A 228,800-nucleotide genomic window follows, 5' to 3' on the forward strand; every position below is an offset into this window, starting at 1 on the left:
ACGCGTAATGGCGTCCGCTGGCGCCCTGCAGGCGCCCTTCCTTGCGTTCCACGGTGACACCGGCGTAATTGGCCACCTTCTGCCGGCTGCCGGTCAGCTGGTTGAACAGCGCGGTCTTGCCGCAGTTCGGGCTACCGACCAGTGCAAGCCTCAGGGGAACCAGCGCGCTCATGCGGTTTTTCCCCCGGCGTGCAGTCGCACGCGCGCCGCTTCCGAACGGCGCAGTGCGAAACGGGTGAAACCCACCTGCACCAGCAGCGGTTCGCCACCCAATGGGCCTTCCGCCACGACCTCGACCTGCTCGCCGGCCACGAAGCCAAGCTCGCGCAGGCGGCGGGCGATGTTGTCGTTGGGAGTGATGTCGTCCACGGATTCAACGATGGCGGGGTTGCGCCTGGGCAGGTCGTTCAGGGTCACGGAGCCACCAAATAGGAACTGTTCTCATTCTATCATCGGTGGGGCGCAATCGCCTTGCCGGCGCCACCGGCTATCATTCGGCCTCGCCGCCGGGAGGGTTGTGATGTCGGAAATGCTGCTGCAGCAACACCAAGGCGAAGTACTGCGCCTGCGCTTGAACAGGCCCAACCTGCATAACGCCTTCGACGCCGGGGTGATCGCCGGGATGACCGCGGCCCTGGCGACGGCGGCTACCGACGCGGGCGTTCGCGTGGTGGTGCTGGAGGGCGCAGGCCCATCCTTTTCCGCCGGCGCCGACCTCAACTGGATGCGCGGCATGGCTGCGGCCAGCGAGGCGGCCAATCGCGAGGATTCGCTGGCCCTGGCCCGGCTGATGCGCACGCTGGATGAATTGCCCAAACCCACCATCGCGCGCGTCCATGGCGCCGCCTTCGGTGGCGGCGTCGGCCTGGTGGCGTGCTGCGACATCGCCATCGGCGTGCCCGAGGCCAGGTTCGGCCTGACCGAAAGCCGGCTGGGCCTGCTTCCGGCGGTCATTTCCCCCTATGTCATCGCCGCCATCGGGCCGCGCCAGGCCCGGCGCTGGTTCGCCACGGCGGAACTTTTCGACGCGCAGACCGCGCTGCAGATCGGGCTGCTGCACCAGGTGGTTGCCAGCGACCAGCTGGACGCGGCGGTGCAACGCCAGATCGACCTGCTGCTGAAAGCAGGGCCGCGCGCGGCGGCCGGGGCCAAGTCGCTGGTCGCCCGCGTGCTGGCGACAGCCGATGGTGAGGCGCAGGACCAGGCCAATGCCAGCCTCATTGCCGGCCTGCGCGTTTCTCCCGAAGGCCAGGAAGGGCTGTCCGCCTTCCTGGATAAACGAACGCCCTCATGGGCAGGCAAGGAGGACAAGCGATGATCGACCACATTGGCATTCCCGTATCGGACTACCCGCGCAGCAAGGCGTTCTACGAGCAGGTGCTCGCTGCCATCGGCGTGTCGCTGGTGATGGAAGTCACTCCCGAGCAGACCGATGACGGCAGCTGGGCGGCGGGCTTCGGCCGCGACCAGAAGCCCGACTTCTGGATCGGCAACGACCCACGTGGTGTGGCCGCGCATACCCATGTCGCTTTCACCGTCGACAACCGTAGCCAGGTGGATGCATTCCACGCGGCCGGCATCGTGGCCGGCGGCACCGACAACGGCGCTCCCGGCCTGCGCCCGCATTACCACCCCCATTACTACGGCGGCTTCATCATCGATCCCGACGGCCACAACATAGAGGCGGTGTGCCATCGTCCGGAATAACCCGATGTTCTCCAAAGTGCTGATCGCCAATCGCGGCGAAATCGCCTGCCGCGTGATCCGTACCTGCCGCCGCCTGGGCATACGTACGGTGGCGGTCTATTCCGAAGCCGATGCCGATGCACAACACGTGCGCCAGGCCGACGAGGCTTATCCGATAGGCGGCCCCCGCCCGGCGGACAGCTACCTGCGTGGCGATGCCATCCTGGATGTCGCCATTCGCAGCGGCGCGCAGGCCATCCACCCGGGTTACGGCTTCCTTTCCGAAAACGCCGACTTCGCCGACGCGGTGGAAAGCGCGGGCATCGCCTTCATCGGCCCCAAGGCCGCCTCGATGCGCAAGATGGGCAGCAAGGCCGGCGCCAAGGATCTGATGGCCGCCGCCGGCGTACCCGTGGTGCCCGGCTACACCGGCGAAGACCAGTCACCCGACGTGCTGTCGCGGGAAGCCGCGCGCATCGGCTTTCCGCTGATGATCAAGGCCGCCCATGGCGGCGGCGGCAAGGGCATGCGCATCGTGCACGGGCTGGATGAATTCCTGCCCCAGCTGGAAAGCTGCCAGCGCGAAGCCGCCAATGCCTTCGGCCGCGACCGCGTGCTGCTGGAACGCTACGTGCAGTCGCCGCGCCATATCGAGATCCAGGTATTCGGTGACGCCCACGGCCACGCCATCCACCTCAACGAACGCGAATGCTCGGCCCAGCGCCGCTACCAGAAGGTCCTGGAGGAATCACCCTCGCCTTTCCTGACGCCCGCGATGCGCGAGGCGATGGGCGATGCGGCGGTGCAGGCCGCGCACGCCATCGACTACGTCAACGCCGGCACGGTGGAATTCATCGTCGACCCGGCCGGCGCGTTCTACTTCATGGAAATCAACACGCGCCTGCAGGTCGAGCATCCGGTGACCGAACTGACCACCGGCCTGGACCTGGTGGAATGGCAGTTGCGTATTGCCGCGGGCGACGAGCTGCCGCTGCAACAGCAGCAGGTGCCCCAGCACGGGCATGCCATCGAAGTGCGCCTGTATGCGGAGGATCCGGAAGCCGGTTTCCTGCCGGGCTCGGGCAAGCTCGAGACCCTGCTGCTGCCCGCCCCCTCGGCGCATGTGCGCATCGATTCGGGCGTGGTCGAAGGCGACGCCGTCAGCATCTTCTACGACCCGATGATCGCCAAGCTCATCGTCTGGGACCAGACCCGGGCCATGGCCCTGGCACGCCTGCGCGAAGCGCTGGCGCACTGCGAGATCGTGGGGCCGAAGTCGAATATCGGATTCCTGGAACAACTGGTGCGGCATCCGGCCATCGTCGACGCCAGCATCGACACCGGCTACCTGGATCGCCACCTGGACGAGTTCATGCCGCCGGCGGGAATCGATCCGGACCTGCTGGTCGCCGCGGCCACCGCAACACTGCTGATGCAGGAGTCGGACGCACGCGCACAGGCCGCGGATTCCACCGATCCCGGCTCGCCCTGGGCCATCGCCGATGGCTGGCGGCTTGGCCACGCCGGCGGGCGCCTGCTGGCGTTCCTGCATCGCGGCGAGGCGCTTGCCGTGGGCGCGCACGGTGCCAATGGCGACTACCGCATCGAGGCCCCGCACGCCGTGGCCGTGATCCAGGGCGCGCGCATGGCGGACGGGCTGCTGAGCTTGCGCATGGACGCCCAGGCCCGCCGTTTCCAGGTACGCGCCGATCCCCGCAAGGTCATGGTCCATGATGGCGAACGGCGCCTGGAACTGGTCCCGGTTCCGGCTTACCTGCCGCAGACCGCGGCATCCGCAGGTAACGATGGCCGCATCATCGCGCCGATGCCGGGTCGGGTCGTGGTGGTCAAGGCCCAGCCAGGTGAGACGGTCGTCGCTGGCCAGGAACTGCTGGTCATGGAAGCCATGAAGATGGAACTGGCGATCCGGTCGCCACGCGACGGCATCGTGGCCGAGCTGCGCGCCGTTGCCGGCGACTTCGTTGATGCCGATGCGGTGCTGGCCACCCTGGAGCCGCTGCCGTGACCCCTTCGCCCCGCTGCGAGGCTGACGTCCGCAAATTGCCGCACCCTGCGTTTGCAGTGAATAACGCCGGAGTTCGTTGCATGCATTTGCGTCATCGGAAGAACGGGCCTGGCACCAGCAAGCGACAGTCTCGGCACGGTGCCGCCGCCGTTGCGGCGTCGTTGCGTGGATCGCTGCCCAGGCGCCGGCGCCTGTTCAAGCGGGTCGACGCGGCAAGCGTGGCCCTGCGCGCGCAGATGGAAGCACCGCTGTGACTTTTCCGGTTCGCATCGTCGAAGTCGGGCCGCGCGATGGCCTGCAGAACGAGAAGTCGATCATCGCCACCGCGGCCAAGATCGAACTGATCAACCGGCTATCGCAAACCGGCCTGCGCAGCATCGAAGCCACCAGTTTCGTCAGTCCGTCGTGGGTGCCGCAACTGGCCGACGCGGCCGAGGTATTCAGCGCCATCGAACGCAAGCCCGGCGTCTCGTATCCGGTGCTGGTTCCCAACGAGAAGGGCTATGAGCGCGCCCTGGCCGTCGGCGCACAGGAAGTGGCCGTGTTCACCGCCGCCTCCGAGGCCTTCAACCGCAAGAACATCAACGCCGGCATCGACGAGTCCATCGAGCGTTTCCGCCCGGTGCTGGAACGGGCCAGGGCCGACGGAGTCAGGGTGCGCGGCTACGTCTCCACCGTGCTCGGCTGTCCCTACCAGGGCGAGGTGCCGCTGGCGGACGTGGTGCGGGTCGCCTCGCGCCTGCACGCACTGGGCTGTTACGAAATCTCGCTGGGCGATACCATCGGCGTCGGCACCCCCCACAAGGCCCGCGCAATGCTCAAAGCCGTCGCCAGCGAAGTGCCGCTGCCTGCGCTGGCCGTGCATTTCCACGACACCTACGGCCAGGCCCTGGCCAATATCCTGGCGTGCCTGGAAGAAGGAGTCGCGGTGATCGACTCGGCCGTGTCCGGCACCGGGGGTTGCCCGTATGCCAAGGGCGCCAGCGGCAACGTGGCCAGCGAGGACGTGGTCTACCTGCTGCATGGACTGGGCATGGAAACAGGGGTAGACCTGGCCAGGCTCAGCGAAACGGGTCTCTGGCTGTCCGCCCTGCTCGGCCGCGACACCGGCAGCAAGGTCTCGAGGGCACTGGCGGCGACATGAACATGCAGGCGCCCACGGAGCGGGAACAGGTTGACTCTGATGCGGTTGACTCTGATCCGGCTGACGTGGCCCTGGACGCCTCCATTCACGACGATCCGGCCGCGGTGATGGCATCGCTCGACAAGGCCGGCGCCGATCCCGCACTGGACGCGCCGACCCGAACGATCATGACCCAGGCCGCAGCGCTGCTGCGCGCCACCATCACCCAGAAGCACTGGGCGTTATTGAGATATCGCGCGCTGTTCGACGCGGTGCCCGACCCGGTCAGCATCCTGTCCGAGGATGGCACCGTGCTCGACCTCAACAAGGCCGGCATGACCGCCTACAAGCGTCCGCGGGCCGCCATCGTCGGCAAGAACATCAACGTCCTCAACCCGGAACTGCCGCACGACCACATGACGCCGGTGTGGGAAGCATTGAACCGCGGCGATACCTATGTCATCGAAGTGACCAACATGCGGGGCGACGGCACCCGCTTCCCGGTGGAAGTGCATTCGGCCAACTTCGTCTTCGACGGACGCAAGAGCCTGGTTGCGGTCGCGCGCGACCTGAGCAAGCGGCGCGAGGCGGAACTGCGCTATCGCGAGCTGATGGAAGTCATCGACAAGGGCATCCTGGTGCAGAACAGCGCCCGCGACATCGTTTACGCCAACCGCGCCGCGATGCGCATCTTCGGCATCGGCGAAGGCAAGCGGCTGGCCGACGAGCTGCAGCTGGACCGCTGGCGCATCGTCGACGAACACGGCCACGAGCTGAGCAGCGAAGCATTGCCGGCGCATCGCGCCCTGCAGACCGGCCAGGTCGTGGAAAGCATGCTGATGGGCCTGTATCACCGCCAAAGCAAGCAACTGATCTGGCTGACCGTGACTTCGGTGCCGCAGTTCGCGCCCGGTGGCGAGAAACCGGCGCAGGTCACCTCCATCTTCAGCGACGTCACCGCGCTCAAGCGCGACAGCGCCCTGTTCGACCGTGCCCAGTCGCTGGCGCATATCGGCGGCTGGGAGTGGGATACCGGCCGCGACCTGGTCTACCTGACCGACGAGGCGATCCGCATCCTCGGCGCCCTGCAGCCGCCAGCCAATATCGAAGAGATGCTGTCCTGCCTGCGCGATCCCGACCGCCGCCGCTTCCGCGGCGCGATGCAGAAGGTGGTCGATACCGGCGGCGGCTTCGACCTGGAACTGCAGGGCAGCCGCGATGACGGCCATCCCTTCTGGATCCGGGTCATTGGCGAAGCCGAAGCCGGCGACCCTTCCACCTCGCGCATCACCGGCACGCTGCAGGACATTTCGGCGGACAAGCGCGCCGAGGAAACCCTGCGCATCCAGGCCCGCACCGACCCGCTTACCGGGCTGATGAACCGCGATGCGGTGCTCAACGAACTCGGTACCCGGCTGATCGATCCTGTCCACGCCAACGTCGCCCTGCTCTACATCGACCTGGACCGGTTCAAGACCGTCAACGACGTGCTCGGCCACAGCGCCGGCGACGAACTGCTGATGCAGGCCGCCGCGCGCATCCAGGGCGCGGTGGGCACCGAAGGCCTGGTCGCGCGCTTCGGCGGCGATGAATTCCTGGTGCTTTGCGACACCAGTGGCGATGCCGAACAGCCCGAACACCTGGCCGACGCCGTGCTCGCGGCCTTCGCCGACTCGTTCCGCTTCGACAAGGATGAATTCGCGATCACCGCCAGCATCGGCATCTCGCGGGCACCCGAGGACGGCGTGCGCCCGCAGCAGCTGATCCAGAACGCCGACATCGCCATGTACGACAGCAAGCACCGGGCCCGCAATGGCTGGCAGGCATTCACGCCGGACCTGGCGCGCCGGCAGCAGGACCGCCTGCAGATCGAAACGCAACTGCGGCGCGCCGTCGACAACAACGAATTCCGCCTGGTCTACCAGCCGCAGGTCGACCTGCGCCGCGGCCAGATCGTCGCCGCCGAGGCCCTGATCCGCTGGCAGAACCACCAGCTCGGCGAATTGCGCCCCGACCTCTTCATCAGCCATGCCGAGACCACCGGCGACATCGTCCGCATCGGCAGCTGGGTGCTGCGCGAAGCCTGCCGCCAGGTCCGCGAGTGGCATGACATGGGGCTGGGCATCGTGCGGGTGGCGGTGAATGTTTCCTACCGCCAGTTCGCCGGCGAGGACCTGGCCGAGAACGTGCGCGCGGTCCTGGCCGAGTACGAATTGCCGGGCGCGGCACTGGAACTGGAATTCACCGAGCGCGTCCTGATCGAGGACGCACCGGCCACCCTCAAGACCTTTGCCGAACTGCGCGCGCTGGGCGTGCTCCTGACCATCGACGATTTCGGCGAGGGCTACAGCGCGCTCAACTACCTGCGCCGGCTTCCCATCCACGGCCTCAAGCTCAGCCAGCTGTTCACCGAAGGCGTGCCCAACAACCGTTCCGACGTGGCCGTGTGCCAGGCGGTCTCGGCCATCGCGCGCAGCCTGGGGCTGGGACTGGTGGCCGAGGGCGTGGAGTCCGAGGCCCAGCGCCAGTTCCTGCTGCAGCTCGGAGTACCGGTCGGCCAGGGCTTCCTGTTCGCACCAGGCCTGACCCCGGATGAATTCGCCAGTCGCCTGCGTTCGCCCGAGGAGCGCGTGTCCAATGGCTGAGCCTGGCTACCGCATCCGTCCGATCGAAGCGTCCGATGACCCCGCGATTGCCGCGATCATCCGCACGGTCATGCCCGAGTTCGGCGCGGTGGGTTGCGGCTTCGCCATCAATGATCCCGAAGTCGACTGGATGAGTCGTGCGTATGCCGAACCGCGCTCAGCCTATTTCGTGGTCGAACGCGATGGCCGGATCCTCGGCGGCGGCGGAGTTGCGCCACTGGAAGGTGGCGATGCCGGCACCTGCGAATTGCGCAAGATGTATTTCCTGCCTGAAGCGCGCGGCCTGGGCGCCGGCGCCGCAATGATGGCCCGCTGCCTGCAGGCCGCGCGTGGCTTCGGCTTCAGCCGCTGCTACCTGGAAACACTGGGCGGCATGGACGCGGCCATGCGCCTGTATGAGCGCAGCGGGTTCCAGCGCCTGGGCGCGCCCCTCGGCGCCACCGGCCACGGCGGCTGCAATACCTTCTACGCGCTCGATCTCCAGCCACCTCCCGCGTCTGTCTAGGAGCGTTGTAGGAGCGACGCAAGTCGCGAAGCCGGGAAACTCCGGCACCCATGCGGACCGATGGAAGGTGATTGCGTCGCGCAACCAACATCCGCCCATGTGGTCATGGTCATCGCCGGCGAGCGCGACAGGCCGGGATGCGTCGCGAGCAAGGACGGATGGCCAGCTTCGCGACTTGCGTCGCTCCTACAACGCTCCTGCAATAGCCGACCAGCGCCAGGCGACCGTTGCCGATGACGTAAAATGCGGGCCTTACCCGCGATGGACTTTCCGCATGCAGCTTTCCGACACCCGCGCCATCATCACCGGCGGCGTTTCCGGCCTGGGTCTGGCCGTCGCCCAGCACCTGGTCGGCCACGGCGCCCGCGTGGCCCTGTTCGACGTCAACGACGACAAGGGCGCCGCCGCGGTGGCCGCGCTGGGCGAGGACAAGGCGCGCTACTTCCGCACCGACGTGTCCGACGAGGACGGCGTCGCCGCCAGTGTCGAGGCCGCGCACGAATTCCTGGGCGGACTGAATGCCGCCATCAACTGCGCCGGCATCCTCGGTGCCGGCCGCGTGCTGGGCCGGGAAGCACCCATGCCGCTGGCCAATTTCCGCGGCACCGTGCTGGTCAACCTGGTCGGCAGCTTCAACGTGGCCAAGGCCGCCGCCAACCTGATGCAGCACAACGCCGCCGGCGAGGATGGCGAGCGCGGCGTGATCATCAATACCGCCAGCGTGGCGGCCTTCGAGGGCCAGATCGGCCAGGCCGCCTATTCGGCTTCCAAGGGCGGCGTAATCGCCATGACCCTGCCGATGGCGCGCGAACTTTCGCGCTTCGGCATCCGCGTGATGACCGTCGCCCCGGGCATCTTCTGGACGCCGATGATGGACGGCATGCCCGAGGACGTGCAGAAGTCGCTGGGCGCCTCCATCCCCTTCCCGGCGCGCCTGGGCAAGCCCGAGGAATTCGCCGAGACCGTCGCCTTCATCGTCCAGAACCGCTACTTGAACGGCGAGACCATCCGCCTGGATGGCGCGGTGCGCCTGGCGCCCAAATAAAGGATTGCGGTCAATGGCAAAGGGTGAAGAGTGAAGTGTAAAAGCCTTCATCCCCACGCGTTCTCCTCACTCCTCACTCCTCACTCCTCACTCCTCACCTCCGGCCCACCAAATGAAAGCCAACGAAATCAAGAAAGGCAACGTCTTCGAACACAACGGCACCGTCTACCAGGTGCGCGACATCGAGCGCAGCGCGCCGCAGGGCCGCGGCGGCAACGTCAAGTTCCGCTTCACCCTGTACAGCATTCCCGGCGCGGTGAAATACGACCTCAGCGTCGGTGGCGATGATGACCTGAAGGAAGTCGAGGTCTCGCGCCGCCAGGCCACCTATTCCTACAAGGATGGCGACGCCTTCGTGTTCCTGGATGACGAGGACTACACGCCCTACACCTTCGACGCCGACGTGATTGGCGACGATGCCGGCTACATTGCCGATGGCCTGGCTGGCAGCTATGTGCAGATCATCGACGACCAGCCCGTTGCATTGCAGCTGCCCCAGCACGTGACCCTGGAAGTGGTGGAAACGCCCCCGGAACTGAAAGGCGGCAGCGCCACCAAGCGCCCGAAGCCGGCCAAGCTGAGCACCGGCCTGGAAATCATGGTGCCCGAGTACATCGTCAACGGCGAACGCGTGCTGGTGAATACCACTACGGGTGAGTTTGGCGGGCGCGCGGATTGAGGCTGACGGCCGTTACCTGTAACTGTTAGCTGTTTGCCGGTAGCCGGTAGCTTGGTGCTTCCCCTCTCCCCTTGTGGGAGAAAGTGGCCGAAGAGCCTGCCCTCGAGTGTTTTAGCAGGGGGCCGGAAGAGGGCAGCCGATAGCTTGGTTTCTCCCCTCTCCCCTTGCGGGAGAGGGTGGCCGAAGGTCGGGAGAGGGGAAGCCGGAGCCTGTGCAATATGGCGACGGACTATCTCGAGTGTAATGAACAAAAGCACGCTCGCTACGCTCCCGCCCCCTCTCCTGCCCCCCCCGACTAAAGCATTCGGGGGCAGGCTCTACCGGCATCCTCTCCCGCAAGGGGAGAGGAGAAAACCGATCAAGCCAACCGCAAAATATTTCAAACGTCGAACAACTTCCCCGGATTCAATATCCCCTGCGGATCCAGCACGCGCTTGATCCCCCGCATCACCTCGATCTCCGCCGCACTGCGCGTGCTTTCCAGGTAACCCTTCTTCACCAGGCCGATGCCGTGCTCGGCGGAGATGCTGCCTTCGTGCTTCTGCAGCGAAGCGGCCAGCAGCGTGGTCACCTGTTCGCACTGGCCGACGAATTCCGCGTTGTCCATGTCGTCCGGCTTCAGCACGTTGATGTGCAGGTTGCCGTCGCCGATGTGGCCGAACCAGACCACTTCGAAATGCGGATAGGCCTTACCCAGCAGCTGCTGGGTTTCCTCGAGGAAGGCGGGCATCGCCGAAATGCGCACCGACACATCGTTCTTGTAGGGCTTGTACGGCGCCAGTGCTTCGGTGATGGCTTCGCGCAGCCGCCATAACTGCGCGGCCTGGGCGTCGCTCTGGCTGACCACGCCGTCGCTGACCCAGCCGCTGTCCATGCAGGCCTCGAACGCCGCCATCGCCGCGGCTTCCTGGACCTCGTCGCCGGAGGCGAATTCGGTGACCACGTAATAGGGGTGCATTTCCTCGAACGGCTTCTGCGCGCCATGCGCCAGCACGTGGTGCAGGGCGCGGTCGGTGAAGAATTCGAAGGCCTGCAACTGCAGGCGTTCGCGGAAGGCGGAGAACACCTGCATCAGCACCTCGAACGACGGCAAGGCCAGCAGCATCACGTTGCTGGCCGGCGCCGGATCGGTCAGGCGCAGGCTGGCTTCGACGACGATGCCCAGCGTGCCTTCCGAGGCGATCATCAGGTGGCGCAGGTCGTAGCCGCTGGAGTTCTTGATCAGGCCGCGGTTGAGGTCGAGCAGCTCGCCGGTGCCGGTGACCACCTTCATGCCGGCGATCCATTCGCGGGTATTGCCGTAGCGGATCACGCGGATGCCGCCGGCGTTGGTGGCGATGTTGCCGCCGATGGAACACGACCCGCGCGAGGCGAAATCCACCGGATACGCCAGCCCGTGGTCGCGGGCCGTGTTGTGCACCGCTTCCAGGGCGATGCCGGCCTGCACAGTCAGCGTGCGGTCCACCGCATTGAAGTCCAGCACCCGGTTCATGCGCTCCAGGCTGAGCACCAGCTCTCCGTTCGCGGCCACCGCGCCGCCAGACAGGCCGGTGCGGCCGCCCGAGGGCACCACCGCCACGCCGTGCTGGCTGGCCCAGCGCACCACCGCCTGCACCTCCTCGACCGTGCCCGGCAAGGCAATCGCCAGCGGCGCCGGGGTCCAGCGCCGGGTCCAGTCGCGGCCGTAATGCTCCAGGTCGGACGGCTCGGTCTTCAGGCGCAAGGCCGGAACGGCTTGCACGAGGTCGGTCAGGCGCGGATCGGTCATGGGCAAAGGACACGTGAGGGGCCGCCAGCGTGCCAGCGATGCTGCGGTGCGTCCACAAGAAAGGCCGCCCGCTGCGCCTGCAGGCCCAGCGGAGCGCGCCCCCTGCCCCAGGAACTTTTCACCGATCCGGAGCGCGTCTTACAGCTATCGAAGCGCACTTCGGGCTTCCCGAACAGCGCCTTGCCCTTTCGGAAGACCGATGTGCTTCTCCGGAGCAGCGATTTGCTCTTCCCGAATACCGATTGCTCTTCCCGAATGCCGATTTGCTCTTCCCGAATACCGATTTGCTCTTCCCGAAGAGCGATTTGCTCTTCCCGAATGCCGATTTGCTCTTACTGAAGAGCGATTTGCTCTTCCCGAATGCCGATTTGCTCTTCCCGAAGAGCGATTTGCTGTTCGGGAATGGCGATTTGCTGTTCCCGAGGACAGATTTGCTGTCCCGGCAAGAGGTCAACCCAGCCCAGCCGACCCTGCCTTGGAGAGCCGATCTTGGTCGGCTGCCTTTTGCGCAGAACATTAGTCCCCTGCCAGGTCCATGGCGCGACGATCGACCCGCACACCTGTAGCCGGGCCTGACGCAGTGCAGCAACCCCGCCCTTCCTTCTGGCATAGTGAAACTCCCTCAGCCGATGCCCGCAGCCCGCATGTCGAAGAAGAAGACCTCGTACCCGAAGCACGACATCCGCATCCTGCTGCTAGAGGGCCTGAGCCAGACCGCCATCGACACCTTCAAGGCGGCGGGCTATTCGCAGATCGAGGTCCATGCCAAGTCCCTGCCCGAGGACGAACTGAAGGCCCGCATCGCCGAAGCCCACATCATCGGCATCCGCTCGCGCACCCAGCTCACCCCGGAAATCCTGGCCCATGGCCGCCGCCTGATGGCCATCGGCTGCTTCTGCATCGGCACCAACCAGGTCGACGTGGACGCCGCCGAACTGGCCGGCATCCCGGTGTTCAACGCCCCCTATTCCAACACCCGCAGCGTGGCCGAGCTGGTCATCGCCGAGGCCATCATGCTGATGCGCGGCATTCCGCAGAAGAGCGCCGAATGCCACCGCGGCGGCTGGTCGAAGTCGGCGGCCGGCAGCCACGAGGTGCGCGGCAAGACCCTGGGCATCGTCGGCTACGGCCACATCGGCACCCAGGTCGGCGTGCTGGCCGAGGCCATCGGCATGAACGTGGTCTTCCACGACATCGAAACCAAGCTGTCGCTGGGCAATGCGCGCCCGGCCCTGAGCCTGGACGAGCTGCTGGAACGTTCGGACGTGGTCACCCTGCACGTGCCTGAAACCGCCGCGACCCGCGACATGTTCGGCGCGGCGCAGATCGCCCGGATGAAGCGCGGCGCGCACCTGATCAATGCCTCGCGCGGCACCGTGGTCGACATCGAGGCGCTGAGCGCGGCGCTGGAATCCGGGCAGGTCGGCGGGGCGGCGGTGGACGTGTTCCCCATCGAGCCCAAGGGCAATGGCGATGCCTTCGTCTCGGCGCTGGCCGGCAAGGACAACGTGATCCTGACCCCGCACGTGGGCGGCAGCACGCTGGAGGCGCAGGACAACATCGGCATAGAGGTAGCGGCCAAGCTGGTGCGCTACAGCGACAACGGCTCGACCCTGTCGGCGGTCAATTTCCCCGAGGTGACGCTGCCCGAGCATGCCGCCAGCCATCGCCTGCTGCACATCCACCGCAACGTGCCCGGCGTGCTGTCGCAGGTCAACGAGATCTTCGGCAAGCACGGCATCAACATCGACGGCCAGTTCCTGCGCACCGATGCCAAGGTCGGCTACGTGGTGATCGACGTGTCGGCCACCGACCTGCAGGCGGTGGACCTGAAGGAAGCGCTGATGGCGATCCCCGGCACCCTGCGCACACGCGTCCTCTATTGACCCGAGTTTTTTTGTAGGAGCGACGCGAGTCGCGAAGCTCATGGCAGTTCAGTTGTCCACTGCTTCGCGACTTGCGTCGCTCCTACAAGCTTTCGCTCTTACGACCTGTTGCCCGCCAGCCACTTCCTGGCCATGCGGCTCATTGATTCGTCGGCATCGTTGGCCACCTCGCTGATCGGCCGCCATGCCAGTTCCAGGGATTCTTCGCTGACCACGAAATCCTCATTGGCGCCGGCGCGGACCACGTAGCGCACGTCGTAGTGCCAGTGGCCCGGCACGTCCTTGCGCTCGGGAATCCAGTGCCGGTCCAGGTCGAAGATTTCCCCGCCATCCACGGTCAGTCCTGGCAGCCCTGATTCTTCCTGCGCTTCCTTCAACGCCACCACCGCCATGTTGCGCTCGCCATCGGCATGGCCGCCGAGCTGCAGCCAGCGCTCCAGCTTGCGGTGGTGGGTCATCAGGATGCGCTGGCCATCGGCGCTGACCAGCCAGGCGCCGCTGGTGAAGTGGCCATGCAGGCGTTCGCGCTGGAAGGGATCCTGACCATCGCCGAGCAATTCCAGGAACGACTGAACCACGCCGGATTCAGCCGGCCAGCGTGCAAGATAATCGACCAACTGTTGTGCGAGGAGAGGACTGACCTGCATCGGTTGCGGCATGTGCGGTGACTTCATGGTTGCCTGTTCAGGCTTGGATTATCGCCTACCTCGCGATCACGACGCTTGTGCGACCAAAGTGTGACGGGTAAGGTTCGGCAAACCCGTTCCGGCCATCCGCAGCCGGGCACGGCCTGCATATCACCGGCTCTGGGGAACCACCGAATGTCATCTTGGCGTGTCAAACCGCTCGACCAAATTCTTGCCACCGCCGAAAGAAAGTCGCTGAAGCGACAGCTGGGCGCCTTCCAACTGACCATGCTGGGCATCGGCGCCATCATCGGCACCGGTATCTTCGTCCTGACCGCCGAAGCGGGCCAGAAGGCCGGGCCGGCGATGATGGTAGCGTTCGTGATCGCCGCGCTGGTCTGCGCCCTTGCAGCGCTTGCCTATGCCGAACTTGCTTCGATGCTGCCGGTATCCGGTTCCGCCTACACCTACACCTATGGCGTGCTCGGCGAAGGCCTGGCCTGGGCCGTGGGCTGGGCCCTGGTGCTGGAATATGCCGTGGCCGCCTGTGCAGTCTCGGTAGGCTGGTCGGGTTACATGAACGGCCTGCTGATCCACAGCGACCTGTTCGGCCTGGTGCAACCCGGGTCCATGGCCCTGCCCGAAGCGCTGCGTACCGGTCCGATGGACGGTGGCTCGTTCAACCTGCTGGCCTTCCTGATCGGCCTGGTGGTGACCTTCCTGCTGGTGATCGGCACCTCCAAATCGGCCAAGGTCAATGCGGTCCTGGTCCTGATCAAGGTGGCGGCACTGATCGCTTTCATCATCATCGCGGTGCCTGCGGCGCAATCCTCCAATTTCGAACCGTTCTTCCCGACCGGCTGGGGCAGCCCGCTGGGCGGGGTCGGCGTGCTGGGTGCGGCGGCGTCGATCTTCTTCGCCTATGTCGGTTTCGACGCGGTCTCCACGGCAGCCGAGGAAACCAAGAACCCCAACCGCAACATCCCGATCGGGCTGATCGCCTCGCTCACCGTCTGCACCATCTTCTACATGCTGGTCGGCTACGGCGCGGTCGGCGCCTCGGGCTCACAACCAATTTTCGGCGCTGATGGCGTGGCCCTGCTGCCCGGCAGCCCGGAACTGGCGGCCGCCTGCAAGGCCAGCGAAGAGCTGGTGTGCAGCAAGGAACCGCTGGCCCACGTGCTGCGCATGCTCGGCTTCCCGAGCTGGGGCAATGCGATCGGCCTGGCCGCGGCACTGGCTTTGCCCTCGGTCATCCTGATGATGATCTTCGGCCAGACCCGCATCTTCTTCACCATGTCGCGTGACGGCCTGCTGCCAGCCGTGCTCTCCAAGGTGCATACGCGGTTCCACACGCCCTACGTGGTCACCATCATCACTGGCATCTTCGTGGCGATCTTCTCGGCCGTGTTCCCGGTCGGCGTGCTGGCCGACATCTCCAACTCGGGCACGCTGTTTGCGTTCGTGATGGTGGCCGTGGCGGTGATGGTCCTGCGCCGCACCCAGCCCACGCGTCCGCGCCCGTTCCGCACTCCGCTGGTCTGGCTGGTGTGCCCACTCGCCATCGCCGGCTGCCTGCTGCTGTTCCTCAACCTGTCGCTGTACACGCTGAGCCTGTTCTTCGGCTGGGCCATCATCGGCCTGGTCGTGTACGCGCTTTATGGTTACCGCAACAGCGACCTGGCCCCGGGCAATGCTGCGCGCGTCGCCGCCGAAGATGCGCGCATCGCGGCCGAACCTCCCTTCCACGAAGGTCCGCAAGCCTGACGGAGCGGTTCCTGCAACCCGGAAACGGCGCGGATTCCCGCGCCGTTTTTGTTTATGGCCGCGTTTTTGTAAACTCGGGCCATGAGCGCACTCCCCTACAACCCTTCCCGCCTGCAGGAACTCGCGCAGGACATCATCGCCAACGTACGCGAGCTGTCGCTGGCCGGGTGGACGCCGGCGACCAGCAGCAACTTCTCCGAGCGCCTGGACGAGCGCCATGCCGCGATCACCGTATCGGGCCGTGACAAGGGCAAGCTGACCGTCGACGACATCATGGTGGTGGATTTCGACGGCCAGGGCGTGGCGACCACGCACCGGCCTTCCGCCGAAACCCTGCTGCACACGCAGCTGTACCGGCGCTTCCCGGAAATCGGCTGCGTGTTGCACACCCACTCTCCCGTGCAGACCATCGCCTCGCGCCTGTTCGCCGGGGCCGGCCATATCCGCCTGGAAGGATACGAGCTGCAGAAGGCCTTCCACGGCAACAACACCCACGACGACAGCATGGACGTGCCGGTCCTGGCCAATACCCAGGACATGCCCACGCTTGCTGCCCAGGTCGATGCCCTACTCGACCGCCAGAAGCTCTGGGGCTACCTGATCGACGGCCACGGCCTGTACGCCTGGGGCCGCGACATGGCCGAGGCGCGGCGGCACCTGGAAGCCTTCGAGTTCCTGTTCCATTGCGAGCTGGAGCTGCGCAAGCTGGGCTGTCGGGGGTGACCTCGTACCACCTCTCCCCTTGTGGGAGAGGTCGCCGCGCTTGCGCGGCGGGAGAGGGCGAGCGGAGTTGTAGCGCTTGAATCACAGATGATTTGCAACAAGCAGCGTCCCGCGGCAGTCATAGGTGAGCTGTGTACACGGACTCGGTTCACCCCTCATCCGCCCTGCGGGCACCTTCTCCCACAAGGGGAGAAGGGGTTCCTCGGTTTGTTACTCTTGCACTTCTCCACGACACTCGAGCCCCCGCCATGAGCCGTCTGCGCATCTTCGACGAAAAGAATCCGGAAACCCCGGAGTTCGCCAGCTTCGATCCCGACTTCATCGCCACCGAGCTGCACAGGATCGGCGTGACCTTCGAGCGCTGGAAGGCGTCGCATCCGCTGGCTCCTGGCGCCAGCCCGGATGAGGTGATGGCCGCCTACAGGACCGACATCGACCGCCTGGTCACCGAGCGCGGCTTCAAGAGCGTGGACGTGGTCAGCATCTCGCCGGATCATCCGCAGCGCGAAACCATGCGCGCCAAGTTCCTCGACGAGCACTATCACAAGGAGGACGAGGTACGTTTCTTCGTCGCCGGCTCGGGCCTGTTCACCCTGCACGTGGACGGCAAGGTCTACGAGATCGAATGCGTGCAGGACGACCTGATCGCCGTGCCCGACAGCACCCTGCACTGGTTCGACATGGGCGACGAGCCCAACTTCATCGCCATCCGTTTCTTCACCGAGCCGGACGGCTGGGTGGGCCACTTCACCGGCGAGGAGATCGCCAAGCGATTCCCGCGCTATGAACCGGGGAGTTCCTCCTGAACACGCCGCGCGCCATCCTCACCGACATCGAGGGCACCACCAGCAGCATCTCCTTCATCCGGGACGTGCTGTTCCCGTATGCACGCGATGCCCTGCCCGGCTTTGTCGCCGAGCATCGCAACGACCCGGAAGTGAGAAGGTGGCTGGATGCGGTGGCGATCGAACATGGCAGCATCTGCAGCGACGAGGTCATAGTCGAAACGCTGCAGGGCTGGATCGACCAGGACCGCAAGCACACCGCTCTCAAAGCCCTGCAGGGCATGATCTGGGAAGCCGGCTATCGCGATGCCGAATTCGCCGCGCCCATCTATGCCGACGCCGCACCCGCGCTGCGCCAGTGGCACGCGGCGGGCCTGCCGCTGTACGTCTATTCCTCCGGATCGGTGGCCGCGCAGAAGCTGTTCTTCGGGCATAGCGAGGCCGGGGATCTCACTTCGCTTTTTTCGGGATGGTTCGATACCGAAGTGGGCGGCAAGCGTGACGCCGCGAGCTATGAAGCCATCGCAGCGCGCATCGGCATGGAGCCCTCGGACATCCTGTTCCTGTCCGACGTGGTGGAAGAGCTGGATGCTGCCGGCACCGCTGGGATGCAGACGGTGCTGGTCGACCGCCCCGAGGACTACGCCACGCCGCGAACCGGTGCGGCGGCACGTGGCCACCACCGCGTGACCAGCTTCGCCGACCTCCTGCTGATCCCCTGACGCGCCGCGTGTCGCCCCCTGGCAAGGCAACACTGAGCGGATTGCTGGCGATCCTGCTGTGGGCGTCGCTGGCATTGCTGACCACGGCCACCGCGGGACTGCCGCCTTTCGAAGTGCTGGCGCTGGGGTTCGGCTTTGCCGCCCTGGCCGGCCTGGTACTGGTCGGCTTGCGTGGCAACTGGGCTGAACTGCGCCAGCCCATGTCGGCGCTGGCGCTGACGACCACGGCCCTGTTCGGCTACCACGCGCTGTACTTCATCGCCCTGAAGCGCGCGCCTGCAGTGGAAGCGAACCTGCTGAACTACATGTGGCCCCTGCTCATCGTCCTGTTCGCCAGCTTCCTGCCGGGCGTGCGCGTGCGCGGGATGCAGATCGCGGGAACGCTGCTGGGACTGGCCGCGGCGGTGATCCTGGTGACGCGCGGCAGCGGCATCGAGATCCAGCCGCAATTCCTGCCCGGCTACCTGGCCGCGCTGGGTGCAGCGGTGATCTGGGCCGCCTATTCGGTGCTCAACCGCCGCCATGCGCAGGTCAGCAGCAGCGCGATCATCGTGGCCTGTGCAGGCGTGGCCGTGCTGGGCGCGCTGGTGCATGCCGCATTCGAGCAGACGGTGTTGCCCACGCCGCTGCAGTGGGGTGTGCTGGCACTGATGGGGCTTGGCCCCGTGGGCATCGCTTTCCTGCTATGGGACCACGGCACCAAGCACGGCGACATTGCCCTGCTGGGCAGTCTTTCCTACCTGGCGCCGCTGTTGTCCACACTGCTGCTGGTGGTGGCCGGCCAGGCGGCAGCCCACTGGTCGCAGGGCGTGGCCATTGGCCTGTTGACGCTGGGTGCGTGGTTGAGCGTGCGCAGGTTCAAGTAAAAAAACTTCGCCTGGAGCGGAAGATCCGGCTCAATGGATCTTTTCGCCGCGAGCAAGCATCTCCGCGAACTTCGCCGCGCGGGCGACGCGGGTTTCGGGTTTCTTCGCCGTGTGCACCCGCCAGCAGAATGCGTAGCGGTTGGTCCTGTCCAGGGTGTCGAAGAAAGCCTGTGCCTTGCGGTCTTTCTTCAATGCAGCCGCCAGTTCGGCGGGCACGTCCATCACCGAGAAGCCGTGATAGGCCGCTTCCCAACGGCCGTCGGCCCGGGCCGCCTCCACCTCGCGCAATCCACGCGCCTGCATCAGGCCGGCAGCGGTCAACCGTTCCACGTGTCCGATGTTGATCTTCGACCAAAGGCTGCGCGGACGTCTCGGGGTGAAGCGCTGCAGGAAGAACTGTTCGTCGAAACCTTTCTTCTGGCCGTCGATCCAGCCATGGCACAGGGCGATGTCCAGTGCCTGCGCGTAGGTCACCGAGGCAATGCCCGAGTCCTTCTTGGCGATCTTCAGCCAGACCCCGGCCGCGTCCGCATTGGCGGACAGCCATTTTTCCCAGGCAGCCGGGGTCTTGAAAGGCTTGACCGGCAGTTCGTCTGTTTGCGCCATGGTGAAAGTGTCCTGCTGATCTGTAAAACCTGTTTTTCAGGCACTGGAGAATCCCCGGTCTACCGCGATCGTCATCCCCGCTCAGGCGGGGATCCACGTATCCGAAGCCATTGAAAGCGAAGTCCCCGGGTTTCCGCCTGCTCGGGACTGACGCCCTCGAGAATGGCCCTCAAAGCATATGCGATTCCGGTTGGCCTCCAGTCAGGGCGGAGCTGTTTCCAGCCGGTAACGGGTACGTGCGGACTGCACGCCACCCTGTTGATCGAAGAACCGCACTTCTATCTCATGGCCACCAACGGCGAGATCGGTCGGCAAGGCGCCGCGCCACAGATGCGTCGAAACCGTTGCTTCCGGTGACCGGTCATAGCCGCGCAGGTTTTCGGCCTGGTCATCCCTGAGGTTTTCCGCCAGCAGGCGTGGGTCGGGCTGGTGCACGCGGGCCATCGGTCTCCAGTCCGCCGCATCGACCCGGTATTCCACGCGCGTGTCAGCCTGTCCCATGAACACGTTGGCATACACGCCCCAGGCCGGATAGGCGCCCTGCCGCAATACTTTCGGTGCGTACAGCGCCAGCGTTTCCTCCGCATCGCGCGCAGGATGCCAGGCCAGCGAATAGGAACCGCCGGGCCGCACCGAAAGACTGGCGTAACCGTTCGGGGTACCGTCGCTCATGCCGGCGTCGGGAATGCCGGCCGCGTCCTTGGCGCCCGACCAGAACGCCCCGCAAACGGCGCCGACGTTGTATTCGTGCAGCGGCTTGGTGCCGTGCCAACCGCTGTCGCCCCCGTGGTAGACGTGTTGCTGGGTGTGGCCATGCCCGCTGAGCAACAGCACGTTCGGGAATTCCTGCAACAGCTTGAACAGGCGCGCGCGATCGGCGTGGCGAAAGGTCTCCACGCCCGGCTTCGCATCGAACAGCGGGATGTGCACGCCGAGCACCAGCAGCCGGTCCCTGGGCACGGTCGGCAGGTAGGTCTGGAGGAAGGCGAACTGGTCCTCGCGCAGGCCGCCGACATACGTGGGCTTCTGCCCGGGCTGGTAGACCACGTCGTCCAGGCCGATGAACACCGCCTGCGGTTCTTCCCAGGCGAACGTATCGGGTCCGTAGCTGTTGCGGAAAGTGAGCAGCGAATCCTCGTCGCGCGCGGCGTCGAAATCCAGGTCGTGGTTGCCGGCCACGTGCAGCCACGGCAGCTGCAGCAGGCGGGTCACCTGGTTCAGTGCCGGATAGAGCGACAGGTCGTCGTTGACGACATCGCCGAGGGTGATGCCAAAGCGTGCGTTGCGCTTGCCAGCCAGCGGCCCGACGATGTCGCGCCGGTAGTAGTCGATGTCTGTGGTGCTCTTGGCCTGGGTGTCGGAGAACACCAGGATCTCCAGCGTTTTGCCATGCCCAGCCTGTTGCTTGCGGGGAACCAGGCCGAAGTTCCTGCAGCTGGGAAACGACGCAGGGATGCCGCCGTATTTCAGGATCGGCCCGGGCGCGATGCGGATGTGGGTCCAGAAGTCCGGCAATCCATCGCCGCGTTGCGGCAGGTCGTAGCCCGGCGGCTTGATGACGAACACCGTTCGGCCATCCACCACCGGCATCAGGTAACGGCCGTCGCCATCGGTCCGCACCAGCTCGACACCATCGGACACCTTGATACCTGCAAGCGGCTTCTCACCCCGGTCCACCACCCTGTTGCCATTGCTGTCGGCCCAGACAAGGCCGGAGTTGCAAGGAGGCGGCAGTGCCTGCGCGGACACGGCGGCCGTCGAAAACAGGACTGCAAGCAGCAGGCGGGACATGGCGATTCCTTGAGGGACGTGCAGGGATTATCGCGAATCGACGTGATGTCGGGTGTTGTCATCTCGAATCTGGGCGTATGCCTTATGTGCGGACATGGCATCTCCGCCGTACCCTCACCCGCCGCTGCGCGTCGACCTCTCCCGTTGGGAGAGGTGGCCCTTTTCCCTTCTCCCATCGGGAGAAGGTGGCGCGTAGCGACGGACGCAGCGAAGGAAGCACCCTTGGGGTGTGAGGGTACAGCGGAGACTCTGCCTCAGAGTGCCGTGAAAGAAGCAAGAAGCGGCCTTTGCGAACTTGGACGCATGCCTCATGTGCAGACATAGCGATTTCTCCGTACCCTCACCCGCCGCTGCGCGCCGACCCTCAGCCGCTTGATGCGGCTTCGATCCGGAGGGAGAGGTGATGTACTTGTGCCGCATCCTTTTCCTTGCTCCGTTCGGCATCGAAGCCGCTTCAAGCGACTGACGGCGCGTGCGCTCAGCCCGAATGCCGCTGCTGCAGCACTTGCGTCATCTCACCCAACGACAAGCCACGCGCGCGCAGCAGGACCAGCAGGTGGAAGACCAGGTCGGCTGATTCACCGAGCAGTGCGGCATCGTCCTGGACCACGCCGGCCAGTGCGGTCTCCACCCCTTCCTCACCCACTTTCTGGGCGATGCGGCGGATCCCGTCTTCGAACAGCGTCGTCGTATAACTGCCCGGCGGACGTTCGCGTTCGCGCTGTGCCACCAGGGCGTCAAGATCGGCCAGGAAATTGGCGGGCGCATCGGGGAAACAGCTGGCGCGCTGCAGGTGGCACGTGGGGCCGTGCGGCCGGGCCAGCACCAGCAGCGTGTCGTTGTCGCAATCGGCCTGGATCGAAACGACTTCCAGCACATGCCCGGAGCTTTCCCCTTTCTTCCACAACCTCTGCTTGCTGCGGCTGTAGAAAGTGACGAAGCCGCTGGAGCGGGTGGCAGCCAGCGCCTCGGCATTCATGTAGCCCAGCATCAGCACGCGCAGGTTGCCGGCGTCCTGCACGACCACCGGCAGCAGGCCATTGCCTTTTACCCAGTCCAGCGAATCCGGTTCAGGCGCCATCTCGCACCTCCAGGCCTTGCGCACGCAGGGTGCGCTTCAATTCGGGAATGGCGATCGCGCCGCTGTGGAAGACGCTGGCCGCCAGCGCGCCATCGACGTCGGCCTGCTGGAACACCTGGGCGAAATGCGCCGCCTCGCCCGCGCCACCGGAGGCGACCAGAGGTACCTGGCATAGCGTGCGCGCTGCCTGCAGCTGCTCGATGTCGTAACCCCGGCGCACACCATCGCTGTCCATGCAGTTGAGCACGATCTCGCCCGCTCCCAGTCGCTGCGCCTCGACGATCCAGTCCAGCGTGCGCACGCCCAGCGCCTTCGTCTTCGAAGGATCGCCGGTGTTGCTGCGCACGCGCCATTCACCGTCGGCTTCGCGCACCGAATCGATGCCGACCACGATGCACTGCACGCCGAAGGCATCTGCCAGCTCGGAGACCAGCGCCGGCCGCTCCAGCGCGGGGCTGTTGACCGAGATCTTGTCCGCGCCGGCGTGCAGCACTGCGCGTGCGGTTTCCACGTCACGGATGCCGCCGGCCACGCAGAACGGGATGTCGAGCAGCGAGGACACGCGGCGCACCCAGGCGTGATCCACGGAACGGCCTTCGGGGCTGGCACCGATATCGTAGAAGACCAGTTCGTCGGCGCCCTGGTCGCGGTAGCGCAGTGCGAGTTCAGCGATGTCACCCATGTCGACGTGGTCGCGGAAGCGCACGCCCTTGACCACGCGGCCGTCGCGCACATCCAGGCAGGGAATGAGGCGTCGACTCAACATGCCAGCGCCGCTTCCAGGTCGATCTTGCCTTCCAGCAGGGCGCGGCCCAGCACGATGCCGGCGCAACCTTGGGCCCTGGCCGCGGCGACGTCGGCGACATCGCGCACGCCGCCGGAAGCCTGAACCTGCAATGCGGGCGCCAGGCTGCGCAAATGCGCGTACAGCGCGCCGTTGGGGCCGGTCAGCATGCCGTCGCGGGCGATGTCGGTGCTCAGCAGGTGGGCCAGGCCGCCCTGCGCGAAACGCACCGCCAGTTCGTCCAGCGTGGCCGCTGCCGTTTCGGTCCAGCCGTGGACGGGAAGCCGCCACGCGCCGCTCTCGTCCTGGCGTGCATCCAGGGCCACGGTGATGTGCCCGGCGCCAAACTCGCCGATCCACTCCAGCACCCGTTCGGGTTGCTGCACCGCCAGCGAGCCCACCACCACGCGCGACGCCCCCGCCTCGAGGATGCGCTGGATGTCTTCGCGTGCGCGCACGCCGCCGCCGGTCTGCACCTTCAGGCCGGTGAAGGCATGGATGTCGCGCAGCAGCGGCGCCAAGGTATAGCCGCCCGCCTTCGCCGCATCCAGGTCGACCAGATGCAGCCAGGTCGCGCCGCGGGCGGCGTAAAGCCGGGCGATGTCGAGGGGATCGTGTCCGTAGACGGTCTCTCGCGCGTAGTCGCCCTGCGCAAGCCGGACCACGCGCCCTTCGCGCACATCGATGGCCGGATAGACCGTGAATTCGTTCATGCCAGTCCATGCTCCAGGAAATTCTTCAACAGGCGGGCGCCGACCACAGAGGAACGCTCGGGGTGGAACTGCGCGCCGGCGACCCGGCCACGCTGCGCCACGGCGGCGAACGTGGCGCCGTGTTCGCACGACAGCACGCAGTCGGCGGTCACCGGCGCGGCATAGCTGTGCACGAAATAAGCGTGGTCGCCTGCTTCGATGCCGTCCACCAGCGAAGTCGCTTGCAAGGGCCGCAAAGTGTTCCAGCCCATGTGCGGAATCCGGATCGCGGCATCGCCGGGCAGCTTGGTGACCTGGCCTGCCAGCAGTCCCAGGCATTCCACGTCGCCTTCCTCCGAACGCTCGTACAACAGCTGCATGCCCACGCAGACGCCGAGCAGCGGCTTCTCCAGCGTGCGCAGCGTTTCGACCAGGTCGAGTTCACGCAGCCTGCCCATGACCATGCCGGCAGTGCTGACGCCGGGCAGGATCACCCGATCGGCCTCTTGAATGATGCGTGCATCGCCAGTGACCGTGGCTTCCACGCCCAGGCGCTGCAACGCGAACAGCACCGAGCCCAGGTTGGCCCCACCCGCATCGACCAGTGCCACCTGCATCAGAGCGTGCCCTTGGTGCTGGGCAGCTCCGCGCCTTCGCGCCGGATCGCCTGGCGCAGCGCGCGCGCGAACGACTTGAAGCAGGCTTCGACCTTGTGGTGGTCGTTGTCGCCCTGCACCTGCAGGTTGAGGTTGAGCCCCGAGGCATCGCAGACCGAGCGGAAGAAGTGCGGCACCAGTTCGGTCGGCAGGTCGCCGACGCGTTCGCGCCTGAATTCGCCCGAAAAAACGAAGTACGGCCTGCCGCTGAAATCCAGTGCCGCACTGGCCAGGGTTTCATCCATGGGCAGGGTAAAGCCGTACCGGCCGATGCCGCGCTTGTCGCCCAGGGCTTGTTTCAACGCCTGTCCGAGCGCAAGCCCGGTGTCTTCGACGGTGTGGTGCTCGTCGATGTGCAGGTCGCCGTCGGTGCGGACGTCCAGGGCGAAGCCGCCATGCTTGCCGATCTGCTCCAGCATGTGGTCGAAGAACGGCAGGCCGGTGTGGACGGCCGGCTCGGCGATGCGGTCCAGGTCGACTTCCACCCGGATCCTGGTTTCCTTCGTATTCCTTTCCACGACGGCGCGGCGCGGCGCATCGGCCAGTTCATGGGCAATCGAGTTCCAGTCCCACTCGCCGCCGAACTGTTCGGTCCTGAGCTGGAAGCCGCGGATGCGCAGGTTCTCGGCAAAGGTGATGTCGGTGATGCGGTCGCCGACCATGGCCGAACGCGACCAGTCGATGCTGCGGTCCTGCAGGTAGGGCAGCATCAGGCCGATGCCTGGCTTGCGCGTGGGCGCGTTGTCCTGCGGCCAGCTGCAATCCACAAGGACCTCGCGAAAGACGATGCCCTGGCTGGCGAAGATCTGCAGCATCAGGTCATTGGGACCGTCAAAAGAGGCGCGCGGGTAGCTCTCGCTGCCCAGGCCGTCCTGGTTGGTGACGATCACGAACTGGTAGCCGGCGTCGCGCAGCTTCAGCATCGCCGGGATCACGTCCTTGACGAAGCGGATCTTCTCGTAGGCGTCGATCTGGAAGTCGGCCGGTTCCTCGATCAGGGTGCCGTCGCGGTCTACGAAGAGTATCGGGGTCATGCGGCGGCCTCCTGCGGGCGCAGGGCGGAGAGCATGCGGTCATTCTGCTCCGGCGATCCGATGGTAATCCGCAGCGCATTGCCCAGCTGCGGGGCGGCGCGCTGGTCGCGAACGACCACCCCTGCCGCCAGCAGCGAGCGGAAGGCGGTTTCGGCATCGTGGAAACGGACCAGCAGGTAATTGCCCTGCGAGCCATAGACCCGGAGAACGCCGGGCATGGCCGCCAGTGCAGCGTGCAGCCGCGCTCGTTCGGACCGCACCAGAGCGACGCGACAGCCAGTCTCGAGTTGTGACTCGCGCGCGAGCCCGGCGAGTGCAATCTCTGCACAAGGCGTGGGTACCGGATACGGCGCCTGGCAGCGTCGCAGGACCCCGATCAGCGCCGCATCCGCGATCAGCACACCAATGCGGGCCGCGGCCAGGGCATGGGCCTTGGAAAGCGTGCGCAGGACTGCCACGTTGGCGTGACGTGCTTGAAGTGTCGAGGCCGAAGCCAGGTCGGAAAATTCGCCGTAGGCTTCATCTACCACCACCAGCGCCGTTCCCAGCAGCCGCGTGGCCAGAGCGGCGATGCCATCGAGCCCGATGGCGCTGCCGACCGGATTGGACGGCGAACAGAGGAAGACCAGCTTTGCCTTCGCGGCGAGCGCAGCCTGGGCGATGGCATCCAGGTCCGCCGCGAAACCTTCCGCACCATCCCGTAGCGGCACTTCTATCACCGGTGCACCCTGCAAGCGTGCCGATACCGCATACATGCCGAACACCGGCGGGGTGACGACCACCGCGTCCCGGCCCGGATTGCACAGCGCGCGCACCAGCAGGTCGATGGCCTCGTCGCTGCCGCGGCCGATCAGCAGTTGGGATTCGTCACAGCCGTACAGTGCTGACAGCGCCGCGCGCAGTGAGGTGGGCTGCGGTTCCGGATAGCGACGGCAGGTGCCCCGCACGTCGGCCGGATTGGCCCAGGCCGATTCGTTGGCGTTCAACCAGACTTCGCCCTGCAGCGATTCAGTGCGCGCGGACTTGTAGCCGCCGAAATCCCGCAGGTCTTCGCGCACCAGCTCCAGCAGGCCGCTCATGCCACTGCCTCCAGCCGCAGCACCACCGCATTGGCGTGCGCATCCAGCCCTTCCGCGCGCGCCAGGGTGACCGCGCAGGCGCCAATGGCACCGATGCCGTCGCGGCTGGCCGATTGCACGCTGACGAAATTCTGGAAGCTGGCCACGCTGACGCCGCTGTAGGCGGCCGCGGCCCCATTGGTGGGCAGCACGTGGTTGGTGCCGCTGCAGTAATCGCCCAGGGCCTCGGGCGTGAAGTCGCCCAGGAACACCGAGCCGGCCACCTGCACCTGGTGCAGCCAGGCACGCGGATCACGCAGCGCCAGGATCAGGTGCTCGGGCGCGTAGTCGTTGCTGATGGCGAAGGCCTGCGCCAGCGAATCGACCAGGATCAGGCGAGAGCCAGACAGCGCCTGGCGCGCCGTGTCAGCCCGCGACAGAGACGCAAGTTGCGTTTCGATCTCGGCTTCGACATTGGCCAGCAAGGTGGCGTCATCGGAAATCAGCAGCACCTGCGAATCGGGCCCATGCTCGGCCTGCGACAACAGGTCGGCGGCGACGAAGGCGGCATTGGCGCCGGCATCGGCGATCACCAGCACCTCCGACGGACCGGCCGGCATGTCGATGGCCACGCTGCCACTGCGCGCGACCTGCTGCTTGGCTTCGGTGACATAGCTGTTGCCCGGCCCGAACAACTTGTCGCACTTGCCGATGGTTTCGGTGCCGAAGGCCATCGCGGCGATTGCCTGGGCGCCACCGAGCTTGAGCACGCGGGAGACACCGGTCAGGCGCGCGGCAACCAGCACCGCAGGGTCGGCGCTGCCGTCCCGGCGTGGCGGCGTGCACATCACCACCTCGTTGCATTGGGCAAGTTGCGCAGGGATACCCAGCATCAACGCGGTCGAAGGCAGCGGGGCCGTGCCGGCCGGCACGTACAGCCCTACCCTGCGGATCGGCCTGATCATGCGTTCGCAGACCACGCCGGGCGCGGTCTCTACCGCATAGGGCTGGGTCATGCCGGCGCGGTGGAAGGCAGTGATGCGCGCCGCTGCCTCCGCCATGGCGTCCTTCAACGCGGGATCGACCCGGGTTTCGGCAAGCGCGAATTCGGCCTCGCTTACTTCGAACGTTTCCAGAGCCACCTGGTCGAAGCGCGCGGTGATTTCGCGGAGCGCGACATCGCCGCGTTGGCGCACGTCGGCGAGCAGCGCCGCCACCGCCTCGCGCGTCGCAGCAGCCACGTCCTGTACGGGGCGCCGCAATGCGTCACGCCTGGCGACCTGATCAAGGCTGGACCACTGCAGCCGGTTCATGCCAGCGACCTCTCCACCGAAAGCACCATCAGGCCCTGGGCGCCGGCGCGCTCCAGTTCCTCCAGCCGCTGCCAGGTCACCAGGCCGTGGCACATGGTCTGCAGCGACTGCAGCCCGGCCAGATCGGAGCTCAGGTACGTCGGCGCATCTGCATCGGGCAGCAGGCGCAGCAGGCCTTCGACCGCCTCACGGTCGGCGCGGAACATCAACAGCTTGCTGTCTTTGAGTCGCAGCACCCCGTCCATGCGCCGCAGCAGCATGGCGGCCAGGTCGGCGCGCTGGTCCTCCAGCTCGCGGGCCGGACCGGCCAGCACCGCTTCGCTTTCCAGCAGCGTCTCCACTGGCTTCAGCTGGTTGGCCAGCAAGGTGGCGCCACTGGAAACCAGATCGCAGATCAGGTCGGCGGTGCCCAGCTTGGGAGCGATCTCGACCGAGCCGGAAAGCTCCACCACACTGGCGCGCACGCCCTGCTGCTCCAGCCAGGCGGCCAGGATGGCCGGGTAGCTGGTGGCGATGCGCATGCCTTCCAGCTGCGCGGGACCTTGCCACTCCCAGGTTTCCGGTATGGCCAGCATCAGGCGACAGCCACCGAATCCCAGGGCATGCATTTCCCGGTAGGCGACCGGCAGGCCCAGGCTCGCCCGTGCCGCGGCCTGCTCGTTGAGTTCGTTGCGCCCGACCACGCCGAAATCGCAAACCCCATCGGCGATCAGCCCGGGGATATCGTCGTCGCGCACCAGCAGCAGGTCCACCGGCAGCGATTCGCCATAGCAGAACAGCTTGTCGCGGCTCTCGCGCCAGCTCAGGCCACAGGCCGACAGCAGGGCACGCGCGGGCTCGGCGAGGCGGCCGCTTTTCTGGATGGCGATGCGCAAACGGTCGCGCGTCGCGGTGGCAACTGGTGGACTCATGCTGGATGGCTCAGTGGGAAGCGGTGCTGGAACGGGACTGCTGGCGGCGCAAGGCGGTGCTGTAACCGCCGGTGCCGCTTTCCAGGGTGCGGGCAACACGCCCGATGGTGGTGACGCTGACCTCGGTGAGGTCATGGATTTCCCGGTAGGGCACGCCTTTCAGCAGCAGCGGAACCACGCGCCAGCGATCGGACATGGCTTCGAGTTCGGCTGGAGTACAGAGGTCCTGCAGGAAAGCACGGACATCCTCCGGCCGGGCCAGCGCAGCCAGGGCCCGCGACAGGGCCTGCAGCGCGGCCGAGGCGGTGTGTTCATCAGGAGCGGGGCGTCGCTTCATGTTCCGGTCGTATCAATGTATTAATGCGTTAATACATGATTACGCAAATGCCGCGCTGCGTCAAGCAGCGGATTGACTGCCCCCGTCATCGAGCCGCGTAGTGCGTTGACCCGTGGCTCGAAGCACTCCAAAGTGCGGGTATGGCGCACGGTCAGGGGCGGAGTAGACTGCAGCGGCCGAACAGGGACCGGGGCCGCGCATGCGCGGCCCGCAAAGGGGTTTGAATGCGCAATTGGCGGAGCCAAGGGGTGGTCTGCTGGCTGGCCTTGATGGCGGCCATCACATTCAATGCCAGCGCGCAGGCGCCACTGGAAGTCACGGCCGCTTCGTCGCAGCATCCTCTCGCGCCGCACACCAGTTATTACCATGACGTCTCCGGCACGGACGACCTGGCCGCTACCCGGCTCAAGCTGGCGGAGGGTGCGTTCAAGCCGCTGCCCGACCAGAACCCTTCCTTCGGTTTCCAGGATGGCGCCTTCTGGTTCCATGCCCAGGTGATCAACCGCGACAGTCCCGATGACAGGTGGCTGCTGGTGCAGGAATACGCACTCAGCGATCGCATCGACGTTTACGCCACATACGCAGACGGCCACGTGGTCCATTCGGCCGGCGGCGACCACCTGCCCTTCAGCCAGCGCAACATCCGTTACCGGCAACCCAATTTCTGGATCGATGTGCCACGGGGGCAGGCTGTGAACCTGCTGGTTCGCGTGCAAAGCGAAAGCTCGATGCAGGTCCCGCTGCGGCTGTATGCGCCCACCGCCTTCATCGAGCAATCACGCGATGCCCAGTTCGCCATCGGCCTGTACTACGGCATCCTGCTGGCGCTCTTCACCTACAACCTGGTGTTGTGGCTGACCCTGCGCGACGCCAGCTATTTCTGGTATCTGTTCCACATCACCGCGTTCGGGGTGGTGCTGTTCACCCTCAATGGACTGGGCTTTGAATACGTGTGGCCCGACTCGTCGTGGCTTGCCGACCACATGGTCCCGCTGTCCATCTGCCTGGCCCTGGTCGGCATGCAGCAGTTTGCCCGCAACTTCCTGGAACTGAAACAGCGATGGCGATTCGGGGACCGCGTGGCCGTGGGAATCATCGCGTTCTTCCTGTTGCTGTTCGTTGCCGCGATCCTGCTGCCCTACCGCAAGGTGACGCCACTGGCTTCGGCCGCGGTGTTCCCGAGCATCTGCTGGATCCTGGTGGAAACCCTGGTGGTGCTGCGGCGCGGCTACAAACCGGCCAGGCTGTTCCTTCTGGCCTGGTTCCTGTTCCTGCTGGGTACCGGCATGTTCTCGGCCATTGCCTTCAACCTGGTACCGAAGAATTTCATCACCGAATACGGGGTGCAATTGGGGTCCGCGCTGGAAATGCTGCTGCTCTCCATCGCGCTGGGCTACCGCTACGCCGCGTTGCGCAACGAGAACGAGCGCATCGTGCGCGAGGCCCGCGACCAGCTGGAGACCAAGGTGGAACAGCGGACTTTCGAGCTGCGCAATGCGCTGGTTCAACTGGAGGATGCGCACCATCGACTGAGCGAATCCAGCCGCTATGACGGCCTGACAGAACTGTACAACCGCACCCATTTCCGCGAGGCTTTCGAACACCTGCTGTCGGAGGCGCGCACCAGCAACCGCCCGATCTCGCTGCTGATGATCGACCTGGACCATTTCAAGAAGATCAACGACACCCATGGCCATCTGGTGGGCGACGACTGCCTGCGCTGGACCTCAAACACCATGGCCGAATTGCTGGCGCCGCATGGGGCGTTGCTGGCCCGTTTTGGCGGGGAGGAGTTCATCGCCGCCCTGCCCGACATGGACCTGGCCCGGGCCAGCGCGGTGGCGGAGGAATTACGGCAGGGCCTGAACCGGCGGCCGTGCATAAGCGGCAACCTGGTCATCCCCGTCTCTGCCAGCATTGGCGTGCATTCGGTGGATATCACCGCCCGGGACAGCATCGAATCGGCGCTGCAGGTCGCCGACCAGGCACTGTATGCGGCCAAGGCCGAGGGCCGCGATTGCGTGCGCACACTGTAGTAGCTGCAGTCGCCCTATCCCCCACCCTGCTTCAGCGCTAGCATCGCGGTTCCCTGTCCAGGAACGACAACAATGCCAGTTCGCCACGTCGCTGCCCTCGCACTATTGCTGGTGATGGAAAACGCGCTTGCCGCCGCCCCTGCAACAACGGCAGCGACCCGACTGGCACAGGATGCGGTGATCGTCGACACCCATATCGATGCGCCTACCGAGTTGCTGGCCGAATGGCAGGACCTGGGCGAGCTGACGCCAAACCGCGAATTCGACTACCCGCGCGCAAGGCAGGGGGGCTTGGACGTGGCTTTCATGTCCATCTACACCTCGCCCCAGGAAGACCAGCTGGGAACCGCGCGCGCCATCGCGCACAGGCAGATCGATGCGGTCGAGGCGATGGTGGGCCGGCATCCCGGCAAGTTCGCCCTGCTCGCCTCGCCCGGCGATGTCGAGCGCCTGCGTGCGGACAACCACGTACTGCTGGCATTGGGCATGGAGAATGGCGCCCCGCTGGGCGACGACCTGGCGCAACTGGCGAAATTCCATGCGCGCGGAGTGCGCTACATCACCCTGGCCCACAGCGCCAGCAACCGCATCAGCGACTCGTCCTACGACCGCAACCGCCAATGGCAGGGCCTGAGTCCGTTCGGCAAGCAGGTCGTCGCCGAAATGAACCGGCTCGGCATCATGGTGGATGTCTCGCACCTGTCCGATGCGGCAGTGAAACAGGCGGTCGAGCTCAGCAGCGTGCCGGTCATCGCCAGCCATTCCGGTTTCCGCCACTTCACCCCGGGCTTCGAGCGCAACCTCAGCGACGAACTGGCCAAGGCGATTGCAGCCAGGGGCGGCGTGGTCCAGATCACCTTCGGGATCGGATTCGTCAATCGCAAGGCCGCCGATGACCTGCAGGCCTACTTCAGCGCCGAAGCCGCGATCGACGAGCGCAATGCCGCCGCGCGCGCCGCAGGCAAGCCGCTTGAAGACAAGGATGCCTTCGACAAGGAATGGAAACGCACCCATCCTGCGCCGGCCACGCCGATCGAGGCCGTGCTCGACCAGGTCGACTACGCCGCCAAGCTCATCGGCATCGACCATGTGGGACTGGGATCGGACTTCGACGGGGTCTCCGGAAACCTGCCCGCAGGCCTTCACAGCGTCGCCGACTACCCCAACCTCATCGCAGGCCTGCAGGCCCGCGGGTACAAGGACGACGACCTGAAGAAATTCCTGGGCGGCAACCTGCTGCGGGTCTGGGCTGCCGTCGAAGCCGGCAGCGAACAGCCGAATCGCTGAGCTGCTGCCTTTTTTGTAGGGCCGCGCAAGCCGCGGCCGTTTTCAAACTGGCCATTGATGCCGTGCGGATGCTGCGCGCGGCGATCGCAGCTGGCGCAGCATCTCCATGACCTGGCGCATCAATGCGCGGAAAGCGCACGCCGCGCGGCATCCAGCAGCGTGCCGGATTCGACCAGCCTGACGGCCGTGGCGACTTCGCCGTCCATTGCCCGGTCACGCTCCAGGAAAGGAATTTCCCCGCGCAGGGCCGCATGTGCGGCGGCAACGGCGCGCCCGGGGTGGAATTCCCCCGATCCCGCAAGCTCCGCACGCAGGCCTTCGACCTCATCCAGGAACGCGGAATCCGCTGCCGGCGTGCCGCCCTGCACTTTGATCGCGAAACCGGCCGCGTCCGCGCGCGTGGAAAGATCGCGCGCCGCATTGATCATGTCCATGCGCAGGTCCAGCGCCTGCGCCGCGCTGTACAACTCCAGCGCCAGCACCTTGCCCAGGTCCCGGGTCATCGCCAGCACCTGGCGTGCTTCGTTGGCGCCCATCGACACGTGGTCTTCGGCGTTGGCACTGGTCGGGATCGAGTACACCGAAGCCGGATTGGCGCGGCTGACCAGATCGTTGACGATCGCGGCGGCGGTGTACTGCACGATCATGTGGCCGGACTCGGTTCCATCCTCGTTGCCGATCAGGAAGGCGGGCAACCCGTCGTTGGTGGCCGGATCGACCAGCTTGTTGAGCCGGCGCTCGCTGATCGAAGCCAGCACCGGGATCGAGGCTTTCACGTAGCTCATCGCCAGGGCCAGTGGCATGCCATGGAAATGGCCGGCCGAGATCACCTGCTCCTCCACGTGGGCGGCATCGGGCTTGTCGGGGAACACCAGCGGATTGTCGGTGACCGAGTTCAGCTCGATCTCGAGCACGCGCTTGGCCTGGGCGACCGCGTCGCGCACCGCGCCGTGCACCTGCGGGATGCAGCGCAGTGAATAGCTGTCCTGTGGCTGGTGCTTCTTGCCGCCGCGGAACGGACGGAAGCGGTTGTAGAATTTTTCACGGCCATGGCGCTGGTCGCTGGGCACCCAGTCCCAGCCGATATCGAACCGCAGCGCCTGCGATTCGGCCGTGTCCCAGCTCTGCGGCAGCCATTGGCGGAACTTCGGCACCAGGTGATAGGGAATATCGGCCAGCGTCGATCCCGACAGCAGGGCGCGCAACCTGCCGGCCACGTGCACCTGGCCTGGATGCGGGCGCAGCGCATGCACTTCCTCGGCGAAAGCGCCGAGGCGGCCTGCGAACGCGTCGATCGTCATCGCCGCGGCCAAGTCGGCCGTGTCCAGCAATGCATCCAGCCTGTGCAGCGACAACACGCCCATGGCCAGCATCTGTGCGGTGCCGTTGTTGAGCGCCAGCCCTTCCTTGTAGGAAAGCCTGACCGGGGTGAGGCCCGCAAGCTCCAGCGCCCGCGCACCAGGCATTCGTTCGCCCTGGAAGAACGCTTCGCCACCGCCCAGCAACACCAGTGCCAGGTGCGACAGCGGCGCCAGGTCTCCCGAGGCGCCGACCGAACCCAGCTCGGGCACCACCGGCACGATACCGGCGTTGAGCATCGCGGCCATCGATTCCAGCGTCTGCACGCGGATGCCGGAATGGCCGCGCAACAGGGTGTTGATGCGGATGCCCAGCATCGCGCGCACCACTTCGGCTGACATGGGCTCACCCACGCAGACTGCGTGCGTGATGATCAGGTTGTGCTGAAGCTCCTCGTGCAAGGAACGACCCGACTTCACTGCGCCGGGCAATTCGTCGCGCAGCGGATGCGCGCCCAGCAGCTTGTCGGCATTACTGCCGAAGCCGGTGGAAACGCCATAGATGGGTTCTTCGCGGCGTACCTGCTCGGCCAGGAAATCAGCGGCGCGGGCCACCGCCTTCAGCGCATCCGCATCGAGACCGACACTGGCTCCAAAGGCGATTTCCACCAGCTGGTCGCGGGTCAGCGACTGTCCGTCGAGGCGAATGGGTTTCATGGAGTGCGCAACTTCATCAGCGGCCTGCCAGTGCGCGGGTCTGTTCCAGCTCGACCCGCAAGGTGGACGCGAGTTGGTCGCGCGTGGTTTCGAACTGCTGCTCGCGCGCCAGGTCCTTGACCGTGACCACGCCGCGCTTCAATTCATCTTCTCCTGCCAGCACCACGAAACGGATGCCGGCCCGCGAGGCGTACTGGAACTGCTTGCCCAGCTTCTTGGGCTCCATCTGCACCTCGGTGTTGATGCCGCCGGCGCGCAGCTTGCGCGCGATGTCCAGCGATTCGGTCAACTGGTTGTCCTCCATCAGCGCGACCATGGCCTGCACCGAGCTTTCGTCGGCGCCCGCTATCAGCCCCGCTTCGCGCAACTGCCAGAACAGGCGCGTAAGACCGATGGAAATGCCGACACCGGGCAGCTTCGACTTGCTGTAATGACTGGCAAGATCGTCATAACGTCCACCCGAACAGATGGAGCCGATCTGCTGGTAACCATCCAGCTGGGTTTCGTAGACGGTGCCGGTGTAGTAGTCCAGCCCGCGCGCGATGGAAAGGTTCAGGCAGTAATCGCTTTCCGGAACGCCCAGGGCATGCACCAGCTCCAGCACCTCGCGCAATTCAGCGATGCCCTGGTTGAAGGTATCGCTGCCCTGCCCCAGCCGCTGCAATTGTGCCAGCGCATCCTGGTGGCCGATCGAACGCACCGCCACGAAATCGAGGATCCTGCCGACCGTCTCGGCCGACAGCCCGAAGCCCTCGCCCGTCAGCGTGTCGCGCACCAGGTCGGCGCCACGCTTGTCCAGCTTGTCGACTTCCCGCAGCACGTCCATCTGCCGGCTGCCGTCGGCAATGCCCAGCCCTTCGAAGAAGCCACGCATCAGCTTGCGGTTGTTGAGCTGGATGGTGAAATCGCCGATGCCAAGCTCGGAGAAAACCGCGTGGATGACCGCCAGGATCTCGGCGTCGAAGCGGATGCTCAGGGCATCCTTGCCGACCACGTCGATGTCGCACTGGTAGAACTCGCGGAAACGCCCGCGCTGGGCGCGTTCGCCGCGATAGACCCGCTGGATCTGGTAGCGGCGGAACGGGAAGGCCAGTTCGTGTTCATGCTCGGCCACATAGCGCGCCAGCGGCACGGTCAGGTCGAAGCGCAGGGCCAGCTCGGGCAGGCCATCGTTGCCCTTCTCCAGGGCTCCGGTGGACTGGGCGAAATAGACCTGGCGTTCGGTTTCCCCGCCGGATTTGGTCAGCAATACCTCTGAAAGCTCGAATACCGGCGTTTCCACCGGCAGGAACCCGAAGCGCTCGTAGTTGCGGCGGATCGTGTCCAGCATGCGCTGGAAGGCGATCTGGTCACGGGGCAACAGCTCCATGACCCCTGGCGGCGTGCGCGGCTTGATCAAGCAAAAACTCCCGGATGGCGGCCGCACAGCGGCAATTGACGACAGGCGGCCATTTTAGCGGCTGAACGCGCCTTGCAGTCGGCGAGGCACGTACTACTTGCCCCGCACCGGGCCGACTGAATACAATACGCGGCTTCATCGGGGTGTAGCTCAGTCTGGTAGAGCGCTACGTTCGGGACGTAGAGGTCGCAGGTTCGAATCCTGTCTCCCCGACCAAGAAGATCAGGAAACCGGCCTAGCGCCGGTTTTTTGTTGCCCTCAGGGCAGGTTCCGGGTCTGGCCGCTGCCGCGCACGACGAAACGTTCCACCGTCAGCGCTTCCAGCCCCATCGGGCCGTAGGCATGCAGGCGCGTGGTGGAAATGCCGATCTCCGCGCCCAGGCCCAGCTCGCCGCCGTCGGAGAAACGCGAGGACGCGTTCACCATCACCACCGCCGAGCGCAGCGAATGGACGAACTTGTCCGCGTTCGCTGCATCGCTGGTGGCAATGACCTCGGTGTGGTCCGAGCCGTACTGGCGAATATGTTCGAGCGCCTGATCCAGGCTGTCGACCACGCGCACGGCCAGGATCAGGTCGAGGAATTCGGCCGCATAGTCGGCCTCGGTCGCTTCGATCGTGATGCCCGCCAGCGCCCGACTGCGCGGGTCTCCGCGCAGCTCGACCTTGCGCGCGGCCATTTCGCGGGCGGCCAGCGGCAGGAAATCGGCGGCAATCCGTTCGTGCACCAGCAGGGTCTCCAGCGAATTGCAGGCACTGGGGCGCGCAACCTTTCCATCTACCAGCAGGCGCAGCGCCAGCTCGAGATCGGCGCTGGCATCGACGAAAAAGTGGCAGACGCCCTTGTAATGCTTGATCACCGGCACGCGCGCGTGTTCGGCGACGAAACGGATCAGGCCCTCACCGCCGCGCGGAATGGCCAGGTCGACGATGTCGGTAAGTTGCAGCAGTTCGAGCATGGTTTCGCGCCGCAGGTCGGTCACCAGGGTCAGCGCGGCCTCCGGCAAACCGGCCTCGCGCAGCGCGCGCTGCAGCGCCGCGGCGATGGCGGTGTTGCTGTGGATTGCTTCGGAGCCGCCGCGCAGGATCACGGCATTGCCTGCCTTGATGCATAGCGCCGCGGCATCGGCGGTGACGTTGGGCCGCGCCTCGTAGATCATCGCGATCACGCCCAGCGGCACGCGCACGCGTTCGATGGCGATGCCGTTGGGGCGGGTCTCGCGTCGCGTCACCTGGCCTACCGGATCGGGCAGCGCCGCGACTTCGCGCAGCGCCGAAGCGATTGCAGCCAGCCGGGAAGGATCCAGCATCAGGCGATCGAGCATCGCGGTGGCGACCCCCTTCCCGGCGGCTGCTTCCATGTCGAGACGGTTGGCTTGAAGGATCGCGGGGGCATCCTGCTCAAGTGCGTCGGCCATTGCCACCAGCAGTTCTGCCTTGGCAGACGAGGAAAGCCGGGCGAGCTCAAGCGCAGCGTCGCGGCAGGCCAGCGCCTGCATCTTGATAGCGGAATTCATCAGGGCACCAGCATCCAAGGCAGCATCATCAGGGCAGCATCACCAGGTCATCGCGGTGGATCACGTTCTCGCCGTAGTTGTAACCCAGGATCGATTCGATATCACGCGAATGACGGCGAGCGATGCGGCGCACATCGACCGCGGAGTACTGGCTGACCCCGCGGGCGATGGCACGCTCGCCGTGCTCGTCACGCAAGCGCACCTCGATCATGTCGCCGCGGCGGAAATCACCCTCTGCGGCGACCACCCCGCCCGGCAACAGAGAAGCGCCCTTCTCGCCCATGGCCCTGGCCGCACCGGCATCGACGATGATGCCGCCCGCCTCCAGCGGCACGTGGCGCAGCCAGTGCTTGCGCGCGGCAACGCGATTCTGCCCGGGCCGGAAGCGGGTGCCGCTGAACCGGCCCTGCGCCAGCTGCCGCACCGCGTCGGCGCGCGTGCCATTGAACAGGAAGGTTTCGATGCCTGCAGCGGCAGCCTTGGCGGCCGCTTCAAGCTTGGTGCGCATGCCGCCGGTGCCGGCGCTGCTGCCCGCCTCGCCGGCCATGGCGAAAAACTCCGGCGTGAGCGCCTCCACGTCCTGCACGGGTGTTGCATCGGCGTTGACGCGTGGATTGGAAGTGTAGAAGCCATCGATATCGGTGGCGATGAACAGGGCATCGGCATCGACCAGCGCGGCAATCACCGCGGCCAGGTTGTCGTTGTCGCCGAGCTTGAGTTCGTCCACGGACACGGTGTCGTTCTCGTTGATCACCGGCAGCGCGCCAAGTGCGAGCAGTTCGTTCAAGGTGGCGCGCGCGTTGAGGTAGCGGCGACGGTTGCGCAGGTCATCGTGGGTCAGCAGCACCTGGGCCACGGGCCGGTCGAAGAAACGCTGCCACAGCCCGATCATCTGCGCCTGGCCCAGCGCTGCCAGGGCCTGGCGTTCGGCCATGGCCGCGCCGGCGGTGGCCTTGCGATGGATGACCGCGCGACCGGCCGCCACCGCGCCCGAGGACACGATGACCACCTCGCGACCCTCCGCCAGGCTTGCTGAGACGAACTGCGCAAGGCCCAGCGCATGGCGAGGACTGAGGCCCTCGCCTTCGGCCGCCAGCAGGCTGCTGCCCACCTTGAGCACGGCGCGGCGCCAGCTCGGCAGCTGCTGTTGCGCGAAAGGCGATTCGGCTTGGCTCATCATGGCCTCAACGGGTGTTCCATTCGTACACGGTTAGCACGGAAGCATCGGAGGTCGCCAGCGGATCCGCGCCGGCCAGGACCTGTGCTTCCTCCAGCGAGCCGACCGACAACACATAGGCGCCACCCGATCCATCGCTGAAACCACCGGTCATTTCCAGCTTGCCTTCACTGCGAAGTGCATCGAGGAAGGCGAGGTGGGGCGCTATCGCCTCTTCGCTGAAGCGGGCCGTGCGCATCGCCAACACCAGGTAGCGTTTCTTCCCAGCCAATCCAGACATGATCGCTCTCCGCGTTGATGGCGCAGTCGCGGCAAAAGTCGCGACAGACCAAGCGAATCCCAGCCCGCCCACCTGTGTTCGCGACTTGCGTCGCCCCTGCCCTCGTGCCGATTACATCTGGCCCAACGACTCCCAACGTGCGTGCAGCAGGTCCAGGCGCAGATCGGCGGCCGCACCCGGGGAAACCCGCGCGGCCAGGCTGGACTCGGGCGTGCGCCCGGAGCCGGCCTGGTCCGCAGACGCCGCGGCGGCGCGATATGCATCGCGGAACGGCACCCCGGCCGCGGCCTGCTCGACCGCCACATCGGTGGCATACATGCCCGAGTCCATCGCCGCGCGCATCCGATCCTGGCGCCATTCAAGGTTCGCGAGCAGGTCGGGCAACAACTCCAGCGCGGACAGGCCGCGACCGAAACCGTGAAAGATTGCGCCCTTGCTGCTCTGCAGGTCGCGGTGGTAGCCGGATGGCAGCGACAGCAGCTGCTCGATCTCGGTGCGTGCGGCGGCCACGCTGGCATGGGTGGCGCGCATCAGCTCGATCACGTCGGGGTTGCGCTTGTTGGGCATGATGGAGCTGCCCGTCGTGTACTGCGCCGGCAGCGCCACGAAACCGAACTCGGCGCTGGTGAACAGCGACAGGTCCCAGGCCAGCCTGCGCAGGTCCAAGGTGGCGCCACCCAGTGCTTCCAGCGCCGCCATCTCGAACTTGCCCCGCGACAGCTGCGCATAGATCGGACTGACCTGCAGGCGCGCGAATGCCAGCGCCTGCGTGGTGTGCTCGCGATCCAGCGGCAGGTTGACGCCGTAGCCGGCGGCCGTGCCCAGTGGATTGGCATCGATCAGGCGGCGGGTGTCGCCGGCGCGAACGGCGTTGTCGATGAAGGCCTCCGCCCAGCCCGCCCACCACATGCCGGCCGAGGAAACCACGGCACGCTGGATGTGCGTATAGCCGGGCAGCGGCAGGCTTTTTTCGGCCTCTGCCCGCTGCAGCGCGACCCTGGCAATCTCCCGGCTCAGCGTCGCGACCTGGTCCAGTTTCTCTTTCAGCCACAGGCGCGTGGCAACCAGGATCTGGTCGTTGCGGCTGCGACCGGTGTGGATCTTGCGTCCGGCATCGCCCAGGCGCTCGGTCAGGCGCGATTCGATCGCCGAATGGCAATCCTCGAACCGCTCGTCCAGCACGAACACACCGCTGCTGAAATCGGCGGCAAGCACGTCCAGCTCGCGCAGCAGGCCGCCCAGCTCATCGGCCGAGAGGATGCCGATATGCTGCAGGCCTTCGGCGTGCGCCTTGCTGGCAGCGATGTCATGCAGGAAAAATTCGCGGTCCAGGATCACGTCATCGCCGGCGAGGAACTTCTGGATACGGGCATCGACGCTGACGCCGGGCTTCTGCCACAACAGGTCGCTCATGCGTCCTCTCCGATGGGAATACTGGTGAACTCGTCGAAGCCGAACGCAAGATTCAGATTCTGCATGGCCTGGGTCGCCGCGCCCTTGAGCAGGTTGTCCAGGGTAGCGACGACCACCACGCGCTTGCCGCCAGGCGCCACGGTGAAACCGCCAATCTCCACGCCGTGCCGGCCGGCGACATGGCTGACCCACGGCGCTTCATCGAGGATGCGGATCAGCGGCTCGCCGGCATAGCGGGCGCGGTAACTGGCGCGGATGTCTTCCACCTTCAACGGCTGGCCCAGCCACAGGTTCACGGTCATGGTGATGCCACGGAAATGCGGCGCCACGTGCGGCATGAATTCCACGGGTACCCCCAGATGGCGCGAGACTTCGCGCTCGTGCAGGTGGTCGGCCAGCGCATAAGGCATCAGGTTGTCGCGCAGCTTGTCGACGTCGTTCTTGTCCGACGGCGTGGTGCCTGCGCCCGAATAGCCGGAGACCCCGAAGCACTGCGGCGGACCCGCCAGGCGATCCAGCATGGGCGCGATGGCCAGTTGCATGGCCGTGGCATAGCAACCGGGGTTGCTGATCAGCCGCTGGCCCGCGTAGCGGCCACGGGTGAGCTCGGGAAGGCCGTAGTACCAGCCCTCGGTGAAACGGTGGTCGGCGGACAGGTCCACGATAACCGTGTCGGGCGCGTCCGCTTGAACCGACGCCACGATCTCCTCGGACTTTCCGTTCGGCAGGGCCAGGATGACCGCATCCAGCCCGCGCGCGCCGACTTCTTCGTGCGACAGGTTTTCGTAATGCAGGTCGCCCGCGAACCCGTCGATATGCTGGCTGACGGCTTGCCCTACAAGCTCACGCGAAGAAACGAAGCCCAGTTCCAGCTGCGGATGGCGCGCGATGAGCCGGATCAGCTCGGCACCGGTATGGCCACGTGCACCGACCAGGCCGACAGTCTTCTTAGCCGCCATGCTGGCGCTCTCCCTGTTGCAGGCGGTGGCGCAGATTGCTTTTCACGCCCGCCCATTCGTTGTCGAGGATGGAAAACACCACGGTGTCGCGCAGGCTGCCGTCCGCGTGGCGGCGATGGTTGCGCAGCACACCATCCTGCTTGGCACCCAGCCGCGCGATGGCGGCACGCGAGGCCTGGTTGAACCAGCTGGTTTCCAGATACACGGCCATGCAGCCCAGGGTCTCGAAGGCATGCCCCAGAAGGAGCAGCTTGGCTTCGGTGTTCAAGCCGGTGCGCTGCACCCGTGGCGCGTACCAGGTATAGCCAATGCTCAATTTGGGAATGGAAGCATCGATGTCGTAAAAGCGCGTGCTGCCTACGACAGCACCACCCGCATCGAGCACCACGAAGGGCACCTCGACTCCCTGGGCCTGCCTGGCCAGGGCCGCCTGAAGCCAGCCATCCACTTCAGACGCTTTTGGGACATTGGTGTACCAGAGTCGGGATAGAGCATCGCCTTCCAGCGCCAACCGCAGTCCTTCCAGGTGTGGCAAGACCAGCGGCTCCAGCGTGACGTGCTGGCCTACCAGCCGCGGCGCCAGCCACGCATCGGGAAGCGTCTCAGGTGTCATGGTGTATCCATCAAGGTAGGCACGCGCGTACGGCAATGCGCCACGCAGCGTTCGATGTCGGCGAAAGCCTCGATGCCGTACCAGAACACCTTCCACTTTTCCTGCTTGTAGCAGCCATCGGACTCTGCGTAATAGAAGATGTTGACCTGGTTGTTGTGGCGCGAGCGCCAGAACAGCTGCGGATTCTCTTCGCGCATCACATGCCAGACCGCGCGGCCCAGGCCCTCGCCCTGAGCATCGTCCAGCACCGCGAATTTGTCGAGGTAGGCGTAGCCCTCTTCCCTGGTCAGGATCAGCGCGGTGCGATAGTTCTCGCTGATGTAGATGCGGTATGGCGTGGTCTTCTCGAAATAGTCGGGCACCAGCGTGCGTCCGAAACTCGATTCGATCAGCTCGCGCATCCTTGCCAGGTCCACGCCTTCCCAGGAATCGAAGCGCAGCACGCGTTCGCCCCGGCGCACCAGCGTGCCCGATCCCTTGTGGGTGAACAGTTCCTTGGCCAGTTCCGCGGGCTTGGTGATCGAGACCGACGAAGTCAGCGGCAACTTGTCCAGCAGGTCCTTGATCTGCTCGATCTTCACCCGCATGCCGCCGTTGATCCAGGGCTGCGCCATCAGCTCTTCATACTCGGTGGACAGGTTGATGGAATCGATCACCGCGCCCTTGTCATCCAGCAAACCACCGGTGCCGGTGAGGAAGATGATCTTGTAGGGCTGCAGGACCTGCACCAGCTCGTTGGCGGCGAAGTCGGCATTGATGTTGAGGATCTGCCCGCCGATGGTTTCGCCCAGGCTGGCGATCACCGGGATGGAGCCGGCCTTTAGGCTGGCTTCGATCGGCGACTGGTTGATGCGCGTCACCTCGCCCACCAGCCCGTAGGTCTGCTGGTCCTTGTACTCGGCTTCGAACACACCGGAAACTATCGAGGTCGCGCGCGCGCCTGATTCCTGCAGGGCCTCCACCAGTGCCAGGTTCTGCTGCAGGAACACCTTGCGCACGATGGCCAGCACTTCAGGCGTGGTAACGCGCAGGCCGTCGACGGTCTGCTTGCTGATGCCGGCGGCGCTCATTTCCTCGTCCAGCTGCGGGCCTGCACCGTGGACAACGATGGGCGTCAGCCCGACTTCCTGCAGGAACGACAACGAAGACGTCAGCGCATCCAGGTCATCGCGCAGCACCGCACCGCCCACCTTGACCACGGCGAAGCGCTTCGCGTCGAGCTGCGAGAAGCGCTTGACGTACTGGGAGATCTCCTTGGCGCTGGCCATGCTGGACAGCAGGCGGATGATGGTCTGGCGTGTTTGCTTCTGCGCTTGCATGGTTCAGTTGTTTCCGAATCAGTGGGTTTCGAAGATGCGCTGCACCGTGTCGGCGTAGCCTTGTAGTTGTTGCAGGGAAACCCATTCGTCTGCGGTGTGCGCTTGGGCGATGTCGCCTGGCCCGTAAACCAGCGCGGTCAGGCCCGCAGCGGAAAACAGCGAGGCCTCGGTCCAGAAGTCGACCGCGTTGCCGACCGGCAGGTCGAGTTCGTCGGCGAGGTCGCGGGCCGCGAGCCGGCGCTCTTCGGCGCGGCCCACGTCGCCCGAAGGCAGCGAGGGCCCGCGGAAGGTTTCCTCGTAGTCGGCCAGGGCTTCGGGGTTGGCGAGGTCACGAAACTGCGCATGCAAGGCGTCCATGTCCTGCGACGGCAGCGGGCGGAAACCGAAGCGCACTTCGGCGCTTGGCGCGATCATGTTGGCCTTGATCCCGCCTTCCACGCGCCCGACGTTGAAGCGCAAGCCGGTCAGTCCACCAAAACGCAGGTGGTTCTGCGCTTGAACGAAATCCAGTGCACCGGTACCCCAGCGCATGGCGTTGTGCACGGCGCTGAGGGACAGCGCGTTCTCCGCCGAGGCATGGCCCGCCTGGCCCTTGAATGCCATGCGCACCGCACTGATGCCGCGATGGGCGAGCACGGCCCGCCCCTGGGTGGGCTCGGCGATGATGGCCTGGGTGAAGCCATGCGCGCGCGCCAGGAATGCAGCGATGCAACGCGGATCGTTGGCTTCCTCGTCACTGGTGAACAGGAAGGCGGCATCGCCCTGTGTGGTCTGCGCCGCCGCTATCAGGGCCGCTGCCGCTCCCTTGATGTCGCAGGCACCCAGGCCGATCGCGCGATCGCCAGTAACCCGCAGCTTCAGCGGATCAGCGCTCCATGCAGGTGAAGACGGCACCGTGTCCAGGTGGACATTGAAAACCCGCCCTGGATTGCCGCGCACTGCGAACAGCGATACCGCGCCAGCACCGTGGTCCACCACCTCGACCTGGAAGCCGGAAAGCTGCGACCGGATGTAATCGAAGATGCCGCCGGTAGTGATGGCACGCGGCGGGTTGCGGGTGTCGTGCGACACCAGTACTTCGAGATGCCTGAGGACGGAGTCGAGCATCAGCGGTTGATCTCGGCCCACAGGGTCGAGCTCATGCCGAACAGCTTGATGAAGCCCTCGGCCTCCTCCACGCCCCAATCGGCCGACTGCGCATAGGTCGCGCCCTTGGCGTTGAGAATGTGGGGCGACTCGATGGCCACCGCATCGACGCGGCCGCCGCGCGTTTCCAGGGTGACGGTGCCGTTGACGGTGGATTGCGACGACGCCAGGAAGGCCTCGAGGTCAGTCTTGAGGGGGTCGTGATAGAAGCCTTCGTACACCAGCTCCACCCACTTGCGCGCCACCTCCGGCTTGAAGCGGTTCTGCTGCTTGGTCAGCACGGCCTCTTCCAGGGCACGATGGGCGCAGAGCAGCGCCACCAGGCCCGGCGCCTCGAACACGATGCGTCCCTTCAGGCCGATGGTGGTATCGCCGGTATACATGCCACGGCCCACGCCGTATTGCGCGAACAGGGTGTTGAGCTTGGCCAGCAGCGCGGCGCCCTCCATGGGCTTGCCATCGAGTTCGACAGCCACGCCGTTCTCGAACTTCAGCGTTGCGGTCAGGGGCTCGATCGGCCATGCACTGCGCGGCGCGCACCAGCCACGCGCACCTTCACCCGGCGCATCCCAGCGATCGATCTCGCCGCCGGACATGGTCAGCCCCAGCAGGTTCTCGTTGATGGTGTAGGCCTTCTGCTTCGCACGCACGCCAAAGCCGCGGTCTTCCAGGTACTTCTGCTCGTAGGCGCGGGTCTGCGTATGTTCCTTCTGGATTTCGCGGATCGGCGCGACGATCTGGTAATCGCCCGAAGCTTTCACTGCCAGGTCGAAACGCACCTGGTCGTTGCCCATGCCAGTGCAGCCGTGGGCGATGATCTTCGTGCCCAGTTCATTGGCACGTGCCAGCGCCGCATCGACGATCAGGTAACGGTCGGAAACCAGCAGCGGGTACTGGCCCTGGTAGCCCTCGCCCGCCCAGATGAACGGCTTGACAAAACCTTCCCAGATGGCAGGGCCGCCATCGACGGTGACATGGGTGGCAGCGCCCAGTTCGGCGGCACGCTTCTCGATGAAGTCGCGCTCCTCCGCATCCACGCCACCGGTGTCGGCGAACACGGTGTGCACCGCGTAGCCCTGCTCCTGCAGGTAGGGAATGCAGAAGCTGGTATCCAGGCCGCCGGAAAAGGCGAGGACGATGTCTTTGGTCTGGTTCATGGGGTCTCGTGTTCCGTTTTTTGATTACTGGTTGGCGAGTGCGGCCATCACGGCCTTCTGCACGTGAAGGCGGTTTTCGGCCTCGTTGATGGCGATGCATTGGGGCGAATCCATCACTGCGTCGGTGGCCTTGATGTTCCGGCGCAACGGCAGGCAATGACTGAAGACCCCGTTGTTGGTGAGTGCCATCTTGCGTTCGTCGACGATGAAGTGCTTGTACTGGTCGCGGATGGGTTTTTCGGGTTCCCAGTTGCCGAAGTAAGGCAGCGCGCCCCAGCTTTTGGCGTAGATGATGTCCGCGCCCGCATAGGCACTGTCGGTGTCATGGCTGATGGACAGCGAACCACCGTTTTCGGCCACGTTCTGTTGGGCCCAGCCCATGTAGCGCTCGTCCAGGATGTACTCGGGCGTCGGGCACAACAGAGTCACGTCCATGCCCATGCGCGTGGCGATGGTCAACGCGGAGTTGGCCACCGCGGTGTTCAGCGCCTTGGGGTGGTACGTCCAGGTGAGAACGTACTTCTTGCCGCGCAAATCCGGGGTGCCGAAGTGCTCCTGCAGGGCCAGCACATGCGCAAGTTCCTGGCACGGGTGGGTGATGGTTTCCAGGTTGATAACCGGCACCGTCGCGTGCTGGGCAAAGCCGCGCAGCACCTGGTCCTGGCGGTCCTTGGACCAGTCGATGAACTTGGGGAAAGCGCGCACGGCGATCATGTCGACATAGCGCGAGAGCACCCTGGCCACTTCGGCAATATGTTCCTCGGTGTCGCCATCCATCACCGTGCCGAGTTCGAACTCGATCGGCCAGGCATCCTTGCCTGGCTGCAGGACCACCGCGTGGCCGCCCAGCTGGAAGGCGCCCAGCTCGAAGCTGGTGCGGGTGCGCAGCGACGGATTGAAGAACACCAGGGCTATGGACTTGCCCTTCAGCGCATCGCCCAGCTTGTGCTGCTTGTACAGCGAGGCCTGCGTGAGCAACGCGTCCAGGTCGGTGCGCGACCAGTCCTGCGTATTCAAGAAGTGTTTGATGGCATGCGGCTTCATTGCGACTTCCCAGGGATCAGAAACGAGAAAACCCAGCGCCAGGCTGGGTTCCGGTTGAACAAGCAAAAACGTCCGGCGACCCAGCTAGATACGCGGTTCCGGTCGGCGGGCACGGGACGTCATTCCCGAAGCCATCCGGGCGGCGCTTGCGTGCAGGTGCGTGTTCATCTTCATTGGCCGCATCGTCGCATGCGCAATGCTGCGGTGCAAGGCTTCAGGGCGTGGCGAAGCTCTGGCCCGGTATATAGGGCATCACCGACACCCGGATGCGCAGCCGATTGCCCGGATCCTCGGCCAGGCGAGATCGATACTTGAAGCCCTTGTAGAGGTAGTCCACGTCATAGGCGATGGGACGGCGGAACTCCCGTTCCACGGGGACCATGCGGCATGTGGGTTTGGCTGGTTCGACCTTGGGCTGGGGTTCCGGGTCGCGGGTAAACACGCCTTTGACCGAGTCCACCAGCTTGTTCCAACGCCCGTCATCCTGCATCGGCGGCGCCGGCCGCGGGGCCGGCTTCTCTTCGCATTTCATCTCGGTACGCGAGGCGCGGAGGGTCTGGTAGACCGGCTCCACTGCCAGCACCTGGGCATAGTCGAGGCGCACGTTCTCCACCGGGACCACCGTGGTCGGGCCCTCCTGCGCAGTCGCGGGGAATACCGCGGGCACAAGGAGGCAGAGCGCGAACAAGGTGCGGTGGTACAAAGGCATGAGGCCACTGGGATGGAATCGCGGCCTCCAGTGTAGGGGCCATGCCTTGAGTGGGGCTGAATCGATGCTGTTGATTCCCGGGAGGGCCGGTAGAATCGACGGGTCTCCGCCACCACCCCACCCATGACCCTGAGATTGCACAACAACCTGACCCGTCAGGTCGAACCGTTCGCGCCGCTGGATCCTGCCTGCCCCACCATGTATCTGTGCGGCCCCACGGTCTACAACTATGTGCATATCGGCAATGCCCGCGGCCCCGTCGTGTTCGGGGTGCTTGCGGCCCTGTTGAAGCGCCGCTTTGGCGGCCTGCGCTACGCCCGCAACATCACCGATATCGATGACAAGATCAATGCATCGGCGAAGGAGCTGGGCGTTCCGATCACCACCATCACCGACAAGTACGCCGCCGCCTACCGCGAGGACATGGCCGGCCTGGGCGTGGTTCCGCAGGACCTGCAACCGGAAGCGACCGCTCACGTCCCCCACATCATCGCGATGATCGAGCGGCTGATCGAGCGCGGCCACGCCTACGCCGCCGAGGGCCACGTACTGTTCGCGGTCGCCACGTTCGATGGCTACGGCAAGCTGTCGCGCCGCGACCCCGATGAAATGCTGGCGGGTGCGCGGGTGGAAGTGGCGCCCTACAAACGCGATGCCGGCGATTTCGTGCTGTGGAAGCCTTCCACCGATGATCTTCCGGGCTGGGACTCGCCCTGGGGCCGTGGTCGGCCGGGCTGGCACATCGAATGCTCGGCCATGATCGAGGCGATCTTCGGCGAGACCATCGACATCCATGCCGGTGGCGTGGACCTGCAGTTCCCGCACCACGAGAACGAAATCGCGCAGAGCGAATGCGCGCACGGTGGCAAGGTCTTCGCCCGCTTCTGGCTGCACAACGGCATGCTCAACTTCGGCGGCGCGAAAATGTCGAAGTCGGTGGGCAATGTGGAAAGAGTGCACGAACTGCTGAAGCAGCACCCGCCCGAGGCACTGCGCTATGCGCTGATTTCCGCGCATTACCGCCAGCCGCTGGAATGGTCCGACGCACTGGTCGAACAATCGGTCCGCACCCTGGATCGCCTGTACGGCACGTTGCGCGACCTCGCAGGGGTGCGGGCGGAGGCGCGGATTCCCGACACGGTGGAAGCCGCGCTGGATGACGACCTGAACACTCCGCAGGCGCTGGCTGAACTGGCGAGGATCGCGGGCGAGGCGCGCAAGGCTGCCAGCGATCAGGACAGGACCCGGCTGAAGTCCGAGCTGCTCGGCGCGGGCCTGGCCCTGGGACTGCTGCAGCAGGATTCAGCCGACTGGTTTGGGCGTGGCGCTTCGGTCGATGACGATGTGCGCATACAGGGCCTGATCGACGAACGCAACGAAGCCAAAAAGAATCGCGACTTCGGCCGTTCCGATGCCATCCGTGACCAGCTGGCCGCGGAAGGCGTGATGCTGGAAGACACCGCGCAGGGCGTGCGCTGGAAGCGCGGATGATGCGCGTCGAAACCAGCCCGCCCATTTTCCCGCTGGAGCCGTCCGCGGCAGAAGCGCAACGCGAGATCAAGGAGGAGTTCGGCTTCTTCAGTGACTGGTCCGAGCGCTACCAGTACCTGATCGACCTGGGGCGCAAGTTGCCGCCCTTCCCGGATGCGTGGAAAACCGAGGAAAACCGGTTGCTCGGTTGCCAGTCGCTGGTCTGGATCGTGCCGCGTGGCGATGCGAGCAGGCTCGATTTCGAGGCGATCAGCGATTCGGCGATCGTGTCGGGCCTGATCTACCTGGCGCTCCGCGTGTACTCGGGGCGTCCGGCGGCCGAAATCCTCGCGACCACACCCGACTACATCGGCGACATAGGCCTGGCCAGGCATCTGTCGCCAACGCGCAGCAACGGCCTGGCTGCAATCCTTGCCTTCATCCAGGACACCGCGCGCAGCCGCGCATGAACGCAGCGAATCTTCCCGGATCGCCATTGCGCAGTCCGGCCTTCGTCGGCCTGCTGGTGTACCGCCTGCTGGCCTTGCTGTCCTACCAGATCACTGCGGTGACGGTGGGCTGGCACATCTACCAGCTCACCCGCGACCCACTGGCCCTGGGATTGATAGGCCTGGCCGAAGTCATTCCGTATTTCTGCTTCGCGCTTTTCGCCGGCTATGCGGTCGACCACATGCGTCGCCGGCGCCTGGGCATGTATGCCTGCTTCGGCCTGCTGCTGACCACCTTGGCGCTGGCAGGCGTGGCCAGCGGCCACCTGCCCTCGTTCGGGACAGCCACCATCTACGCGGCCATCGCCGTCAACGGCGTCGTGCGCGCGTTCTTCGCGCCTGTCTACACGGCGTTGTTCGCCCGCATTCTGCCGCGCGAACAATATGCCCGTGGCGCAGGCATCGGCAGCGTGGTCATGCAGACCGGCCTGGTGCTGGGTCCTGCGCTGGGCGGCCTGCTGGTGGCCTGGGGTGGCAATACCCTGGCCTATCTGGTGGCATCGGGATTTGCGGCTGCGGCGGCGATTGCGATCATTTCACTGCGGGTGAACGAGCCGCCCGCGACCACCGAACGCGCACCCGTATTCAAGAGCATCGGCGAAGGCCTGCGCTTCGTGTTCAACAACCAGGTGGTGCTGGGCGCCCAGGCGCTGGACATGTTCTCGGTGCTGTTCGGTGGTGCCGTGGCGCTGCTGCCCGCCTTCATCCACGACATCCTGCACTACGGCCCGGAGGCCTTCGGCCTGCTGCGCGCGGCGCCAGCAGCCGGTGCGGTACTGGTCGGCCTGTGGCTGGCGCGGCATCCACCGCAACGCAATGCGGGACGCCTGCTGCTCTACGCGGTGGCCGGGTTCGGCCTGTGCATCATCGGCTTCGCCTTGTCCCGCGATTTCTGGCTGTCGATGCTGATGCTGGTGCTGTCAGGCATGTGCGACGGCGTCTCCGTGGTGCTTCGTTCAACAATCCTGCAACTGGCCACGCCCGACGATATGCGCGGACGGGTTTCCTCCATCAACGGCATCTTCATCGGTTCCTCCAATGAACTGGGTGCATTTGAATCAGGACTGGCGGCCAGGCTCCTGGGTCTGGTGCCCTCGGTGGTATTCGGCGGCATGATGACCCTTGCGGTGGTCGGCGTAACCGCATGGAAGGCGCCGAAGCTGAGGCGCCTGAACCTGCACGACCTGCAGTAGCAGCTCTCGCGGTCACGCCCATGAAAAAGCCCCGCAATGCGGGGCCTTTTCTGCAGCCGAAGCAAGCGCGGCGGATCAGTCGCCCTGCTGCTTCTGCATATGCTCCCAGCGTTCCTGCGCATCGATGGTGCGCTCGGCGGTCAGGCGCGCCTCCAGGCGGTCCAGGCCGATTTCCTCACCGGTGTCGGCGCAGTAGCCGTAATCGCCGCCTTCCAGCCGCTTGAGCGTGCTGTCGATCTTGCCGATCAGCTTGCGGTAACGGTCGCGGGTGCGCAGTTCCAGTGAGTTCTCGGTCTCGCGGGTGGCGCGCTCGGCTTCATCGCCTACGTCGCGTACTTCGTCCTTGAGGTTCTCGATGGTCTGCTTGGATTCCTCCACCAGGTCGGCACGCCAGGTGAGCAGGCGCTGGCGGAAATATTCCAGCTGCAGGGTGCTCATGTACTCCTCGTCCGCCGAGGGCTTGTAGCCATTCGGGATGAGCGGACGGCCGGTGGTTTCATCATTCCTGAAGGGCACGACCTTGACCTTGCCGCGTGGAGCGGGCGTGGCCGAAGGCTTGTTGACCACGGCAACAGCCACCTTGCCGGTGGGACGCGGGATGGGTGCCTTGGCAACGGGGGCCGGCGGAGCGGCTGCGGATTTTGAATTTTTGGATGTCTTGGGGGAAGGCACAGTTTTGATTGGATTCGATTTGACGGCTGGCGCCGGTGCCGGAGTTGCAGCAGCCTTGGGAACAGGCGCTTGGGCACGGCCAGCGGCCGGGGGAGCGGGCTTGGCAGGAGTCGCTTTGGCCGCAGCAGGCAGGGTGGCCGGCTTCGGTACGGAGGGAGTGGGTGCAGGCTTCTTGGCCGGTGCGGGCTTCTTGGCCGGTGCGGTCTTTACGGCAGGTTTCGCGGCAGCAGGCTTCACAGCAGCCTTGGCTGTGGGCTTGGGCGCGGGCTTGGGTGCGACCGCCTTCTTGGCGGGCACGGGTTTCTTGGCGGCAGGCGCTTTCTTGGCCAGGGTCTTCTTGACCGGCACCGCCTTCTTGGCCACGGGTTTCTTGGCGACCACCTTCTTGGCAACCGTCTTGGCAGGCGCTTTCTTGGCCGCCACAGGCTTGGCTGCAGGCTTTTTCGCCGGTGCCGGTTTGGCGGCAGGCTTCCTGGCAACGGGCTTGGCGGGTTTCTTGACCGGCTTGGCGGCCTTCTTCGCAGGTTTCTTTGCAGCCACGAAAAGCGCTTCCTTCAACTTCCCGGGTCCGGGAAGGGGGCGCCTTTATAGCCTACCGCGTCCGGCGCGGCAACCACCGCTTCACTGAAGTCGCCGGGCAACTCGCATATCATCCGTGGATGGTCGGCCGTTTACTCATCTTCCTCCTGCGACTTTACAAGCGCTTCATCAGTCCGTTGCTGGGACCGCGATGCCGCTTCGCGCCCAGTTGCTCGGAATATGCGATGCAGGCCATCGCCGGCTTTGGTCCTTTGACCGGCAGCTGGTTAGCCGTCAGGCGTATAGGTCGCTGCCATCCCTTCCATCCCGGTGGACACGACCCCGTGCCCGACAAGCCGGTCCATGCCAACCACTCCACTGGAACCCCCTGATGCCCGGCACCCTCATAGTCAACGCACGTCTGGTCAACGAAGGCCGTGAATTCGACGGCGACCTGCGTTTCGCCAATGGCCGCATCACCCATGTGGGCGGCGAACTCAAGGCGCAGCCGGGCGACCAGGTGATCGAGGCCGGCGGGCGCTGGCTGCTTCCGGGCATGATCGATGACCAGGTGCACTTCCGCGAACCCGGTCTGACCCACAAGGGCGACATTGCCACCGAGTCGGCGGCGGCGGCCGCTGGCGGCCTGACCACCTTCATGGACATGCCCAATACGACCCCTCCCACCCTGGATGCCCAGGCGCTCGAGGCCAAATACCAGGCGGCGACGGGTCGGGCGTGGGGCAACTTCGGTTTCTACCTGGGCGCCAGCAACGACAACCTGGAAGCGGTGCGCAGCCTGGATCCCAGGACCGCCCCCGGCATCAAGGTATTCATGGGCGCCTCCACCGGCAACATGCTGGTCGACAACCCCGAGACGCTGGATGCGATCTTCCGCGAGGCGCCCACCCCCATCATCACCCACTGCGAAGACACCCCGACGATCGACGCCAACCTGGCCCGGTTCAAGGCGCAGTACGGCGAAGACATCCCGGTCGAATGCCACCCTGACATCCGCTCGCGCGAGGCCTGCATCAAATCCACCCGGCTGGCCATTTCGCTGGCGCGCAAGCACGGCACCCGCCTGCACGTGCTGCATATTTCCACTGCCGACGAGCTGGCCCTGTTCACGCCCGGGCCGCTCGTCCATGCCGACGGAACCCGCAAGCGCATCACCGCCGAGACCTGCATCCATTTCCTGCGCTTCGACCGTGGCGATTACGCGCGCCTGGGCAATCTGATCAAGTGCAACCCCGCCATCAAGGATGCCAGCGACCGCGAGGCGCTGATCGGCGCGCTGGCCGACAACGTCATCGACGTGCTGGCCACCGACCACGCGCCACACACCCTGGAAGAAAAATCCCGGCCCTATTCGCAGGCTCCATCGGGCCTGCCGCTGGTGCAATACGCGCTGGTGGCAGCGCTGGAGCTTGTGCACGAGAAGAAGTCGTCAGCGGCGCAGATCGTCAACAAACTGGCCCATGCGCCCGCGCAACTGTTCGACGTGAAGGAACGCGGCTACCTGCGCGAAGGCTACTGGGCCGACCTGGTGCTGGTGGACAACGAACCCTTTACCGTCAGGCGCGAAGACGTGCTGTCCAAATGCGGCTGGTCGCCGTTTGAAGGTGCGACCTTCCAGTCGCGGGTCGCAGGCACGTGGGTCAACGGGCGCATGGTGTGGAACGGTGAACAGCTCGTTGGCACTCCGAATGGAAGGCGCCTGGAGTTCAGCCGTTGAGATTGCCGCTTGCCTGGGCACTGCTGGCATTGGCCACGGTACCGGCGTTGGCCCAGCAGACCGCCACCAGCCCCGCGAGCCAACCAGCCGTCTTTCCCGCCAGCGTTTCGCAAGGTGCACTGGTATTCGGCAAGGTGCCGCCAGGCAGCAAGGTGCGCTACGCCGGACGCGAGCTGCGCGTCAGCGGCTATGGCACGGTGGTGTTTGGCGTGGGCCGGGATGAACGCGGACCACTTGTCGTGGACATAGTCCGTCCCGATGGCATGCGCGATACAGCCCAGGTCGCGGTGATCCCGCGTGACTGGCCGGTGGAACACGTCAATGGAGTGCCGCCGAAGACCGTCAATCCGCCACCGGCCATTGCCGAGCGGATCAAGCGCGAACAGGCGCTGGTGACTGCCGCGCGCAACCGTGACGACGACCGCACCGATTTCGCCAAGCCGTTCGTGTGGCCGGTGCAGGGACGCATCAGTGGCCGCTTCGGCAATGGACGCGTCTACAACGGGCAGCCCGGCGCCGGCCATTCGGGCATGGATATCGCGGCTGCGACGGGCACTCCGGTCAAGGCCCCGGCGGCTGGGGTGGTGACCTTTGCCGCACCCGATCTTTACCTGACCGGCGGCACCCTGTTGCTGGACCACGGCTTTGGCGTCAGCTCGAACTTCCTGCATCTGTCGCGCATCGACGTGAAGGTCGGGGACCGCGTCGAGCAGGGCCAGGTCATTGCCGCGGTCGGTGCGACGGGACGGGCGACCGGGCCGCATCTGCACTGGGGGATGAGCTGGCTCGACGTACGCATAGATCCGCTGCTGGTGCTCGAACGCGGAAAGTAGGAACCGCGGTCCCTTAACCGGGGGCACTGCGGCGCGTTGCCGACATCGGCTGGATCGCCTCTGCTTCAACCTGCGTCGCGTTGTACCGCTTCAGTGAGCCGTTGCCTCAGGCGTTGTTGCCGCTGACCCGTGCGACAGCATCATGCGGATGCAGGCTTTCATAATGGGAGACGCTGGCCTGGTAGCTTTCGACGCGTGCGTCGGCGGCCAGCACCGAGGCCACGCGCCGCGCGGCGTCTTCGCAGAACATCAGGTTGTCGGCATTAAGGCGAGCGAAGGCCTGCTCGTCGACACGCTTGACCGCGGTCTGCACCGGCGTGGCCAGCACTTTTTCCAGCGCGTCGATCAATGGCAGCAGCGGCAGCTCATCGAACTGCGTGCGCAGCTCTACCCGGACCTGCGCGCGGCTGCGCTGGGCGTGCGGGGTGGCCGCCATGCCGCGCTCGGACTGCAGCCAATCGTGCACGGCCTGGGTGGACGCCGTGCCGGCAGCGTCGAAATCCTCGCTGAAACGCTCGGCATTGAGCTGGCGCGACAGCGCCGCCGAGGCCGGGCAGGTGCTGGAATATTCCAGCGAGAAACCCAGCGCAAGTTGCAGGTGCCCGTCGCGCAGCGTGGCTTCGATTTCCACCGGATAGGATTTCCAGCCGCTGTTGTCGCTTTCAAGCGCGCGCCGTTGCAGCAGCGCCTGGTAGCGGATTTTCAGGCGCGCCTGCGAAGCCAGCCCCGCCTGCGAGGTGATGCTCTCCTGCAGCAGGTGGCGCAGGCCCGCCGGGGTGATTGCTTCCCGGGCCAGGCCCTCTTGCAGCTGCAGGTAGAGGCGTGACATGTGGATGCCCCGCGCCTCCGCATTCACCAGGTTTACCGACAGGTCGACGCTGGCAGCGACCTGCAGCTGGCCGCCAGCCCCGTCGGAAACCCGCATCGGCAAGGCGATGCCTTCCATGCCCACCCAGTCCAGCGCACGCGCCAGGGGCACGGCGTGGCCGGCGACATCGGGAAGATCGGTTCGCGGAACTAGGGGGGTCGGGGCGGACATCAGGGGAGCCGTACATGCGAAACAGGGGGCGATTGTACCGGCTCCCCTCCGGGCGTTCCTGCAACGGAGCGTTACGTCAGGAATCCCTTGCGGCGCGCCAGCCCAGCCACAGCGCCCGCGGCGGCGCCAGGGTCGTGACAGGCTCCCCACTGCCCTTGAAACGCTGCAACTGCGTGCGTGCCAGGGCCGACGCCAGGCGCCTGGGCAGCGGTCCGCTCGCGCGCGTGGGCCAGTGCTGCAACAGACGTGCGGCCCAGTCGGGTTGCGATGGCGCTGGCTGGGTTCCTGCCTGGACAGGTATCGCGGCTGCGCCAGCGCCTTCCAGTCGTGCCGCCAGCAATTGCGCGGCCACCGCAGTGGTCCAGCGGCCTGTTGCCGGGGGGGCAAACAGCACGCGCTCTACCTCGGCTATCGCCGTAGCCAATGGCATTGCCGTTTCGAAGGCCTGCTCCTCGTTGCGCGGCTGTTCGCGCAGGCGGATCAGGGCCGGCAGGGCCTCGGCCAGTTCGAACCAGGGCGCCCGGTGCGGCTCCAGCACCCGACCCAGTGGATGCCGCGAGCGCTGTTGCTGCCAGTCGCGCAATTCCTCGCCCCACCAGGCCAGCTTGGCGTCAGCCGGCAAGGGGTCGCCGGCGATGTTCATCGCATCGGTGAATTCCTGCAGCAGGGAGAACCAGGCCAGCGCCACGGGCCGCTGGGCCACCGGCACGAAAACCTCGACCACGCGCCATTCCGGCCAGCGGCTGCGCCATTTGTCCAGGAAACTGTCGAGTGCGGTGGTGTCGGTCATTTCGGGATGTTGGGAACTTCGTCGGTTGCGACTTCGGAATCAGATGCGGGCAAACCTGGCAGCGCATGGCCGGCCCAGGTCGCAGCTTGCGCAGCGCCTAAAGAGCCTGCGGCCAATTGCCGGCCTCAAGCAAGGCCGATGGCGATTCCAGCACGATGTCCGCACCCCACTGCGCGGGATCTTCATGGTCCTGTCGATAACCCCACAAAGCCGCGATGCAGGGCATGCGCGCCGCGCGTGCGGCCTGGATGTCGCGTTCGTCGTCGCCTACGTACACGCAATCGACCACCGCCATGCCCATGCGTTCGGCAGCCACCTGCAGCGGCAACGGATGCGGCTTCTTCTGGGCCAGCGTGTCGCCGCCGATCAGCACCGCGCAGCGTGATTCCCAGCCCAGCTGGGGAAGGATTTCGCGGGCCAGGTATTCAGGCTTGTTGGTCACGATGCCCCAGGCGCAACCTGACGCTTCCAGCGCCGCCAGCATCGGCTCGACATCATCGAACAGCACGCTGTGCCTGCCCAGTTCCTGCAGGTAGGTCTCCAGGAATGCGGGAACCATGCTTTCCCTGCCAGCCGTATCGAGATCCGCGAAAGCCGCGCCCAGCATGGCGCGTGCGCCCTTGGATACGTGCGGGCGAAGCTGCGACAAAGTCATGGGCGCCCTGCCCTGTGCCTGCAGCAGGCGATTGGCGGTGGCCAGCATGTCGGGGGCGCTGTCGAGCAGGGTGCCGTCGAGGTCGAACAGCGCTGCACGCGGGAACCGGGCAGGCGTCATGCGGGCTTTCTGGCGCTGGCCAGGTAATTCACGTCGGTGCGACCGATGATCCGGGCCGCATTGCGCCAGGGTTCGTAGGCCAGCCCGCTGACATCCTCAAGCTGCAACCCGGCCTCCCGCAGCCAGCCGGCAAGCTCGGCCGGCTTGATGAAGTCCTGGTAGTGATGGGTACCCTTGGGCAGCAGGCCGGCCACGTATTCGGCGCCAACGATGGCCAGGGCGAAAGCGGCGGGGGTGCGGTTGAGCGTGGACACGAACAACTGCCCGCCCGGCTTCAACAAGGTGGCGCAGGCCGAGATGATCGCCGATGGATCGGGCACGTGCTCCAGCATTTCCATGCAGGTGATCGCATCGAAGCTGCCCGGGCGTTCCTGCGCCAGCGACTCCACCGATTGCAGCAGGTAATCCACTTCGACCTTCGATTCCAGCCGGTGCAGCTTGGCAACCTTGATCAGTTCGGGCGCCAGGTCCGTTGCCGTCACCGCGGCGCCCTCCCGCGCCAGCGCCTCGCTGAGCAGGCCGGCGCCGCAGCCGACATCCAGCACCGTTGCGCCGTTCAAGGTGACTCGCTGTTTGACGTAATCCAGCCGTACCGGATTGAGCGCATGCAGCGGCTTCTGTGGGCCCTGCGGATCCCACCAGCGATTGGCCAACGCGCCGAATTTATCCAGTTCGGCCTGGTCGAAGTTGTCGGGAGCCTGGGCCGTGGAACTGTTCATGCGGTAGGTCCTTGTGGGTTCGTTTTCCATGAAGCCATGTTCAACGCAGGACCCCGGCAATCCGCGACTGCCATTGCCTGGCGTTGGCGATGATGCCCGGCATGTCCATGTCGACCAGTTCACGCGCGCGCAACCGGGACTTGCCGGCGATCCACACATCACTGACCTGGTGGCGACCGGTGGCATAGATCAGCTGGGAAACCACGTGATGCAGAGGCTGGGTTTCCAGCGCCGACAGGTCCACGCAGACCAGATCGGCCTGCTTGCCCGGCTCGATGGAGCCGACCAGGTGATCGAACCCCATCGCCTTCGCCCCGCCCAGAGTGGCCGCACGCAAGGCGCTGAAGCCGTCGAAGCCGGCCGCATCGTCGGCCACGGCCTTGGCCAGCAGGGCCGCCGTGCGGGTTTCGCCGAACATGTCCAGGTCGTTGTTGCTGGCCACGCCGTCGGTGCCGATCGCCAGGTTGACACCGGCGCGTTGCAGCGCGCAGGCCGGGCAAAAACCCGAGGCCAGCTTGAGGTTGGATTCCGGGCAGTGCACCACCGAGACGCCGCGCTCGGCACAGAGATGGATTTCCGCGTCGGTCAGCTGGGTCATGTGCACGGCGATCAGGCGGTCGTTGATCAGGCCCAGCCGGTCCAGGCGCGCGATCGGGCGTTGGCCATGTTTGTCCTGCGACTGCGCCACTTCCTGGGCGGTTTCGTGCAGATGCAGGTGCACGGGCACGTCCAGCTGGTCGGCCAGCATGCGGACATGTTCGAAATTGGCGTCCGACACCGTGTAGGGGGCATGGGGCGCAAACGCAGTGGCGATGAGGGCGTCGTCGCGCCATTGGTCATGGACCTCCCCCGCCCGATCGAAATACTCGGCGTCCGAGCTGGCCCAGGCGGTGGGGAAATCGATCACCGGCAAACCGACACGCGCGCGAAAACCATGGCGCTTGTAGGTGGCGGCCTGCACGTCGGGGAAGAAATAGTTTTCATTGCAGCAGGTGGTGCCGCCACGCAGCATTTCGGCGATGGCCAGGGTGACGCCGTCGGCGACGAATTCCGGCCCCATCACGGCGGCCTCGATCGGCCAGATGTGTTCCTGCAGCCAGACTTTCAGCGGCAGGTCGTCGGCGACGCCGCGCAGCAGGGTCATCGGGTTGTGGACGTGGGCGTTGACCATGCCGGGAATCAAGGCCGCGTCCGGCCGCGCGACCACTTCGCGCGCCGCGAATCGCAGCCGGGCCTCCGCGATTGGCAGGATCGCCACGATTTCGCTGCCTGACACGGCCACGGCATGGTCTTCCAGCACTATCCCGTGCGGGACCACTGGGACGACGAAGCCGGCTTCGATGAGGAGGTCGCAGGGTTGGGGTTGGAGGTGGTCGGTCATGCGAGGCACTCGTGACAGGCCGAAATGCTGTATGACCAGCCATGCGGCTGTTGAAAGCCCCGCCTGCGCGGGGATGACGATCTGGCAAAACCGTGCGCGTTGCGCACGGGCCAGCTGCATCGGCTTGGCCACATCGCCCGACGCTCGTTCAAGGCCACGTCGCTGGATGACCAGCCATGCGGCTGTTGAAAGCCCCGCCTGCGCGGGGATGACGAGCTGGCAAAACCGTGCGCGTTGCGCACGGGCCAGCTGCATCGGCTTGGCCACATCGCCCGACGCTCGTTCAAGGCCACGTCGCTGGATCCCCGCCTGCGCGGGGATGACGAGCTGGCAAAACCGTGCGCGTCGCGCACGGGCCAGATCGTCACTTGACTCTTGACTCGTATTCGCCGGTGCGGGTGTTGACCTTGATGATCTCGTCCTGGCTGACGAACAGCGGCACGCGGACCACGGCGCCGGTTTCCAGGGTGGCTGGTTTGCCGCCGCCGCCGGAGGTGTCACCGCGCACGCCGGGGTCGGTCTCGACGATCTTCAGCTCCACGAAGTTGGGCGGGGTCACCTGGATCGGCACGCCGTTCCACAGGGTCACCACGCAGAGTTCCTCGCCCTTCAGGTACTTGGAGGCATCACCCACGCCGGTCTTGTCGGCCTGGACCTGCTCGAAGCTTTCCGGCTGCATGAAGTGCCAGTACTCGCCATCGGCGTAGAGGAACTGCATGTCGGTGTCGACCACGTCGGCAGCTTCCAGGTCGTCGGTCGCCTTCATGGTCAGCTCCACCACCCGTCCGGACTTGATGAAGCGGTACTTCAGGCGGGTAAAGGCCTGGCCCTTGCCGGGCTTGACGTACTCGGTCTCGGTGATGACGCAGGGTTCGTTGTTGACCAGGATCTTCATCCCGTTCTTGACATCGTTCATGCCGTAACTGGCCATGCAAAGCTCCTGGAGATGGGGCAAGCCCGCCGCGTATCGTGGCCGGCCGGATAGAATGGGAAGCCCGCCGGGACCGGCAGGCGCTTGTTTTTCAGACCGCCAATGATACCTGCAGCCGCCATTTCCCCGCACCTCATACTCCCGGATGCCGTCCCCTCCGAACCCGTCCGCTGGCAACAGCTGTGGCGCGAGGCAGTACGCGATCCGCGCGAGCTGCTCGCCCTGCTCGGCCTGGGGGCACTGGCGGACCGCATCTCCGACGAGGCCGCGGGGCAGTTCCCGCTGCGGGTGCCGCGTGGTTTCGTGGCCCGCATGCGCCATGGCGATCCCGATGACCCCCTGCTTCGCCAGGTACTGCCGCTGGACGAGGAAATGGGCGTCAGAGCGGGTTTCTCGCTGGACGCAGTGGGCGATGCCGCCGCCCGTACCGGGACCGGCCTGCTGCAGAAGTACCGGGGGCGCGCGCTGCTCGTGGCCACAGGCAGCTGCGCGATCAACTGCCGCTATTGCTTCCGCCGCCACTTTCCCTACGCCGCTGAAACCGCCGCCCGCGACGGCTGGCGCGAGACGGTGGAGGTCATCCGGGGCGACCGCAGCATCGAGGAAGTGATCCTGTCCGGCGGCGATCCGCTGTCGCTGGCCACCTCCAAGCTGGCCGAACTGACCGCGGAGCTGGAAGGCATCGCCCACATCAGGCGTCTGCGCATCCACACCCGGCTGCCGGTGGTCCTGCCCGAGCGCGTGGACCAGGACCTGCTGCAGTGGCTGCAGCGCGTGCCCTGGCCGGTGGCCATCGTGCTGCACGCCAACCATGCCAACGAGTTCGATGCCGCCGTCGACGCGGCACTGGCTAGGCTGCGTTCCAGCGGCGCGCTGTTGCTCAACCAGGCCGTGCTGCTGCGTGGTGTCAACGACAGCGCCGGGGCCCTGGCCGACCTCAGCGAGCGCAGCTTTGCCGCCGGCGTCCTGCCTTATTACCTGCACCAGCTGGACCGTATCCAGGGTGCGGCCCACTTCGAAGTGTCCGACGACCAGGCCAAGGCCCTGCATGCGACGCTGGCAGCGCGGCTGTCCGGATACCTGGTGCCGAGGCTGGTGCGCGAGGTTGCCGGCGATAGCGGCAAGCGACCGCTGTAGGGTTCCCTTTGGCCTCAAAGGCGCGACTGGGGCCCCGTTCCGAAGCCGGGGCGATGGACGCTTCCGCACTCATCGTGTATTAAATCGGCTCCCCCGGCGGATGTGATGCATGCAGATCGGCAAAGACACCACGATCCGGTTGATGATCGTAGACGACAGTGGCGAAGACGCAGAAGCCGTCGTCAGCGCGTTCCGCAATGGCGGCATTGCCATTCGCCCCCATCGCCCGCTCAATGCGGCGGAACTGGCCAGCACGCTGGCTTCCCAGCCCATCGACCTGGTGCTGGCCGCCAAGTCCTCGCAGGCCATTTCGCTGGAAGCGGTGCTGGCCCAGGTGGCGGCCAGCGGCAAGGACATCCCCGTGATCGCGCTGGCCGACAGCGTCGACGAGAACTCCCTGATCGGCGACCTGGCCCTGGGTGCGCGCGCCATCGCCATGCGCGGGCGCTACGAACACCTGCTGAAGGTATTGCAGAACGAATGGACCGACCTGGAGGCGCGCCGCGCACTGCGCCTGCTCGAGGCCCAGCTGCGTGAAACCGAGCGCCGCTGCGATGCGCTGATCTCCTCTTCGCGCGATCCCATCGCCTACATCCACGAAGGCATGCACATCCGCGCCAACGAGGCCTACCTCGAGATGTTCGGCTTCGAATCCTTCGAGGACGTCGAAGGCCTGTCCCTGCTGGACCTGGTGGCGCCGCAGTACGTGGCCGAGTTCAAGTTGCTGCTGAAGAAGCTGGCCAAGGGCGAGGCGCCACCACGCTTCGAGCTGGAAGCCCGCTCAATGGACGGCCAGAGCTTCCCGGCGGCGCTGGAGTTCGCCACCGCCACCTACGAAGGCGAATCCTGCGTGCAGGTGGTGTTCCGCCGGCGCGAATTCGAGCAGGATCCGGAACTGGCCCGCGAGGTCGAGGACCTGCGCCAGCGCGACATGGTCACCGGCCTGCTGAATCGCTCCACCTTCCTGCATGCGCTGGAGGACGTGGTCAGCAAGATCGCCCACGGCGAAGGCAAGTACGCGCTGTTGCTGGTGGAACCCGACCATTACCAGCGCCTGCTGCAGGACTTCGGCCTGGACTCGGCCGATGCCCTCATCTCCGGCTTGGCTGCCCGCCTGGTCGAGCACCTGGAGCCTGGCACCATCACCGCGCGCTTCGGCGAGCGCAGTTTCGCCGTCCTGCTCAAGGGCGACCATGCGCAGACGGCCGAACTCAGCGAGCGGGTGCTGGCGGCGTTCGCGTCCAACATGATCAACGTGGGCGCGCGCTCGGCGGTGATCACCGCCAGCATCGGCGGCGTGCAGATCGGCGAAAAGATCGCCACCGTCGGCCAGGTCCTGAACCGCGCCAGCGAGAGCCTTCAGAACGCCAGTGCACTGGGTGGCAACCGCAGCGAGATCTTCGACCCGGGCGCCGTCGACCGCGCCGAGGAAGAACGCGTGCAGAGCTGGGTCACGCTGATGCGCGAGTCACTGGAGAACGACGGCTTCCTGCTGCATTTCCAGCCGGTGGTCAGCCTGCAGGGCGAACCGGGCGAGCTCTACGAGGCCTTCCTGCGCCTGGAGAACAACGGCGAGCTGGTGCAGCCGCAAGCCTTCCTGGGCATCGCCGAGGACAACGGCATGCTGGATGCGCTGGACCGCTGGGTGGTCAAGCGTTCCATCCAGATCATCGGCGAACGCATGCGCGGCGGCCACGACACTCGCATGCTGGTCAAGGTCAGCCCGTTCTCGTTCACCGACGACCGCCTGTTGACCCTGATCGAACAGCAGCTCGCCGAACAGGCCGTGCCGGCCGACCGGTTGTGGCTGCAGGTACAGGAAGCCAAGGTGTTCACCAACCTGCGCCAGGCCCAGGTCTTCCTGGCCGGCACCACCCGCCTGGGCTGCAAGGTGGGGCTGGAAAAATTCGGTTCCGGGCTGGACTCGTTCCAGCTGCTGGCCCACTTCAAGCCGGCCTTCCTCAAGATCGACCGCAGCTTCACCGAAGACCAGGCCAAGATGACCGAGCATCAGCCGAAGATCCGCGAGATTGCCGCGCGGGCCCGCGCCGAAGGCATGCATACCATTGCCGAATTCGTGCAGGACGCGGCCACCATGAGCTTCCTGTTCGGCGCTGGCGTGGACTTCGTGGAGGGCTTCTTCCTGGCCTCGCCCTCGGCGACCATGAACTACGATTTCTCCTGAATGATCGCAAGCAGAAAGCCCGCCTTGCGGCGGGCTTTTTTTTGCCTGGAGAAAAGACAGGCGCGTCTAGCGGACGGTGCCGGCCTGGACCGTGGCGGTGGCCTGCTGGCGCAACGCCGCGATTCGTTCCTGCATGGGTGGATGGCTGAGGAACAGTTTCTTCAGGCCCTGGCCGATGCCCCCGGCAATACCGAAGGCTTCGACCTGCGCCGGCAAGGTGCTGGGGCGGTGGCTGGCTTCCAGGCGCTCCAGCGCCGCGATCATCTTTGCGCGTCCCGCCAGCGAGGCGCCGCCCGCATCGGCCCTGAATTCACGCCGGCGTGAGAACCACATCGCGATCATCGTCGCGAACAGGCCCAGCACCATTTCCAGCACCATCACGATCAGGAAATAGGCCAGGCCGGGCCCGCGGCTTTCCCGGTTGCCCGACAGGTAGCTGTCGATGATGCCGCCGACCACACGCGCCAGCACGATCACGAAGGTGTTGAGCACGCCTTGCAGGAGCGCCATGGTGACCATGTCGCCGTTGGCCACATGGCTGATTTCATGGCCCAGCACGGCCTCGGCTTCGTCGCGGCTCATGCTGCGCAGCAGGCCGGTTGATACCGCCACCAGCGCCTTGTTGCGGTTGGCGCCCGTGGCAAAGGCGTTGATCTCGGGCGCATCGTAAACCGCGACTTCGGGCACGCCGATGTCTGCGGCCAGCGCCTGGCGTTGCACGGTGGCCAGCAGCCACTGCTCGCCCTCGTTGCGCGGCTGGGTAATGACCTGGGCGCCGGTCGCGCGCTTGGCCATGGTCTTGGACAACAGCAGCGAAATGATCGAGCCGCCGAAGCCGAAGATCGCCGCCATCACCAGCAGGCCGCTCATCTGGCCGGGATGCACGCCCAGCAGGGACATGACCACGCCCGCCAGCAGCAGGACCGCAAGGTTGGTAGCCAGGAACAGGGCGACGCGATTGAACACGGGGGAACTCCAGTTGATCCGGGGGCACGGCCGAGGTCATCAACCACGGCCATTGCGATCTGCGGCTGGGCGCCAGTGAATTCAAGCAGCCAGCTGACTGGTGATTCAGTTTTTGCCGATAATGCCGGCGATGCCGGACAGCCCTTCCTATCGCGGACGTTTCGCGCCCTCGCCCACCGGACCGCTGCACTTCGGCTCGCTCACCACGGCACTGGGCAGCTGGTTGCTGGCGCGCCACGCGCACGGCCAATGGTGGGTGCGGGTGGAAGACCTGGATCCCCCTCGCGAAATAGAAGGTGCGGCCGCCGGGCAACTGGCCGCCCTGCGTGCCTTTGGCCTGCACACCGACGCGCCCGTCGAATCACAAAGCCAGCGCGGCGCGCTCTACCAGTCCGCGGTCGACCGGCTGCTGGACGAGGGCAAGGCCTTCCTCTGTCAATGCAGCCGGTCGGACCTCGCGGCCCACGACGGCATCCACCATCATTGCCTTGGCAGGGGCAAGCGTGCTGGCAAGGCCATACGACTGCGGGTACCGGAAGGCGCGCGGATTTCATTCGTCGATGGCCTGCAGGGCAGCATCACCCAGGACCTCTGGCGGGACGTGGGAGATTTCGTCCTGAAACGCTCGGACGGATTGTGGGCCTACCAGTTGGCGGTGGTCGTGGACGATGCGGACCAGGGCATGACCGATATCGTCCGCGGCGCCGACCTGCTCGACTCGACGCCCCGCCAGATCCTGCTGCAGCAGGCACTCGAGCTGACGACACCTCGTTACCTGCACCTGCCCGTCATCACCGATGCAGGGGGCAACAAGTTGTCCAAGTCATCCGCAGCGATCCCCGTCGACGCCCTTGCGCCGTTGCCGGCCCTGCACGCCGCGTGGCGGGCACTGGGACAAACCGGGTTGCCAGGCCGGGCCGCGAATGACGTCGCTTCCTTCCTGGCAATCGCACGGACGTGTTTTGCCCCCGCACAACTCCCCCGCAGCCGCAGCATCCCACTCGCTGCAGTGCACAACGAGACTGACACCAACGCTGTCTAGAATCCTTGCGACCCCGCTTATCGGCGCGGACAAGGAGACAGACATGACAGCACGCGTCGCTTTGGTGACTGGTGGAACCGGCGGTATCGGCAGCGCCATCTGCAGGAAACTCGCGGACATGGGCCACAAGGTCGCCACCAACTACCGCAACGAGGAAAAGGCCCAGGCCTGGCTGCAGGACATGCGCGCCAAGGGTTACGACTTCACTGCGGTCAAGGGCGATGTGTCCTCGCCGGAAGAAGCCGAAGCCCTGGTGCGCGAAGTGGAGGCCAGGCTGGGCCCGGTGGACATCCTGGTCAACAACGCCGGCATCACCCGCGACACCACCTTCCACCGCATGACCGCGGCCCAGTGGAACGAGGTGATCAACACCAACCTCAACTCCGTGTTCAACGTGACCCGGCCGGTGATCGACGGCATGCGCGAGCGCAAATGGGGACGGATCATCCAGATAAGTTCCATCAACGGGCTCAAGGGCCAGTACGGGCAGGCCAACTACGCCGCCGCGAAGGCCGGCATGCACGGCTTCACCATCTCCCTGGCCCAGGAAAACGCGAAGCTGGGCATCACCGTCAATACGGTGTCGCCCGGCTACATAGGCACCGACATGGTGATGGCGGTACCCGAGGAAGTGCGCAACAAGATCGTGGCGCAGATTCCCACCGGACGCCTGGGCACTCCGGACGAGATCGCATATGCCGTTGCCTTCTTCATTCCCGACGAAGCCAGCTGGATCACCGGTGCCAACCTGTCAGCCAATGGCGGGCAGTACATGGGCTGGTAGCAGCGACTCCCTTGGTGTTCCCGGCTGTTGGGAGGCATGAGCGGGGTTTCGTGGCCCACGCCGGGCAGGGATCCAACCCGCGTCCCCGGGAACCAGGCTACGCCGCCCGCCCTGTTGCATCGCCTGCTGCGCTGCGTCATGCTGCACGCCAATGGTATTAGAGTGATTGCTCAATGGCTGCGATGCGCATCATCAAGAAATATCCGAATCGTCGTCTTTACGACACGGAGATCTCCAGCTACATCACCATCGAGGACGTTCGCCAGCTGATCGTGGATGGCGAGGACTTCGAGGTCCGCGACGCCAAGACCGGCGACGACCTCACCCGCACCGTTCTGCTGCAGATCATCACCGAGCAGGAGCAGGACGGCGAGCCGATCCTGTCCACGCAACTGCTCAGCCACATCATCCGCTTCTACGGCGATTCCATGCAGGGCTTCATGGGCAACTACCTGGAGCGCAGCGTCACCTTGTTCATGGAACAGCAGCAGCAGTTCCGCCAGCAGATGGGCGGCATGCTGGGGCAGACGCCGTGGACCATGATGAACCAGCTGACCGAGCGCAACATGGAGCTGTGGCAGGAATTCCAGCGCAACCTCGGCGGTGCCGGCCTGGCGCGCCCGGCGGTGAAGCCGGAAACCCCCCAACGCGAAACGCCGAAGACCTCGCGCTCGCGCTGAACTCCTTGTGTAATACCGCAAGCCCGCGCAGCGATGCGCGGGTTTTTTATGCCAAGACTATGGGGAACCGAAACATGGGCAAGCGCATCGCCGTGGTCACAGGTGGCATTGGTGGCCTGGGAACTGAAATCTGCAAGGCCCTGGCGCAGGCCGGCCGCACGGTGATTGCCGTGGACCTGGACTCGCGCGCAGAGCGGCTTGCCGCATTCGCCCAGGAAGTCCAGGGCCTGGACATCCATTTCGCGGCGGCCAACGTCGCCGACTACGAGAGTTGCGGCGAGCTCGTGCGCGGCATCGAGAAAGAGCGCGGTTCGCTGGATATCCTGGTGAACAACGCCGGCATCACCCGCGATGCCACGCTGCGCAAGATGGACCGCGCGCAATGGGATGCAGTGCTGGATGTGAACCTTGGCAGCGCGTTCAACCTGTGCGGCCACGCAATGGCCGGAATGCAGGCCCGCGGCTTCGGACGCGTCGTCAACATCAGCTCGGTCAGCGGCCAGACCGGCAATTTCGGGCAGACCAACTACGCGGCCGCCAAGGCGGGCCTGCACGGCTTCACCATGTCGTTGGCGCGGGAAACCGCCACCAAGGGCATCACGGTCAACAGCATTTCCCCTGGCTACATCGAAACCGCGATGACCGGCGCGATGCCTGCCGAAGTCCTGGCCCGGATCAGCGGCTCCATTCCCGCCGGACGCATGGGCCAACCGGCGGATATCGCACGCACCGTGACTTTCCTCAGCGATGACGCAGCCGGCTATATCACCGGGGCGAACGTACCGGTCAACGGCGGGCTTTTCATGAGCTTCTGAGCAATCCGCCGCGCGTCATCGACGGATCAGGGGTCAGATCGAAACCACGCGCGAATCAACGTGGAAGCCCGGCGAACTAGGGACGGGGAGCCTGCTTCCGAAGATACGCTGCCAGGCCACCCAGTTGCAGCGCCTGCACCTTGTCGACCACGGGCACGAATTTTCCCAGGTCGTCTGGCGTGTAGCCGCCGGCCCGATACCACAGGGTGATGCGGGTACCACCCTTTTCCGCAGCAAAGCGCCACTCCAGCACACCATCCAGGCCCATGCCCTGCAACGGACCCAGACCCCCGGTCATGCGCATCAGCTTGGCGGGATCCACGAACGTCACGGTCATGTGCCAGGCCTGTTGCGCGCCGTTGAGTTCGCAGAAACAGCCGCCCACCCTTTCCGAGATCGACAGCTTCGAAGCGTCGCCCCACCAGCTGTGATCGGCAGGCCACCAGTGGCCTACATCGTTGACGAACGACTTCCAGCTGGTGTGCGGATCGGCGGGCACCCACTCCGAATTTTCCAGGGTGAAACCGTTCGCTGCCTGGTCGACGATCCTGGCCTGCAGGCTGGGACACGCGAACGCGCCCACCAGCATCGCCAGCCAGAGCACGCGGCGCATCAGCGACTGCCCGTGTTACCTGTCGCGCCCGCGCCCTGCCCGCAGTACTTCGCGTAGAACTGCTTGGCCTGTGGCATCAGCGCCTGAAGGTGCTGGATGCGATTGGCGGGATCGGGATGGGTGGATGCGAATTCGGGCGGCCGTTGGCCACCTTCCATCTCGGACATCCGGTTCCACAGCGGCACCGATGCTTCCGGGTTGAAACAGGCGGCGGCGGCCAGCATCAGGCCGACTTCATCGGCCTGGCTCTCATGGTTCCGGCCATATGGCAGCACCACGCCGTACTGGACGCCGGCGCCAATGGCCGACATCACCTGCGGGTCGATGCCTGAAACACCTGCGGCCATCTGTCCCATCTGCACCAGCTTCTGCTGGGCCATGCGCTGGGAACCGTGCCGCAGCAAGGCGTGCGCGATTTCGTGGCCCATGACCACGGCCAGGGCATCGTTGTTCTGGGTAATCGGCAGCAGGCCGGTGTAGACGGCGATCTTGCCGCCCGGCAGGCAGAAGGCATTGGCTTCCTGCGAATCGATGACCGCCGCGCTCCATTCGAAATTGCGGTAAGTGGTGGGCGCCTCCACGCCGTTGGCGGCAGCGAGATCGGCGCTGACCCGGTCCACCACATTGATCAGGCGCTTGGCGATCTGGTTGACCGCCTGGCTTTGCGGGCTGTCCGGCGGCAGCAGTGCGCCCTGCGCGCTGGCATCGCCCACGACCTCCTGGAATGCCTGCGCGCCCAGTTGCACTTCTTCTTCAGGCGAAGCGCCGTAATGCGCGGCCTCACCCGTATACGGGTCGGTCTCCTTGCTGCCCATCCAGCTGACCACGGCGTAGATGGCGAACCCGGCCAGGATCAGCCAGCGCACGTTGCCGAACAGGCCCCGGCCACGCGACGCGCCCTGTTGCTGTTGCTGGCGGCCTTGGCCGAATGGATCGTTGCTCATTTTTCTCTCCCTGCCCTAGATGCCACGCACGACGCGGAAACCCACCCGCGCATTAGTCATATCCGAGTCCGATGCCGAACGCCACGCCGCCCTGGCCTGGGCCGGGGAACTGGCCCAGGAACCGCCGCGAACCACCCGCGAACGGCAGCCGGGATTGAACCACGACGCACCATCCGCGGGGGCGCGCCGGTAGCTGGCGTGCCAGCAATCGCTGACCCATTCGCTGACGTTACTACCCAGGTCGTGAAGCCCCCATGCATTCGGCGCGTAGCTGCCCCCGGGCGCCGGCCCCCAGAACCCGTCGCCATAGGAAACGAAGGCATTGTTCCAGTGGCGGCCACTGGGCGAAACGTCGTTGCCCCCGGTCAGGTTGCCGAAGCGGCCGGGTGGCACGCCGCTGTTTCCCCAAGGGTAGCGGCCCTGGCTGCCCGCCCGCACCGCGTATTCGAACTCGGCCTCGCTGGGCAGCCGGTAGCCGTGGCCGGTTTGCGCGGACAGCCATTCCGCATAGGCCTCGGCATCCCGCACGCTGACATGCAGCACCGGCAGGCTGTCGGCGGCGCGCCCACCGGCGTAGTCCGATTGCCAGTCCACTCCGCTGCGGCGGACGAAATTGCCACTGCGCTCGTCGTAGACCGTGGAGTGGCCGCGCCGCGTCGCCCGCGGCCGGTACCGGGTGGCCTGCACGAAGCGCCGGAACTCGGCCACGCTTACCGCCTGACGGGACATCGCGAAGCCGCGGTCGAAACGCACGTAGTGCGCCGGCTTTTCGGTTTCCGCCGCCCCTACCTCCTGGGTCTTTGCCCCCATGCTGAATCCGCCGTGCGGGACCACCACCATTTCCGGTCCACGGCCGCCATTGGCCAGCGCTTCGGTGAAGGCCTGGCCGGGCTTGAAGCTGCCGTAGTAGGTGGCCAGGTCGATGCGCTCGCGGAAATCGGCCGCCACCGGGTCGCCCGGTTCGGCGATGCGCAGCACTTCGGCCAGCAGCAGCCGCGCCGTGCGCAGCCCGCGCATGGTCTTGAGGTCACGGGTGCCGGACTCGCGCAAGGAAGCAATGCGAGCGTTGCGGATGGCGCTGATCCGCTGGCGGGCGTCTTCGATGGTGGCTGCGTTGTCACGCACGCCCGCTGCACGCCCCAGCCAGCGCGCGGCAAGCTCGAAATCGCCCGCCAGCGCCTGCTCTTCGGCCATCCGGATCATCGCGCTCTCGGACGCGGCAAGTCCCTGCTGCGCACGCGCCTGGCCAGGACTCAGCGCCAGCGCTTCGCGAAATCCTTCCACCACGCCGGAGCCATCGTTTCCAAGCTGGCCGTTGCGCAGATCGCGCTCGCCCTCGGCATTCAATTTCCACAATTGATCGGCCCGGTCGACGCGCTCGAGATACGCCGCCACGCGCTCGTCCTCTGGCGCCAGCGTGCGCGCGACCGCTGCGATTTCACCGGCCCGGCTCAGGGCATCGGCCTGGTCATCGGCGTCGCCCAGCGCCCGCCCGCCTTCGGCAAGCAACTGGCGCAAAGCCTTCTCCAGTCCGGCGGCGGCCTGCTCGTCACCCGGCAGCAGGGACTGGATGGCCAGGTAAAGGGGAATGGCATCACCGGGCCGCTCGAACAGGCGTTGCCGTGCCAGTGCATCGGCCGCTTCGCGTCTGGCCGCCGGGATTCCTTCCAGGGTGAGCTGCGGCGTGGGCGGCTGCCAGTTCCACGCTGCCGCTCCACTCTCATCGCCGCTGACCGTGATGCTCGGCAGGCGTGGGTCCACCGCTTCGGTCCGATCGTTCGTGGCCGGCGCAACTGCTTCGGGCGCGGGCTTGCACGCGGCCAACAGCAGTGACGACAACAGCAACAGGTACCGGATGAGGCGCATCTTCCTCCACAATGTCCACCTGCCGCAGGCGGACCGACGTTAGGCTATTGTCGCCCGCTCCTGCAACCGATGCATTCACGTGGAGATTTCGTGCCCCTCTGGATAGACCAGCCCGCCACATTGCGGGCGCAATTGCAGGATCCCCCCGCATGGGTGGGACTGGATACCGAATTCGTCCGCGAACGCACCTACTGGCCGCAACTGGCGCTGGTGCAGATGTCGATAGGCGAACGGATACTGCTCGTCGACCCGCTGGTGCCGGGCATGGCCGACGCACTGCGCCCCCTGTTGACCGATCCAGGCGTGCTGAAGGTGATGCACAGCGCCAGCGAGGACCTGGTGGCCTTGTCCCACGACTGCGATGCCCTGCCCGCCCCGCTCTTCGACACCCAGATCGCCGCGGCGCTGTCCGGCGTAGGCGGTGGCATGGGCTACCAGAAGCTGGTGCAGGAAATCACCGGCGTGGCGCTGGCCAAGGGCGAGACGCGATCGGACTGGTTGCGTCGTCCGCTCAGCGATTCGCAATTGGAGTACGCCGCCGACGACGTGGTCCACCTGGGCGCGATCTACCACGAACTCGATGCGCGCCTGCGCGCGCTGGGCCGCCGCGACTGGCTGGACCAGGACGGCGCCCGCATGCTTGCCAACGCCAACGAAGACGGCGAGCGCTGGCCGCACCTGTCCATGCGCAGCGCGCAATTCCTGGAAGGCGACGCCCAGCTTCGATTGATGCGACTGTTGCGCTGGCGCGACGTGCAGGCGCGTTCCAGCGACAAGCCGCGCAGCTGGATCCTGGACAATGAACTGGCCACGCAGTTCGCACGCATGCCACCAACTGACCGTGCGCAGCTGCAGTCGCAGCTGGAAGCGCATCCCAAGGCCCCACGCAAACTCGGCGACGCCATCTGGCAGGCGTTGCACACCGCGTTCGACGACGAACCGCACATGCCACTGGCACGCAATGCCAGCACCGAAGACAAGGCCGCACTGAAACGCATGCAGGATGCGGTGTCCGCGCGCAGCACGGAACTGGGATTGCCCGACGGCATCCTCGCCTCGCGCCGTTACCTGGAATCGCTGCAGGAAACCGGCCACTGGCCCACCGCGCTGTCGGGCTGGCGCCGCGAGATCCTGGAACCCGCACTGGCACCGATGCTGCCGCAGGCGCAGTAGTACGGGACTGGGCGACTGATACGGGCTTGCCCGGTTGCTCCTGAACGTCCCGACCATAACCGTGGCCCTGATCGTGCCGACGGCCGCAGGGCACCCAGCATCACAAGGCTGCCGGCACAGCGGTAGCGTTTAGACTGGCGCGGTAGCTGCCCGCCCGTACTGCCGGCGTAGCCAGCCCATCCAGAGACCTCCCTGCATGCCGTTTTCCTCACTGGGCTTTTCCCCCGAACTGCTTCCCCTGCTGCAGCGCGCACTGCAGGAAAAGGGCTATGCGGCGCCTACGCCAATCCAGGCCCAGGCCATTCCGGTGATCCTGCAAGGCGGCGATCTGCTGGCCTGCGCGCAGACCGGCTCGGGCAAGACGGCGGCGTTTGCGTTGCCGCTGCTGCAACAGTTCACCCAGGCTTCGCCGGCACCGCCGCGGCGGGTACGCAGCCTGGTGCTGGTGCCCACGCGCGAACTGGCTGCGCAGGTGGGCGACACCTTCACCCGGTTCGCCCGTCACCTCGCGCCGCGCATCAAGGTGGCGGTGTTGAGTGGTGGTGTTTCCATCAATCCGCAGATGATCGACCTGCGCTGGGGTGCCGACATCGTGGTCGCCACGCCCGGCCGTCTGCTGGACCTGGTGGACAACAACGCGCTCAGCCTTGCGCACGTCGGCACCCTGGTACTGGACGAGGCAGACCGGCTGCTGGACCTGGGCTTCGAGGAAGAACTGCGCCGCATACTGGCATTGCTTCCCGTGCAACGGCAGACGCTGCTGTTCTCCGCCACCTTCCCGCCTGCGATTGAAACCCTGGCCGGCACCTTGCTGCATGATCCGCGGCGCATCGAAGTGCAGGCACAATCGGTGTCGGCGCCTGACATCCAGCAGCGCGCCATCGAGGTGGATCCGGGGCAGCGCACCCAGTTGCTGAAACACCTGCTGCTGCAGGAAGGCTGGAACCGTGCGCTGGTGTTCGTGGCAACCAAGCATGCAGCCGAAGTGGTGGCCGAGAAACTTGCCAAGGGTGGCATCCCGGCCGAGGCGCTGCATGGGGAACTGAGCCAGGGCCGCCGCACGCGGGTGCTGCGCGAGTTCAAGCAGGAACAGGAGCACGTGCGCGTGCTGGTGGCTACCGATCTGGCGGCACGCGGCATCGACATCGCGCAACTGCCGGTGGTGGTGAACTACGACCTGCCGCGTTCCACCAACGACTACACCCACCGCATCGGGCGCACCGGCCGCGCGGGCGAAAGCGGTATCGCCATCAGTTTCGTCAGTGCCGCCACCCAGGCGCATTTCCGGCTGATCGAGAAGCGCGAACGCTTGCGCGTGCCGCGCGAACGGATCGCGGGGTTCGAGCCGGTGGAAATATTGCCTGCCAATGCCGCCGATCCGGCCGCAACCGGCGGCGTCAAGGGCACGCGGCCCAGCCGGAAGGACAAGCTGCGTGCTGCGGCCGCGCTGGGAGAGGCATCGCCCGGCTCACCGGACTCGCATTGAAAAGACGAGGGTGCGCGCACAGGCGCAGCGTGGGTGGCCAAGGCTTTCCAGATGATCGGGATTGGCGCCCAGTCCGCCCTGCGCTGGGGTTGCCCTCAGTCTTCGCCAGGCTCCTCACCCGACGCGCCCCACACATTGGCCGGCGGCGGCTTGACGCTGCGATGGCCCGCCTTGCTCACCACTTCGACATAGAACTGGTCGCCACCGCCGGCCACCAGGGCATCGATGGACGGGAACAGGTCGGCGTAAGGCACCACGACTGCACTGGCCTCGTCCACCCCTGACTTGGTATCGAAATCCCAGTAGTCCACGCCCGCCGGCAAGGTCTTGTTGCGCTCGCGTTTCAGGTACTTGCGGATATCGTGCTTGCTGGCTTCCAGCAGACGATCGCGGTTCTTGCCTTCGATATTGAGCGTGTAGGTCTTTCTCACTGGAATCCTGATGGGTTGGCGGTTCTGGCCGGCACGCAGGGATAAGGCCTGCGAAGCGGACATGGGTAATCAAGCCTGGGCGTTTGCCCCCTTGCGCAGCAGGGGAGGCTTGGGGAAGGGTTGCTCTTGATCCTGCTTCGTTCTCTTGCCGGCGCTCACGCCCGGATGGGAAAAGCGACATGCGGCGATGCCGCGAACGATACTCCACCTCGCCCGGAAGGGTCGGCCTTTATTGCGTCCGGACACTGGAAAAAACATGCGCCCGCCTCCGCCAGCCACAACGGACAGGCCTCGGGCTGGCGTCGCACGCGCCCATGGCGTTAGACTTCCTCCGTACCTGGGGCGGTAGCTCAGCTGGGAGAGCGCCACGTTCGCATCGTGGAGGTCAGGGGTTCGATCCCCCTCCGCTCCACCACAGGATCACCAAGGGCTGCGGGCAACCGCAGCCCTTTTTTTGTGACAACCCGTGCGCCGGTGCGGCCACTTCGCCCAGGTGGATCACTCAAACCGAATGCCTCCGGCGGGTTACCCACGCAAGCAGGACAGGGCTCACCTGGGACGGTGTGCAAACAGCTGACGGCGCCCGCATTCCCCAGCCGGACCACACCCTCGGCGCCCAGGGTAACGACATCAGGGATGTCGCCCTGGAGGGCTTCGGCCAGATCAAGCGGGTCGGCGACGCCTGCGACCTGAAGGAACCGCTCAAGGACACTGGCTTCTCCCTCACGCAAAGCGCCGAGCCCGAAGCCGCAGCCTGTGCGCACATTGCAACAGCAGAGCCCCGCACAGGCGGTTTTTTGTGGGCGAACGGCCACGCGGGGTTTTCGGGGCGGCGTGCGAGGTCGCGGACCCCGCACGTGCGGTGCTGGAGCCGGCGCGTGGGGTTGGAGGGTCGGCGCGTGGGGTTGAGGGGTCGGCGCGTGCGGTGCGGGAGCTGGCGCGTGAGGTCGCTGAGCCCGCGCGTGGGGTTGCAGACCCCGCACGCGGGGTGCAGGAGCCGGCATGTGAGGTCGCTGAGCCCACGTGCGGCGTTCCAGGGGCGGCGTTTGGGGTCCGCCACCCCGCGCGCCAGGTTTCAGAACCGGCGCATGAGGGTCGCCGGTACCCCACAGCTCGTCATCCCGGCGAAAGCCAGGACCCGGCGGTTGCTGGCCCCTCTGTCGCGCTTATGGTTCCACAGGGGTGCCGGCTTTCGCCGGGATGACAGGTTGGAAGGTGAAGGTGGGAAGCAGAGAGCAGACGCTGGGTCCCGCCCACGCAAAAAGGGCTGCGGTTTCCCGCAGCCCTTCTGGTTTGCATCAGGTGCCGATCAGAACTTGTAGGTCAGCCCGAGCAGGAAGGTCCGGCCCCACTCGGCGTATTCGAGCGGTCGGTCCTTGGTGCCGGCGTAGGTGCGGTAGGCCTCGTTGGTCAGGTTGCTGGCCTGGAACAGCAGGGACAGGCCGCTGAAGGCGGACCCGTCGCTGAAGGTGTAGCTGACCTGAGCATCGGTGATGTTTTCGCCGACGACATAACGCAAGGTACGGTTGCCGTTGAAGTTGCCGATTTCGCCGATGAAGTCAGAGCGTCGACGCTGGTTGACGCGTGCCTCGAAGCCGTTCCTTTCGTAGTAGACGGTCAGGTTGTAGACCCGATCGGACAGCCCGGGCAGGCCGATGTCGCCGCTGCCCACGCTGGTCGAACTTTCAGGATCACGGATGGTGATGTTGCTGTCGTTGAAGGTCGCGCTGGCCACGACGCCAAAGCCTTCCAACGCGTCGGAGACCATCTCCAGCGGCAACGATGCAGTGAGCTCGAGTCCCTGCAGCGTCCCGCCCTCGCCGTTTACCGGCCTGGAGTAGCTGCCGATCGGGTTGACCCCGACGCCGGGATTGTTCGGATTGGTGGGGATGTCAGGTGTGTACAGCGACAAGTCGTAGAAAGGATCGGTCTGGGTGTAGATGTAGGACTGCAGGTCCTTGTAGAAATAGGCAGCCGCGACATACGCCCTGGTGCCGAAGTACTTCTCGTAGGAAATGTCGAAGGCGTTGGCACGCCACGGGTCGAGCTCGGGGTTGCCGCCGCTGGCGAAGCTGTCACGCAGGTTGCTGCCATTGTTCGGGTTCGGACCATCCGACGCGCTCACTTCCAGCGAGGCGCGCATCTGGTCCACGCGCGGGCGCGCCACCTGCCGTGCAAGGGCCAGACGCAAGGTCTGGTCGTCGCTGAAGCCGAAAGCCAGGTTCATGCTCGGCAATACGTCGGTGATGGTCTTGCCGAGGTGGATTGGCTGCGGATTACCGCCACCGCTGAGCCGGATGGCATCGGAAGACTGGTCGGTACGCTGGACCTGCACGCCCACATTGCCGCGCACGCTGACGTCGCCCCAGTCAGTGTCGATGTTGCCGCGCAGGTAGGCCGTAGTGGTCTTCTCGGTCACGTCCCAGGCCTTGGCCACCAGGTACGGGAACGCCGTGGCGCTGGGTTCGAAAGTCATGTACTGGGCAACCGCACCGGGAACGTTCCACGCGGGGATGTAGCCCACGCCAGCGAAGCCCAGGTTGACAGGCGAGAATTGCAGGTTGGACGCGATGGTCGTGTTGCCCTGCGCGCCAAGATTGATGTTGCCTTCGGGCTGGCGCTTGTTCTTTTCACGGTCGGCGTAATTCAGGCCGAAATCGATATCCGAAAACCACTTGAACCAGGCCGGCGCAGGCACCGAAACAGCCAGCTTGGCGGTCCTCAGTTCATCGACGACCTTGGGCACCTTGCCATAGCCCGAACCGTAGATCGTGCCGGTGAGGAAAAGCGCATTCGGGTCCGAATAGTCCCTGCCCGGATTGATCTGGGAAAAGCCGTTGTTCCTGATCGACAGTTGCAGCGTGTCCAGCTGTGGTGCCGGGAGCATCTGCGTATTGTTTTCAAGGTTGAGCTCGTCGCGCTTGGCGCGGGACCAGCCGATGTCGGCGACGATGCGCGCCTGGCCGGCGGTGAATTCGTTGTTCCAGCCAAAGGCGTTGATCTCGTCCTCACGCCTGTTGAACATGCCACGCACCAGCGGATAAACGTTGGCGACCGTGCCACCGGTGAAAGTGTTGTCGCCGTTGATGGCCGGATTGGTGACGTTCAAGCGGCCATAGCCGCCGTTGTAGTCGCCGATATGGACTTCAAGCTGGTTGGCGGTATCGACCTGCTCGGCCGAGGAGTGGAACATGTCCAGCGTGCTGGTCCAGGCATTCGAAGGCCGGTACTGCAGCGTGGCCATGATGCCGGTGCGGGTCTGCTCGCCGGTGCGGCGCAGCGCCTTGATGCCGTCGGAGTAGAAGGTGCCCGCGGGCACGCCCGGGCGCCAGTTGTCGCCGATGGCCTGCCAGGGTTCGTACAGGCCGACCTGGTTTTCCTGGATGGGCGTATTGGAATAGGAAAAACCCAGTGCAATGCCGAAGGTGTTGTCAGCGAACTGGTCGATGTAGCTGAAGTTGTAACGGCCACCCGTGGCATCGCGGTTGGCCGCCGATCCCAGGGAGTTGCGCTGGCCGCGAATGCCGACGACGGCCGCTGACCCGTCATAGCTCAGCGGGCGCACGGTCTGCATGTCGATGGTGCCTGACAGGCCCTGGCCGATGAGGCCGGCGTCAGGGGTCTTGTACACGGTCACGCCGCTGACGAGCTCGGATGGATACTGGTCGAATTCGACGCTGCGGTTGTCGCCGGTGCTGACCATCTCGCGACCATTGAGCAGCGTGGTGGAGAAATCCGGTGACAGGCCACGCACGCTGATCACCTGTGCACGGCCGGCGACGCGCTGCGCTGCCAGGCCAGGCAGGCGGCCCAGGGATTCGGCAATGCTGACATCCGGCAACTTGCCGATGTCTTCGGCCGTGATCGCCTCGACGATGGAAGTGGAGTCACGCTTGACCGATATCGCGCCTTCGATGCCGGCGCGGATGCCGGTGACGGTCACCGTTCCCAGTTCCACTGCATCCTTGCTGGCGGCTTCCTTCTTGGCTGCGGCCTGTGCAGCAGTTTCTGCTGCAGTCTCGTCAGCCGTCTGTGCATAGGCACCGTTGGCCGCCAGTGTGATTGCGGACACCAACGCCACGCTCAACAGATTACGCTTCAACTTCACCATCTCCCCGCCACTCCCATGGTTGGTCTTTCGTTTGTTCCGGGATGCATGCCGCGTCGATCGACTGCAGTGCGTGCCCCGTGCGCCCGTGTGCGAAAACCGCCGTCGGTACGTGCGGCAATGGTAGTCGTGGCACTTGCCGCACAACTTGTGCTGCATACGTATTCATGGCGCCAGTCCGTGCACCACTGCAACGGTTGTCATGTGCGCCATGGCCGGCATGCGTTCAAAACAAAAGCCAATGCGAACTTGAATAACCTGTGTGCGTGGACGTGCGCCTGTTCACGTTGCAGCGCAGCACGCGATTGCACTGTTCCGCAGCGCTCACGCAGCACGGCATCGGTACAAGGCAATGATTCCGCCGCGGCCTATCGCATCCGTAATTCCCGCTACGCTCGGCGCACCGGCCACGGCCGGCAGCAGGTTCAGGCTTCTTGCCGACCCGCGGCTTTTCCACCTGTCGGCGCAACCAGCCGGTGGCTTTACTTCAGCGTGATGAACTCAGTCAATGGTGGCGTAGAACACGCCGTGCGCGGGCAACACAAGCACGTTGCCTTGCAACTGGCCTGCGACCAGGCCATGACCTTCGACGGCCTGCGCGTGGCGTCCGCCGGGGATTGGCCACTCCACCGCACTGGCGGACAGGTTGAACACCACCAGCATCTGCCGGCCGTCGAAGCTGCGGATGAAGGCCAGCACCGGCTCGGGTGTGTCGAGGAAATGGATGTCGCCCCACTGCAGCGCCGGCGTGGACTTGCGCCAACGCAGGAACCCGCGCGTGGCGCTGAGGGTGGATTCCGGATCGCGTTCCTGTCCGTCCACGGCCAGCGCGCGATGCGCGTCGGCGATCGGCAACCATGGGCGGCCGCTGCTGAAGCCGGCCTGCGCGCTGTCGTCCCAGGGCATCGGCGTGCGGCATCCGTCGCGGCCCTTGAAGTTGGGCCAGAAGGTCTTGCCGTACGGATCCTGCAGGTCTTCGTAGGGCACGTCAGCCTCGCCCAGGCCCAGTTCCTCGCCCTGGTACAGGCACACCGAACCGCGCAGCGAACAGACCAGCGCGACCAGTTGTTTGGCCAGGATGGCGTTGGGCGCAGCGCCGCCCCAGCGCGTGACCGCACGCTGCACGTCATGGTTGGAGATGGCCCAGCAAGGCCAGCCATCGGCCATCTTCGCTTCCAGCGCCTGCGCGGTGCCGCGGATGTAGGCGGCACTGAAGTCGTCGGTCAGCAGCTCGAAGCTGTAGCCCATGTGCAGGCGGCGTTCGTTGACGTACTCACCCATGGTCGCCAGTGAATCCTCCGATGAGATTTCACCCAGGGTGGTGGCACCGGGATACTGGTCCAGCAACGCCCGCAACTTCTCCAGGAACACCAGGTTCTCGGGCTGGGTGTTGTTGTAGTAGTGGTACTGGAACGCGTAGGGATTGTCGGGGCTGAAGCCGCGCCCTACCCGCTTGTCCTCGGGCTTGGGCGGGTTGTCGCGCAACTGGCGATCGTGGAAGCAGAAATTGATCGCATCCAGGCGCAAGCCGTCGACGCCCTTGTCCAGCCAGAATTTCACGTTGTCCAGCGTGGCTTGCTGCACGGCCGGGTTATGGAAGTTCAGGTCGGGCTGCGAGGACAGGAAGTTGTGCAGGTAGTACTGGCCGCGCCTGGGTTCCCAGCGCCACGCCACGCCACCGAACAGCGACATCCAGTTGTTGGGCGGGCTGCCGTCGGGCTTGGCATCGGCCCACACGTACCAGTCGGCCTTCGGGTTGTCGCGGCTTTCGCGGCTTTCCCGGAACCATTCGTGTTCAACCGAACAATGGCTCAGCACCTGGTCGATCATGACCTTGATGCCCAGGGCATGCGCCTTGGCCAGCAGCAGGTCGAAATCCTGCAGGGTGCCGAACAGCGGGTCGACGTCACGGTAGTCGGCGATGTCATAGCCGAAGTCGGCCATCGGCGACTTGAAGAACGGGGAGATCCAGATTGCATCGACGCCCAGGCCGGCCACGTAATCCAGCTTGTCCACGATGCCCGGCAGGTCGCCCACGCCATCGCCGTCGGTATCCATGAAGCTGCGCGGGTAGATCTGGTAGATCACCGCGCCGCGCCACCAGTGTGCCATCGACATTCCCTTCCCCAACGCTGAAAGCGCGCGCCAAGCCGGTGCGCTGATCGGCAGCCACTATTCCATGGCGCGCGTAAATGCGTGTTGTCCATGCCGGTGCCCAGGCCATGAATACGTATGCACCTGCAGGCCGTCACACTGGCTGGCCACACGTCAACCGGCCACGCCATTTTGCGAAAAAGTCGGGATAACCCCTTTAAACAAGGCATCTTCGCGCATCGGCACATGCGCATGCGCACGGCTGGCGCGCAATGGAAACACCGGAAAGTGTTTGCACTGCAGCATGGTTTCCAGCGGCAATGCCTGCACCATGTCCCGAGTCGCAATGAGGGGACAGGGAATGAATATGCACTCTGCAGGCATGCCGGCCAGTCAGCACAAACCGCGGCTGTCGTTCTGGCAGATCTGGAACATGTGCTTCGGGTTCTTCGGCATCCAGTTCGCCTTCGCCCTGCAGAACGGCAGCATGAGCCGCATCTTCCAGACTCTGGGCGCGGAGATGGACGACCTGGCCGTACTGTGGATCGCCGCGCCGATGACCGGCCTGCTGGTGCAGCCCATCATCGGCTACTACTCGGACCGTACCTGGACCCGGCTGGGACGGCGGCGGCCCTATTTCCTGGTCGGCGCGATACTCACCACCCTGGCCTTGTTCGTGATGCCGAACTCGTCGGTACTGTGGTTCGCCGCGGTCATGCTGTGGCTGCTTGATGCTTCCATCAATGTCTCCATGGAGCCCTTCCGCGCCTTCGTGGGCGACCAGTTGCCGCCCGAGCAGCGCACGCGCGGGTACGCGATGCAGAGCTTCTTCATCGGCGCCGGCGCGGTGGTGGCCTACCTGCTGCCGGAAATACTGAGCCGCCTGGGCGTGGCCAATACCGCGGCGCTGGGCGAAATACCCCCCAGCGTGCGCCTGTCGTTCTACATCGGCGGCGCGGTGCTGATCTGCGCGATGGGATGGACGATCCTGCGGACCCGTGAATACCCGCCGGAACAGCTGCAGGGTTTCGACGACGCCGGATCTACCGCGCTGGCCGCCCTGGCACCGTCATCGAATGCACGGCTTTCCACGGAAGTGGCGGTTTTCGCGGTCCCGGCTGCAATCCTGGCGGTGTGCATCCGCTACTACGCCCTGGACAAATCGCTCTATCTGCTGGCGGTCGGACTGGCGGCGTACGCGCTGTTGCTGCTGGTCACCGGCGGCGGCAGGCGCGGCGGCGGCCTGGGTGAAATCATCCAGGACATGCGCAACATGCCGGCGACGATGCGGCAGCTGGCGGTAGTGCAGTTCTTCTCGTGGTTCGCCCTGTTCGCCATGTGGATCTACACCACGCCCACCGTGACGTCCCTGCATTTCCACAGCACGGACACCACCTCGGCTGCCTACAACGATGGCGCGGACTGGGTGGGCGTGCTGTTCGCGGCCTACAGCGCGTTCTCGGCACTGGCGGCGTTCGGGCTGGCTCCCCTTTCGCGCCGCATCGGCCTGCGCGCCACCCACCTGACCTGCCTGGTCATTGGCGGCCTCTCGTTCCTTTCCTTCCGCTTCATTGCCGACCCCCACTTGTTGCTGCTGCCCATGGCCGGCATCGGCGTCGCCTGGGCCGCGATCCTCGCCATTCCCTATTCACTGCTCAGCGGTGCGGTGCCGGCCAGGAAGATGGGCGTGTACATGGGCATCTTCAACTTCTTCATCGTCATCCCGCAGCTGGTCGCCGCCAGCCTGCTGGGTTTCCTGGTGAAGACATTCTTCAACAACCAGCCTGTCGATGCCCTGATGATCGGCGGCGTCAGCCTGGTCATCGCCGGCCTGTGCGTGCTGCGGGTACAGAAGGAGACGGTCGCGTGAAAAATACCATCCTCATCAAGAGGCTCGCCCTGGTTGCCGCGTGCGCGGTATCGATGCTCGCCAGCGGCGCGCAGGCGGCCGATGGCGACGGCTTTTATGGGACCACCGAGCCCTTCGCCAGCGAAGCGGTCTACTTCGTGCTGACCGATCGTTTCGTCAATGGCGATCCTTCCAACGATCATCGCGACCAGGGGGGAAAGAACGGGACTTTCGACGTGCCCACGCCGGGCGCGCCGGCCGGCGAGAGCGACAACATCGGTTACCTGGGTGGCGACTTCAAGGGCATCGTCGACAATGCCGGTTACATCCGCGAGATGGGCTTCACTTCGGTATGGGTGACGCCGATCGTGGACAACCCGGACGAGGCATTCACTGGCGGAACCCCGGCCGTGTGGGGCAGCAGTTTCAGTGACCGCGGCAAGACCGGCTTCCATGGTTACTGGGGCATCAATTTCTACAAGCTCGATGAGCACCTGCCCAGCGCGGGACTGGACTTCGCCGGCTTCACCCGGGCCATGAAGGAACAGAAGCTGGACGTGGTGCTGGATATCGTCGGCAACCACGGCTCGCCCGCCTTCAGCATGCCGGTGATGCAGCCGCAGTACGGGAAGGTGTATGACCGCAACGGCAAGCTGATTGCCGACCACCAGAACCTGGACCCGTCTAAGCTGGATCCTGCGCGCAATCCACTGCACGCCTTCTACAACACCCGCGGCAACCTGGTGCAGCTGTCGGATTTCAACCAGGACAATCCGGCGGTGCTGGAGTACCTGGTGGGTGCGTACGAACAATGGATCGACCAGGGCGCCGCGGCCTTCCGCGTCGACACCATCGCCTGGCTTCCGCATTCGTTCTGGAAGCAGTTCGCCGACCGCATCCGCGCCAAGCGGCCGGGCTTCTTCATGTTCGGCGAGGCGTTCAACTACGACGCCGCGCTGATCGCCGGCCATACGCTGGAACGCAACGGCCACTTCAGCGTGCTCGATTTTCCGATGCGCGGGAAGATGGCGGCGACCTTCGAGAAGAAGGGCAGCGATTTCGCCGAGCTGGCCACGGCGCTGTACCTGGAGGATGGCCCCTACGCCAATCCCTATGACCTGGTGACCTTCTACGACAACCACGACATGGCGCGCATGAACGCCAGCGACGAGGGTTTCATCGACGCCAACAACTGGCTGTTCACCGCGCGCGGTATCCCGGCGGTGTACTACGGATCGGAAACCGGCTTCATGCGCGGCCGTGCCGAACACATGGGCAACCGCAACTACTACGGGCAGGAGCGCGTGGATGCAGCGGCCGGAAGCCCGATCTATCCGGCACTGAAACGCATCGCCAACCTGCGCCGGCAATCACCGGCGCTGCAGCGCGGGTTGCAGCTGAACCTGTCGATGAAGGGCGATGAAGCCGCGTTCTACCGCGTTTACGAACACGACGGGGTGGCCCAGACCGCGCTGGTGATGTTGAACAAGGGCGATGAGGCGCGCACGGTCGAATTGGATGAACACCTGCAGGCGGGCAACTGGCGGGACGGTTTCAGCAAGGCGAGGATCAAGGTCGGCAAGCAACTGCGCATCGTGGTCCCGGCGCACGGCGTCCGCGTGCTCTTCTTCGACCAGCCGCTGACGCGCACGGACCTGCGCGCGAAGCTGGCTGATTCCATGGCGCGCAAGGATCGCTGAGTCCGGCCAGTGCAGGAGCAAGGCGCGGCCTTCTGGCCCTCTTCACGACGCCACGAGGTCGCAAAAGGCCGGGAGGACGATTGGAGTGGAGTCCCGATGTCCAGCTCCGTAGCGCCGGGCTTGCTCGGCTGCTCCTGCCTGCTGGTTTTGTAGGAGCGACGCAAGTCGCGAAGCGCTCATGGCCTGATTGCCAATGTTGCGGGAGGCCGGGATTTCCTGGCTTCGCGACTTGCGTCGCTCCTACAAGGCACAAGCGCCCCCGATCACTGCCGGGCCGGCTTGGTAGGAGCGACGCAAGTCGCGAAGCGCGCATGGCCTGATTGCCAATATTGCGGGAGGCCGGGATTTACTGGCTTCGCGACTTGCGTCGCTCCTACAGGCACAAGCGCCCCGATCACTGCCGGGCCGGCTTTGTAGGAGCGACGCAAGTCGCGAAGCGCGTATGGCCTGATTGCCGAATATGCCGAATGCCGCAGTGCGGCAAAGTCACAGGGCGCCGGACGAACGCCTCAGGGCGAGCTTGACCGGAATGGTCCGGCTCTCTGCCGGCTCGTTATTGATCAGGGCCAGCAGCGTCTCTACCAGGATCCTGCCCGCCAGCTTGGTGTCCTGCTGCACGGTGGACAGGCTGGGGTTTACGAAAGCCGCCATCGGGATGTCATCGAAGCCCGCCACCGCCACGTCTTCGGGCACCCGCAGGCCATGTTCGTGCAGGGCTTTCATCGCGCCGATGGCGATCAGGTCGCTGGCCGCGAAGACCGCGTCGAAGGCGATGCCTTTTTCCAGCAGGACGCGCGCCGCTTCGTAGCCCGATTGCTCGGTGGTGACGGCATCGACCTGCAGCAGCGGCTGCACGCGCCGGTCCTCGGTCAACAAGGCATGCGCGTAACCGCGGTAGCGTTCGAAGAACTCGGGGTAATGGTTGGACGCATGCCCCAGGAAGGCGATGTTGCCGCGGCCCTGCGCCAGCAGGTGCATGGTGATGTCGTGCCCGCCCTGGAAATTGTCGCAACCGATGGAGATACCCGGCTGGCCCGGCAACACCGCGCCCCAGCGCACGAAATGCGTGCCCTGCTCCACCAGCCGTTCCAGCCGCGACTGCGATTCCAGGTAGTCGCCATAGCCCAGCAGGATCAGGCCGTCGGCCTTGTTGCTGTCTTCGTAATCGGCCTGCCAGTTGGTGGAAAGCTGCTGGAACGAGATCAGCAGGTCATAACCCTGCAAGGCGCAGGCGCGGGTGATCGAGCCCAGCATGGACAGGAAGAACGGGTTGATCTGCGAATCATCCGGCGTGGGATCTTCGAAGAACAGCAGGGCGATGGTCCCCGAATGCTGGGTGCGCAGGTTCGACGCGTTCTTGTCGACCTTGTAGTTCAGCTGCTCGGCGATGGCCTGGATACGCTTGCGGGTTTCCTCGTTGACCATCGGGCTGCCGCGCAGCGCGCGCGAGACCGTGGGCTGGGAAACCCCGGCCAGGTGCGCGATATCAAGTGAAGTGGCCTTGCCCTTGATCGGCGGATTCACGGCGTTCCTGGGGCGGCTGGGGCAGCGCGGATGATGCCACGGACGCAGGCGGCGGGCCCGGCGTGGATGTACTAGCGCCGGCCGCCGGCCAGTGCGGCCGAAGCGCCCTGGCCGCACCCGGCGTCCAGCAGCTGCGAATGCTGCAACCAGTCGCGGTCCGGATAGTAGGCGAACACGAACGAGCCGCCGCGGATGGTGTCGATCAGCTGCCTGGCCACCGCCGGGCGGACGGCCGGACAACCCAGGCTGCGTCCCAGCCGCCCCTGGCTGCGGATCAGGTCGTTGCTGACGTAGGGCGCGCCGTGGATGACGATGGCCCGCTCGTGGGCCTGGTCGTTGAATCCCTGCTCCAGCCCGCGCAGGCGCAGCGAATAACCGTTATGGCCCACGTAGGCCTCTTCGGTCTGGAAGCCGCCGAGGCTGGACATGTAGCTGCCCTCGCTATTGGAAAACCGGCTGGCCAGGTTTTCGCCGGTGTTACGGCCATGGGCTACCCATTCCTCGAACAGCAGGCGCGACCTGGCCAGATCGAACACCCACAGCCTTGGCTCGGTGGAAGGCCGGGAATAATCGATCACGCTGAGGGTGCCGCCACGGGAGGCCGCACCGGGACGGCGCAGGGAGCAGGCCAAGGCCCGGGTAGCCAGGCTGAGGACCTTGCGGTCCAGCCGGGGCGCGCTGCGCGCCAGGGCATCGACCAGGGTCTCGGGGGCGGCTCGCTGCTGTGCATCCGCGCTGCAGGCCAGCAATGGCAGCAGCAGGCAGGAAAGCACATGGAATGGGCGAAGGCGCATGGTGGCAAGGACCTGAGGGGTTCCCTGGGAAGTTCAGGGCGGACCATTTGCAATGGGTCCAGCTTGGTCCGATTCCAACACCGGTTGCAAGTCCTGTTCGGCCGGGGTTGCACGTACTGCCGGCAGATCGGTCAGCAGCACGGTCGCCCCGGGCAGCAGGGCCGCGTACAGCTTGCGCGCGAATTCCGGCGCCACCTTCAGTGCCCCGTCGCGCCATTGCGCCTGCTGCACCGCCAGGCTCGCCGCATCGGCCCCAAGCAGGGGAAAGGCGGCCCACTCATAGCGATTGCGCTGCGGGTCCAGCAGGCTGGCGGTCTGGGTGATCTGGTTGCTCATGACCAGCAACACCGAGCCATGGACCGTGAAATCCGCCGCCACGGTCAGCCCGGCCTCGCCGATGGCCACGCCATTGCGCATTACGAAAACGCGTCGGTCACCCACGCTGACCAGCACGCTGACCGGACCCTGGGGCGACAGCGAATCGTCCCAGAAATAGCCGGGTTCGGCCTCGTTGACCGGCATCGGCAGGCCCTGCCGGCTGATCGGGGCGAGCAGCGCCGGGTGCACCACGCTGGGCGAGGACGCGCGCGCATTGGCCACCACTACCGTGTCGCCGGTGCGGGTGATGGCGAAAAGCTTCTGCGCGAAGGCCTGCGGCAACCGCACGCAGCCATGCGACGCCGGGTGCCCGGGCAGCGCACCCCCATGCAGGGCAATGCCACCCCAGGTCAGGCGCTGCATGTAGGGCATGGGCGCGTCGTTGTACAGGTTGGAGCGGTGGTCCTTGTGCTTCTGCAGGATGGTGAAAATACCGGGCGGCGTTTCCTTGCCAGCCTTGCCGGAACTGATCGTGGACACGCCGATGGCAATGCCGTTGCGATACACGTAGGCGCGCTGCTCATCCAGGCTGACCACCAGCACCACCGGCCCGCTCGGGGCAATCTGCGGGTACCAGAGATAGTCGCCCGGCTTCAGCACCGGCGCGGGCAACGCCGGCTTCGGCTGCACCTGCGCCTGCGCGGCCACGTCCGCTACCTGGGCCTGCCCGTCCAGCGCCAGGGCCAGCACCAGCACCCCCAGGAGGTGCAGGAACCGGCTCCTTTGCAGGCCCGGCACGCGCAGCTTCCCAGCGTGGCCTGGCAGTCCGGGAAACACGCCGCGCGTCACTGCCAGGCTCCGAGCAGCCGATCCCGCAGGCTCTCGTAGTCAGGCTGCATGGCCTCGGCATGGGCCGGGCGCGCAAGCAGTTCCGCCAGGGCGGGAGGCACCGCCAGCGCACGCCCGATCAGGGGTTCGACCACACTCTCGAACTTGGCCGGGTGGGCGGTCGCGGCCACCGCCCACGGTCCGGCCGCGCCCTGGGCCCGCAAGTCCTGCAACACCTTCACCGCGGTGGCGGTATGCGGGCAGAACACTTCGCCATGGCGGGCGTGGCGTTGCCGGATGGTGTCGACGATTGCGGCATCGTCGACACTGCGGGCACTGAAGTCCGCACGCAGCGCGGCATCGTCTCCCTGGTACAGCCAGCGCAGGCGTTCGAAATTGCTCGGAGCTCCCACATCCATCGCGTTGGCCAGGGTGGCGACACTGGCGGCGGGCACGTAGTCGCCGCCGCCGAAGTAGTCCGGCAGCACCCGGTTCGCATTGGTCGCCAGCACGATGCGGCCCAGCGGCACGCCCAGCCTGCGGGCAATGATCGCCGCCATGGCGTTGCCCAGGTTGCCGGTGGGGATGACGAAGTTCAGCGCGTCACCGGTGGCGCGCTCGTGCTCGAGCGCCGAGTGCGCGTAATAGCTCATCTGCGGCAGCAGGCGTCCCAAGCTGATGCTGTTGGCCGAGCTCATCGGCGCCGCGACCTGCAGCGCCTGGTCGTTGAGGGCCCGCTTCACCAGTGCCTGGCAGTCATCGAAGGATCCGGCCACGCGCAAGGCAGTGATGTTGTCGCCGAAACACCCGAGCTGGTGGGCCTGGCGCGGCGAGACGCGGCCATCGGGATACAGCACGATCACCCGCAGCCCAGGCTGGTTGTGGAACGCAGCCGCGACTGCGGCGCCGGTGTCGCCCGAGGTCGCCACCAGGATGGTCAGCGGCCGATCTTCCTGCCTCCGCAGGCGCGCAAGACACGCCGCCAGGAACCGCGCACCGAAGTCCTTGAATGCGGCGGTGGGTCCGTGGAACAGTTCAAGCACATGGTCGCCAGGCGTAGCCAACGGCAGCAGCGGCGCCGGGAAATCGAAGGCTTCCCCGCAGATCGCCGGCAGCTCGTCCGCCAGCGCGTCGCCTTCGAAGAAGGGTGCGATGAGTTTTGCAGCGGTGTCGGCCAGGTCGCTGCCGGGCTCGAGCGTGCGCACCGGCGGCAGACGTTCCGGAACATACAGGCCGCCGTCGGGCGCCAGTCCAGCGGCGATGGCCTGGCTGAGGGTGACGGTGGACGTGCTGTTGCGCGTGGAGATGAAATTCATTGTCGGTCGATGATCCGTTTCTTTCCTTCTCCTCCGGGAGAAGGAACAACTAAAGCAGCTTCGCCGCCGGGCTGTCGATCGGCGACACCCAGGCCTGGCTGTCGAATCCCGCAGCCGCGAACGCGGCCTGGATCGCAGGCGCCGATGCTTCGGCCTGCGCCCGCGTCTCGAACCACCCGAACACGCTGGGACCGGCGCCGGAAATGCTGGCGCCCATCGCGCCGGCAGCCAGTGCCGCCTGTTTAGCGGCCCCGAAGCCACCGATCAGCGGCGCGCGGCGCGGCTCAACCAGCACGTCCTGCAGGCCCGCACGCACCAGCGTCGCATCGCCGGCATGGCAGCCGGCAAGCACCAGCGCAAGATTCGCCGACTGGGCCACGAATTCGCCCAGCGCGTAGCTGCCCTGCAACGCTTCGCGCGCGCGTCGGGTTTCCAGAATCGCATCCGGATGCACCAGCACGCTGTGCCACTCCGCGGGCACGGGGATCTTCACCAGCCGCTCGGCCGTGGACAACACCAGTCCGCCCAGCAGCATCGGGCCGACGTTGTCCCCATGGAGTCCACCACTGGCGACCGCTTCCCCGCTCAGCGCGAACCGGTACAGCGCCTCCCGCGACAACGGCACGTCCAGCAGTGCGTTGGCCGCGACCAGCGCCGCCACGCAGGACGCCGCCGAGCCCCCCATTCCCGAACCCAACGGAATGCCCTTGTCGATCTCGATCTCGAAACCGAAGGGCAACTCCAGCGCTGCGCGCAATGCGATCAACGACGCACCCGCGGTGTTGCCCGGCGCGTGCATGGGCAAGTCCACCGCGGCGCCGCGGATCGCGGCGATGCGGACTTCACCGGCCTCGATGCGCCGCACGGTGACGGTATCGCCGACGCCTTCGATCACATGTCCCAGGATGTCGAAACCCACGCCCACATTGCCGACCGACGCGGGTGAAAAAGCCTTCGCCACCGGGCTCACAGCCTGGCCCCCTGCCCGGCCGCCACGCGCAGCACGTCGGCGAACACGCCGGCGGCCGTGACTTCGGGCCCGGCACCGGGACCCTGCACGATCAGGGGGTTGTTGCAGTAACGACGGGTGGTGAACTGCACGATATTGTCGGTCAGGCTGAGGTTGGCGAAGGCATGGGTCGCGGGCAATTCCACCAGCCCCACGCTGGCTTGGCCGTCGGCATCCAGCCTGGCCACGTAGCGCAGCACCTGTCCGTTCGCCTTTGCTTTTTCGAGCCGCCCGGCGAACACCGCGTCCACTTCGCCAAGCCTGGAAATGAAACCCTCGACGCTGGCCTCGCGCAGGGCGGCGGGCACCAGGCTCTCCACCGACACGTCTTCCAGGTTCAACCTGCGCCCGGCCTCGCGCGCCAGGATCACCAGCTTGCGCGCCACGTCCGTGCCGGACAGGTCGTCGCGCGGATCGGGCTCGGTGTAGCCCAGCCCTCGAGCCTCGGTCACCAGCTGCGAGAACGGCACGCTGCCGTCGAAGCGGTTGAACAGCCAGGCCAGCGTGCCGGAAAAAATCCCTTCCACCGACAGGACTGCGTCGCCGGTATCGATCAGGTCACGCAGGGTGGAGATCACCGGCAAGCCCGCGCCGACGGTTGCCTCATAACGAAAACGCGCGCCGCTGGCCGTCGCCGCTTCGCGGATGGCGTCGTAGCGGCTGCCGGGTCCGGCGCCTGCCTGCTTGTTCGGCGTGACCACGTGGATGCCGGCCGCCAGCCAGCCGGCGTAATGATCGGCCACCTCCGGGCTGGCACTGCAGTCCACGATCACCAGGTGCGGCAGGTGCGAGCCGACCAGGTGTGCGGTGAAGACATCCAGGTCCAGCGCCTGGCTGGCGTTGGCGAAGCGCTCGCGCCAGTCGCCGCTGATGCCGCGTTCGTCCAGCAGCATCTTCCTGCTCGAGGCAATCGCCCGCAGCCGCAGGTCCAGGTTGGCCTTCCCCAACAGTTGCGGTTGCGCCGCGCGCAGCTGGTCCAGCAGGGCCGCACCCACGTTGCCCGGCCCGATCACGCCCACCGCGAAGGTCTGCGGCGACAGCCAGAATCCGGCATGCGCCGCGCGCAGGGCCTTGGTTGCGTCGGCGCTGTCGATGGCCACCGAGATATTGCGCTCGGAGGAGCCCTGCGCGATTGCGAGGATGTTGACGCGTGCCCGCCCCAGCGATTCGAACAGCCGCGCCGCCACGCCCGGCTGGCCGGCCATGCCGTCGCCCACCGCGGCCAGCACGCTGACCCCCTGGGTCAGCTGCACGCGCTGGATCTGGCCGATGTTGAGTTCGTGGGCGAAGGCGTTCAACAGCGCGGCCTGCGCGCGCAGCGATTCGGCGCTGCGGACCACGCAGCAGATGGAATGCTCGGAGGATCCCTGCGAGATCATCACCACCGACACCCGTGCTTCGCGCAGCGACGCGAACACGCGCTCGGCCGTGCCGGGCACGCCGATCAGGCCGGTGCCTTCCAGGTTCAGCACGGCCAGGTCGGGACTGAGGGTGAGGCCCTTGACCGGGCCGGTGACGTCGCGTTCGGCGGTGATGCGGGTGCCCGGATGCTCGGGGTGGAAAGTATTGCGGATGATGATCGGCAGCCCGCGCTCGATGGCCGGGGCCATGGTCTGCGGATGCACGACCTTGGCGCCGAAATAGGCCAGCTCGCAGGCCTCGTCGTAGCTCAGCGCGCTGAGCTGCACGGCTTCGGGCACGACCCGCGGGTCGGCGGACAGCACGCCATCGACGTCGGTCCAGATATGCAGCTCGGCGGCGTTGAACAGGGCGGCGAAGATCGCGCCGCTGTAGTCGCTGCCGTTGCGCCCCAGGGTGGTGACGCGATTGGCGCGGTCACGGGCGACGAAGCCGGTGACCACCACGCGCCGCTGCGGGTTGCGCCCGCGCCATTCGGCCAGGCGGGCCGCACTGGTGTCCCAGTCCACTTCCACGCCCAGCTCGCGGCGGTCCACCACCAGCACCTCGCGCGCGTCCAGCACCACGCAATCCTCGCCCTTCGCCTTCAGGTAGTCGCCCAGCAGGCGCGCCGAACAGATTTCACCCAGCCCTTGCACCCGCTCCAGTACTTCATGGGGCAGCTCGCCGATCACCGACAGCGCGGCCAGGATCTCGGCCAGCTTCTCGAAACGCTGGTCCAGCCATTCGATGGTCGGGCCCGAATCCTCACCCAGCAGCGAGACCACCACGCCGCGGTGGCGCGCGCGCAGTTCGTGCCAGGGATCGCGCCATTCGGTGCGGCTGGCCGAAGCCAGTTCGCACAGGGCGATCAGGGCGTCGGTGACGCCTTTCATCGCCGACACCACGGTGACCTGCTCGTCTTCGTCCCGGGCAAGCAGCAGGCTGGCGACGTGGCGGAAACGCTCGGCGTCGGCGACCGAGGTGCCACCGAATTTGTGCACGATGGTGCGATGCGGATTGCTGGCGGGCGCGGCTGACGGCATGGAACGTGGAACCCCTGGATGAGGTCCCCGCGCGGTCCGGGATGCGGGTTCCCCCGCATCCTGATCCGGGTGCGGGGACGTGGTTTGCGAAACTACGCGAACACGATCCACCGCACCCCGTTGATCCGGGTAGTGGCGGTGGTAATGCGGGCAAGGCCGGCCGTATGGCTCGCGCCCGACAGGAACGTCGAGGCGGATGCGCTGGCGATGAGGGCGGCGGAATGCATGGCCCTAGGGGACAGGATGACCCCGGCGGCTGTCAAGTGTTGCAGTGCGACAAGTTGCACGTGCAACCAAAATGGTGGTGACCCCGGCGCGATTCGAACGCACGACCTGTCCCTTAGGAGGGGACCGCTCTATCCAGCTGAGCTACGGGGCCTTGGCGGAAATTGTACCGGCTGCCGCGGTCCGCATGGCAGCCATCGGCAACGTGGAACCGCATCGCCAAGGCTCGTGACCCGGCCATACGCTGCGCGTGCTAACTTTCCCTGGCCTGCGGAATGCTTTGCCCGCGGGCATCGGGGGCGGCTTCATCGGGGGGAAATCGGAATCCAGGCGGCGCAGGCGCCACTGGTTGCCGTCGCGGCGGCGAAGCGCACAGCCTTCAGTTCCAGGAGTGGTTTTGCATGTGTCCCAGTAAGGTCGCCGATGGCGATGAAAGAGGTTGGATCATTCCCATCGGCGGCGCCGAGAAAAAGGAAGACAACCCGCGGATCCTCAAGCGTTTCCTTGACCTCTGCGGCGGCCGGGAGGCCGAGATCGTGGTCATCCCCACCGCCAGCCAGCTGGCCGACACCGGCAGCCGCTACGAAACCATATTCGGGGACCTGGGTGCCAGCCGGGTCGATGTGATGGACTTCGATACCCGCCGCGACTGCCACGAGCCCAACCGCCTGGCTCGCATCGAAGCAGCCACTGGCATCTTCTTCACCGGCGGCAACCAGTTGCGCCTGTCGACGATCCTGGGCGGCACGCCGGCGGCAAAACTCATTCGCGAACGCAACGCCGCCGGCGTCACCGTGGGCGGGACCAGCGCCGGCGCCAGCATCCTCAGCGAGCACATGATCGCGTTCGGCAAGGAAGGTGCCTCGCCGCAGGCCGACAGCGTGCGCCTGGCACCGGGCCTGGGCCTGACCAACCGCTTCGTGATCGACCAGCATTTCCGCGAACGCGACCGCCTTGGCCGCCTGGTCGCCGCACTGGCCTACAACCCCTTCGCGATCGGCATCGGCCTGGACGAGGACACCGCCGCCTTCATCGGCCCGGACAACACCCTGGAGGTCGAAGGCAGCGGCGCGGTCACCGTGGTCGATGCCGACGGCCTGACGTTCTCATCCATGGCCCAGGTCAGCGAGAACGACCCGGTCTGCCTGCTCGGGCTGACCGTGCACATCCTGGTCGCGGGTGCGACTTTCAACCTGCATACGCGCAAGGCGTCCGCGGGTTCGCTGGGCAATTCCAAATCTGCCTGATGGGCATCCTTCATTCCCGTACCACTTCCTGATCAAGAGGCAAGGCATGCGCATCCTCGAACGCTCCGTCTACGTTGGCCCCTCGCAATACGCGCACTTCCCGGTCATCCGGCTGGAGCTGGACCTGCAGGAACTGGAGGCCTGGCCGACCGGGAAACTGGGCACGGGTTTCGTGGATGCGCTGGTGGCCGCCCTGCCCGGGTTGGCCGGACACGGCTGTTCCTATCGCGAAGCCGGCGGCTTCATCCGCCGCATGCGCGAAGGAGAAGGCACCTGGCTGGGCCACGTGCTGGAGCACGTCGCCATCGAACTGCAGAACGTCGCGGGCGAGGACGTCACCTTCGGCCGCACCCGCAGCGTCGGCGACGACCGCCCGGGCGTGTACACCGTGGTCTACGAATATGCGCAGAAAGAGGAAGGCATCGCCGCCGGCGAACTCGCGATCAAGCTGCTTTCCTCGCTGCTGCCCCTGGAACTGCGGCCCAAGGGCAGCGTGCCCGCCGACTGGGACTGGGACAGCGCCCGCGACGACTTCATCCGCTATGCGCAGCGTCGGGCGCTGGGTCCGTCCACCTCCTCGCTGGTCCGCGCCGCCGAGGAACGCGGCATCCCGTGGCTGCGGCTGAACCAGCAATCGCTGATCCAGCTTGGCCATGGCAAGTACCAGCAGCGCATCCAGGCCACCGTCACCGGCAAGACCCCGCACATCTCGGTGGAGCTGGCCAGCGACAAGGAGGAAACCAACAAGATCCTCGGCCTGCTGGGCCTGCCGGTGCCGCGCCAGGAACTGGTCAACGACGCGGCCAGCGCGCTGCGCGCCGCGCGCAAGCTGGGCGGCACCGTGGTCACCAAGCCCTACAACGGCAACCATGGCCGCGGCATCACCATCAACATTTCCGGCGACGACGAGATCCGCGAGGGTTTCGCCGCCGCCCGCGAGCATTCGCGCTCGGTCATCGTGGAAACCTATATCGGCGGCGACGACCATCGCCTGCTGGTGGTCAATGGCGAACTGATCGCCGCCACCAAGCGCACGCCCGGCCACGTGGTCGGCGACGGCAAGAGCGACATCATCGAGCTGGTCGACCAGGTCAATTCAGACCCGCGCCGCGGCGTCGGCCACGAAAAGGTGCTGACCCGTCTGGAGCTCGACGCGCAGGCCGACCTGATGCTGGAACGCGTCGGCTACAACCATTTCTCGGTGCCCAAGGAAGGCGAAGTCGTCTACCTCCGCTCCACCGCCAACCTGTCCACCGGCGGCACCGCGACCGACGTCACCGACATCATCCATCCCGACAACCGCGACATGGCGGTGCGCGCCGTGCGCGCGATCGGCCTGGACGTGGGCGGCGTGGATTTCATCTCGCTCAACATCGCCGAGAGCTACAAGAGCATCGGCGGCGGCATCTGCGAGATCAACGCCGCGCCCGGCTTCCGCATGCACGTGGCGCCCAGCGAGGGCACCCCGCGCGACGCCGCCGGCCCGGTCATCGACATGCTGTTCCCGCCAGGCACGCCCACCCGCGTGCCGATCGCCGCCATCACCGGCACCAACGGCAAGACCACCACTGCGCGCATGCTGGCCCACATCACCAAGATGGCCGGCTACACACCCGGCCTCACCACCACCGATGGCGTCTACATCGACGGCCAGCGCACGGTGGAAGGCGACATGACCGGCCCGGTGTCGGCGCGCATGGTGCTGTCCGATCCGCAGATCGACATGGCCATCCTGGAAACCGCGCGCGGCGGCCTGCTGCGTTCGGGCATGGGCGTGCCGGAGGTGGATGTGGGCGCGGTGTTGAACGTGGCGTCCGACCACCTCGGCCTGAAGGGCATCGACACCCTGGAGCAGCTGGCCGAGATCAAGCGCATCGTGGTGGAAGTGGCGCGCGAATGCGCGGTGCTCAACGCCGACGACCCCAACGTGCTGAAGATGTCGGCCTATACCGACGCCAAGGTGATCTGCTACGTCACCCTGAACCCGTCGCACACGCTGGTACGCGAGCACATCCGCGCCGGCGGCCGCGCCTGCGCCCTGGAAGCCGGCGTCAACGGCCACATGATCACCCTGTACGACAAGGGCAGCCACATCCCGCTGATGTGGACCCACCTGATTCCCGCCACCCTGGAAGGCCGCGCCCTGCACAACGTGCAGAACGCGATGGTCGCCGCGGCCATGGCGTTCTCGCTGGGAGTCAAGCTGGACGCCATCCGCCAGGGCCTGCGCACCTTCGACACCACCTTCTTCCAGGCCCCCGGCCGCATGAACGTCTACAACGAGCATCCGTTCAAGGTGCTGATGGACTACGGCCACAACGCCCATGCGGTCGGCATGATGGCCGACCTGGCCCAGCGCCTGGACGTGCCCGGCCGTCGCATCGTGGTGCTGACCGGCCCGGGTGACCGCCGCGACGAGGACCTGCGCGCGATCGCCGATGCGGTCGCCGGCAAGTTCGACCACTACATCGTCCGCCGCGACGATTCGCTGCGCGGCCGCGATGGTGACGAGGTGCCGCGGATCATCGCCAAGGCCCTGCTTTCGGCAGGCGTGGAAGAGGCGGCCCTGTCGGTCATTCCGGACGAGCAGGAATCGGTCACCGCCGCACTGCGCATGGGCGAGCCCGGCGACCTGATCCTGGTCTTCGCCGATGCCTTGACGCGCACCTGGAAGCAGATCACCAAATTCCAGCCGGACGGGGAAATGGTCAAGGCTTCCCCACGGATCGAGCTGCCCTCCCTGGAAACTTCAGTGGACGACATCCCGTTGGCGGAGATGGAAGGCGTGATCCGCGAGGAACGCGGCCTGGTGTTCGAACGGGAAGAGAGCGATTGACTTCCGTGCTCCCGGAACCCTTTCAGGACTCACGCCGGCTGACCGGCAGCAACCTGTATTTCGACGGTCCCGGCGCGGCCCTGGAGACCGCGCGCGGACTACATTTCGACGACGCCACGCTGTCGGCCTGGACGCGGAACATCGAAGCGGCGCGCACGGCGCTGGGCTGGCCGGAAACCGAAACGGTATTGCGCCGGCATGACTCCGGCGTCTCGCTGGCGTTCACTGCGCCTGCCGACCAGCTCTATACCGCCACCGAAGTCAACGAGTGGGCCTGGTGGGCCGCTCTTGACGTTCCCTTCTCCCACCGGGAGAAGGTGGCCGAAGGCCGGATGAGGGAGGGAGCTCGGGGATCCACCACTACACCCCGGAGGAAGCTTCCTTTCGACGCAGAGACTCAAGACTTCATCCGCGAGCTGAGAAAGAACTCTACGGAACCCGAACAGCTGATCTGGTTCTTCCTGCGCGACCGCCGCCTGCATGGACAAAAATTTCGCAGGCAAAAATCACTTGGCCCGTACGTGCTCGACTTTTATTGCCACGAACTCAAACTGGCCATCGAACTGGATGGCGCCCAGCATAATGAGCCCGACAAGCTGGTTCTCGATGCCAAGCGTGATGCCTTTACTGCAAGCCAGGGAATAGCCACGCTGCGGTATTGGAACCACGATGTCCTGGCAAGCACGGAATTGGTTCTTGAAGACATCTGGAATCAGGTGTATGCGCGCGCCTCGGATGACACTGGCGGTGGTAAGTCCATGCCCTCATCCGCCCTGCGGGCACCTTCTCCCGAGGGGAGAAGGAAGCAACCGCCAGCGCGCTTCCACGCCCCCGGCCACGCTGCCACCTGGGATGAAGAATCCGCGCTGCAGACCCTGCGCGCCGTGGCCAGGGCCGAAGCGCGCCCTGCCCTGATCACGCTGATGCGGGCCGCCCGGTCCCATCACCTGCCTTTCCTGGCCGACGACGACGAAGTCACCCTGGGCGAGGGCGAAGGCGGCCGCACCTGGTTCGTCGACGAGCTACCCACGCCCGACGGCGTGCCGTGGGAACAATTGCACGCCATCCCCACCGCGCTGGTCACCGGCTCCAACGGCAAGACCACTACCGTGCGCCTGCTCGCCGCCATGACCCGCGCGCACGGCTGGCGCACCGCGCACAGCTGCACCGACGGGGTCTTTTTCGACGGACTTGCGCTTGAGGCAGGCGACTTTTCCGGCCCTACCGGCGCGCGCACCGCGCTGCGGCAAGGCCAGGCGCAGGCGGCGATCCTGGAAACCGCACGCGGCGGCATGCTGCGACGCGGCCTGGCGGTCGCCCATGCCAACGCGGCCATAGTCACCAACATCGCGCCGGATCATTTCGGCGAATACGGTATCCACGACCTGGACGACCTGGCCAGGGTGAAGCTGGTGGTGGCGCGGGCGATCGATCAAGACGGGCTGCTGGCGCTCAATGCGGACGATCCGGTGCTGGTCCGGCAGTCCGCGGCGCTGGGCTGCCCGCAAGGATGGTTCGCGCTGGATTTCGATCATCCGCTGCTGCAGGCCGCACGTGCCGCCGGCCGGCCGACCAGCGGGCTGCGCGATGGCCGCCTGCTGCTGCAACTGGCCGATGATGCCCACGACCTGGGCGAAGTCGCGGCCATGCCGCTGACCCTCGGCGGCCGCGCCATCTACAACATCGCCAACATCGCCGGCGCCGCATTGACGGCGGCGGCGCTGGGCATCCCGTCCGGCACCATCGCCGCGGTGCTGGCGCGGTTCGGCCGCGACCAGGCCGACAATCCCGGACGCCTGCAGCATTGGCGCTTTGGCCAGCTGGAAGTGTTCGTCGACTACGCCCACAACCCCGACGGCCTGCGCGGGCTGCTGCACGCGGTCGCCGCGGACAGGCGCAGCGGCAGGCTGGCCATGATCCTGGGCCACGCCGGCAACCGCGAGGATGCCGACCTGCGCGCCGTGGCCACCACAGCTGCGAGCGCGCGACCCGAACTGGTGGTGTTGAAAGATATTGCCGGCTACGAGCGCGGGCGTGCCGCGGGCGAGGTGGCTTCGATCATGCGCGCGCAGCTGCTGGAGGATGGCGTGCCCGCCGACGCGATCAGCACCTGCCTGGACGAAGTCGAAGCCACGCGCATTCCGCTGTCCTGGGCGCGCGATGGCGACCTGCTGGTCCTGCCGATCCATGAACTCGATGCACGCGAGCAGGTCACCAACCTGCTCGATGCCATGGCCGCTGCAGGCTGGCGCGCAGGCGATGCGCTGCCGCCCATCACGCCGGCCCCGCCCCTGTAGGAGCGACGTCCCCCAAGAGGACTTCCTCCGGGGCGCAGGTCGCGAAGCAGCGGACCTCCGCAGTTGACGAGCGTCGCGACTGGCGTTGGCCCTACAGGGGCCGCGGCAGCTCTCATGCGGGCCGGTCTGCTAAAATCGCCGCACTCTCGGCCGCGCTCCCCCGCTTGCGGCCCAATCCCGAACTCAGGAGCTCCACATGTCCGTTGACCTGCTCAAGGCGCTTGGCCTTGGCCCGAACAATTCCGGTACCTATCTGGGCCGTGGCGAATGGTCCACCGCTACCGGGGCGGGCGTCCTGCAGTCGGTCAATCCCACTACCGGCCAAACCATCGCCACGGTCGAGGCCACCGTTGACGCGGACTACGAGCGCATCGTCGCCCGCGCCCAGGCCGCCTTCAAGGTCTGGCGCACCACGCCGGCGCCGCGCCGTGGTGAAGCCGTGCGCCTGTGCGGCGACGCGCTGCGCAAACACAAGGACGAACTCGGCTCGCTGGTCGCGCTGGAAATGGGCAAATCCAAGCCCGAGGGCGATGGCGAAGTCCAGGAAATGATCGATATCGCCGACTTCGCCGTCGGCCAGTCGCGCATGCTCTACGGCTACACCATGCACTCCGAACGCCCCGGCCACCGCATGTACGAGCAGTACCAGCCGCTGGGCCTGGTCGGCATCATCAGCGCCTTCAATTTCCCGGTCGCGGTATGGGCCTGGAATTCGTTCCTGGCCGCCATCTGCGGCGACATCTGCATCTGGAAGCCGTCCAACAAGACCCCGTTGACCGCCATCGCCTCGATGAAAATCTGCAACGAGGCGTTGAAGGCCGGCGGCTTCCCGGACATCTTCTTCCTGATCAACGACGCGGGCATCGAGCTGGCCGAGAAATTCGTCGACGACAAGCGCATTCCGCTGATCAGCTTCACCGGCTCCACCGCGGTCGGCCGCCGGGTCGGCGAGCGCGTCGCCCACCGCATGGGCCGCAGCCTGCTGGAGCTGGGTGGCAACAACGCCATCATCCTGGACGAGACCGCCGAGCTGAAGCTGGCCATTCCCGGCATCGTGTTCGGCGCGGTCGGCACCGCCGGCCAGCGCTGCACCAGCACCCGCCGCTTGATCGTGCACTCGTCCATCTACGACAACGTGCTGGCCACGCTGTTCAAGGCCTACAAACAGGTCGAAGGCAAGATCGGCGACCCCATGGACCCGACCAACCTGATGGGTCCGCTCAACAGCGCCCACGCGGTCGAGCAGTTCCTGTCCTCCATCGCCAGGGCCAAGGCGGCGGGCGGCACCGTGGAAACCGGCGGCACCGCCATCGACCGCGCCGGCCATTTCGTGCTCCCGGCCATCGTCACCGGCCTGAAGAACACCGATGAAGTGGTGCAGCACGAGACCTTCGCGCCGATCCTGTACGTGATGAAGTACGAGACCCTGGACGAAGCCATCGACATGCAGAACGCCGTGCCGCAGGGCCTGTCGTCATCGATCTTCACCCAGAATCTGAAGGCGGCCGAGCAATTCCTGTCCGCCGCGGGTTCGGATTGCGGCATCGCCAACGTCAACATCGGCACCAGCGGCGCCGAGATCGGCGGCGCCTTCGGTGGCGAGAAGGAAACCGGCGGCGGCCGCGAGTCGGGTTCCGATGCCTGGAAGGTCTACATGCGCCGCCAGACCAATACCATCAATTATTCCGATTCGCTGCCGCTGGCCCAGGGCATCAAGTTCGATCTCTGATCCCGGGTAAACCCGCACCAAGGAAACATGCCAATGAATGGCGTCGTACGACAGAACAGTTCCCTGGCCATCATCAGCCTGGTAACCGGCATCCTGGGCTGGACCCTGCTGCCGTTCCTTGGCAGCATCGTGGCGATCGTCACCGGGCACATCGCGCGCAAGGAAATCCGCCAGGACCCGACGCTGGGCGGTGACTCCCTCGCCCTGGTGGGCCTGGTGCTGGGATGGGTGGCGGTGGCCGGCGCGGTGTTGGCCATCCTGGCCTTCATCCTGTTTTTCGGCGGCCTCGCCTGGCTTGGCACGCGCTGAGGGATGTACAACTTCGCCCGCCCCTTCCTGTTCGGACTGGATGCAGAGACCGCCCACGGCTTGGGCCTCAAGGCGCTGGAACTGGCCTATCGCACCGGCACCAACCCGCTGCTGGCCGGAAAGATCGACCCGCTGCCGACCAAGGCCTTCGGCCTGACCTTCCCCAATCCGGTCGGCCTGGCCGCGGGCCTGGACAAGAACGGCGCGCACATCGATGCGCTGCTGGCCCTGGGATTCGGTTCCATTGAAATCGGCACGGTCACGCCGCGCGCGCAGCCGGGCAATCCCAAGCCACGCATGTTCCGCCTGCCGCAGCACCAGGCGATCATCAACCGCCTGGGCTTCAACAACGAAGGCGTCGACGCGCTGGTCCGCAACGTCGGGCGCGCGCGCCGCAAGCACGGCCTGCTGGGCATCAACATCGGCAGGAACAAGGACACGTCCAACGATCGCGCCGCATCCGATTACCTGTACTGCCTGGAGCGCGTGTATCCGCTGGCCGACTACATCACCGTCAACATCTCCTCGCCCAATACCGCCGGCCTGCGCGAATTGCAGGAAGAGCAGGCGCTGCGCCAGTTGATCGGCACCCTGCGCGAGTCGCAGGAGGAACTGGGCTCGCAGCACGGCAAGCGCGTGCCGATGCTGGTCAAGATCGCGCCGGATCTCTCCGATGAGGACATCGACGCGGTAGCGCGGGTGTTGCGCGACCTTTCCGTCGATGGGGTCATCGCAACCAACACCACCGTCTCGCGCATGAGCGTGCAGGACCACAAGCTGGCCCGCGAGACCGGCGGCCTGTCGGGCGCACCGCTGATGAACCAGTCGACCATGGTCATGCGCAAGCTGCGCACGCGCCTGCCCGACAGCATCCCGGTGATCGGCGTGGGCGGCATCCTGTCCGGCGCCGATGCGGTGGCGAAAATGTCGGCCGGCGCTGCCCTGGTCCAGTGCTACACCGGGCTGGTGTACCGCGGCCCGGAGCTGGTGCGCGAATGCGTGGACGCCATACGCCGCCGTCGCGAACACCGCAGCGGCGGCCCGGTCGCGCCCGAGTGAGCACGCCCGCATGAACACCCCTGCATGAACACCTCTGCATGAAGCAGCAGTACCGGCTGACGGCCAATGCCGACCTGCGTTCGCGCAATACCTTCGGCATCAGCGCCCGCGCGAACCAGCTGGTGGAAATCCAGGAGGTCGACGCCTTGCCCGAGGTGCTGGCCCTGCCCGCTTTCAGGGACAATATTCCGCTGGTCCTGGGCGGCGGCAGCAATCTGCTGTTCGCCAGCGATCCACAAGCACCTCTGCTGGCCTTCGATACGCATCGCGTTGAAATCGTCGATGACGACGGCGCCACCGCCTTGCTGCGTGCCGAAGCGGGCGTCGAATGGCATGCCCTGGTCATGCGTTCGCTGGAGATGGGCTTGTGCGGACTGGAAAACCTGGCACTGATTCCGGGTACCACGGGCGCCGCGCCGATCCAGAACATCGGCGCCTACGGCACCGAAGTGGGCGAGTTCGTGCATGCGGTCGAAGCCTGGGACCGGCAGCGCGGCAGCATGGTCCGGCTGGACCGCGACGCCTGCACTTTCGCCTATCGCGACAGCCTGTTCAAACGCCTGCCTGACCGCTACCTGCTGACCGCGCTGGAACTGGCATTGCCCAGGCAGCGGGAATTGCGGCTGGACTACGCGGGCATTCCCCAGGAATTGTCTGCGCTGGGCATCGCTGCGCCCACCGCGCGCGACGTGGCCGAAGCCGTGGTCCGCATCCGTCGCCGCAAGCTGCCGGATCCAGCCGTGGTCGGCAATGCGGGCAGCTTCTTCAAGAATCCGATCGTGCCGTTGCCGCAAGCTGAAACGCTGCTGCTGGCGAACCCGGGCCTGCCGCTGTTCGGTGGCGACGACGAAGCGACTGGCAAGCTCTCGGCCGCGTGGATGATCGAACAATGCGGCTGGAAGGGATTCCGCGACGGCGATGCCGGCGTGGCGGCCTCGCATGCCCTGGTGCTGGTCAACCACGGCCTGGCCAGCGGCGCGCAGCTGCTGGCGCTGGCGCGCCGTATCGCAAACTCGGTACAGGAGCGGTTCGGCGTGGACCTGCAGCCGGAACCACGGATCATCGGCGCGCAGTGGTGACCGGCCGGTGCTGAAGTTGTCTTCGCAACCGGCCGCGATCCGCGCCGCGCTGCTGATGCTGGGCAGCACCCTGGCCTTCGGCATGATGGCCGTGGCGATCCGCCTGGCCACCGCCCACGTGCCGACCCCGGAAGTGGCGTTCTTCCGCAATGCCTTCGGCCTGCTGGCGTTGCTGCCGCTGCTCGTCAGGTCCGGGCAAGGACTGCCGCGCACGACCCAGTTGCCGCGTTATTTCCTGCGTAGCAGCATCGGCCTGGGTTCGATGCTGTGCGGGTTCTGGGCGGTCGGCCACCTGCCGCTGACCCAGGCCGTATCGCTTTCCTATTCAACGCCCCTGTTCGTGACCATCGCCGCGGTGCTGTGGCTGGGCGAGAAAGTGCGCATGCGGCGCTGGGCGGCCGTGATCCTGGGCTTCATCGGCGTGATGGTGATCGTGCGCCCGGGTTCGAGCGATTTCACCCCCGGCACCTTGGTCGCGGTATTGGCCGCGGTGCTCAGCGCGGTCGTCGCCATCCAGATCAAGCAGCTCACCCGCACCGACAGCGCCGACACGGTGGTGTTCTACACCTATGTCTTCTGGGTGCCGCTGTCGCTGGTCCCGGCCCTGTTCGTCTGGGTCTGGCCGGCAGGAATCGCCTGGCTGTGGCTGGCCGCGACGGGCGTGGCCGGCACCCTGGGGCAGCTGCTGTGGACACGCGCGCTGCGCCTGGGCGAAGTCTCCGCCCTGACCCCGATCAGCTTCATGCAATTGCCGCTGGTGGCGCTGTTCGGCTGGGCGCTGTTTGGCGAATCACTGGATCGCTGGACGGTACTCGGCGCGGGCATCATCCTTGCCTCCAATGCCTACATCGCCCATCGCGAAGCCGTGCTGGCACGCCGTGCCGCCAGCCAGTCGCCCACCGCCGCGGCCAAGCCCGGCGAATAGCCGCCAGCGACCCATCACACCCCTACCAGGAGCGCCGCCATGGCCATGTCCGAATCCGATATCCAGAAAGGCTGGATCTACCGCACCAGCAACAACCAGGAGCGCCTGGTACTGGGCTGGGATCGCGACGGCCGCGTGGTGTACTGCTCCAAGGGCAAGGACAAGGAACGTCCGTTCCAGAACTGCCATGTACGCATCACCGGGTTGAAGTTCGCCCAGCGCGCGATCGGCAAGGTCAGCCAGATCGAGGACCTCAAGCCCTACATCGTCGCCAACAAGGCCACTACCGTGGTCATGCGCTGACAGGACATTCGTAAGCGCCAGCCGCACGACTGGCGCTCACCGGCACCCGCGCCGGTCGGGCCATTGCCCACGGACAGTGGGCCGGCATCGTCGCCAATCGCCATCCAACGCCCCCGTGGGCGGCCTTCGTGCGGGTAATGCGTTGACCGGGGCCCAACCTCCTCAACGGGGAATGGCGCGCTGACGGGCGCCCAGTCGGCAGGGTTCCCTCGCCGCATTTGAATGCTGCGTCGCAGGAAGTACACGGGTCCCCTACGCCCCTGCGCGGGGGAGATTGCGGCCAAATGGCGGGCAAAAACAGCCAAACACTGGGTTCCGGGCCTGCCGCAATGGCCAAGGTGTCCGGCCGGTGCTAATCCAGCCGTGCTGTATGGAGCCGCCCCCGCTGATTCCGGCTCACCACCCGTAGCCCAACTGGCATTCCACAGCTCATCTCGGAGGATCCGAACATGGCAGCACCAGGACGTGTCACCGTCGTACTTGCAGCAAGTGCCGTCACCCTGCTCACCGCATTGCCATTGAAAGCGGAGGAAGGCGACTACAGCGTCTGGCAGACCCTGGTAAACCTGGTGTCGCCGCCCAAGGCCGACAACAAGGTCACCGCGGCGCAGCGCCAGGGCAATTACCCGCTGCGCACCAATCCCTCCGGTTTCGCCGACGGCTTCAGGCCCGGCGCCTACAGCGAATGGCAGACCGTGCAGCTGGCGCCGGAAACCGGCGCGGTATGCGGCGATGGTTCGCCCTACAAGTTCTTCGTCAATCGCACTGCCAACACGCGCAATACCATCCTCTACATGGAAGGCGGCGGCGCCTGCTGGGATTACGCCAGTTGCACCGGCCAGACCGGCGTGCGCGGCGCGCGCAACCCGAACGGCATCCCCGACGATTACATGAGCCTGCTCAATCCCGGCTCCAGCCTGGTCAGCCCCTTCGTCACCCGGGTCAGCCCGTTCGACGCGGTGAAGACGCAGCAATGGAACATGGTCTACGTGCCTTATTGCACCGGCGACATCTACAGCGGCGACAAGGTCGCGGTGTACAACGATCCCAGTGGCGGGGCCGCGCCCTTGGTCTGGCATCACAATGGCGTGCGCAACACGCGGGCGGTGATCGCCTGGCTGAAGGACAACCTGCCACGGCCGACGCAGATGCTGTCCACCGGCTGCAGCGCCGGCGGCGCCGGCAGCCTGACCAACTACTACCCGACGCGTCGCGACCTGGCACCCACCCGCGGCTACCTGATCGACGACTCCGGCCCGATCTTCCCCACTCCGGCCAACGGCAACCCGCAGACCTATCCCTCGCAACCGCTGATGGCCAAGATCCGCGGTGTCTGGGGCCTGGACGCGGCCAGCGGCCCGCTCCCCTACCTGGCCAGCGGCATGCCGCAGTTCGACCTGGGCGAGCTGGGCTCGCTGTACACCGCGCTGTCGGCGAAGTTTCCCAACGACCGCCTGGGCCACACCCACTTCTGGAAGGACCTGAACTATTCCGGATACTCGTACGAGCGCTTCTACCCCGAGATCTACAACGCCCCGACCCAGGCCGCCAAGGAACAGCAGATCCATGCGCGCTGGGACATCGATACCGGCCGGCTGTCGCAACGCCTCAACGGGTTGGACAACTTCGGTGGCTATTTCCCGCAATACCGTGCCCTCAACGAGAGCCACTGCACCACGATCGTCGATTTCAAGAATGCCGACATCCAGGCGCAGAACCTGCAACTGAAGAACTTCATCGACAGCGTGCTGGATGGCCAGGGCAAGGTGCTGGACGCCAGCGAGCAGAGCGACCAGGCCGACCGGGCCAAGCCGTTCAACCTGCTGTACTGGCTGGTGGACCAGTTGCTGGCATGAGGTTGCGCGCATCACGGCGGCACGCGTGCTGCCGTGATGCCATCCAGATATGAAACCGGCACCCGCCATCGCCGCCACCGTGCTCCTTGCCTTGCTGGGACTCTGGGCTTGGGTGGGCGCCCAGGGCGTTGGTACAACGGCGCCGGCAGGGCCTGGCCCGACGCCCCGAGCGGTGCAGGGATCCGAACCGGCCGGCGCCGACGCCTTGCAGGCTTCGCCGCAGGCACGGGCGTGGCAGGAACGCCAGGCGTTCGAAGCGCGTGCCCGCCGCTTCATGCGTGATGCGCCCGGGCTGGGCGCGGTGCAGCGCTCCGAACAGGCGCGTGACCTGTCGGCCAGCATCGACCATTACGAAAGCAACGGCGGCCTGTCCGCGGGTGAATCGCTGTTGCTGCGCAGCGGCTTGATCAAGGCCAGCGTTGACGACCCGGCACTGCAGGCCCAGCAACTTGCCGACCTGATGGAGCGCTACCGTCGCCATGCCGACCAGCGCATGCAGGCCTACACCGCGCAGCACGCCAACGATCCGCGTTTCCAGGATTACAAGGCGCGTGAACGGGCCATCGTGGCCGAGGTCATGGGACTGGCCGCCATTCCGGGTGGATTGAGCCGCGACCAGTACCTGCGCCAGCGCCTGCAGCAGGCGCGTGTCGCCGCCTATCGCTGAGGCGGTTGGCCGCCGCGCTCCTGCCAGGGATGCAGGACGCGATGGAACAAGGCCAGGTAGGCAGCCACCACCCAGGCCGCGCCCGCCATCCAGCCGGCCAGGATGTCCGAGGGAAAATGCACGCCCAGGTAGATGCGCGAATAACCCACCAGCCAGGTGAAGGCGACCATCAGCGCGATCATCGGCCACCGGGCGCGCGTAGGCCAGGCCAGCAACACCACCGTGGCCGCCAGGGTCATCGAACCCATCGCATGGCCGCTGGGGAAACTGAAAGTGCCTTCGGGTGAAATGGATTCCCACAGCGTAGGCCGGTGGCGCTGGAAGAACTGCTTGGCGCCCAGGTTGAGCAGGGCCGAGCCCACGAAGGCGACGGCGGCGAACGTCGCCTCGCGCCAGCGCCGCATGGCCAGCACCGACACGACGATCAGAAGGTCGATGACGGCCACGCCCTCGTAACCGATCCTGGAAACAAGCAGGAAGAAGTGGTCCAGCCCGGGCCCCGCGAAGGCGTGGGCGCGCAGCAGGATCGGGTCGTCGAACACGAACTGCTCCAGCTCATGCACCTCGTCGGCCAGCTCGGCGAAGATCCACAGCGGCAGCAGCATGCCGGCGAACAACAGCGCGATGCGGCGGCCATTGCGCCGCAGCAGTCCGGCGATGGCACGGACACCCGATTGCGCGCCAGCCGGCGCGGCCTCAACCCGCGGTTCGTGCATAACGCTTTTCGACATAGCCATCGATCAGGGCAACGAACTCCTGGGCGATGTTCTCGCCGCGCAGGGTCAACGCTTTCTCTCCATCGATGAACACCGGCGCGGTCGGCGCCTCGCCGGTACCGGGCAGCGAGATGCCGATATTGGCGTGACGCGATTCGCCTGGGCCGTTGACCACGCAGCCCATGACCGCCAGGGTCATGTTCTCGGCGCCGGGGTGGCTGACCTTCCATTCGGGCATCTTGGCGCGCACGTGGTTCTGGACCACGCCGGCCAGTTCCTGGAAGAACTCCGAGGTCGTGCGGCCGCAACCCGGGCAGGCGGTGACCATGGGCGTGAACGCACGCAGGCCGGTGGTCTGCAGCAGTTCCTGGGCGACGATGACTTCCTGGGTACGTGACTGGCCCGGTTCGGGCGTCAGCGAAATGCGGATGGTGTCGCCGATGCCTTCCTGAAGCAGCACGGCCAATGCGGCCGAAGAGGCCACGATGCCCTTGCTGCCGATGCCCGCTTCGGTGAGGCCCAGGTGCAGGGCGAAGTCCGAGCGCTGGGCCAGGTCGCGGTACACGGCGATCAGTTCCTGCACGCCACTGACCTTGCAGCTCAACACGATGCGCTCGCGCGGCAGGCCTATTTCCACCGCGCGTTCGGCCGAATCCAGCGCCGAGCGGATCAGCGCTTCGCGCAGCACCAGGCTGGCTTCCCAGGGTTCGGCACGCAGGGCGTTCTCGTCCATCAGCTGGGCGGCCAGCGACTGGTCCAGCGAACCCCAGTTCACGCCGATGCGCACCGGCTTGTCGTACTTGAGCGCGAATTCGATCAGCTGGGCGAACTGGGTGTCCTTCTTGCGCCCGAAGCCGACGTTGCCCGGATTGATGCGGTACTTGCCCAGCGCCTCGGCACAGGCCGGTTCGTTGGTCAGCAGGGTGTGGCCGTTGTAGTGGAAGTCCCCGATCACCGGCACTTCGATGCCCATCATCCGCAGCTTCTCGACGATGTGCGGCACGGCGGCGGCCGACTCGGGATTATTGACCGTGACCCGGACCATTTCCGACCCGGCCCGCCACAGGTCCGCCACCTGCTTGACGGTGCCGGCGATGTCGGCAGTATCGGTGTTGGTCATGGACTGCACCACCACCGGGTGGCCGCCGCCCAGGGTCACCGCGCCCACCTGGACAGTGCGATTGATCCGTCGCGGCGACGGGCCCGAGGGGATGGGAAGTTTGCAAGGGGCAAGCAGGTTGTTCATGGCGGCCATTTTAGCCCCTGCCACGCCGGCCGGCCCGTGCGGATGCGGGAAGAAGACGGGCTTCAGCTATTTTGTGGGAGGAAGCACCTCCCACAACCGCTGACTCCCGACAATGAAGCCCCGCCGACGGGCTTCTGCTGCGAAAAATCCGGCGCTTCGGTTAGGGTAGCGCCCATGAACCAGGACCCGGCACGCGACATCCTCACCCCCAGCCAGCTCAACACGCTGGCGCGCGACCTGCTGGAAAGCGCCTTCCCGCTGGTATGGGTCGAGGCTGAACTGGGCAATGTCACCCGGCCCGCATCCGGGCACCTGTATTTCACCCTCAAGGACGCGCGCGCGCAGATCAAGTGCGCGATGTTCAAGCCCAAGAGCACGTGGCTGAAGTTCGTCCCGCGCGAGGGCCTGCGCGTGCTCGGCCGCGGCCGCCTGACCCTGTACGAGGCGCGGGGCGACTACCAGCTGGTGATGGACCACCTTGAGGAAGCCGGCGAAGGCGCCCTGCGCCGCGCCTTCGACGAGCTCAAGGCCAGGCTGGCGGCCGAGGGTCTGTTCGACGAGGTACGCAAGCGTCCCCTGCCCGTCCATGTGCAACGACTGGCGGTGATCACTTCCCCCAGCGGCGCAGCGGTGCGCGACGTGCTGAGCGTGCTGGCTAGGCGCTTTCCCCTGCTGGAAGTCGATGTCCTGCCGGTCCAGGTGCAAGGCGAAGCCGCGGCCGGCCAGATCACCACGATGCTCAAGCGCGCGGGAGCCTCGGGCCGCTATGACGCGATCCTGCTGACGCGCGGCGGCGGTTCGCTGGAAGACCTGTGGGCGTTCAACGATGAACAGCTGGCGCGCGCGATCGCCGCCTCACCGGTGCCGGTCGTATCGGCCGTCGGCCATGAAACCGACTTCAGCCTCGCCGACTTCGCCGCCGACCTGCGTGCGCCCACGCCGTCGGTCGCCGCCGAACTGCTGGTGCCCCACCGCAGCGACCTGCTCACGCGGCTGCAGGGACTGCACCGACGCATGGCATCGCTGCAAGCGCAGTCGCTGCGCCAGTCCATGCAGCGGGCCGACCGCGCCGTCCTGCGCCTGCAGGCCTTGCGTCCGCAGGCCCGCCTGCAACTGCTGCAGCGCCGCCAGCTGGAAGCCCAGCGCCGGCTGCAATCGACATGGCGCGAACAACTGGAACGCCGCCACGCCTCGTTGCGCCATGCCGCCGCCGTGCTGCGGGCCAATCAACCACGACGACGCGTGGCCTTCCTGCAGGCACACCTGCTTGCACTGGCGCAGCGTGCCCAGGCAGCCACCGCGCGCACCCTGCAACGCGAGGCATTGCAACTGCGCGGGCTGGCGCGATCTCTGGAAGCGGTCAGCCCACTGGCGACCATTGCGCGCGGTTATTCGATCCTGCAGCACGAGGCCGGGGGTGTCGTGCGTAGCGTGCATGAAACCGCAGCCGGTGATCGGCTCATCGCACGCCTGCACGATGGCGCGTTGAAGGTTCGCGTCGAAGACGCCGACACCTGAGTGAGCCGTGACCATGCGTGGATGCGGCTTGCCTATCGGGCCGCATAACCGCCATCACCGAATGTAATCACGCATACACACTGATCACCGGCTTTACGGCCGGAAATCCCGTTATTTCCTGTCAAAAAAATGTTATTAGTCGCCGCGAGTTGCCATGTCCACCATGCCAACCGGGCGCTACAGGGGGCGTTTCGATATCGACTGACCATTCCACTGGGAGGAACCATGTCCAAATATTCGCACGCATTCCGCAAGCCACGCTTCCACTCCAGCACCAGCCCTCGCCTTGGGCTCTTGGGCCTCGGTGTCCTGCTGGCCATGCCAGCCGTCGCACAGCAGGCTACGCCTCCAGGTCGTGAAGCGACCGACCTGGACAGGATCCAGGTACTGGGTTCACGTGCCCGCGGCCGCACCGCCGCCGAAACCGCGGCGCCGGTCGATGTGATCAACCGGGAGCAGCTCGAGCGCACTGGCGCGCAGGAGATCGGGCAGATCCTGCAGATGCTCGAGCCCAGCTTCAATTTCTCGCGCACCACCATCAGCGACGGTACCGACATCCTGCGTCCCGCCACCTTGCGCTCACTGGGTCCGGACCAGGTGCTGGTGCTGGTCAATGGCAAGCGCAGGCACCAGCAGGCCCTGGTCAACGTGCAGCAGACCATCGCGCGCGGCTCGGCCGGCACCGACATCAACGCGATCCCGGTCTCGGCGATCGAACGCATCGAAGTGCTGCGCGATGGGGCCGCAGCCCAATATGGCTCGGATGCAATCGCCGGCGTCATCAACATCGTGCTGCGACGCCAGACCGATGAAACGCGGGTGTCGTTCGAAGCGGGACAGACCTACGAAGGCGACGGTACCGTGCTGCATGGCGGCGTAAATACCGGGTTCGCGCTGGGCGACGAAGGTTTCCTCAACCTGAGCGTGGAATACCGCGACCGCGGGGAAACCAATCGGGCCGGTCCCGACCTGCTGCGCGTGGATCCGCCGCGGGTGACGCAACGGATCGGCGATGCGGACGCCCAGGACGCGTACGTATGGCTCAACGGCGGCCTGCCGGTCGGAGCGGGCGAGCTGTACTGGTTCGGCGGCATCTCCCGGCGCGAGGGAGATTCCTCGGGCTTCTTCCGCAGCGCAGGCGACGGCCGCACGGTGCCGGACCTGTACCCCGACGGTTTCCTGCCCAACATCATCACCACCGTGGAAGACGGGTCGCTGGCGGTCGGTTACCGCGCGCCGCTCGGCGACAAGTGGGACTGGGATGTGTCGGTGAATCACGGGCGCAGCAAGTTCGGCTTCCACGAACGCAATTCGGTCAACGTCAGCTGGTGGTACGAGCCGGCGCCGGGTGGCGGCATCTACGGCGAATCGCCCACTTCGGCGGATACCGGCACGCTGGAATTCGACCAGACCACCTTCAACCTGGATTTCCGCGGCAGCGTCGACTGGGGCATCGGCAAGGAACCGCTGAGCCTGGCGACCGGCTTCGAATACCGACGCGACAACTACGCGATCAAGGCTGGGGCGCCGGTGTCGTACACCTACGGACGCACCAACGATCCTTCCATTCCGATCTTCGACCAGAACGGCGGCTTCGCCGCGCCCGGCATCCAGGGCTTTCCGGGGTTTTCGCCGAACGAGGCCGTGGATGAAGGACGCCACAACTACGCGGTGTACTTCGATGCCGAATCGCGCCTGAGCGAGCGCTTCCTGCTCGGTGCGGCGGTGCGTTTCGAGGATTATTCCGACTTCGGCAACACCACCACGGGCAAGCTGTCGGCGCGCTTCGACTTCAGCGACAAGTTCGCCCTGCGTGGCACCGTGTCGACGGGCTTCCGCGCTCCGGGCGTGCAGCAACTGTTCTACAGCCAGCGCTCGACCAACATCGACCCGGCCACCGGCAACCTGGCCGATACGCTGACCGCGCGGCAGGACAGCGACGTCACCCGCGCGTTCGGGATCGAGGCCCTGAAGGAAGAGGAATCGACCAGCGCGACCCTGGGGCTGGTGTTCCGGCCCAGCGAGAACTTCAGCCTGACGGTGGATGTATTCCGCATCGACATCGACGACCGCATCATCTTCTCCAGCAATATCCGGCCCGAAACCCTGGGCGGCGATGGCTTGCCCTGCGACGCCAGCAACAGCAACTGTCCTATCCGCGCCATCCTCAGCCCGTTCGACGTGGCCCAGGCGCAATTCTTCACCAACGCCATCGATACCCGCACCACCGGCATCGACATCGTCGGCGAATACAGCACCGAGGCCGCGGGCGGCACGCTGGACCTGACCGCCCTGCTGCACTGGAACAAGACCGAGGTCACCGACCGTCGTTCGCAGTCGGCGATCCTGCCGCCGGCCACGCTGTTCGACGACAGCCAGGTGACCTTGATCGAGGAAGGCCAGCCCGGGGCACACCATGTGTTGCAGGGCGTGTACCAGATCGGCAACTGGGACTGGACCTTGCGCGCCAACTACTACGGTTCGGTATCGGGCTCCGGCTTTGCGCCCAAACAGACCTGGGATGGGCAAACCTTGTTCGATGCGGCCGTCGCCGTGGACATCACCGACAAGCTGCGCTTCTCGATAGGCGCCAACAACCTGCTGGACACCTATCCGGACAAATGGAAAGTGGGCGCGGACAATCCCGACGTCAATCCGTTCCCGTCGCTCGGCTTCATCTATGGCTGGGAGACTTTGCCGTTCGGGATCAATGGCGGTTATTACTACGCACGGCTCGACTTCAGGTTCTGATCCAGAGCGAGGCAAGGCCTGTTCCTGCCGAATCACGCAAACAGGCAAGCGCAGCCGGGCAAGCTCGGCTCTAAGATGAAAACGCCCACGACGCGGTCGTGGGTGTTTTCCGTGCATGTCCCGCGAGATGGCTTAACCCCACTTCCGGACCTGCGGCGTTGAACTCCCTGTCCACCACGGGAGATCCGCCATGCAATGCCGCCTGCACCGCACCACCTTGTTCACCGCCAGCCTGGTCGCCATCGTCACGCTTGCTGCCTGCAAATCAAGTCCGCAAAGTGCCCGCGAGGCGCCTGCGGCAGATGATGGCACCCAGGAGGCAGTCGCCCTGGACCGCGTGGAGGTCACCGGCAGCAGCATCAGGCGCGCGACCCTGCAACAGCAGGAACGAGCCGGTGCCGCAGCCAAGTCCAGCGCTGCCTACGCACCATCGGCACCCCCTCCCGCCCCGCTCGCAGTTTCCGGCAACTACGCAACCGATGGTTATGCGGCTTACACGCGCATCGCGCCCGCACAGGCGCGGCCCGAACCCGCCAATACCGAGAAGTACGCCGATCGCACCGACAACCCCGTGCATCGCACCAGCGAGCAACCCGTCTCCACCTTCTCGATCGACGTGGACACCGGCAGTTACAGCAACGTCCGGCGCATGTTGCGGCAAGGCGTGCGTCCACCGGCCGACTCGGTGCGCGCCGAGGAATTCATCAACTACTTCAATTACGGACATCCGGCGCCCACCAGCCGCAACGTGCCGTTCCGCGTCACCACCGAGCTGGCGGCGGCGCCATGGAACACACGACGCCAGTTGCTGATGATCGGCATCAAGGGCTACGAGGTGCCCAAGGCGACCCTGCCGGCATCCAACCTGGTGTTCCTGCTCGACACTTCCGGATCGATGGATTCGCCGGACAAGCTGCCGCTGCTGAAACAGGCCTTCTCGATGCTGGTGCCGCAATTGCGCGCGCAGGATCGCGTTTCGATCGTGGTCTATGCCGGTTCCGCCGGCCTGGTACTCCCGCCCACCGCAGGGGATCGCCACGACGAGATCCTGGCGGCCCTGGACCGCCTGCAGGCGGGGGGCAGCACCAATGGCGGCGACGGCATCCAGCTCGCCTATGCGATGGCGAAAAAATCGTACCTGGCGGGCGGCGTCAACCGCGTGATCCTGGCCACCGACGGCGATTTCAACGTGGGCACCGTCAGCCAGGAGGCGCTGGAGACGCTGGTCGGCGACCAGCGCAAGTCGGGTATCGCGCTGACCACGCTGGGCTTCGGCCAGGGCAACTACAACGACGCCATGGCCGAGCGCCTGGCCGACGTCGGCGACGGCAATCATTCCTACATCGATACGCCGCAGGAGGCGCGCAAGGTGCTGGTCGATGAGATGCAGAGCACGTTGATGACCATCGCGCGCGACGTGAAGATCCAGATCGAGTTCAATCCCGCGCTGGTCTCGGAATATCGCCTGATCGGCTACGAAAATCGTTTGCTGGCGCGCGAGGATTTCGCCAATGACCGGGTCGACGCGGGGGACATCGGCGCGGGCCACGAGGTGACTGCGCTGTACGAGGTCACCCCGGCAGGATCAGGCGCTGACCGCCTGCCTGCGCTGCGTTATGGCAAGGACAAGACCCCGGCAGGCATCGGCGGCGAACTGGCCCATCTGCGCATGCGATACAAGCTGCCCGGGGCCGCGGCCAGCCGGCTGATCGAAACACCGGTCCTGGCCTCCTCGCTGGCGACCCGGCCCAGCCAGTCGTTCCGCTTCGCCAGCGCGGTGGCGGCCTACGCGGACCTGCTGCGTGGTGGCACCCATGTGGAGGCATGGAACTGGAATGACGTAGGCAGTGCCGCGCGGGGCGCCCAAGGGGACGACCGTTTCGGCCTGCGTCGCGAACTGGTCGAACTGGTTGCCCAGGCGCGCCAGTTGGCCGGCGCCGGTGATCGCAAGCCGGCCATCGCCGGAGAGTAGGCAATGGCAGGGCCGCACTTTCGCAAGTGCGGCCCTGCCTTCAGTCCGGATCCGGCAGATTGCCAAGTTCCGCGGCGGGGCGGCCCAGCAGGTACCCCTGTCCATGCGTGCAGCCCAGGCCGATCAGCGCCTCTCGCTGATCCCTGGTTTCCACGCCCTCGGCAATCGTGTCGATGCCCAGGGTGCCGGCCAGCGCCAGGATCGCGCGTACCAGGGCCAGGCTTTCCGGCCTGCCCTCGCCACCGATCCCGGCGATGAAACTGCGGTCGATCTTCAACACCGAGATCGGGAAGCGGTGCAGGTAGGACAAGGCCGAGAAACCGGTGCCGAAGTCGTCGAGTTGGGCCAGGATGCCGTGTTGCCTCAAAGTGCGCAGCGTGCGCAGCGTGCGCGGGGCGTCGTCCAGCAGCGCCACTTCGGTGATTTCCACGCGCATGCGCGAAGGATCGGCGCCGACCGCGTCGAACATGGCCAGCAGCCGGTCGGCGAAATCAGGCGAGCGGAAATGGCGCGGCGACACATTGACCGAGATGTAGCCCTCGCCCCCGCGTGCAAGCTGTCCGACCACCTGCTCGTACAGCAGCCAGTCCACCTGCTCGATCAGGCCGCTGTCTTCGCCCAGGCTGATGAATTCCGCAGGCAACAGCAGGCCGCGGCGCTCGTGCTGCCAGCGCAGCAGCGCTTCGTGGCCGATGATCGCGCCATCCTCCAGCCGGCAGATCGGCTGGTAGAACGGCAGGAAATCCCGGTTGTTGATGGCCCGGCGCAGGTCTGCCTCCAGGTCCAGGCTTTGCATCGCCTCCTCGCGCATGGCTTCGTCGAAGACCGCATAGCGATCGCGGCCCTGGGCCTTGGCGCGGTACATCGCCGCGTCGGCGTCGCGCAGCAGTTCCTCGCCATTGCGATAGCGCGGGTGCCACGCTGCGATGCCGAGGCTGGCGGACGGAAACAGTTCGCGGCCGGCCACCCACATCGGCCGGCCAAGGACCGCCAGGATGCGCTGGGAAAGATCGCGCGCGCTGTCCAGGCCGTCTGCGCACTCGATCAGGATCGCGAACTCGTCGCCCCCGAGGCGCGACACCACGTCGTGGTTGCGCACGGTGGAAGTGATCCGGCGCGAGACTTCCACCAGCAATTCGTCGCCCGCGGCATGGCCGATGCTGTCGTTGACCAGCTTGAAACGGTCCAGGTCGAGGAACAGCACCGCGAATTCCTGGCCGTCGCCATGCCGTGCGCGCTCGATCGCCGCCGACAACCGATCCAGCAGGTGCGGCCGATTGGGCAGGCCGGTCAGGCCGTCGTGGGTAGCCTGGTGGATCAGCCGCTGTTCGGCGCGCAGGCGCTCGCCGATCTGGGCGAGCAGCTTGGTATTGGCTTCGGCAAGTTCGTGGGTGCGCGCATCGACGCGCCGCTCCAGCTCGGCATGCGCGGCGCGGAGATTCTGTTGCGCACGCTGGCGGGCCAGGCCGTTGCCGATGTTGTGGGCCACGAAGGTCAGCAGGTTCTGGTCGTGCGGGCTGAAGCTGACCTCGGGCGAATAGCTCTGCACCGCCAGCACGCCCACCACTTCTTCGTCACGGTACAGCGGGACTCCAAGCCAGCTGTAGGCATGCGGCCCGTATTCATGCACCTTGCCCTGCATTCCGAGTTCGTCGAGCTTTGCGCGGTCGGCCAGCAGCGGATGCCGGCTAGAGATCACATGCTCGGTAAGCCCGTCGGTCAGCTTGCGCGAAAGCCGGATCGGGTCGCGTTCGTCGATCGAATACGGGAAGTCGAGCGTCTCGCCGTCGTCGGAAAGCAGCGCGATGTAGAAGTTGCGCGCGTAGATCAGCTCGTCCACGACCGCGTGCACGTCGCCATAGAAGCGCTCCAGGCTTTCCGAGGTGATGGCCAGCTCGGCGATGCGGAACAGCGCACGCTGCAGCTTCTCGGCGCGCTTGCGCTCAAGGATCTCGCCCTGCAACTCGCGGTTGGCACGCTGCAATTCGCGGGTGCGCTCCTCGATGCGCCGCTCCAGGTCGTCATGGGCGTGCTTGCGGTCCAGCGCGGTCAGGATGTGCTGGGCCACGTAGCCCAGCAGCGCGCGATCCTCGTCTGCGTAGCTTCCGGGCGTGTCGTAGCTCTGCACGACGATGGCGCCGCAGATGCGGTCCTCGCGCCGCATCGGCACGCCCATCCAGTCAAGGCTGTCGGGTCCATGGGAGAGGTCCGGGATCACTCCCAGCTTCTGCCGGACCAGCGTGGAGGGCCCGCGGACCGCCTGGCCATGCCGCAACAGCGCGAAAGTCATGCTGTTGGGCATTTCCTCCTCGGTGAATTCACGGTCAGGCTCGGCGACGTAGGTGTCCTTCTGGTCGACGAAATGCAGGAATCGCACGCTGCGGCGCTGGTCGTCGTAAAGCACGATGTAGCAGTTGTCGGCGGACATCAGCGAGCCGACCACGGTGTGCAGGCGCCGGAGCATCTCCGGCATCTCCAGGTCCGCGCTGGCCAGGTCGGCGATCTCGTAAAGGGCTTGTTGCAGGCGCTTGGATTTCTCCAGCGAGACGATGCGCGCATGCGCGCGCGACGCGTCCAGGGTCGTTGCCACCAGGGTGCGCGCCAGCGCCAGCCACGACGCGGATTCGGCCCTGCCCATCGCCACCGGCAGGGAGGCGGCCACGGCGATACGCGCATTGCCGTCGCTGTTCTCCCAGGCATCAACCAGCAGGGTTCCTTCGGCGGATTCCCCATCCGGATCGGACAGTGCCGTTTCGGCGCACCGGCGCAGGCCCGGGCTTGCCCCCGGGGTCATCGCCGCGCCGCTGCCCAGTGCCCAGTCACGCCAGCTGACGGCTACATGGGCGCCCTGGGGCAGCAGCCCACAGAGGGTGGTCACGATGCGGTCGGTCGGCGACGATTGTTCGGCCCGCAAGACGGGCTCCAGGGCCGGATCGGGGTCCGGACGGGCGGCTTCCGCAGCTTCAGTTTCAGGCAGGCGCACGGATTCCCCAGGATTGAGTGATGAAGGCGAGGCACCGGGGTGCCACCGCAACGGGAACCCCTTCCCGCCCGGTGGACGTTATCAGGTTCCATGCACAGCGCCACGGTCCCGGCCACTTGTCCACTTCCCTGTCATTACGAATTAGCACCACTGCTGCGGCCAGCCACCCGGGCCGGCCGCGCTATGCGTATTGTGGCGCAGGCTTTACGCTTGTTGCGGTGAACGACTTCTCAGAACCTGCCGACGAAACCCTGATGCTGGCCTATGCGGCCGGCGACACGGCGGCCTTCGAACAGCTGTATTCACGCCATCGCACCCGCCTGTATCGTTTCCTTCTGAGGCAATTGCGCGACCCGGCGCTGGCCGACGAATTCTTCCAGGACATCTGGCAGCGCGTCATCTCCGCACGGGAAGGCTGGAAGCCCGAGGCGGCGTTCACGACCTGGCTGTTCAGGATCGCCCACAATCGCCTGACCGACCATTGGCGTGCACTCAAGCACAGGCCGCCGGCCCCGGCCGACGGAGACGAACGCGCCGCACGGGTGCCCGATCCGGATACGCCTGAGCGCAACCTGTCCGACTTTGAACAGCGTCGGCGCCTGCAACTGGCGATGGCCGAACTGCCGGACGACCAGCGTGAAGTGCTGCAATTGCGGCTGGAACAGGAACTGAGCCTGGAGGAAATCGGCGAAATCACCGGCGTGGGCCGGGAAACAGTCAAGTCGCGGTTGCGTTACGCGATGGACAAGCTTCGCGCGAGATTGAACGAATGAAGACCATCCCCGACAACGCGCTGACCCCCGAAGAACGCGAACTGGCAGTGCTGCTCAACCGGCAGGGTCCGCATGGAGAGCCTTCGGCCGCCCTGGATTCGCGCATCCTCGGCGCTGCGCACGCTGCCGTGACCAGGCACGCGGCACGCAAGCCGAAACCGCGCTGGCCGGTGGCCATGGGCCTGGCAGCGTCCGTGGTGTTCGCGGTAGGCATCGCCTGGCAGCTGCGCCCGGTGCAGCAGTCCGTCACCCTGTCCGAAGCACCGGCGGCTTATCCGGCGGGCGAAACCTCCGCAGCGGCGGCGTCCGATTCTGGAATGGATCGCGCGCAGCCAACGCCAGCCGCGAACGAAGCGGTCGTTGCCGACAGTGCAGCAAGCGTCGCAACCGCTTCTGCCGAGGTGGTTCCGCCCCCGGCCGCGCCGAACCCCAAACCACAGCCCATGCCGGCGCCCGCGCGCGGCAGGCAGCCTCGGCCGACCACGCAGACCAGCGCACCGCCGGCATCGCCGGCTGGCGGGTCACCGGGCCGATACAGCGCAGGCATCTCGCCCCCAGCGCCACCCCCGCCGGCACCTGCGGCGCCGATGGCCCCTGCTGCGGCAGCGGAGCCGGTCCCCGCTTTCGTTGCCGATGCGCAGGCCGATGCATTCGCGCGTCAACAAGCGGCGGCGGTGCAAGGGGCCACGCGCAGCTCCAATGCCGCTGCGGCCAAGCAGGCCGCGCCACGCGAGGAGGCCAGGGCCGCTGCCGCTCGTGACATGGAACAGAGCCGTGAGCTGGACCGGGTGGAAGTCAGCGGCTCGCGTCTCAAGCGCACCGACCTGCAGGTGCCGGTCTCCGAAGATGCGCAGCTGGCGGTCGATGATTGGCTGGAACGCGTGCGCACGCGCTATGGCCTGGGCGATGCCGGCGCAGCCAGGCAGAGCCTGTTGCTGTTCGTCAGGGACCATCCCGAAGAGCCCGTGCCGGAAGACCTGGAACCCCTGCTGGACAAATGAGCGACACCTTGGCGACCCCAGCCGCCCAGCTCATCGAGGTCAGGCACAGTCGCTTCCTCGCCCAGGCACAGTCGGCGGATTCACCCGCAGACGCGCTGTCCTTCATTGCGCGGGTGTCCGACCCGGACGCGACCCACAACTGCTGGGCCTACCGGGTCGGCACCGAATACCGGTCGAGCGACGATGGCGAACCTTCGGGCACTGCCGGGCGGCCCATCCTCGCCGCCATCGACGGTCAGGGCTACGACCAGGTCGTCTTGGTGGTCACGCGCTGGTATGGAGGCATCAAGCTTGGCGCGGGAGGGTTGGTGCGTGCCTACGGCGGCGCAGCGGCGGAATGCCTGCGTACCGCTCAACGCCGCCCGCTGGTCGTCATGCAGGTATTGTGGCTGGCATGCCCGTTCGAAGACCTGGGCAACGTGCATGCGGCGCTTGCGCTCCACGCTGCCGTGAAGGTGGGCGAAGACTTCGATGCTTCCGGCGTCACCTTGCAGTTGCAGCTGCCAGCACAGCGCATGGCCGCCTTGAAAAACCACCTGCGCGACGCCACCCGTAACCGTGTGCGCTTCATTGAACCGGACTCCGAATGACCTCTCCTGCCGTTGGCCCTTCCCTTCCCCCAGCGGCAATCGACCCGGAGTCGCCAGCAACCAAGGCAAAGCCCCGGCTGGGCAGCCTGCGGGCGCTGTGGCCGTTCGTGCGCAGCCACAGCGGCCTGTTCATCGCCTGGCTGCTGGCGCTGGCGGTCGCTTCGGCGGCAACGCTCAGCCTGCCGATCGCGGTCAGGCAGATCATCGACCAGGGCTTCAGCAGCGGCAGCAATGTCGACCGGGTCTTCCTTTCACTGTTCGGTGTGGCCGTGGTGCTGGCCCTGGCCAGCGCCGCGCGCTTCTATTTCGTTTCGCTGCTGGGCGAACGCGTCGTCGCCGACCTGCGCCGCAAACTCTACGGGCACCTCATAGGCTTGGGCGCCGGCTTCCACGACCGCACGCGCAGTGGCGAACTGGTCTCGCGACTGTCGGCCGACAGCGAACTGCTGCGCAATGTGGTCAGCACCAGCATGTCGGTGGCCTTGCGCAGCACCATCACGGTGATCGGCGGGTTGGTAATGCTGTTCGTCACCAGCCCGGGACTGGCCTCATTCGCCCTGCTCGGCATTCCGGTCGCGGTGCTCCCCATCGTGCTGGGCAGCCGGAGACTGGGGAAGGCTTCGCGGGCCAGCCAGGATCGCGTTGCCGATGCCAACACGCTTGCCAGCGAAACCCTGGGCGCTGTGCGCACGGTACAGGCGCATGCGCGCGAGCCTTACGAGCGCGACCGCTTCGGCAGCGCCGTCGACGTGGCCGTGGAAACCGCGCGCAAGCGCATCCGCGCGCAGGCTGGCGTGACTGCCGCCGCCATTACCCTGATATTCGGCGCCATCGTGCTGATGCTGTGGACCGGCGCCCATGACGTGATTGCCGGCGACATGACCAAGGGCTCGCTGGCCCAGTTCGTCGTCTATGCGCTGATCGCGGGTGGCTCGGTAGGCGCACTGGCCGAGGTCTGGAACGACCTGCAACGTTCCGCCGGCGGCATGGGACGTATTACCGAACTGCTGCAGGAAACCTCCGACATCCTGCCGCCGGCGCAGCCGCGGCCGCTGCCCACGCCATTGCAGGGCAACATCCGCTTCGACAACGTGGTCTTCCACTATCCCTCGCGCCCCGACCTGCCGGCGCTGGATGGCTTCGACCTGGAAGTGCGGCCGGGCGAAACCGTGGCGCTTGTAGGCCCTTCTGGCGCGGGCAAGAGCACCGTGTTCTCGATACTGCTGCGTTTCCATGACGCGCAATCCGGAAGCGTGCGCATCGATGGCGTCGACCTGCGCGAGCTCGACCCCGCAGACCTGCGCGAACATATCGCGCTGGTGCCGCAGCAGCCCACCATCTTTGCCGCCAGCGCCGCTGAAAACATCCGTTATGGAAAACTGGACGCCACCGAAGCGCAGCTGCAGGCGGCCGCCGAATCCGCGGAAGCCGACGAGTTCATCCGCGAACTGCCGCTGGGTTTCGCCAGCGAGCTGGGCGAACGCGGCGCGCGACTGTCGGGCGGTCAGCAGCAACGCATCGCCATTGCCCGCGCGCTGTTGAAGGACGCACCGATCCTGCTGCTGGACGAAGCCACCAGCGCGCTGGACGCGCAAAGCGAGCGCGCCGTGCAGAACGCGCTGGAACGACTCATGCAAGGGCGCACGACCCTGGTGATTGCGCACCGGCTGGCGACCGTGCTCAAGGCCGATCGCATCGTGGTCATGGACCGCGGCCGCATCGTTGCGCAGGGCACCCATGCCGAACTCATCGCCCAGGACGGCCTGTATGCCGAACTGGCGCGCCTGCAGTTCATCGATTGAAGATTGCCTGGCTTACCTCGGTAGAGCCGAGCTTGCTCGGCTGCACTTGACGCAGACCTGAAAGCAGCCGAGCAGGCTCGGCTCTACAAGGTTGCAGGTCAGCTGGATTGCGTCTGCAGCGACGCGGCCACACGGCGCGGCTGGCTCGGCCACGCGTGGCGGAGGATCCGCCAGATAACCTGGCCGAACTGCCTGGGCAGCGAGCCGGTGTTGTAGTGCTGGCCATAGCGCGCGCAGATCTGCTTCACTTCCACTGCCATCTCCGCGTAACGATTGGCCGGAAGGTCGGGGTAGAAATGGTGCTCGATCTGGTGGCTCAGGTTGCCCGACATCACGTTGAGCAGCTTGCCGCCGGACAGGTTGGACGAGCCGCGCAACTGGCGCAGGTACCAGTGGCCGCGGGACTCGTTGCGGATCGATTCCTTGGGGAAGGTTTCCGCATCGGCGGTGAAGTGGCCGCAGAAGATGATCACGTAGGTCCAGATGTTGCGCAGCACGTTGGCCACCACGTTGCCCAGCAGCACGGACAGGAAGAAAGGGCCCGCCAGCAACGGGAACACCACGTAGTCCTTCACTACCTGCCGCAACATCTTCTTGCCGGCCGGCCGCAGCGCCTTGCGCATGTCGGCGTTGGAGGTCTTGCCCGCCCACCAGCGACCCAGCTTGAGGTTCTGCACGGCCACGCCCCACTCGAACAACAACGCGAAGATCACCGCGATGACCGGTTGCAGCAGGTAGAACGGCTTCCAACGCTGTTCGGGGAAGATGCGCAGCAAGCCGTAGCCGATGTCGTCGTCCATGCCGCGCACATTGGTATAGGTGTGGTGGCGGAAATTGTGGGTGTGGCGCCAGTTGTCGCTGGTGCCGGCGATGTCCCACTCGTAGGTCTTGCCGTTGAGGTGCGGGTCGTTCATCCAGTCGTACTGGCCGTGGATGATGTTGTGCCCCAGCTCCATGTTCTCCAGGATCTTGGACACCGCCAGCATCAGCACGCCGACGATCCAGGTTGGCCAGAACATTCCGGCGAACGCCAGCGGCAGTGCCGCGAACAGCAGCACGCGGCCGCCGATTTCCATGTAGCGTATGGCTTTCACGATGCGGCGGATGTAGTCGGCGTCGCTCTGGCCCAGCTTGGCCACGGTGCGGGCGCGGACGCCATCCAGCTCGGCCGCGAAACTATCGAGGTCGGCGGCGGTGAGAGTGCGGCTGCGGAATGCTTGGGTCATCGTGTTCACAGGTCCAGTACCAGGTCGGTGACCGCACTGTTGATGCAGAGCTTGAGCGCGGAAACGGGTTCGCCGGCGAGTTCGCCGGTATTGAGGTTGCGGGTTGCGCCGGCGGACTTGCCGCAGGCACAGGTGTTGCAGATGCCCATGCGGCAGCCGGAGGGCGGGCGCAAGCCTTCGGCTTCCAGTGCCTTCAGCAGTGAGGTACCGCGCGGCAGGGTCAGCGTCCGGCCGCTGGCCGCCAGGGTGACCTGGACCTCGCCGCCTTCCTGCACCACCTGCGGCAACGGCGTAAAAGCCTCCGCCTGGAAGGACTGCGTGCGCGACTCCAGCAGCGACCTTGCGGAGTCGACGAAACCGCCCGGCCCACAGGCGAACACCTGGCGGGACTCCAGGTTATCGACCAACTCATCCAGATGCAGTTCGGAAATGCGGCCTGTGGTCTCGTCGTCAGCGATGCCGTCTTCGCGGGTCAGCGCAAAACGGACGTTGAAGTTCGCATGGCGGGCGGCGAGGGCGCGCAGCTCATCGGCGAAGCAGAATTCGCCGCGCGTCCGCGCCCAGTAGACCAGCGTCAGCGGCACCGGCATGCCCTGCTGTTCCATGGCTCGCACCATGGCCATGAGCGGCGTGATGCCACTGCCGGCGGCCAGGAACAGCCAACTTCCAACAGGCGTTGCCGGCAGGATCATGTCGCCAAAAGCCTGGCCCAGGTCGAGAACGTCGCCTACGCGCGCACGTTTGTGCAGGTACTGGCTGAGCCGTCCGCCCTCGATGCCCTTGATGGTGATGGACACGCAGCCCTGCACCGGGTATGCGCTGGTCAGGCTGTAGCTGCGGGTCACCCGCACGCCGTCGATCTGCGCACTTATGTTGAGGTGCTGCCCGGGCCGGGCGCCATTCCAGTGCCGGTTCGGCCTGATCCACAGGGTCACGGAGTCGGCGGTTTCGGCATGCCGGCGCACGATGCGGCCCAGTGGGCGCTCCCAGGACCACGCGGGATTGACCTGCGAAGCCCAGAAATCAAAGACTTGTGGCGAAACCAGTGGCTGCAGGACGCGCTTGAGGCGATTGCGTGGAGGAGCGGCAGGAGTACGGACCAGTGCGTTCATAGGCTGACTATACAGGCGCAAATACACGTGTGTATACACATGTATATTAACAACCCCGATATGATGCGCCCGACCCACCCGTGAGCCCCGCCATCGCCGTGATCCTGCACCCCGAACTCCACCCCGACGGCGATGTCCACGCCGGACGCAAGGCGTCCATCTCACGCGAGGACCTGATCTCGGCGGCCCTGAAGCTGATCGGGCCGCACCGCAGCGTGTCGACCCTGAGCCTGCGCGAAGTGGCGCGCGAGGCCGGTATCGCTCCCAACAGCTTCTACCGGCAGTTCCGCGACATGGACGAGCTGGCCGTGGCCCTGATCGACCTGGCCGGGCGCTCGCTGCGCAAGGCCATTGGCGGGGCGCGCCAGCGCATCGGGTCGGACAAGAGCATCGTGCGGGGCTCGGTGTCGGCCTTCTTCGACCAGTTGCGCGCCGATGACAAGCTGTTGCACATCCTGCTGCGCGAAGGCACGGTCGGATCGGATGCTTTCAAGCACGCGGTGGAGCGCGAACTCGAGCATTTCGAGGAGGAGCTGCGCATCGACCTGATCCGCCTTGCCGCCGCCGAGGGCGCCAGGCTGCATGAGCCCGCACTGGTATCCAAGGCCATCACGCGGCTGGTATTCGCCATCGGCGCCACCGCGATGGACCTGCCGCCGGAAAAGGACGCCGAGCTGATCGATCAGCTGTCCCAGATGGTGCGGATGATCATCACCGGCGCGCGCGCGTTGGCTGAAGGCAGGTAAAGCCGCGCATTTCCGGTGCGGCCCAGCGCCAGGGACCAGGGTGCTTCTTGCCTTGACTGTGCTTGGTCATTGCAGTGAATGCAGCCGCCCTGTCACCTATCCAGCCTGCGTACTTATCCCTTGACGTTTCAAGCTGCGGACAGCCCGCAACTCACGGCAAGGCGCGGCTGATCAGCTGATCGACGCTATCGTTCGCGGGCAAGGTACCGAATGCGAGTCCGTGCGCACGCTGGAGCCGCGAATGCACGAACAGACCGGCGGCCGCACTCTTCGAGCGCAGCAGGACCGCAGCCTGCAACGCCAGTGCCAGCCGTTCGACCAGCAGGCGTGCGCCGTATTCGTCGAACCGGCCCGCTGACAGCTCGTCGCGCAAGCTGGCGGCGAACCCATCGAATCCGGCGTCGCATCCCTGCACCGATTCCAGTTCGGCCACCAGTGCAGCCCCCGTTTCGGGTTCACGCGAAAGCGCGCGCAATACGTCCAGGCACTGGATGTTGCCGCTGCCTTCCCAGATGGAATTGAGCGGCGCCTGCCGGTAAAGCCGGGGCAGGATCGATTCCTCCACATAACCTGCCCCGCCCAGGCATTCCTGCGCCTCGTTGACGAAGGCCGGCGCACGCTTGCACAGCCAGTACTTGCCGATTGCGGTGGCGATGCGTGCGAAGGCGGCTTCGGCGGGATCGCTTGGCGCTGAATCCACTGCACGCGCCACGCGCAGCGAGAAGGCCAGCGCCGCTTCCGCTTCCAGCGCCAGGTCACCCAGCACATTGCGCATCAGCGGATGTTCGACCAGCGGCTTGCCGAAGGTGACGCGATGGCGGGCGTGGTGGATCGCCTGCGCCAGGGCCATGCGCATTTCCGCCGCCGCGCCGAGCATGCAATCCAGGCGGGTGAACATGACCATTTCAATGATGGTGGCGACGCCACGGCCTTCCTCGCCAATGCGCCGCGCCCATGCGCCGGTGAATTCCACCTCGGACGAGGCATTCGACCAGTCGCCCAGCTTGTCCTTCAGGCGCATGAGCTGGAAGGCGTTCTTCGATCCGTCCTCGCGCCTGCGCGGCAGCAGGAAGCAGCTCAGCCCGCCCGGCGCCTGCGCCAGCACCAGGAAGCCATCGGACATCGGTGCGGAGAAGAACCACTTGTGACCGACCAGGGAATATTCGCCCTCCCCGGCCATCGGCGTGGCGATGGTCTGGTTGGCGCGCACGTCGGAGCCGCCCTGCTTTTCGGTCATACCCATGCCAAGGGTGATGCCGGGCTTGTCGGCAATCGGAACGTCGCGTCCGTCGTAGGCGGGTGCTGCCGCCTTGTCCGCCCACCCCTGCAAGGCAGGCTCGCGGCGCAGGACCGGCACCGCCGCGTGGGTCATGGTCAGCGGACAGCTGGTGCCGGCTTCGACCTGGTGGTGCAGGTAACTGAGCACGGCCCGCGCGACGTGCGCACCGGGTCGGGGGTCATGCCAGGACAGACCCGCGACCCCGTGCGCCTTGGCGGCGTCCATCAGCCGGTGGTAAGCCGGGTGGAACTCCACGCTGTCGATGCGCTGGCCGAAGCGGTCGTGGGTTTTCAGGCGCGGTCTGTCCCGATTGGCATCGAAGCCGATGCGATACAGCTCGTCGCCGGCCAGGCGCGCGTATTCCGCAAGCGATCCGGAGAACGAAGCCGCGCCCTCGCGCGCCACCGCGGCGCGCAGCACTTGGTCGTCGGCCCAGAGATCACGCGGCTCGAACGGGGGCGGCTGGTTGTCGACACGATGGGTCTGGAACGGGGGCAGCTTATCCATGGCGCGATTCTAGCGCCCGGGCCCTTGCCGGAGCTGCGTCAGCTGCGACCCCAATCTCCTCGCACTTCCGGGTCCCGGTGGTTACCCGTGGCGATAACGGGTGCTGTAGGAGCGACGCAAGTCGCGAAGCCGGTATCGCATGGGCCCGGAGGATGTTGGCGATCCGGCGCTGCGTGCTTCGCGACTTGCGTCGCTCCTACAAAGGCCTGGCGGATTGGTCCGGCAGAGGCCAGGCATCGCCACGCCCATTCCAACCGTCATTCCGGCGGAGGCCGGGATCCAACCGTCAGCGTAAGCGCACCAGCCACGCCCGCTGCGTCGGCACACCGATGCTCCAGTCACCTTCTCCCCGAGAGTTGGGTCCCGGCCTTCGCCGGGATGACGACCTGGTGGGGTGAGGTTTGCGCCAGGATGATTGCAGGATTCAGGGTCGCAGTTGACGCAGCTCCTGCACAACAGAGTGGGTCGCGATGGGTGAGATCGCAACGCGGCACCTTAGCAATTCGTGCACATCCCCTGCCCCACAGTCTTCGCATGCCCGCCCACTCCCCAGACCTGATCGTGCTGCGCCCCGAAGGCCTGTATTGCCCGGCGGGCGACTTCCACATCGACCCGTGGAAGCCGGTGCCCCGCGCGATCATCACCCATGGGCACGGCGACCATGCGCGCATCGGCATGGGCCAGTATCACTGCACCATCCAGAGCCTGCCGATCCTGCGCTGGCGGCTCGGCGAGCAAAACTATTGCGCGCACGACTATGGCGAGAGCTTCGGGCTGGGCGCGGCGAAAGTGTCGTTGCATTCAGCCGGCCATGTGCTGGGTTCGGCGCAGGTGCGGGTGGAAGTCGATGGCGAAGTCTGGGTCGCGTCGGGCGACTACAAACGCCAGCACGATCCCACCTGCGCGCCATTCGAAGTGGTGCCCTGCGATACCTTCATCACCGAGGCCACCTTCGGCCTGCCGGTGTACCGCTGGCCGCATACGGCCGACGTGGCGCGCGAGATCGTGGACTGGCGCCGTGACTGCGGCGAGCGCGGCGAAGCCGCCATTCTTTATTGCTACGCGCTGGGCAAGGCCCAGCGCGTGCTCGCCGAACTGCTGCCATTCGATGACCAGCCTGCCTTGCTGCATGGGGCCATCGCCGCAGGGGTGGAGGTCTACCGGCAATCGGGCATCGCCATGCTGGACACGCGACTGGTGGCGGACCAGGAAAAGGGCGCCGATTTCAGCGGCAAGCTCATCATGGCTCCGCCTTCGGCCGCGGGCAGTCCGTGGATACGCCGTTTCAAGCGCGCCCAGCAGGGCTTCGCGTCGGGCTGGATGCGCATCCGCGGCAATCGCCGCCGGCGCAACTACGACCGCGGCTTCGTCGTATCCGACCACGCCGACTGGCCGGACCTGTTCCGCACCGTACGCGAGACGGGCGCAAGGCGGGTGATCGCCACCCACGGCAACACCGACGCCATCATCCGCGCACTGCAGGAACAGGGCATCGCCGCGGAAGCATTCCGTACCGACTATGGCGGGGAAGAATGATCGCCCTGGCGAAATTTTTCCGGCGTCATTCCCGCGCAGGCGGGAACCCAGGGACGTTGCGCTTGCACGCGCCCAACCCGCCACTGCGAAAGCTGCGTGGAATATTTCCGCGCGGGACCCACGACCATCCCGGGTCGCGCGCATGAAGCAGTTCGCCCACCTCTACACCGAACTGGACCAGAGCACCGCCACGGGCGACAAGCGCGCGGCCCTGGTCCGCTATTTCCGCGAAGCGCCACCCGACGACGCTGCGTGGGCCATGTGGCTGCTGGCCGGCGGCAAGCTGGCGCGCATTGCCAATACGCGCGAGCTGCGCGAATGGGTCGTACAGGAAAGCGGACAGCCGGAATGGCTGGTGGAAGACAGCTACGACCACGTCGGCGACCTGGCCGAAACCCTGACCCTGCTGCTGGACGATCCACCCGGCACTCACGAAGACCGGCCGCTGGTGGAATGGATCGAAGGCATCCTGCTGCCCATCGCCAACAAGGCACCGGAACTGCGACGGGCCGCAGTGGTGGGCGGTTGGCATGCTTTGCCGTTCGACCAGCGCCTGCTGTTCAACAAGCTGCTGACCGGCGCGTTGCGCGTGGGGGTCTCGCAACGCCTGGTGCAGCAGGCGCTGGCCGAGATGTCGGGCATCGAGATCTCCCGCATCGCCCAGCGCATGCTGGGTACCTGGACACCCACACCCGATTTCCTGAGCAGGCTGCTGACGGTGGAGGAGCTGCCCGAAGACCGCCAGCAGCCCTACCCCTTCTTCCTGGCCTCGCCGCTGGAGAATGAGGCGCCCACGCTGGGCGACATTGGCGACTGGCTGCTGGAATGGAAATGGGATGGCATCCGCCTGCAGCTGATCCGTCGCGATGGCGAAGTGGCGCTGTGGTCTCGCGGCGAGGAACGCCTGGATGGGCGCTTCCCCGAAATAGAGGTCGCGGCCGCCACCCTGCCGCGTGATTGCGTCATCGACGGTGAACTGCTGGCCTGGCGCGAGGGCGACGCACCGATGCCGTTCACCGCGTTGCAGACCCGCATCCAGCGCCGCAAGCCGGGGGCCAAGACCCTCGCCGATACTCCAGCAAGAGTGCTGGCCTATGACCTGCTGGAACTGCAGGGCGAGGACCTGCGACTGCGTCCCTTGTCAGAACGCCGCGCCCTGCTGGAATCCTTGCTGGGCGAACACGCCGATCCTCGCATCGTCATTTCTCCACGCGTGGAAGCCACGGATTGGGACGTCGCTGCAGTGCTGCGCGAGGACGCGCGCGAACGGGGCGTTGAAGGATTGATGCTGAAACGCGCCGCATCCACCTACCAGTCGGGACGCCGCCGCGGCGACTGGTGGAAGTGGAAGATCGATCCGCTGACCATCGACGCGGTGCTGCTGTACGCCCAGTCCGGCCATGGACGCCGCAGCACGCTGTATACCGACTACACCTTCGGCGTCTGGGACGGCGAAACCCTGGTGCCGGTGGCCAAGGCGTACTCCGGCCTGGATGACAAGGAAATCCTGTCGCTGGACAGCTGGATCCGCGCCAACACGCTGGAGCGCTTTGGTCCGGTGCGTTCGGTCAAGGCGCACCACGTCTTCGAGCTCGGCTTCGAAGCGGTGAACGTCAGCAAACGCCACAAGTCCGGCATCGCCGTGCGCTTCCCGCGCATCCTGCGCTGGCGCCTCGACAAGCCGATGGCAGAGGCCGATCGACTGGAAACCCTGCAGGCCCTGGCGCGATGAAGGCCAATGCCGCCGCGGCGCGCATCGCTTCCGACAAACCGCTGGTCGCCTGGTTCAAGGCACGGGGCTGGAAGCCACTGCCCTTCCAGCGCGAATTCTGGCGCCATTACCTGCAGGGCGACTCCGGCCTGTTGCATACGCCCACCGGCAGCGGCAAGACCCTGGCCGCCTTCGGCGGCCCGTTGCTGGAGGCACTGGCTGCGACGCCCGCACCCTTGAAAAAAAAGAACGCGACGCGCGAACTCAAGGTCCTGTGGATCACCCCGCTCAAGGCGCTGGCTACAGACACCGTGCGTGCATTGCGCGAACCCATCGACGCGCTGGGCCTGGACTGGCAGGTCGGCCTGCGCACCGGCGATGCCAGCGCGCGCGACAAGCGGCTGGCGCGTGGTGGCAAGCTCGATGTGCTGGTGACCACGCCCGAATCGCTTTCACTGCTGCTGTCGTATCCGGATACCGCGCCACAGCTTGCCGGCATCCGCGGCGTGATCGTCGATGAGTGGCACGAACTGCTGGGCAACAAGCGCGGCGTGCTGCTGCAGCTGTCGCTGGCGCGGTTGCGCGCGCTTTCTCCCGACATGCGCCTGTGGGGATTGTCGGCGACCCTCGGCAACGTGGAAGAAGCACGCGACGTGCTGTTGCCGCACCTGTCCGACGCTCCCATCGTGTCCGGGGTGGCGCCCCGCAGGATGAAGCTGGAAACGCTGATGCCGGCCGCCGGCGAACGCTTTCCCTGGGCCGGCCACCTGGGCCTGTCGCAACTGTCGCGCGTACTGCAGAAGTTGATGGCGGTGCGCACCAGCCTGGTATTCACCAATACCCGCGCGCAGGCCGAGCTCTGGTTCCAGGCATTGGGCGCGGTGTGGCCGGAAGACGCAGCCACGCTGGCCCTGCACCACGGCTCGCTGGACCCGAAACTGCGTGCCGCCGCCGAAGCCGGCCTGCGTGACGGTTCACTGCGCTGCGTGGTGGCGACTTCCAGCCTGGATCTCGGCGTGGATTTCCCGGCGGTGGACCAGGTGCTGCAAGTGGGCAGTCCGAAGGGCGTCGCGCGGCTGATGCAGCGTGCCGGACGCGCGAAACACCGCCCGGGCGAATCCGGCCATGTGGTGTGCGTGCCCTCGCATGCGCTGGAACTGGTGGAGTACGCCGCGGCGCGACGCGCCATCGCGCGCGGCGCCATAGAGTCGCGCCATCCACTGCGCCTGTCGCTGGACGTGCTGGCCCAGCATTGCGTCAGTTGCGCGCTGGGTGGCGGTTTCGGAAGCGGCAAGCTGCTGGAAGAAGTGCGCGGCACCCATGCGTTCGCCGGGCTCGATGAAGACGTGTGGCAAGCCGTCCTGGACTTCATCGTGCAGGGCGGCCAGGCGCTTTCCAACTACCCCGATTTCCACAAGGTAGTGCGTGGAGACGATGGCCTTTTTCGCGTGGAGGACCGGCGGGTCGCGCTGCGCCATCGGCTTTCCATCGGCACCATCACCAGCGACGGCAGCGTCAACGTCAAATTCCTGCGTGGCGGCGGCCTGGGCTCGGTGGAGGAAGCGTTCGTCAGTCGGTTGCATCGGGGCGACCGCTTCCAGTTCGCCGGCCGCACCCTGGAACTGGTTCGCCTGGAGGACATGACCGCATACGTGCGGGTTGCCAAATCCGGCCAGGGCACGGTGCCCAAGTGGATGGGCGGACGCATGCCGCTTTCTTCGGAACTGGGCCGCGAAGTGGAGGCCGTGTTTGGCGGCGACCACCAGGAACCCGAATTGCGTGCCATCACGCCGTTGCTGGCTTTGCAGGCGCGACTGTCCTCACTGCCCGCCACCGGCAAGCTGCTGGCCGAATCCATCCGCGCGCGTGACGGCCTCCATCTGTTCGTCTATCCGTTTGCCGGCCGCCAGGTACATGAAGGCCTGGCTTCACTGCTGTCGTCGCGCTGGGGCCGCCTGCAGGCCAACACTTTCAGTTTCGCCGCCAATGACTATGGCCTGGTGCTGTCGCCTGCCAACCCGGCGGAACTCGATGCGGCAGGGCTGCGCGAGTTGCTCGCACCGGCAGGCCTGCTGGAAGACCTGCGCGCCAGCCTCAACCTGGGCGAGCTGGCGCGACGCCAGTTCCGCGAGATCGCGCGCGTATCCGGCTTGCTGTCACCTTCGCTGCCGGGTCGCACGCCCCGCAGCCAGCGCCAGCTGCAGGCCTCCAGCGGCCTGCTCTACGACGTCCTGCAACGTTTCGACCCGGGGCATCTGCTGCTGGCCCAGGCCGAGCGCGAAGTAATGTCGGCGCAGCTGGAAGTATCGCGCCTGGCCGACACCCTGGCTGACTGCGCGGAGCGCGACATCATCCTGCACCAGCTCAAGAGCCTGACCCCGCTGTCGTTCCCGCTATGGGCCGAAAGCACGCGCGGCCAGCTCAGTACCGAGGACTGGAAAACGCGCGTGCAACGCGCTGCCGCTGCGCTCGAGAAGAAGCATGCAAGCCGGCTTTGAAACAACGCTGGCCGGCGAGACCGTGCACCTGCTCGGCGGGCGCGCCCTGCACTGGCCGGCACGGCGACGCCTGCTGATCGCGGACCTGCACCTGGGCAAGGCCGATGTATTCCGCCATGCGGGCATCGGCCTGCCCTCCGGCGGCACCCTGCACGACCTGGCCAGACTGGACGCCTTGCTGGCTGCCACGCAGGCGCTGGAACTCTGGATCCTCGGCGATGTGCTGCACGGACCGGCGCTGCCATCGCGCTGGCGCGACGGTTGGAACCAGTGGCGTGCGCAACGCGATCGGCTTCGGGTGGTCGCACTGGCCGGCAACCATGACCGTGCCCTGGCCCAGGCCGGCCTGGACATCGAACTGGCCGGCACCCTGGTCGAGGACGGGCCGTTCGCACTGCGCCATGACCCCGACCCGCATCCCGCACTGCATGTGCTGTGCGGCCATGTGCATCCGCTTGCCGACCTGCCGGGGATGCGCCGGCGCTGGCCGGCCTTCTGGCTGCGCGAACGCATGTTGCTGCTGCCTGCCTTCTCGGAATTCACCGCAGGCGTGGTGCCAATGCTCGGTGCAGGCGAACAGCTGGTCGCCTGCGTGGAAGGCGAGGCGATTCCCCTGCCTGCCCATGCGTGCCGTTCGTAGAAACCCGCTTGCGGTTGCAGGCGCGGCGCAAGCGGCGCGACGCCATCAGCCGATCCTGCAGCAATGGCTTCGCGACTTGCGTCGCTTCTGCAGTGGTCCGTTTATTGCGCCGTGCCTGGAGGACGATGCATCACCAGCGCCCGCATGAATTCCTGCTGCAAGGCCAGCTTGCCGAACCAGCCCTGCTGGGTGCCGCTGAGGATGCGCAGCATGTGCCCACGTCCACCAGGCAGCCTGCCGAGCGGCAGGAAGCTCGCATCGCGGATCCTGGCCACGGTGCCATGGTCGGACTGGAACAGCGGGGTCAGCCAGTGGCTCCAGAAATGGTAGATGGAGACATGCCGGCGTCGCACCTGCTGGTAGTGCGCCAGCGCTGCATCGACGCTGTTTTCGGTACGCAAGGCATCGCGCAAGGCCATCGCGTCCATCAGCGCCATGTTCACGCCCTGACCCAGCTGCGGGCTCATCGCGTGCGCCGCATCGCCGGCCAGGACCAGCCTGCCGCGATGCCAGCGATGCTGGATCGCATCGCGGTAGCTGGCGCGCGCCAGCTGCGTGCAGTCGCTGAGTGCTTCCAGGCGCGTGCTGATCTCGGGCCAGATGCCGCACGCTTCGTCGCGCCATGCCGACATCCCGCGCGACTGCCAGCCGTCGAAATCGGAGGTCGGCAGGCTCCAGAAAAAACTCAGGCGTGGCGTGTCGTCGCCGGGCCGGGTGCCGACCGGCAGCATGCCGATCATCTTGCGCGCGGCCACGTAGCGCTGGCGCAGCTCGTCGGGCCATGGCCAATCGCCACTGGGCAACAGGCACCACAGTGCTCCCCAGGGGTAAAGCCGATCGATTCGGCTGGCCGACACCGAGGCGCGCAATTGCGAAGCCGAACCATCCGCGGCAATCACCAGGTCGAACGGGCCTTGCTTGCATCCATGTTCGTCGACCAGCCGGCCCGAGTCCGCGTCCACGCTGACCACGCGCGTGCCGCGATGCAGGCCGGCGTGGCCTTCCCAGGCATCGGCCATGAGGTTGAACAATGCACCGCGCTGCATGCCCAGACCGTAGATGCCCGGATCCAGGTGCTGGTAGCGCATGTCCATGACCCCACGCCCGGCGGGTGTTTCGCCATACAGCCGCGTGACCGGCGCGCCGTGCGCCAGCGCTGCCGGCAACAGGCCCATCTGCCATAGCACCTGCAGCCCGGTGGGTTGCAGCAGGAAGCCGGCACCGACCGGCCCGGGTTCGGCCGCGCGTTCGAACACTTCGACACGATGTCCATCACGCGACAGCAGGATGGCCAGCGCCTGCCCGGCCGTACCGTAACCGACGATCGCGATGTTCAAGTTCAAGCCCACGCCCATTGCCCGCCCCTGCGCTTGCGGCATAAAAAACCCCGCCGAAGCGGGGTTCAAGTGAAGCAAATTTCAGATCAGGCTGCGGAGGGCTCGATGTTCGATGCCTGTGCGCCCTTCGGGCCCTGGGTCAGCTCGTAGCTGACGCGCTGGCCTTCCTGCAGGCTGCGGAAGCCCTTGCTGTTGATCGCGGAGTGGTGCGCAAAGACATCGGCGCTGCCATCTTCCGGCGCGATGAATCCGAAGCCCTTGGCGTCATTGAACCATTTCACGGTACCGTACGGCATAGCTCTGGTATTTCCTTGGTTGGGTGGTGGTGTGTGCGCATGGCGCACCGGCGGAGTATGCAAACACCGGGCGGCGTTGACAATCACCCTCGCGCCAGCTCGGCCACCAGCTCCGGCAATCCGTTCGACGCGGCCTCCACATTGGCCAGTACTTCGGCCATGGTGATTTCCTCGCCGCCGCCGCAACCGGCCGCCCAGTTGGCGACGATGGCCAGGCAGGCATAGTCCAGTCCAAGCTCGCGCGCCAGCGCGGCTTCCGGCATGCCGGTCATGCCGACCAGGTCGCAGCCATCGCGCCGCAGGCGGGCGATTTCCGCGCGCGTTTCAAGGCGTGGACCCTGGGTTGCGCCATAACAGCCATGCCCCACGAGTGAAACGCCGGTTACGCGGGCGGCCGCGATGACCTTGTGCCGCAGCATGGTGGTGTAAGGGTCGCCGAAATCCACGTGCAGCACCTCGCTGCCCGCCTCTTCGCAGATCGTCGAAATGCGCCCCCAGGTGTAATCGATCAACTGGTCCGGGCAGGCCAGCACGCGCGGACCGAAATCATCGCCAATGCCACCGACGGTGTTCAGAGCCAGCACCCGCGTCGCCCCGATATCCTGCAGCGCGGCCAGGTTGGCGCGGTAGTTGATCAGGTGCGGCGGCACCGAATGGCCTTCGCCGTGGCGCGCCAGGAACGCGACCCGCTGGCCCAGCAAGGTTCCGATGCGGATCGGTCCGGACGGCTTGCCAAAACGCGTGTCCACCTCCCGCGTGTCCACGTCCTGCAGGTCGGCGAGCCTGTAGACGCCGGTACCGCCAATCACTGCCAGGGCAATGCGATTCATCGTCTAGTCCTTCAGGGCATAGATGCCCGGCAGGTTGCGGCCCTGCTCGTGGTAATCCATGCCGAACCCAAATACATAGCGGTCCGGCACTTCCAGCCCCACGTAGTCGGCGCTGATGCCGGCAATGGTGCGAGTGTGCTGTTTGGTGGCCAGCGCGGCGATGCGCACGTCGGTCGCCCCCTGCTCCATGCACCATTCGCGCACCGCGGCCAGCGTGTAGCCTTCGTCCAGTATGTCGTCCACCAGCAACACGCGGCGCCCGTAAAGCGCAGTCGCCGGACGATGTTTCCAGACCAGTTCGCCACCCGTGGTTTCGCCGCGGTAGCGGGTGGCATGCAGGTAGTCGAATTCCAGGTCCAGGCCCAGCGCGCCCAGTTCCAGCGACAACTGGCCGGCGAACGGCAAGGCGCCATGCATGACGGTCAGGTACACCGGCACCTCGCCGGCGTAGTCGCGGGCGATGGGCGCAGCCATGGCGGTGATGGCCGCATCCAGCGTGGCGCGATCGATGACGAGCTCCGCGTTGGCCAGCGCCGCCGCCAGCGGATGCGAACGGCTCATGCGATGTTGCCCGTGGCGCCGATCGGCAGCCGCGACTGCGCATCGCCGTAGCGCGCATCGGCCAGCAGCCCATCCCAGCCCAGGCCCCCTCGTCCCATCAGCCCGATCAAGGCCGCGGTATTGGAAGTGCGCCCTTCCATGGCCTTCAAGGACTCCTCCACCAGCTTCGGCGCGCATACCAGCACCACATCGCAACCGGCATCCAGGTGATCGTCGATGCGTGCCTTGACGCCACCCGCGGAGAAGGCGGCGGCCATGCCGATGTCATCGGAGAACACCACGCCACGGAAACCCATTTCACCGCGCAGGATCCCGTTGATCCACAGCGGCGAATAGCCCGCCGCTTCGGGCGCGACCGCCGGATAGGTCACGTGCGCCAGCATCACCGCATCGGCGCCGGCTTCGATCCCGGCCACGAACGGCACCAGGTCTTCCTTGCGCAACACGTCCAGCGGACGCGGATCCACTGCATCGTCGAAGTGGGTGTCTTCCAGCACCGTACCATGCCCTGGGAAATGCTTGAGGGTGGCGGCCATGCCGACGCTGTGCATGCCCTGCACGTATGCGCGGGTGAATGCGGCCACGACCTGCGGATCGGCGCTGAAGGCGCGATCACCGATGGCGCGGTTGCCGCGCGCAAGGTCGACCACGGGCGCAAAACTCAGGTCCACGCCACTGGCGCGCACCTCGCTGGCCATCAGCCAGGCATGTTCCTCGGCAAGTTTGAGCGCGGCGGCAGGATCGGTGGCATACAGGGCCCCGAACCTCTCCAGCGAAGGCAACGGGCTGTAACCATCACGGAAGCGCTGCACGCGGCCGCCTTCCTGGTCCACGCAGATCAACTGCGGTCGTGGCGAGGCGGCACGGATCGAAGCGCACAGCTCCACCACCTGTTCGCGCGAGGCGAAATTGCGGGTGAACAGGATGATCCCGGCCACCGCGTCGTGCTGCAGCCAGTCGCGCTCCTGCGCGGTGAGTTCGGTGCCGGAAATGCCGATGACAAGCATGCGTGTTGAGTCCTCAGGAAAGGTCGGTGGCGGAGCGTTCGTCGCCGGTCCATTGCGAATAGGGATACGACGCCAAGGCCAGATTGTAATAGCGCAGCGCATCGGTAGCCTGCCTGCCGGCCCATTCAGGCAGGGCGAAGGCTTCATCGGCGTGTTGCAGTTCTATTTCAGCCACCACCAGGCCTGCGTTGTCACCGAGAAACTCGTCGACTTCCCACAGATGGCCTTCGTAATTCACGTAATGGCGAAGCTTGTCTATCAGCCCGCCGACGCACAGGGCCAGCAGGGCCCGGGCCTCTTCCACCGGGATTGCATAGTTGAATTCCTGCCGGGTGTGGCCGCGCTCGCGCGATTTCAGGTTCAGGTAGGCGTCCTCGCCTTCGATGCGCACGCGCACTGACGCTTTCTGCGCCCCGCCTTCAACCATCGCCAGATCATTGAGGTAACCCTGCGCCATGGGCACGACCTTGTGCGCCGCCTGTCGCCAGGCCTCGCTGGTGACCAGGAACTTGCGCTCGATTTCAATGCCCATGTTCAACCAGCCTGTGTGTGTGATTTCGCCGAACCGAGCTTGCCCGGTTGCTTCGCGTGTGATTGTTTCCAGCTCGAGGACAGCCGCCCGAGCTCGGTTCAACGAGTTGACAGCTATTTGGTTTCGAACAAGGCAATGCTTTCCACGTGGCCCGTGTGCGGGAACATGTCCATCACACCGGCCGCCTTGAGCTTGTAACCGCGCTCTTTCACCAGGTAGCCCGCATCGCGGGCCAGCGAGGCCGGATGGCAGCTGACATAGACAATCCGGTCGATGTTCTTCAGCGGCATCCGCTTGAGCACCTGGTCCGCGCCCGAACGCGGCGGGTCGAGCAGCAGCTTGTTGAATCCCTGCCGCATCCACGGCGTGCCACGCTGGTCCTCGGTCAGGTCGGCGGCGTGGAAATGCGCATTGGACAAGCCGTTGCGCTCGGCGTTTTCGCGAGCACGTTGCACCAGTCCGGCTTCCCCTTCCACGCCCACCACCTCGCCCACCAGCCGCGCCATGGGAAGGGTGAAATTTCCCAGCCCGCAGAACAGATCGAGGATGCGGTCCTGCGGTTGCGGATCCAGCAGTTCGAAGGTGCGAGCAATCATCTTCTGATTGAGGCTGGCGTTGACCTGGATGAAATCCAGCGGGCGGAAGGCCAGCTCGACATTCCACTGCGGCAATGCGAAGGAAAGCTCCGGCGCTTCCGGCCACAGCGGCACCACCGTATCGACGCCGCCGGACTGCAGGTAGATGGCGAAATCGTGCAGTTGCGCGAACGCGGCCAGCTTCGCGCGATCGCCTTCGTTCAAGGGCGACAGGTGGCGGAACACCAGCGCTACGGTCGCGTCACCAGCGATGAACTCGATCTGCGGGATGTCGTTGCGCGCATCCAGGCTTTCCACCAGCAGCGCCAGCGCTTCCACGCGTGCGCCGATGTGCGGGATGACGGTATGGCACACGCGTACGTCGGCAACGAAACGCGGGTCGATCTCGCGGAAACCGACCAGCGTCCGCTCCTTCTTGGCTACACGGCGCACTGAGAAGCGTCCCTTGCGGCGGTAGCCCCAGCTGTCGCCAGTCAATGGCGGCAGCACTTCCTGCGGGGTGACGTGGCCGATGCGCTCCAGGTTTTCAAGGAGCACGCGCTGCTTGAGCAGGATCTGTTTGTCTTCGGCCAGGTGCTGCAGCACGCAGCCGCTGCAGACGCCAAAGTGTTCGCAGCGCGGCGTGACGCGGTCCGGCGAGGCCTGCAGCACTTCGACCGTGCGGGCTTCATCGAAGTGCCGGTTCTTCGCGGTCTGTTCGGCCATGACCCGTTCACCTGGCAAGGCGCCGCCAACAAACAGGGTCTTGCCATCGCGTCGGGCCACGCCACGGCCGTCGTGGCTGTGGTCGACGATCTGGGCTTCGAAGGGGGTCTTGTCGATGCGGGGGGTGCGGGGTCTTGCCACGTGGCTGGAGCTGCATGCGATTGCGGGTGCGTATTGTCGCAGACGCGGGAGCCGGGAGCCGGGAGCCGGGAGCCGGGAGCCGGGAGCCGGGAGACAGTAAAGATGATTGCGTGTCCGCATCTCATCCCAGCGACCACACATTACAGATTCCGATTCCCGATTCCCGATTCCCGATTCCCGATTCCCGGCTACCGGCTACCTGCTACCGGCTACCGGCTACCGGCCTTCAGGCTATTTCTGCTTCCAGCTGCCGCCCGCCGCCTGGTACCACCAGCCCGCGTGGGCGCTGGCAATCCATTGCTGGGAAAAGATCCCGCGAATCTGGCTTTCCCACTCCGGGTGCCCGTTGGCCACGGCCACTTCACGGTAGACCGCCTTGCGGTCGCGGTTGTCGTCGGCCACCGCCTGGGTAATGGCCACGCGGTCCTTCAGGGCCAGCTTGGAGGCATCGCGAACCTCGACCATGCCGTCGCTGGTGAGGCCGAGCGCGCCCGCGTCGAAGCCGGCGCGCAACTGCGCGCTGAATCGCGAAGCCATGCGGCCCTGGATGGCCTGTATGGCCGGCGTCTTGATGGTGATGTCGGCGCTTTCCTGCGCATACGCCGTGCCGATGCCGACCAGCGCAAGCCAGTTGAATGGCCGCTGCGGCCCTTGCAGAGAGGCACTGCCGCCTCCTGTAGCAGGGGGCGTGGGCTTGGCATTGGCTGGCACCGTGTCGCCGATGACCTTGTCGACGAACTCCTTGGCCGCTTCCTTGGCTTCAGCCGCCGGGAAATAGACGTTGATGGTGACGCAGGCAGTGAGCAGCAGCGATGCCGCGAGTGAGGTTCCCAACCAACGCTTCATTTCCTTCTCCCTAGTTGATCCGATGACTGCATCATTCGATGACCGGCTTGCTTTCGCCCTTGGTGACCGCCACCAGTCGATCAACCAGCGTAGGCCAGTCGACGCGCCGGTTGTAACCCACCACGGTCAGGCGCGGCAGGCCCGATCCCTGCACGATAATAAAGCCGTTGCCCGCTGAACCGAGCCCGTCCATGTCGCATACCTGCTCGGACAGGCGGCAGCTGATGCCTATCCGGCGATAGCCGAAATCCTCGAAAAGTTTCAACGCCTGCGCCTGCAGGCTGCTGCCCAGGCCGCTGCCACCGGCGCCGCCTACGTTGGAAAGATCCTGCACGGCGCGTTGGCTGATCCGGCGCCTGCCCTTCCAGGAAGGATCGGTGTGCAGGTCGGCATCGAAACCCTCCGCGCTCCAGTCCACCAGGCGCAGGTTGCGGATGCTGCCATCCAGCGCGCCGGTGATCTCGCCAAAGCCGAACACCTGCGTGAGCGACTGCAGGTTCATATTGTCCAGGGTGATATCGGCTGCCAGCGTGGGCGCAGTGCCAAACGGTCGTTCCATGGCCAATCCGGTGACCTGGACGGTGCCATCGAACATGTGCGTGGTGAGCGCACCGTCGAAGTCGAGACGGTCGTCGGCATAGCGCGCCTTGGGAATGCGCCCGTCCAGTCGTCCCTGGAAGGCGGGCCATCCCAGTGCCTTGGCCAACTCACCTACATCGATGGCCTCGATGGCCAGGCCGAAGCCGAATTCGAGGCCGCGCCCGCCCGACGGCGGGCGAAGCTCCAGATCCTCGAATTTCAGTCTGCCGCCCAGCATCGGCACGCTGACTGGCTGGCGCAGGCCGATCTCGCCTGCCGCGCTGGTCAACGGCAGGCTCGCCGCACCGAAAGCCAGGCCATGAACGTGTCCTCCCGTCCAGCTCAGTTCGCTGTTGGCGGGCGCATGCGCCGAGAACAAGGGATTGCCGCTGAGCCCCTCGAGTCGAAAGCGTTGCTGCCCGTCGACCAGCGAGACCTTGCGCAGACCGGTTTCCACGCGTTGCAACACACCGCCCTGCACCAGCAGGTGCATATCCAGCCCGCCCTGCATCTCCAGCTCGCCCAGCCCGGCCAGCCCTAGCCAGCCGGACAGGTAGCGCGGTCGCAGCGGCGCGATGTTGTTGCTGGCCAGGCGCAGGTCTGCGTCGTGCAGGTTTGCCCCCGGGTCGAACGCGATGGACCCTTCCACCCGCATCGCATCGCCGTCATCCCAGCTCAGTTGAGGGATCTCCCAGCCGGAATTGCCTTGCTGGCGTGCCGCAATGCGGATGGCCACCGGGCTTGCGGGCAGCGCCACATAACCACTTCCGACCAGCATTTCACCGCCGCGCAGGCTGCCCTCGACGGTGACCAGCGAGAGCCCGGCGGATTTGCGGTAATCGAGGTCCAGGTGCGCGCCCAGATTTTCGGCAGCGATGCTGCCGTCGGGCGTATCCAACCCCAGGCCGCTCACTTCCAGGCGCCCTTCGACGCGCAAGGGTCGTGCCTGCGGCGTATGCACGCCGAGCGACCCGGTCATCGTGCCCGCCTTGAAGTTGGCCTCGTCCCAGGCCAGCGACAGCAGCGCCTGTGCCCAGGCCAGCGGCACGCGGGCCAGGTCGATCCGGGTCAGGTCGGGCGTGGCCGCGCTGCGATGCAGGGAGAGGACCGTATTGCCGGCGGAAAGCGCGGCATCGGTGGTCGCGGTGGCCAGGTCCACTGACAGTTTGAGCGGCTGGCGGCCGGCACTCCTGATCTCGCCCTCACAGCGCCAACCTTCCGCAGTGCCGGTCCGCTGCAGGGGACATTGCCAGGTGAGATCGTCAAAGCGGTAGCCGAGGTCCGGCGCCCGCACCTGCCGTGCGGTCAAGGTGAGCCGGCCACTTTGGGCATCCGCCGGCCAATCCAGTCGTATGCTCACGCCTTGCAGGCTGGCCACGGGTGTGGTCACCTTCGCCATGCGGGCACTCAGTGTCCTGCCCTGCGCCGGGGCGGCGATGCCCAGCAAGGGCAGCAGGAACAGCAGGAGCAGCGCTAGGACGCGACGGAGCATGGAGGCAGCATAACGATGTCGGATCACACTGGAATGAAACCGCGCCTGCTGCTGGTGGAGGACGATCCCATCAGTTGCAGTTTCATGGCCGCGGCATTGGAAGCAATGCCGGCGGAAGTAGAGACGGCCGCTTCGATGGCAAGCGCTTTGGCGCAGGAAGACCGGCACGACCTCTGGCTGCTGGACGTCAACCTTCCGGACGGCAGTGGCATCGGACTGCTGGAAACACTCCGCGCGCGTTGCCCTGGCATCCCTGCACTTGCGCACACCGCCGATGATTCACCCCTGCTGCATGCGCGATTGCGTGCCGCCGGATTCGACGGCGTACTGGTCAAGCCGTTAACGGCGGCGCAGTTGCAGGAGGCGGTGCGCGGCCAGCTCGGCGCATCGCCGGCGCCCGCGATGCGCGTGGAAGAGGCCGGCGGGACTTTCGGCACCCTGCCGCTATGGGACCAGGCCACTGCGTTGGCCGCGCTCAATGGCAGCCATGAGCATGTCGCCACCTTGCGCAAGATGTTCCTCGACGAGCTTGGCCGCCAGCACGATGAAATCCGGCTGGCATTGCATACAGGCGACCCGCAAGTCGCGAACAAGACGCTGCACCAGTTGAAGGCCAGCAGTGGGTTCGTGGGCGCCTTGCGATTGAACGCGGCGGCGGCGGCTCTGGAAAAGTCACTCGCGGATCCGGCGATGTTCGAGCATTTCTCCCGCTGCGTTCGTGATACCCGGGCATAGAGTCTTGACCGGTAATGGAGCCGGCTTACCGAGCCCATTGCAGTCGCTCTCGATCCATCTCGTCGCGGTGGCGCTGGTAGGTTCCTGGTTACCCCGATCGACTTACTCGCGCTGCCTGAGGCGGCCCAACTCGCCGAGCATCTCCCAGGACTTGAGGCCCCGCCCCCCAAGGTGATGGGCCAGCACGCTGCGCAATGCAAGGCGCAGGCTGGCCAGGTCGTCCGCCTCGGGCTGCCGGTCTGCCGCCAACGCGAGCAATCCGCTGCCGGTGGCGGCGGTGTTGCGTTCTTCGCGGCCCCGGTCACTCAGCAACCGCCGCGGGCCCTGCTCAGGATCTATCCGGTAACGGGCAGCAGGATCGAGGGCGACGCCGTCAGCATCCTCCCTGAAATCAAATCCGGAACCCAGCGATTCCAGCAGGTCGCGCTCAAACCTCCGCAGGTTCCACGCCAGCGCTTCGCCACTGCCCAGCCGGGCACGCGCCTGGCCATAAATGCGATACAGATCGCCATGCGGGTCCTGCCGCGGTGCCAGTCGCATCACCAGTTCGTTGATGTAGAAGGCAGCCAGCATCGCATCGCCGGCAAGCCGCGGTGCCGCGTCCAGGGCTTCGGCGGACACCAGCTGGGCAAGCTCGCCACGCTGCACGGCATCCAGCCGGATGTGCTGCAGCGGTTGCAGCGCGGCGCGCAGCACGTGCTTCTTCTGGCCTTGCACGCCACGCGCGACCAGGCCAAGGCGCCCGTGGTTCTCGCTGAGCACCTCGACCAGCAGGCTGGTCTCGCGCCAGGCACGCGCATGCAGGACGAAAGCAGGTTCGGCTGTAATACGCATCAGGGGATGGATTGCACAGGCAAGCGCGCCGGCGCGTTACTCGTTGTAGCCGAACGCCTTGAGAGCGGCCGCGTCACCGGACCAGCCTTCGCGCACGCGCACCCAGGTTTCCAGGAACACCTTGCCGTCGAACATGCGCTCCATCTGCATGCGCGCCTTGCTGCCTATTTCCTTCAGGCGGGCGCCGCCCTTGCCGATGACAATGGATTTCTGGCTTTCGCGTTCGACCCAGATCACCGCGCCGATGCGCAACAGGCCCTCTTCTTCGGCAAAACGCTCGATCTCCACCGTGGTGGCGTAGGGCAGTTCATTGCCAAGCTGGCGCATCAGTTGTTCGCGCAGCAGCTCGCCGGCCATGAAACGCTGGCTGCGGTCGGTGATCTCGTCCTCGCCGAACATCGGCGGCCCCTCCGGCAGCAACGCCAGCATGTCCTTCACCAGTTGTTCCAGCCCGTTGCGCTTCAGCGCCGAGATCAGGTGCACGCTGGCGAAAGTGCGGCCTTCGGTGATACGGCCCAGGAAGGGCAGCAACTCAGCCTTGAGCTTGATCTGGTCGACCTTGTTGACCACCAGCATCACCGGGATGCCGCTGTCGCTGAGCACGTTGTAGGCCAAGGTGTCTGCTTCGTCCCAGCGCCCTGCTTCGATCACCATCAACGCCGCGTCGACGTCCTCGATGGCGCCCCGGGCGGCACGATTCATCACTTTGCTCATCGCCGAGGCGGAGAACTTGCCCTCCTGCTTGTGCAGCCCGGGCGTATCGACCAGCGCTATCTGCCCCTCGGGGAAAGTCGCAATGCCCAGCAAACGGTGGCGCGTGGTTTGCGGCCGGTTGGAAACGATGCTGACCTTGGCCCCCACCAGCGCATTGGTAAGGGTCGACTTGCCCACGTTGGGCCGGCCGATGACGGCAATGCTGCCGCTGCGATGCGCGGTGTCGGTGTTCATTTGGAGAGGTCCAGTTTTTCCAGCACGCCCAGGGCGGCGGCCTGCTCGGCGTTGCGACGCGAGCTGCCCTCGCCTTCTGCGGTCAGGGTGGGATCGGCGATGGTGCAGCTGACCGTAAACAACTTGGCGTGGTCATCGCCGCTTTCGGAGACCAGTTCGTAGCTGGGTAGCGCGCGCTGGCGGCCCTGCAGCCATTCCTGCAGGCGGGTCTTGGCATCCTTGCCTGGCTTGCCGACCGGCAACGCAGCCAGCGATTCCTCGAACCAGGGCAGCACGGCCGCCCGGCAGCCCTCGAAACCCGCGTCCAGGTAGATCGCGGCGACCACCGCTTCCAAGGCATCGGCCAGGATCGAATCCCGGCGATGGCCACCGGATTTCATTTCGCCCGGGCCCAGGGTCAGGCGCGCGCCCAGTTCCAGCCGGCGGGCAATGGTGGCCAGGGATGCCTCGCGCACCAGCTCGGCACGCGCGCGTGTCAGCGCGCCTTCGTCGGCCTTTGGCCAGCGCTGGAACAACACCTCGGCAACCGTCAGGTTGACGATGCTGTCACCCAGGAATTCCAGCCGCTCGTTGTGCGGCGCACCTGCACTGCGATGGGTCAGGGCCTGCTGCAGCAGGCCCGGATCGGCAAAACGGTAGCCGTCAAGCTCACCGTGCCGGAATTTCAGGTCAATCGGTACCACCGCCACGAGTCAGGTCCTGTGAAATATCGAACACACCCACCACGTCGAGGTTGCCCACCAGCGGGCGCCGCACTTCGTAGTTCACCTTCATCCTCCAGCCACTGTCAATGCGATCGAACTTTACGTTCTCTTCCTTCACATTCTCGGAATAGTTGATATCCAAGTGCTTGAACAACATCGACTGAATCTTCGACGGATCCATATCCCCAACGCCTGGCTCGGCCGCAATGGCCTTGGCTGCACTTCGCACCGAGTAATACTCCTGGTACATCGGGAACAGCTTCATGCCGATGTAGGCGGCGAAGCCGACCACCGCGAGCACCACCACGAAACTCGTCAACGTCATGCCGTCTTGCTTGTGCTTCGCTTGCAGTGTGCGCTTCATGTGCATTTCCCCGGGATGGACAACATGTCTATTGAATGCTGGGTTCATTGGATGCTGGGTTTACTGGATTCTCGTTCCGATCCTGGACGCATCGAAACCATCCTTGCAGACCCAACCCTCGCAATTCAGCCAGATCAGGAATGCCTTGCCGCGAAGGTTTTCTTCGGGAAGGAAATTATGGTCAGGCAACAACTGGCCGTCCGCCCCCACTTCCGGCCACAGACGACCATCCTGGCTATTATCACGATTGTCGCCCATTACGAAATAGTGCCCGGCCGGGACCACCCATTCGCCCTGCCCTTCGGCGCGGTCGCCCTCCAGTATCTCGTGCGGGCGCCCGGGCAGGTTTTCCTGCAGCAGCGCGGCGCTCTCGGTCCCCTGGGCCACGCCGCGGCCCGTATAGGTGCCAAGGGTCTGGTAGCTCATGGCCTGGTCGTTGATGGTCAGCGTATTGCCCTGGAAGGCGATGCGGTCGCCCGGCAGGCCGATAATGCGCTTGATCCAGTTGTTCTCCGGATCGTGCGGAGGCTTGAACACCACCACATCGCCGCGCTTGGGCTCGCTTATGGAGATGAACTTCTTGTTGTTGATCGGCAGGCGCAGGCCGTAGGTGAACTTGTTGACCAGAATGAAATCGCCAATCAGCAGGTTGGGCATCATCGATGCCGACGGGATCTTGTAGGGTTCGGCGATGAAGCTGCGCAGTATCAACACGACGGCCAGCACCGGGAAGAAGGCGCGCGAGTAATCGACAAGCACCGGCTCCTCGTCCAGCAATCCGCCACGCGCGGCGCGGCGCCTGGCCAGGAACAGTTTGTCCAGCAACCAGACGATGCCGGTCAGCAGGGTGAGCACCACGAGGATTGTTTCGAACCAGACCATAAGATTCCTTGGAGGCGGTGAATAGTTAAGGGCAAAGAGTGAAGAAAAGCGCTCTTCTTTCTATTTACTGCTTACCCTTCCCCGCTGTTACTTGTTGTCCATCTGCAGGACCGCCAGGAAAGCTTCCTGCGGTATCTCGACATTGCCCACCTGCTTCATGCGCTTCTTGCCTTCCTTCTGCTTTTCCAGAAGCTTCTTCTTGCGGCTTATGTCGCCACCATAGCACTTGGCCAGAACGTTCTTCCGCATGGCTTTTACCGTGCTGCGGGCGATCACCTGGGCTCCGACCGCAGCCTGGATGGCCACGTCGAACATCTGCCGCGGGATCAGTTCGCGCATCTTCTCGGTCAGCTCGCGACCACGGCGATCGGCGTACTGGCGATGAACGATCAAGGACAGTGCATCGACCTTGTCGCCATTGATCAGGGTGTCCACGCGCACGAACGGGCCGGCCTCGAAACGCAGGAAATGGTAGTCAAGCGATGCATAGCCGCGCGACACCGATTTGAGGCGATCGAAGAAGTCCAGCACCACTTCGGCCATCGGCAACTCGTAGCTGATCTGCACCTGCGAGCCCAGGTAGTTGATGCTGATCTGGCGGCCGCGCTTTTCCTCGCACAGGGTGATCACGTTGCCCACGTAGTCCGGGGGGGTCAGCACGTTGGCGCGGATGATGGGCTCGCGGATCTCGTCGATCAGGTTGGCCTGCGGCAGCTTGGACGGGTTGTCCAGGCTGAGGATGCTGCCGTCGGTCCTGAGCACTTCATAGACCACGGTGGGCGCGGTGCTGATCAGGTTGAGGTCGTACTCGCGCTCCAGGCGCTCCTGCACGATCTCCATGTGCAGCATGCCCAGGAAGCCGCAGCGGAAGCCGAAACCCATGGCTTCGGAGCTCTCGGGCTCGAAACGCAATGCCGCATCGTTGAGGCGCAGCTTTTCCAGCGCCTCGCGCAGGTCCGGGTAGTCATCGGCATCGACCGGGAACAGTCCGGCGAACACGCGTGGCTGCATTTCCTGGAAGCCCGGCAACGGCTTGCTGGCCGGGTCGCTGGCCAGGGTCAGGGTGTCGCCGACCGGAGCGCCGTGGACGTCCTTGATCGACGCGTTGATCCAGCCCACTTCCCCCGCGCCGAGTTTCTTCAGCTCCTTGCGCTTGGGGGTGAACACGCCGACCTTGTCCACCAGGTGGGTGCGGCCGGTGGACATGACCAGCATCTTGGTGCCGGGCACGATCTCGCCCTGCATCACCCGCACCAGCGAGACCACGCCCAGGTAGTTGTCGAACCAGGAATCGATGATCAGCGCCTGCAGCTTGTCGGTGTCGCGCGGGACCGGCGGCGGAATCCGCTCGACGATGGCTTCCAGCACATCGACCACATTCAGGCCGGTCTTGGCGCTGATGGCCACGGCATTCTCGGCGTCGATGCCGATCACGGCCTCGATCTCGGCCTTGACCTTCTCGATATCGGCGGTAGGCAGGTCGATCTTGTTGATCACCGGCACCACTTCCAGGCCCTGCTCCACGGCGGTGTAGCAGTTGGCGACCGATTGGGCCTCTACGCCCTGGGCTGCGTCGACCACCAGCAGCGCGCCCTCGCAGGCGGCCAGCGAGCGGGAGACCTCGTAGCTGAAGTCGACGTGCCCGGGCGTGTCGATGAAATTGAGCTGGTAGACCTGCCCGTCCTTGGCCGTATACGGCAGCGACACGGACTGGGCCTTGATGGTGATGCCACGCTCGCGCTCGATCGGGTTCGAGTCGAGGACCTGCGCTTCCATCTCGCGGGCCTGCAAGCCGCCGCACAGCTGGATGATGCGATCAGCCAAGGTCGACTTGCCGTGGTCGACGTGGGCAATGATGGAAAAGTTGCGGATATTCCGCATGGAATCGGGGGACGGGCTGGACTTGGGCTGCATGAGGGCGGCCAGCGGGGGCCGTCAGGAAGAATAACGGCGCATTATCGCATGGCCGCCGTGCTGGCTGCCCGTCGGTCGCCCTACGGGCCTCGTCTTTCCCGATACCGGCTGCTATTCGTCCTCGCCCGCGGTCACCGGAACGAAGGCTGTGCCGCCCCGGGGGCTGCGGACGAGCAACATGACCACCTGGCCCGGCTTGACTGCACGCAGCTCCTGGTTGAACTGGGTGACGCTGCCGACCGGCCTGCGGCTTACCTGCAGGATCACGATCCCCGGCTGCAACCCGGCCTCGCCAGCGGACGTGCCGGTCACCCGGGTGATGCGAATGCCTTCGCCAGCCTTCAGCCCCATCTGCTTGCGGGTATTGGCATCCAGGTCAGCGACGGCGATGCCAAGGATTGCAGACTCCGCGCGCGCCGGATTGGAGGGAATGTCCGCCTGCGCGGGACCCCCTTCCGCAGTTTCCTGCGAGGTCTCGTCCAGTACCGACAGGGTCACGGCGACATCGCGCGGCTTGCCGTCGCGCAGGATCCCTAGCTTCACCTTCGAGCCGGGCGCCATGGCGCCGATCAGGGGCGGCAGGTCACTGGAGTTGGCGATTTCAACGCCATTGACCGAACGGATCACGTCACCTGCCTCCAGTCCGGCCTTCTGGGCGGCGCTGTCGGCCAGCACATCGTTGACCAGTGCGCCGCGGGTGTCGGGGAGCCCGAAACCCCTTGCGGCATCGGTGCTGATCGCCCCGACCTGCACGCCCAGCTGTCCACGACTGACCTTGCCGGTCTTCTTCAACTGTTCGACCGCACTCATGGCCAAGTCGATTGGAATGGCGAAGCTGATGCCCATGTAGCCGCCGGAAGCAGAGAAGATCTGCGAATTGATGCCAACCACTTCACCACTGGTGTTGAGCAGGGGACCACCGGAATTGCCCTGGTTGATCGCCACGTCGGTCTGGATGAAGGGGACGTAGCGCTGGTCCGCGTAGGGATTGCTGCGGCCGGTGGCGCTGACGATGCCCGCGGTGACCGAGTGGTCCAGGCCGAAAGGCGAACCGATTGCAACCACCCATTGGCCCGGCTTCAGGCTGTTCGAATCGCCAAGGCGTATCGATGGCAAACCCGTGGCCTGGATCTTCAGCAACGCCACGTCGTACTGCTGGTCACTGCCGATGACCTTGGCAACCAGCTCGCGTCGATCAGACAGCTTCACCGTGACCTCATCGGCACCATCAACAACATGGTGGTTGGTCAGCACATAGCCATCGGGGGAGATGATGAAGCCGCTGCCCATCGACGTACCGCGGCGCTGGGGCGTGCGCGGACCCTGCTGTGGCCCCGGCATCTGGAAATCGGGACCGAAAATGCGGCGGAAAAACTCTGGCATCTCGTCGTTCCCGGGCATCTGCCCCTCGGCGGGCTGCGCGCCCCGTGCGCTGGGGCGTGAGCCAACTTTCGCTTCGATATTCACCACACCCGGGCCTACCTGGTCTACCAGGCGGGTGAAATCAGGCAAGCCGGTGACAATTTGCGGAGCACTGCTCTGGGCAATCGAACTGACCACGGCAGGTGCGGCACCGGGCTGGGCTGGGCTGGGCTGCTGGGCGCAGGCCGCCAGCGGAGTGGTCAGGATGCACAGTCCAAACAGGCTGTTACGGATACGGACACTGGGGGTCATCGAACGCATGCCTCGATAGGTGTGGATAGTGGGAAAGGAGCAAGACCCGCCTGCCTGGATGCAGCTGGCCGCGGGTCGGGCACCTGCGGCCTCAGCGATTGCGCGCAGGGGCTTCCGGCAGGGTGACCGGTGGAGTCGACGGCAGCCGCGGCTCGAACGGATAGAAGGTCTGGGTGGCGCGATCAGTCGAATAATCGGCATTGAAGCCCCCGCTGCCCGAGGAGTACTGCGGCAGCACGGCGCGCGGCCAGGGACGTGCCAACGGGGCATTCATCTGGGCTCCGGAGAAAGGATCACGTCCTTCCGTCGCAGGCACGCCGGCAATGGCATGGACCACCGGAATCGAAGCGGAAGCAAACGCACGATCCGGCAGCTTGCGCAGCGTGGCGGCATTGCGCGCAGCCTGCTGGCTGCGCGTGGCACTGCGCCGCGAAGCCTCGACCTGCCGGCGCGGCACGCTTGCCACGGCCACGCTTGCCGAGGTCACCGTTGTCGCTGCCTGGACAGCAGGCGATGACAGCGCTGGCGTCGTCGAAGCAACTGGAGACTGCCCAGCCACGGCAGGCGTTGCCTGTGAAGGGCCGTCGTCGGGCACCTGCTGGCGCACCATGAACAGCGCTATCGCCGCGACGGAAGCGGCCAATGCGCCTCCACCCCAGCGGGCCAAGGTGCCGCGGTTTCGACCGGAGGCACTATTCGGCGTTGCCTGCGCGGGCTCTTCTGCAATGGCGGCGGCGATGCGTTCGGCGAAGCCCGCTGGTGCAGGCGCCTGCGCCTGGCCACGCAAGGCATCCCCGCACAGCTGCCAACGCTCGAGGCAGGACGTCAGATCGGTGTCGTGCTGCATGCGCCTCAACAGGAAGCGCGCCTGGTCAGGGGCCAGGTCGCCATCCATCAGCGCTGACAGCTGCTGGAAATAATGGGTGTCGATCTTGTCGGTGGTCATGTGCGGGTACGCTCCCGGGTAGCGCTTTCGGAATCGACCAGGGGTCGAAGTTCGGCATCGATGGCCTCGCGGGCACGGAATATGCGCGAGCGCACGGTGCCGATGGGGCAATCCATTTTCTGCGCGATCTCGTCGTAACTCAGGCCATCGACCTCGCGCAGGGTGATGGCGGTCCGCAGCTCTTCCGGCAACGCATCCACGGCCTTCATCACCGTGCGCTCCAGCTCCTGGCGCATGAGCTCGCGTTCCGGCGTATCGGTGTCGCGCAGGCGGCTGCCCGTGTCGTATTGCTCAGCATCGCTGGCGTCTACGTCGTCGGTTGGCGGACGGCGGTTGTGGGCGACTAGATGGTTCTTGGCTGTATTCACTGCGATCCGGTGTAACCAGGTATAGAACTGGGCATCGCCGCGGAAATTCCCAATGGCGCGGTAAGCGCGCATGAAAGTGTCCTGGGCAACATCCTGGCATTCGCTCCAGTCATGGATATAGCGTCCGATCAGGGCGATGATCCGATGCTGGTACTTGCGCACCAGCAGGTCGAACGCCGCACTGTCGCCACGCTGCACCCGCCTGACCAGTTCAAGGTCCAGTTCCTGCGGTGGGGCTGTTTCGGTTTGGGTAAGCACATCGGCCATGCCGGGCCGCACTCCTGTCGGCTCGGCTGATGACCGAGCACTGTGACCGCCACTGCGGGGAAAAGTTCAGAAGCACGCGCAAACGGCTTCCTTATCAACGATTTAACCTGAAGACCCGGGTTATGCCCATGCCTGCAGTCATGACCCTGTCAATGAGTGGGGATTTGACGTGGGTTAAACAACCTCGGGATGATAGTCGCCTTCCCCATACGCGAACGGATGGTTTTGATCATGGCAGCTAGCTTCGATGGGCTCCGATTCAGTCATTGGCAAACGGAGTCACGCGAGGACGGCATCGTCGTGCTGAGCCTTGATCGCCAGGGGGCTGCGGTCAATGCCCTGTCGCAGGATGTGTTGATCGAACTGGGCGACCTGGTCGAACGCATTGCCATCGATCCGCCCAAGGGCGTGGTGATCCGTTCCGCTAAGACGGCAGGCTTCATTGCCGGCGCCGACCTGAAGGAATTCCAGGAATTCGATCGCAAGGGCACGGTCAACGATGCGATCCGCCGCGGCCAGGCCGTCTTCCAGAAACTCTCGGAGCTTCCCTGCCCCACCGTGGCGGCGATACATGGGCACTGCATGGGCGGCGGCACTGAAATCTCGCTGGCCTGCCGTTACCGCGTAGCGTCCAATGATCCCTCCACGCGCATTGGCCTGCCGGAAGTAATGCTCGGCATTTTCCCCGGGTGGGGAGGCAGCGCGCGCTTGCCGCGCCTGATTGGTGCCCCCGCGGCGATGGACCTGATGCTTACCGGCCGCACCTTATCGGCATCGGCTGCCAAGGCTACGGGCCTGGTGGACAAAGTAGTGGAGCCTGCCCTTTTGCTCGACGCCGCCGTCGCCCTGGTGCAGAAGGGAACGCAACGCGCGTTCAAGCAACGCGCAACGGCCTGGGCCACGAATACATGGCTGGCCAGGCAGTCGCTGGCGCCGCAGATGGCCAAGCAGGTTGCGCGCAAGGCACGCAAGGAACACTACCCTGCCCCGTATGCGCTGATCGATACCTGGAAACGCAGCGGCGGCAGCAACATCCAGGCGCGCCTGGATGCCGAACGCCGTGGCGTGGTGAAGCTGGCGGCGACGCCCACCGCACGCAATCTGATCCGCATCTTCTTCCTGCAGGAGCGCCTCAAGGGTCAAGGTGGCAAGGAACATGGCATCAAGCACGTACACGTGGTCGGCGCCGGCGTCATGGGCGGCGACATCGCGGCGTGGTCAGCCTACAAGGGTTTCGAAGTAACCCTGCAGGATCGCGAGCAGCGTTTCATCGACGGCGCACTTACCCGGGCCGCGGAGCTGTTCAACAAGCGCGTGAAGGATGATTCGAAACGGCCGGCGGTCGTCGCCCGCCTGAAGGGCGATCTGGCCGGAGAAGGCGTGGCGGTTGCCGACCTGGTGATCGAGGCGATCATCGAGAACCCCGAGGCCAAGCGCGATCTCTACCAGTCGGTCGAACCCCGGTTGAAGCCCGATGCCCTGCTCACCACCAACACCTCGTCCATCCCGCTGACCGAGCTGCGCGAACACATCCAGCGCCCTGCGCAGTTCGCGGGCCTGCATTACTTCAACCCGGTCGCCCAGATGCCGCTGGTGGAAATCATCCGCCATGACGGCATGTCGCCGGAGACAGAAAAGCGCCTGGCCGGCTTCTGCAAGGCCATCGACAAGCTGGCCGTGCCGGTTGCCGGCACGCCGGGCTTCCTGGTAAACCGGGTGCTGTTCCCCTACATGCTGGAAGCGGTCACCGCGTATTCGGAAGGCATTCCGGGCCCGGTGATCGACAAGGCCGCCGTGAAGTTCGGCATGCCGATGGGACCCATCGAACTCATCGACACAGTCGGCTTGGATGTCGCCGCGGGCGTAGGCAAGGAGCTTGCGCCGTTCCTCGGGCTGCCGATCCCCGCGGCCCTGTCCGCTCCGCCGGAAGCCGGCAAGCGCGGCAAGAAGGATGGCCAGGGGCTGTACAAATGGGAAAACGGCAAGGCGATCAAGCCTGAGGTGGCCAAGGACTACCAGGCCCCATCGGACCTCGAGGATCGCCTGATCCTGCCGCTGCTCAATGAAGCCGTGGCCTGCCTGCACGACGGCGTGGTCAGCGATCCGGACCTGCTGGACGCCGGCGTCATCTTCGGCACCGGCTTCGCACCGTTCCGCGGGGGTCCGATCCAGTACATCAAGGCTGCGGGCGCCGATGCGCTGGTCGAGAAGCTCAAGGCGCTGCAGGGGCGCTACGGTGATCGTTTCTCGCCGCGCCCCGGCTGGGACTCGCCAACACTGCGGAAACCGACCGTCTGATTGCCCCGGCAGGACGGACTACCCTCCATTCCCAACCAAAGACGGACTCATACCCAATGTTCAACCTCAGTGCTCCCACCGCGGGCATGTTCTTTATTTCACTCTTGCTGGGCGGCATCGGCGTGGCGGCCAAGCTCGGCTATATCCCCGCGCTGGCTGGCCAGGCGTTCTGGATACTGTGTGGCGGGCTGGCCGTATTGATAGCCGGAAATCTGTTCAAGGGGCTTTGAAGCAACATGACCTGCAATGAAAAAAGCCCGGCATGCCGGGCTTTTTTCATTGCTTCCAGACGGCCCGCCAGCTCTACATCGTGCTGGTGGGCTTGTCCGCGTTGAGGGTGCCGGCCAACAGCGTTTCGATCTTGCTCTTCACCGCTTCGCCTTCACTGGTATCGGCGAACTGCACGCCAATACCGGCAACCCGTGCGCCCTGTGCGCCTACGGGGGTCACCCAGATCACCTTGCCGGCGACCGGCAGGCGCTCGCTGGAATCGGGAAGCGTGAGCAGCACGAACACCTCGTCGCCCAGGAAATAACGCTTGGGCGTGGGCACGAAGATGCCGCCGTTCTTCACGTATGGAATGTAGGCGTTGTACAGCGCCGCCTTGTCCTTGACCGCCAGGGACAGGATGCCCTGCCGTCCACCACCCGCTACTGCATTCACGCCCTATCTCCTTTGGCGGCCCGGGTCCGGTCAACACCGCGCCAGGCCAAGAGCAAATCCACTATTGCAAGATCGCCGCGAACCGTGGTCCCCAACAGGTCGCGCGTACGGTTTGCGGCATCGAACCACGTTGCCAGCTTGTGCAATCGGGCCGGATCGGTCAAGCCGGCAGTGCCCGCCTGCGCCAGCACCAGGTCGGCCGCGTGGCTCAGGCGAAGGTCGGCGTGCTCATCGGAAGCCCAGCGTTGCGCGGTTTCAATGACGCCGATGTCGCCACGCTCCAGCTTCTCCAGGTCGCTGGCCACCGACTTCCTGAGGGCCATGCCACCGTCCCGCAGCCACTCATCCGCCAGGCCGGGATGGCCGCGCGCCGCGCCAAGCGCTTCCTCTGCATCCTTGCTGGAATGCCCCGAACTGACCAGCCAGGCCAGCGCTTCGTCCATGGGGGGCAACTTGAATTCGAGCTTCTGGCAGCGACTGCGGATGGTCGCCGAAAGGCTGGCGGGCTGCGCACTGATCAACCACAGGTAACGTCCGGGCACGGGCTCCTCGAGTGTCTTCAACAAGGCGTTGCTGGCGCTCTCGTTCATGGCCTCGGCCGGATCGATGATGGTGACCAGTGCCTCGCCATATTGCGGTGTCTTGGCAAGCCGTTCGGACAACACGCGCACCTGGTCCACCACGATCTGGGTGAGTTGGCGCGCCGGCGAAGGGCTCATGCGCCAGGCATGGCCGAGGAAGATCACATCCGGATGGGTTGGATGCCCGTGGGGATGGGCCAGGGATTTGTCGGGCCGCAACTCCAGGTTCTCGCGCTGCGAACGCGACAGATAGAGCAGGCAACCCCGGCACTTTCCGCATGGCTGGTGGCCGACCCGGGCGGTGCAAAGCACGTACTGGGCCAGGTGCTCGGCCACGGCGCGCTTGCCCAGGCCCTTGGGCCCGCAGATCAGCAGGCCATGGCCCAGGCGACCGGCCTCCAGCGCCACGACCGCCTGTTCGTAGGCACGCTGTTGCCAGGGTGAGAATTCAGTACGCATGCCGCCCCCCGCAAGAAACATGCCGCCGCTTCGCCGCCTGCGGAGGAGGCAAAGGACTCACGGGTTCGCCTCAAGCCAGCTGGTGACCGCGCCGTGTACAGCGGCACCCACGGCCGCAGGCGGCTGGCCGGCATCGATCACCCGGAACCGCTCGGGCTCGGCAAGGGCGCGCTTGCGGAATCCTTCCCGCACGCGCTCGAAGAAGTCGTCCTGTTCGCTTTCGATCCGGTCCGGCCAAAGATCGCGGCCGCTGGTGCGCGCCCGGCCTTCGCGCACGTCCAGGTCCAGCAGCAAGGTGAGTCCTGGTTTCAGTCCCACCACCCTGCGCTCGAGCTCCTCTACCAGGGCGCGATCCAGCCCGCGGCCATCGGACTGATAGGCATAGCTGGAATCGGTGAAACGGTCGGTAACCACGTAGGCGCCGCGCTGCAGCGCCGGGCGGATGACCTCGCGTACATGCTGCGAACGCGAGGCGAACATCAGCAGCAGTTCGGTCTCAGGCGCCAGCGGCTCCTCATGGGAACTCAACAACAGCTCGCGGATGCGCTCGGCCAGCGGCGTGCCGCCAGGCTCGCGGGTCAGCACCACTTCATGGCCGCGAGACTGCAACAGTTCGCGGATTGCGGCGATGGCACTGGTCTTGCCAGCACCCTCGCCGCCCTCGAGGCTGATCAGGCGCGGATGCTTCAGCAGGGCTTCCCTCATTGCTGCGGCTCTTCCTGCGGCAACGCCGGGCGTCGCAGCTGCTGCAGGTAGCGCGCGACGGCAGCGTTGTGCCCGTCCAGCGTGGGCGAGAACACGTGGCTGCCACTGCCATCACCCAGCGCAACGAAGAACAGCGCGTCGCCCTGGGCTGGATTCACAGCCGCGCGCAGTGCATCGATGCCCGGCATGGCGATGGGCGTGGGAGTCAGGCCGGCACGCGTGTAGGTGTTGTAGGGCGTATCGGTGAGCAGGTCGCGACGGCGGATATTGCCGTCATAGGTGCTGCCGATTCCATAGATCACGGTCGGATCGGTCTGCAGTTTCATTCCCAGCTTCAGGCGACGGGCGAACACGCCGGCAATCTGCGGGCGCTCGGAGGCCAGCCCGGTTTCCTTCTCGATGATGGAGGCCAGTATCAAGGCCTCGTCCGCCGATTTCAGTGGCACGTCCCGGGCGCGCGCGCTCCATGCTTCCGCAAGCACTTTCTCCATTGCATCATGGGCGCGCCTGAGCACGTCCGCGTCGCTGTCGCCGCGCGAGTAGACATAGGTCTCGGGAAGGAACCTGCCTTCCGGATGTTGCCCCGCATGCCCCAGCAAGGTCATCAACGCGGCATCGTCCAGCGCGGTGGTTTCATGCAGCAGCGGCGTGGCCGCATTGATCGCTGCGCGCAACTGGCGGATGTTCCAGCCTTCGACAATGGTGAAGCGGTAGTTGATGACCTTGCCGTTGCGCATGTTCAGCAACAACTGGCGTGGCGTGAGGCCCGGCGCCAAGGCATATTCGCCCACCTTCAGGCTGCCGGCCACGTCGAGTTGGCGAGCCAGTGTGCGCCACTCCAGGTCCTGACCCTGGTCAACGCCCGCCGCGCGCAACTTGCGCAGCACGCCCGGGAACGAATCGCCGGATGCCACCACCACGCTGTCTCCTGCCTGCAGGCCTGCAATGGGCCGGTCGCTGAAGCCGGTGTAGCGCTGCAGCAGCCACGCGCCGCCTGCGGCCGCCAGTGCGAGCAGGACCAGACAACCTATGACGAACGCACGGCAACCGCGCTTGGGAGCTGGGGACACGATTTCCTCGGACGATTGGGTCATGGAGTGCAGGATACCTTGCGCCCCGTTGAATTTAGGAAGCGCCCACGCCCTGGAGCACCAGCGACCTTTCCCAGCCAGCCGCTCAGCGGCCCAACGCCTGCAAGGGTCCCAGCGCTTTCAGCATGCCGCGCGCCTTGGCCCGGGTCTCGTCCAGTTCACGCTCGGGAATGGAGTCGGCGACGATGCCGGCACCGGTGCGGAACACCACGTTGCTGCCGCCTCCTTCAGCGGGAAATATCTCCGCGCTGCGGATCAGGATGTTCAGGTCAAGGTCGCCATCGCGGTTCAGCCAGCCAAAGGCACCGGTATAGGCGCCGCGCGCCTGGCCTTCGAGCTCGGCGATGATCTGCATGCACCGCACCTTGGGACAGCCGGTGATGGTGCCACCCGGAAAAGTGGCGCGGATCACTTCGCCCGGCGTCGTGCCCGGACGCAGGCGGCCACGCACGTTGCTGACGATGTGGTGCACGTGGGCATAGCTTTCCACGGTCATCAGTTCGTCCACTTCCACGCTGCCGGGCTCGCAGACGCGCCCCAGGTCATTGCGCTCCAGGTCGATCAGCATCACGTGCTCGGCACGCTCCTTGGGATGGCCGACCAGTTCGCGCATGCGTGCGGCATCATCGTCGCCCTCGAAGCGCGGGCGCGTGCCGGCGATGGGCCGCGTTTCGACCACCTCGCCACGAACCGAGACCAGCCGTTCAGGCGAGGAGCTGGCGACGGCCCACGCACCAGCAGAGAACAAGCCGGCGAAAGGGGCAGGATTTGCGATCCGCAGGCGCGAGTAAAGCGCGGCAGGATCCACGCTTTCCTCGAAGCGGGCGCGCCATGCGCGTGAAAGATTCACTTGGAAGATGTCGCCTGCGGCGAGGTATCGCAGAATGCGTTCGACTCCGTCGATGAAACGCTGCGGTGGTTCCTCGAGGATTTCCGCCGGCTCACGCCACGGCCCCAGCCCAGGCGCCGAACGCGAAGCTGCTATGTCGTCGGTTATCGCGGCGAGCAACGCCGTAGATCCGGTTTCGGCCACGGCTACGCAATGGCCGGTGAGCCGGTCGCGCAGGATCGCGGCGGGACAGCGCAACGCCAGTGCCACTGGAACGGCCCCGGGCCCTGCCGGAAGCGCCAGCACCGGCTCGACCTGCGCGGCAAGTTCGTAGTTGAGCAACAGCGCCCAGCCGCCCCGGAACGGCCATCGCGGTTCCTCGCGCGGAATCCGCAGGGACTGCCATTCGGCGTCCAGCGCGTCCAGGAAATCCGCTTTAAGCGGTTGGCCATCCAGCGTTGAAGTGAGCCCATCGATGCCCAGGCGCAGCCCGCTGCCGTCGGTGGCCAGCAGCAGGTCCCACCTGCCCTGCGCCGTGCTGGATGCAACGGACTCAAGCAGCAGCGGGTAGCGCGACGGGGCCAGGCGATGCAAGCCGAGCAGGTCGGTATCGGCGGGTAGCGAGCGGGATTCGATCATTCGGTATTCTTCATCGCGGCATTACCTGGATCCGCCTTGTTTTCGGCTGTCCCCCCCGCATGAGGAAAGGCGACCCGCGCAATCCAGTACTGCATGAATGTCGGACGAAGCCCGCTGTAAGCGGCAGCCATCGGCAAGGAGGAATCCGTGCATCTGATTTCCATGCTGCGCTGGCCTTCAGCGGCCGAGCACTACTCAGATGCGCTTGAACACCAGCGTGCCGTTGGTGCCGCCGAAGCCAAAGCCGTTCGACATGGCCACGTTGATCTTCTTTTCACGCGCGACGTTGGGCACGTAGTCCAGGTCGCAGCCTTCGCCCGGATTTTCCAGGTTTATGGTCGGCGGAATGATGCCCTTGTCTATGGCCAGCACCGAGAAGATCGCTTCCACGCCACCGGCGGCGCCCAGCAGGTGGCCGGTCATCGACTTGGTGGAGCTGACCATGGTCTTGTAGGCGTGGTCGCCCAGCGCGCGCTTCATGGCCAGGGTTTCGGCCAGGTCGCCGAGCGGCGTGGAGGTGCCATGGGCATTGAGGTACCCGACCTGGTCGGCGTTGATCCCGGCGTCCTTCATGGCCATTGCCATGCAGCGCGCCGGACCCTCGCCGTTCTCGCTGGGTGCGGTCATGTGGAACGCATCGGAGCTGGCGCCGAAACCCGCCAGCTCGCAATAGATGCGCGCCCCACGAGCCTTGGCGTGTTCGTACTCCTCGATCACCAGGATGCCGGCGCCGTCACCCAGCACGAAACCGTCGCGGTCCTGGTCCCAGGGACGTGAAGCCGCCGTCGGATCGTCGTTGCGCGTGGACATCGCCTTCATCGAGCAGAAGCCGCCCACCGAAGTCGGCGAAGAGCCACGCTCGGCACCGCCGGCAATCATCACGTCGGCATCGCCGTACTGGATCATGCGCATGGCCATGCCGATGGAATGGTTGGAAGTGGCGCAGGCCGAAACCGCGGAGAAGCTCGGCCCCTTGATGCCCTTCATGATGCTCAACTGGCCGGGCAGCATGTTGATGATGGTGCTGGGGATATAGAACGGCGAAATCTTGCGCGGCCCACCCTCGATGTATTTAGCGGTCTGTTCCTCGATGCCGAGGATGCCGCCAATGCCGGCGCCGATGATCGCGCCGATCCGCTCTGCGTTCTGCTCGGTGACTTCCAGTCCCGAATCCTCCATCGCCATCAGCGAGGCGGCGACACCGTAATGGATGAAGGCATCCATCTTCTTCACGTCCTTGGGGGACATGTACAGGGTGGGATCGAAGCCGCGGATCTCGCCGGCGATGCGGGTGGTGAACAGCGAGGCATCGAACGAGGTAATCGGGCCCAGCCCTGAGCGGCCATTGATGATGCCATCCCAGCTGCTGGCAAGGTCATTGCCCAGGGGCGAGATCATGCCCATGCCGGTGACTACGACGCGACGCTGGTTCATTGCGATTCCTCATCCTGTTGTGGGTGCGCGCCGACCCTACGCCGGCGCACTGACACCCTGCAAATGCACGGGGCCGCAAGCGCGGCCCCGGCACGACTCATCTAAACGTACTGCTCAGGCCTTGACGTGCGCCTTGACGTAGTCGATGGCCTGCTGCACCGAGGTGATCTTCTCGGCGTCTTCGTCCGGGATTTCGCACTCGAACTCTTCTTCCAGCGCCATTACCAGTTCCACGGTGTCGAGCGAATCGGCGCCGAGGTCATCGACGAACGATGCGCTGGTGGTGACTTCTTCTTCTTTGACGCCAAGTTGTTCTATGACGATCTTCTTGACGCGTTCTTCGATGCTGCTCATTGGTTTTGGCTCCAGACGGAGTTGAGTGAACGGGGAGTAGTTTAGTGTAAACCGTCGATTCGGTGCAGGCCTTGGCAACCGCCCTGCAATCAATCACTTACATGGCAAAGGTACTACCAATTATGTTACGGCATGTACATGCCGCCATTCACGTGCAGGGTTTCGCCAGTGATGTAGGTGGCCGAAGGGCCCGCCAGGAACGCGACCGCGCGCGCGATGTCAGTAGCCTCCCCAAGTCTGCCGAGTGCGATCTGGCCGATCAGCGCCTGCTTGGCGTCTTCAGGCATGGCACGGGTCATGTCGGTATCGATGAAACCCGGCGCCACCACGTTCACGGTGACGCCGCGGCTTCCGATTTCCTTCGCCAGTGATTTCGAGAAGGCGATGATGCCCGCCTTGGCGGCGGCATAGTTGGATTGCCCCGCGTTGCCGGTCACGCCAATGACCGAGGCGATGTTGATGATCCGACCCTTGCGCGCTTTCATCATGCCGCGCATGACCGCCTTGGATGTGCGGTAGACGCTGGTCAGGTTGGTGTCGAGGATGGCCTGCCAGTCATCTTCCTTCATACGCATAAGCAGGTTGTCGCGGGTGATGCCGGCATTGTTGACGAGAATGCTGACGCCGCCGAATTCCTTGCCGATGGAATCGATCAATGCCTCCACCGCGGCCGCATCGGTGACGTTCAACTCACGCCCGTGCCCCTGCTGAGCGGCAAGTCGCTCGCCGATCGCGGCAGCGCCGGACGCCGATGTCGCCGTGCCGATGACGATTGCGCCCTGCGCAGCCAGTTCGTCGGCGATGGCGGCGCCGATGCCGCGACTGGCGCCGGTGACCAGAGCCACTTCCCCTTCGAGGATCCGGATATCGCTCATGCCTGCTTCCATTCTTCCAATGCGGACTGGAAATCGCCGGCCGTGGCCAGTGATCGTGCTTCAAGGGATTTGTCTATGCGCTTGGCCAGGCCTGTGAGCACCTTGCCCGGCCCACATTCGGCCACGCGCGTGATGCCCTGTGCGGCAAGCGCCAGCGTGCAACCGGACCAGCGCACCGGCAGGTACAACTGCCGCACCAGCGCATCGCGGATCGCGTCCAGCCCTGCCTGCACCTGCGCGTCCACATTCTGCACCACAGGCAACGAGGGCGTGTTCCAGTGCATGCCGCGCATGGCCTCTGCCAACCTGTTGGCGGCTTCGCGCATCAACGGCGTATGCGAGGGCACGCTCACCGCCAGTTTGACGACCTTGCGCACACCACGTTCGTTGAACAGCGCGATGGCACGATCCACCGCCTCCGCGTCGCCACCAATCACGACCTGGCCGGGCGAATTGAAATTGGCCGGCACCACGACCTGGCTGCCGGACGCCTGCACGCAGACTTCCTCGACCAGCTCATTGTCGGCGCCGATCACGGCGGCCATGGCGCCGACGCCAGCCGGCGCGGCGTCCTGCATCAGCTGTCCGCGCAGGCGGACCAGATGCGCGCCGTCCACCAACGACAGCGCGCCTGCGGCTACCAGCGCGGTGTACTCACCCAGGCTGTGTCCGGCCAGCAGGGACGGCATGGCTCCACCTTGTGCCTGCCACGCACGCCACACCGCGATTCCTGCTGCCAGCAAGGCCGGCTGCGTGTATTCGGTGCGATTGAGCATTTCTTCCGGGCCGCCCTGCGACAGCGCCCACAGGTCGACACCGGCGCCCTCGGAGGCCTCGACGAAGGTCTCGCGGATGACGGGATGGAATTCGGAGAGTTCGGCCAGCATGCCGACCGATTGCGAACCCTGGCCGGGAAACACGAAAGCGAGTTGCGACGAGATGTCTGACGCCTGGGTCACGCGGAGTCCGCCTTTCGAAAACAAGCGGCGATGATAAGGGCCAATCGGCGCCAGCGTCTGTACGACTGCGTATGTGAATCAGTAGCGCAGCAGCGCCGAACCCCAGGTAAAGCCGCCACCGAACGCTTCCAGCAACAGCAGCTGGCCACGTTGCACGCGCCCGGAACGCACTGCCTCATCCAGCGCCAGCGGCACCGAGCCCGAGGAAGTATTGCCGTGTTTGTCCACGGTGACCACAACGCGGTCCATCGACATGTCCAGGCGTTTGGCCGTGGCTTCGATGATGCGCAGGTTAGCCTGGTGGGGAATCAGCCAGTCCAGGTCGTGCTTGGACAGGCCATTGGCTTCGAGGGTCTCGTCGACCACGCCATCGAGTGCCTTGACCGCGTACTTGAATACGTCGTTGCCCTTCATGTGGATGCGCGAACCGCCATTGGGCTGGTCATGCTTGAAGCCCGACGAAACACCCACCGGGTTCCACAACAACTCTTTTTTCGCGCCATCCGCATGCAGGTGCGTGCTGAGGATGCCGGTTTCGCTGTCGGCCTTGAGCACGACGGCACCGGCGCCGTCGCCGAACAGCACGCAAGTGGTGCGCTCGGTCCAGTCGACGATGCGGCTGAGCGTTTCCGCGCCGATGACCAGCACGGTCCTGGCATCGCCGCAGCGGATGAACTTGTCGGCCACGCTGAGTGCGTATACGAACCCCGAACATGCCGCGTTTACGTCAAGCGCCGCACAGCCATTGGCGCCGATCCGTGCCTGGATCAGGCAGGCGGTGGACGGAAATATGAGGTCGGGGGTGGTCGTGCCCACGATGATCATGTCGATCTCGGAAGCAACAACGCCTGCCGCTTCCATCGCGCGAACCGCGGCGTGGTAACCGAGGTCGCCGGTAGTCTGGCCTTCGGCGGCTATGTGGCGTTCACGGATACCGGTGCGACTGCGGATCCATTCGTCGCTGGTATCGACCTGCTTGGCCAGGTCGTCGTTGGTCAGCAGTTTGTCGGGCAGGTAGCTGCCCGTGCCGGCGATGCGCGCATAGATACGCCCAACAGGCGACGGCCCGTTCGAAACACGCTCGCTCATGCCCGCTCCTGCTGCTGGCCCCTGCAGGGCCGGGAAACCCACCGCATCAAGTCAAACCACCGCGCGCCGACGGGCGCGCAACGGGATCAATCCTCGTCGGAAACCGAGTCGGCCTTGGTCGCGATGACCTTCTTGCCGCGGTAGTAGCCGTCGGCGGTCACGTGGTGGCGCAGGTGGATCTCGCCGCTGGTGGGATCGGTAGCCAACTGCTTGGCGGTCAGGCTGTCGTGCGAACGACGCTGGCCACGACGGGACGGGGTGACGCGGGATTTCTGCACTGCCATGGTATTGCTCCGAACTATTTCGCTGGTGTTGCGTTGTGTTGGTGTGCCGGCCAGTACGACGACCGGTGTGCTTGTACAAGATGCTACTGATCAGTTCTTCTTCAGCGACCCCAACCCTGCGAACGGGCTGGCCTTCGCCAATTCCTCTTCCGGAATGGGCCAGTCGCGATCCACCGCGTCCGACCGGGGATCCGTCGGGATGGCGGGAACCGCCAGCACCAACTCATCCTCCACCAGGTCCAGCGCCCGCAACATGCCGTCTTCGGGCACCAGCAGGGCTTCGTATTCAGCAGGCAGCGCGGCTTCGTCCGCTTCATCACGGATCAGGCCGAGCCGCTGCACGATATGCACCGGGAACAGGAACCTCTGCAGGCTGCGCTGGCATTCCAGCGGCAACTCCGCATCGATCCGCAATTCCACGTAAGCCAATTTGAGCAACGGATCGCTGTCGAACTGCAGCGAGAAGGAAACTTCGCCTTGAGTGTCGATCAGCAGGTCCCTTACGCGCTCCAGGGCGGATAGCGGAAAGGTGCCCTCGAAACCGCGCCTGGCCGCGACCATGCGCCAAACATCCAACATCTCGGGCACGTTCACAGGCATAAGCCGCTGAATTTTAAGGATGCCGACAGGTGCTGTCAAACCCGGGCAGCCCATCAGGACGTGATTTGCCGGATGGGCGGTGCTTATGCAGAATCCGGTCCGGCCCAAGGAGCATCCCATGCCACTGATTCTGGCCTCCACCTCCCGCTACCGTCGCGAACTGTTGGAGCGGCTTGGACTGCCCTTCCATGTCGCCCGACCAGACGTGGATGAGTCTGCCCTCGCCGATGAATGCGCGGACATGCTGGCACAGCGCCTGGCCCGGGCCAAGGCGCGGGTGATCGCCGCCCAGCATCCGGAGGCCTGGACCATTGGCTCAGATCAGGTCGCCACCCTGGCCGGCCTGGCACTGGGTAAGCCGGGTACTCGGGAACGGGCGATCGCCCAGCTTCGGGCCATGTCGGGCCGGAAAGTCGAATTCCATACCGCTGTCTGCGTGATGCGCGGGGACACCTGTCTCGAGGCCATAGATATGACCCTGGTGACCTTCCGCATCCTGCAGGACGATGAAATACATCGCTATGTGGACTCAGAGCAGCCGTTCGATTGCGCCGGCAGCTTCAAGTGCGAAGGCTTGGGGATCTGCCTGTTCGAGGCGATTGAGTCGCGCGACCCCACCGCGCTGGTCGGACTGCCGCTGATAGCGCTGTCCGGCATGCTGCGACAGGTGGGCTTTGCGCTGCCCTGATGCGGCCCGAGGTTCAACGGACCTCGATCGGCTGTTCCGCCCAGTCCTCCACGCTGCCATCACTGCCATGCAGGCGCAGGCCCAGCCAGTGGCGCCCCGCTGCTACTGAGGTCACGTCGACCTCTGCGCGGAAACCCACGTTGGGGTGGTTGGGATCGGTCGAAACCTTCCAGTAGGCCGCCGTGCCTGGGCTGGGTGTCCCGTAGTGCGCGCGGGCCACCGGGGCCCCATCCAGCAGGATGTCGACGCCTTCCAGGCCGGCGCCGTCCTTGAATGCCCAGCCCGAGATCTGGAACCGGCCCGATGCGCCGGCTTCGCTTTCAGGGGTATCGATCCAGGCGAACGCAGGCAAGGTGCAGGCGCCCGCGGGCCTTTCGGCCGGCAGGGCGAACAGCAGGAAACGCTGGTGGCCATGGTCCACGTTGACCACGCGCGGTGCCGGCAGCGGACCGACCTGTTTGCAAAGCAGCTGGTAGTACTCCAGCAGCGACTTGAATTGCACGTCGCCCGAGCCCACCACCAGCAGGACGGGCGTGTCACGGCTGCCATCGCTTGTGAGACCCCACAAAGCGAGCTGCGGCGCCCTGCCGTGCTTGTGGTTGAGCGGATGGTCAAGCACCGGGATGCGCGGATCGCCCAGCGCGAAACCGAGTTCCGCTCCCGACTTGAAACTGTTCGCAAGCAGGCGGGTGCCGGCAGGCAGACGGGCCTGCTCCTGGCGTACGGCGGCGGCAAGTGCATCCCATCCGGCGAAGTTGGCCGGATAATATTTTTCCGCGGCGAAACGCTCGCGCCATTGCGGCGTCGACAGCACCAGGTAATACGCCAGCACGATCAGCAGGCCTGCCCCGCTGGACAGCCAGGTGGCGATGCGCCAGCCGCGCGGCCATTCACGCATCAACGCGGGTACCGCGATCAACAGCGGCAGGTAGCCCGGCAATGGCCAGTGGAAACTCACCCGCTCGACGTCGGCGAAAAATCCAAGCGCGAAGAAGCCGACGGTTGAGACGCCACCCAGCAACCCGAAATACCGCCACTGGGCCGGCATGCCCTGGTCGTTCCGGAACGAGCGCACGAACACCTGCATCAACGCGAAGAACAACAACGGAGTCACCAGCGCAGCCTGTACCACCAGGAACCAGAGTCCCGCGGCCTGGAACGACCACGGATGGCGGTCCACCAGCTGGAATCGCAGGCCTGCATCGGAGTTTTCCAGGTTCCAGGCGATCAGCGGCGCCCAGGCCGCTATGCCCACTGCCAGCGCCACCCAGATGCGGGGGTCACGCAGGACCTTGCGTCCCTGCGGCAACAGCAGCAAGGCCACCACGCCGACCCCGATCACGCCAATGAACCGGTAATGGCTGAGCGCGCCTATGGTCAATCCCAGCGCCAACTCCGCCGCCGAAGCGGCATCGATCTCGCGCAACAATCGCGCGCCTGCATCCAGGCACAGCACCGTGGCGAAGGCCATGGGCACGTCCGGCAACGCCAGTACCCCCAGGCTGCCGGCCAGTGGCATCAGCAGCGCCAGGCTGCCGGCCCGCCACCCGGCGGCTTCACCGAACCAGCGGCTGCCGATATGCGCAATCAGCCATGGCAACAAGGCGGCCAGCAACAGGAAAGGCCCGCGCAGGGCCAGTACGTGCTGGCCGCCCAGTTCGGTGCCCAGACGGGTCATCCATGCGGTCAATCCCGGCAGGTCCGAGTAGGCTGCAGCCAGGTGGCGCCCTTCCTGCCAGTAGAACGCTTCGTCAACGAAGAGCGGGAGGCGTGCGGCGATCAGGATCTTGATCGCGGTCACCACTGTCCAGAGGATCAGGAAGGTAAGTTGCGCGCGGGTGGCGTCCTGCATTCTTTCGTCCCGCATATGCCGTTAGACTTCCTTCAAACAGACCAGGGAACACAATGCTCGCCGACGCTTCTGCACGCGGAATGCTACCCGATGCGTTGTTGCAGGCCATGAAGGCCGCGCAACAGCAGGTCAATTCGCTGGTGCTGGGCAAGTCCCAGGAGGTGAGGCTGGCCTTCGTGGCATTGCTCTCTGGCGGCCACCTGCTGATCGAGGACTTGCCGGGCCTGGGCAAGACCACGCTGGCCCATGCGCTGGCGGCGACGCTGGGTCTTGGTTTCCAGCGCGTGCAATTCACCTCCGACCTGTTGCCCGGCGATGTCCTGGGCGTGTCGGTATATGACGCGCAATCGCGGCAGTTCCAGTTCCATCCGGGCCCTGTGTTCACCCACGTGCTGCTGGCAGACGAGATCAACCGCGCCCCGCCACGCACCCAGAGCGCATTGCTGGAGGCGATGGCCGAGCAGCAGGTCACCCTGGATGGCATGACCCGGCCCCTGCCCGATCCGTTCTTCGTCATTGCCACGCAGAATCCGGTCGACCTGTCGGGCACTTATCCATTGCCTGATTCGCAACTGGACCGCTTCCTGCTGCGGCTCACGCTGGGTTACCCCAGCCAGCAAGCCGAGCGCGCATTGCTGGCCGGCACCGACCGTCGCGAACTGATCGCGCAGGCCCAGCCGCTGCTTTCCAGCGCCGACGTGCTGGCGTTGCGCAATGCGGTCAACGAAGTGCACGCCAGCGACGCACTGCTGGATTACGTGCATGCGCTGGTGACGCGCAGCCGCCAGCAGCCCGGCGTGCGCGTGGGCCTGTCCCCACGTGCAGGCATCGCCCTGCTGCGTGCATCGCGCGCGTACGCATTGCTGCTGGGACGCACGCACGTGCTGCCCGAAGACGTGCAGGCGCTGTTCGCCGCGGTGGCCAGTCATCGCCTGGTGCCGGAAGCAGAAGCCTCCACGGCGCAAGCGCTGGCCAAATCGATATTGCATGCGGTCGCCGTGGACTGAAAGCGGTGGCGAACCTGCGCGAACGCCTTGCTTCCCGGGTCGCGCTGCTGGCGCGCCCGCGCTTGCCCGAATCCCTTCCGGTGCGCCTGGACCGGCGCCGCGTCTACGTGCTGCCGACGCGCTTCGGCCTGTTCTTTGCAGTGCTGGTCTGCGCGATGTTGCTGGGAGCGCTGAACTACAACAACAACCCGGCCTTGCTGCTGGCCCTGCTGCTGGCCGCCACCGGCCTGTCCAGCCTGATCGCCGCGCACCTGCAGCTGTCAGGGCTGGGTATCGACGCGGTTTCAGCCGAGCCGGTCACCGCCGGTGATCGGCTGTCAATGCACCTGGCGCTCTCGGCAAACGACGCGCGGGCGCGCCGGGGGCTGCAACTGCGTTGCCTGGACGCCACTGCCGTTGCATCGCTTTTGGGAAACGGCCCAGCCAGCACCGTCCTGGAATTGCCGACGTCTCAGCGCGGTTGGCTGGACCCCGGCCGCATCCGCATCTCAACCACCCAACCGATGGGACTGGCCCTGGCCTGGGCGTGGGTCTGGCCGGACACCTCCCTGTTGGTTTACCCGGCCATGGAATCACAGGGGCCGCCACTGCCGCCGGGCGAAGGCAATGCCGGGCTGGCACGCCTGCATCCGGCCGGTGACGAACTTCACCACCTGCGTGGCTACCGGCCCGGAGACGCCCGGCGCGCAATCGCCTGGAAGCCGTCCGCGCGTCGCGACACGCTGATGGTGCGTGAGTTCGAACAACCGCTTGCGGTCGAGATCAGCCTTGATTGGCGCGCGCTTGCTCCACTTGGGAACGAACAGCGCATCAGCCGCCTGGCGCGTTGGGTGGACCTGGCCGAACGCGAAGGTCGACGCTATCGGTTGCAACTGCCGGGCCAGCCCGTGCTGGGTCCGGACCACGGCGCTGCCCATCGTCACCTGTGCCTGCGGGCGCTGGCTCTTCTGCCGCGCGACCATGGTCACTGACGTGGCTCGCGATCGGATCGACAAAGCCAGCCGGCTCTGGACGCTGGCTACCGCGGGCCTGTCGCTGATGCCGCTGCTGTTGCAATTGCCGGGCGGGCTGGCGTTGGCGATCGTCACCGCTGCACTGCTGGCCACCGCGGTGGCCTGGCGCAAGCCCATGCCCGCCGGGTTGCGACTGTTGCTTGCGCTGGTGGTGGTGGCTGCGGTGCTGTGGAAAATGGAATTCCGGCTGGGACGTGATACCGGCTGCGCCTTGCTGGCGGCCATGATCGCCATCAAACCCTCTGAAACCAGCACCTTGCGCGACGCACGCAGCATGGTCGGATTCGCCTTGTTCGCGCCGTTCTCGGCGTTCCTGCTGGACCAGGGGCCGATGACGATGCTGCTGGGCCTGCTGGCGGTACTGTGCGCGCTGGTGGCGCTGCAGCGGCTGGCCGCAGTGGAATCAAGCTCCCTGGCTGGCAGCCCCTCAGCGGCGCAACAGCTACTGGCGGTAGGCAAGCTGGTCGGCATCGGATTGCCCCTGGTATTGACTGTCTTCTGGCTGTTTCCGCGCCTGGGCTCGCCGCTATGGGGTATTCCCGGGCGGGCGCTGGGCCGCCCGGGCCTGTCCGACCAGATGACCCCCGGCGGCTGGCTGGACATGATGGCCGACGACAGGCCGGCGATGCGGGTGGAGTTCTTCGGTCCCGCGCCCTCGCAGCAACAGATGTACTGGCGGGGACCGGTGCTCTGGGATTTCGACGGACGCAGCTGGACCCAGCCACGCTGGATACGCGGCCTGCCGGCGAAGCCCATCGACACCGGCAACACGCGCTGGGACTACCAGATCGAATTCGAGCCGACCGATCGCAGGCAGCTGGTGGCGCTGGACCTGCCGATGTCGGCCCCGGCCGGCAGTTTCCTGTCCTCCGATTACGGCCTGTATGCGGCCAGCCCGCTCAGCGCACTCACCCGCTGGCGCCTGCAATCCTCGCCGCCGACCCGCTTCCAGCCGCAGCTTGAGGCCACGCTGCGCCAGCACGCGCTGGCGCTTCCGGCCGGCTACAACCCGCGCACCCTGGCGCTGGCACGCCAATGGCGGAGCGAAACCGGTGATGACGACGCAGCCCTGGTCAGACGAGCGCTGGCCTGGGTGACGAGCGACTTTGCTTACACGCTGGACACGCCACTGCCTGGCCGCGACGGCGTGGATGAATTCCTGTTCGACCAGAAACAGGGTTATTGCCAACACTTCAGTTCTTCCTTCGTGGTGCTGATGCGCGCGGCTGGCATTCCGTCCCGGGTGGTCACCGGTTTTGCCGGCGGCGTGCGCAATTCGATCGGTGGTTACTGGGTGGTGCGCAACATGGATGCCCACGCGTGGGCGGAAGTGTGGTTGCCGGAGCGCGGATGGGTGCGCGTGGACCCCACTGCCGCGGTGGCGCCCGAACGGATTTACGACACGCTGGAGGACCGCCTTACTGCTGGCTCTGGCGCGTTGGGCCAACTTGACCGGCTTGGTGATTTCAGCGACTGGATGCGACGGGGCTGGAATGACCTTGTCCTTGGCTTCAATGCCGACCGCCAGCAACGGCTGCTGCAATCCTTCGGTATCGAACACCTGGGTGGCAGCCGCCTTGGCATGCTGCTGGGCGTGTTCGCCATGCTGGCCCTGGCCTGGATGGGCTGGCTGCTTGCCCGCGGCGAACGTCAGCGCGACCCATTGTTGCGCGCCTGGCATCGGCTGGACCGCCGCTATGCGCGTCTTGGCTTGCAACGGCAGCCGGATGAACCCGCACTGCGCTGGGCCGAACGCGTTGCCCGCGAACGGCCGGAAGCGGCCGGTACGCTGGTTTCGCTCAGCCGCCGTTTCGCTGCAGCGCGCTACGCTCGCGGCGTTGGGGACGCTGCACTACTCAACGACCTGCGTCGGCACCGTCCCTGAATTCCCGGAGATTCGCCATGAACACCAAGACCCGCATGATCGCCCTGGCCGCCAGCACCCTGCTGCTCGGTGCCTGCGCTACCGCACCCAAGCCGCTGCAGGGCACCTTCAACCCGGTATCCCCGCGCGATGCCGTTGCCGGAAGCCAGACCGGAACGTCGGTACGTTGGGGTGGCCGCATCGTCGAGACCAGGCCGGGCCAGGACAACACCTGCTTCCAGCTCATCTCGCGCCCGCTGGGTGGCAGTGGCCGCCCGCTGAGCAGCGCGCCGGACGCGACCGACGGCCGCTTCATCGCCTGCAGGGCCGGGTTCTATGATCCGGCGGTGTTCACCGAGGGACGCGAAGTCACCTTCATCGGGCGGGTCGACGGCGTGGAATCCACACGCATCGGTGATTACGACTACCGCCTGCCACGCATGACCGCCGACGTGGTCTATCTGTGGCCGGAAGTACGCGAAGTCGAGATCCGTCCGTCTCCGTTCTATGACCCGTTCTGGGGTCCGCGCTGGGGACGCTGGGGCTGGTGGTAAGCCGGGCACGATAAAAAAGCCGCTCATCGAGCGGCTTTTTTTTTGCGTGCCACCGATCGGATTACCTTCCCAGGGCGCCGAAATGACCCAGCGGCGCGCCGGCCAGCAGGTGCAGGTGGATATGGAACACGGTCTGACCTGCATCGTCCCGGCAGTTCATCACCACGCGGTAGCCGTTTTCAGCGAATCCCTCGCGCCGCGCGTAGTCGGCGGCGGCCAGCACCAGCTTGCCGACCAGCGCGGCGTCGCCTGGCTGCAGGTCATCAAGCGTGGCAATGGGGTCGTGCTTGGGAATGAACAGCACGTGCACCGGCGCTTGCGGGGCTATGTCCCGGAACGCAAGCACCTCGTCGTTTTCGTACACGATGTCGGCGGGGATTTCGCGGCGGATGATCTTGCCGAATATGGTGTCGTTGCCAGCCATGGGGCTTCCTCTTTGGTTACTTCGGCATTTCGCTGCGCGTACCGAAGGCATGCGACAGCGTGCCCCGGTCCACGTATTCCAGTTCGCCACCCAATGGCACGCCGTGGGCCAGGCGGCTGGGATGGACGCTCTGCTGCCTGGCCAACTGCGCCAGGTAATGCGCGGTGGCTTCGCCTTCCACCGTGGGATTGGTGGCGATGATCAGCTCGGTGATCTCGCCTTGTGCAAGGCGCTCGGACAGCGCATCCAGGCCAAGCTCGCGCGGGCCTATGCCATCCAGCGGGGACAGGCGTCCCTGCAGGATGAAATACAGGCCGCGATAGCCGGTGGCCTGTTCGATGGCCAGGCGGTCAACCGGCGATTCGACCGCGCACAGCAGGTGCTGGTCGCGACTCGCGCTGGCGCAGATGGCGCACACCTCGGTCTCGGTGAAGTCCCTGCAATGCCTGCAGTGGCCGATGCTGTCCAGGGCCACCGCCAGCACTTCGGCCAGGTGCTTGCCGCCTTGGCGTTCGCGTTCCAGCAGCTGGTAGGCCATGCGCTGGGCCGTCTTCTGGCCAACGCCGGGAAGCACGCGCAAGGCCTCTATCAACTGTTCCAGAAGGGGCGCACTCACGGCGACATGTTCCCGGGCACGAAGAACAGGGAAATCAGAACGGCATCTTCATGCCGGGCGGCAGTTGCATGCCCGCGGTCGCCGCGCCCATCCTGCTCTTGGACTCGACATCGATCTTGTTGGACGCATCGTTGAAGGCCGCGGCGATCAGGTCTTCGGCCATCTCCGGGTCAGCCAGCACGCTGGGGTCGATGCGCACCTTGCGGCATTCCTTGGTGCCGGTCAGGGTCACGCTGACCATGCCGCCGCCCGCGCTGCCCGTCACTTCCAGGCTGGCCAGTTCATCCTGCGCGCGCTGCATGTTTTCCTGCATCTTCTGCGCTTGCTGCATCAGTTGGGCGATATTTCCACGCATCTTTCTCTACCTGTCATTCGTCGAAGGGGCGGATGGAATCCGGCACCAGCTTGGCCCCGTGCTGCTGGATAAGGCGCTGGACTTCCGGGTTGCTCATGAAATTTTCCTCATCCGCGCTCTGGCGGATATTGCGCTCGCGATGGCTGCGCTGTTGCAGGGTCTCCGACTCGGCCAGCGCATGGTCGAACACGATGCGCGGCGCACTGCCGAACCTGCCGGCAAGGGTCTTCTCCAGCTCTGCAAGCGACTTCTCGGAACGCAGGTAGTCAAAACCGGCATCGAGGGAAAGACTCAGCACGCCCTCGCTGGCAGCGACGAAGCCTGCATTTTCAGCAAGCTGGCGCGCCGCGCCGCGCATGCCGCTGCTGCTGGCGAACTGCAGCCATTCCTCTGCGCTGGCAATGGCTGACCCGGTGACAGGCTCGCGCACGGGCGCCTCGTCAGCTGTCGGCCTCGTCACCGACCTGGCTGCAGGCGGCTGCACGGGTGCCGGCTCGGGCACCGTGGGCTTCGTGGCCGCAGCAGGAGCGACCCCGGCGGACACGACCGGCGCGGCTGCGACCGGGGCTGCAGTTGATATTCCGGTCACCGGCTTGGGGGCTTCCCCTGCCATGGTGGGCCCGGCCGATACCTGTCCCGCACCGGCAGGCCGGAATGCAAGCATCCGCAACACGCTCATCTCGAAGCCGGCCCGGGTACTGGGCGCCAGATGCAGGTCGCGACGTCCATTGACGGCCATCTGGTACCAGAGCTGCACCACTTCCGGTCGCAGTCGCTGGGCAAAGTCCCCCGCATCGACGCCATCGGCCTCGATGCTGGCACCGGGCACGAGCTGGCACACCTGGATGCGGTGCAAGGCTTCCGCCATTGCGTCGAGCACGCCATTCCAGTCCGGGGAAAACTCGGCCAACGCGGCAACGATCTGCAACAGGCTTGCTCCATCGCCTGCGACCAGTGCCTCGAGCATGGCGCCGACCTGGGTGCGGTCCACCGTGCCCAGCATGGTGCGCACGCCCTCTTCACGCAGCGCGCCACCGTTGCCGCTGCCGGTGTAGGCGATGGCCTGGTCCAGCAGCGACAGTCCATCGCGCAGGCTGCCGTCGGCCGCCTTGGCAATCTGGCGAACCGCGCTGTCATCGGCCTCGATACCTTCGGCCAGCAGGATCCTGGCGATCTGGCCCGATATCTGGTCTTCATCCAGGCGCTTCAGGTTGAATTGCAGGCAGCGCGACAGCACCGTGACCAGCAGCTTCTGCGGATCGGTGGTGGCCAGCAGGAACTTCACGTGCTCCGGCGGCTCTTCCAACGTCTTCAGCAGCGCGTTGAACGCCTGCTTCGACAGCATGTGCACTTCGTCGATCAGATAGACCTTGTACTTGCCCCGCGACGGCATGTATTGCGCGTTCTCGATCATCTCGCGTACGTCGTCGACGCCGGTGTTGGAGGCCGCATCGATCTCCAGCAGGTCCAGGTAGCGGCCAGAATCGATGTCCAGGCAGGTCGAACACTCGCCGCAGGGCTCGGCGCTGGTGCCTTCCTCGCAGTTCAGCGACTTGGCGAATATCCGCGCGATGGTGGTCTTGCCAACCCCCCGCGTACCCGTGAACAGGAACGCATGGTGCACGCGCCCGCTCTCCAGGGCGTTGGTCAGCGCACGTACCACGTGCTCCTGTCCGACCAGCTCGGAAAAACGCTTGGGGCGCCACTTGCGGGCGAGGACGAGGTAGGACATCAGGCAACCGATTTCATCTGAAAGGCCATTGTGCCGCGCCGAGTGGATCTGTCCAAGGAAAGAATTTCCCGACCCGCCGCCACGGGCCCGGATAATGAACGGCCAGGTGAACCGCGCTCCACCCGGAACGCGGGACTCGCATTAAGTCGCCGCGCCAGCTAGAATTCGCGGCCCTGAAAGCGGCTTTGTGCGCCTTCAGGTCCCGGAGAGGTGTCCGAGCGGTTGAAGGAGCACGCCTGGAAAGTGTGTAAGCGTCTAAACCGCGCTTCGGGGGTTCGAATCCCCCTCTCTCCGCCAGTTTCATGGTGTCGCGCAACGCGCATCAGTCCTATGGTGGCCCTGTCGGCCCCTCGCGACGCTAGGTTGAAAACTCCGCCAGGGCCGGAAGGCAGCAACGGTATTGACTGATGCGGGTGCCGAGGTCAGCCGGCAGGGCTGCCACCTTCTGGCGGCATCCTGCTTACCCGGCCAGCCGTCGGGGACGGCGCGTCACGCAGGCAAATGCCGTAGTCAGTGTTCCGGTGGCGCAGGCGTGGGATGCAGCCAGCCTGCATCGCCTTCCCGGTAGCGCTCGTGTTTCCAGATCGGGACGCGCGACTTCACTTCATCGATGATGTAACGGCACGCATCGAACGCGGCGCCGCGATGGGCGGCACTGACCCCCACCCACACCGCAAGCTCGCCGACGGCCAGTTCCCCGATCCGATGCACGCAACGCGCATCGACAATGGCGAACTTCTCGAAAGCTTCCCGTAGCACCCGCTCGCCCTCCTTCCGGGCCAGCTCGGCGTAAGCCTCGTAACGCAGCCCGTCCACGGCGCGCCCGTCGTTGTTGTCGCGCACCCAGCCCTCGAAGCTGGCGAAAGCGCCGGCCATCGGATGCTCAAGCGCGGCGCGCAGCGGTGCCATCAGGATGGGCGCCTCGGCAAGGTCGAATAGATTCATGCTCGCGCCAAGACTGAATTGGCCATTCGAGCATTTTCCGGCACATCGCGCGCGTCGACAACGAGGCAGCAGCACATCGCCCTAGCCTCCCGATACCGGCGGAATGAAGGCGATTTCGCTGCCATCGCGTACGCCATCGCCCCACCCCGCGAAGTCCCCGTCCATCGCCACCCGCAGGCGATTCACTGGCAGGCTGAAGCCATGGCGCGACTGCAGCTCGGCATACAGGGCCTGCAGGTCGGGCGCGCTCGACTCCACCTGTTCAGAGGCCAGGCCGCGGGTGTCACGCAGGCTGGCGAAATAGAGCACGGTCACCACGGCCATCAGGTGTCACCGAAATCATGCTTGCCGCCTCGCTTGCCCCGCAATTTCGCCGGACCGATCACGATGCGGTGCGAGAGCGCCTTGCACATGTCGTATACGGTCAATGCGGCCACCGTTGCACCGGTCAGCGCTTCCATCTCCACGCCGGTGCGATGGCTGGTCCGGACCGTGCACTCGATGTTGAGCACGCTGTCGCCCTTCCAGTCGATGAGGATGCGGCAGCCGTCGATCGGCAGCGGATGGCAGAAAGGGATGAGTTCGTGGGTGCGCTTGACCGCCAGCGTGCCGGCAATGATCGCGGTTTCCACGATGCCGCCCTTGGCGCTGCGCAGTCCGCTGGCGCGTAGCTGGGCCGCCACGTCGGCGGGGAAACGGACGCGGCATTCGGCCGTAGCCGCGCGCGCCGTCACTGCCTTGGCGGATACATCCACCATGGCCGGTAAGCCAGCCGCGTCGATATGGGTCAGCGTTTTCTTGCGTGCCGGCATTCAACCCCCGATGAGGAACATTTCAACGTGCCGCCCGCTGACCGCATCGCGTTCACCACGCAGCTCGCTGTAGCGGTCGGCGCGTCGCGACCAGAGTGCGCCGAGGTGATCCGAAAAACCGGTTTCTCCCAAGGCAAGCTTGCCGCGCAGTGGGGTTCCCTCCGAGGCGAACAGGCAGGTGAACAACCTGCCATCAGCTGACACCCGGGCGCGATGGCAATCGCCGCAGAAGCTTTCGCTGACCGAGCTGACGAAGCCCAGCTCACCCGTGCCATCGGTGAAGCAATAGCGCTTGGCGACTTCGCCGCGATAGTTCGCACCCACCGGCTGGATGTCCCAGTGCCGGGCGATGCGGTCACGCAGTTCCGCCGAAGTGACCACCTGTCCGCGCTGCCAGCCGTTGCAGGTCCCCACGTCCATGTACTCGATGAAGCGCAGCACATGGCCACTGCCGCGGAAGTGTTCGACCAGCGGCAGTACCTGGTCCTCGTTGATCCCGCGCTGGACCACGCAGTTGATCTTCAGGGACTGGAATCCTGCACGCACGGCGGCGTCGATGCCCTGCAGCACGTCGGATACTTCACCGCGACCGCCCGACATGGTGCGGAACAATCCCGTGTCCAGCGCATCCAGGCTTATCGTCAAACGCCGCAATCCCGCGGCATGCAGGGCGGCGGCATGGATGGCGAGCAGTGACCCGTTGGTGGTCAGCGCCAGGTCGTCGATGCCCGGGATCGTCGCCAGCCGCGCAACCAGCTCAGGCAGGCGCTTGCGCAGCAGCGGCTCACCGCCGGTCAGGCGCAGCTTGTTGACGCCGATACGCGCAAAGCCGCGCACCAGGGTTTCAATCTCGTCGAAGGACAGTCGCGCAGCCGAGTCCAGTCCGTAGTCATCAGGCACCTGCTCTGCGGGCATGCAGTAACCGCAGCGGAAATTGCAGGCTTCGATCACCGACAGGCGCAGATCGCGGAGCGGCCGGCCGCGCCTATCCACGGGCCAGGTCGGTGCTTGCAGTACGGCGTTCATTTCAGGGGAATGGAGCTTGCCAGGGGCTCGCGCAAGGCTACCACTTCACCCCTGTTGGCCACGCGATGACCACGCGCGCGCAGCAGTTCGCCGTCGGCTTGGCTGGCGTAGTGGTAAAGCAGGCAGCGCGCCAGCAGCTCGGAGTCGTATTCACGCTCCAGGTCATCGATGCCGCTATGCGAAGGATTGCCGTGCAGGCTGCAGTCGTGTGCGACCAGCTCGCCGGCATCGGCGTACCTGGCCAGCACCTCGGGGATCGGCCGGGTATCGCCGGTCCACACCAGGCTGCCGGGCAGTCGCAATCCATAGGCGCTTTCCGGCCAGTGGTGACGGGCCGCGAATACCTCGAGGCGCACGCCGTCATGCCAGAAGGAGCTTCCGACCGGAATGACGTGGAACGCATCCCAGAAATTCACCCCGCCTTCGGCCAATGCGTTCGGATATTCGCCCACGCGTTTGTGCAACAGCGGCACGACCGTGGCGGGCACATACAGCCTGACCTTGCCGCGCCGCGCCGGATCGAACCAGCTGGCGACGAACAATCGCTCGAAGCCCGCGACATGGTCCAGGTGGGTGTGGGTAATGAACAAGGCCTGCGGCATGGAGCCGTAGTGCTGCAGGTAGGCCGTCAGGCCCTCGGCGCCGCAATCGATGGTCAGCCAGGGCGCGCCGTCGCGCTCGATGGTGGCGTTGGCCGATCCCAGCTCCACCGCCGAGGCATTGCCCACGCCGAGGAAACGCAGTGCCCAGCCCATCAGAATCCCCGCTGCCAGGCGATGTCATATGCACCTCGCAGGCGCGCGAAGTCCTGCAGCACTTCCTCGCGGCTGCGCTTGCCGCGCAACTTCAACAGCGAGCGCTGCAGACGAACCAGATTGTTTTCGCGCCAGCGCGTAGCCGGAATGCGCAGGGCGCCGCGGTCGAAATCGATCAACCAGCCCTTGCCCTGCGGGTTGAACAACACGTTGTGCGCATTGAGGTCGGCGTGGTCAAGGCCCTTGCGGTGGAACAGTGCGACCAGCCGCCCGGTCTCTTCCCATGGGGCGTCGCTGCCCGCGACCTGTGCGCGGTCGGCCAGTGATCGCACATCGGGGATGCGTTCGATCAGGATCGAGGCGCGATAGCTCATGCCGTCGCGTACATAGCTGGCGGCAATGGGGCGTGGCACCGGCAAACCCTTGGCCAGCAGTGCGCGCGTAAGGCGGAATTCCTCGAAGCTGCGGGTCCGATTGGCACCGTGCCACAGGTACTGGTCACGGCTGAGCCTCGCCGCCCAGCCGCCGCGCAGGTACTGCCGCAGCAGGCTGGCGCCGAATGGCGCATCCACGAACCAGGCTCCGCCGCGGCCACCACTGGCGACCGGACGCGCAAGCTCGCCCCACCGGGACGGCACGAACCAGTCGGGATCGACTTGTCGCATCTGCTTGGAGTCGAACAGAATTGCGCCCCATCGGCTATCTTCGCGAAAGGGCGTCATGGATTCCGTGGCGTCAAAATCGACCATGCCCGGAGTCTAACAACACTTGTCGACCAATCCCTTATCGAGTAATCCTTCATCGCTCTGCCTGCTGCGCCTGTCGGCCCTGGGTGATGTGACCCACGTGGTGCCGTTGGTGCGCACGCTGCAGCACGCGTGGCCGCGGCTGCAGCTGCACTGGATCATCGACAAGGGGGGACAGAAACTGCTCGAGGGGCTGCAGGGCGTCACCTTCCACACCTACGACAAGCGTAGCGGGCTGGCGGGCATGCGCGCCCTGCGCGCCCAATTGCCCGAGGAAGGTTTCGATGCGCTGCTGCAGATGCAGGTCGCTTTCCGCGCCAACGTGTTGTCGGCCTTCGTGCCCGCAAGGCGTCGCATAGGCTATGACCGCGCGCGTGCCAAGGACCTGCATGGCTTGTTCGTCAACGAACGCATCCCCGACCGGCCGGGCATCCATGTGCTCGATGCCATCGGCAGCTTCTGCGAGCCGCTGGGACTGAAACAGCAGGAAGTCGTCTGGAACCTGCCCGTACCCGACTCAGCGCGCGATTGGGCGCATGCGCAATGGGCGGATGACGGTGCTCCGGTGCTGATGATCTCGCCCTGCTCCAGCCATGTCCGCCGCAACTGGTATCCGGACCGCTATGCGGCCGTGGCCGACCACGCCGCCGCAAGGGGCTGGCGCATCGTGCTGTGCGGGGGTCGCAGCGAACTGGAGCGCAGCACCACCGATGCAATCCTTGCCGCGATGAACGCGCCAGCGCTGGACCTGGTGGGCAAGGACACGCTCAAGCAGCTGCCGGCCCTGCTGGAACGGGCCGACCTGGTGATGACACCGGATTCGGGACCGATGCATATCGCCAATGCGATGGGCACCAAGGTGTTGGGGCTGCATGCGGCCAGCAATCCGCTTCGAAGCGGCCCCTATTCGGACGTGCGTTATTGCGTGGACAGGTACGACGCGGCGGCGCGCAAGTTCCTGGGCAAGGACGCGCAGGCATTGAAATGGGGCACCAAGATCGAATTCGACGGCGTCATGGAGCTGATCAGCACTTCCGATGCCATCGACGCGTTCGAGCGCCGTGTCGCCGACCAGGCCTGACGGGACCTGCTGCACCCCTCAGGCTGCGGAATCGGGCCGGTAGTCCTGGTAGGACTTCTCTTCCACGTAGCTGGACCCCAGCGCCAGGTTGATGTCCTTCTTGATCCGGGCGCGCTCGTCGTTCTGGAAGTAGACCGCACGTGCCAGACGGATGAACTCGGCATCGAATTCCTGGGCTTTTTCCTTGATGCGGATGTCGTCCTCGATGGCCCACAGCCGCTCGTTCACCGCCTTGAGCCGGGCGCGCAGTTCGACGATGTTGTTGCCAGCGGCGGGATGCGCCATCCAGGTCGTCTCCAGCGCCGACAGCTCGTTGCGCACGTTGGCAAGCTTGGTCTCGTCGCTCATGCGCTCGGACTTGATTTGCAAAATGGCGATCTTGTCGAGCAATTCGCCGAATGAAACGGGGGCCTGGATTTCGGACATGGGGCTTCCACTCTTTGCAGGAAGCCGGATTCTAAGGGGTCGGCCGGTACCTGGCCTAACCGGCGAGATGCAGACCGGGCAGGCCATGCCGGAAGACGATGCGCGTAATCGCCTTTTGCCGCAGCGAGGCGGACTTGCCCATGATCGGAAGGCTGCCCCATGAAGAGCCTGGCGCCTGCGCCGGATCCAGGCCAGCAGCCCCCAGAATGCAAAAGCCCCCATGCGGGGGCTTTTGACTTGTCTGGCGGAGAGGGTGGGATTCGAACCCACGGTTGGCTTACACCAACGCCTGATTTCGAGTCAGGTACATTCGACCACTCTGCCACCTCTCCGGTCGCCCCGCCCTGTTGGCCGGGGAGGTGAATGATACGGGGCGGGCACCCCCGGGACAAGCGGGCGCGGTGCAAAAGCATGCGTCCCACCGCCCTTGCCAGACCAATCCGGCCTGGAGGGCCGGAATATCTTGATGCATGTCCCGTTCGCCACGATGATGTCGTTAGAGCCGATACGGACTATCGGATCACGACCATCTACAGGGCGCCATGATCGAATTCGGACACCTCACCCACGTGGGCCTGCGTCGCGACTTGAATGAAGACACCTATTACGGCGACAGCGAGCTGGGTTTGTGGCTGGTGGCCGATGGCATGGGTGGGCACGCCTGTGGCGAGGTCGCCAGTGCCCTGGCGCGGGAAACGATCGTCCGCGAAATCCGCGACGGCACGCCGCTGGCCCAGGCCATCCGCATTGCCGACGAAGAGATCATCCGCACCTCAAAGCGTCGCAACGACACCCTGCCGATGGGCACCACGGTGGTGGCCGCCCGCGTCAACGGCAACCGTTTCGAGGTGGCATGGGTCGGTGACAGCCGTGCCTACCTGTGGCGCGACGGCAACCTGGCCCAGCTGAGCCAGGACCACAGTTACGTGCAGGAACTCATCGCCCAGGGCGCCCTCACCAGCGAACAGGCGCGCTCGCACCCGCACCGCAACGTGGTGACCCAGGCACTGGGCGTGACCGATCCCAACCACCTCAACGTGGAAACCATGACCGGGGAGCTGAAGCCGGGCATGCAGTTGCTGCTGTGCAGCGACGGCCTCACCGAGGAAGTGGACGACAAGGGCATCGCCAGCACGCTGCGCCACGACGACTGCAGCGCCCAGGAATGCGTGGATACGCTCATCGCCGCGGCGCTGGACGGAGGTGGCTCGGACAACGTCACTGCCATCCTGGTGCGCTGCCACTGAGCCCACCCGCGCAACTGCGGAATGGCGTCGGGCATCGGGCGGCGGCCTGCTCCTGATTCCGCAAAAGATCATGTGGAAAGCAGCCGGGCAAGCTCGGTTGTACGGCGTGCGTCAACACGGCCGCAGGATCTACAGGGCTACGGCGTCCCAGAGGCAGCGGTCACCCGATTTCTTGCGCAGGACTGCAAGCCGGCCTTCATGGGCCAGCATTTCGATGTCGCTGATCAGCACCCGCGGGCGGATGCCCTGCGCTGCCCCGGCAAATACCGGCACCGCCGATGCGGGCTGCACCGGTTCGTCGCCGCCGAAGCCGATCTCGCTCTGCCCCGCGGTCATGTGCAGGTAGACCTCGCACAGCAATTGCGCATCGAGCAGCGCGCCATGCAGCTGGCGGTGCGCGTTGTCCACGCCCAGGCGCCTGCACAGCGCGTCCAGTGAATTGCGCTGGCCGGGGAAACGCTGCCGCGCCATCAGCAGGGAATCCTCGACCTGCACGCGGTCGCGCAGCCGGCCGTAGCGCTCGCCGAGCAGCGACAGTTCGTTGTCGAGGAAGCCGACGTCGAAGGCCGCGTTGTGGATGATCAGGTCCGCACCGTCGATGAACGCCAGGAAGTCGTCGGCGATATCGGCGAACAACGGCTTGTCGGCAAGGAATTCCAGGCTGAGGCCGGTGACTTCGGCCGCGCCCTGCTCGAACTCGCGCTGCGGATTGATGTACTGGTGGTAGGTATTGCCGGTGGGGCGGCGTTCCATCAACTCGACGCAGCCGATCTCGACCACTCGGTTGCCTTTCTTCCATTCCAGCCCGGTGGTTTCGGTATCAAGGATGATCTGGCGCATGCGTCGAGCTTACCCTGCGGCTGTGGAAGCGAACAGCTTGAGCTCGATGTCGTCAGGTGCTAGCCGCACCATCTTTTCGAACCGGAAATCGAGTTTCTGCAGCACGCGGATGGAGCCGGCATTGCGCGGATCGGTGATGGCGACGATGCGACCGATGTGCAGCCTTGCGCGGGCTTCCGCCAGCACTGCCCTGGCGGCCTCCACCGCATAACCGAGGCCACAGAATTCGGGAAGCAGCGCGTAGCCCAGGTCGGCGTCCTGCAAGGTGGCGCGCTTGACCAGGCCGCACAGGCCCGCGGTTTCCCCGCTGGCCTTTACCTGCACCCGGTAAAGGCCGAATCCATGGGTCGCATAGCTCGCCATCGGTCCCTTGCGCAGGTAGCCGCGTGCATCCTCCGGGCTATGCACGCCGCGATCGCCTATGTTCTCCAGGAAGCTGGGCTCGTTGAGCAGGCGATAGATGAAGGCCACGTCGCCAGGTTCGTCGGCGGACAGCTCATGCAGCGACAGCCGGGCGGTTTCCAGGATGGGCCGGGGCACCGTTCAGGCCACCGGCCTGAGGTCGCGATAGCGTTCGGCCGCTTCGCGCGCCAGCAGGTCCACGCGTTCGTTGTCCGGATCGCCGGAATGGCCCTTCACCCACCGCCACTCGATGGTGTGACGCTGGGTCGCGGCATGCAGGCGTTCCCACAAGTCGCGGTTCTTGACCGGAGCGCCGCCTGCGGTCTTCCAGTTGCGCCGCACCCAGTTACCCATCCACTCGGTGATGCCCTGGCGCACGTACTGCGAATCGGTCTGCAAGCTGCCGCGGCAGGGCTCGCTGAGCGCTTCCAGGGCCATGATCGCGGCCATCAGCTCCATGCGGTTGTTGGTAGTCAGCGCCTCGCCACCGGCCAGCTCTCGTTCGCGGCCCTGGTAGCGCAGCACGGCGGCCCAGCCGCCGGGGCCGGGATTGCCCAGGCAGGAGCCGTCGGTATGGATTTCCACTTCCTTCATTGGTCGTTCTTCTCTCTCATGCGGGTGCGGCGCCGGCTTGCCATTGGCGCTTGACCGGGGCCGGCGGGATAAGGGCAGCAGTACGGTTTTCCATTTCCAGCAGGCAGCTGGCGCGCAGGCGGCGAGTGGCCAGTGCCTGCGGGTGGGCGGAGGTTCGCCAGATCGGTCCCAGGTAGGTGGTTCCCTCGCCACAGGGCTGCAGACCCAGCGCGCGCAGGCGCATTGCCCAGGCCTGCGGATCGCGTGGCTGCAGGCCGCTGCGACGCCAGCGGGCGCGATACGGACTCCAGGGATTGAGCACGAACAGCCACAGGCGTCCGCCCGGTTCCAGCACGCGCGTGCATTCGTCCAGCAGCTCGTCCCGGCCATCGTCCAGCACGTGCTGGAGGATCACGTTGCCGATCGATTCGTTGGGCAGGGGAAGGGGCAGCCCGCATTGCAGGCTGCCGGCATAGCGATCGCCGCGGGGATGCAGCCACAGGCTCCGCGCCGGCAGGTCGGGACCCTGCGGGGAGCCCGGTTGCGCCGGACCCAGCCACAACCAGGGCTGTTGCGCCGGACGTGTCACCAGGGCAGCGCGAATGATGTCCTGCTCGGCTGCCAGTACCCCCAGGCCACGGGGGGTCTCGAACCAGGCCATGGCATCGGGTTGACGGCTGATCTGCAGGACAGGCATGGTCGGAATTGTAGAGGACGGCTGAAGACGTCGCCCCGCGGACTGACTCCACGAACCGGTGACCGATGCGCCTGACCGCCCTGACTGCATTCGAAGACAACTACATCTGGGCGCTGGTCGACGATGAAGGCAATGCCGTGATCGTGGACCCTGGCGACGCCGCACCCGTGCTGGCGGCCAGCGAGCTGGGGCTATGGCCGGCGGGGGTGCTGATCACCCACCATCACGCCGACCATGCGGGCGGGCTTCCCGCCCTGCGCCAGCGCTGGCCCGCCCTGCCGGTGTTCGCGCCGGAAGATCCGCGCATTCCGGAGGCCACGGAGCGGGTCGGGGAAGGCGCCCGGTTCCATTTGAACGGCTGGGATTTCCAGGTGCTGGCGGTCCCCGGCCACACCAGCAGCCACATCGCCTTCCATGGGGTGGAGGGGCACCTGTTCTGCGGGGACACCCTGTTCAGCCTGGGCTGCGGACGCCTGTTCGAAGGTACCCCGTCACAAATGCTGGCCTCGCTGGAGCACCTCGCGGCCCTGCCGGGTGCCACCGCCGTATGCTGCGGCCACGAGTACACTCTGGCCAACGCCGCCTTCGCCCGGGCCGTGGACCCCGCCAACGACGCCCTGCGTCGCCGCACCGAGGAAGCCCAAGCCATGCGCACTGCCGGACGCCCCACCCTGCCCTCCACGCTCGCCACTGAGCTGGCAACCAATCCCTTCCTGCGGGTCGACACCCTGGCCATCCGCGATGCGGTGTCAGCTCGGCTGGGCCGGGAGCCCGTCGACCGCGTGGAAACCTTTGCCGAACTGCGGCGCTGGAAGGACGGATTTCGCGCATGAGGGCACGCGCCGGCCGTGCCTGGCTGCTGTCGTGCGTACTCGGATTGGCGGGTCTGTCCCAGGTGCAGGCCGCTGCACCGTCGGGAACTACCGGTCCGGATGTGACGATATCGACAGGTGCTGCCACCGGCGGCACCCCGCCCCTGCCAGTGGAGCCGCTGCCCGCATCGAACCAGCGCAACGGGCGTGAGATCTACGAAGAGTTCCGCCACGGGCTGGCCGACCCCCGCTGTGATGCCTCCACCACCAGCGTTCGCTGGAAAAAGCATTTCGGCCACGCGCCCGGCCAGCTCGCTCGTGCCAACGACGATCTCCTGCCCCTGTTCGGATACGTGGTCGATGCGTTGCGCGCAGCTGACCTGCCGACCGAATTCGCCCTGATTCCCTTTGTCGAAAGCGGCTACAAGCCGGGCGCCCGCAGCGCCAGCGGGCCCGCCGGACTCTGGCAGTTCATCGGCGTGACGGCGCGCAATCACGGCGTTTCGATGCGGGCTGGCTACGACGGCCGCCTGTCGCCAGTCGACTCGACCCAGGCGGCAGTGCGCTACCTGAAGACACTGCACGGGATGTTTGGCGGCGACTGGCGCTTGGCCGTGATGGGCTACAACGCGGGTGAATACAGGATCCTGCAATCGATGCGCCGCGCCGGCATGAACGCGCAGAACGCCAAGGCCGCGCAATTGCCGGGCCTGTCCGCCATCACCTACGCCTATGTCGAGAAGTTGCACGCGTTGGCCTGCATCCTGCAGCTGGCCGATGACCGCGAGGAATGGCTGCGAACGCTTGACCGGCCCGTTCCGCGACTTGCCTCCCAGACCCTGCCGGGCGACGTGGCCAGCCTGGAAAGCTGGGCCACCAGGCAGGGCCACGACCCCTCACTTTTGCGCAGGCTCAATCCCGCCCTTGCCGGTGGAATTTCTCCAGGCAGCAAACCGATGCGCGTACTTGCGCCATCGGATGCCAGGCCCAGCCGCGCAATCGACTACATCGCCCAAGCGCCCGCGCGCACCGAGGCAACCATGCCAGCGCCCGCGCAAGGCTCCAGCCCCGGCGGTTCCCACACCGTACGTCGCGGCGAATCGGCGTGGACCATCGCGCGCCGATACGGCATGCAGCCGCAGCAGTTGCTGGCCCGCAACGGCCTGGCCAGCAGTGCGGTGCTGAAACCGGGCATGGTGTTGAAGCTGGAGGCTGATGCAGGCGGAAGATGACCCGCGCACCAGTTGCCATGTCCAGGTAGCGAAAAGTGGCAAAATGGAGCCATTGCTCAATCAGTGAGAAAGTCCATGGGTTTCCTGCAAGGCAAGCGCGCACTCATCACCGGCATCGCCAGCGACCGTTCCATCGCGTCGGGCATTGCCGAGGCCATGCATCGCGAAGGCGCGGAACTGGCCTTCACCTACCAGAACGATCGACTCAAGTCGCGCGTTGAAAAGGCGGCGCTTGAATATGGCAGCAAGATCGTACTGCCGCTGGACGTGACAGACGATGCACAGATCGCAGCGTGCTTCGAGCAACTGGGCCAGCACTGGGACGGCTTCGACATCCTGGTCCATGCCATCGCATTCGCTCCGCGCGAGGCAATTACCGGCGGCTTCCTGGACGGCCTGACCCGCGAGAATTTCGCGCTGGCCCATGATATTTCGGCCTATTCGCTTGCCGCACTGGCCAAGGCCGCGCGCCCCGCCATGCAGGGTCGACAGGGCGCGATCCTGACGCTCAGCTACCTGGGTGCCGAACGCGCCCTACAGAACTACAACGTGATGGGCGTGGCCAAGGCCAGCCTCGAGGCCACGGTGCGCTACCTGGCACTCAACCTCGGGCCCGAGGGCATTCGCGTCAACGCGGTGTCGGCCGGCCCGATCAAGACCCTGGCGGCAGCCGGCATCGGTGGTTTCCGCAACATCCTTGGACACGTGGAAGCGTACTCGCCGCTGCGCCGCACCGTGACCATCGAGAACGTCGGCAACGTGGCGGCCTTCCTGTGCTCGGACCTGGCGGCCGGCGTCACCGGCGAAGTGACCTATGTGGATGCCGGTTACAACATCCTTGGGATGACCGGTATCGGCGACGAATAACCGCTCGCCGACCACAAAAAAAGCCCGGCAATGCCGGGCTTTTTTATTCCAGCCCCCCCGGGGCCGACTCCTTGCAGGCTGCCCCTTACAGGCGATCCTCGTTGCGCGCCACCCTGAAAATCTTGCGCAGGGACTTCACGAACGCTTCAACCGCCCCTGCACCCTGCACCTGGGCGACCTGCTGCTGCAACTGCTTGCGGTTCTCCTCGGGAATCTTGGCCAGTTCGCCCTGATTGACCTTGTTGACCACGAACACCGCGTAGGCGCCATTTTCCAGCTTGGCCTTGGCAGCGGACACCTTGCCCGGCACGGGCGCTGGCGCCTCGAAGATGGCCTGGTTGATTTCAGGCGAAGGCACCGGTTGCCCGCGCGGAATGCCAGGCAGTTCGCCTGTCTGCAACTTGCCCGCCGCCGCGATGGCCTGCAAGGTCTCTCCCTTTGCGATGCGCGCCAGTATCGCGTCAGCGGCCGCCTCGGCCGCCTTGGAGCTGCGGTCCGCGCGGATTGCAGCTACGACGGCATCGCGCACCTGGGCCAGCGGCTGGGCCTGTTCCGGAACATGCTGCAACACGCGGATCACCACGCTGTGATTCGGGCCGAGTTCGATCGGATCGCTGACCGTGCCGTCCTGTACCAGCGTCTCGGAGAAGGCCGCGCGCAGCACCGCCGGATTTGCCGCGATTCCCGAGGCCGTGGCGCGCGAGAACGGGCCGATGCGCTGCACCGGCAAGCCCACGTTCCGGGCCGCCGGCCCAAGCGCGGTCGGGTTCTTCAGGACTTCGTTGACCAGGCGCCCGGCAAGTTCGTTGTAGGCGCGGTCGCCTTCCGCCTGGCCCTGCTCGCGGGCCAGCTCGTCACGGACTTCCTCGAATGTCTTGCCCTGGCCGGGCTTGATCTCACGCAACTGCAATACGTGATAGCCGAAATCGGTCTTGACCGGGCCCCGGATTTCCCCGGCCTGCATCGAGAACAGCGCATCGTCGAAAGGCTTGACCATGACGCCCTTGTCCACCCAACCCAGGTCGCCACCGGCGTCCTTGGAACCCGGATCCTGGGAGTTGGCCTTGGCCAGTGCCGCGAAGTCGGCGCCCGGCGCCTTGGCCTGCGCAGTGAGCGCGTTGGCCTTGTCTTCGGCAGCCTTGCGGGTCGCCGCATTCGCGTCCTCCGGCACCGTGATCAGGATGTGCGAGGCATGTCGCTGTTCCGCTGACATGAAGCGCGCCTTTTCCTGCTCGTAGCGCTTGCGCAACGCGGCCTCGTCTACCGGCGCAGCAGTGGCGGGCAGCTTGGAACCGTCAACCTCGACGTATTCGATGGCTACCGACTCACCCTGCTTGAAGTCGGATTGGTGGCTGTCGTACCAGGCCTTGGCCTGCGCATCGCTTACCGCTGCGGCGGCTTCGTCTGCGGCCGGTGCCGGCACCGCGACGATGCTGACATCACGGGTTTCGAACAGCAGCTTTGCCAGGCGGTCGAATTCCTTGGGCGTCACGAAGTCCGACTGCCGGATTCCCGTCGGCACCAGCTCTTCCTGCATGCTCTGGCGAATCTTGTTCTGGAACTCCACCGGGGTCATCGCCGGCGTCTGCGAGGACAGCATCAACGCGTAGCGCGATGCATCGAACTTCCCATCCACCTGAAATGCAGGTTCTTCGGCGATAGCCTTGCGCACCACCGCGTCGCTCACCACGATGCCTGAGCGCTTCGCCGCAAGGGCAAGCACCTTCTGGTCGATCAGTCGCTCCAGCACCAGCAACTTGTTCTCGGGGGTTTCGAAATCCCGCGGGTCGAAGTTCTCGCCCATCGCCTGCCGCTGCTGCTGCCGCGCCTGCTCGAATCCAGCACGGAACTCCTCGCTGGTGACTTCTTCGTGTTGCCACAGCATGGACAAGGGCCACCAGCCTGGCGCCGATTGCCACCAGGTGGGCGGTGCCTCGACCTTGGCCACGGCGCTGTCCTTGCCTCCGCCCATGTATTCGTTCACGCCGACAAAGGCGAATGGAACAATCAGCAAACCCAGGACGGCGGTCGCAATCCAGCCGGAAGTCTTGTCGCGGAGTTTCTGCAGCATCGTGGAGTCAGGCCCGGTTCGTAAGCCGCGCAGTTTAGCGCGCTTCGACGGCTTCCCAAAACGCAATGGAAGCGGGAAGCCCCTGTTCCACCCGCCCTGCAGGAAGGCGGGCCGGGCCATTGCGGACCGGGGAGAAGAACCCGAATACACAAAGGGCGCCCTAGGGCGCCCTTTGTGCTCAAGAATGGCGGAGTGGACGGGACTCGAACCCGCGACCTCCGGCGTGACAGGCCAGCATTCTAACCAACTGAACTACCACTCCGCGTTGAACTGTTGCTTGGTGCTGATGGTGGGTGCTGAGGGTTTCGAACCCCCGACCCTCTCCGTGTAAGGGAGACGCTCTACCGCTGAGCTAAGCACCCAAGCGAGTTGATTAGTTTACGGCATCCTTCAGAGCCTTACCAGCCTTGAACGCAGGATTTTTCGATGCAGCGATATTGATGGTGTCGCCGGTCTTGGGATTGCGGCCGGTGCGGGCAGCGCGCTCGCGCACCTGGAAGGTACCAAAGCCCACTACGGTGACGTTGTCGCCCTTCTTCAGCGCTTTGGTCACGGAAGAAATCACGGCGTCAACAGCGCGCGCCGCATCGGCCTTGCTCAGGTCGGCGCTTTCTGCGACGGCATCGATCAATTCGGTTTTGTTCATCTTGGAGACTCCCTGTGCGGCATTGCCGCGGAATAAGTGATCGGGCATCGCCAGCGCTGTGGTCTGGCGATGATCCGAGCGAGTGGACCGTGAGGCGCATCATCAAAGCGGGCGCCCGCGGGTCATGCAGTTATACCAGCGGGCAATAACCCACGCAACCTGAAAACCCAACAACGGCGCGGGTTTCGCGGTAATTTCCCTGGCTTTGCCAAGCCTGTTTCAATGCTTGACGTCGGTCTGCACCGATGCCTTGCCGGACTCGCGCACCGGCACTTTCTCGCCGCCCCCCGAAGCAGCCGGAGTCAATGGACGCTCCAGGGCCAGGTCCAGCACCTCGTCGATCCAGCGCACCGGTACGATCTTCATGCCCTGGGTGACGTTGGCCGGGATATCGGCCAGGTCCTTGCGATTCTCTTCAGGGATGATGACTGTGGTGATGCCACCGCGAATGGCCGCGAGCAGCTTTTCTTTAAGCCCACCGATGGCCGAGACCCGTCCGCGCAAGGTGATCTCGCCGGTCATGGCCACGTTGGCGCGAACCGGGTTCTTGGTAAGCGTGGATACCAGTGCCGTGGCCATGGCGATGCCCGCGCTCGGACCATCCTTGGGAGTGGCGCCATCCGGCACATGCAGATGCACGTCCTGCTTCTGCAGGAAGTCGGTATCGATGCCCAGGCTCTCGGCGCGCGAACGGACCACCGACAACGCAGCGGAAGCGGACTCCTTCATCACATCGCCCAGTTGACCGGTCAGGGTCAGGCCTCCCTTGCCCGGCACCAGGCTGACTTCGATCTGCAGCAGGTCCCCGCCGACCTCGGTCCATGCAAGCCCGGTGACCAGGCCGATCTCGTTCTGTTCCTCCGCGCGACCGTAATCAAAGCGGCGCACGCCCTGGTATTTTTCGAGGTTCTTGGAAGTAACACTGACGGCTGCAGTTTTCTTCTTCCCGGGCCTGGGGCCAGCCAGGGCAATTTCCTTTACCACCTTGCGGCAGATCTTGGCGATCTCGCGCTCCAGGTTGCGCACGCCGGATTCACGCGTGTAATAGCGCACGATGTCGCGGACGGCGCTCTCGGCGATCTTCAGTTCCTCGGGCTTCAGCCCATTGGCCTTGAGCTGCTTGGGAACCAGGTAGCGCTCGGCGATATTGAGTTTTTCTTCCTCGGTGTAGCCCGGGATCCGAATCACTTCCATGCGGTCGAGCAACGGGCCGGGAATGTTCAGGGTATTGGACGTGGCCACGAACATCACTTCGGACAGGTCCAGGTCCACTTCAAGGTAGTGATCGTTGAAAGTGTTGTTCTGCTCCGGATCCAGCACTTCCAGCAATGCCGAGGAAGGATCGCCACGGAAGTCCATCGACATCTTGTCGATTTCATCCAGCAGGAACAGCGGGTTCTTGCTTCCCGTCTTGTTCAAGTTCTGCACGATGCGGCCGGGCATGGAACCCACGTAGGTACGACGGTGCCCACGGATCTCGGCTTCGTCGCGCACGCCTCCCAGCGACATGCGCACGAACTTGCGGTTGGTGGCCCTTGCAATCGATTGCCCAAGCGAAGTCTTGCCTACCCCGGGCGGCCCCACCAGGCACAGGATCGCTCCCTTCATCTTGGTCACGCGCGATTGCACGGCCAGGTATTCCAGGATGCGTTCCTTGACCTTCTCCAGGCCATAGTGATCGGCATCCAGCGTGTCCTGGGCGACCTTGAGGTCCTTGCGTACCTTGGTGCGCTTCTTCCAAGGCACGCCCAGCAACCAATCGAGGTAGTTGCGGACCACGGCAGCTTCGGCCGACATCGGCGACATCTGCTTGAGCTTGTTGAGCTCGGCCTTGGCCTTGGCTTCCACGGGCTTGGGCATGCCGGCCTCGGCGACCTTACGCGCCAGGTCCTCGAGTTCATTGGGCGCGTCATCGAGTTCGCCCAGCTCTTTCTGGATCGCCTTCATCTGCTCGTTGAGGTAGTACTCGCGCTGGCTCTTCTCCATCTGCGACTTGACCCGGCCGCGGATGCGCTTTTCCAGCTGCTGCACGTCGATCTCGCCATCGACGAAACCGACAAGCAGCTCCAGCCGATCGGCCACTTCGATGGTCTCCAGCAAGCGTTGCTTGTCACTCAGTCGCACGCCCAGATGGGCGGCAATGGTGTCGGCCAGGCGGCTGGGCTCGTCGATCCCTGCAAGGGTCTGCAGCAGTTCGGGCGGCAGCTTGCGGTTCGTCTTGACGTACTGCTCGAACAGGCTCAACAGCGACCTTGCCACCGCTTCGACTTCACGTCCTTCACGCAGGTCGGTCGAATCGATTTCCTGGCCGCGACCGTAAAGGGAGCCATCGCGCTCACTGACTTCGGTGACATTGACGCGAGCGGTGCCTTCGACCAGCACCTTGATGGTGCCGTCGGGTAGCTTCAGCAACTGCAGGACCTGCGCCAGGGTACCGATCGAATACATGTCGTCGGCGCCCGGGTCATCGGTTTCGGCCGACTTCTGCGCCAGCAGCAGGATGCGCTTGTCCGCCTCCATGGCCTGCTCAAGTGCGCGCATGGATTTGTCGCGGCCGACGAACAGCGGGATGACCATGTGCGGGAAGACCACGACGTCGCGCAGCGGCAGCACCGGCAGGTCGAGGAGGTGGGAATCGGAACGGGCCATGCGTGCTCCAGCAAAATGCGGACAAGGCGGTGCAATGCACCATGGCCCCGTTATGGGGCCATCTGCGAAGGGATGCAAGTGGGGCTGGAAAAGCCGTTGCGGTTCAACGGCTTGGGCGGCTTATTCGGCCGAGGCAACCTTGGGCTGCGGGGGCGTGTTCTGGTAGATCAGGTAGGGCTCGGACTTGTGCTCGATCACCGATTCATCCACTACCACCTTGCCGACGTTTTCGAGGGAAGGCAGGTCGTACATGGTATCCAGCAGAACCGACTCGACGATGGTGCGCAGGCCGCGCGCGCCGGTCTTTCGCTTCAGCGCCTTGCGGGCGATCGCGGACAACGCATCGGGACGGAACTCCAGCTCCACGCCTTCCATGTCGAACAGTTTCTTGAACTGCTTGGTGATCGCGTTCTTGGGCTCGGTCAGGATCTTGATCAGGGCGGGCTCGTCGAGTTCCTCGAGGGTTGCCACGACCGGCAGGCGGCCGACGAACTCGGGGATCAGGCCGAACTTGATCAGGTCCTCGGGCTCGACTTCCGACAGCACCTTGCCCATCTCGGCCTTGATGGTGGAGCTCTTGATCTTGGAACCGAAACCAATCCCGCTGGCCTCGGTCGAGCGCTGCTGGATGATCTTGTCCAGGCCAGCGAACGCACCGCCGCAGATGAAAAGTATGTTCTTGGTGTCCACCTGCAGGAATTCCTGCTGCGGATGCTTGCGCCCGCCCTGCGGCGGCACGCTGGCCACCGTGCCCTCGATCAGCTTGAGCAGCGCCTGCTGCACGCCTTCGCCGGACACGTCGCGGGTAATGGAGGGGTTCTCGCTCTTGCGCGAGATCTTGTCGATCTCGTCGATATAGACGATGCCCTGCTGCGCTTTCTCGACATCGTAATCGCACTTCTGCAGCAGCTTCTGGATGATGTTTTCAACGTCCTCGCCCACGTAACCGGCTTCGGTCAGCGTGGTGGCATCGGCAATGGTGAACGGCACGTTGAGCAGGCGGGCCAGCGTCTCGGCCAGCAGGGTCTTGCCCGAGCCGGTGGGACCGGCCAGCAGGATGTTGGACTTGGCGAGCTCGACCTCGTCGTTCTTGCTGCGGCTCTCGATGCGCTTGTAGTGGTTGTACACGGCCACGGCAAGGGTCCGCTTGGCGCGCTGCTGGCCGATCACGTACTGGTCCAGGACCTCGAGGATCTCGCGGGGCTTGGGCAGGCTGCTGCGTGCCGACTGGGCTTTTTCCTCGAGTTCCTCGCGGATGATGTCGTTGCACAGCTCCACGCATTCATCACAGATGAACACGCTCGGGCCCGCAATCAGCTTGCGGACTTCGTGCTGGCTTTTGCCGCAGAACGAACAGTAGAGAATCTTGTTGCTGTCGCCGGAACGGCTTTGCCGATCTTCGCTCATGTTTCGGTTGTCCAGTCACCCGACCCGTCGAGCGGGTGTTCGGTTTGAGAATAGCAGTTCCGGCCGGGGCATGTAGGCATCGGCAGGAACGAGTTTCCAGGGGGGCTTGCGGCGTAATGCAGCGTAAGTCAGCCAGCCTGGATGGAGTCTTCCGGACGCCGTTCCAGGACCTGGTCCACCAGGCCGTAAGCCACGGCATCGGCCGCGCTCTTGAAATTGTCGCGTTCAGTATCGCGGGCAATGGTCTCGAGCGACTGGCCGGTGTGCTTGGCCATGATCTCGTTCAGGCGCTGGCGCATTGCCAGGATTTCACGTGCCTGAATATCGATATCGGTGGCCTGGCCCTGCGATCCGCCAGAAGGCTGGTGGATCATGACCCGCGAGTTCGGCAAGGCGTACCGCTTGCCGGCGGCACCGGCCGAAAGCAGCAGTGCACCCATGCTGCATGCCTGGCCAACGCAGATCGTGCTCACGTCCGGCTTGATGTACTGCATGGTGTCGTAGATCGCCATCCCCGCGGTGACCACGCCACCCGGCGAGTTGATGTAGAAGCTGATGTCCTTTTCCGGGTTCTCGGCTTCCAGGAACAACATCTGGGCGACGATCACGTTGGAAACATGGTCGTCCACGCCGCCCACCAGGAAGATCACCCGCTCCTTCAGCAGGCGCGAATAGATGTCATACGCCCGCTCGCCGCGGCTGGTCTGTTCGACCACCATCGGGACCAGGTTCAGTGCTTGTGGCTGGATATTGCTCATTGTGTGCTTGGACCTGGTTGAGGGCGGGAAGCCCGGGGGATCGCACCCGGACACGGTCTGCGTCGCTTACTGGCGAATCGCTTCCTGGAAGGAGAGCGCCTGCTCGGTGTGCTGGGCGCGCTCGGCGATCCAGTCGATCACCTGCTCTTCCATCACGCGGTTCTGCAGTCCACCCATCAACTGGGGGTCATTGCGGTACAACTCAATGACCTGCTGCGGCTCTTCGTAAGTGGAGGCGATAAGACGCAACGTCTCGTTCAGGCGCTTGGGGTCCAGGCGCAACTGATTGCTACGCGCCACTTCGCCGACCAGCAGGCCCACCAGGACGCGCTTGCGCGCGGCATCCTTGAAGCCTTCATGGGCGTCGGCCGGCACCTGCAGCTGCTGGCCGTTGCGCTGGGCCTGCTCGACCTGCTGCTGCAACATGGCGCGCGCTTCGTTCTCGACCAGGCGCGGCGGCATCTCGACATGGGAGTAAGCCGCAATCAGCTGTTCACCGACCTCGCGGCGCAGGCGACCCATCAGCGCGCCCTTCAACTCGCGCTCCAGGTTGGTGCGGATGTCGGAGCGGAACTGCTCCACGTCGCCACCCTTCACGCCAAAGCTCTTGACGAAGTCCTTGTCCACTTCCGGCATCACCGACTCGGAAACCTCGGTGGCCTTCAGGTACACATGGACCTGGCGGCCGGCCAGCTGGGCCACGCGCCAGTCCGACGGGAAATTGACGGTGATGTCCTTTTCCTCGCCCTTGGACATGCCTACCAGCGCGTTTTCGATCTCGCTGTACATCACGCCGGAACCGATCAGGGTGGCGCCCTTCTCGATGCCCTCGGCCGGCAGGCGCTCTTCGCCGGCCTGCGACCAGGTCTCCAGGGCCACGCGGTCGCCCTGCTGGGCAGCGCGCGGGACTGGCTGGAAGGTGCGGCGCTGCAGGCGCAGGTTCTCGATCATCTGGTCGATGTCGGCGTCGGCGACCTCGGCGGTGTGCCGGGTCACGCTGAGCTTGGACATGTCCACGTCACCGAAATCCGGCACCACCTCGAAAGTGGCGATCCACTCCAGTTCGCCGGCACCGGCCGGCTCAAGGCGGGGATTGCCGGCCAGTTGCAGGGCCTGTTCGCGCACGGCCGAATCGAAGGTCTCGCGCAACAGGCCGTTCAGGGCCTCGCTGCGGACCTGCTGGCCGTAGCGCTGCTCGATGACCTTCTGCGGGACCTTGCCGGGGCGGAAGCCCTTGATCCGGGTGGTCCGGGCCAGCTCGCGCAGGCGGCCGCCGATATGGGTATCCAGGCGCTCGGCCGGAAGGGTGAAGCTCATGCGGCGCTCGAGGTTGCCAAGCGATTCGACCGAAACTTGCATATCCACTGACTCCTGCGGCCACGGGAAGGCCCGCGGCACGATGTTGATGATCTGGTTTGGGGTGGCGCTGCCGGAGGACTGCGCGGGCACCGACGCAACGCAGTAGTTTCGCCGATTACGGGGCTGGCTGCCACTGCAAGCGCAGGATGTAGCCAGCCGGGGCATATTCAGGACCGCGACGGCGGGACGGACCCGCAGGCACTCCGGCAGGAAATCCACAGGGGTGGACGCGGCGCAGCCGGCCATCAGCCTCGAATCCCGGAATTCGCTGGCCCCCATCGGCGCTGGGCTGGCTGGGCAATCAGGCTGCAGGCCTGGTGCGAAAGGCGGGACTCGAACCCGCACGGGGATTACCCGTCAGAACCTAAATCTGGTGCGTCTACCAATTCCGCCACTTTCGCTCGGGCCCGTCCATTGTATCCATGCGCCCGGCCGGCCACAAAAAAGCGCCCGGCGGAACCGGGCGCTTCATGTTTGGTGGGCTGTGAAGGATTCGAACCTTCGACCTATTGATTAAGAGTCAACTGCTCTACCAACTGAGCTAACAGCCCTGAAACTGTCTGGAGATTGTAACAAGTCATTGCGGAATCAGTAACCCGCCGCGACAACTTTCGATATGGGGTGGAAGACGGGATTTGAACCCGCGACCCCCGGAATCACAATCCGGTGCTCTAACCAACTGAGCTACATCCACCATATTCAACACACACAAGATACCGCAGTGGCGCGCCCGACAGGACTCGAACCTGTAACCGCCGGCTTAGAAGGCCGGTGCTCTATCCGGTTGAGCTACGGGCGCCCGGTCCGGGATTGTCGCATCCAGCCAGGAGGACATCCTGTCCAGAGGCCAGCACCTGAAGTGGTCGGGGTAGAGGGATTCGAACCCCCGACCCTCTGGTCCCAAACCAGATGCGCTACCAGACTGCGCTATACCCCGACTCGGGCCCCGCGCTGCCGTACAGGCCAACAAGGCCGCGTATTGTCGGAACCTGCGCTGCTGCTGTCAAACCAGACATTCAGGCTGACGCGCCGCCGCAGCTTCCATGCGATATCCTCGACGCATGTGGACACCTGTCCAAACCAAGGGGCGCAAGCAATGATCCGTAGTGGTAATCCGGCACTGAAAGAATCCACCTTCCTTGACCTGGGTACCGGCGCGGTCGTATCGCGCGATGCCGGGGCGATGACCCTCAATGGCACCGTGAACAAGACCGGCATCCTGCTGTTGCTGGCCGTCATGACGGCCACTTTCGCATGGAGCCAGATCGAATTCACCGACGCAGGTCCGACCGGCGGCGGCCTGTACCTGTGGGGCGGGCTGATCGGCGGCTTCGTACTGGCCCTGGTCACCACCTTCAAGAAGACCTGGGCCCCTGTCACCGCGCCGCTGTATGCGCTGGTGGAAGGCTTTTTCCTGGGCGCCATCTCGGCCATGTACAACCACATGTACAACGGCATCGTGCTGCAGGCGGTGATGCTGACCATGGGCACGCTGTTCGCCCTGCTCTTTGCCTACCGCAGCGGCCTGATCAAGGCCACCGAGAACTTCAAGCTGGGCGTCGTGGCGGCCACCGGCGGCATCGCCCTGGTGTACCTGGCCACGATCATCCTGGGCATGTTCAACATCAACATCCCGCTGATCCACGAGTCGGGCCTGGTCGGCATCGGCTTCAGCCTGTTCGTCATCGTGATTGCCGCGCTGAACCTGGTGCTGGACTTCGACTTCATCGAGACCGGCGTCGAGCAGGGCGCGCCCAAGTACATGGAGTGGTACGGCGGGTTTGGCCTGATGGTGACGCTGGTATGGCTGTACATCGAGTTCCTGCGCCTGTTGTCCAAGCTCAACTCGCGCTGAGTAGCAGCCAGCGATTGCACGAAGGAAGGGGCGCATTGCGCCCCTTCTTTTTTTCAGGCTTCAGCCACGATGCGTGCCTTGCGGCGGTGCGGCCACAGCATGAAGGCAATGGTCACGCCGAGCAGGAACCAGCAGTAATGGGCGGTGCCGACCAGCGCCAGCGGCGACAGCCCTGCCAGCGAGGCAGCCAGCAGGATCTGCGCGCCGTAAGGCAGCAGGCTTTGCACGCTGCATACGAAGATGTCCAGCAGGCTCGCCGCGCGCGCGGGTGGCACGTCATGGCGCTCGGCGATATCGCGCGCGACGCTGCCACTGATCAGGATGGCCACCGTGTTGTTGGCGGTGAATACATCGGTGACCGAAGCCAGCGCCGCGATACTCCACTCGCCGGTGCGGCGTCCCTCGCTGCCGCGGGCGATGCGCGAGATCGCCCGGGCCAGCCAGGCGAGGCCGCCGCTGGCCTTGATCAGCGCACCCAGGCCGCCGATGAACAACGCCAGGAGGGTGATTTCGAATACGCTTTCGAAGCCGGAATAGATGTCCGTCGAGAACGCCGAGATGCCGTAGTCGTGCCCGTTCAAATAGCCGAACAGCCCCGCAACCACCAGGCCCACGCCGAGCACCAGCAGCACGTCCAAACCAATCACGGCCAGAACGAGCACCAGTACGTAGGGCAACACCAGCCACGGTGATGCCGGTTGCGCCGCCTGCGCGGGCGAAGCATCCCCCACCATGGCCAGCAACAGCACAGTCAGTACGGCCGCTGGCAGGGCTATCTTGAGGTTTTCGCGGAATTTCTCGCGCACGCTGCAGCCCTGGGTACGGGCAGCGGCTATGGCGGTATCGGAGATTACCGAAAGGTTGTCACCAAACGTGGCGCCGCCGATCACCGCGCCGATGACCAGGGCGCGGTCCAGCCCGGATGCGTCGGCAATGCCCAGAGCGATGGGTGCGACCGCGGCGATCGTGCCCATCGATGTGCCGATGGCCAGCGACAGGAATCCCGCGATCAGGAACAGACCCGGCAGGATCAGGGCTGGCGGCAGCGCCCCAACGCCCAGCGACACCACCGCATCGACCGCACCAATCTGCTTGGTGACCATCGCGAATGCGCCGGCCAGCAGGAAGATCAGGCACATCAGGATGATGTTGGAATCGCCAATGCCACCCAGCAGCGTGTCCACCGCTTTGATCCCGCGCCTGTGCGCGATCCACAGGGCCAGCGCAAGGGCTGGCAGGATCGCCACGGGCGCATGCAGCTGGTAGAACCCCATCGCATCGCCCTGCGAGGTGAAATACAGGCCCGCACCGAAGAAGACCAGCAGGAAAACCAGCAGCGGTGTCAGCGCGACTGCGCTAGGGCGGACTTGCATGGCATCTGCTCTGGGTGGGGCCGGCCCGTGATTGTGCGTGGCATCGCGGGCGCCACAAAGCCCACGCCTGGGACAGGCTGAAACAAAAACGGGACGCTGAGCGTCCCGTTTTTGTACGAATTACCGGCGCACTCAGAGGCGGGTGGCAATCGCCTTGGCGAACGACATCGTCGTGCCCTCGCCGCCCAGGTCCGGCGTCAGCGAATCCTTGGCTTCCAGTGTCGCCACGATGGCGTGGCGCAGGCGCTCGGCATTTTCCAGCTGGCCGATATGCTCGAGCATCTGCACCGCGCCCAGCAGCAGCGCGCATGGGTTGGCCACGCCCTTCCCGGCTATGTCCGGGGCCGAGCCATGCACTGCCTCGAAGATCGCCGCGTCCTTGCCGATATTGGCGCCCGGCGCCAGTCCAAGGCCGCCGACCAGGCCGGCGCACAGGTCGGAGATGATGTCGCCGAACAGGTTGGTGGTGACGATGATGTCGAACTGCTCCGGACGCATCACCAGCTGCATGCAGGTGTTGTCCACGATCATCTCGTTGCAGAGGATCTCGGGATACTCGGCGGCCACTTCCCGCGCAACCTTCAGGAACAGGCCGGAGGTGGATTTGAGGATATTGGCCTTGTGCACCACCGTGACCTTCTTGCGGCCGGTGCGGCGCGCCAGCTCGAAGGCATAGCGCACGATGCGCTCGGAACCGGCGCGCGTGACCTTCTGGGTCAGGGTAGCGGTCATGCCGTCCTCGGACGTCATCTGGCCTTCGCCGATGTACGCGCCCTCGGTGTTTTCACGCACGGTGATGAGGTCCACGCCGGTCGGGAAACGCGATTTGGTGTTCGGGAACGACTTGGCCGGGCGCACGTTGGCGTACAGGTCGAAGCGCTTGCGCAGCTCCACGTTGATGGAGCTGAAACCTTCGCCGACCGGCGTGGTCAGCGGGCTTTTCAGGGCGATGCGGTTCTTGCGGATGGAATCCATGGTCGCCTGCGGCAGCAGCTCGCCGTGCTTTTCCAGGGCCACCAGGCCGGCGTCGGCCTCCTCGTAAACCAGCCCGGCCTTCATGGCGTCGAGCACGTAGAGGGCGGCATCCATGATTTCCGGGCCGATGCCATCGCCGCGGATGACGGTGATCGTCTGGGTCATTGCGTTGGGTTCCGAACAGGGGCGAAGCCCGGCTCGCAGCCGACGCACTCGCGAAAATTGAAGGCCAATTATGCCTCAAGGGGGGTTGCCGACCCAAATAGACCTTGGTGCAAGGGCCCGCGCAGGCGGTTTCAGCCGTGGTCGTGCACCGCCGGCGGCGGACTGCCGGCTTCAAGCTGGTCCAGGAAATCCACCGCGCGGCGCAGGTGCGGAATGACGATGGAGCCCCCCACCACCAGGCCCACCGAGAAAGTCTCGAAAAACTCCTCGCGGGTCACGCCAGCTTCCTTGCACTGGGCGACGTGGTAACTGATGCAGTCGTCGCAGCGCAGCACCATGGACGCCACCAGGCCCAGCAGTTCCTTGGTCTTCAGGTCCAGCGCGCCGGCCTGGTAGGTCTGGGTGTCTAGGGCGAAGAAGCGGCGAACGACCTGGTTCGGCTCGGCCAGGATGCGTTCGTTCATGCGCTGGCGGAACTGGGTGAACTCCACCAGGCGGTCGTTGCCGGACCCTTCTCCTGCGCCACTCACGCAGCGTCCCCGGCACCAGCGAACAGGGGTTCCAGTTTTCCGGCACGATGCAGGGCGATCATGTCGTCGTAGCCACCCACGTGGGTCTGGCCGACGAATATCTGCGGCACGCTGGTACGGTTGGCCTTGGCGATCATGGCCTGGCGCTGTTCGAAGTCCAGGTCGATCCGTACTTCGGTCCACACCTGTCCCTTGCTCTTGAGGAAGTTCTTGGCGGCCACGCAGTAGGGACAGATGGCGGTGGTGTAAAGGGTGATCTCCGGGGCAGCGGACTCGGTCACGGGAATTCTCGGCAGGAAACAGGGTCAGACAACTATGGTGGCATGGCACCCCGTTACCAGCCTGCAAACTGGAACGCTGAAGCTTAACCACCCATTCACTCGACCGGCGACGCGACACGTCATCCTGCGCCGGCCTGCAAGACCTGACCCCCCGGAGTAACGCTTGCGCCCATCCCTGCTCGCCTTCGCACTGACCTTGGCCCTGGCGGCCCCCGTGGCCCAGGCACAGGACTCAAGCCTGCCCGACATCGGTTCATCGGCCGGCGAGTTGCTCACGCCGGCGCGACAGGCCGAATACGGCGGAATGATGTTGCGCGAGTTGCGCAACTACAACTATCTGCTGGAGGACCCGCTGCTGGGCGAATGGCTGCAGAACATGGGCGGGCGGCTGGGCGCCGACAGCGACCAGCCCCGCCAGCCCTACAACTTCTTCCTGCTCAAGGACCGCCAGATCAACGCGTTCGCCACCCTGGGGGGCTATATCGGGGTAAACGCTGGACTGATCCTGACCGCCGAGCGCGAGGACGAGGTGGCCGCGGTGATCTCCCACGAGGTGGCCCACGTTACCCAGCAACACGTGCTGCGCGGAGTGGAACGGGCGCAACGCGACCAGATTCCGATCCTGCTGGGCATGCTCGGCGCGATCGTGCTGGCGCAGGCGGCGGGTGGGAATTCAAGCGGCGATGCCTCGCAGGCCGCCATGGCCAGCGCGATGGGACTTATCCAGCAGCGCCAGATCGATTACACGCGCTCCAACGAATCCGAGGCCGACCGGGTGGGCATCCGCACGCTGGCGCGCGCGGGCTACGACGTGGATGCCATGGCCGGCTTCTTCGAACGCATGTCCCAGGCCATGCGCGGCAATCGTGGCGGTGATCGCGAGCGCACGCCGGATTACCTGCAGACCCACCCGGTTACCACCACGCGTATCAGCGAGGCGCGCGAGCGGGCCGCACAGATCAGGATCACGAGCGCCCCCACCACCAGCGTCAGCAGGTCGACCGGCACTGCGCCTGGCACGCTCAACCCGCTGCTGCCCGTTTCCCTGGTGTACGCAGTCGGCGACCTGGGCAAGGGCGGCAGCGGCCAGTTCGAATGGGCCAGGGAAAGGCTCCGCGTGCTCAGCGCCGACACTCCCGGATCGGCCGTGGCCGAGTACGAGAGGATCCGCCAGAGCAGCGGCAAAAGCCTTAGCGATGCCCAGAAATACGGGCTGGCGCTGGCCCGTGCACGCGGCAACAGTCCGGCAGCGGCCATGGCCGAACTGGAACCCCTGCTGGACAAGCATCCCGACAACCTGTGGTTGGCCCTGGCCATGGGCGAAGCGGAATCCCAGAGCGGCCGGGCCGCAGCCGCCAACCAGCGTTTCACTGCGTTGCTGCGGCAGGCACCGGACAACCGGGTCGTCGCACTGTCGTTCGCGCATGTGCTGAATGAACAGGGCACGGTGGAGTCGGGTCGTCGCGCCCAGGCCGTCCTCAGGCCGCTGCTGGGCAATTCCGCCGACAACCCGGTGTTCCAGCAGGATTTCGCCCGCGCCAACGAGCTGGCGGGCGACCTGGCCCGCGCCGGCGAGGCCTATGCCGAGGCCGCCTTCCTCAATGGCCGCGCCGAGCAGGCGCTGATCCAGCTGCAGAACCTGAAGAAGCGCGAGGACCTGGATTATTACGCCAGGGCACGCGTGGACGCGCGCATCGCCGCGATCACGCCACAGGTGCTGGAACTGCGCCGGCAGGGCATCCGCGACCCGGACGTGGACCGGCGCCGCTGACACCCTGTTGTCATATGCGCGGGTGCCGTAGTGGCAGGCCGATTGCGGCGCTGTCACCGGACAGTCATAAAAACGTCGTCTACTTGCGTCCGATGGCCCCAGGTGCCACGGTAAACGCAGGAAGGAACCCATGCAGAAGCACATTCTCATCGTAGACGACGAACCCGCAATCCGCGACATGGTCGCGTTCGCCCTGCGCAAGGGCGACTTCGAGCCCGTCCATGCCGGCGATGCGCGCGAGGCGCAGAACGCGATCGCCGACCGCGTCCCCGACCTGATCCTGCTGGACTGGATGCTTCCGGGCACCAGCGGCCTGGAGCTGGCGCGGCGCTGGCGCAAGGATGCGATGACCCGCGACGTGCCGATCATAATGCTGACCGCGCGCGGGGAAGAGAACGACCGTGTCGGCGGCCTGGAGGCCGGCGTCGACGACTATGTGGTCAAGCCCTTTTCGGCACGCGAACTGTTGGCCCGCATCCGCGCGGTGATGCGCCGCTCGCGCGAGGATGACGAGGACGGCAGCATCGCCGTCGGCGGGCTTCGCATCGATGGCGCCGCGCACCGGGTCTTCGCGGGTGAGTCGCCGGTACCGATCGGCCCTACCGAATACCGCCTGCTGCATTTCTTCATGACCCATCCCGAGCGGGTCTACAGCCGCACCCAGTTGCTGGACCACGTCTGGGGTGGCAGCGTCTACGTGGAGGAGCGCACGGTGGACGTGCACATCCGCCGCCTGCGCAAGACCCTGGAGCCACACTCGGTGGAAAACATGGTGCAGACCGTGCGCGGCTCGGGCTACCGGTTTTCGGCGTCGATGTGAACGGCCAGGGCACGGCGCGTGCCGGGCACGGCAACCCTCTTTTGTCGGGTGGGGCGACCGGGTCACGGCCAGCGTCCGTCCCGGTCCGCGAAACCGCAATACCGGTCTGACACAATCCTGCCATGCCCAAGCACATCCGTTCCGCCTGGTTCAAGACGCTCGGCCAGTTGGTCCTGGTTCTGGCGGCCGCCGTGTTGCTGGGCTGGCTGCTGGGTCGCCCCTGGCCGGTAGTCACCCTGGCGGCCCTGGGCGTGGTGGCCTGGCACTACTGGAGGCTGCGCAAGGTGCTCATCCGCCTCACCGCCCGCCAGCGCATCGAACCGGCCCATGGCGCCGGCGTATGGAATGAGCTGGATCGCCTGCTCTACCGCAGCCAGTCGGAAATGCGCGCCCGCAAGCGCCGCCTGCTGGACATGCTGCGCGCCTACCGGGCGGCCGCGGCCGCGTTGCCCGACGCGGTGGTGGTGGTGGATCGCAACACCCAACGGGTGCAATGGTTCAACAAAGCCGCCACCACGCTGCTCGGGCTGCAGCAGCAGGACCTGGGCGGGCCCGTCAGCCAGCGCCTGAATTCGCTTTCCCTGTCGCACTGGCTGGCTGCCGGGCGCAATGCCGAACCGATGCTGGATGCCATCTCCCCAGCGGACCCGGACCTGCGCCTCAACCTGCGCCTGATTCCCTATTCGGACCAGTACTGGCTGCTGGTCGCGCGCGACGTCAGCAAGATGCTGCGGCTGGAACAGATGCGACAGGATTTCGTCGCCAATGTCTCGCACGAGCTGCGCACGCCGCTGACCGTGATCCACGGTTACCTGGACATGCTGGACCCCACCGACTTCCCCGAATGGGCGCCAATCCTGGCCGAAATGCAGCGCCAGTCGCAGCGCATGACCCAACTGGTCGAGGACCTGCTGACCCTGTCGCGCCTGGAGGCGCAGGACAGCCTGCCCGACGAAAGCGTGGCCATGGCGCCGATGCTGGCCACGCTGAAGCGCGAGGCCGAGGCGCTCAGCCAGCACCGCCATGCACTGGTGGTCCAGGATGAAGCCGGCTGCGACCTGTGGGGTTCCAACAAGGAACTGCACAGCGCGTTCTCCAACCTGGTCAGCAACGCGGTGCGATACACCCCCGTTGGCGGCACCATCACGCTGACGTTCGCGCGCGAGGGCGATGGCGCGGTGCTCAGCGTGCGTGACACCGGCTACGGCATCCCGCAGTCGCACCTGCCGCGCATCACCGAACGCTTCTACCGCGTGTCCACCAGCCGTTCACGGGAGAGCGGCGGCACCGGCCTGGGCCTGTCCATCGTCAAGCACGTCCTCAACCTGCACCAGGCGCGACTGGAAATCGAAAGCGAAGTCGGCCAGGGCAGCGTGTTCTCCATACACTTCAACCCGGAGCGCGTACATCCGCGGGAACCCGCGAGCGCCTCGTCCCAACTGCAGGGCCACACCGCATGACCGTTGCACATCCCAGCCTGCCCGCCATCGACATCCCCAACGAAGGCGACCCGCTGCGCGATCCGTCCCTGTACCTCAACCGTGAACTGTCGCAGCTGGATTTCAATTTCCGCGTGCTGGCCCAGGCGCTGGATCCGCAGGTGCCGTTGCTGGAACGGCTGCGCTTCCTGTGCATTTCCTGCACCAACCTGGACGAGTTCTTCGAAATACGCGCCGCGACCGTTCGCCACGCCATGGATTTCGGGCTGCCGGCCGCTGCCGACGGCATGACTCCGGCCGCCATCCTCAATCGCATCCACGAGCGCGCGGCCGAACTGGTTGACGCGCAATACCGGTGCTGGAACGAGGTCATCCGGCCGTCGCTGGGCGAGGCCGGGGTCCGTGTATTGCAGCGCGACACCTGGAATGCGCGGCAGACGCGCTGGCTGCGCGCCTACTTCCGTGACGAAATCATGCCGGTGCTGTCGCCGCTGGGACTGGACCCGTCGCATCCGTTCCCGAAGATCCTCAACAAGTCGCTGAACATCGTGGTGGTGCTGAAGGGCAAGGATGCCTTCGGGCGCGCAGGCCACCTGGCCATCGTGCGCGCGCCGCGCTCGCTGCCGCGCATCATCCACCTGCCGCAGCGCGTGTCTGGCGGCGAGCATGACTTCGTGCTGCTGTCCTCGGTGCTGTCGGCCTTCGCCGACGAGATGTTCCCGGGCATGGAGGTCAAGGGCGCCTACCAGTTCCGCGTGACCCGCAATTCCGAGCTGGTGGTGGACGAGGCAGAAGTCGAGAACCTGGCGCTGGCCCTGCGTGACGAACTGATCGGTCGCGGCTACAACCCCGCCGTGCGCCTGGAGATCGCCAAGGACTGCCCCAAGCCCATCATGCGCACGTTGCTGCAGAACTTCGACCTGCCGGAAAAGGCCGTGTACCTGATCGACGGGCCGGTCAACCTCAACCGCGTCACCCAGGTCTACGACCTGGTGGCCCGGCCCGAGCTCAAATACCCCGCCTTCACTCCGCGCACGCTGCGCGGCCAGGACTCGATGTTCGAGACCGTGGACGATGGCGACGTGCTGCTGCACCACCCCTTCGATGCCTTCACCCCGGTGCTGGAACTGATCCGCCAATCCGCCACCGATCCCAACGTGCTGGCGATCAAGCAGACCCTGTACCGCACCGGCAAGGATTCGGCGATCGTCGACGCGCTGATCCTTGCCGCGCGCAACGGCAAGGACGTCACCGTGGTGGTGGAACTGCGCGCGCGCTTCGACGAGGACGCCAACCTGGGCGTGGCCGACCGGCTGCAGGAAGCCGGCGTGCAGGTCGTCTATGGCGTGGTCGGCTTCAAGACCCACGGCAAGATGCTGCTCATCGTGCGCCGCGAAGGCCGCAAGCTGCGCCGCTACGTGCACCTGGGCACCGGCAATTACCACAGTGGCACCGCACGCGCCTACACCGACCTGGGCCTGATCACCGCCGACCCGGACATCGGCAATGACGTCCACCTGTTGTTCCAGCAGTTGTCCGGTCTTGCGCCTTCCACCCGGCTCAAGCGAATGCTGCAGTCACCCTTCACCCTGCACCCGGGCCTGATCAGGAAGATCGAGCGGGAAGCCAAGCTCGCGCGCAGCGGCAAACCGGCGCACATCATCATCAAGATCAATGCCATCAACGAGCCGCGCATCATCCGCGCTCTGTACGGCGCTTCGCAGGCCGGGGTGAAGATCGACCTGATCGTGCGCGGCGCCTGCGCACTGCGGCCGGGCGTTCCGGGGATTTCCGACAATATCCGGGTGCGCTCCATCGTCGGGCGTTTCCTGGAACACAGTCGCATCTACTGGTTCGGCAACGATGGCGACCCGGAGCTCTATTGTGCAAGCGCCGACTGGCTGGAACGCAACCTGCTGCACCGCGTGGAGACCTGTTTCCCGATCCTCGATGAGGACCTGGCCAGGCGCGTGTTCAAGGAGGCGCTGCAGAACTACCTGGACGACAACACCAATGCGTGGGAGCTCGAGCAGGACGGTCAGTACCACAAGCTGTCCCCGGCCGAGGGCGAGACGCCCCACTCCGCGCAGGCGATGCTGCTTTCGAAAGTCTGAGGAAGGTGGGCCGCAATGAGGGGTGGTGACCTGCTGGCGTTTCCCGCATCACCAGGCTGCGCAGCGGCGTTGGAATGCGGCTTGGCGAGTGCCTCGCCGCCTTCATGCTCCGGTTACCGTTAAACTTCCGCCATGCCCGTCCTCGCCTCTGTCGCTTCCCAACCCCTGCAGGACGGCGACCAGCTTGCCGCCGTTGACATCGGCTCCAACAGTTTCCACATGGTCGTTGCGCGCTACACGCTGGGCCAGCTGCGCGTGGTCGACCGGCTGCGCGAGACCGTGCGCATGGCCGACGGACTCGACGGCAAGGGCGGCCTGTCCACGGCAGCGCGGCAACGCGGCCTGGAATGCCTGGCGCGTTTCGGCCAGCGCATCCGCGACATTCCCGCCCTGCGCGTGCGCGCCCTGGCCACCAACACCGTGCGCCAGCTGGCGTCGCCGCAGAGCTTCCTGGTGCCGGCTGAAACCGCGCTGGGACACGCCATAGAAGTGGTTTCCGGCCGCGAGGAAGCACGCCTGATCTACCTGGGCGTGGCCCACGCGCAACCGCCCAAGCCGGGCCACCAGCGACTGGTGATCGACATCGGCGGCGGCTCCACCGAATTCATCATCGGCCGCGGCTTCGAGCAGATCGAACGTGAAAGCCTGCAGGTCGGCTGCATCGCCAGCACGCGGCGCTTCTTCCCGGGCGGCAAGCTTTCGAAGAAGCGCTGGAAGGAAGCCCTGACCGAGGTCGGCGCCGAGTTCCAGCAATTCGCCGGAATCTACCGCGCCCTGGGTTGGCAGGAAGCGCTTGGCTCGTCGGGCACGCACAAGGCCATCGGCGAGATCTGCGCGGCGATGAAGCTGACCAAGGGCGCCATCACCGCCGAGGCGCTGCCGCAGGTGCGCGATCGCCTGCTGATGGCCGCCAACATCTCCGCCATCGAGCTGCCCGGCCTTTCCAGCGACCGCCGCCCGATCATCGCTGGCGGCGTGCTGGTGCTGGAGGCCGCATTCGAGGCATTGGGACTGCAACGCCTGATGGTCAGCAAGGCGGCGATGCGCGAGGGCATCCTCTACGACATGCTCGGTCGCGGCAGCGACAACGATCCACGCGACGCTTCGGTGGCCTCGCTGACCCAGCGCTACGGGGTGGACGAGTCGCAGACCGCGCGCGTGGAGGGCACGGCGATGCGGATGTTCGAACAGGTGGCGGACGACTGGAAGCTGGACGACGACGATGCACGCCAGCTGGGCTGGGCCGCGCGCCTGCACGAAATCGGCCTGGCGGTTGCCCACAGCCAGTACCACGTGCATGGCGCCTACCTGATCGAGCACTCCGACATTGCCGGCTTCTCGCGCCAGGAACAGCAGGTACTGGCCGCGCTGGTACGCACCCAGAGGCGCGGCATTCCGAAATCCGCCTTCGATGCCCTGCCCGATCGCCTGCTGCTCAGCGCCCGGCGCAAGGCGGCCCTGCTCAGGCTCTCGGTGCTGTTGCACCGCGCCCACGAGGCTGGCCCCATCCCGCGCCTGGAACTGCAGGCCAGCGAGGACTCGCTGCAGCTGATCATCTCCAGGAAGTGGATCGACGCCCGGCCGCTGCTGCGCGCCGACCTGATCGGCGAACCGCAGGACATGGCGGGCTTGAACGTGGTGTTTCGTCCGTTCGTGGATTGACCGGTGAAGCGCTATCTGCTCCCGCACAGCGAGCTGCCGGTTTCCCGGATTGGCTACGGGTGCATGCAACTGAGCCGCGCATGGGACGCCACCGAAATTACCGCCGCGGAAATCTCTTCGACGCACAGACTGGTCGACACGGCGCTGGAACAGGGCATCAACCTGTTCGACCACGCAGACATCTATGCGTGCGGCAAGTCGGAACTGTTGTTCGGCGAGGCATTGCGGCAACGACCCGGCCTGCGCACCAGCATAGTGCTGCAGTCCAAATGCGGGATCCGCTTCGCCGGCGATCCCGAAGCCGGCAGTCCCGCGCGCTACGATTTCAGCCGTGGGCACCTGGTGCGTTCGGTGGAAGGCATCCTCAAGCGGCTGGATACGGATTACCTGGACCTGTTGCTGCTGCATCGCCCTGACCCGCTGATGGAGCCGGCGGAAGTCGCGCATGCGTTCGACCACCTGCACGCCAGCGGCAAGGTGCTGCACTTCGGCGTGAGCAACCACGGCGCTACCCAGATTTCGCTGTTGCAGGAACACCTCGAGCAACCGCTGGTCGTCAACCAGGTCGAACTCAGCCTGCTGCACCATCAGCTGGTGTCCGACGGCATCCTGTTCAACCAGGCCGGCGACACCGGCGCCGGACGCACCCTCGATTACTGCCGCGAGTACGGGATCCTGGTGCAGGCGTGGTCACCGCTGGCAGGCGGCAGGCTCTTCGCCGAAAAGCTTGCCGCGGAATTGGCACCGGCCGCCGGGTTGGTGACCCAGCTTGCCGCAGCGAAAGAGGTCAGCCCGGAGGCCATCCTGCTGGCGTGGCTACTTAGACATCCGGCAGGTATCCAGCCCATCGTGGGCACCAGTAGCCCGGAGCGACTCATCGCCAGTTGCCAGGCAGACGCGATCGAACTCAGCCGCGAGGAGTGGTATGCACTGCTGGCTGCGGCGCGGGGCGCTCCGGCTCCGTAGGACAGCCCAGCCATGCACCTGCGCCTGCAGGTGCCATCGTCACCCGGACGGCATCGTCACCCCCCGGTCATTGTTCTGCAACCACGGCTTCATCGCGCGCGCCCAGCATGCGCAAAACGTGGAGCTGCGCATGCGTTATGCCATCGTCACCGAGACCTATCCGCCCGAGATCAACGGCGTTGCCTTGACCGTGCAGGGGCTGGAACTGGGGCTGCGCGCCCGCGGCCACGCGGTGTCGGTGGTACGCCCGCGCCAGGACGGCGAAAGTGCCGCCCAGCCCGACACCCTGCTGGTGCGCGGTGCGGGGCTGCCGCGTTATCCCGGCCTCAAGTTCGGCCTTCCTGCCAGCGCGCGACTGCTGCGCCAGTGGAGCCAGGCACGGCCTGACGCGATCTATGTCGCTACCGAGGGTCCCCTGGGCTGGTCGGCGTTGCGCGTGGCACGCAAGCTCGGCATACCGGCAGCGACCGGATTCCATACGCGTTTCGACCAGTACATGCGCGACTACGGCCTGCCCTTCCTCGGCAACACCGCGCTGCGCTGGATGCGCCGGTTCCACAACAGCGCCCAGGCCACGCTGGTGCCGACGCGCGAGCTGGGCGAGTTCCTGCAATCACAGCGGTTCACCCGTGTGCGCCGCCTGGCCCGGGCGGTGGATACCCAACAGTTCCATCCCGGCAGGCGCGACTCCGCGCTTCGCAGGCAATGGGGCATTGAAGAAGGCGCGCTGGCGGTGGTCTACCTCGGCCGCATCGCCCCGGAAAAGAATTTGGAGCTGGCCGTGCGCGCCTTCCGCGAGTTGCAGCGTCTACGAGCCGATGCCCGCTTCGTGTGGGTGGGCGATGGCCCGGCCCGGGCACAACTGGCACAGGAGAACCCGGACTTCATTTTCTGCGGCCTGCAACGCGGCGCCGAAGTGGGGCGGCACTTCGCCAGTGCCGACCTGTTCCTGTTCCCCAGCCACAGCGAAACCTTTGGCAATACCACGCTGGAAGCAATGGCCAGCGGCCTGGCCGTGGTGGCCTTCGACTACGGCGCGGCGCGCGAGCACGTGCACCACGGCGTCGATGGCATTGCTGTCGGCAACGATGCCGACTTCATCGCCGCCGCCACCATGCTTGGCAGCGACGACGCCGCGCGGCTTGCCATGGGCCTGCGTGCGCGCAAGGCGATGGAGCGCCTGCATCCCACGCAGGTCGCGGCCGATTTCGATGCGCTGCTTGCCGAGCTTGCCAGCAATCCCGGACCTGCGGGGAGGCCACATGCGTTCACCAGCGCTGCTTGAGCCGATGCACCAGCAGGACGCCGGCCTGTGCCTGCGCGCCAATCGATTGTGCGAGCGGGACCCCGCTCGTCGCTTCTTCGCCGTGGTCAGCCGGTTGGGCGACGGCATCTTCTGGTATGCGCTGATGGCAGCGATGGTGATCGCCGATGGCTGGAACGGCCTGGCTGCTTCAGTGCACCTGGCGGTGACCGGGGTGATCGCCCTGGCGGTCTACAAACTCCTGAAACGCTGGACCCGGCGACCCAGGCCGTTCGCTGCCGATGTGCGCATCCGTGCCTGGGTGGCGCCCCTGGATGAATTCAGCTTTCCTTCGGGGCACACGCTGCACGCGGTGGCCTTCAGCATCGTTGCCCTGGCCCATTACCCGGCCTTGGCGCTGTTGCTGGTTCCCTTCACCCTGTGCGTGGGCGTGTCGCGGGTAGTGCTGGGCCTGCACTATCCCAGCGACGTGCTGGCCGCAACGGCGATCGGATGCGCACTTGCCGCCCTGTCGCTGCGCATCGCGCCGTTGCAGGAGCTGGTGTAGGAGCTAGGACGGCCTGGACACATGGGCTCGCACCACGCCCGGTGCAAGCTGCCCGCTCCAGTCGCGGTCATTGGCGACCTGCGCGCCGGCGCGACTGTGTTCCAGCGTGGCGAAATCAAGATCGGCCAGTGCCCACAGCTGGGTGCCCGTGGTCTGGGCCAGGACGCCGTCGGCCGGCAGTCCCGCATCCATCGGCGCATAGATCGCAGCCTCGCCGGTGTTCACGTCCAGAGCGGGGCTCCACGGCGCCTGCCCTGCCGTGACCGCCTGGGCGACGAAAATGCGGTTCTCCAGTGCGCGCGCCAGGCAACCTGTGCGCACGCGCGTGGCACCTGCCTCGGTGTCAGTGCAACTGGGCACCAGCAGCAGGCGTGCGCCGCTTTCGTATTGCGCCCGTACCGGCAGCGGGAACTCGCTGTCGTAGCAGACTGAAATACCGGCCCGCACTTCCCCGCTTTCGAACACCTTGAGCGCATCACCGCCCTCGATCACACCGGACGAGTATTCAAAGCCGGTCAGCTGCAACTTGTCCTGCCAGGCATGCGTGCCCGTGGGCGTAAACCAGTCGCTGCGATTGCGGTAGCGCCCTTCTGCGGTAGCCAGCAGGAAAGTGCCGGCCACGAGGTGCAGCTGGTGCTCACGCGCCAGTTGCGAGAACAGCGCAAGCCAGGGCTGCCGGTACGCCTGTATGGCCGCCAACGAAGCGTGCAGGTCGCCACTGATGGAGGCATCGAAGCTGGCGGCGAGCTCCAGCGAAAGATATTCCGGCAGCACTGCGATGGTGGCCCCCGCACGTGCCGCCTCTGCGATCACCTGGGCCTGCTTTGCCGCGAACTCATCGAAACCGGCGGGCTGCCCCACCGGATATTTGGCGACGGCGACCTTCACGCGACCTGCTCCAAGTCGCGCAGCCAGAAGGTGAGCGGATGCATGACCTCGCCCCGCCCCGGCTCCTGCCATGCGAGCTGCATGGTCATGCCAGCGCGGCGCCGGTAGCCGCGCTTGTCCCAGAACGTTTCGTTGCCCCGGTGGCCGGCAGGGCGACGCGCGTCGTCGGCAGGCCGGTCCACCGCGCAGAACGCGGTCGATTCGAATCGGCCCAGGCTGCGCGCATGTCCTTCACGATGATCGAAGAACGCATGACCGATGCCGCGCCCGCGGTGCGCCGGCAGCACTACCGACTCGCCGAAATAGAAGATCGACTGCACCGGGATGCCCTGGTCCAGGAAAGGCTTCTGGAATGCAGCGCTGTCATCGGCCAAGGGCAATCCGGTGGACGCACCCACCACCTCACCGTCCTCCATCGCCAGCACGAACAGGCTGTGGGGTGAACGGGCATAGGCCGCGAGGTAATCGCGTTCGTAATCGGCATCGCCTTCATACAGGTACGGCCAGTCACGGAACACGGTCATGCGCAGACGGGCCACATCCGCAAGCCAGGGCTTGATCTCAGGCCCCCGGAACAGGGCAATGGTGGGCGACGGATCCATGGCCCGACTTTACCGCACGCCCTTGTGTGCGGCGAGGCGATGCGCTGGGGCGGCCGCCTGGCTTGCGTGCAGACGCGTCAAGCGGACTGGATGCCATCATCACACCACGCGTAGATCGCCAGGCGTTCCGCCGGCACCACGATCACCCAACCCTTGCCATCGTCCTTGCTGCTGAAGAACACCGGCATCGAAGCCGCAGTTCCAACCGTGGGCTCCCGCACCGGGAGCGATGCGGAATGCCACGGCCGGTACCCCACCGGATCGATGCATCCGTCCAGGCCAGCGCGAGCCGATCGGGCCTTGCGCAGGTAGGACAACGGGTCATCACCCATCGCTGCGATGGTCTGGCCCGCAATGCGGAAGGCCACCGAGCCACTCGACCTGCGGCGCATCGAGAACAGCATCGAGGCCAGTTGGCGCTGGCCTTCGTCGTCCAGCACGATGCCGGAGGTCTTGATGACCTCCGGCAGGACCCGCGCGGCACGGCGATGCAGCAGGCTTGCGTTCGCCATGTCCGCGGCCTCAGCGCAGCGAGGTGCCGAGTTCGTACCAGTCGACCTTGCGCGTGATCCACATGATCGCGGCCAGGATGCCGAACAGCAGCAGCGAACCCATCAACAAGGCATTGTCTTCGGAGACCAACAGGCTGTAGAGCACGCCATACAGGGCGGTCAGCATCACCGCGAATCCTCCCGCACGGCCCCAGCTGCGGAGCACGCCGGAGAGATAGACGAACTGCAGTCCGATGCAGGCAACCGCCGATACCACGTAGGCCTTCCAGAAATCGATGTGCTCGGACAGGCTGAGCAGCAACAGGAAGAAGATCGCCAGCGCCAGGCCCACCAGCAGGTACTGCAGCGGATGGATCGGCAGGCGCTTGATCAGTTCGAACAGGCCGAATCCGACAAACGTGAGGATCACGAACAACACGCCGTATTTGCTGGCGCGATCGGCCTGGGTGTAGACGTCGACCGGGTCGACCAGGCTCACCTGGATGCTGTCGATCGCGGTCGTCAACGATTCGTCCTGTCCGTAGCGCTCGGACGTCGCAGGTCCGATGCGGGTCAACATTCCCTCGCCTTTTTCCAGTTGCGCCTGCGCCGCGCTGGCCATGGCCGAGATTTCCCACTCCGCGTTGAAGCCGCTGGCGCCGATGGTGCGCTTGCTGGGCAGGAAGCGTCCGGCGAAAAGCGGATGGGGCCAGCTTGATCCCAGCGTGATGGTGTTGTTGTCCGCGACCGGGGAGATCCCCAGCGACTGCGTGCCTGTCAGCCTGAAGTGGGCGGACACATGGCTGGCCGGCAAGGCCTCGCCGGCCACATGCGGCAGGTTGGCGTGGACGCCTGCCAGGCGATCGGTCATTGCGCGCGTCCCCGACTCCAGCGCCAATGCGCGGTTGTCCACCTTCAGGTCCGGGGTCCCGACCAGGCCGCGCACGTCGGCAAGCCCCAGCACCAGGTAAGGTTCGCCGTACTCGCGCCCCGGCACCGGCGCCAGCGCAAACGCATCGAAGGCTGCCTCCACGTTCGCCTTCCATTCGAAGGTGCGCACGCTGTACAGGCCGATGCGCCTCGTATCGGGCAGCATGCCGCCGCTGGCATGCAGGGTCTTCGGTGTCTGCAGCAGGTAGCCTTCGACCACTTGCGCACGCAGCACGGGCTTGCCGCCCGCATCGGTCTCGGTGACCTGGCGGGTCTCTCTCCACGGCACCACGCGCAGCGGGCCCACGACCTGTTGCGGCCCGGCCATGCTTTGTGAAACACGCTCCACCGCCTGCGCGCGATAGCGCTGCCGGTCCTGGACGGTGCCGCGGATCATCATCAGCGGGATGAGCAGCAGCAGCACCAGGCCGCCGACAGTGAGAAAGCGCAACAGCAACTTCAATGATTTCATGGTTTCTGGCCCCGGTTGAACGTGGGTGCCAGCGTGGATCGTGCCTGTGTGTAGGGTTTGAGGCGAAGTTGAAGCCTGTGTGAAGTCGGCATACCAGCTAGGCGCGGCCTCAATGCCTTGTAGAGCCGAGCTCGCTCGGCTGCTTCTCGCCCAAGTCCCTAGCCGAACCGGACGCGCGAGCTTCGTCCTACACTGCCGGCACGCTCGCGCTTTCACGAACTTTCTCTGTGCAATTTGGGTCCCGGCGTGGGCCGGGATGACGACCTGTTGGGGTGTAGGCCTGCGCCAAGATGATTACCGTGGCGGCCGCCGTTCTCATGTAGGAGCGACACGAGTCGCGAAGCCTGGAAATCATGGGTCCCGATGCTGTGTGCAATCAGGCAGCGGGCGCTTCGCGACTTGCGTCGCTCCTACAACGGCAGGGGCTGCACTTTCGCCCGACGAGCCACACTTGCTCGTGCCAGTCCCCGCCCCTGCAGGGATAGCGCCCTTCTTGTAGGAGCGACGCGAGTCGCGAAGCCTGGAAATCATGGGTCCCGATGCTGTGTGCAATCAAGCGCTGCGTGCTTCGCGACTTGCGTCGCTCGTACAACGGCAGGGCTGCGCTTTCGCCTCGCCTTCAGGCCACTGGCAACCGCAACGTCGCCATTGCGCCGCCCGCAGGCAGGTTCTCGAGCGCCGCTTCGCCGCCATGCAGGCGTGCGACCTCGCGCACGAAGGGTAACCCCAGCCCGGAACTGCGCAGGCCGGTGGCGGGATGGGCCAGTGAATAGAAGCGCTGGAACACGCGGTCCTGTGCGTAATCCGGAATGCCTGGGCCGTTGTCCACGACACGTATATCCAGCGTCGCCTCTTCAATGATGCACGAAAGTTCGATTTTGCCGCCCATCGGCGCGAAGGCGGCCGCGTTGTCCAGCAGGTTCGAAACCGCCTGGCGCAGCAGGTAGGCATCGCCTTGCAGCTTGGCTTGGGCGTCGACGGGCAGCACAGCCAGAGTGATGTCGCGCGCAACCAGCTTCGCGGCCACCCCTTCGGCGGCTTCTGCCAGCAGCCCGGCCACCGGCACCGGCTCACGGGTCTGCAGCCAGCCGTGCTGTTCCACCTCGGCCAGCGCCAGCAGCTTGTCGATGGTCTCGGTCAGGCGCTGCTGCTGGACGCGGATATTGCGCGCGAACCGTTGCCGATCGACTTCCGGCAATGGCTCCTGCAGCAGCTCGGCGGCGCCGCGGATCGCGGCCAGCGGACTTTTCATTTCATGGGTCAGTGATTGCACGTACTGCTCGACATAGGCCTTGCCTTCCAGCTTGCGGCGCATGGTCTCCACTGCCCGTCCAAGGTCGCCGATCTCATCGTGGCGCACGGGTAACGGTGGGGCCAGTTCGCCATTGCTCACCGCCTGCGCATAGCGGTTGAGCCGGTTGATTCCACGCATCAGCCACCAGGTGATCAGCACCCCGATCAGCGCCGACAGTCCGATCAGCCACGCACCCTGGCGCATGATGCTGCGCTGGCTGGCCTCGATGAAAGGATCGATGCTGGCGTTGGGCTGGGACAGGGTCAGCACCCCGATCAGCTGGTCGCCATCGCGGATCGGTGCAGCCACGTGCATGACCGTGCGCTTGCTGTCTCCGGGGATCTCCGGGCTGGAGCGGGCCCCATATTCGCCGCGCAGGGTGCGGTAGACATCGTTCCAGCGCGAGTTGTCGCGGCCGACGTCGCGGCCTTCGGAGTCGTAGACGACGATGCCGCGCGCGTCGGTGACGGTGATGCGGTAGTCGATCCGACGCTTGGGGAACTGCCACACCCTGGCGCGCAGGTCGCGTTGCCCGGCCTGCTCGAGCTTGCGCACGAAGTCCCCATTGGCAATGCGGCCGGCCTTCATGTCGTCGCCGGCCATCACTGCCAGCACGTTGGCCGCGTCAACCAGCGTCGATTCCATCGCCTGGCGCACGCCGGGTTTCACTTCATTGACGAACACGCGCATGACGAAGAACGCGGCCAGGCCGACGATCAGGAAGAACCCCAGGAACAGGCGCAGGCCGAGTCGCAACTCAGGCCTCCAGCGCGTAGCCGAGGCCGCGATGGGTGCGGATGGGGTCCGGATCGGCCCCGGCCGCACGCAACTTCGCGCGCAGGGTCTTTATGTGCGTGTCGACGGTGCGGTCGGCACTGTCGGCATCGCTGTCCCAGCCGCGATCCATTAGTTGCGCCCGGCTGAGGATGGCGCCGGGACGCTGCAACAGCGCCGCCAGCAGCATGTATTCGTAGCGGGTGAGTTCCAGCGCCATGCCGCGGAAGCGGATGCGGTGGCCCTCGCGGTCCAGCTCGAAGTCGCCATGCGTCGTTATCTGCCCCGTCTCTCCACTCGCCTGGCTGCGGCGCAGGCGTGCGCGCACCCTGGCCACCAGTTCGCGCGGCGAGAACGGCTTGGCCATGTAGTCGTCGGCGCCCAGCTCCAGGCCCAGCACGCGGTCGATCTCGTCGTTGCGCGCGGTCAGGAAGATCACCGGCACCTCGTTGACCCAGGCTTCCGGGGCGCTGCGCAGTTCGCGACAGACGTCGAAGCCGCTGCGATCGGGCAGGCCCACGTCCAGCACCACCACGTCGACCCCACCCGCACGGACGCGCGGCACCACTTCGCGCCCAAGGAGGCAATGTTCGGCCTCCAGGCCCTCGCTGCGCAGCGCATACAGCACGGTGTCGGCGATGGCGGACTCGTCTTCGGCAATCAGGATAAGGGGCATGGCGGGAAGCATACCGGTATGCTTCCGGCATGAACTACCGACACGCCTTCCACGCCGGCAACCATGCCGACGTCCTCAAGCACATCGTCCTGCTGGCGCTGCTGGATGCGCTGAAGAAGAAGGAAGCGCCGTTCTTCGTACTGGATACGCACGCCGGGCGCGGGCGCTACCTGCTGGCTGCCCCCGAAAGCCGCAAGACCGGCGAGTCCGATGCCGGCATCCTGCGGCTGATGGGCGAGGCGAAGATGCCCGAAGTGGTGGAGCGCTACCTGCGCGCGGTGGAAGCCAACAATCCGGTAGGCGCGCTGATCGCCTATCCCGGCTCGCCCCTGCTGATCGCGCAGGCCCTGCGCGAGCAGGACCGGCTTGCCGCCTGCGAACTGCAGCCCGACGAGGCCAGTGCGCTCAAGGAGTTGTTCGCACACGACGCGCGCGTGGCGGTGCATGCGCGCGACGGCTACACGGCGATGAAGGCGATGCTGCCGCCCAAGCTCGGCGCATTGAAGTTTGCGCGCGGGCTGGTGCTGATCGACCCGCCGTACGAGGTTCAGGACAACGAATACCCGATGATCATCTCGACCCTGCGCGAAACCCTGGAGCGCTGGCCGCAGGCGACTTACGCCATCTGGTACCCGATCAAGCTGCGGCGCAGCCTGCAGCCGTTCTTCCGCAAGGCGGCCGCGCTGCCGGCCAAGTCGGTGATGCTGGCCGAACTGCAGATCCGCGCCGACGATTCGCCGCTGCGCTTGAACGGCAGCGGCCTGGTGATCGTCAACCCGCCATGGCAGTTCGACCGGCAGCTCGCTCCGGCCCTGCCCCTGCTGAAAAAGACCTTGGGCGAAGCCGGGGCGATGACCCGGCTGGAATGGTTGAAGCCGGACGCCTGAGCCCGACCTTGCGGCGCCGCGCGGACGGCCCGGTCAGCGCGCGATTTCAGGTTCGAAGAAGCTCCAGCGCACCGTCGGGAACTGCACCTTCAGGTCGCGCTCCACCTGGCTGATGTCTTCGAGCATCACGGTGGCCAGTTCGACCTGTCTCATGCTGGCCTGCACCGAAACCATGACCTCGTTGCCCAGCTGCAGGGTGATCAGGCTGATGACCTTGTCGATCTCGGCGCGGCCCTCGTAGAACGCCCTGATCTGCGATTGCAGCAGCGGGTCGACACTCTGCCCGATCAGCATCGCCTTGACCTCGATGGCCACGAACACCGCCACCACGATCAGCAGCACGCCAATGGCCAGGGTGCCCAGCGCGTCCCACAACGGGTTGCCGGTGACGATGGTCGCCAGCACCGCCAGCAGGGCCAGCACCAGGCCAAACAGCGCCGCCAGGTCCTCGCCGAAGATCACCACCAGTTCGGCCTGGCGGCTTTCGCGGAACCAGCGCCACAGCGAGCGGTCGCCGCGCGCCTTGTTCACTTCCTGCAGGCAGGCGCGCATCGAGACCGACTCGGCGATGATCGCGAATACCAGCACCCCCACCGCCCACCACAGCTTGCCGCCGTCCAGGGCTTCGGGATGCTGCAGCTTGTGGATGCCTTCGTAGGCCGAGTACATGCCGCCGACGCTGAACAGCATCACCGCGACCAGGAACGACCAGAAATAGATTTCCTTGCCATGGCCGAGCGGATAATCCGGCGAGGCCGGCAGCCTGGACTGGCGCAGGCCAAGCAGCAGCAGCAGCTGGTTTCCGCAATCGGCCATCGAGTGCACGGTCTCGGCCAGCATGGCGCTGGAGCCGGTAACGAAGGCGGCCACGCCCTTGGCCACGGCGATGGCGAAGTTTGCGCCCAGCGCGAACACGATCGCGCGGTTAGAATCACCGCCACCTGCCATTGAAGTGTCCCGCTACTGGATGGCCGGGGAGTTTATCAGGCCGGCTGGATCAATCGTTCATCGCAACTCTGGGAACATCTTCACGCTATGAATGGCCACAAACGACTTCCCCCCTGGCACGAGCACTTCCGCCTGCCCAACGGGCGCGAGCTGCTGATCCGCCCGATCCGGCCCGAGGACGCAGATCCCATCCAGGGCGCGTTCGCACTGCTCGGACCGGAGGAGGTGCGCCAGCGCTTCCTGTATGCGCTGAAGGAATTGACCCCGGAAATGGCCCAGCGCCTGTGCCATCCGGACCCACGCACGGAGTTCGCCCTGGTCGCGGCCGAGAACCTGCCGCCCGGCGAAGCCCTGGTGGGCGCCGTGGCCCGGGCCTCGATCACGCCCCGTACCCGCGAGGCCGAATTCGCCATCCTGGTCAGCCATTTCGTCGCCGGCCAGGGACTCGGCCGCCAGCTGATGCGCAAGCTGGTGAAGTGGACCAGGACCAAGAAGCTCGATCGCCTTTACGGCGACGTGCTGGACCACAACCACCCGATGCTGCAACTGGCGCAGTCGCTGGGCTTCAAGCGCATGCGCGAAGACGACACGCCGGGCCTGGTACGGGTGGTCCTGGACCTCAACGAGCTCTAGCTGGAGTTCCTCGGCCGGCCGCCCCGCCGCCCCACCGCTGCATCTTCCCGCATGCATTTCCGCACGCATCTTTCCGCCTCCATGCCCCGCCTGCACCTGTCCGCCACGCTGCGATCCTTGCGTTGCAACTTGTGGAGGCGCAATCCCGCGACCTTCAGGACCATAAGGGGAAATCGTGGAGCGAACAGATGAGCGTAAACGAAGCAAAACTGAATGAATTCCTGGGCAAGGCCGTAGGTGATCTCGGCGCCGCCATCAGCGCCAGCCTGATGCTGGTCGGCGACCGGCTCGGCCTCTACAAGGCCCTGGCGACCGCGCCCGCCACGCCGGCTGAACTGGCCGCACGCACCGGCACCCACGAACGCTACATCCGCGAATGGCTGGGCAACCAGGCCGCCGGCGGTTATGTCAGCTACGACGCGGCCAGCGGCCGCTACACACTCAGCGAGGAACAGGCCCTGTGCCTGACCGATCCGGAAGGCCCGGTGGACCTTGCCGGCGCCTACAACATCGTCGAGGACACCTTCCACACCCTCGACCGCACCATGGAGAATTTCCGCAGCGGCAAGGGCATGGAATGGGGCGAGCACCATGAGTGCCTGTTCCATGGCACCGAGCGATTCTTCCGTGCCGGCTACCACGCGCACCTGCTGGGAGAATGGCTGCCTGCGCTGGATGGCGTGGTGGAAAAGCTCGCCGGCAACGGCAAGGTTGCCGACGTCGGCTGCGGCCACGGTGCCAGCACCGTGCTGATGGCCAAGGCATTCCCGCAATCGCAGTTCATCGGCTATGACTACCACCCCGACTCCATCCGCATCGCCACCCAGCGCGCCACCGAGGCCGGCGTGGCCAATGCCCGTTTCGAGGTGGCCGATGCGACGGGTTACAAGGATCGCGACTTCGACCTGATCGCGTTCTTCGACTGCCTGCACGACATGGGCGATCCCGCCGGCGCAGCGCGGCATGCCCGCCAGGCGCTGAAGCCCGACGGCCATTGCCTGCTGGTGGAACCGTTCGCCGGCGACAAGGTGGAGGAGAACCTGAACCCGGTTGGCCGCGTCTATTACGGCGCCTCCTCGCAGATCTGCGTGCCGGTTTCGCTGGCCCGCAAGGGTCCGGCACTGGGCGCCCAGGCCGGCGAGGCCAAGTTGCGCGGAATCATGGTCGACGATGGCGGATTCAGCCGCTTCCGCCGCGCCACCGAAACGCCCTTCAACCTGGTCCTGGAAGCGCGCCCTTGAACGCAGGCCCCGGAATCCATCGCACAGGAGCAAGCCAATGCCCAGATACGTGATTGAACGCGACATCCCCGGTGCCGGGCAGCTGTCCGCCGCCGAGCTCAAGGCCATCTCGCAGAAGTCCTGCAGCGTGCTGCAGGGCATGGGGCCGCAGATCCAGTGGCAGCAGAGCTACGTCACCGGCGACAAGGTCTATTGCGTGTACATCGCGCCGGACGAGGCGGCGGTGCGTGAACACGCGCGCCAAGGCGGCTTTCCCGCCAACCGCGTATCCGAGGTGACCACGATCATCGACCCGGTCACCGCCGAGGCCTGACGGCACGGGTTGCGGGTTCGGTGTGCACGGCTGCAGACATGAGCCGGCAGCCGGCACGCTAGACTGCGCGGCCCTTCCATGCGCCGGGTGCAAACGTGCCCGGCGCTGCTGCTGTTGTGCGAGCCGATGCCTGTCGAACCCAAAGCCCCTCCCTTTCCCGCCCCGCCGCTGCCCAGGAGCGGCCACCTGCGCACCTGGTGGCGGGCGCCTGCTTCCCCAACCGCACTGGCCTGGTTCATTGCCCGGGCCGCCGAGGCCCATGCCGGACCGGTGGTGGTGGTGGCACGCGACACCCAGGGCGCACACCAGCTGGAATCGGACCTGCACAGCCTGCTTGGCGATCACGCCGGGCTTCCGGTGTTTCCTTTCCCGGATTGGGAAACCCTGGCCTACGACCGCTTCAGCCCGCATCCGGACATCATTTCCCAGCGCCTGGCCGCCCTGCATGCCTTGCCCGGCCTGAAGCGCGGCATCGTAGTGGTGCCGGTACAGACGCTGATGCAGCGGCTGCCGCCGTTGCGCTACGTGGTCGGCGGCAGCTTCGACCTGAAGGTCGGTCAGACCCTGGACTTCGACCAGGAGAAGCGTCGCCTGGAAGCGGCCAGCTACCGCAACGTGCCCCAGGTGCTGGACCCGGGTGACTTCGCCATCCGTGGCGGCCTGCTGGACGTGTTCCCGATGGGCGCCAGCGCGCCGCTGCGCATCGAGTTGCTGGACGACACCATCGACTCCATCCGTGCCTTCGATCCGCAGAGCCAGCGCTCGCTGGAGAAGACCGAGGCGGTGAAGATGCTGCCGGGCCGCGAGATCCCGCTCGATGATCTCTCCGTGAAGCGCGCCCTGGACACGCTGCGCGAACGCTTCGACGTCGACACCCGCCGCAGCTCGCTGTACCAGGACCTCAAGGCCGGCATCGCACCGGCGGGCGTCGAGTACTACCTGCCGCTGTTCTTCGAACAGACCGCCACCCTGTTCGACTACCTGGATGGCAGCGCGCTGCCGCTGATCGCCGATGGAGTGACCGAGGCAACCGAAGCGTTCTGGGCGCAGACCACCAACCGCTACGAGCAGCGGCGGCATGACCTCGAACGCCCGCTGGTGCCGCCGGACGAGCTGTACCTGCCACCGGATGCATTGCGCGAACGCCTGAACAAGAGCGCGCGCATCGAGGTCTGCGGCCCGGGGCATCCGCGCCACGAAGAAGCGCGGGCGCTGGGCGAACAGCCGGTGCCGGTATTGCCGCTGGCGGCCAAGGACGCCGAACCGGCGGAGGCGGTGAAATCTTTCCTTTCCAGCTACGCCGGACGCGTGCTGGTCGCCGCCGATTCACCGGGCCGCCGCGAAGCCCTGATGGAGGTGATGCAGGCTGCGGCGCTGGTGCCCGAGGTCGTCGCCGATCTGCCGGCCTTCCTGGCAGGCACGGCGCGATTCGCGCTGGCGGTCGCGCCACTGGAAGACGGGTTCGCCCTCGATAAACCGCAACTCGCGATCCTCACCGAACGCCAGCTGTTCCCCGAACGCGCCACCCAGCCGCATCGGCGCCGCCGCACCGGGCGCGAACCCGAAGCCATCATCCGCGACCTGGGCGAGCTGAGCGAAGGCGCGCCCATCGTCCATGAGGACCACGGTGTCGGCCGGTACCGCGGTCTGGTGGTGCTGGAAGCCGGCGGCACGCCCGGCGAATACCTGGAAATCGAATACGCCAAGGGCGACCGCCTGTACGTGCCGGTGGCCCAGCTGCACCTGATCAGCCGCTATTCGGGCGCGTCGGTGGAAACCGCGCCGCTGCATTCCCTGGGTGGCGAAGCCTGGACCAAGGCCAAGCGCAAGGCCGCCGAAAAGGTCCGCGACGTCGCCGCCGAACTGCTTGAAATCCAGGCGCGCCGGCAGGCACGCGCGGGCCTGGCGCTGCACCTGGACCGTTCGATGTACGAGCCCTTTGCCGCAGGTTTCCCGTTCGAGGAAACCCCGGACCAGCACCACGCCATCGAATCGGTGTTGCGCGACCTGGCCAGCTCCCAGCCCATGGACCGCGTGGTCTGCGGCGACGTCGGCTTCGGCAAGACCGAGGTCGCCCTGCGCGCCGCTTTCGCCGCCGCCAGCGCCGGCAAGCAGGTCGCGGTGCTGGTGCCGACCACGCTGCTGGCCGAACAGCATTACCGCAACTTCCGCGACCGCTTCGCCGACTGGCCGCTGCGGGTGGAAGTGCTGTCGCGCTTCAAGACCGCCAAGGAGATCAAGGCCGAACTGGCCAAGGTCGCCGAAGGCACGCTGGACGTGATCGTCGGCACCCACCGCCTGCTGCAGCCAGACGTCAAGTTCAAGGACCTGGGGCTGGTCATCGTCGACGAGGAACAGCGTTTCGGCGTGCGCCAGAAGGAGGCACTGAAGGCACTGCGTGCCAACGTGCACCTGCTGACCCTGACCGCCACGCCGATCCCGCGCACGCTGAACATGGCCATGGCCGGACTGCGCGACCTGTCCATCATCGCCACCCCGCCGCCGAACCGGCTGGCGGTGCAGACCTTCATCACCCCCTGGGACGCGCCCCTGCTGCGCGAGGCCTTCCAGCGCGAACTGGCGCGCGGCGGCCAGATCTACTTCCTGCACAACGACGTGGAAAGCATCGGCCGCATGCAGCGCGACCTGTCCGAGCTGGTGCCCGAGGCCCGCATCGGCGTGGCCCACGGGCAGATGCCCGAGCGCGAGCTGGAACAGGTGATGCTGGACTTCCAGAAGCAACGCTTCAACGTGCTGCTGTGCACGACGATCATCGAGTCCGGCATCGACATCCCCAACGCCAACACCATCATCATCAATCGCGCAGACCGCTTCGGCCTGGCCCAGTTGCACCAGTTGCGCGGCCGCGTCGGCCGTTCGCACCATCGCGCCTACGCCTACCTGGTGGTACCCGACAAGCGCGCAATGACCGGCGATGCCCAGCGCAGGCTGGATGCCATCGCGGCCATGGACGAACTGGGCGCGGGCTTCACCCTGGCCACCCACGACCTGGAAATCCGCGGCGCCGGCGAGCTGCTGGGCGAGGACCAGAGCGGGCAGATGGCCGAGATCGGCTTCAGCCTGTACACCGAACTGCTGGAACGCGCGGTGCGCTCCATCCGCCTGGGCAAGCTGCCCGACCTCGATGCCGGCACCGCGCATGGCGCCGATGTCGAACTGCACCTGCCGTCGCTGATACCGCACGACTACCTGCCCGACGTGCACACGCGCCTGACCCTGTACAAGCGGGTAAGCAGCGCGCGTGACGCCGATGAACTGCGCGACCTGCAGGTGGAGATGATCGACCGCTTCGGACTGCTGCCGGACCCGGCCAAGCATCTGTTCGCCATCGCCGAACTCAAGCTCACCGCCACCGCGATGGGCATCCGCAAGCTGGACCTGGGCGAGAACGGCGGGCGGCTGGTGTTCGAGGCGCAACCGAACATCGACCCCATGGCGGTGATCCAGATGATCCAGAAGCAGCCGCGCATCTATTCGATGGAAGGCCCCGACAAGCTGCGCTTCAAGCTGCCGCTGCCCGAAGCGGCGGACCGCTTCAATGCGGCGCGCGGGCTGCTGGCTGCGCTGGCGAAGTCCTAGGCGGAAAGGTCTTCCCGGCGCAAGCCGGAGCGACCTTGCGGTAATGCACTGGCTTGGCGGGCCATGGCCGGCGCGGAAGACGATCCTCTGCCGCGTGACTTTGTCTGCTTTAATCGCTTCGACACCACGGGGGCTACCGAGATGGACACTGCACAGTTGCTCTGGGGCCTGCTCTTCAGCTCGATAGGGCTGGGCTATTTCCTTTACGGCAAGAACCAGAAGGCATTGGCGCCGGCGCTGTGCGGCGTGGTGCTGATGGTCTTTCCCTACTTCGTCTCCAGCTCATGGTTGCTGGTCGGCATCGGCGTGGCATTAATGGCGATTCCCTACTTCGTGCGCTTCTGAGCAAGCTTCCGGGCCCGGTCCGGGCTGTCCTCTGCGGGCGCAGGCATCCGTTGGTTGCTGTGTCTCCCCTCATGGCGGTCCCGATGGCACAGTTCAGCGTCAACGCACAGCGTTACGACCCATACAAGAATTTCAAGTTCCGGATCAAATGGGACAACCGCTACGTGGCCGGCATCAGCCATGTCAGTGCGCTCAAGCGCAGCACCGAGGTGATTGAGCACCGCGAGGGCGGCGATCCCAGCAGTGCACGCAAATCTCCTGGCAGGACGACCTTTGAACCGATCACCCTGGAGCGTGGCCTCAGCCATGATCCCGAGTTCGAGCGTTGGGCCAACAAGACCTGGAACCTCGGCAGCGGCCTGGGCGCGGAAGCTTCGCTCAAGGATTTCCGCAAGGACATCGTCATCGAACTCTGCAACGAGGCCGGTCAGCTTGCGATTGCCTACACCGTGTTCCGTTGCTGGGTTTCCGAATTCCAGGCCCTCCCCGACCTGGATGCAAACGGCAACGCCATCGCAATACAGCGCCTGACCCTGCAGAACGAAGGCTGGGAGCGCGATGCCACAGTGACCGAACCGTCCGAGCCGGGCTTCAACGAGCCCGCCTGAGCCACAACAGGAGATGCCTAATTCGCCTGCAGGAGTGTCTGGGCCTGTCATGCCGAGTGCCGATGCGCGCAACTGTCCGCTGCATTACCATCCGGATGATCGCCGGAATGCGCCGGCCTTTTTCGCCAGCGAGAACACTGCCATGACCACCGTGTCCCTTCAGCCGGCGCATGCAGCGCTTTCCTTTTCCATGAACGCCCTGCGAGCCGCTCTCCTGCCCGCCTTGGCCATGATGCTCGCGGCCTGCTCCACTGGGACACCTGCAGCAGAAGGCAGGGCGACGACCTTCATCGTCGTGCGCCACGCCGAAAAGGGCAGCGACGACGCACGCGATCCCTCGTTGAGCAGCATCGGCCTGGCGCGGGCCGAGCGGCTGGCGGCGCGACTGGCGCAGGAACCATTGGCGGCCGTGTATGCCACCGCCTACCGTCGCACCCGGCAAACCGCGAAGCCTGCGGCCGATGCGCATGGCCTTGCGGTCACGATCTACGACGCGCAGCTGCCTGCCGAGGCATTCGCGTCGCAGCTGCGTGTCGCGCACAGGCAGGGCACCGTGCTCATCGTGGGGCATAGCAATACGGTTCCCGACATCGTTGCCGCGTTGTCCGGCGCGGACGTTGAAGCGATGACGGAGCAACAGTTCGACCGCTTTTACCGTGTCAGCATCGGCGCCGATGGCAAGGCCACGTTGAGCCAGGACCACTACTGAGCCCGCTCCTCCTGATCCGGCGGCGCGGCTTTCCCTGACCGCGCGCGCCGGCCACTTCCTGCACCGCATGCATTGCCCTGCCCCTAGTCTGTGCACGGCGCCAGGAGGCGCTGCCGCGAACCAGACCAGGGATGGAAACCATGCATCTGCGCCTGTTGTTGACCTTGTGCCTGTCCCTGCTTCCGCTGGCCTCGCTGTCAGCGGCGCCACCACCGTTGATGCTGGCCACCGAGTTTCGCGCTGGCATTGAACCGGGCGATTACTGGATAAGCGAAAAGCTTGATGGAGTTCGCGGGCGCTGGGACGGGCAACGGCTGTTCAGCCGCTCGGGACAACGCATCGCCGCGCCCGCCTGGTTCATCGCGGGATGGCCGAAGGTGGCCATGGATGGCGAACTGTGGATCGGCCGTGGCCGTTTCGACGAGGTCAGCGGCATCGTGCGTGCCGGCATGTCCAATGAATCGGGCTGGCGGCGCGTGCGCTTCATGGTGTTCGACCTGCCCGGCCATGGCGGCCCATTCGAAGCGCGGGTCCTGCGCATGCGCGGCCTAGTTCCGTCGGCCAGGGTGTCCTGGCTGCAGGCGGCTCCGCAATTTCGCCTTGGCGCTGCAAGCCAGCTTGAGAGCAAACTCAGGCAGGTGATCGCTGCCGGCGGCGAAGGGCTGATGCTGCATCGTGCCACTGCCCTGTACCAGGCCGGCCGCAGCGAGGACCTGCTCAAATACAAGGCCTATCAGGATGCCGAAGCCACGGTGGTGGCGCATGCGCCCGGCAAGGGCAAATACACGGGCATGCTCGGCGCGCTGGTCGTGCGCATGCCCGACGGCCGCCAGTTCCGGCTGGGCTCTGGATTCACCGACCTGCAGCGCGCCCGGCCGCCGCCGCTGGGCAGCCTGGTGACCTATCGCTACAACGGACTCACCAGCAAAGGCCTGCCGCGCTTCGCCCGCTTCCAGCGCATTCGCATCGATCCCGCTCCGCCCGACCCTCGATGATGCGCATGCACTTGGGCGCCGCGTGACCGCAACGCAAATGGATGCCTGCCGGCTGGCGCAACAAAGCGTTCCCACAATCCGGCGCAGATGGCCGGCTGTCCTGTGCCATCCTTCGGACCATCACCGGAGGCGCCTAATGACCACGATCATCACCCCCCGCACCCACGACCTCGGCGGTGGCTTCGAAGTACGCCGAGCGGTGCCCAGCCTGCAGGCGCGCAGCGTGGGGCCGTTCGTGTTCGTCGACCACATGGGACCGGCGCTGTTCGAACCCGGCCGCGGCATAGACGTGCGGCCGCATCCGCATATCGGCTTGGCCACCGTGACCTTCCTGTGGGCCGGCGCCATCAACCACAAGGACTCGCTGGGTTCGGAGCAGGTCATCCTGCCTGGCGACGTGAACTGGATGACCGCTGGACGCGGCATCGTCCATTCCGAGCGCACGCCCGTCGACGAGCGCGGCCGCCAGCACGCCGTGCACGGCATGCAGACCTGGGTGGCCCTGCCGAAACCCGACGAGGAAACCGCGCCGGAGTTCCACCACCATGCTGCCGCCACGCTGCCGCAGTTCCGGCGCAACGGTGCCTTCGTGCGCGTGATCGCGGGCCGTGGCTTCGGCGAAGAGTCGCCGGTGCGGGTGTTCGCCGATACCTTCAACGTCGCCCTGGACCTGGAGGCCGATGCCGAACTGTTGCTCGACGACGACCGCGCCGAACGCGCGCTCTATGTGCTGGAAGGAGAAGCGCAGCTGGATGGCGCC

At 65.8% G+C, this 228,800-nt stretch carries 208 protein-coding genes, 12 tRNA genes and 1 other RNA gene (2 of these 221 running past the window's edge); 93 read left to right on the forward strand and 128 right to left on the reverse strand.

The window, feature by feature from the left end:
* Both feoB and DT603_RS01780 read right to left on the reverse strand, forming a co-directional pair.
* Window positions 1-172, reverse strand: partial view of a ferrous iron transport protein B gene (gene feoB, locus DT603_RS01775; RefSeq protein ID WP_162348125.1) — the start only. 1,685 nt of this gene lie to the left of the window's left edge; only the first 172 of its 1,857 coding nucleotides appear in the window; the start codon lies at window positions 170-172; its stop codon lies off the left edge, out of view.
* On the reverse strand, window positions 169-417 hold the full coding sequence (locus DT603_RS01780; RefSeq protein WP_162348126.1) for a FeoA domain-containing protein: 249 nt from the start codon (window positions 415-417) through the stop codon (window positions 169-171). Before DT603_RS01780 ends, feoB begins: the two co-directional genes overlap by 4 nt.
* Before the next feature lie 103 nt (window positions 418-520).
* Here DT603_RS01780 and DT603_RS01785 point away from each other — a divergent pair, with 103 nt between their 5' ends.
* The 9 genes from DT603_RS01785 (at window position 521) to yeiP (ending at window position 9,709) form a co-directional block, all read left to right on the forward strand.
* Window positions 521-1,318: an enoyl-CoA hydratase-related protein gene (locus tag DT603_RS01785; protein WP_162348127.1), complete on the forward strand. Its 798-nt coding sequence runs from the start codon at window positions 521-523 to the stop codon at window positions 1,316-1,318.
* Window positions 1,315-1,707, forward strand: a complete 393-nt coding sequence (locus DT603_RS01790) for a VOC family protein (RefSeq protein ID WP_162348128.1) — start codon at window positions 1,315-1,317, stop codon at window positions 1,705-1,707. The genes DT603_RS01785 and DT603_RS01790 overlap by 4 nt, the downstream gene beginning before the upstream one ends.
* Before the next feature lie 4 nt (window positions 1,708-1,711).
* Complete coding sequence (locus DT603_RS01795; RefSeq protein WP_162348129.1) at window positions 1,712-3,712, forward strand: acetyl/propionyl/methylcrotonyl-CoA carboxylase subunit alpha; 2,001 nt, start codon at window positions 1,712-1,714, stop codon at window positions 3,710-3,712.
* A gap of 80 nt (window positions 3,713-3,792) precedes the next feature.
* Window positions 3,793-3,966, forward strand: a complete 174-nt coding sequence (locus DT603_RS16015) for a hypothetical protein (protein ID WP_162348130.1) — start codon at window positions 3,793-3,795, stop codon at window positions 3,964-3,966.
* Complete coding sequence (locus DT603_RS01805; RefSeq protein WP_162348131.1) at window positions 3,963-4,856, forward strand: hydroxymethylglutaryl-CoA lyase; 894 nt, start codon at window positions 3,963-3,965, stop codon at window positions 4,854-4,856. Before DT603_RS16015 ends, DT603_RS01805 begins: the two co-directional genes overlap by 4 nt.
* A 2-nt stretch (window positions 4,857-4,858) precedes the next feature.
* Window positions 4,859-7,480 carry a sensor domain-containing protein gene (locus DT603_RS01810; protein ID WP_246191517.1) on the forward strand — a complete coding sequence of 874 codons (2,622 nt, stop codon included), beginning with the start codon at window positions 4,859-4,861 and terminating at the stop codon, window positions 7,478-7,480.
* Window positions 7,473-7,985: a GNAT family N-acetyltransferase gene (locus tag DT603_RS01815; RefSeq protein WP_162348132.1), complete on the forward strand. Its 513-nt coding sequence runs from the start codon at window positions 7,473-7,475 to the stop codon at window positions 7,983-7,985. Before DT603_RS01810 ends, DT603_RS01815 begins: the two co-directional genes overlap by 8 nt.
* 274 nt (window positions 7,986-8,259) lie before the next feature.
* Entirely contained in the window at window positions 8,260-9,030 is a 771-nt protein-coding gene (locus DT603_RS01820; RefSeq protein ID WP_162348133.1) for an SDR family NAD(P)-dependent oxidoreductase, read from the forward strand.
* A 112-nt stretch (window positions 9,031-9,142) separates the two neighbouring features.
* Window positions 9,143-9,709, forward strand: a complete 567-nt coding sequence (gene yeiP / locus DT603_RS01825) for an elongation factor P-like protein YeiP (RefSeq protein ID WP_162348134.1) — start codon at window positions 9,143-9,145, stop codon at window positions 9,707-9,709.
* Window positions 9,710-10,088: 379 nt separating this feature from the next.
* Here yeiP and DT603_RS01830 read toward each other — a convergent pair whose 3' ends face one another.
* On the reverse strand, window positions 10,089-11,477 hold the full coding sequence (locus DT603_RS01830) for an FAD-binding oxidoreductase (protein WP_162348135.1): 1,389 nt from the start codon (window positions 11,475-11,477) through the stop codon (window positions 10,089-10,091).
* A gap of 29 nt (window positions 11,478-11,506) precedes the next feature.
* Here DT603_RS01830 and DT603_RS01835 point away from each other — a divergent pair, with 29 nt between their 5' ends.
* Window positions 11,507-12,043, forward strand: coding sequence for a hypothetical protein (locus DT603_RS01835; protein WP_162348136.1), 537 nt, complete (start codon window positions 11,507-11,509; stop codon window positions 12,041-12,043).
* A 78-nt stretch (window positions 12,044-12,121) separates the two neighbouring features.
* A complete protein-coding gene (gene serA, locus DT603_RS01840) occupies window positions 12,122-13,363 on the forward strand; it encodes a phosphoglycerate dehydrogenase (RefSeq protein ID WP_162348137.1) in 1,242 nt (413 codons plus the stop codon).
* 98 nt (window positions 13,364-13,461) lie between these two features.
* Here the strand turns inward: serA and DT603_RS01845 are convergent, their stop codons facing one another.
* Complete coding sequence (locus DT603_RS01845) at window positions 13,462-14,037, reverse strand: NUDIX hydrolase (protein ID WP_246191518.1); 576 nt, start codon at window positions 14,035-14,037, stop codon at window positions 13,462-13,464.
* Between the two features lie 147 nt (window positions 14,038-14,184).
* On the opposite strand from DT603_RS01845, the gene DT603_RS01850 reads away from it, so the two are divergent.
* From DT603_RS01850 to yddG, 5 genes are all read left to right on the forward strand, one after another.
* On the forward strand, window positions 14,185-15,756 hold the full coding sequence (locus DT603_RS01850; protein WP_162348138.1) for an amino acid permease: 1,572 nt from the start codon (window positions 14,185-14,187) through the stop codon (window positions 15,754-15,756).
* Between the two features lie 81 nt (window positions 15,757-15,837).
* A complete protein-coding gene (locus DT603_RS01855) occupies window positions 15,838-16,479 on the forward strand; it encodes a methylthioribulose 1-phosphate dehydratase (RefSeq protein WP_162348139.1) in 642 nt (213 codons plus the stop codon).
* A 248-nt stretch (window positions 16,480-16,727) separates the two neighbouring features.
* Window positions 16,728-17,285, forward strand: coding sequence for a 1,2-dihydroxy-3-keto-5-methylthiopentene dioxygenase (locus tag DT603_RS01860; protein ID WP_162348140.1), 558 nt, complete (start codon window positions 16,728-16,730; stop codon window positions 17,283-17,285).
* Complete coding sequence (gene mtnC, locus DT603_RS01865) at window positions 17,282-17,986, forward strand: acireductone synthase (protein WP_162348349.1); 705 nt, start codon at window positions 17,282-17,284, stop codon at window positions 17,984-17,986. The genes DT603_RS01860 and mtnC overlap by 4 nt, the downstream gene beginning before the upstream one ends.
* 8 nt (window positions 17,987-17,994) lie before the next feature.
* The gene (yddG, locus tag DT603_RS01870) at window positions 17,995-18,852 is read left to right on the forward strand and encodes an aromatic amino acid exporter YddG (RefSeq protein ID WP_211368232.1); all 858 of its coding nucleotides are present in this window, start codon (window positions 17,995-17,997) and stop codon (window positions 18,850-18,852) included.
* Window positions 18,853-18,882: 30 nt separating this feature from the next.
* On the opposite strand, the gene DT603_RS01875 is transcribed toward yddG, so the two are convergent.
* The 11 genes from DT603_RS01875 to DT603_RS01925 form a co-directional block, all read right to left on the reverse strand.
* Entirely contained in the window at window positions 18,883-19,458 is a 576-nt protein-coding gene (locus tag DT603_RS01875) for a YdeI/OmpD-associated family protein (protein ID WP_162348141.1), read from the reverse strand.
* Window positions 19,459-19,659: 201 nt separating this feature from the next.
* Complete coding sequence (locus DT603_RS01880) at window positions 19,660-21,249, reverse strand: calcineurin-like phosphoesterase C-terminal domain-containing protein (protein WP_162348142.1); 1,590 nt, start codon at window positions 21,247-21,249, stop codon at window positions 19,660-19,662.
* A 478-nt stretch (window positions 21,250-21,727) separates the two neighbouring features.
* Window positions 21,728-22,330, reverse strand: a complete 603-nt coding sequence (gene hisIE, locus DT603_RS01885) for a bifunctional phosphoribosyl-AMP cyclohydrolase/phosphoribosyl-ATP diphosphatase HisIE (protein ID WP_162348143.1) — start codon at window positions 22,328-22,330, stop codon at window positions 21,728-21,730.
* Window positions 22,320-23,096, reverse strand: coding sequence for an imidazole glycerol phosphate synthase subunit HisF (hisF, locus tag DT603_RS01890; protein WP_162348144.1), 777 nt, complete (start codon window positions 23,094-23,096; stop codon window positions 22,320-22,322). Before hisF ends, hisIE begins: the two co-directional genes overlap by 11 nt.
* Window positions 23,090-23,827: a 1-(5-phosphoribosyl)-5-[(5-phosphoribosylamino)methylideneamino]imidazole-4-carboxamide isomerase gene (gene hisA, locus DT603_RS01895; RefSeq protein WP_162348145.1), complete on the reverse strand. Its 738-nt coding sequence runs from the start codon at window positions 23,825-23,827 to the stop codon at window positions 23,090-23,092. Before hisA ends, hisF begins: the two co-directional genes overlap by 7 nt.
* On the reverse strand, window positions 23,824-24,426 hold the full coding sequence (gene hisH / locus DT603_RS01900) for an imidazole glycerol phosphate synthase subunit HisH (protein ID WP_162348351.1): 603 nt from the start codon (window positions 24,424-24,426) through the stop codon (window positions 23,824-23,826). Before hisH ends, hisA begins: the two co-directional genes overlap by 4 nt.
* A complete protein-coding gene (gene hisB, locus DT603_RS01905; protein WP_162348146.1) occupies window positions 24,423-25,496 on the reverse strand; it encodes a bifunctional histidinol-phosphatase/imidazoleglycerol-phosphate dehydratase HisB in 1,074 nt (357 codons plus the stop codon). The genes hisH and hisB overlap by 4 nt, the downstream gene beginning before the upstream one ends.
* Complete coding sequence (hisC, locus tag DT603_RS01910; RefSeq protein ID WP_162348147.1) at window positions 25,493-26,575, reverse strand: histidinol-phosphate transaminase; 1,083 nt, start codon at window positions 26,573-26,575, stop codon at window positions 25,493-25,495. Before hisC ends, hisB begins: the two co-directional genes overlap by 4 nt.
* Window positions 26,572-27,867 (reverse strand): histidinol dehydrogenase, encoded by a 1,296-nt coding sequence (gene hisD, locus DT603_RS01915; RefSeq protein WP_162348148.1) that lies wholly within the window; start codon window positions 27,865-27,867, stop codon window positions 26,572-26,574. The genes hisC and hisD overlap by 4 nt, the downstream gene beginning before the upstream one ends.
* Window positions 27,864-28,778 (reverse strand): ATP phosphoribosyltransferase, encoded by a 915-nt coding sequence (hisG, locus tag DT603_RS01920; protein ID WP_162348149.1) that lies wholly within the window; start codon window positions 28,776-28,778, stop codon window positions 27,864-27,866. The genes hisD and hisG overlap by 4 nt, the downstream gene beginning before the upstream one ends.
* Before the next feature lie 10 nt (window positions 28,779-28,788).
* Window positions 28,789-29,115, reverse strand: coding sequence for a YerC/YecD family TrpR-related protein (locus tag DT603_RS01925; protein WP_162348150.1), 327 nt, complete (start codon window positions 29,113-29,115; stop codon window positions 28,789-28,791).
* A gap of 269 nt (window positions 29,116-29,384) precedes the next feature.
* Between DT603_RS01925 and DT603_RS01930 the strand changes: the two genes are divergently transcribed.
* Window positions 29,385-31,151 (forward strand): sensor domain-containing diguanylate cyclase, encoded by a 1,767-nt coding sequence (locus DT603_RS01930; RefSeq protein WP_162348151.1) that lies wholly within the window; start codon window positions 29,385-29,387, stop codon window positions 31,149-31,151.
* 72 nt (window positions 31,152-31,223) lie between these two features.
* Window positions 31,224-32,438 carry a dipeptidase gene (locus DT603_RS01935; RefSeq protein ID WP_162348152.1) on the forward strand — a complete coding sequence of 405 codons (1,215 nt, stop codon included), beginning with the start codon at window positions 31,224-31,226 and terminating at the stop codon, window positions 32,436-32,438.
* Between the two features lie 119 nt (window positions 32,439-32,557).
* Here the strand turns inward: DT603_RS01935 and DT603_RS01940 are convergent, their stop codons facing one another.
* Both DT603_RS01940 and hisS read right to left on the reverse strand, forming a co-directional pair.
* Window positions 32,558-34,453 carry an HAL/PAL/TAL family ammonia-lyase gene (locus tag DT603_RS01940; RefSeq protein WP_162348153.1) on the reverse strand — a complete coding sequence of 632 codons (1,896 nt, stop codon included), beginning with the start codon at window positions 34,451-34,453 and terminating at the stop codon, window positions 32,558-32,560.
* A 16-nt stretch (window positions 34,454-34,469) separates the two neighbouring features.
* Window positions 34,470-35,852 (reverse strand): histidine--tRNA ligase, encoded by a 1,383-nt coding sequence (gene hisS / locus DT603_RS01945; protein ID WP_162348154.1) that lies wholly within the window; start codon window positions 35,850-35,852, stop codon window positions 34,470-34,472.
* A 139-nt stretch (window positions 35,853-35,991) separates the two neighbouring features.
* On the opposite strand from hisS, the gene DT603_RS01950 reads away from it, so the two are divergent.
* A tRNA-Pro gene (locus tag DT603_RS01950) sits at window positions 35,992-36,068 on the forward strand.
* A 42-nt stretch (window positions 36,069-36,110) separates the two neighbouring features.
* Here DT603_RS01950 and DT603_RS01955 read toward each other — a convergent pair.
* The 11 genes from DT603_RS01955 to DT603_RS02005 form a co-directional block, all read right to left on the reverse strand.
* Complete coding sequence (locus DT603_RS01955; RefSeq protein WP_162348155.1) at window positions 36,111-37,367, reverse strand: glutamate-5-semialdehyde dehydrogenase; 1,257 nt, start codon at window positions 37,365-37,367, stop codon at window positions 36,111-36,113.
* A 28-nt stretch (window positions 37,368-37,395) separates the two neighbouring features.
* Complete coding sequence (proB, locus tag DT603_RS01960; RefSeq protein WP_162348156.1) at window positions 37,396-38,544, reverse strand: glutamate 5-kinase; 1,149 nt, start codon at window positions 38,542-38,544, stop codon at window positions 37,396-37,398.
* A 7-nt stretch (window positions 38,545-38,551) separates the two neighbouring features.
* On the reverse strand, window positions 38,552-38,824 hold the full coding sequence (locus DT603_RS01965) for a YciI family protein (protein ID WP_162348157.1): 273 nt from the start codon (window positions 38,822-38,824) through the stop codon (window positions 38,552-38,554).
* Window positions 38,825-38,935: 111 nt separating this feature from the next.
* Window positions 38,936-40,237 (reverse strand): argininosuccinate lyase, encoded by a 1,302-nt coding sequence (argH, locus tag DT603_RS01970; RefSeq protein WP_162348158.1) that lies wholly within the window; start codon window positions 40,235-40,237, stop codon window positions 38,936-38,938.
* The gene (argC, locus tag DT603_RS01975; RefSeq protein WP_162348159.1) at window positions 40,234-41,196 is read right to left on the reverse strand and encodes an N-acetyl-gamma-glutamyl-phosphate reductase; all 963 of its coding nucleotides are present in this window, start codon (window positions 41,194-41,196) and stop codon (window positions 40,234-40,236) included. Before argC ends, argH begins: the two co-directional genes overlap by 4 nt.
* The gene (locus tag DT603_RS01980) at window positions 41,186-41,809 is read right to left on the reverse strand and encodes a GNAT family N-acetyltransferase (RefSeq protein ID WP_162348160.1); all 624 of its coding nucleotides are present in this window, start codon (window positions 41,807-41,809) and stop codon (window positions 41,186-41,188) included. The genes argC and DT603_RS01980 overlap by 11 nt, the downstream gene beginning before the upstream one ends.
* On the reverse strand, window positions 41,806-43,128 hold the full coding sequence (locus DT603_RS01985; RefSeq protein ID WP_162348161.1) for an acetylglutamate kinase: 1,323 nt from the start codon (window positions 43,126-43,128) through the stop codon (window positions 41,806-41,808). The genes DT603_RS01980 and DT603_RS01985 overlap by 4 nt, the downstream gene beginning before the upstream one ends.
* An 18-nt stretch (window positions 43,129-43,146) precedes the next feature.
* Complete coding sequence (locus tag DT603_RS01990) at window positions 43,147-44,235, reverse strand: acetylornithine deacetylase (protein WP_162348162.1); 1,089 nt, start codon at window positions 44,233-44,235, stop codon at window positions 43,147-43,149.
* The gene (locus DT603_RS01995; protein ID WP_162348163.1) at window positions 44,235-45,431 is read right to left on the reverse strand and encodes an argininosuccinate synthase; all 1,197 of its coding nucleotides are present in this window, start codon (window positions 45,429-45,431) and stop codon (window positions 44,235-44,237) included. Before DT603_RS01995 ends, DT603_RS01990 begins: the two co-directional genes overlap by 1 nt.
* 24 nt (window positions 45,432-45,455) lie before the next feature.
* Window positions 45,456-46,475: an N-acetylornithine carbamoyltransferase gene (locus DT603_RS02000; RefSeq protein WP_162348164.1), complete on the reverse strand. Its 1,020-nt coding sequence runs from the start codon at window positions 46,473-46,475 to the stop codon at window positions 45,456-45,458.
* 214 nt (window positions 46,476-46,689) lie between these two features.
* A complete protein-coding gene (locus DT603_RS02005; RefSeq protein ID WP_211368233.1) occupies window positions 46,690-47,184 on the reverse strand; it encodes a glycine zipper 2TM domain-containing protein in 495 nt (164 codons plus the stop codon).
* 123 nt (window positions 47,185-47,307) lie between these two features.
* Between DT603_RS02005 and cysS the strand changes: the two genes are divergently transcribed.
* The 3 genes from cysS to DT603_RS02020 are packed head-to-tail and all read left to right on the forward strand — an operon-like array spanning window position 47,308 to window position 50,356.
* Window positions 47,308-48,675 carry a cysteine--tRNA ligase gene (gene cysS / locus DT603_RS02010; RefSeq protein WP_162348165.1) on the forward strand — a complete coding sequence of 456 codons (1,368 nt, stop codon included), beginning with the start codon at window positions 47,308-47,310 and terminating at the stop codon, window positions 48,673-48,675.
* A complete protein-coding gene (locus DT603_RS02015) occupies window positions 48,675-49,124 on the forward strand; it encodes a SufE family protein (protein WP_162348166.1) in 450 nt (149 codons plus the stop codon). Before cysS ends, DT603_RS02015 begins: the two co-directional genes overlap by 1 nt.
* Window positions 49,121-50,356, forward strand: a complete 1,236-nt coding sequence (locus DT603_RS02020; protein ID WP_162348167.1) for an MFS transporter — start codon at window positions 49,121-49,123, stop codon at window positions 50,354-50,356. Before DT603_RS02015 ends, DT603_RS02020 begins: the two co-directional genes overlap by 4 nt.
* A gap of 75 nt (window positions 50,357-50,431) precedes the next feature.
* On the opposite strand, the gene dksA is transcribed toward DT603_RS02020, so the two are convergent.
* Entirely contained in the window at window positions 50,432-51,568 is a 1,137-nt protein-coding gene (gene dksA, locus DT603_RS02025; protein ID WP_162348168.1) for an RNA polymerase-binding protein DksA, read from the reverse strand.
* A 119-nt stretch (window positions 51,569-51,687) separates the two neighbouring features.
* On the opposite strand from dksA, the gene yidD reads away from it, so the two are divergent.
* Genes yidD through DT603_RS02040 form a run of 3 tightly spaced genes read left to right on the forward strand, consistent with a single transcriptional unit; the run spans window position 51,688 to window position 54,118 of the window.
* Window positions 51,688-51,939, forward strand: coding sequence for a membrane protein insertion efficiency factor YidD (gene yidD, locus DT603_RS02030; protein WP_162348169.1), 252 nt, complete (start codon window positions 51,688-51,690; stop codon window positions 51,937-51,939).
* Window positions 51,939-53,285 carry a dihydroorotase gene (locus DT603_RS02035; RefSeq protein WP_162348170.1) on the forward strand — a complete coding sequence of 449 codons (1,347 nt, stop codon included), beginning with the start codon at window positions 51,939-51,941 and terminating at the stop codon, window positions 53,283-53,285. The genes yidD and DT603_RS02035 overlap by 1 nt, the downstream gene beginning before the upstream one ends.
* On the forward strand, window positions 53,282-54,118 hold the full coding sequence (locus DT603_RS02040; protein ID WP_162348171.1) for a M23 family metallopeptidase: 837 nt from the start codon (window positions 53,282-53,284) through the stop codon (window positions 54,116-54,118). Before DT603_RS02035 ends, DT603_RS02040 begins: the two co-directional genes overlap by 4 nt.
* Window positions 54,119-54,224: 106 nt before the next feature.
* Here the strand turns inward: DT603_RS02040 and folE2 are convergent, their stop codons facing one another.
* The 6 genes from folE2 to efp form a co-directional block, all read right to left on the reverse strand.
* On the reverse strand, window positions 54,225-55,157 hold the full coding sequence (folE2, locus tag DT603_RS02045; protein ID WP_162348172.1) for a GTP cyclohydrolase FolE2: 933 nt from the start codon (window positions 55,155-55,157) through the stop codon (window positions 54,225-54,227).
* A gap of 76 nt (window positions 55,158-55,233) precedes the next feature.
* Window positions 55,234-55,947, reverse strand: coding sequence for a phytoene/squalene synthase family protein (locus tag DT603_RS02050; protein WP_162348173.1), 714 nt, complete (start codon window positions 55,945-55,947; stop codon window positions 55,234-55,236).
* Between the two features lie 97 nt (window positions 55,948-56,044).
* Entirely contained in the window at window positions 56,045-56,722 is a 678-nt protein-coding gene (locus DT603_RS02055) for a phosphoglycolate phosphatase (RefSeq protein ID WP_162348174.1), read from the reverse strand.
* Complete coding sequence (gene ubiG, locus DT603_RS02060) at window positions 56,719-57,441, reverse strand: bifunctional 2-polyprenyl-6-hydroxyphenol methylase/3-demethylubiquinol 3-O-methyltransferase UbiG (protein WP_162348175.1); 723 nt, start codon at window positions 57,439-57,441, stop codon at window positions 56,719-56,721. The genes DT603_RS02055 and ubiG overlap by 4 nt, the downstream gene beginning before the upstream one ends.
* A 40-nt stretch (window positions 57,442-57,481) precedes the next feature.
* Window positions 57,482-58,822 (reverse strand): TRZ/ATZ family hydrolase, encoded by a 1,341-nt coding sequence (locus DT603_RS02065; RefSeq protein ID WP_162348176.1) that lies wholly within the window; start codon window positions 58,820-58,822, stop codon window positions 57,482-57,484.
* A 364-nt stretch (window positions 58,823-59,186) separates the two neighbouring features.
* Window positions 59,187-59,753, reverse strand: coding sequence for an elongation factor P (gene efp, locus DT603_RS02070; protein ID WP_162348177.1), 567 nt, complete (start codon window positions 59,751-59,753; stop codon window positions 59,187-59,189).
* A 102-nt stretch (window positions 59,754-59,855) separates the two neighbouring features.
* On the opposite strand from efp, the gene epmB reads away from it, so the two are divergent.
* Window positions 59,856-60,890 carry an EF-P beta-lysylation protein EpmB gene (epmB, locus tag DT603_RS02075; protein ID WP_162348178.1) on the forward strand — a complete coding sequence of 345 codons (1,035 nt, stop codon included), beginning with the start codon at window positions 59,856-59,858 and terminating at the stop codon, window positions 60,888-60,890.
* Window positions 60,891-60,999: 109 nt separating this feature from the next.
* A complete protein-coding gene (locus DT603_RS02080; protein ID WP_162348179.1) occupies window positions 61,000-63,075 on the forward strand; it encodes a GGDEF/EAL domain-containing response regulator in 2,076 nt (691 codons plus the stop codon).
* A 66-nt stretch (window positions 63,076-63,141) separates the two neighbouring features.
* Here the strand turns inward: DT603_RS02080 and htpX are convergent, their stop codons facing one another.
* A complete protein-coding gene (gene htpX / locus DT603_RS02085) occupies window positions 63,142-64,041 on the reverse strand; it encodes a protease HtpX (protein ID WP_162348180.1) in 900 nt (299 codons plus the stop codon).
* Window positions 64,042-64,171: 130 nt separating this feature from the next.
* On the opposite strand from htpX, the gene gluQRS reads away from it, so the two are divergent.
* The 4 genes from gluQRS (at window position 64,172) to phbB (DT603_RS02105) (ending at window position 67,362) form a co-directional block, all read left to right on the forward strand.
* A complete protein-coding gene (gene gluQRS, locus DT603_RS02090) occupies window positions 64,172-65,083 on the forward strand; it encodes a tRNA glutamyl-Q(34) synthetase GluQRS (RefSeq protein WP_162348181.1) in 912 nt (303 codons plus the stop codon).
* A gap of 43 nt (window positions 65,084-65,126) precedes the next feature.
* On the forward strand, window positions 65,127-65,867 hold the full coding sequence (gene phbB / locus DT603_RS02095) for a beta-ketoacyl-ACP reductase (RefSeq protein ID WP_162348182.1): 741 nt from the start codon (window positions 65,127-65,129) through the stop codon (window positions 65,865-65,867).
* Window positions 65,868-66,040: 173 nt separating this feature from the next.
* On the forward strand, window positions 66,041-66,547 hold the full coding sequence (gene phaR, locus DT603_RS02100; protein ID WP_162348183.1) for a polyhydroxyalkanoate synthesis repressor PhaR: 507 nt from the start codon (window positions 66,041-66,043) through the stop codon (window positions 66,545-66,547).
* A 74-nt stretch (window positions 66,548-66,621) separates the two neighbouring features.
* Window positions 66,622-67,362 carry an acetoacetyl-CoA reductase gene (phbB, locus tag DT603_RS02105; protein ID WP_162348184.1) on the forward strand — a complete coding sequence of 247 codons (741 nt, stop codon included), beginning with the start codon at window positions 66,622-66,624 and terminating at the stop codon, window positions 67,360-67,362.
* A gap of 76 nt (window positions 67,363-67,438) precedes the next feature.
* On the opposite strand, the gene DT603_RS02110 is transcribed toward phbB (DT603_RS02105), so the two are convergent.
* From DT603_RS02110 to DT603_RS02120, 3 genes are read right to left on the reverse strand one after another with little or no spacing between them, the layout of a single operon-like run.
* Window positions 67,439-67,975: an SRPBCC family protein gene (locus tag DT603_RS02110; protein ID WP_162348185.1), complete on the reverse strand. Its 537-nt coding sequence runs from the start codon at window positions 67,973-67,975 to the stop codon at window positions 67,439-67,441.
* Entirely contained in the window at window positions 67,975-68,919 is a 945-nt protein-coding gene (locus DT603_RS02115; RefSeq protein ID WP_162348186.1) for a M48 family metallopeptidase, read from the reverse strand. The genes DT603_RS02110 and DT603_RS02115 overlap by 1 nt, the downstream gene beginning before the upstream one ends.
* 15 nt (window positions 68,920-68,934) lie before the next feature.
* Entirely contained in the window at window positions 68,935-70,785 is a 1,851-nt protein-coding gene (locus DT603_RS02120; protein WP_162348187.1) for a formylglycine-generating enzyme family protein, read from the reverse strand.
* Window positions 70,786-70,875: 90 nt separating this feature from the next.
* Here DT603_RS02120 and rnd point away from each other — a divergent pair, with 90 nt between their 5' ends.
* Entirely contained in the window at window positions 70,876-71,958 is a 1,083-nt protein-coding gene (gene rnd / locus DT603_RS02125) for a ribonuclease D (RefSeq protein ID WP_162348188.1), read from the forward strand.
* A gap of 196 nt (window positions 71,959-72,154) precedes the next feature.
* Window positions 72,155-73,444 (forward strand): DEAD/DEAH box helicase, encoded by a 1,290-nt coding sequence (locus tag DT603_RS02130; RefSeq protein WP_162348189.1) that lies wholly within the window; start codon window positions 72,155-72,157, stop codon window positions 73,442-73,444.
* A gap of 95 nt (window positions 73,445-73,539) precedes the next feature.
* Here the strand turns inward: DT603_RS02130 and DT603_RS02135 are convergent, their stop codons facing one another.
* The gene (locus DT603_RS02135; protein WP_162348353.1) at window positions 73,540-73,875 is read right to left on the reverse strand and encodes a DUF6172 family protein; all 336 of its coding nucleotides are present in this window, start codon (window positions 73,873-73,875) and stop codon (window positions 73,540-73,542) included.
* Window positions 73,876-74,214: 339 nt separating this feature from the next.
* Here DT603_RS02135 and DT603_RS02140 point away from each other — a divergent pair.
* Window positions 74,215-74,290 (forward strand) — tRNA-Ala (locus DT603_RS02140).
* A gap of 894 nt (window positions 74,291-75,184) precedes the next feature.
* Here the strand turns inward: DT603_RS02140 and DT603_RS02145 are convergent.
* The 3 genes from DT603_RS02145 to DT603_RS02155 form a co-directional block, all read right to left on the reverse strand.
* Window positions 75,185-77,986 (reverse strand): TonB-dependent receptor, encoded by a 2,802-nt coding sequence (locus DT603_RS02145; protein ID WP_162348190.1) that lies wholly within the window; start codon window positions 77,984-77,986, stop codon window positions 75,185-75,187.
* 498 nt (window positions 77,987-78,484) lie between these two features.
* On the reverse strand, window positions 78,485-80,101 hold the full coding sequence (locus DT603_RS02150) for an alpha-glucosidase family protein (protein ID WP_162348191.1): 1,617 nt from the start codon (window positions 80,099-80,101) through the stop codon (window positions 78,485-78,487).
* Between the two features lie 150 nt (window positions 80,102-80,251).
* Complete coding sequence (locus tag DT603_RS02155; protein WP_162348192.1) at window positions 80,252-80,410, reverse strand: hypothetical protein; 159 nt, start codon at window positions 80,408-80,410, stop codon at window positions 80,252-80,254.
* Between the two features lie 28 nt (window positions 80,411-80,438).
* Here DT603_RS02155 and DT603_RS02160 point away from each other — a divergent pair, with 28 nt between their 5' ends.
* Both DT603_RS02160 and DT603_RS02165 read left to right on the forward strand, forming a co-directional pair.
* The gene (locus DT603_RS02160) at window positions 80,439-81,947 is read left to right on the forward strand and encodes an MFS transporter (RefSeq protein ID WP_246191520.1); all 1,509 of its coding nucleotides are present in this window, start codon (window positions 80,439-80,441) and stop codon (window positions 81,945-81,947) included.
* Between the two features lie 53 nt (window positions 81,948-82,000).
* Window positions 82,001-83,626 carry an alpha-amylase family glycosyl hydrolase gene (locus DT603_RS02165; protein WP_162348355.1) on the forward strand — a complete coding sequence of 542 codons (1,626 nt, stop codon included), beginning with the start codon at window positions 82,001-82,003 and terminating at the stop codon, window positions 83,624-83,626.
* A 486-nt stretch (window positions 83,627-84,112) separates the two neighbouring features.
* Here DT603_RS02165 and DT603_RS02170 read toward each other — a convergent pair whose 3' ends face one another.
* From DT603_RS02170 to DT603_RS02200, 8 genes are all read right to left on the reverse strand, one after another.
* Complete coding sequence (locus tag DT603_RS02170) at window positions 84,113-85,150, reverse strand: LacI family DNA-binding transcriptional regulator (protein ID WP_343037701.1); 1,038 nt, start codon at window positions 85,148-85,150, stop codon at window positions 84,113-84,115.
* A gap of 71 nt (window positions 85,151-85,221) precedes the next feature.
* Window positions 85,222-85,944 (reverse strand): murein L,D-transpeptidase catalytic domain family protein, encoded by a 723-nt coding sequence (locus tag DT603_RS02175; protein WP_162348193.1) that lies wholly within the window; start codon window positions 85,942-85,944, stop codon window positions 85,222-85,224.
* Window positions 85,945-85,977: 33 nt separating this feature from the next.
* The gene (locus DT603_RS02180; protein WP_162348194.1) at window positions 85,978-87,060 is read right to left on the reverse strand and encodes a L,D-transpeptidase family protein; all 1,083 of its coding nucleotides are present in this window, start codon (window positions 87,058-87,060) and stop codon (window positions 85,978-85,980) included.
* A gap of 47 nt (window positions 87,061-87,107) precedes the next feature.
* On the reverse strand, window positions 87,108-88,406 hold the full coding sequence (gene thrC / locus DT603_RS02185) for a threonine synthase (RefSeq protein ID WP_162348195.1): 1,299 nt from the start codon (window positions 88,404-88,406) through the stop codon (window positions 87,108-87,110).
* 49 nt (window positions 88,407-88,455) lie between these two features.
* On the reverse strand, window positions 88,456-89,367 hold the full coding sequence (locus DT603_RS02190; RefSeq protein ID WP_425500915.1) for a homoserine kinase: 912 nt from the start codon (window positions 89,365-89,367) through the stop codon (window positions 88,456-88,458).
* A 5-nt stretch (window positions 89,368-89,372) separates the two neighbouring features.
* Complete coding sequence (gene thrA, locus DT603_RS02195) at window positions 89,373-91,859, reverse strand: bifunctional aspartate kinase/homoserine dehydrogenase I (protein ID WP_162348197.1); 2,487 nt, start codon at window positions 91,857-91,859, stop codon at window positions 89,373-89,375.
* Window positions 91,860-91,951: 92 nt separating this feature from the next.
* Window positions 91,952-92,086: a hypothetical protein gene (locus DT603_RS16185; protein WP_281350869.1), complete on the reverse strand. Its 135-nt coding sequence runs from the start codon at window positions 92,084-92,086 to the stop codon at window positions 91,952-91,954.
* Window positions 92,087-92,161: 75 nt separating this feature from the next.
* Window positions 92,162-92,238, reverse strand: a tRNA-Arg gene (locus tag DT603_RS02200).
* A 247-nt stretch (window positions 92,239-92,485) separates the two neighbouring features.
* On the opposite strand from DT603_RS02200, the gene DT603_RS02205 reads away from it, so the two are divergent.
* From DT603_RS02205 to DT603_RS02255, 11 genes are all read left to right on the forward strand, one after another.
* A complete protein-coding gene (locus DT603_RS02205) occupies window positions 92,486-93,331 on the forward strand; it encodes a cyanophycinase (protein ID WP_162348198.1) in 846 nt (281 codons plus the stop codon).
* A 46-nt stretch (window positions 93,332-93,377) separates the two neighbouring features.
* The gene (cphA, locus tag DT603_RS02210; RefSeq protein ID WP_162348199.1) at window positions 93,378-96,167 is read left to right on the forward strand and encodes a cyanophycin synthetase; all 2,790 of its coding nucleotides are present in this window, start codon (window positions 93,378-93,380) and stop codon (window positions 96,165-96,167) included.
* Between the two features lie 5 nt (window positions 96,168-96,172).
* A complete protein-coding gene (locus tag DT603_RS02215; protein WP_343037708.1) occupies window positions 96,173-98,464 on the forward strand; it encodes a DUF559 domain-containing protein in 2,292 nt (763 codons plus the stop codon).
* 196 nt (window positions 98,465-98,660) lie between these two features.
* A complete protein-coding gene (gene amaB, locus DT603_RS02220) occupies window positions 98,661-100,193 on the forward strand; it encodes an L-piperidine-6-carboxylate dehydrogenase (protein ID WP_162348201.1) in 1,533 nt (510 codons plus the stop codon).
* 33 nt (window positions 100,194-100,226) lie between these two features.
* Window positions 100,227-100,502: a DUF4190 domain-containing protein gene (locus DT603_RS02225; protein WP_162348202.1), complete on the forward strand. Its 276-nt coding sequence runs from the start codon at window positions 100,227-100,229 to the stop codon at window positions 100,500-100,502.
* Window positions 100,503-100,505: 3 nt separating this feature from the next.
* Window positions 100,506-101,561, forward strand: coding sequence for a quinone-dependent dihydroorotate dehydrogenase (locus DT603_RS02230; protein ID WP_162348203.1), 1,056 nt, complete (start codon window positions 100,506-100,508; stop codon window positions 101,559-101,561).
* 38 nt (window positions 101,562-101,599) lie between these two features.
* A complete protein-coding gene (gene murB, locus DT603_RS02235; RefSeq protein ID WP_162348204.1) occupies window positions 101,600-102,640 on the forward strand; it encodes a UDP-N-acetylmuramate dehydrogenase in 1,041 nt (346 codons plus the stop codon).
* A gap of 55 nt (window positions 102,641-102,695) precedes the next feature.
* Window positions 102,696-103,565 carry a DMT family transporter gene (locus DT603_RS02240; protein WP_162348357.1) on the forward strand — a complete coding sequence of 290 codons (870 nt, stop codon included), beginning with the start codon at window positions 102,696-102,698 and terminating at the stop codon, window positions 103,563-103,565.
* A 39-nt stretch (window positions 103,566-103,604) separates the two neighbouring features.
* A complete protein-coding gene (locus DT603_RS02245) occupies window positions 103,605-103,868 on the forward strand; it encodes a hypothetical protein (protein WP_162348205.1) in 264 nt (87 codons plus the stop codon).
* A 449-nt stretch (window positions 103,869-104,317) separates the two neighbouring features.
* Complete coding sequence (locus tag DT603_RS02250; RefSeq protein ID WP_162348206.1) at window positions 104,318-105,724, forward strand: pectin acetylesterase-family hydrolase; 1,407 nt, start codon at window positions 104,318-104,320, stop codon at window positions 105,722-105,724.
* 49 nt (window positions 105,725-105,773) lie between these two features.
* Entirely contained in the window at window positions 105,774-106,391 is a 618-nt protein-coding gene (locus tag DT603_RS02255) for a hypothetical protein (RefSeq protein ID WP_162348207.1), read from the forward strand.
* On the opposite strand, the gene DT603_RS02260 is transcribed toward DT603_RS02255, so the two are convergent.
* Together DT603_RS02260 and ispG are read right to left on the reverse strand one after the other, a co-directional pair.
* Window positions 106,382-107,107, reverse strand: a complete 726-nt coding sequence (locus DT603_RS02260) for a phosphatase PAP2 family protein (RefSeq protein WP_425500916.1) — start codon at window positions 107,105-107,107, stop codon at window positions 106,382-106,384. The genes DT603_RS02255 and DT603_RS02260 overlap by 10 nt on opposite strands.
* On the reverse strand, window positions 107,088-108,353 hold the full coding sequence (gene ispG, locus DT603_RS02265) for a flavodoxin-dependent (E)-4-hydroxy-3-methylbut-2-enyl-diphosphate synthase (protein ID WP_162348209.1): 1,266 nt from the start codon (window positions 108,351-108,353) through the stop codon (window positions 107,088-107,090). The genes DT603_RS02260 and ispG overlap by 20 nt, the downstream gene beginning before the upstream one ends.
* A gap of 174 nt (window positions 108,354-108,527) precedes the next feature.
* On the opposite strand from ispG, the gene xseA reads away from it, so the two are divergent.
* The 3 genes from xseA to DT603_RS02280 all read left to right on the forward strand — a co-directional run bounded on the left by xseA (window position 108,528) and on the right by DT603_RS02280 (window position 114,594).
* Window positions 108,528-109,871 (forward strand): exodeoxyribonuclease VII large subunit, encoded by a 1,344-nt coding sequence (gene xseA / locus DT603_RS02270; protein WP_162348210.1) that lies wholly within the window; start codon window positions 108,528-108,530, stop codon window positions 109,869-109,871.
* Window positions 109,872-110,189: 318 nt separating this feature from the next.
* Window positions 110,190-112,622, forward strand: coding sequence for a TonB-dependent receptor plug domain-containing protein (locus DT603_RS02275; protein ID WP_162348211.1), 2,433 nt, complete (start codon window positions 110,190-110,192; stop codon window positions 112,620-112,622).
* A gap of 190 nt (window positions 112,623-112,812) precedes the next feature.
* Window positions 112,813-114,594, forward strand: a complete 1,782-nt coding sequence (locus DT603_RS02280; protein WP_162348212.1) for a vWA domain-containing protein — start codon at window positions 112,813-112,815, stop codon at window positions 114,592-114,594.
* Window positions 114,595-114,634: 40 nt separating this feature from the next.
* Here DT603_RS02280 and DT603_RS02285 read toward each other — a convergent pair whose 3' ends face one another.
* Window positions 114,635-117,388: a bifunctional diguanylate cyclase/phosphodiesterase gene (locus DT603_RS02285; RefSeq protein ID WP_162348358.1), complete on the reverse strand. Its 2,754-nt coding sequence runs from the start codon at window positions 117,386-117,388 to the stop codon at window positions 114,635-114,637.
* 443 nt (window positions 117,389-117,831) lie between these two features.
* Between DT603_RS02285 and DT603_RS02290 the strand changes: the two genes are divergently transcribed.
* From DT603_RS02290 to DT603_RS02305, 4 genes are read left to right on the forward strand one after another with little or no spacing between them, the layout of a single operon-like run.
* Complete coding sequence (locus tag DT603_RS02290; protein ID WP_246191543.1) at window positions 117,832-118,350, forward strand: RNA polymerase sigma factor; 519 nt, start codon at window positions 117,832-117,834, stop codon at window positions 118,348-118,350.
* The gene (locus DT603_RS02295; protein ID WP_162348214.1) at window positions 118,347-119,351 is read left to right on the forward strand and encodes a hypothetical protein; all 1,005 of its coding nucleotides are present in this window, start codon (window positions 118,347-118,349) and stop codon (window positions 119,349-119,351) included. The genes DT603_RS02290 and DT603_RS02295 overlap by 4 nt, the downstream gene beginning before the upstream one ends.
* Window positions 119,348-119,941, forward strand: a complete 594-nt coding sequence (locus DT603_RS02300) for an IMPACT family protein (RefSeq protein ID WP_162348215.1) — start codon at window positions 119,348-119,350, stop codon at window positions 119,939-119,941. The genes DT603_RS02295 and DT603_RS02300 overlap by 4 nt, the downstream gene beginning before the upstream one ends.
* A complete protein-coding gene (locus tag DT603_RS02305; RefSeq protein WP_162348216.1) occupies window positions 119,938-121,743 on the forward strand; it encodes an ABC transporter transmembrane domain-containing protein in 1,806 nt (601 codons plus the stop codon). Before DT603_RS02300 ends, DT603_RS02305 begins: the two co-directional genes overlap by 4 nt.
* 98 nt (window positions 121,744-121,841) lie before the next feature.
* Here the strand turns inward: DT603_RS02305 and DT603_RS02310 are convergent, their stop codons facing one another.
* Together DT603_RS02310 and DT603_RS02315 are read right to left on the reverse strand one after the other, a co-directional pair.
* Entirely contained in the window at window positions 121,842-122,969 is a 1,128-nt protein-coding gene (locus DT603_RS02310; protein WP_162348217.1) for a fatty acid desaturase family protein, read from the reverse strand.
* A 5-nt stretch (window positions 122,970-122,974) separates the two neighbouring features.
* Window positions 122,975-124,081, reverse strand: coding sequence for a ferredoxin reductase (locus tag DT603_RS02315; RefSeq protein WP_162348218.1), 1,107 nt, complete (start codon window positions 124,079-124,081; stop codon window positions 122,975-122,977).
* 104 nt (window positions 124,082-124,185) lie between these two features.
* On the opposite strand from DT603_RS02315, the gene fabR reads away from it, so the two are divergent.
* The gene (fabR, locus tag DT603_RS02320; protein ID WP_162348359.1) at window positions 124,186-124,827 is read left to right on the forward strand and encodes an HTH-type transcriptional repressor FabR; all 642 of its coding nucleotides are present in this window, start codon (window positions 124,186-124,188) and stop codon (window positions 124,825-124,827) included.
* Between the two features lie 151 nt (window positions 124,828-124,978).
* On the opposite strand, the gene DT603_RS02325 is transcribed toward fabR, so the two are convergent.
* Window positions 124,979-126,613, reverse strand: a complete 1,635-nt coding sequence (locus DT603_RS02325; RefSeq protein ID WP_162348219.1) for an acyl-CoA dehydrogenase family protein — start codon at window positions 126,611-126,613, stop codon at window positions 124,979-124,981.
* Window positions 126,614-127,147: 534 nt separating this feature from the next.
* On the opposite strand from DT603_RS02325, the gene DT603_RS02330 reads away from it, so the two are divergent.
* The 4 genes from DT603_RS02330 to pdeM all read left to right on the forward strand — a co-directional run bounded on the left by DT603_RS02330 (window position 127,148) and on the right by pdeM (window position 132,998).
* Window positions 127,148-128,149 carry a ligase-associated DNA damage response exonuclease gene (locus tag DT603_RS02330; RefSeq protein ID WP_162348220.1) on the forward strand — a complete coding sequence of 334 codons (1,002 nt, stop codon included), beginning with the start codon at window positions 127,148-127,150 and terminating at the stop codon, window positions 128,147-128,149.
* A gap of 142 nt (window positions 128,150-128,291) precedes the next feature.
* Entirely contained in the window at window positions 128,292-129,881 is a 1,590-nt protein-coding gene (locus tag DT603_RS02335; protein WP_162348221.1) for an ATP-dependent DNA ligase, read from the forward strand.
* Complete coding sequence (locus tag DT603_RS02340; protein WP_162348222.1) at window positions 129,878-132,358, forward strand: ligase-associated DNA damage response DEXH box helicase; 2,481 nt, start codon at window positions 129,878-129,880, stop codon at window positions 132,356-132,358. Before DT603_RS02335 ends, DT603_RS02340 begins: the two co-directional genes overlap by 4 nt.
* Window positions 132,342-132,998 (forward strand): ligase-associated DNA damage response endonuclease PdeM, encoded by a 657-nt coding sequence (gene pdeM / locus DT603_RS02345; RefSeq protein ID WP_162348223.1) that lies wholly within the window; start codon window positions 132,342-132,344, stop codon window positions 132,996-132,998. Before DT603_RS02340 ends, pdeM begins: the two co-directional genes overlap by 17 nt.
* Before the next feature lie 101 nt (window positions 132,999-133,099).
* Here pdeM and DT603_RS02350 read toward each other — a convergent pair whose 3' ends face one another.
* The 9 genes from DT603_RS02350 to DT603_RS02390 all read right to left on the reverse strand — a co-directional run bounded on the left by DT603_RS02350 (window position 133,100) and on the right by DT603_RS02390 (window position 141,920).
* The gene (locus DT603_RS02350; protein WP_162348360.1) at window positions 133,100-134,353 is read right to left on the reverse strand and encodes an FAD-dependent oxidoreductase; all 1,254 of its coding nucleotides are present in this window, start codon (window positions 134,351-134,353) and stop codon (window positions 133,100-133,102) included.
* Window positions 134,354-134,421: 68 nt separating this feature from the next.
* Window positions 134,422-134,631 carry a cold-shock protein gene (locus DT603_RS02355; protein WP_162348224.1) on the reverse strand — a complete coding sequence of 70 codons (210 nt, stop codon included), beginning with the start codon at window positions 134,629-134,631 and terminating at the stop codon, window positions 134,422-134,424.
* Window positions 134,632-134,714: 83 nt separating this feature from the next.
* Window positions 134,715-135,461, reverse strand: coding sequence for an S-methyl-5'-thioinosine phosphorylase (locus tag DT603_RS02360; protein ID WP_162348225.1), 747 nt, complete (start codon window positions 135,459-135,461; stop codon window positions 134,715-134,717).
* Between the two features lie 3 nt (window positions 135,462-135,464).
* Window positions 135,465-136,022: a hypoxanthine-guanine phosphoribosyltransferase gene (locus DT603_RS02365; RefSeq protein WP_162348226.1), complete on the reverse strand. Its 558-nt coding sequence runs from the start codon at window positions 136,020-136,022 to the stop codon at window positions 135,465-135,467.
* Window positions 136,019-137,029 (reverse strand): beta-N-acetylhexosaminidase, encoded by a 1,011-nt coding sequence (gene nagZ, locus DT603_RS02370; RefSeq protein ID WP_162348227.1) that lies wholly within the window; start codon window positions 137,027-137,029, stop codon window positions 136,019-136,021. The genes DT603_RS02365 and nagZ overlap by 4 nt, the downstream gene beginning before the upstream one ends.
* Before the next feature lie 13 nt (window positions 137,030-137,042).
* Window positions 137,043-137,561, reverse strand: a complete 519-nt coding sequence (locus DT603_RS02375; protein ID WP_162348228.1) for a CYTH domain-containing protein — start codon at window positions 137,559-137,561, stop codon at window positions 137,043-137,045.
* A 113-nt stretch (window positions 137,562-137,674) separates the two neighbouring features.
* On the reverse strand, window positions 137,675-139,003 hold the full coding sequence (rlmD, locus tag DT603_RS02380; protein WP_162348229.1) for a 23S rRNA (uracil(1939)-C(5))-methyltransferase RlmD: 1,329 nt from the start codon (window positions 139,001-139,003) through the stop codon (window positions 137,675-137,677).
* Between the two features lie 231 nt (window positions 139,004-139,234).
* Window positions 139,235-139,849, reverse strand: coding sequence for a YdbL family probable chaperone protein (locus tag DT603_RS02385; RefSeq protein WP_162348230.1), 615 nt, complete (start codon window positions 139,847-139,849; stop codon window positions 139,235-139,237).
* A 31-nt stretch (window positions 139,850-139,880) separates the two neighbouring features.
* Window positions 139,881-141,920, reverse strand: coding sequence for a translocation/assembly module TamB domain-containing protein (locus tag DT603_RS02390; protein WP_162348231.1), 2,040 nt, complete (start codon window positions 141,918-141,920; stop codon window positions 139,881-139,883).
* 33 nt (window positions 141,921-141,953) lie between these two features.
* Between DT603_RS02390 and DT603_RS02395 the strand changes: the two genes are divergently transcribed.
* Window positions 141,954-142,655 carry a response regulator gene (locus tag DT603_RS02395; RefSeq protein ID WP_162348232.1) on the forward strand — a complete coding sequence of 234 codons (702 nt, stop codon included), beginning with the start codon at window positions 141,954-141,956 and terminating at the stop codon, window positions 142,653-142,655.
* A 102-nt stretch (window positions 142,656-142,757) separates the two neighbouring features.
* Here the strand turns inward: DT603_RS02395 and recO are convergent, their stop codons facing one another.
* From recO to rpoE, 9 genes are all read right to left on the reverse strand, one after another.
* Complete coding sequence (recO, locus tag DT603_RS02400; RefSeq protein ID WP_162348233.1) at window positions 142,758-143,489, reverse strand: DNA repair protein RecO; 732 nt, start codon at window positions 143,487-143,489, stop codon at window positions 142,758-142,760.
* A gap of 36 nt (window positions 143,490-143,525) precedes the next feature.
* Window positions 143,526-144,437: a GTPase Era gene (era, locus tag DT603_RS02405; RefSeq protein ID WP_162348234.1), complete on the reverse strand. Its 912-nt coding sequence runs from the start codon at window positions 144,435-144,437 to the stop codon at window positions 143,526-143,528.
* A complete protein-coding gene (gene rnc, locus DT603_RS02410) occupies window positions 144,434-145,111 on the reverse strand; it encodes a ribonuclease III (protein ID WP_162348361.1) in 678 nt (225 codons plus the stop codon). Before rnc ends, era begins: the two co-directional genes overlap by 4 nt.
* The gene (locus DT603_RS02415; RefSeq protein ID WP_425500917.1) at window positions 145,107-145,505 is read right to left on the reverse strand and encodes a DUF4845 domain-containing protein; all 399 of its coding nucleotides are present in this window, start codon (window positions 145,503-145,505) and stop codon (window positions 145,107-145,109) included. Before DT603_RS02415 ends, rnc begins: the two co-directional genes overlap by 5 nt.
* A 60-nt stretch (window positions 145,506-145,565) precedes the next feature.
* On the reverse strand, window positions 145,566-146,387 hold the full coding sequence (lepB, locus tag DT603_RS02420) for a signal peptidase I (protein ID WP_162348236.1): 822 nt from the start codon (window positions 146,385-146,387) through the stop codon (window positions 145,566-145,568).
* Window positions 146,388-146,474: 87 nt separating this feature from the next.
* Window positions 146,475-148,268: a translation elongation factor 4 gene (gene lepA, locus DT603_RS02425; RefSeq protein WP_162348237.1), complete on the reverse strand. Its 1,794-nt coding sequence runs from the start codon at window positions 148,266-148,268 to the stop codon at window positions 146,475-146,477.
* 144 nt (window positions 148,269-148,412) lie between these two features.
* Entirely contained in the window at window positions 148,413-149,975 is a 1,563-nt protein-coding gene (locus DT603_RS02430; protein WP_162348238.1) for a DegQ family serine endoprotease, read from the reverse strand.
* A gap of 91 nt (window positions 149,976-150,066) precedes the next feature.
* Window positions 150,067-150,921, reverse strand: a complete 855-nt coding sequence (locus DT603_RS02435; RefSeq protein WP_162348239.1) for a sigma-E factor negative regulatory protein — start codon at window positions 150,919-150,921, stop codon at window positions 150,067-150,069.
* A complete protein-coding gene (gene rpoE, locus DT603_RS02440) occupies window positions 150,918-151,556 on the reverse strand; it encodes an RNA polymerase sigma factor RpoE (protein WP_162348240.1) in 639 nt (212 codons plus the stop codon). The genes DT603_RS02435 and rpoE overlap by 4 nt, the downstream gene beginning before the upstream one ends.
* A 231-nt stretch (window positions 151,557-151,787) precedes the next feature.
* Here rpoE and DT603_RS02445 point away from each other — a divergent pair, with 231 nt between their 5' ends.
* Both DT603_RS02445 and DT603_RS02450 read left to right on the forward strand, forming a co-directional pair.
* Window positions 151,788-153,854: a 3-hydroxyacyl-CoA dehydrogenase NAD-binding domain-containing protein gene (locus DT603_RS02445; protein WP_162348241.1), complete on the forward strand. Its 2,067-nt coding sequence runs from the start codon at window positions 151,788-151,790 to the stop codon at window positions 153,852-153,854.
* 56 nt (window positions 153,855-153,910) lie between these two features.
* On the forward strand, window positions 153,911-154,084 hold the full coding sequence (locus DT603_RS02450) for a hypothetical protein (RefSeq protein WP_162348242.1): 174 nt from the start codon (window positions 153,911-153,913) through the stop codon (window positions 154,082-154,084).
* Between the two features lie 73 nt (window positions 154,085-154,157).
* On the opposite strand, the gene DT603_RS02455 is transcribed toward DT603_RS02450, so the two are convergent.
* The 12 genes from DT603_RS02455 to DT603_RS02510 all read right to left on the reverse strand — a co-directional run bounded on the left by DT603_RS02455 (window position 154,158) and on the right by DT603_RS02510 (window position 164,416).
* Entirely contained in the window at window positions 154,158-154,517 is a 360-nt protein-coding gene (locus DT603_RS02455) for a PilZ domain-containing protein (protein ID WP_162348243.1), read from the reverse strand.
* The gene (locus DT603_RS02460; protein WP_162348244.1) at window positions 154,514-155,557 is read right to left on the reverse strand and encodes a DNA polymerase III subunit delta'; all 1,044 of its coding nucleotides are present in this window, start codon (window positions 155,555-155,557) and stop codon (window positions 154,514-154,516) included. The genes DT603_RS02455 and DT603_RS02460 overlap by 4 nt, the downstream gene beginning before the upstream one ends.
* 57 nt (window positions 155,558-155,614) lie before the next feature.
* Window positions 155,615-156,262 (reverse strand): dTMP kinase, encoded by a 648-nt coding sequence (tmk, locus tag DT603_RS02465; RefSeq protein ID WP_162348245.1) that lies wholly within the window; start codon window positions 156,260-156,262, stop codon window positions 155,615-155,617.
* A complete protein-coding gene (mltG, locus tag DT603_RS02470; protein ID WP_162348246.1) occupies window positions 156,259-157,356 on the reverse strand; it encodes an endolytic transglycosylase MltG in 1,098 nt (365 codons plus the stop codon). Before mltG ends, tmk begins: the two co-directional genes overlap by 4 nt.
* Before the next feature lie 82 nt (window positions 157,357-157,438).
* Window positions 157,439-158,821 (reverse strand): aminodeoxychorismate synthase component I, encoded by a 1,383-nt coding sequence (locus tag DT603_RS02475; protein WP_162348247.1) that lies wholly within the window; start codon window positions 158,819-158,821, stop codon window positions 157,439-157,441.
* 195 nt (window positions 158,822-159,016) lie between these two features.
* Complete coding sequence (fabF, locus tag DT603_RS02480; protein WP_162348248.1) at window positions 159,017-160,255, reverse strand: beta-ketoacyl-ACP synthase II; 1,239 nt, start codon at window positions 160,253-160,255, stop codon at window positions 159,017-159,019.
* A gap of 114 nt (window positions 160,256-160,369) precedes the next feature.
* The gene (gene acpP, locus DT603_RS02485; protein ID WP_162348249.1) at window positions 160,370-160,609 is read right to left on the reverse strand and encodes an acyl carrier protein; all 240 of its coding nucleotides are present in this window, start codon (window positions 160,607-160,609) and stop codon (window positions 160,370-160,372) included.
* Window positions 160,610-160,734: 125 nt separating this feature from the next.
* Window positions 160,735-161,484 carry a 3-oxoacyl-ACP reductase FabG gene (fabG, locus tag DT603_RS02490; RefSeq protein WP_162348250.1) on the reverse strand — a complete coding sequence of 250 codons (750 nt, stop codon included), beginning with the start codon at window positions 161,482-161,484 and terminating at the stop codon, window positions 160,735-160,737.
* Window positions 161,481-162,425, reverse strand: coding sequence for an ACP S-malonyltransferase (fabD, locus tag DT603_RS02495; RefSeq protein WP_343037709.1), 945 nt, complete (start codon window positions 162,423-162,425; stop codon window positions 161,481-161,483). The genes fabG and fabD overlap by 4 nt, the downstream gene beginning before the upstream one ends.
* Window positions 162,426-162,521: 96 nt before the next feature.
* Window positions 162,522-163,532, reverse strand: coding sequence for a beta-ketoacyl-ACP synthase III (locus DT603_RS02500; protein ID WP_162348251.1), 1,011 nt, complete (start codon window positions 163,530-163,532; stop codon window positions 162,522-162,524).
* Window positions 163,533-163,618: 86 nt separating this feature from the next.
* A complete protein-coding gene (rpmF, locus tag DT603_RS02505; protein ID WP_162348252.1) occupies window positions 163,619-163,816 on the reverse strand; it encodes a 50S ribosomal protein L32 in 198 nt (65 codons plus the stop codon).
* 90 nt (window positions 163,817-163,906) lie between these two features.
* On the reverse strand, window positions 163,907-164,416 hold the full coding sequence (locus tag DT603_RS02510; protein ID WP_162348363.1) for a DUF177 domain-containing protein: 510 nt from the start codon (window positions 164,414-164,416) through the stop codon (window positions 163,907-163,909).
* A 118-nt stretch (window positions 164,417-164,534) separates the two neighbouring features.
* Here DT603_RS02510 and DT603_RS02515 point away from each other — a divergent pair, with 118 nt between their 5' ends.
* Window positions 164,535-165,104 carry a Maf family protein gene (locus DT603_RS02515; RefSeq protein WP_162348253.1) on the forward strand — a complete coding sequence of 190 codons (570 nt, stop codon included), beginning with the start codon at window positions 164,535-164,537 and terminating at the stop codon, window positions 165,102-165,104.
* Between the two features lie 13 nt (window positions 165,105-165,117).
* On the opposite strand, the gene DT603_RS02520 is transcribed toward DT603_RS02515, so the two are convergent.
* Window positions 165,118-166,956 carry an ArnT family glycosyltransferase gene (locus tag DT603_RS02520; RefSeq protein WP_162348364.1) on the reverse strand — a complete coding sequence of 613 codons (1,839 nt, stop codon included), beginning with the start codon at window positions 166,954-166,956 and terminating at the stop codon, window positions 165,118-165,120.
* 53 nt (window positions 166,957-167,009) lie between these two features.
* Between DT603_RS02520 and DT603_RS02525 the strand changes: the two genes are divergently transcribed.
* Genes DT603_RS02525 through DT603_RS02540 form a run of 4 tightly spaced genes read left to right on the forward strand, consistent with a single transcriptional unit; the run spans window position 167,010 to window position 171,394 of the window.
* Window positions 167,010-167,963 (forward strand): AAA family ATPase, encoded by a 954-nt coding sequence (locus tag DT603_RS02525; protein ID WP_246191522.1) that lies wholly within the window; start codon window positions 167,010-167,012, stop codon window positions 167,961-167,963.
* 14 nt (window positions 167,964-167,977) lie between these two features.
* Window positions 167,978-168,934 (forward strand): DUF58 domain-containing protein, encoded by a 957-nt coding sequence (locus DT603_RS02530; RefSeq protein WP_162348366.1) that lies wholly within the window; start codon window positions 167,978-167,980, stop codon window positions 168,932-168,934.
* Window positions 168,924-170,861, forward strand: coding sequence for a transglutaminase TgpA family protein (locus DT603_RS02535; RefSeq protein WP_162348254.1), 1,938 nt, complete (start codon window positions 168,924-168,926; stop codon window positions 170,859-170,861). Before DT603_RS02530 ends, DT603_RS02535 begins: the two co-directional genes overlap by 11 nt.
* A 17-nt stretch (window positions 170,862-170,878) precedes the next feature.
* Window positions 170,879-171,394: a Slp family lipoprotein gene (locus DT603_RS02540; RefSeq protein WP_162348255.1), complete on the forward strand. Its 516-nt coding sequence runs from the start codon at window positions 170,879-170,881 to the stop codon at window positions 171,392-171,394.
* 61 nt (window positions 171,395-171,455) lie between these two features.
* Here DT603_RS02540 and DT603_RS02545 read toward each other — a convergent pair whose 3' ends face one another.
* Genes DT603_RS02545 through dnaX form a run of 4 tightly spaced genes read right to left on the reverse strand, consistent with a single transcriptional unit; the run spans window position 171,456 to window position 174,521 of the window.
* Complete coding sequence (locus DT603_RS02545) at window positions 171,456-171,818, reverse strand: histidine triad nucleotide-binding protein (RefSeq protein ID WP_162348256.1); 363 nt, start codon at window positions 171,816-171,818, stop codon at window positions 171,456-171,458.
* A gap of 16 nt (window positions 171,819-171,834) precedes the next feature.
* Window positions 171,835-172,434 carry a recombination mediator RecR gene (recR, locus tag DT603_RS02550; RefSeq protein ID WP_162348257.1) on the reverse strand — a complete coding sequence of 200 codons (600 nt, stop codon included), beginning with the start codon at window positions 172,432-172,434 and terminating at the stop codon, window positions 171,835-171,837.
* A 34-nt stretch (window positions 172,435-172,468) separates the two neighbouring features.
* Window positions 172,469-172,789: a YbaB/EbfC family nucleoid-associated protein gene (locus tag DT603_RS02555; RefSeq protein WP_162348258.1), complete on the reverse strand. Its 321-nt coding sequence runs from the start codon at window positions 172,787-172,789 to the stop codon at window positions 172,469-172,471.
* 13 nt (window positions 172,790-172,802) lie between these two features.
* Entirely contained in the window at window positions 172,803-174,521 is a 1,719-nt protein-coding gene (dnaX, locus tag DT603_RS02560; protein ID WP_162348259.1) for a DNA polymerase III subunit gamma/tau, read from the reverse strand.
* Window positions 174,522-174,725: 204 nt separating this feature from the next.
* On the opposite strand from dnaX, the gene DT603_RS02565 reads away from it, so the two are divergent.
* Together DT603_RS02565 and ffs are read left to right on the forward strand one after the other, a co-directional pair.
* Window positions 174,726-174,818 (forward strand) — tRNA-Ser (locus DT603_RS02565).
* 42 nt (window positions 174,819-174,860) lie between these two features.
* Window positions 174,861-174,957: signal recognition particle sRNA small type (gene ffs, locus DT603_RS02570), an RNA gene on the forward strand.
* Window positions 174,958-175,031: 74 nt separating this feature from the next.
* On the opposite strand, the gene DT603_RS02575 is transcribed toward ffs, so the two are convergent.
* The 6 genes from DT603_RS02575 to DT603_RS02600 form a co-directional block, all read right to left on the reverse strand.
* Entirely contained in the window at window positions 175,032-175,466 is a 435-nt protein-coding gene (locus DT603_RS02575) for a molybdenum cofactor biosynthesis protein MoaE (RefSeq protein WP_162348260.1), read from the reverse strand.
* An 81-nt stretch (window positions 175,467-175,547) separates the two neighbouring features.
* Window positions 175,548-175,793, reverse strand: a complete 246-nt coding sequence (locus DT603_RS02580) for a MoaD/ThiS family protein (RefSeq protein WP_211368265.1) — start codon at window positions 175,791-175,793, stop codon at window positions 175,548-175,550.
* The gene (gene moaC, locus DT603_RS02585; RefSeq protein ID WP_162348262.1) at window positions 175,790-176,278 is read right to left on the reverse strand and encodes a cyclic pyranopterin monophosphate synthase MoaC; all 489 of its coding nucleotides are present in this window, start codon (window positions 176,276-176,278) and stop codon (window positions 175,790-175,792) included. Before moaC ends, DT603_RS02580 begins: the two co-directional genes overlap by 4 nt.
* Complete coding sequence (gene moaA / locus DT603_RS02590; protein WP_162348263.1) at window positions 176,279-177,304, reverse strand: GTP 3',8-cyclase MoaA; 1,026 nt, start codon at window positions 177,302-177,304, stop codon at window positions 176,279-176,281.
* Window positions 177,301-178,059 carry an MBL fold metallo-hydrolase gene (locus tag DT603_RS02595; protein ID WP_162348264.1) on the reverse strand — a complete coding sequence of 253 codons (759 nt, stop codon included), beginning with the start codon at window positions 178,057-178,059 and terminating at the stop codon, window positions 177,301-177,303. Before DT603_RS02595 ends, moaA begins: the two co-directional genes overlap by 4 nt.
* Window positions 178,059-178,808 (reverse strand): 3-deoxy-D-manno-octulosonic acid kinase, encoded by a 750-nt coding sequence (locus tag DT603_RS02600; RefSeq protein ID WP_162348265.1) that lies wholly within the window; start codon window positions 178,806-178,808, stop codon window positions 178,059-178,061. Before DT603_RS02600 ends, DT603_RS02595 begins: the two co-directional genes overlap by 1 nt.
* Window positions 178,809-178,827: 19 nt before the next feature.
* Here DT603_RS02600 and DT603_RS02605 point away from each other — a divergent pair, with 19 nt between their 5' ends.
* Window positions 178,828-179,886 carry a glycosyltransferase family 9 protein gene (locus DT603_RS02605; RefSeq protein ID WP_162348266.1) on the forward strand — a complete coding sequence of 353 codons (1,059 nt, stop codon included), beginning with the start codon at window positions 178,828-178,830 and terminating at the stop codon, window positions 179,884-179,886.
* Between the two features lie 18 nt (window positions 179,887-179,904).
* On the opposite strand, the gene DT603_RS02610 is transcribed toward DT603_RS02605, so the two are convergent.
* Window positions 179,905-180,312 carry a DUF6165 family protein gene (locus DT603_RS02610; RefSeq protein WP_162348267.1) on the reverse strand — a complete coding sequence of 136 codons (408 nt, stop codon included), beginning with the start codon at window positions 180,310-180,312 and terminating at the stop codon, window positions 179,905-179,907.
* 242 nt (window positions 180,313-180,554) lie between these two features.
* Window positions 180,555-180,644: transfer RNA gene (locus tag DT603_RS02615), tRNA-Ser, on the reverse strand.
* Between the two features lie 210 nt (window positions 180,645-180,854).
* Here DT603_RS02615 and DT603_RS02620 point away from each other — a divergent pair.
* Window positions 180,855-181,559, forward strand: a complete 705-nt coding sequence (locus tag DT603_RS02620; protein ID WP_162348268.1) for a PP2C family protein-serine/threonine phosphatase — start codon at window positions 180,855-180,857, stop codon at window positions 181,557-181,559.
* A 129-nt stretch (window positions 181,560-181,688) separates the two neighbouring features.
* On the opposite strand, the gene dnaQ is transcribed toward DT603_RS02620, so the two are convergent.
* Genes dnaQ through DT603_RS02640 form a run of 4 tightly spaced genes read right to left on the reverse strand, consistent with a single transcriptional unit; the run spans window position 181,689 to window position 184,071 of the window.
* The gene (gene dnaQ / locus DT603_RS02625) at window positions 181,689-182,399 is read right to left on the reverse strand and encodes a DNA polymerase III subunit epsilon (RefSeq protein ID WP_162348269.1); all 711 of its coding nucleotides are present in this window, start codon (window positions 182,397-182,399) and stop codon (window positions 181,689-181,691) included.
* A gap of 9 nt (window positions 182,400-182,408) precedes the next feature.
* Complete coding sequence (locus DT603_RS02630) at window positions 182,409-182,939, reverse strand: GNAT family N-acetyltransferase (protein WP_211368238.1); 531 nt, start codon at window positions 182,937-182,939, stop codon at window positions 182,409-182,411.
* 3 nt (window positions 182,940-182,942) lie between these two features.
* A complete protein-coding gene (rnhA, locus tag DT603_RS02635) occupies window positions 182,943-183,395 on the reverse strand; it encodes a ribonuclease HI (protein WP_162348270.1) in 453 nt (150 codons plus the stop codon).
* A gap of 16 nt (window positions 183,396-183,411) precedes the next feature.
* Window positions 183,412-184,071, reverse strand: a complete 660-nt coding sequence (locus DT603_RS02640; protein WP_246191523.1) for a hypothetical protein — start codon at window positions 184,069-184,071, stop codon at window positions 183,412-183,414.
* Between the two features lie 65 nt (window positions 184,072-184,136).
* Here DT603_RS02640 and gloB point away from each other — a divergent pair, with 65 nt between their 5' ends.
* The 3 genes from gloB (at window position 184,137) to DT603_RS02655 (ending at window position 186,982) form a co-directional block, all read left to right on the forward strand.
* Window positions 184,137-184,904, forward strand: a complete 768-nt coding sequence (gene gloB / locus DT603_RS02645) for a hydroxyacylglutathione hydrolase (RefSeq protein WP_162348271.1) — start codon at window positions 184,137-184,139, stop codon at window positions 184,902-184,904.
* Window positions 184,901-186,115, forward strand: a complete 1,215-nt coding sequence (locus tag DT603_RS02650) for a lytic transglycosylase domain-containing protein (RefSeq protein WP_162348272.1) — start codon at window positions 184,901-184,903, stop codon at window positions 186,113-186,115. The genes gloB and DT603_RS02650 overlap by 4 nt, the downstream gene beginning before the upstream one ends.
* 75 nt (window positions 186,116-186,190) lie before the next feature.
* A complete protein-coding gene (locus tag DT603_RS02655) occupies window positions 186,191-186,982 on the forward strand; it encodes an enoyl-ACP reductase FabI (protein ID WP_162348273.1) in 792 nt (263 codons plus the stop codon).
* 85 nt (window positions 186,983-187,067) lie between these two features.
* Here the strand turns inward: DT603_RS02655 and DT603_RS02660 are convergent, their stop codons facing one another.
* The 13 genes from DT603_RS02660 to DT603_RS02720 form a co-directional block, all read right to left on the reverse strand.
* Window positions 187,068-189,053, reverse strand: coding sequence for a SurA N-terminal domain-containing protein (locus DT603_RS02660; RefSeq protein ID WP_162348274.1), 1,986 nt, complete (start codon window positions 189,051-189,053; stop codon window positions 187,068-187,070).
* 185 nt (window positions 189,054-189,238) lie between these two features.
* A tRNA-Asp gene (locus DT603_RS02665) sits at window positions 189,239-189,315 on the reverse strand.
* Window positions 189,316-189,340: 25 nt separating this feature from the next.
* Window positions 189,341-189,415: transfer RNA gene (locus DT603_RS02670), tRNA-Val, on the reverse strand.
* An 11-nt stretch (window positions 189,416-189,426) separates the two neighbouring features.
* Window positions 189,427-189,699, reverse strand: coding sequence for an HU family DNA-binding protein (locus tag DT603_RS02675; RefSeq protein ID WP_162348275.1), 273 nt, complete (start codon window positions 189,697-189,699; stop codon window positions 189,427-189,429).
* 219 nt (window positions 189,700-189,918) lie between these two features.
* Window positions 189,919-192,348, reverse strand: a complete 2,430-nt coding sequence (gene lon / locus DT603_RS02680; protein WP_162348276.1) for an endopeptidase La — start codon at window positions 192,346-192,348, stop codon at window positions 189,919-189,921.
* 120 nt (window positions 192,349-192,468) lie between these two features.
* On the reverse strand, window positions 192,469-193,755 hold the full coding sequence (gene clpX, locus DT603_RS02685; protein WP_162348277.1) for an ATP-dependent Clp protease ATP-binding subunit ClpX: 1,287 nt from the start codon (window positions 193,753-193,755) through the stop codon (window positions 192,469-192,471).
* Window positions 193,756-193,883: 128 nt separating this feature from the next.
* Window positions 193,884-194,513, reverse strand: coding sequence for an ATP-dependent Clp endopeptidase proteolytic subunit ClpP (clpP, locus tag DT603_RS02690; RefSeq protein ID WP_162348278.1), 630 nt, complete (start codon window positions 194,511-194,513; stop codon window positions 193,884-193,886).
* Between the two features lie 66 nt (window positions 194,514-194,579).
* The gene (gene tig, locus DT603_RS02695) at window positions 194,580-195,872 is read right to left on the reverse strand and encodes a trigger factor (RefSeq protein ID WP_162348279.1); all 1,293 of its coding nucleotides are present in this window, start codon (window positions 195,870-195,872) and stop codon (window positions 194,580-194,582) included.
* A 315-nt stretch (window positions 195,873-196,187) separates the two neighbouring features.
* Window positions 196,188-196,273, reverse strand: a tRNA-Leu gene (locus DT603_RS02700).
* Window positions 196,274-196,347: 74 nt separating this feature from the next.
* Window positions 196,348-196,423: transfer RNA gene (locus DT603_RS02705), tRNA-Lys, on the reverse strand.
* Window positions 196,424-196,489: 66 nt separating this feature from the next.
* Window positions 196,490-196,566 (reverse strand) — tRNA-His (locus tag DT603_RS02710).
* 28 nt (window positions 196,567-196,594) lie between these two features.
* Window positions 196,595-196,671, reverse strand: a tRNA-Arg gene (locus DT603_RS02715).
* Between the two features lie 61 nt (window positions 196,672-196,732).
* Window positions 196,733-196,809 (reverse strand) — tRNA-Pro (locus DT603_RS02720).
* 159 nt (window positions 196,810-196,968) lie between these two features.
* Between DT603_RS02720 and DT603_RS02725 the strand changes: the two genes are divergently transcribed.
* Window positions 196,969-197,727 carry a Bax inhibitor-1/YccA family protein gene (locus tag DT603_RS02725; protein WP_162348280.1) on the forward strand — a complete coding sequence of 253 codons (759 nt, stop codon included), beginning with the start codon at window positions 196,969-196,971 and terminating at the stop codon, window positions 197,725-197,727.
* Window positions 197,728-197,780: 53 nt separating this feature from the next.
* Here DT603_RS02725 and DT603_RS02730 read toward each other — a convergent pair whose 3' ends face one another.
* The 4 genes from DT603_RS02730 to grxC all read right to left on the reverse strand — a co-directional run bounded on the left by DT603_RS02730 (window position 197,781) and on the right by grxC (window position 201,051).
* On the reverse strand, window positions 197,781-199,100 hold the full coding sequence (locus tag DT603_RS02730) for a Na+/H+ antiporter NhaC family protein (protein WP_162348281.1): 1,320 nt from the start codon (window positions 199,098-199,100) through the stop codon (window positions 197,781-197,783).
* 132 nt (window positions 199,101-199,232) lie between these two features.
* On the reverse strand, window positions 199,233-200,240 hold the full coding sequence (locus DT603_RS02735; protein ID WP_162348282.1) for an isocitrate dehydrogenase: 1,008 nt from the start codon (window positions 200,238-200,240) through the stop codon (window positions 199,233-199,235).
* Between the two features lie 131 nt (window positions 200,241-200,371).
* The gene (locus DT603_RS02740; RefSeq protein WP_162348283.1) at window positions 200,372-200,770 is read right to left on the reverse strand and encodes a carboxymuconolactone decarboxylase family protein; all 399 of its coding nucleotides are present in this window, start codon (window positions 200,768-200,770) and stop codon (window positions 200,372-200,374) included.
* The gene (grxC, locus tag DT603_RS02745; protein WP_343037703.1) at window positions 200,767-201,051 is read right to left on the reverse strand and encodes a glutaredoxin 3; all 285 of its coding nucleotides are present in this window, start codon (window positions 201,049-201,051) and stop codon (window positions 200,767-200,769) included. Before grxC ends, DT603_RS02740 begins: the two co-directional genes overlap by 4 nt.
* 163 nt (window positions 201,052-201,214) lie before the next feature.
* Here grxC and DT603_RS02750 point away from each other — a divergent pair, with 163 nt between their 5' ends.
* From DT603_RS02750 to DT603_RS02785, 8 genes are all read left to right on the forward strand, one after another.
* On the forward strand, window positions 201,215-202,822 hold the full coding sequence (locus DT603_RS02750; protein WP_162348284.1) for a M48 family metalloprotease: 1,608 nt from the start codon (window positions 201,215-201,217) through the stop codon (window positions 202,820-202,822).
* 130 nt (window positions 202,823-202,952) lie between these two features.
* Window positions 202,953-203,642, forward strand: coding sequence for a phosphate regulon transcriptional regulator PhoB (gene phoB / locus DT603_RS02755; protein ID WP_162348285.1), 690 nt, complete (start codon window positions 202,953-202,955; stop codon window positions 203,640-203,642).
* Between the two features lie 122 nt (window positions 203,643-203,764).
* Window positions 203,765-205,102, forward strand: coding sequence for a phosphate regulon sensor histidine kinase PhoR (phoR, locus tag DT603_RS02760; RefSeq protein ID WP_162348286.1), 1,338 nt, complete (start codon window positions 203,765-203,767; stop codon window positions 205,100-205,102).
* A complete protein-coding gene (gene ppk1 / locus DT603_RS02765; RefSeq protein WP_162348287.1) occupies window positions 205,099-207,195 on the forward strand; it encodes a polyphosphate kinase 1 in 2,097 nt (698 codons plus the stop codon). The genes phoR and ppk1 overlap by 4 nt, the downstream gene beginning before the upstream one ends.
* 132 nt (window positions 207,196-207,327) lie before the next feature.
* Window positions 207,328-208,857 carry an exopolyphosphatase gene (ppx, locus tag DT603_RS02770; protein WP_162348288.1) on the forward strand — a complete coding sequence of 510 codons (1,530 nt, stop codon included), beginning with the start codon at window positions 207,328-207,330 and terminating at the stop codon, window positions 208,855-208,857.
* A gap of 3 nt (window positions 208,858-208,860) precedes the next feature.
* Window positions 208,861-209,823: an aldo/keto reductase gene (locus tag DT603_RS02775; RefSeq protein WP_162348289.1), complete on the forward strand. Its 963-nt coding sequence runs from the start codon at window positions 208,861-208,863 to the stop codon at window positions 209,821-209,823.
* A gap of 130 nt (window positions 209,824-209,953) precedes the next feature.
* Window positions 209,954-211,108 (forward strand): glycosyltransferase family 4 protein, encoded by a 1,155-nt coding sequence (locus tag DT603_RS02780; RefSeq protein WP_162348290.1) that lies wholly within the window; start codon window positions 209,954-209,956, stop codon window positions 211,106-211,108.
* A complete protein-coding gene (locus DT603_RS02785; protein WP_425500918.1) occupies window positions 211,086-211,634 on the forward strand; it encodes a phosphatase PAP2 family protein in 549 nt (182 codons plus the stop codon). The genes DT603_RS02780 and DT603_RS02785 overlap by 23 nt, the downstream gene beginning before the upstream one ends.
* A 3-nt stretch (window positions 211,635-211,637) precedes the next feature.
* Here the strand turns inward: DT603_RS02785 and DT603_RS02790 are convergent, their stop codons facing one another.
* The 6 genes from DT603_RS02790 to creB all read right to left on the reverse strand — a co-directional run bounded on the left by DT603_RS02790 (window position 211,638) and on the right by creB (window position 217,761).
* Window positions 211,638-212,522 (reverse strand): nitrilase-related carbon-nitrogen hydrolase, encoded by an 885-nt coding sequence (locus tag DT603_RS02790; RefSeq protein ID WP_162348291.1) that lies wholly within the window; start codon window positions 212,520-212,522, stop codon window positions 211,638-211,640.
* Window positions 212,519-213,124, reverse strand: a complete 606-nt coding sequence (locus tag DT603_RS02795; RefSeq protein WP_162348292.1) for a GNAT family N-acetyltransferase — start codon at window positions 213,122-213,124, stop codon at window positions 212,519-212,521. The genes DT603_RS02790 and DT603_RS02795 overlap by 4 nt, the downstream gene beginning before the upstream one ends.
* 77 nt (window positions 213,125-213,201) lie before the next feature.
* Entirely contained in the window at window positions 213,202-213,636 is a 435-nt protein-coding gene (locus tag DT603_RS02800) for a DUF4238 domain-containing protein (protein WP_162348293.1), read from the reverse strand.
* 10 nt (window positions 213,637-213,646) lie between these two features.
* Complete coding sequence (creD, locus tag DT603_RS02805) at window positions 213,647-215,017, reverse strand: cell envelope integrity protein CreD (RefSeq protein ID WP_162348294.1); 1,371 nt, start codon at window positions 215,015-215,017, stop codon at window positions 213,647-213,649.
* 619 nt (window positions 215,018-215,636) lie between these two features.
* The gene (gene creC, locus DT603_RS02810; protein WP_162348295.1) at window positions 215,637-217,067 is read right to left on the reverse strand and encodes a two-component system sensor histidine kinase CreC; all 1,431 of its coding nucleotides are present in this window, start codon (window positions 217,065-217,067) and stop codon (window positions 215,637-215,639) included.
* A 1-nt stretch (window position 217,068) separates the two neighbouring features.
* Window positions 217,069-217,761: a two-component system response regulator CreB gene (gene creB / locus DT603_RS02815; RefSeq protein ID WP_425500919.1), complete on the reverse strand. Its 693-nt coding sequence runs from the start codon at window positions 217,759-217,761 to the stop codon at window positions 217,069-217,071.
* 29 nt (window positions 217,762-217,790) lie between these two features.
* Between creB and DT603_RS02820 the strand changes: the two genes are divergently transcribed.
* Window positions 217,791-218,648, forward strand: coding sequence for a 23S rRNA (adenine(2030)-N(6))-methyltransferase RlmJ (locus tag DT603_RS02820; protein WP_162348297.1), 858 nt, complete (start codon window positions 217,791-217,793; stop codon window positions 218,646-218,648).
* 33 nt (window positions 218,649-218,681) lie between these two features.
* Here the strand turns inward: DT603_RS02820 and DT603_RS02825 are convergent, their stop codons facing one another.
* Complete coding sequence (locus DT603_RS02825; protein WP_162348298.1) at window positions 218,682-219,596, reverse strand: cation diffusion facilitator family transporter; 915 nt, start codon at window positions 219,594-219,596, stop codon at window positions 218,682-218,684.
* A gap of 87 nt (window positions 219,597-219,683) precedes the next feature.
* Between DT603_RS02825 and DT603_RS02830 the strand changes: the two genes are divergently transcribed.
* The 9 genes from DT603_RS02830 to DT603_RS02870 form a co-directional block, all read left to right on the forward strand.
* Window positions 219,684-220,229 (forward strand): GNAT family N-acetyltransferase, encoded by a 546-nt coding sequence (locus DT603_RS02830; protein ID WP_162348299.1) that lies wholly within the window; start codon window positions 219,684-219,686, stop codon window positions 220,227-220,229.
* A gap of 188 nt (window positions 220,230-220,417) precedes the next feature.
* On the forward strand, window positions 220,418-221,470 hold the full coding sequence (locus DT603_RS02835) for a class I SAM-dependent methyltransferase (protein ID WP_162348300.1): 1,053 nt from the start codon (window positions 220,418-220,420) through the stop codon (window positions 221,468-221,470).
* A gap of 37 nt (window positions 221,471-221,507) precedes the next feature.
* Window positions 221,508-221,783, forward strand: a complete 276-nt coding sequence (locus DT603_RS02840) for a DUF4242 domain-containing protein (protein ID WP_162348301.1) — start codon at window positions 221,508-221,510, stop codon at window positions 221,781-221,783.
* Window positions 221,784-221,909: 126 nt separating this feature from the next.
* A complete protein-coding gene (gene mfd / locus DT603_RS02845; RefSeq protein ID WP_162348371.1) occupies window positions 221,910-225,383 on the forward strand; it encodes a transcription-repair coupling factor in 3,474 nt (1,157 codons plus the stop codon).
* Between the two features lie 141 nt (window positions 225,384-225,524).
* The gene (locus DT603_RS02850; RefSeq protein WP_162348302.1) at window positions 225,525-225,728 is read left to right on the forward strand and encodes a hypothetical protein; all 204 of its coding nucleotides are present in this window, start codon (window positions 225,525-225,527) and stop codon (window positions 225,726-225,728) included.
* A gap of 83 nt (window positions 225,729-225,811) precedes the next feature.
* Window positions 225,812-226,336: a phage tail protein gene (locus DT603_RS02855; protein ID WP_162348303.1), complete on the forward strand. Its 525-nt coding sequence runs from the start codon at window positions 225,812-225,814 to the stop codon at window positions 226,334-226,336.
* A 190-nt stretch (window positions 226,337-226,526) separates the two neighbouring features.
* Window positions 226,527-227,045, forward strand: coding sequence for a SixA phosphatase family protein (locus tag DT603_RS02860; protein ID WP_162348304.1), 519 nt, complete (start codon window positions 226,527-226,529; stop codon window positions 227,043-227,045).
* Between the two features lie 131 nt (window positions 227,046-227,176).
* Window positions 227,177-228,040: a DNA ligase gene (locus DT603_RS02865; RefSeq protein WP_162348305.1), complete on the forward strand. Its 864-nt coding sequence runs from the start codon at window positions 227,177-227,179 to the stop codon at window positions 228,038-228,040.
* A 136-nt stretch (window positions 228,041-228,176) separates the two neighbouring features.
* Window positions 228,177-228,800, forward strand: partial view of a pirin family protein gene (locus tag DT603_RS02870; RefSeq protein ID WP_162348306.1) — the 5' portion only. The gene runs 240 nt beyond the window's last position; the window shows 624 of its 864 coding nt (coding positions 1-624); it begins with the start codon at window positions 228,177-228,179; the stop codon falls past the right edge of the window.

This window comes from Pseudoxanthomonas gei, assembly GCF_010119615.1.
Classification (GTDB): Bacteria; Pseudomonadota; Gammaproteobacteria; order Xanthomonadales; family Xanthomonadaceae; genus Pseudoxanthomonas_A; species Pseudoxanthomonas_A gei.

Coding starts and splice junctions, on each gene's coding strand:
- DT603_RS01785 (WP_162348127.1), top strand. CDS start 521: ATGTCGGAAATGCTGCTGCAGCAACACCAAGGCGAAGTACTGCGCCTG.
- DT603_RS01790 (WP_162348128.1), top strand. CDS start 1,315: ATGATCGACCACATTGGCATTCCCGTATCGGACTACCCGCGCAGCAAG.
- DT603_RS01795 (WP_162348129.1), top strand. CDS start 1,712: ATGTTCTCCAAAGTGCTGATCGCCAATCGCGGCGAAATCGCCTGCCGC.
- DT603_RS16015 (WP_162348130.1), top strand. CDS start 3,793: ATGCATTTGCGTCATCGGAAGAACGGGCCTGGCACCAGCAAGCGACAG.
- DT603_RS01810 (WP_246191517.1), top strand. CDS start 4,859: ATGCAGGCGCCCACGGAGCGGGAACAGGTTGACTCTGATGCGGTTGAC.
- DT603_RS01815 (WP_162348132.1), top strand. CDS start 7,473: ATGGCTGAGCCTGGCTACCGCATCCGTCCGATCGAAGCGTCCGATGAC.
- DT603_RS01820 (WP_162348133.1), top strand. CDS start 8,260: ATGCAGCTTTCCGACACCCGCGCCATCATCACCGGCGGCGTTTCCGGC.
- yeiP (WP_162348134.1), top strand. CDS start 9,143: ATGAAAGCCAACGAAATCAAGAAAGGCAACGTCTTCGAACACAACGGC.
- DT603_RS01830 (WP_162348135.1), bottom strand. CDS start 11,477: ATGACCGATCCGCGCCTGACCGACCTCGTGCAAGCCGTTCCGGCCTTG.
- serA (WP_162348137.1), top strand. CDS start 12,122: ATGTCGAAGAAGAAGACCTCGTACCCGAAGCACGACATCCGCATCCTG.
- DT603_RS01845 (WP_246191518.1), bottom strand. CDS start 14,037: ATGAAGTCACCGCACATGCCGCAACCGATGCAGGTCAGTCCTCTCCTC.
- DT603_RS01850 (WP_162348138.1), top strand. CDS start 14,185: ATGTCATCTTGGCGTGTCAAACCGCTCGACCAAATTCTTGCCACCGCC.
- DT603_RS01855 (WP_162348139.1), top strand. CDS start 15,838: ATGAGCGCACTCCCCTACAACCCTTCCCGCCTGCAGGAACTCGCGCAG.
- DT603_RS01860 (WP_162348140.1), top strand. CDS start 16,728: ATGAGCCGTCTGCGCATCTTCGACGAAAAGAATCCGGAAACCCCGGAG.
- DT603_RS01875 (WP_162348141.1), bottom strand. CDS start 19,458: ATGGCGCAAACAGACGAACTGCCGGTCAAGCCTTTCAAGACCCCGGCT.
- DT603_RS01880 (WP_162348142.1), bottom strand. CDS start 21,249: ATGTCCCGCCTGCTGCTTGCAGTCCTGTTTTCGACGGCCGCCGTGTCC.
- hisIE (WP_162348143.1), bottom strand. CDS start 22,330: ATGGCGCCTGAACCGGATTCGCTGGACTGGGTAAAAGGCAATGGCCTG.
- hisF (WP_162348144.1), bottom strand. CDS start 23,096: ATGTTGAGTCGACGCCTCATTCCCTGCCTGGATGTGCGCGACGGCCGC.
- hisA (WP_162348145.1), bottom strand. CDS start 23,827: ATGAACGAATTCACGGTCTATCCGGCCATCGATGTGCGCGAAGGGCGC.
- hisB (WP_162348146.1), bottom strand. CDS start 25,496: ATGACCCCGATACTCTTCGTAGACCGCGACGGCACCCTGATCGAGGAA.
- hisC (WP_162348147.1), bottom strand. CDS start 26,575: ATGAGCGGCCTGCTGGAGCTGGTGCGCGAAGACCTGCGGGATTTCGGC.
- hisD (WP_162348148.1), bottom strand. CDS start 27,867: ATGAACCGGCTGCAGTGGTCCAGCCTTGATCAGGTCGCCAGGCGTGAC.
- hisG (WP_162348149.1), bottom strand. CDS start 28,778: ATGAGTCCACCAGTTGCCACCGCGACGCGCGACCGTTTGCGCATCGCC.
- DT603_RS01925 (WP_162348150.1), bottom strand. CDS start 29,115: ATGAAGCGACGCCCCGCTCCTGATGAACACACCGCCTCGGCCGCGCTG.
- DT603_RS01930 (WP_162348151.1), top strand. CDS start 29,385: ATGGCGGCCATCACATTCAATGCCAGCGCGCAGGCGCCACTGGAAGTC.
- DT603_RS01935 (WP_162348152.1), top strand. CDS start 31,224: ATGCCAGTTCGCCACGTCGCTGCCCTCGCACTATTGCTGGTGATGGAA.
- DT603_RS01940 (WP_162348153.1), bottom strand. CDS start 34,453: ATGAAACCCATTCGCCTCGACGGACAGTCGCTGACCCGCGACCAGCTG.
- DT603_RS01955 (WP_162348155.1), bottom strand. CDS start 37,367: ATGAATTCCGCTATCAAGATGCAGGCGCTGGCCTGCCGCGACGCTGCG.
- proB (WP_162348156.1), bottom strand. CDS start 38,544: ATGAGCCAAGCCGAATCGCCTTTCGCGCAACAGCAGCTGCCGAGCTGG.
- DT603_RS01965 (WP_162348157.1), bottom strand. CDS start 38,824: ATGTCTGGATTGGCTGGGAAGAAACGCTACCTGGTGTTGGCGATGCGC.
- argH (WP_162348158.1), bottom strand. CDS start 40,237: ATGAGCGACCTGTTGTGGCAGAAGCCCGGCGTCAGCGTCGATGCCCGT.
- argC (WP_162348159.1), bottom strand. CDS start 41,196: ATGGCGGCTAAGAAGACTGTCGGCCTGGTCGGTGCACGTGGCCATACC.
- DT603_RS01980 (WP_162348160.1), bottom strand. CDS start 41,809: ATGACACCTGAGACGCTTCCCGATGCGTGGCTGGCGCCGCGGCTGGTA.
- DT603_RS01985 (WP_162348161.1), bottom strand. CDS start 43,128: ATGCAAGCGCAGAAGCAAACACGCCAGACCATCATCCGCCTGCTGTCC.
- DT603_RS01990 (WP_162348162.1), bottom strand. CDS start 44,235: ATGCTCGACTCCGTCCTCAGGCATCTCGAAGTACTGGTGTCGCACGAC.
- DT603_RS01995 (WP_162348163.1), bottom strand. CDS start 45,431: ATGAACCAGACCAAAGACATCGTCCTCGCCTTTTCCGGCGGCCTGGAT.
- DT603_RS02000 (WP_162348164.1), bottom strand. CDS start 46,475: ATGAAGCCGCATGCCATCAAACACTTCTTGAATACGCAGGACTGGTCG.
- DT603_RS02005 (WP_211368233.1), bottom strand. CDS start 47,184: ATGCCTTTGTACCACCGCACCTTGTTCGCGCTCTGCCTCCTTGTGCCC.
- cysS (WP_162348165.1), top strand. CDS start 47,308: ATGACCCTGAGATTGCACAACAACCTGACCCGTCAGGTCGAACCGTTC.
- DT603_RS02015 (WP_162348166.1), top strand. CDS start 48,675: ATGCGCGTCGAAACCAGCCCGCCCATTTTCCCGCTGGAGCCGTCCGCG.
- DT603_RS02020 (WP_162348167.1), top strand. CDS start 49,121: ATGAACGCAGCGAATCTTCCCGGATCGCCATTGCGCAGTCCGGCCTTC.
- yidD (WP_162348169.1), top strand. CDS start 51,688: ATGGTCGGCCGTTTACTCATCTTCCTCCTGCGACTTTACAAGCGCTTC.
- DT603_RS02035 (WP_162348170.1), top strand. CDS start 51,939: ATGCCCGGCACCCTCATAGTCAACGCACGTCTGGTCAACGAAGGCCGT.
- folE2 (WP_162348172.1), bottom strand. CDS start 55,157: ATGTCCGCCCCGACCCCCCTAGTTCCGCGAACCGATCTTCCCGATGTC.
- DT603_RS02050 (WP_162348173.1), bottom strand. CDS start 55,947: ATGACCGACACCACCGCACTCGACAGTTTCCTGGACAAATGGCGCAGC.
- DT603_RS02055 (WP_162348174.1), bottom strand. CDS start 56,722: ATGACGCCTGCCCGGTTCCCGCGTGCAGCGCTGTTCGACCTCGACGGC.
- ubiG (WP_162348175.1), bottom strand. CDS start 57,441: ATGAACAGTTCCACGGCCCAGGCTCCCGACAACTTCGACCAGGCCGAA.
- DT603_RS02065 (WP_162348176.1), bottom strand. CDS start 58,822: ATGACCGACCACCTCCAACCCCAACCCTGCGACCTCCTCATCGAAGCC.
- efp (WP_162348177.1), bottom strand. CDS start 59,753: ATGGCCAGTTACGGCATGAACGATGTCAAGAACGGGATGAAGATCCTG.
- epmB (WP_162348178.1), top strand. CDS start 59,856: ATGATACCTGCAGCCGCCATTTCCCCGCACCTCATACTCCCGGATGCC.
- DT603_RS02080 (WP_162348179.1), top strand. CDS start 61,000: ATGCAGATCGGCAAAGACACCACGATCCGGTTGATGATCGTAGACGAC.
- gluQRS (WP_162348181.1), top strand. CDS start 64,172: ATGCCGGACAGCCCTTCCTATCGCGGACGTTTCGCGCCCTCGCCCACC.
- phbB (WP_162348182.1), top strand. CDS start 65,127: ATGACAGCACGCGTCGCTTTGGTGACTGGTGGAACCGGCGGTATCGGC.
- phaR (WP_162348183.1), top strand. CDS start 66,041: ATGGCTGCGATGCGCATCATCAAGAAATATCCGAATCGTCGTCTTTAC.
- phbB (WP_162348184.1), top strand. CDS start 66,622: ATGGGCAAGCGCATCGCCGTGGTCACAGGTGGCATTGGTGGCCTGGGA.
- DT603_RS02110 (WP_162348185.1), bottom strand. CDS start 67,975: ATGCGCCGCGTGCTCTGGCTGGCGATGCTGGTGGGCGCGTTCGCGTGT.
- DT603_RS02115 (WP_162348186.1), bottom strand. CDS start 68,919: ATGAGCAACGATCCATTCGGCCAAGGCCGCCAGCAACAGCAACAGGGC.
- DT603_RS02120 (WP_162348187.1), bottom strand. CDS start 70,785: ATGCGCCTCATCCGGTACCTGTTGCTGTTGTCGTCACTGCTGTTGGCC.
- DT603_RS02130 (WP_162348189.1), top strand. CDS start 72,155: ATGCCGTTTTCCTCACTGGGCTTTTCCCCCGAACTGCTTCCCCTGCTG.
- DT603_RS02145 (WP_162348190.1), bottom strand. CDS start 77,986: ATGGTGAAGTTGAAGCGTAATCTGTTGAGCGTGGCGTTGGTGTCCGCA.
- DT603_RS02150 (WP_162348191.1), bottom strand. CDS start 80,101: ATGTCGATGGCACACTGGTGGCGCGGCGCGGTGATCTACCAGATCTAC.
- DT603_RS02155 (WP_162348192.1), bottom strand. CDS start 80,410: ATGGTGCAGGCATTGCCGCTGGAAACCATGCTGCAGTGCAAACACTTT.
- DT603_RS02160 (WP_246191520.1), top strand. CDS start 80,439: ATGAATATGCACTCTGCAGGCATGCCGGCCAGTCAGCACAAACCGCGG.
- DT603_RS02165 (WP_162348355.1), top strand. CDS start 82,001: ATGCTCGCCAGCGGCGCGCAGGCGGCCGATGGCGACGGCTTTTATGGG.
- DT603_RS02175 (WP_162348193.1), bottom strand. CDS start 85,944: ATGCGCCTTCGCCCATTCCATGTGCTTTCCTGCCTGCTGCTGCCATTG.
- thrC (WP_162348195.1), bottom strand. CDS start 88,406: ATGAATTTCATCTCCACGCGCAACAGCACGTCCACCGTCACCCTCAGC.
- thrA (WP_162348197.1), bottom strand. CDS start 91,859: ATGCCGTCAGCCGCGCCCGCCAGCAATCCGCATCGCACCATCGTGCAC.
- DT603_RS16185 (WP_281350869.1), bottom strand. CDS start 92,086: ATGCATTCCGCCGCCCTCATCGCCAGCGCATCCGCCTCGACGTTCCTG.
- DT603_RS02205 (WP_162348198.1), top strand. CDS start 92,486: ATGTGTCCCAGTAAGGTCGCCGATGGCGATGAAAGAGGTTGGATCATT.
- cphA (WP_162348199.1), top strand. CDS start 93,378: ATGCGCATCCTCGAACGCTCCGTCTACGTTGGCCCCTCGCAATACGCG.
- amaB (WP_162348201.1), top strand. CDS start 98,661: ATGTCCGTTGACCTGCTCAAGGCGCTTGGCCTTGGCCCGAACAATTCC.
- DT603_RS02225 (WP_162348202.1), top strand. CDS start 100,227: ATGAATGGCGTCGTACGACAGAACAGTTCCCTGGCCATCATCAGCCTG.
- DT603_RS02230 (WP_162348203.1), top strand. CDS start 100,506: ATGTACAACTTCGCCCGCCCCTTCCTGTTCGGACTGGATGCAGAGACC.
- murB (WP_162348204.1), top strand. CDS start 101,600: ATGAAGCAGCAGTACCGGCTGACGGCCAATGCCGACCTGCGTTCGCGC.
- DT603_RS02240 (WP_162348357.1), top strand. CDS start 102,696: ATGCTGGGCAGCACCCTGGCCTTCGGCATGATGGCCGTGGCGATCCGC.
- DT603_RS02245 (WP_162348205.1), top strand. CDS start 103,605: ATGGCCATGTCCGAATCCGATATCCAGAAAGGCTGGATCTACCGCACC.
- DT603_RS02250 (WP_162348206.1), top strand. CDS start 104,318: ATGGCAGCACCAGGACGTGTCACCGTCGTACTTGCAGCAAGTGCCGTC.
- DT603_RS02255 (WP_162348207.1), top strand. CDS start 105,774: ATGAAACCGGCACCCGCCATCGCCGCCACCGTGCTCCTTGCCTTGCTG.
- DT603_RS02260 (WP_425500916.1), bottom strand. CDS start 107,107: ATGCACGAACCGCGGGTTGAGGCCGCGCCGGCTGGCGCGCAATCGGGT.
- ispG (WP_162348209.1), bottom strand. CDS start 108,353: ATGAACAACCTGCTTGCCCCTTGCAAACTTCCCATCCCCTCGGGCCCG.
- xseA (WP_162348210.1), top strand. CDS start 108,528: ATGAACCAGGACCCGGCACGCGACATCCTCACCCCCAGCCAGCTCAAC.
- DT603_RS02275 (WP_162348211.1), top strand. CDS start 110,190: ATGCCAGCCGTCGCACAGCAGGCTACGCCTCCAGGTCGTGAAGCGACC.
- DT603_RS02280 (WP_162348212.1), top strand. CDS start 112,813: ATGCAATGCCGCCTGCACCGCACCACCTTGTTCACCGCCAGCCTGGTC.
- DT603_RS02285 (WP_162348358.1), bottom strand. CDS start 117,388: ATGACCCCGGGGGCAAGCCCGGGCCTGCGCCGGTGCGCCGAAACGGCA.
- DT603_RS02290 (WP_246191543.1), top strand. CDS start 117,832: ATGCTGGCCTATGCGGCCGGCGACACGGCGGCCTTCGAACAGCTGTAT.
- DT603_RS02295 (WP_162348214.1), top strand. CDS start 118,347: ATGAAGACCATCCCCGACAACGCGCTGACCCCCGAAGAACGCGAACTG.
- DT603_RS02300 (WP_162348215.1), top strand. CDS start 119,348: ATGAGCGACACCTTGGCGACCCCAGCCGCCCAGCTCATCGAGGTCAGG.
- DT603_RS02305 (WP_162348216.1), top strand. CDS start 119,938: ATGACCTCTCCTGCCGTTGGCCCTTCCCTTCCCCCAGCGGCAATCGAC.
- DT603_RS02310 (WP_162348217.1), bottom strand. CDS start 122,969: ATGACCCAAGCATTCCGCAGCCGCACTCTCACCGCCGCCGACCTCGAT.
- DT603_RS02315 (WP_162348218.1), bottom strand. CDS start 124,081: ATGAACGCACTGGTCCGTACTCCTGCCGCTCCTCCACGCAATCGCCTC.
- DT603_RS02325 (WP_162348219.1), bottom strand. CDS start 126,613: ATGGATAAGCTGCCCCCGTTCCAGACCCATCGTGTCGACAACCAGCCG.
- DT603_RS02330 (WP_162348220.1), top strand. CDS start 127,148: ATGCCCGCCCACTCCCCAGACCTGATCGTGCTGCGCCCCGAAGGCCTG.
- DT603_RS02335 (WP_162348221.1), top strand. CDS start 128,292: ATGAAGCAGTTCGCCCACCTCTACACCGAACTGGACCAGAGCACCGCC.
- DT603_RS02340 (WP_162348222.1), top strand. CDS start 129,878: ATGAAGGCCAATGCCGCCGCGGCGCGCATCGCTTCCGACAAACCGCTG.
- pdeM (WP_162348223.1), top strand. CDS start 132,342: ATGCAAGCCGGCTTTGAAACAACGCTGGCCGGCGAGACCGTGCACCTG.
- DT603_RS02350 (WP_162348360.1), bottom strand. CDS start 134,353: ATGGGCGTGGGCTTGAACTTGAACATCGCGATCGTCGGTTACGGTACG.
- DT603_RS02355 (WP_162348224.1), bottom strand. CDS start 134,631: ATGCCGTACGGTACCGTGAAATGGTTCAATGACGCCAAGGGCTTCGGA.
- DT603_RS02360 (WP_162348225.1), bottom strand. CDS start 135,461: ATGAATCGCATTGCCCTGGCAGTGATTGGCGGTACCGGCGTCTACAGG.
- DT603_RS02365 (WP_162348226.1), bottom strand. CDS start 136,022: ATGAGCCGTTCGCATCCGCTGGCGGCGGCGCTGGCCAACGCGGAGCTC.
- nagZ (WP_162348227.1), bottom strand. CDS start 137,029: ATGCTTGTCATCGGCATTTCCGGCACCGAACTCACCGCGCAGGAGCGC.
- DT603_RS02375 (WP_162348228.1), bottom strand. CDS start 137,561: ATGGGCATTGAAATCGAGCGCAAGTTCCTGGTCACCAGCGAGGCCTGG.
- DT603_RS02385 (WP_162348230.1), bottom strand. CDS start 139,849: ATGAAGCGTTGGTTGGGAACCTCACTCGCGGCATCGCTGCTGCTCACT.
- DT603_RS02390 (WP_162348231.1), bottom strand. CDS start 141,920: ATGCTCCGTCGCGTCCTAGCGCTGCTCCTGCTGTTCCTGCTGCCCTTG.
- DT603_RS02395 (WP_162348232.1), top strand. CDS start 141,954: ATGAAACCGCGCCTGCTGCTGGTGGAGGACGATCCCATCAGTTGCAGT.
- recO (WP_162348233.1), bottom strand. CDS start 143,489: ATGCGTATTACAGCCGAACCTGCTTTCGTCCTGCATGCGCGTGCCTGG.
- era (WP_162348234.1), bottom strand. CDS start 144,437: ATGAACACCGACACCGCGCATCGCAGCGGCAGCATTGCCGTCATCGGC.
- DT603_RS02415 (WP_425500917.1), bottom strand. CDS start 145,505: ATGAAGCGCACACTGCAAGCGAAGCACAAGCAAGACGGCATGACGTTG.
- lepB (WP_162348236.1), bottom strand. CDS start 146,387: ATGGTCTGGTTCGAAACAATCCTCGTGGTGCTCACCCTGCTGACCGGC.
- lepA (WP_162348237.1), bottom strand. CDS start 148,268: ATGCGGAATATCCGCAACTTTTCCATCATTGCCCACGTCGACCACGGC.
- DT603_RS02430 (WP_162348238.1), bottom strand. CDS start 149,975: ATGACCCCCAGTGTCCGTATCCGTAACAGCCTGTTTGGACTGTGCATC.
- DT603_RS02435 (WP_162348239.1), bottom strand. CDS start 150,921: ATGACCACCGACAAGATCGACACCCATTATTTCCAGCAGCTGTCAGCG.
- rpoE (WP_162348240.1), bottom strand. CDS start 151,556: ATGGCCGATGTGCTTACCCAAACCGAAACAGCCCCACCGCAGGAACTG.
- DT603_RS02445 (WP_162348241.1), top strand. CDS start 151,788: ATGGCAGCTAGCTTCGATGGGCTCCGATTCAGTCATTGGCAAACGGAG.
- DT603_RS02450 (WP_162348242.1), top strand. CDS start 153,911: ATGTTCAACCTCAGTGCTCCCACCGCGGGCATGTTCTTTATTTCACTC.
- DT603_RS02460 (WP_162348244.1), bottom strand. CDS start 155,557: ATGCGTACTGAATTCTCACCCTGGCAACAGCGTGCCTACGAACAGGCG.
- tmk (WP_162348245.1), bottom strand. CDS start 156,262: ATGAGGGAAGCCCTGCTGAAGCATCCGCGCCTGATCAGCCTCGAGGGC.
- mltG (WP_162348246.1), bottom strand. CDS start 157,356: ATGACCCAATCGTCCGAGGAAATCGTGTCCCCAGCTCCCAAGCGCGGT.
- DT603_RS02475 (WP_162348247.1), bottom strand. CDS start 158,821: ATGATCGAATCCCGCTCGCTACCCGCCGATACCGACCTGCTCGGCTTG.
- fabF (WP_162348248.1), bottom strand. CDS start 160,255: ATGAACCAGCGTCGCGTCGTAGTCACCGGCATGGGCATGATCTCGCCC.
- acpP (WP_162348249.1), bottom strand. CDS start 160,609: ATGAGCAGCATCGAAGAACGCGTCAAGAAGATCGTCATAGAACAACTT.
- fabG (WP_162348250.1), bottom strand. CDS start 161,484: ATGAGCGATATCCGGATCCTCGAAGGGGAAGTGGCTCTGGTCACCGGC.
- DT603_RS02500 (WP_162348251.1), bottom strand. CDS start 163,532: ATGAGCGAGCGTGTTTCGAACGGGCCGTCGCCTGTTGGGCGTATCTAT.
- rpmF (WP_162348252.1), bottom strand. CDS start 163,816: ATGGCAGTGCAGAAATCCCGCGTCACCCCGTCCCGTCGTGGCCAGCGT.
- DT603_RS02510 (WP_162348363.1), bottom strand. CDS start 164,416: ATGCCTGTGAACGTGCCCGAGATGTTGGATGTTTGGCGCATGGTCGCG.
- DT603_RS02515 (WP_162348253.1), top strand. CDS start 164,535: ATGCCACTGATTCTGGCCTCCACCTCCCGCTACCGTCGCGAACTGTTG.
- DT603_RS02520 (WP_162348364.1), bottom strand. CDS start 166,956: ATGCAGGACGCCACCCGCGCGCAACTTACCTTCCTGATCCTCTGGACA.
- DT603_RS02525 (WP_246191522.1), top strand. CDS start 167,010: ATGCTCGCCGACGCTTCTGCACGCGGAATGCTACCCGATGCGTTGTTG.
- DT603_RS02535 (WP_162348254.1), top strand. CDS start 168,924: ATGGTCACTGACGTGGCTCGCGATCGGATCGACAAAGCCAGCCGGCTC.
- DT603_RS02540 (WP_162348255.1), top strand. CDS start 170,879: ATGAACACCAAGACCCGCATGATCGCCCTGGCCGCCAGCACCCTGCTG.
- DT603_RS02545 (WP_162348256.1), bottom strand. CDS start 171,818: ATGGCTGGCAACGACACCATATTCGGCAAGATCATCCGCCGCGAAATC.
- DT603_RS02555 (WP_162348258.1), bottom strand. CDS start 172,789: ATGCGTGGAAATATCGCCCAACTGATGCAGCAAGCGCAGAAGATGCAG.
- dnaX (WP_162348259.1), bottom strand. CDS start 174,521: ATGTCCTACCTCGTCCTCGCCCGCAAGTGGCGCCCCAAGCGTTTTTCC.
- DT603_RS02575 (WP_162348260.1), bottom strand. CDS start 175,466: ATGAATCTATTCGACCTTGCCGAGGCGCCCATCCTGATGGCACCGCTG.
- moaC (WP_162348262.1), bottom strand. CDS start 176,278: ATGCCGGCACGCAAGAAAACGCTGACCCATATCGACGCGGCTGGCTTA.
- moaA (WP_162348263.1), bottom strand. CDS start 177,304: ATGAACGCCGTACTGCAAGCACCGACCTGGCCCGTGGATAGGCGCGGC.
- DT603_RS02595 (WP_162348264.1), bottom strand. CDS start 178,059: ATGGGCTGGGCACTGCGTTTCCTCGGCGTGGGCAATGCCTCGGCGGTG.
- DT603_RS02600 (WP_162348265.1), bottom strand. CDS start 178,808: ATGGTCGATTTTGACGCCACGGAATCCATGACGCCCTTTCGCGAAGAT.
- DT603_RS02610 (WP_162348267.1), bottom strand. CDS start 180,312: ATGTCCGAAATCCAGGCCCCCGTTTCATTCGGCGAATTGCTCGACAAG.
- DT603_RS02620 (WP_162348268.1), top strand. CDS start 180,855: ATGATCGAATTCGGACACCTCACCCACGTGGGCCTGCGTCGCGACTTG.
- dnaQ (WP_162348269.1), bottom strand. CDS start 182,399: ATGCGCCAGATCATCCTTGATACCGAAACCACCGGGCTGGAATGGAAG.
- rnhA (WP_162348270.1), bottom strand. CDS start 183,395: ATGAAGGAAGTGGAAATCCATACCGACGGCTCCTGCCTGGGCAATCCC.
- DT603_RS02640 (WP_246191523.1), bottom strand. CDS start 184,071: ATGCCTGTCCTGCAGATCAGCCGTCAACCCGATGCCATGGCCTGGTTC.
- gloB (WP_162348271.1), top strand. CDS start 184,137: ATGCGCCTGACCGCCCTGACTGCATTCGAAGACAACTACATCTGGGCG.
- DT603_RS02650 (WP_162348272.1), top strand. CDS start 184,901: ATGAGGGCACGCGCCGGCCGTGCCTGGCTGCTGTCGTGCGTACTCGGA.
- DT603_RS02655 (WP_162348273.1), top strand. CDS start 186,191: ATGGGTTTCCTGCAAGGCAAGCGCGCACTCATCACCGGCATCGCCAGC.
- DT603_RS02660 (WP_162348274.1), bottom strand. CDS start 189,053: ATGCTGCAGAAACTCCGCGACAAGACTTCCGGCTGGATTGCGACCGCC.
- DT603_RS02675 (WP_162348275.1), bottom strand. CDS start 189,699: ATGAACAAAACCGAATTGATCGATGCCGTCGCAGAAAGCGCCGACCTG.
- lon (WP_162348276.1), bottom strand. CDS start 192,348: ATGGCCCGTTCCGATTCCCACCTCCTCGACCTGCCGGTGCTGCCGCTG.
- clpX (WP_162348277.1), bottom strand. CDS start 193,755: ATGAGCGAAGATCGGCAAAGCCGTTCCGGCGACAGCAACAAGATTCTC.
- clpP (WP_162348278.1), bottom strand. CDS start 194,513: ATGAGCAATATCCAGCCACAAGCACTGAACCTGGTCCCGATGGTGGTC.
- tig (WP_162348279.1), bottom strand. CDS start 195,872: ATGCAAGTTTCGGTCGAATCGCTTGGCAACCTCGAGCGCCGCATGAGC.
- DT603_RS02725 (WP_162348280.1), top strand. CDS start 196,969: ATGATCCGTAGTGGTAATCCGGCACTGAAAGAATCCACCTTCCTTGAC.
- DT603_RS02730 (WP_162348281.1), bottom strand. CDS start 199,100: ATGCAAGTCCGCCCTAGCGCAGTCGCGCTGACACCGCTGCTGGTTTTC.
- DT603_RS02735 (WP_162348282.1), bottom strand. CDS start 200,240: ATGACCCAGACGATCACCGTCATCCGCGGCGATGGCATCGGCCCGGAA.
- phoB (WP_162348285.1), top strand. CDS start 202,953: ATGCAGAAGCACATTCTCATCGTAGACGACGAACCCGCAATCCGCGAC.
- phoR (WP_162348286.1), top strand. CDS start 203,765: ATGCCCAAGCACATCCGTTCCGCCTGGTTCAAGACGCTCGGCCAGTTG.
- ppk1 (WP_162348287.1), top strand. CDS start 205,099: ATGACCGTTGCACATCCCAGCCTGCCCGCCATCGACATCCCCAACGAA.
- ppx (WP_162348288.1), top strand. CDS start 207,328: ATGCCCGTCCTCGCCTCTGTCGCTTCCCAACCCCTGCAGGACGGCGAC.
- DT603_RS02780 (WP_162348290.1), top strand. CDS start 209,954: ATGCGTTATGCCATCGTCACCGAGACCTATCCGCCCGAGATCAACGGC.
- DT603_RS02785 (WP_425500918.1), top strand. CDS start 211,086: ATGCGTTCACCAGCGCTGCTTGAGCCGATGCACCAGCAGGACGCCGGC.
- DT603_RS02795 (WP_162348292.1), bottom strand. CDS start 213,124: ATGGATCCGTCGCCCACCATTGCCCTGTTCCGGGGGCCTGAGATCAAG.
- DT603_RS02800 (WP_162348293.1), bottom strand. CDS start 213,636: ATGGCGAACGCAAGCCTGCTGCATCGCCGTGCCGCGCGGGTCCTGCCG.
- creD (WP_162348294.1), bottom strand. CDS start 215,017: ATGAAATCATTGAAGTTGCTGTTGCGCTTTCTCACTGTCGGCGGCCTG.
- creB (WP_425500919.1), bottom strand. CDS start 217,761: ATGCCCCTTATCCTGATTGCCGAAGACGAGTCCGCCATCGCCGACACC.
- DT603_RS02820 (WP_162348297.1), top strand. CDS start 217,791: ATGAACTACCGACACGCCTTCCACGCCGGCAACCATGCCGACGTCCTC.
- DT603_RS02825 (WP_162348298.1), bottom strand. CDS start 219,596: ATGGCAGGTGGCGGTGATTCTAACCGCGCGATCGTGTTCGCGCTGGGC.
- DT603_RS02830 (WP_162348299.1), top strand. CDS start 219,684: ATGAATGGCCACAAACGACTTCCCCCCTGGCACGAGCACTTCCGCCTG.
- DT603_RS02835 (WP_162348300.1), top strand. CDS start 220,418: ATGAGCGTAAACGAAGCAAAACTGAATGAATTCCTGGGCAAGGCCGTA.
- DT603_RS02840 (WP_162348301.1), top strand. CDS start 221,508: ATGCCCAGATACGTGATTGAACGCGACATCCCCGGTGCCGGGCAGCTG.
- mfd (WP_162348371.1), top strand. CDS start 221,910: ATGCCTGTCGAACCCAAAGCCCCTCCCTTTCCCGCCCCGCCGCTGCCC.
- DT603_RS02850 (WP_162348302.1), top strand. CDS start 225,525: ATGGACACTGCACAGTTGCTCTGGGGCCTGCTCTTCAGCTCGATAGGG.
- DT603_RS02855 (WP_162348303.1), top strand. CDS start 225,812: ATGGCACAGTTCAGCGTCAACGCACAGCGTTACGACCCATACAAGAAT.
- DT603_RS02860 (WP_162348304.1), top strand. CDS start 226,527: ATGAACGCCCTGCGAGCCGCTCTCCTGCCCGCCTTGGCCATGATGCTC.
- DT603_RS02865 (WP_162348305.1), top strand. CDS start 227,177: ATGGAAACCATGCATCTGCGCCTGTTGTTGACCTTGTGCCTGTCCCTG.